We start from the raw sequence: 230,686 nt of genomic DNA, 5'->3' as shown, positions 1-230,686 counted from the left end.
ATGCCATGACGGCGAGCGAAGGCCGGGGAGATCAGGTCCGCCACCCCGGCCAGGTCGATGGTCAGCGGGTCAAGGCGTACATAGGGCAGGCCGGTCTTGTCTGCCAGCCATTGGCAGAGGGTATCCAGATCCAGTGTATGACCGGGCCGCAGGCGGTCTTTCAGGGACAGGCTGGCGAGAATCTCCAGGGGATGGCTCGGCGGGTGACTGGCGTGCTCGAGCACGCGCAGCGTATCGGCAGGGTCCAGGCGCTGCTCGGCCAGCAGCGCTTCGAGTAGGCGATTGAGGTCGAGGCTGTGATCGTGTGGGCTGTGCATGGCGGCATCCTTGCCGGGCTGCTGAAGGCCTGGGCAAGCTTAGCCGGGGTTGAAATACGGTCCGGGAAAAATGGGTTTCCGGATCTTGCGCGGTGGCAGCGGCATCGACGCATCTCAGCCAGCGACGACTTCCGACAGCCTGGGTACGTTTTCCAGCAGTACTTCGCCCACGCACACCAGGTTGCGCATTTTCTGTGCGATCACGCCGGCACGGTGCCAGCTCAGTCCGGCGATACCGATTTCCACGTGCAGCACGTCATCGTGCTGACAGACCTGCACACTGTGTGGCGTGAGAAATTGCAGAGCGAACAGGTTCAGCACTCGACACAAACTGTCGGGTTCGGCCTCGATATCCAGGCGATAACGCACCTCGGTAAGGTGGACACTGGCCGCCCAGGCATCGCTGCGCGTGGGGGTGTCTTGGCGTTCGAGTGCATTCATGAAGGTCTCCCATTGGATGCAGAGCATTCTCCCAGGTCGAAACAGGCATTTCTTCGTTATTATTCCTCGGTTGAACTGAGCCTGAGACTAGATCAAGTCTCATAACCGTAAATAAAAGGATCAATCATGCAAGGCGAACTGGATGCCTATGACCGGCGCATTCTCGAATTGCTCCAAGAAGATGCGTCCTTGTCCAGCGCGCAGATCGCCGAGCGCGTGGGGCTTTCCCAGTCCCCCTGCTGGCGACGGATACAGCGGTTGAAAGACGAAGGGGTCATCCGCGCTCAGGTCACCCTGCTCGATCGCCGTAAAGTGGGTCTGAACACGCAGATTTTCGCGGAGGTCAAGCTCAACGCCCATGGTCGCTCCAACTTCACCGAGTTCACCGAGGCGATCCGTGGATTTCCCGAAGTGCTGGAGTGCTACGTGCTGATGGGCTCGGTGGACTTCCTGCTGCGGATCGTCACGGCCGATATCGAGGCCTACGAGCGCTTCTTCTTCGAGAAGCTGTCGAACGTGCCGGGGATCCAGGAAGTGAATTCGATCGTGGCGCTGTCCGAGATCAAGTCGACCACCAGCCTGCCGCTCTAATGCAAACTGCGGGCGCAAAAAAACCGGCGCTGTGGGCGCCGGTTCGGTCAGGCTCGAAACCTTCAGAGGCCGTCGAGCATGGCTTTGTTGCGTACCGCGCCTTTGTCAGCGCTGGTCGCCAGCAGCGCGTAAGCCTTCAGGGCGGTGGTCACCTTGCGTGGTCGCGCTTCGGCGGGCTTCCAGCCTTTCTTGTCCTGATCGGCACGGCGCGCCGCCAGCTCCTCGTCGCTGACCAACAGGTTGATCGAGCGGTTGGGAATGTCGATCAGCACCTTGTCGCCATCCTTCACCAGACCAATCGCGCCGCCCGACGCCGCTTCCGGCGAGGCATGGCCGATGGACAGACCCGAGGTGCCGCCGGAGAAACGGCCGTCGGTGAGCAAGGCGCAGGCTTTGCCCAGGCCCTTGGACTTCAGGTACGAGGTGGGGTAGAGCATTTCCTGCATGCCCGGACCGCCTTTCGGACCTTCGTAACGGATGATCACGATGTCGCCGGCCTTCACTTCGTCGGCGAGGATGCCGCGCACGGCGCTGTCCTGGCTCTCGAAGATCTTGGCGGTGCCCTCGAACACGTGGATCGACTCGTCCACACCGGCGGTTTTCACGACGCAGCCGTCCAGGGCGATATTGCCGTACAGCACGGCCAGGCCGCCTTCCTGCGAGTAGGCGTGCTCGACGCTGCGGATGCAACCGTTCTCGCGGTCGTCATCGAGCGTGTCCCAGCGAGTCGACTGGCTGAAGGCGGTCTGGGTCGGGATGCCGGCTGGGCCTGCCTTGAAGAAGGTGTGCACGGCGGCGTCATCGGTCTGGGTGATGTCCCACTTGGCGATGGCTTCTTCCATGCTGCGGCTGTGCACGGTCGGCAGGTCCGTGTGCAGCAGCCCGCCACGGGCCAGCGAGCCGAGGATGCTGAAGATGCCACCGGCGCGGTGCACGTCTTCCATGTGATACTTCTGGATGTTCGGCGCCACCTTGCACAGCTGCGGTACCGTGCGTGACAGGCGATCGATGTCGCGCAGGTCGAAGGCCACCTCGGCTTCCTGGGCCGCGGCCAGCAGGTGCAGGATGGTGTTGGTCGAGCCGCCCATGGCGATGTCGAGCATCATGGCGTTCTCGAACGCCTTGAAGTTGGCGATGTTGCGCGGCAGCACCGACTCGTCGTTCTCGCCGTAGTAGCGCTTGCACAGCTCGACGATGGTGCGTCCGGCAGTGAGGAACAACTGCTCGCGGTCGGCGTGAGTGGCGAGGGTCGAACCGTTGCCCGGCAAGGCCAGGCCCAGGGCTTCGGTCAGGCAGTTCATCGAGTTGGCGGTGAACATGCCGGAGCACGAACCGCAGGTCGGGCAGGCGCTGCGCTCGTACTCGGCGACTTTTTCGTCGGAGGCCGAGGAATCGGCGGCGATGACCATGGCATCGACCAGGTCCAGGCCGTGGCTGGCCAGCTTGGTCTTGCCGGCTTCCATCGGCCCACCGGAGACGAAGATCACCGGGATGTTCAGGCGCAGGGCGGCCATCAGCATGCCGGGGGTGATCTTGTCGCAGTTGGAAATGCAGACGATGGCGTCGGCGCAGTGGGCGTTGACCATGTACTCGACGGCGTCGGCGATGATCTCGCGGCTGGGCAGCGAGTACAGCATGCCGTCGTGACCCATGGCGATGCCGTCGTCCACGGCGATGGTGTTGAATTCCTTGGCGACGCCACCGGCGCGTTCGATTTCTCGAGCGACCAACTGGCCCAGGTCCTTCAGGTGCACATGACCCGGGACGAACTGGGTGAAGGAGTTGGCGATGGCGATGATCGGCTTCTTGAAGTCATCGTCCTTCATGCCGGTGGCACGCCACAGCGCGCGGGCACCGGCCATGTTGCGGCCGTGGGTGGAGGTCTTGGAACGGTAATCAGGCATGACGCACTCCTGGCGGCTTGATCAGGTCACTGGTAAGGGGAGTGAGCTTCGCTTGTCCTTGGCGCCGCAGGCCGGTTGCCGCTGCACGGATGGGGCCGGGACTGCGCGGGATCGCCGCGTGCCTGGCCAGAGCTCATAAACCCGCCTGGGGATGTCTGGCGATGAATAGGCCGATTCTACACCGCTGGGGCGGTGAGGAAATGGCGATGTGTCTGGACGGTGGCTTTCACGACTCGCTGCGGTAGTTGTAGGACTTGTCCCAAACGCGGGTTGGGCGGTGTTCTTTCCTCGCCGCGCTCCCTATGATCCCCGCGCCGCATGTGCGGCTTCACGAGCTACTACCTCAATGGACCTTCCCAGTTTCAGTTCATCGCGAACTTGCATTCTGGCACTGAGCGCGCCGTCGCCAGGGCCTGCGAAGGCTTGAGCCCGCGTGGCTGAGGTCAGCAGGCGCCTGTCACGGCGCCTGGAGAATCTCCCATGCACTACACCCCATCCAATCCGCTCGAATTGCGCCAGGCCGCCCAGGCGCAGCGGGACCGGTTTCTGCAGGCCGACACTTACGAGGCCGGCACGGCAGGTGGGCTGATGATCAGCCAGTATTCTCACCTCGACAGCGGGCTCACGGCCAGTCAGGCCATCGACATGTTGCGCCGCGAGGCAGCAGATGCTGAAACCATCTATCAGTCCTACGTGGTGGATGCCGCGCGCAACCTGCTTGGCACCCTGTCGCTGCGCGAGCTGATCCTGGCGGCGCCCGACCAGCCGATAGACGCCATCATGGTGCGCAATGTGCTCTGCGTTAGCACCGCCACACGCCAGGAGGAAGTCGCGCGGCTGATCCGCGAGCACGACCTGCTGGCCGTGCCGGTGCTCGACGAACTTGGGCGCCTGGTGGGCATCGTCACCTGCGACGAAGCGCTGGACGTGATGGTAGAAGAGGCCACCGAGGACTTTCACAAAGGCGCGTCGATCACCAACCACATCGGCAACCTCAAGGACGCCACCATCGGCCTGATGTACCGCAAGCGCGTGCTCTGGCTGGTGGTGCTGGTGTTCGGCAATCTGTTTTCCGGGGCCGGTATCGCAGCGTTCGAAGACACCATCGCCGCGCACATCGCTTTGGTGTTCTTCCTGCCCCTGCTGGTGGACAGCGGCGGTAATGCCGGTGCCCAGTCCGCGACCTTGATGGTGCGCGGCCTGGCCACGGGCGAAGTGGTGATGCGCGACTGGATGCGAATGCTGGCCCGCGAGTGCGGCGTGGCACTGGCCTTGGGCGGCACCATGGCCGTGGCCGTGGCATCGCTCGGCGTATTGCGCGGTGGGCCGGAGATTGCCGTGATCGTGGCCAGCAGCATGCTGGTGATCGTGCTGATCGGCAGCCTCATCGGCATGAGCCTGCCGTTCCTGCTCAGCCGCTTCAAGCTGGACCCGGCTACCGCCAGTGGCCCGTTGGTGACATCGATCGCCGACGCAGTGGGCGTGTTGATCTACTTCGGTATCGCTTCGGTGGTGCTGGAGTTGTGAGGCTGGCGCAGATGTAGTGACAGGGGCATGCAGGCCTGGGAGCTCGTCCTCAGCCGGGCGCGTGCGTCGGGTCGGACGTTGATCTTCTCGGGCTTGCTGCTCCTGCTGCTCAAGGGCGTGTTGCAGTGGGCTCGGCTGCAGCGCAAGACAGCCTTTCGAGCACCAGCGCGCCGCACAGGCTCACGCCGATAAAACCCAAGCCCAGGCTCATCGGTAGGCTGGCTTGCATCATCGCGATCAGCCCGCTCGCCGCGCCCCCAATCGCGAACAGCAGCGTATTACCGAGCGCCGCTGCGGCGCCTGCGCGCTCAGGATGACGATCCAGTGCTGCGCAGGTGGCCGCGGGCCTGACGATCGTGGTGCCTGCCGTACAGACGATCATGGGCACCAAGAGCGCCGTGATGGACAACGCGGTCCATGTGAGCCAGACGACCAGCACCCCACCTGCCAGACCGATGAGCCCAAGGCCGACGCGAATCTGAGTGCGTGTCGGTATCCGCCCGTTGATCGCACTGGCGATGATGCCGCCGGCCAGGTAGGCACATCCATAGCCTAGAAAAACCATCGAAAAGGCGTACTCGGAAAGTCCCAAGCGGTTCATGAGCAGTAACGGAGATACGACGATGAAGGAAAAATGGCAGGCGAATGCAAAAGCAGAGAGGATCGAGTAGGCCAAGAAGCGAGGGTCGCGAATCAAGATGCTGTAGCTTTTCATCGCGCCGGGTATGGGAGGTTTCGAGCGGTTCTCTGTCAGTTCTTTCGCGCACAGAACGATAGCCAGGAAAGCGAAACCACTGAACACATAAAAGCTTCCCTGCCAGCCGAAAAAATTTTGCAATACGCTGCCCGCCAGCGGCGCAATGGAAATGAACAATCCGCTTGCGGTGGTCAAGATTATCCTCAAGGTATTGCGTTGATGCTCCGAGTATCGATCCTGGATGATGGCCTGGCTTAATACGAAACAGCCGCAGCCAACGGCTTGAAGTATCCGAAAGACTGTAAAGCTTATGTAATCACCCGATAAGGTGCAGCCAACCGCTCCGATGATCGATAAGTAAAGGCCGGCCTGTAGAAGTCTTTTGCGACCCATTCGGTCTGACAACGGTCCGATTGCACACTGAGAAATGGCCACGCCGATTGCGAACAAACTGACGGAGTAGGAAGCGCTTACGAGGCTGACAGAAAACGCTTGGCTGACGGCTTGGAGTGAAGGGAGCACCACATCCACAGGGAAGACGCCTAATAGCGTCATCAATGCGAGTAAAGCAAGCAGTCGTCGGCTAGGGGGGAGGGTGGGGTAGAGTTCATGCGATTATTCCAGCGCTTTTTATAAATGGAGCGTCTAATTGTTCTTGAGAAATTCTGACCGTATTGACGTATGTAGTGGGCTCAACCAGCGACGCTGCTCGCGCTGTTGATAGATCATTCGGTCGAACACGATCTAACGTGCTCTTTAAACCGCATCATTGCGACATTTCTTAGAGTAGAAAAAATATCTAGAGAGGCAAGCTTCTATATCGGCTGACAATTCTCAACAACTCGTAGGAGCTTTCCGCTGTTGCTTCGCAGGTTATCTAACGCGTAAAAAAGCCCGGCATTGGCTATCCAATACCGGGCCTTTTCAAACCGCGCCGAACCGTGGTCAGCTATTAGGCAGCAACCGGCAGGTGATGCTCTTGATGTAGCGCGTTTCGGCGATGGCCGGGTGTACCGGATGGTCCGGGCCCTGACCGCCACGCTCGAGCAGTTGCAGGTTGCGATCCAGGTGGCGGGCGCTGGTCAGCAGGATGTTGTGCAGATCGTCCTCGGGCAGGTGCATCGAGCACGAGGCGCTGACCAGGATGCCGTCCTTGTTCAGCATGCGCATGGCCTGTTCGTTGAGGCGACGGTAGGCCGCTTCGCCGTTCTTCAGGTCTTTCTTGCGTTTGATGAAGGCGGGTGGGTCGGCGATGATCACGTCGAAACGCTCTTCGGCGGCCTTGAGTTCGCGCAGTGCTTCGAACACATCGCCTTCGATGCAGGTCAGCTTGTCGGCGATGCCGTTCAGCGCGGCGTTGCGCTCGACGCCATCCAGGGCGAAGCCCGAGGCATCGACGCAGAACACTTCACTGGCGCCGAAGGCACCGGCCTGCACGCCCCAGCCACCGATGTAGCTGAACAGGTCGAGCACGCGCTTGCCTTTGACGTAGGGCGCCAGGCGCGCACGGTTCATGCGGTGGTCGTAGAACCAGCCGGTCTTCTGGCCTTCGCGCACCGGGGCTTCGAACTTCACACCGTTCTCTTCCAGGGCAACCCAATCCGGCACTTCGCCGTAGACCGTCTCGACATAGCGCGTGAGGCCTTCGGCGTCGCGTGCGGCGGAGTCGTTCTTGAACAGGATGCCGCTGGGCTTGAGCACCTGCACCAGCGCGGCGGTCACTTCGTCCTTGTGCGCTTCCATGGTGGCCGAGGCCAGTTGCACCACCAGAATGTCGTAGAAGCGATCAACCACCAGCCCAGGCAGCAAGTCGGAATCGCCGTAGACCAGGCGATAGCAGGGCTGCTCGAAGAGCCGTTCGCGCAGCGACAAGGCCACGTTCAAACGGTGCACCAGCAACGACTTGTCCAGCGCCAGCTTGCTGTCGCGCGACAGCAGGCGCGCGCAGATGAGGTTGTTCGGGCTGACGGCGACCACGCCCAGCGGCTTGCCGTTGGCCGCTTCGAGGATCGCCTGCTGCCCGGCCTTCAGGCCCTGCAGCGGGGTCGCAGCCACGTCGATCTCGTTGCTGTAGACCCACAGGTGACCGGCGCGCAAACGGCGGTCGGCATTGGCTTTGAGACGAAGGCTGGGCAGGGACATGACGTCGCTCCGGAAAAAAGAGCGGGAGTATAGCGTGTCGCTGGCGGGATTCGCAGCGCAGCGCGACGAGGCGCAGAGCGACCTCGCCGTGGCTGCGGTTCAGGCCGCGAGAGGCTCAGCTCAGCGCGTTGATCAATTGCGCGTTGAATGCCGGGATATCGTCAGGCTGGCGGCTGCTGATCAGGTTGCCGTCCACCACCACCTCTTCATCCACCCACTGACCGCCTGCATTGCGAATGTCGTCCTGCAAGGTCTTGAAGCTGGTCATGCGCTTGCCTTTGACCAGGTCGCAGGAAATCAGCAACCAGCCGCCGTGGCAGATCACCGCCAGGGGTTTGCCGGCTGCGGCGTGGCTTTTCACCAGTTTCTGCGCGCCCGAAATCAGACGGATGGTGTCGGAGTTCTGCACGCCGCCTGGCAGTACGATGGCATCGTAGGTCGTGCCTTGGGCGTCGTCGAACGTGGCATCGACCTGGAAGGCATCGGCCGGCTTGTCGTGGTTCCAGCCGCGCACGCTGCCGGTCTCCTCGCCGAGCACATCCACTTGGGCGCCGGCCTGGAGCAGCGCATCGCGTGGCCCGGTCAGCTCGACTTGCTCGAAGCCGTCGGTCACCAGAAAGGCCACGCGCTTGCCGTTGAGTTGTGCGGTCATGAGTTGTTACTCCATTTCTTCGATAGGTGTGAGAAAGGAGGCCGCCGGCTCTAAAGTAAAGTTCCCGGCGAACGATTCAGTGGTTGGTGCCCTGCCGGCGTACAGGGTTAGAATTCCCCCTTATCCCCGAGTGCGCAGCCATGTCCCAGGAACTTACCGCCGAACAGATCCAGCAAGCCTTGCAGGGCATCACCATCCCGCCCCAGCCGCAGATCATGGTGGACCTGCAGTTCGAGCAGTACATGCCCGACCCGGACCTGGAAACCATCGCCAAGCTCATCGCCCAAGACCCCGGTCTGTCCGGCGCGTTGCTCAAGTTGGTGAACTCGCCGCATTTCGGCCTGGCCAACAAGATCGGTTCGATCCAGCGCGCGGTGAACCTGCTGGGCAGCCGCTCGATCATCAACTTGATCAACGCCCAGTCGATCAAGGGCGAGATGAGCGACGAGACCATCGTCACCCTCAACCGGTTCTGGGATACCGCCCAGGACGTAGCCATGACCTGCCTGACCCTGGCCAAGCGCACCGGCATCCAGGCGGTGGACGAGGCCTACACGCTCGGCCTGTTCCATGACTGCGGCGTGCCGCTGATGCTCAAGCGTTTCCCTAACTACATGGACGTGCTGGAAGACGCCTACGCTAATGCCAGCGCGGACAACCGCGTGGTCGACACCGAAAACCGCGCCCTCAACACCAACCACTCGGTGGTGGGCTACTTCACGGCCAAGTCGTGGCGCCTGCCCGAGCACATCAGCGGCGCCATCGCCAATCACCACAACGCGCTGTCGATCTTCCGCGACGACACGTCGCGCAATGGCCAGACTCAATTGAAGAACCTGCTGGCGGTGCTGAAGATGGCCGAGCACATCTGCGCGTCCTACCAGGTGCTGGGCAACCAGAGCGAAGATCACGAATGGAACGCGGTCGGCCCGCTGGTACTCGATTACATCGGGCTGTCGGAATACGACTTCGACAGCCTCAAGCAGAACATTCGCGAACTGAGTGGCCGTTGATCCATGCCTGAGTTGCCGGAAGTCGAAACAACCCGACGCGGTATCGCGCCGTACCTCGAAGGGCAGCGGGTCAGCCGGGTGGTGGTGCGTGATCGCCGCTTGCGCTGGCCGATCCCTGAAGACCTGGATGTGCGCCTCTCGGGCCAACGCATTCTCAGCGTCGAGCGGCGGGCCAAGTACCTGCTGATCAACGCCGAGGTGGGTACGCTGATCAGTCACTTGGGCATGTCTGGCAACCTGCGCCTGGTCGAGCAGGGCTTGCCGGCGGGCAAGCACGAACACGTGGACATCGAGCTGGAATCCGGGCTGATGCTGCGCTACACGGACCCGCGTCGCTTCGGCGCCATGCTCTGGAGCCATGACCCGCTCGGTCACGAACTGCTGGCGCGCCTGGGGCCGGAGCCGCTGACCGAGCTGTTCGATGGTGAGCGGCTGTTCCAACTGTCGCGCGGGCGGTCGATGGCGGTCAAGCCGTTCATCATGGACAACGCCGTGGTGGTCGGCGTGGGCAACATCTACGCCACCGAAGCGCTGTTCGCTGCGGGTATCGACCCGCGTCGCGCTGCTGGCGGCATCAGCCGGGCGCGTTATCTGAAGCTGGCGATCGAGATCAAGCGGGTGCTCGCCGCCGCGATCGAGCGCGGCGGCACCACGTTGCGTGATTTCATCGGCGGCGACGGCCAGCCCGGCTATTTCCAGCAGGAGCTGTATGCCTACGGGCGGGGTGGCGAAGCCTGCAAGGTATGCGGCAGCGAACTGCGCGAGGTCAAGCTCGGCCAGCGCGCCAGCGTGTTCTGCCCACGCTGCCAGCGCTGAGCGCCGCTCACTCCCGGACAGCCTCCAGCACCGTGGCCTGGCCTTCCCCGCGTGGATCGCTGGCCGCTTCCAGCGTGCCCGCGTGCTTGTTCCAATACACCACCTGCTGGTTGCCGTAGCTGCGCTGCAGATCCTTGAGCGTGTAACCACGCGCCCGCAGCGCGGCCTTTTGTGCGTCGTCGAAGGTATCGGGCTCGTGCTCGATCACATCCGGCAGGTACTGATGGTGGTAGCGGGGCGTGGCGGGCCAGTCGCTCACCGGTCGTCCTTCCAGGAAACCCAGCATCGACAGCAGCACCATGCTCGGAATCCGGCTGCCGCCCGGTGTGCCGAAACTGGCGAGCTGTGACGTACTTTCCAGGAAACTGGGCGTCATGCTCGACAATGGACGCTTGCCCGCGGCCACGGCGTTGGCCTGGCTGCCGGCCAGCCCGTAGCTGTTGCTGCCGCTGGGGTCGGCGGCGAAATCGTCCATCTCGTTGTTCAGCACCACGCCGCTGCCGGGCACGGTGAAGGCGGCGCCGAACGGCAGGTTGACCGACAGCGTGGCCGAAACGGCATTGCCAGCGGCATCGATCACGGTGAAGTGAGTGGTGTGGTCGCCTTCGCGCCAGGCCGGTGCCGGTGGCAGCGCACTGCTGGGGGTCGCCTGGTGCACATCGATGCTGTCGGCCAGCGAGGTCAGGTACGAACGCGCCAGCAGGCGGTCGATGGGGTTGGCGACGTAGTCTGGATCGCCCAGCAAACCCCGGTCGCGATAGGCGCGGCGCAGCACCTCGACCACGTAGTGGCTGCGTTGCACCGGCTCGGCGCTCTGCCAGGGCAGGCGCTGGAGCATCGCCAGGCTTTGCGCCAGCGCCACGCCACCCGCCGACGGCGGTGGGCTGCTGATCAGTTCGCGCTGATCGGCCAGGCTGTAACGCAGCGGCTGGCGCCAGGCCGTGCGGTAATCAGCGAGGTCGTCGAGCGTCCACAGCCCTCCGGCCTGGCGGACGCCTGCCACCAGTCGCCGCGCGACCGCTCCGCCATAGAAGCCATCGCGGCCGTGGTCGGCCAGCGCCTGCAGGGTGGCAGCGAGTTCGGGCTGGCGGATACGGGTGCCGAGAGCGGGCACCTGCTGGTCGCGCAAGAACAGGCGGGTGCTTTCGGCGTCGGCGCGCAGCGCGTCAAGGCGCATGCTGGCGCGGTCGCGGTAGATGCGGTCGACGGTAAAGCCTTGGTTGGCCAGGCGGATGGCCGGGGCCAGGCTGTCTTTGAGCGGGAGTTTGCCGTGGGTGGCGGCGAGGTCGGCGAGGGCTTGGGGCAAGCCGGGAATGGCGGCGGCCAAGGGCCATTGACGGACAGGCCCGCACGGACCTTGCCATTTTCCAGGTACATGTCCTGCGAAGCCGCAGCAGGCGCGCGTTCGCGGGCATCGAGGAAGGCGTAGCGCGTTGGCTCGCCCTGTTCGCGCAGCAGGAAGAACCCGCCGCCGCCCAGCCCCGAACCGTATGGTTCGACCACGGCCAGTGCGGCACTGATGGCGATGGCGGCGTCGAAGGCGTTGCCGCCCTGCGCCAGTACCTGTCGCGCGGCGGCCGTGGCGTCGGCGTGCGGGCTGGCGATGGCGGCCCGACCTGGGCCGTCGGCGAGCGCGGCGCTGGCCAGCAGCGCCAGGGCGGCGCCGAGCAGCGCCTGGCGAATCGCGCCGAGCACGGTCATCAGGCCTTGCCGGTGATCCGGCGGTACTTGGCCATCAGCTCGTCTTCGGTTTCCGGGTGCGCGTCATCCAGGGGGATGCAGTCGACCGGGCAGACCTGCTGGCACTGCGGCTCGTCGTAATGGCCCACGCACTGGGTGCACAGGTTCGGATCGATCACGTAGATCTCCTCGCCCTGGGAGATGGCGGCGTTCGGGCACTCGGGTTCGCAGACGTCGCAATTGATGCAATCGTCGGTGATGATCAGGGACATTGGGACTCCGGCCAGGGCTCGCCGCCCAGGCATGTATCAAGGCAATGCGCGCAATTGTGCCGCATTACTGCGCGCAGTGCACGCAGGCGCGGTGTCGCGCCCACGTGGCGTTACGGCGAGCATGACTACTTCTTGAAGCGTTCGGTCAGTGCGTCGGCCACGGAGGGGTGGACGAACTTGCTGATATCGCCGCCCAGCGCGGCGATCTCCCGCACCAGGGTCGAGGAAATGAACGAATAACGTTCCGACGGTGTGAGGAACAGGCTCTCCACGTCCGGCGCCAATTGGCGATTCATGTTCGCCAACTGGAATTCGTATTCGAAATCGGACACCGCACGCAGCCCGCGCAGAAACACATTGGCGCCCTGCTCCTTGGCGAATTGCGCCAGCAGGGTGGAGAAGCCGATGACCTCGACATTGGGCAGGTGCTTGGTGACCTCACGAGCCAGCGCCACCCGTTGTTCCAGCGGGAACAGCGGATTCTTCTTGGGGCTGGCGGCCACCGCGATGACCACTTGGTCGAACAGGCGGGACGCGCGCTCGACCAGGTCGCCATGGCCTTTGGTGATGGGGTCGAAAGTACCCGGGTACAACACTCGGTTCATCGCGTCATCCTGGCTGGAGTGCGTTGGGGAGTCGGATGGTAGCGCAGCGACTGCTGCCGGGCCAAGTCATGTGACCGGCTGATGGCACTATAGACAGTGCGTCTATTGGCTGTCATGCCCGCGCTGCCATCAGCGGATGAACAGGCGCTGCACCAGGCGCTGCAGCGCCGTGCCGTAGGGCGGGTAGATCAGCCTGGCCAGGTTGACGCGCTGCTTGACCAGCACGGCCTTGGCCTTGCTGAAGGTCTGGAAACCCGCCTGGCCATGGTAATGACCCATCCCGGAGGGGCCGATCCCGCCGAACGGCAAGTCATCCTGGGCAACGTGGAGCAGGGTGTCGTTCAGGCAGACGCCACCGGAGTGGCTGTGCGCCAGCACGCGAGCCTTTTGCCGGCGATCGTAGCCGAAGTAGTACAGGGCCAGTGGGCGAGGGCGCTGGGCGATGTAGGCCAGGGCGTCGTCCAGATCGTCGTAGGGCACCAGCGGCAGCAGCGGGCCGAAGATCTCCTGTTGCATCACCTGCATGTCATCGCTTACCTGCAGCAGCAGGTGCGGTGGCAGTCGCCGGCCCTGGCGCGCTTCCTGCGGATACAGGTCGAGCACCTGGGCGCCTTTGTCGCGTGCGTTCTGCAGCAGGTGTTCGAGGCGCCGCAACTGGCGCGAGTTGATGATGGCGCTGTAGTCGGGGTTGTCGGCGATGCGCGGGTACAGCCGGGTCACGGCCGCCCGATAGGCCTGGGCAAACGCGTCCAGCTGCTGGCGTGGGACCAGCACGTAGTCCGGGGCCACGCAGGTCTGCCCGGCATTGAGCGTCTTGCCGAAGGCGATGCGTTCGGCGGCCATGGTCAACGGCACGTCGGGCGCGACAATGGCGGGCGACTTGCCGCCCAGCTCCAGGGTCACTGGCGTGAGGTTGGCCGCTGCGGCCTGCATGACCTGGCGGCCGATGGCCGTGGCGCCGGTGAACAACAGGTGATCGAACGGCAACCGGGCGAAGGCCTGGGCGACATCGACCTCACCCAGCACCACGCTGACCAGGTCGCTCGGGAACACCTGTTCGAGCAGGTGCTTGAGCAGCGCAGCGGTCTGCGGCGTGGCCTCGCTGAGCTTGAGCATGACGCGGTTGCCCGCCGCCAGCGCATCGGTGAGCGGACCGATGCTCAGGAACAGCGGGTAATTCCAGGGAACGATGATGCCGACCACGCCCAACGGCTGCCACAGCACGTGGGCGCGGGCCGGTTGAAACGCCAGGCCCACCTTGCGCCGCTGGGGTTTCATCCACCGTCGCACGCGGCGTTCGGCATGCCGCAGCCCGTGCACGGTAGGCAGCAGTTCGGCGAACAGGGTTTCATCGGCGCTGCGTCCACCGAAGTCGGCGTCGATGGCGTCGATCAAACGCTCGCGATTAGCCAGCAGGGTTTCGCGCAGGTGCCTCAGCCATTGCCTGCGCTGATCGGCGGGTGGCATCGGGTGGGCGGCAAACGCGCGGCGCTGAGCGTCGAACAAGCGTTGCAGGGCGAGGTCGGATGATTCAACGGGCGGGGGATTGGACGAACTCACGGCAGCTCCGTGCAAAGTGGGCATCTGGCCAGCTTATACTCCCTACGCCTCGGTCCGTGAACCTGTCGCTGGCTGCCATGCGATCAGGTCCATAGCCGCTTCAATCAGGCCCTGGCGCATGCCTGCCGGGCCGTTCGTGCCATCGATAGGAGACTGTCATGCCGCTTGCGCAACTGATCACCCCGCCGCAACTGGCCGAGCGCCTGGGTTCGCCAGGACTGGTGATTCTCGACTGCCGTTTCGCCCTTGAAGACCCTGACTACGGCCAGCGCAGCTATGCCGAGGGGCATATCGAAGGGGCGCATTTCGCCGACCTGGAGCGCGACCTCAGCGGACCTGTGATCAAGGGCCGCAGTGGCCGACATCCACTGCCTGATCCGCAGCGGCTGGTCGAGCGCCTGCGCGCCTGGGGCGTGGACAGCGACAGCCAGGTGGTGCTCTACGACGATGGTCCCGGCGCCTATGCCGCCCGCGCCTGGTGGCTGCTGGCTTGGCTGGGCAAACGTGACGCAGTGTTCCTCCTCGACGGTGGGCTCAAAGCCTGGCATGCCGCGCATCTGCCGCTGAGCCTGGACCCGCCGCCGCAGCGCGAGGGCAGTTTCGCCGGTGAGCCGGACCTTGCGCTGCTGATCGATGCCGAGCAGTTGGCCAATCGCCTGGACGCGCCTGATTTGACCTTGATCGATGCGCGGGCGCTGCCGCGCTTTCGCGGGGAAGTCGAGCCGATCGACCCGGTGGCCGGACACATCCCTGGCGCACAGTGCGCCGCGTTCACCGACAACCTGGGTGCCGACGGACGCTTCCTGCCTCCCGAGCAATTGCGCCAGCGCTTCGACCAGACGCTCGCGGGCCGCTCACCGCAACAGTTGGTGGCGTATTGCGGTTCGGGCGTCACGGCTTGCCACAACCTGTTCGCCTTGGCGCTGGCGGGCTATCCGCTGGGTCGGCTGTACGCCGGCTCCTGGAGCGAGTGGATCAATGACGCCGACCACGCCATCGAGATCGGCGACTGAAAGAGGCCCCGCTTAACCCAATCCGCCCAGCCACTGCGGAATCCGCCGTTCCAGGTAGTAGCCCGGAGCGCGCAGGCTGCCTTCGACGAAACCCACATGGCCGCCGTGCCGATGCAGTTCGAATTCGGTCTGCGGCGCCAATTCTTCTGGTGTCGGCAGGCTGTGGTCGAACACGAAGGGATCGTCCTGGGACTGGATGATCAGGGTCGGGGTGCGGTTCTCGCCCAGGTAGTAGCGGCTGGAGGCGCGGCGATAATAGTCGTGCGCGTCGCTGAAACCGTGCAGGGGCGCCGTTACCCGGCCATCGAAATCCCAGAAGGTGCGCAGGTTGCGCAGCGGCCCCAGGCCCTCGAGGGCCGCCAGCGCTTCAACGTGCCCCTGCGCCTGGAAATGGCGCTGCTTGACCTGCACGTAGCTCAGCATCTCGCGCATGAAATGCGCCTGATAGATCTTCGAGAAGCCCAGGCCGATGCGGTCGGCGCACTGGTCCAGGCGGAACGGCACCGAAACCGCCACTGCGCCCTGAAGTGCGCTGGCCGCGCCGGTTTCACCCAGGTACTTGAGCAGCACATTGCCGCCCAGCGAATAGCCCACGGCGTACAACGGCGCCAGCGGACGTCGGGCGCGCAGGTGGCGGACGGTTTCGCCGAGGTCTTCGCTGGCGCCGGAATGGTAGCTGCGCGCAAGCCGATTCGGTTCGCCCGAGCAGCCCCGCCAGTTCAGCGCGACGCTGGCCCAGCCTTGCGCCTCAAGTGCCTGTTGCAGGCCCTTCACGTACGGCGAGTCGGACGAGCCGGTCAGGCCGTGCAGCACCAGCACCAGCGGCGTCTCGGTCTGGTCAGGGCCGTACCAGTCCAGGTCGAGAAAGTCGCCATCCTCCAGCCACAACCGCTCTCGGGCGCGCCGCAGCGCAGGCAGTTTGCGCCACAGCGGTCCCCAAAGCGTTTGCAGGTGCGGGTTCGACAGGCCGCGGGCCGGACGAAAGAGGGCGGTGGGACTGGGCATGCTGGGCAACTCGTGATGGGCCTGCCTAGAGTGCCATGAAACAGCGCACCTGTACCGCGCTTAGTGGTCGGCGCCGACGAGCGCCGGCAATGGTTTCTGCGCCACGTTCGGACCGACGCTGACCACCACGCAGCGGTTTGGGTCGAAGGCCTGCCGGGCTGCCGCCTGAACCTGCGCCGCGCTGACCTGGGCCAGGCGCGCTGAATAACTGCTGCAATGGTCGGCCGGCAGCCCTTGGGCGTTGATCTCGGCGAGCAGGGTGGCCAACTCCTCGTCGTCGGCGAAGGTGCGCAACTGCTTGCCGAGCAGTTGGCTGCGCGCCATGTCCAGCTCGACGGGATTCGGGCCTTGCTCGATGAAACAACGCAGCACCAGCCGGACCAGTTCCAGCGAGGCGTCGAGGTACTGAGGCTGGATGTCCCACGACACGATCAACACGCTCGCCGCGCGATAGTGGTGCAGACGGCTATGGATCGCGTAGGTCAGCGCGCGGCGCTCGCGCAGTTCGCTGACCAGCCGCGACTGGAAGCTGCCCCCGACTATCTGGTTGGCCATCAGCAGCGCCGGGTAGTGTGGATCGTCCGGCAGCGTATCCAGCGCGAAGGTGAGCTTGAGCGTGACGTTGTCCGTCGCGGTCTCGTTGCCGGGCTCTTCGATACGCAGCGCGCCCGGCTGGCCGGTGGCCTGCGCCTTGGCCACGGTCGGGAGGGGCTGTTCGGTTGCCGTGAACGCTTGGCTCAGTGAGGCCAGCAAGGCGTGCGCCTGTTCGTGCGGCAGGTCTGCGACCAGGGTGATCTCCAGGTTCGCAGCGCTGTAGGCGCGCTGGTGGAAGTCGACGATCTGCTGGCGATCGAGGGTGGCGAGACTGGCGACGGTGCCGTGGTGATCCTGGGTGTAGGGGTGCGCGGCATACAGCAGGCGCAGCGTTTCGACGTTGAGCCGGTTTTGCGCTTTGGCTTCGCGGCGGCGCACATAGTTGAGCACGCGCGTGCGCATCCGTTCGAGGGCCGTGGGCTCGAAGCTCGGGCGTGCGCACACGTCCGTCAGCAGCGCCAGGGCGTCGCTGCGCAGCCCTGCGTGGGCCGGGCAGCGCAGGCGCAGGATGGCGTCGTCAGGGGTGACGTTGCGGCTGAAGGTGGCACCCAGGGCCTTGAATCGCTCAGCGATCTGCGCGGCGTCCCATTGCCCGCCGCCTTGGTCGAGCATGTACAGCGTCAGTGCCGCCAGGCCCGGGGTATCGCCGTCATGACACGCGCCGGCCTTGAAGCGCAGTTGCAGATCGAACATCGGCGCGCCCTCGCTGGCGACGAAGCACACCTTGCTGCCCTGCGCCGTGTGCCACTGCTGCAGCGGTCGTTGCGTGCTGTCCAACGCGATCTCCGGCAGACCTTGCGCCGACATCAGCGCGGACATGTCCACGGCGGCGATGCCGGGCGACAGATCGGCGCAGGTCAGCACGGGGTGTTCATCGATGACCGGCGTGACGGCGCACAGGTGGGTGACGGTCGATCGCTCGCGAGTCAGGTAGGTGTCGATTGCGTGCTGGATGTCCTGCTCGGTGATCGAGGCCAATGTGCGCAGGTGTTGTTGGCGCAGGGCGGGCGCAGTGCCGCCGATCACGCTCCAGCCGATGGCATCGGCCTGGCCGGTGAGGCTGGCTTGGGCGGCGGCATGCTGTGCCAGCAAGTGGAATTTGGCGTTCTCGATGTGCTGGGCGCTCACAGGCGCTGTCCGAAGCCCATCGATGACGTTCCACACGGCTTGCTCGGCGGCGGCCGGGGTATGCCCGGGGGCGACGTAACCGGCGAAGTTGAGCAAGGTGTCGCCACGCACCTGATAGTCGTACGAAGGGTCGATGCCGGTCATCACGTGCTGTCCGCGCACCAGTTGGCTGTGCAGCAGCGACGAAGCGCCTCTGCCCAGCAGTTCGGCGACGATTCTCAACGCATGCACGCTGCGCGGTTCATCGCAGGTTGCCAGGCTCGGAACATTGAAGGCCATTAGCAAGCCATCGCGCAGGCCGGGCAGGGTCACCGACTGACTGCGCGCGTGCAGGGGCGTTGCGTGACGAGGGACTTCCGGAGGCGGCAGCGGTACGGCCTCGTGAGCGGCAAAATGCCGTTCCACCAGACGCTGAAGAGCGTCGGCCTCGACGTCTCCGACCACCACCAGCGTGGCGTTGTTCGGCGCGTAACGATTCCGGTACCAGGTCCGTAGCGCGCTCAGGCTCATGTCCTCCAGATCCCGTGCTTGACCATAGTGGGGTGTGCCATAGGGGCTGGTGCCGTGGGCCAGGGCATGGTGGCGTTCTATGGCCTGTTGCACAGGACGGTTGTCGATTTTCAGGCGACGCTCGTCGCGCACGGCGGTCCGGGCTTTCTCGAAGGCCTGTTCACTCAGGCGGGCATTGACCATGGTATCTGCCAGGATCTCCAGCGCCACTTCCAGTCGCGAGGCTGGCAGGACCATGGTGTAGACGGTGGCGTCTTGCAGGGTCTGGGCGTTGTTGTTGCCGCCCAGCCACTCGATGACGCGAAGGTACTGACCGGTGGCGAGTTTTTCGCTGCCCTCGAAAATCATGTGCTCCAGTACATGGGACAGATTGGTATGGCCCGGCGCCTCGTGACTGGAGCCCACATGGTAGTAAAGGTGCACGCACACCAAGGGGCTGCGTCGATCTTGCTGGAAGTGGACAGCGAGGCCGTTGGGCAAGGTGAAGTGCTGTTGAGGCGAGTGGGGCGCGGTGATCAGGTCTTCGAGTGCGAGGGGGGATGCTTGCATGGGGGCGCTGCTCCGAGTGAGTTCACGAGCGGAGCAGCTTCGATCACGGCAGGTATCGGCAGGTATTACCTATGTCTGGCTGTCCTGGCGCACGTCGCCGCGCTGCCACAAGGCGTAATGCACCTGGCCGGTTTTCTTTTCCCGGTGCAAGCGCCAGTTGCCCGGCATCGGCAGGCTCGAAGGCGCGGCCTCGCTCTCGGTGTAGATCCACGCCTGGTCGCGCAGCCACTGCTGGCTTTCCAGCAGATTGCACACCTCGGCCAGCAGGTCTTTGTGAAAGGGCGGGTCGAGGAACACCAGGTCGAAGGGTTGCTTGGCCGGCCCGCCGAGGTAGCGCAAGGCGTCGGTTTGCAGGATCTGCCCGCGCGGGCAGCGCAGCAACTCCAGGTTGTGCTTGAGGTTGGCGATGGCTGCCGGATTGCTGTCCAGCGCCACCGCATCGGCCGCGCCGCGCGACAGCGCCTCGAGCACCAGCGCGCCGCTGCCGGTAAAGGCATCCAGCACATGGGCGCCTTCGATGTAGGGCGCCAGCCAGTTGAACAGGGTTTCGCGCACGCGATCGGGCGTCGGGCGCAGGCCTTCGCCTTCGGGCACGGCCAGGCGACGGCTGCGCCATTCGCCCGCGATGATGCGCAACTGGCCAGCCCCTTTGCTGTGGGGCTGGGCGGGGGAGGAAGGTCTGGCCATCAGTGCTCCGGTACGCCGAGTGGCTGCTCGGACGGTGTGTCTGTCGGTGGCGGCAGGGGCTTTTGCGGCACGCTCGGGCCGGCGGTTACGATCACCAGCTTGTCCGCCGCCAGGTGCTTGTTCAGCGCCGCCTTGACTTGCTCGACCGTCAGCGCCTGGGACTGCTGCATGAAGTCTTCGAGCCAGGTCAGCGGCAGGTTGTAGAAGCCAATGGCGCCGAGTTGCCCGACGATGCTCGCGTTGCTGGCGTTGGACAGCGGGAAGCTGCCGGCCAGCTCGCGCTTGGCGTCGTCCAGTTCCTGCTGGGTCGGGCCGTTCTTCAGGTAGTCGGCCAGGATGTCACGCACCAGTTGCAGGGTGCCTTCGCTGAGTTCGGCACGGGTCTGCAGGTTGATCATGAACGGTCCGCGCACCTGCATCGGGGTGAAGGTGGAGTACACGCCGTAGGTGAGGCCGCGTTTCTCGCGCACCTCGCTCATCAGCCGGGTGCCGAAGGCGCCGCCGCCGAGGATCTGGTTGCCCAGCGACAGCGCAGGCCAGTCCGGGTCCTGGCGGGTGATGCCCAGTTCGGCGAGCATCAGGTGGGTTTGCTTGGACGGGAAGTCGATGTGGGTGGCGCCGGGCTTGGGTTCGGTCGGCTCGGCGGGGCTGGCCAGTGCCGGGCCCTTGGGCAGGGCGGCGGACACCTGGGCGGCGATGGCTTCGGCGTCGCTGCGGCTGAGGTCGCCCACCAGCGCGATCACCGCGTTGCCGGCTGCATAGGCCTTGGCGTGGAACGCGCGCAACTGCGCCTGGGTGATGCCGGGGATGCTCTGCGCGGTGCCATCGCTGGGGTGGGCATAAGGATGGCTGCCGTAGAGATTGGCGAACAGCGTCTGGCCAGCCAGCTTGCCGGGGTTCTGCTTGTCGTACTCGAAGCCTGCCAGCAACTGGTTCTTGATGCGCTTGAGGGCGTCCTGCGGGAAGCTGGGCTTGCCGACCACGTCGGCGAACAGCTTGAGCGCCGGATCGCGTTTGTCGGCGGCGCTGAGGCTGCGCAGCGAAGCCACGGCCATGTCGCGATAGGAGCCGTTGCCGAAGTCGGCGCCCAGGCCTTCGAAGCCCTGGGCGATGGCAGTGACGTCCTTGCCGGCCACGCCCTCGTTGAGCATGGCGTTGGTCAGGGTGGCCAGGCCCGGCACCGGGCCGTCCTGGCTGCTGCCGGCCGCGAAGGTCACGCGCAGGTCGAACATCGGCAGTTCGCGGGCTTCGACGAACAGCACGCGGGCGCCTTCGGCCGTGGTCCAGTGCTGGATGTTCAGTTGACGCCGGCTGGGCGCCTTGCCGTCGAGCTCGGCCAGCGACTGCAGGGTATTGGCCGGGCGCGCGCTGGAGCGGTCGATGGTGCCGGTGGCCTCGTCGGCCTGCGCGGGGCCGACGAGCAACAACGCCAGGGTGAGCGCCGAGGCGAACGCACCACGGCCGGGACGCAGAGCGCGGGGGGCGTGACGATCAGTCATGGGCGGACTCCTCGGGCAGAACATGGGCAACGCTCAGGCGTTCGCGGGTGAAGTAGGTGCGTGCGGCTTCCTGGATGTCCTGCGGGGTGACGCGCTTGAGGTCGTCCAGTTCGCTGTCGATCAGCTTCCACGACAGGCCCACGGTTTCCAGTTGACCAATGGTGGTGGCCTGGCTGCTGATCGAGTCGCGGTCATAGACCAGTCCGGCGATGACCTGGGCGCGCACGCGCTCGAGCTCTTCGGCGGTCGGCGGGGTGCGCTTGAGTTCGTCGAGCAACTGCCAGACGCCCTTTTCCACATCGGCGAGCGTCTTGTGCTTCTGTACGTTCGGCGTTGCCGAGATCAGGAACAGGCTGTCACCACGGGTGAAGGCGTTGTAGCTGCTGGAGGCACCGGCCACCAGTTCCTGGCCGCGTTCCAGGCGTGCCGGCATGCGCGCGCTGTAGCCGCCGTCGAGCAGGGCCGAGATCAGCCGCAGGGCTTGGGCGCTGCGGGTGTCCTTGGCGGTGGCCAGGCCCGGCACGTTGAAGCCGTAGATCAGGCTGGGCAATTGGGTACGCACATGCAGAGTGAGCTGGCGCTGACCGGGCTCGGCGAGCTCCAGCGGCAGCTTGGCCGGTGGCACGCTGCGCTTGGGGATGGCCGCGAAGTACTTGTTGGCCAGGCCCTTGACCTCATCGACGGTGACATCGCCGACCACCACCAGGGTGGCATTGTTCGGCGCGTACCAGGATTCGTACCAGTGCCGCAGTTCCTCGACTTTCATCCGCTCCAGGTCGGCCATCCAGCCGATGGTCGGGGTGTGATAGCCGCTGGCGGGGAAGGCCATGGCGCGGAACAGCTCGAAGGCTTTGGCGTTGGGCTGGTCGTCGGTGCGCAGCCGGCGCTCTTCCTTGATCACTTCGATTTCGCGGCTGAACTCGTCGGCCGGCAGGCGCAGGCTGGCCAGGCGGTCGGCTTCCAGTTCCAGGGCCACCGGCAGGCGGTCGCGGGCCAGCACCTGGTAATAGGCGGTGTAGTCGTCGCTGGTGAAGGCGTTTTCCTCGGCGCCCAGGTCGCGCAGGATGCGCGAGGCTTCACCGGGGCCGATCTTGGCGCTGCCCTTGAACATCATGTGCTCCAGGGCGTGGGACAGGCCGGTCTGGCCCGGCGTCTCGTAGCTGGAGCCGACTTTGTACCAGATCTGGGAAACCACGACGGGCGCGCGATGATCTTCGCGCACCACGACCTTCAGGCCGTTGTCGAGGATGAATTCGTGGGTGGGTTGCGTATCGGCGGCCAGTGCCGCCAGGGGCAGGCAGAGCGTGCCGAGCAACAGGCCAGCGGCGCGGCGGGCGAGAGCATTCATACGATGGATAACCTGTACGGCGGCCTGCGGGACTTAGCGTCGGCAGGCCAGGAGGTGCTAGGATACTGATCCGGTTGCCTGGCGACCATGCCTGTCGCCGTTCTGGCCCACAGGACACCAAGACAAAACGTTGCGCGTGAACCAGCCGCCTGCATGAGAGTCTGTTCTGCGTATAAAGCATTCCCGATGCCCAATGATGGAGCATCGCCACCCTGAGATAGCCGTCTTCCATGTTTGGTTCCAACGACGACAAGAAAGCGCCGGCCGAGGCCGGTGAAAAGAAAGGCCTGTTCGGCTGGTTTCGCAAGAAGCCGCAGCAACCTGTCGCCGAGCCGCCGCCAGTACCCGAGCAACCGGCTGCCGAACCGGTAACGCCCGCCGCAGCGGCCGAGCCTGCGCCGGTTGAGGTCAGCGAACCGGTCGCCGACGAGCGGCCGCTGGCGCCGAGCGAGGCGCCTGTCCAGGCCGTCAGCCCAACGCCCGTGGTGGTGGTGCCAGTCGCCGAGGCCCCGGTGAGCAATCTGGTACTGCCGGTTGCCGAAGAGCCGGTGGCGCTGGTGCCCGATCTGGAACCGAGCGTGCCGCCGGTCATCCCCGAGCGTCCTGCTGCCATTGCCGAGCCGATCGCCGAGCCGGTGGTTCAGCCTCAGTCCGTCGAACCCGAGTTGGTCGTGGTTACGCCCGTGGTGGTGGAGCCGGCGCCCGTGAGCGTGCCTGCCCCCGTCGAGGCCGTGCCCGTAGCCGAGCCGGAGCCGGTCGCTGCAGCGGTCGCGGCTACCGAGCAGGCCAAGGTCGGTTTCTTCGCCCGGCTCAAGCAGGGCCTGTCCAAGACCAGCGCCAGCATCGGCGAAGGCATGGCCAGCCTGTTCCTCGGCAAGAAGGTCATCGACGACGACCTGCTCGACGAGATCGAGACACGCCTGCTGACCGCCGACGTCGGTGTCGAAGCCACTTCGCTGATCGTGCAGAACCTCACCCAGAAGGTCGCCCGCAAGCAGTTGGCCGACGCCGATGCGTTGTACAAGTCGCTGCAGGAAGAACTCGCCGCGCTGCTGCGCCCGGTCGAGCAACCCCTGAAGATCGACGCGCAGACCAAGCCCTATGTAATTCTGGTGGTCGGCGTCAACGGCGCCGGCAAGACCACCACCATCGGCAAGCTGGCCAAGAAGCTGCAGCTCGAAGGCAAGAAGGTCATGCTCGCCGCCGGTGACACCTTCCGCGCCGCAGCGGTGGAGCAGTTGCAAGTCTGGGGCGAGCGCAACCAGATTCCGGTGATCGCCCAGCACACCGGCGCCGATTCGGCTTCGGTGATCTTCGACGCGGTACAGGCGGCCAAGGCCCGTGGCGTCGATGTGTTGATCGCCGACACGGCCGGTCGCCTGCATACCAAAGACAACCTGATGGAAGAGCTGAAGAAGGTCCGTCGGGTCATCGGCAAGCTCGACGCCGAGGCGCCGCACGAGGTGCTGCTGGTGCTCGATGCCGGAACCGGGCAGAACGCCATCAGCCAGGCCAAGTATTTCAACCAGAGCGTCGAACTGACTGGCCTGGCCCTGACCAAGCTGGATGGCACTGCCAAGGGCGGGGTGATCTTCGCCCTGGCCAAGCAGTTCAGCCTGCCGATCCGCTTCATCGGCGTCGGCGAAGGTATCGACGACCTGCGCACCTTCGAAGCCGAGCCTTTCGTCAAAGCCCTGTTTGCCGAGCGTGAGCACCCATGATCCGATTCGAGCAGGTCGCCAAGCGCTACCCCAATGGCCACGTCGGCCTGCATGAACTGAGTTTCCGGGCGCGTCGGGGCGAATTCCTGTTCGTCACCGGGCACTCGGGCGCCGGCAAGAGCACCTTGCTGCGCTTGTTGCTGGCCATGGAGCGCCCCACCAGCGGCAAGCTGCTGCTGGCCGGCCAGGACCTGGGCCAGATCAGCAACGCACAGATTCCGTTCCTGCGCCGCCAGATCGGCGTGGTGTTCCAGAATCACCAACTGCTCTTCGACCGCACCGTATTCAACAACATCGCCCTGCCGCTGCAGATTCTCGGCCTGTCCAAGGCCGAGATCGGCAAGCGCGTGGACTCGGCGCTGGAGCGGGTTTCGCTGTCGGACAAGGGCGAACTGTTCCCCGCCGACCTGTCCACTGGTCAGCAGCAGCGCGTGGGCATCGCCCGCGCCATCGTCCACCAGCCGGCCCTGCTGCTGGCGGACGAGCCCACCGGCAACCTCGACCCGCGCCTGGCGGCCGAGATCATGGGGGTGTTCGAAGACATCAACCGGTTGGGCACCACCGTGCTGATCGCCAGTCACGACCTGGCGCTGATCGCGCGCATGCGCCACCGCATGCTCACCCTGCAACGCGGACGACTGATCGGCGATGGGGAGGCCGGACAATGAGCGACACCCGTACACCCAAGGTCTCCGAGCGCGTCGCGCCCAAGGCGGCAGACCCCAAGTCCGACAAGAAGCGCGGTGGCCACGACGACGATGGCCCGGATTTCCGCACCCTGCTCAACGCCTGGCTGGAAAGCCACCGCGCCAGCTTGGCCGACAGCCTGCGTCGCCTGGGCAAGCAGCCGATCGGTAGCTTCTTCACCTGCCTGGTGATGGCGGTGGCGCTGAGCATGCCGATGGGACTGTCGCTGCTGTTGAAGAACGTCGAGAAACTGGGCGGCTCATGGCAGCGCGCGGCGCAGATTTCGCTGTACCTCAAGCTCGATGCCGGCACCCAGCAAGGCGAAGCGCTGCGCGACGAGATCAAGGCCATGCCGGGGGTGGCCGAGGCCACCTATGTCAGCCGCGAACAGGCGCTGCAGGAGTTCCAGCAGCAGTCGGGCCTGGGCGAGGCGCTGCGCGAACTGCCGGAGAACCCGCTGCCCGGCGTGGTGGTGGTGACGCCGACCGAAGTCGACAAGCCGGCGCTCGAAGCGCTGCGCCAGCGTCTGTCGGAGCTGCCGCGGGTTGAAGTGGCGCAGTTGGACCTGGTCTGGGTCGAGCGCTTGGCGGCGATCCTCAAACTGGGCGATCGCTTCGTCTTCGGTCTGGCGGTGATGCTGATTTCCGCACTGCTGCTGGTCATCGGCAACACCATTCGCCTGCACATCGAGAACCGCCGGGTGGAGATCGAGGTGATCAAGCTGGTGGGGGGCACCGACAGCTACGTGCGCCGACCCTTCCTGTACATGGGCGCCTTGTACGGCCTGGGCGCCGGCGTGCTGGCCTGGGGCATCCTCGCGTTTGGCCTGAACTGGCTGAACGATGCGGTGGTCGGGCTTTCCGACCTGTATGGCAGTGACTTCGCCCTGGGGGGCGTACCCGCTGCCGACGGTCTTTCACTCTTGATCGGGGCGGTGCTCTTGGGGTATATCGGTGCATGGATTGCGGTCGCTCGGCACCTGAACGAGCTCGCACCGCGATAATGCTTTCGTGCCAGCATTGACTTTTTTCATCCAGGAACTTGTCTGATGGTTCCGGGTCTATGTTGGCAGTGCCCACAAGGCACGAGTCCAGTGAGTCGGAGGTACTTGAATGACCACTTCGTTGCAACCTGCGTATGCCTTGGTTCCCGGTGCAAACCTGGAAGCCTATGTGCACACGGTCAACAGCATCCCGCTGCTGACGGTCGAGCAGGAGCGTGAACTGGCTGAGCGTCTCTTCTATGAGCAGGATCTTGAGGCCGCTCGGCAAATGGTGATGGCCCACCTGCGTTTCGTCGTCCATATTGCCCGCAGCTACGCCGGTTACGGGCTGGCCCAGGCTGACCTGATCCAGGAAGGCAACGTCGGCCTGATGAAGGCAGTCAAGCGCTTCAACCCGGAAATGGGTGTGCGCCTGGTGTCCTTCGCCGTGCACTGGATCAAGGCGGAGATCCACGAATTCATCCTGCGCAACTGGCGTATCGTCAAAGTGGCCACCACCAAGGCGCAACGCAAGCTGTTCTTCAACCTGCGCAGCCAGAAGAAGCGTCTGGCCTGGCTGAACAACGACGAAGTGCACCGTGTGGCCGAGAGCCTGGGCGTCGAACCGCGTGAAGTGCGCGAGATGGAAAGCCGGCTGAGTGGCCATGATATGGCCTTCGATCCGGCAGCCGATGCCGACGACGACAGCGCCTTCCATTCGCCTGCGCACTACCTGGAAGACCATCGCTACGATCCGGCCATGCAGTTGGAAGATGCTGACTGGAGCGACAACGCCAACAGCAACCTGCATGAAGCGTTGAACGGTCTGGACGAGCGCAGCCGCGACATCCTCTACCAGCGCTGGCTGGCCGAGGAAAAGGCGACCTTGCATGAGTTGGCCGAGAAGTACAGCGTGTCGGCCGAGCGGATTCGTCAGCTCGAGAAGAACGCGATGAGCAAGGTCAAGGCGCTGATCACCGTCTGATCGGCTTTGCGCTCAACTGAAAAGCCGCCTGTTTCCCACGAAACAGGCGGCTTTTTCGTTGCGGGTGCTTGTGACCTTGGCGTTTGCCAGGCGCCTCATTCAGAGGCGCGCGCTGCCCTGCAGTTGCATCAGGTAGCTGGTACCGCCCAACTGACTCATCTGTCTTTGAATCCAACTGGCCCGGCTTGCCACGTAGGCGCTGGGCCGGCTGGCGCTCCATTTCAGCGGGCTGGGCAGCACAGCGGCGAGCTGGCTGGCCTGCTGACGTGTCAGGCGACTGGCATCGACGCCGAAGTGATAGCGCGCGGCAGCCTGGGCACCGAACACCCCCGGCCCCCATTCGGCGCTGTTGAGGTAGACCTCGAGGATGCGCTCCTTCGACCAGAACAGTTCCATCAGTGCGGTGAACCAGGCCTCCAAGCCTTTGCGCAGCCAACTGCGCCCAGACCACAGGAACAGGTTCTTGGCCACCTGCTGGGTCAGCGTGCTGGCGCCGCGCAGCTTGCCCCTTGCTCGTTATGCACCAGGGCTGCCTGAATCGCCGGGACATCGAAGCCCCAATGGCTGGCGAAGTGCTGATCTTCGCCGGCGACCACGGCCACCTTCAGTTCATCGGAGATCTGCTCCCAGGACACCCAGTCGCGCTGCAGATCGATCGGCTCGCCATCGACCCACGACTGCACCTTGCGCTCGACCATCAAGGCCGTGCCCGGTGGTGGCACCCAGCGCAGTGCCAACACCAGCACGATGCTGCCTGCGGCGAACCAGAGCAGAGCACGAGCAAGACGGCGGATAAGGGATGACAGCATGTCGATAGCTTGGCCGGACCGATGGAACGGGCCATTATACAGACCCCTTTCAAGGAGTCGTCCCATGCTTCGCAGCTTCCTGATGCTCGCGGCCTTCTTCGGCTTCACCGGTGTCGCGCTGGGTGCCTTCGCCGCACACGGCTTGAAGAACCGTCTGAGCGCCGACTACCTGGCGATCTTTCATACCGGTGTCAGTTATCAACTGGTGCATGCGCTGGCGATCCTGGCGGTGGCGATGCTGTCCGTGCATCTGCCCGGGCGGCTGATCGGCTGGGCGGGCGGCCTGTTCGCCGTGGGCATCGTGCTGTTCTCCGGCAGCCTCTACGCCCTGACCCTCAGCGGCGTGAGCAAGCTCGGCATCATCACGCCCATCGGTGGCGTGTGCTTCCTGGCGGGCTGGGCCTGTCTGGGCCTGACGGCGTGGCGCCTGGGCTGACCAGTCGGTCGGCAATAGCGACTGATGGCGCCGCTCGCCCTTGGGTTGCACGGCGGATCGGCGCTAGAATGCGGGCCCCAATGAACGATGGTGGCCGTGCGCATGCGCATTCAACTCAACGGTGAACCCTACGAACTGCCTGCAGGCGAGAGCGTGGCGGCCCTGCTGGGGCGTCTGGAGCTGGTCGGGCGTCGTGTGGCGGTGGAACTGAACCTGGACATCGTGCCGCGCAGCCAGCACGACTGCACCCTGTTGAACGAGGGCGACCGGGTCGAGGTGGTCCACGCCATCGGTGGCGGCTGACGGCCGCGCCGTGCCCACCCGCAACTCCCGTAACCTTTGCAGAGGAACCACGATGAGCAACGTTCGCAGCGACAAGCCTTTCACCCTGGCCGGGCGCACTTTCCAGTCGCGCCTGCTGGTCGGCACCGGCAAGTACCGTGACATGGACGAGACCCGCGAGGCCATCGAGGCCTCGGGGGCCGAAATCGTCACCGTCGCCGTGCGCCGCACCAACATCGGCCAGAATCCAGGCGAGCCGAACCTGCTCGATGTGCTGCCTCCGGACCGCTACACCATCCTGCCGAACACCGCCGGGTGCTACGACGCGATCGAAGCCGTGCGCACCTGCCGCCTGGCCCGTGAGCTGCTCGACGGCCACAATCTGGTGAAGCTGGAGGTGCTGGCCGACCAGAAGACGCTGTTCCCCAACGTCATCGAAACCCTCAAGGCCGCTGAAGTACTGGTCAAGGACGGCTTCGATGTCATGGTCTACACCAGCGACGACCCGATCATCGCGCGTCAACTGGCCGAGATCGGCTGCATCGCGGTCATGCCGCTGGCGGGTCTGATCGGCACGGGTCTGGGCATCTGCAACCCCTACAACCTGCAGATCATCCTCGAGGAATCCAAAGTGCCGGTGCTGGTCGATGCCGGCGTGGGCACCGCCTCCGATGCCACCATCGCCATGGAAATGGGCTGCGAAGCCGTGCTGATGAACTCCGCCATCGCCCACGCCCAGCAGCCGGTACTGATGGCCGAAGCCATGAAGCACGCCATCGTCGCCGGTCGCATGGCCTACCTGGCGGGGCGTATGCCGAAGAAACTCTATGCCAGCGCATCTTCGCCGCTGGATGGTCTGATCAAGTAAGAGCACCTGATGACTGAATCGCAAGAAACGCCGATCTCCGCCGACGGCGAAGAGCGCCCGCACCGCCGCATCAAGAGTTTCGTGATGCGTGCAGGCCGCATGACCGAAGGCCAGCAGCGCGGCCTGGAGCAGGGCGGCCCGCTGTTCATCCTGCCCCTGGCCGACAGCCCGGTGGACTACGACCAGGTGTTCGGCCGCTCGGCGCCGCGTACCCTGGAAATCGGATTCGGCATGGGCCACTCCCTGCTGGAAATGGCCGCTGCCGCACCGGAGCTGGATTTCATCGGTGTCGAAGTGCACCGCCCTGGTGTCGGCGCGCTGCTCAACGGCGTGCTCACCCAGAACCTGAAAAACCTGCGGGTGTACGACTGCGATGCCATCGAAGTGCTCAACCGCTGCGTGGCCGACGGCAGCCTGGACCGGCTGATGCTGTTTTTCCCCGATCCGTGGCACAAGGCCCGTCACCACAAGCGGCGCATCGTCCAGCCGGCGTTCGCCGAACTGGTGCGGCGCAAGCTCAAGGTCGGCGGCGTGTTCCACATGGCCACCGACTGGGAGCCCTATGCCGAGCACATGCTGGAAGTGATGCAGGCCGCGCCGGGTTACCGCAACCAGGCGGCGGACGGCGCCTACGTACCGCGTCCGGACGAGCGCCCGATCACCAAGTTCGAGCGCCGCGGCGAGCGGCTCGGGCATGGGGTGTGGGATCTGAAGTTCGAGAAGGTTGACTGACAGTCAGCGTTGGACCGACCGACAAAGGGCTGCTATGCAGCCCTTTTGCGTTACTAGCCGCGGCGATCCGCCACTACGCCGATCAGCACCAGTACCACCAGCAGTACCGGCGCCAGGGCGTAGTTGTTGAACTGTGCCAGCGCTTTCACCACCCACGGCGTGGCATAGATCAGCGCCGCGCCGCTGCCGATCATCACCAGCAGGGCCATGAACGGCACCCGCAGGGCGCCGGCCAGTCCGCCCAGGCGCTGCTCGACCCAGCCCTTGATGTCGGTGCCGAACAGCACCAGCAGGCAGCCCACCAGCGCCAGGGAAATCTCCGAAAGGTTGCTGCGGCTCCAGCGGGAAACGGTCGAGAGCAGGTCAAGTACCAAGTCCATGGGTCATCCTTAATTCAAGAAGTACTGCAGCAGATCGTTGAGAAACAGTTGGCCTTGGGGCGTTGCCGCCAGCCGCTCCGGTTCGACTCGCAAAAGCCCCTTTTGTTCGGCAGCGCGCCGTGCCTCGGCCAACTGCGCCAGCGGCAGCCCTGTGCGTTGGGTGAACAATTCGGCTTCCACGCCCTCGGTCAAGCGCAGGGCGTTCATCAGGAACTCGAAGGGCAGCTCATCGGGTGGCAGCAGCTTCTCGCCCGCCTTGTACGGTTTCTCGGGATTGAGGTAGTCCTTGGGCAGGCGAGTTTTCCAGGTGCGCAGGATGCGCCCGTCGGGGAACGACAGCTTGCCGTGGGCCCCGGCACCGATGCCGATGAAGTCGCCGAAGCGCCAGTAGTTGAGGTTGTGGCGCGCGGCGCGTTCGGCCTGGGCATAGGCCGACACTTCGTATTGGCGATAACCCTGCTCGGCCATCAGCGCCTGTCCGGCCTCCTGGATATCCCAGAGAATGTCGTCTTCGGGCAGCAGCGGCGGCTGGTTCCAGAACACCGTGTTCGGTTCCAGGGTCAGTTGGTACCAGGACAGGTGCGTCGGCCCCAGGTCGATGGCCTGGCGCAGATCGCCCAGCGCGTCGTCCAGCGACTGTTCAGGCAGGCCGTGCATGAGGTCCAGATTGAAGTTGTCGAAGCCTGCCGCACGGGCCATGCCGGCGGCGCGCACGGCCTCGTCGCCATTGTGGATGCGCCCGAGTTTCTCCAGCTTCTGCGCCTGGAAACTCTGCACGCCGATGGACAGGCGGTTGATGCCGGTCTGGCGATAGGCCTTGAACTTGTCCTGCTCGAAGGTGCCGGGGTTGGCCTCCAGAGTGATCTCGATGTCGGCGGCGAAGGGAATGCGCTGCTCGATGCCACGCAGCAGCCGACCCAGTGCGGCGGCGCTGAACAGGCTGGGCGTGCCGCCGCCGAAGAAGATGCTGCTGATCGACCGGCCTTGCACCGCTGGCATTTCCAGCGCCAGGTCGGCGAGCAGGGCGTCGACGTACTGCGCTTCAGGCAGGGTCGGTCCGGCCTGGTGCGAGTTGAAGTCGCAATAAGGGCATTTGCGCACGCACCAAGGAATGTGGATGTACAGCGACAGCGGCGGCAGCACCGCAAGCACCAGGCCCGGCGGTGTCGCGGAGGACGGTTCGGTCATGCCAATCCCAGGCGCTGACGCAGCAGGGCCATGGCCCGGGCGCGGTGACTGAGTTGGTTCTTTTCCAGCGGCGCCAGGTCGGCGCTGGAGCAATTGCGTTCAGGCACCCAGAACAGCGGGTCGTAGCCGAAACCATGCTCGCCACTGGCCGCGAACAGAATCCGCCCGTGCCACAGCCCCTCGCAGAGCACTGGCAGGGGATCGTCGGCATGCCTGACCAGCGCCAGTACGCAGACGAACTGTGCGCCGCGTTCGGCTTCAGGCACGTCCTTGAGCGCCTCGAGCAGTTTGGCGTTGTTCGCCGCATCGCCCTGACCGTCGGCATAGCGGGCCGAGTAGATGCCCGGTGCGCCGCCCAATGCATCCACCGCCAGGCCCGAATCGTCGGCCAGGGCCGGCAGGCCGGAAATGCGCGCGGCATTGCGTGCCTTGAGGATGGCGTTTTCGACGAACGACAGGCCGGTTTCCTCGGGTTCGACCTGGCTGAATTCGCCGATCGAACGCAGCTGCACGGACTCTCCGAGCATGGCCTGGAGTTCCTTGAGTTTGCCGGCGTTGTGGCTGGCCAATACGAGTTGCTGGAAATTCATCATTCGCCTGGGAATACGTCCTGGTTGAATTGAAGGTCGTGGCTGATGCCGCCGGCCTCGATCTGCAGGTCGAAGACCAGGGTCTGCGCCTGCTCGGTCTTGAACTGGGCGATGTAGGACACCGCGCCTGCGCTGCTCACCTGGCGGAACGACAGCACACTGGCGCGGCCGGTGAGGTCTTTGACCTTGCCGCTGACCACCGCGGTCGTGGGCTTGCCGCCCTTGAGCAGGGTGATATTGAGCACGCCCAGGCGCTTGCTGCGTTCGATGCCGCTGGCCTGCGCTACCTCGGGCGTCAGTGCGCCGGAGGCGAAGGCGTTGTAGTACACCGTGACGTCGCCGAAGACCTGCTTGCGGTCCGGTCGGGCTGCATCGGCGGCCCAGGTCGGCAGGGCCAGGCACAGGGTGATCAGCAAAAGGGCGAGACGACGCATGTTGCCATTCCTCCGGTGGTGGGTCACACCGCGACCTGGTGCTCCTGCAACCCAGGGCTGCTGACCCGATAGATACCGATTTCCCCCAACAGATTAGGCCAAAGCCGACCGCCCCACCCGTTGCGGTGACGGTTGTCCACGGCCAGGCGATCGAGCACCTTGGCATCGCGTTCGCGGCACAGGTTCTCGAAGTCCTCGAAGGTGCAGAAGTGGATGTTCGGGGTGTTGTACCAGGTGTAGGGCATGAAGTCCGACACGGGCATGCGGCCCTTCGTCGCCAGGTACCAGCGGCAGCGCCAGTGGCCGAAGTTGGGGAAGGTGATGATGCACTGGCGGCCCACGCGCAGCATCTCGTCGAGGATCCGGTCGGGATACTCCACAGCTTGCAGGGCCTGGGTCATGACCACCACATCGAAGCTGTTGCTGGCGAAGTTGCCCAGGCCCTTGTCCAGGTCCTGCTCGATGACGTTGACGCCGTTGGCCACGCAGGCGGCGATGTTGTCGGCGTCGATCTCCAGGCCGTAGCCGGTGACCTGCTTGCGGTCGCGCAACGAAGCCAGCAGCTCGCCATTACCGCAGCCCAGGTCGAGTACCCGGCTGCCGGCAGGGATCCAGTCGTGGATGATTTCCAGGTCGGCTCTCATGCTGTCCTCAGATGACGATGCGGTTCATGTAGTTCGTGAAGCCCTGGGTGTAGCGCGGTGTGGGGATCAGGAAGGCATCGTGGCCGTAAGGGGCATCGATCTCCAGGTAGCACACGTTCTTGCGCGCGGCCATCAGCGCATCGACGATCTCCCGTGAGCGTGCCGGGGAGAAGCGCCAGTCGGTGGTGAACGACATGATGCAGTAGTCGGCCGTAACATGGCCCAGGCTGGCGGCCAGGTCACCGCCGTGGGCGGCGGCTGGGTCGAAATAGTCCAGCGCCTTGGTCATCAGCAGGTAGGTGTTGGCGTCGAAGCGGCCGGAAAATTCCTCGCCCTGATAGCGCAGGTAGCTCTCCACCTGGAACTCGACGCTGTGGAAGTCGTAGTTGAGCTTGTCGCTCTTGAGCTCGCGGCCGAATTTCTCGCCCATCGAGTCGTCGGACAGGTAGGTGATATGGCCGACCATACGCGCCAGCATCAGCCCACGCTTGGGAATCACGCCCTGGTCCTGGAAAGAGCCACCGTGGAATTCGGGATCGGTGAGGATGGCCTGGCGGGCGACTTCGTTGAAGGCGATGTTCTGCGCCGACAGCTTGGGCGCCGAGGCGATGTCCACGCAATGACGCACGCGGTGCGGGTAGGTGATGGTCCACTGCAAGGCCTGCATGCCGCCCAGGCTGCCGCCGACCACGGCGGCCCATTGGCTGACGCCGAGGCGATCGGCCAGGCGCGCCTGGCTGTGCACCCAGTCCTCGACGGTGAGCACCGGAAAGTCCGCGCCATAGGCTTTGCCGGTGGCCGGGTTGATGCTGCTCGGACCGGTGCTGCCATTGCAGCCGCCGAGGTTGTTCAGGCTGACCACGAAGAAGCGGTTGGTGTCGATGGGCTTGCCCGGGCCGATGCAACTGTCCCACCAGCCCGGCTTGCGGTCTTCGACGCTGTGGTAGCCGGCCGCATGGTGATGGCCGGACAGCGCGTGGCAGATCAGCACCGCATTGCTGGCACTGGCATTGAGCGTGCCATAGGTTTCATACACCAGTTCGTAGCCGGCCAGCGAGCGGCCACCGGCCAGCGTCAACGGTTCATCGAACCGGGCGATCTGGGGGTTACCAGACCGACGGAATCTTCGGGAAAGACAGTGGACATCGGCCCTGCTCACGCTTGACGGAGGCGTAAGTCTAAAGAGCGCTACCCCCAGCGGCAAGCAATGGCTGCCGCTGGGGGCCGGGCTGGATCAGATCAGGCGCCACAGCACATCCGGCATGCCGGCGTAGGTGGCCAGTTGCGGCATCAGGAACGACTGCACCACCTGGATAGCGATGAAGGCGAAGATCGGCGAGATATCCAGACCACCGAGGTTGGGCACCAGGCGGCGGAACGGCGCCAGCACCGGCTCGCTGATCTGGTAGGCCAGTTCGGCGGCGGGGTTGTGGCTGTTGGGCGCGATCCAGGACACGATCACCATGACGATCATCGCCACCCAGAAGATCTTCAGGAACAGCGAGGTGATCCCCAGGATGGCCCAGATCAGCAGGTGCGGCAGGTCGCCGATGGTGCCGTAGGTGAGCATCAGCACGAAGGCCATCAGCAGCGCCTGAATCACGATCGCCAACAGCAGCGACGAGGTATCCAGCCCGGCGATGCTCGGCACGATACGGCGAATCGGCTTGAGCAGCGGCTGGGTGGCGCGCACCGTGAACTGGCTCAGCGGGTTGTAGAAATTGGCCTTGACCAGTTGCAGCACGAAGCGCAGCAGGACGATCACCAGGTACAGGCTGACCAGGGTTTGCACCACGAAGATCGCGGCGCCGGACAGTGCATTCATCGACAACTCCTCATTTGCCCAATTGTTCGGCCAGCTCGGCCGAGCGTGTGGCGGCCGCTTGCAGCGCCTGCTCGACCACAGCCTCGAAGCCGTTGGCCTGGAACGATTTGATCGCCGCTTCGGTGGTCCCGGCTGGCGAGGTGACGCGGCGACGCAGTTCGGCGGCGTCGACGTCGCTGGAAACGGCCATGTGCGCGGCGCCCAGTGCGGTCTGCAGGGTCAGCTGCGAGGCGATGTCGCGCGGCAGGCCGAGCTTCTCGCCGGCAGCGGTCATGGCTTCGATCAACAGGAAGAAATAGGCCGGGCCGCTGCCGGAGACGGCGGTGACCGCATCCAGTTGCTGCTCCTGCTCCAGCCACAGGGCGGTGCCCACGGCGCGGAGCAACTGTTCGGCCTGCTCGCGCTGGCCGACCGACACCTGTGCGGTGGCGTACAGGCCGCTGGCGCCCTGGCGCAGCAGGGACGGGGTATTGGGCATGCAGCGCACCACCGGGACCTGGCCCAGCCAGTTCTGAAGGCTATCGCAGGTGATACCGGCGGCGATCGAGACGACCAATTGCCCGGCCTTCAGCTCAGGTTTGAGGGTTTCGCACACGCTCTTCATGACCTGTGGCTTGACTGCCAGTACGATCACGTCGGCGCCATCGATGGCCTGGGCGTTGCTCTCGAAGGTCGCGATGCCGTGTTCGGCCTGGATCCGGGTGCGGGTGTCGGCGCCAGGATCGCTGGCGCGGATCTGCGAAGCGTCCAGGCCCTGGGCCCGCAGGCCGCCGATCAGGCTGGCCGCCATGTTGCCCGCGCCGATGAAGGCGATACGCGTCTTGCTCATGTCAGGTCCTTGAAGGAAAGAGTGAGTAAAGCATGGATTCAGGCGTGCCCGTAGTCGCGCGCGCCGAACAGTGCGGTGCCGATACGCACCCAGGTCGCACCTTGGGCGATGGCCGCTTCCAAGTCATGGCTCATGCCCATGGACAGACTGTCCAGGCCAAGGCCGAGGGCCTCCTGCAACTGGCGCAGCCGGGCGAACGCAGCGTGCTGGGCGGCAGGGTCGTCGGTGGGTTCAGGGATCGCCATCAGCCCGCGCAAGCGCAGGTTGGGCAACGCGGCCACGGCCTGGGCCAGTGCGGGAAGCTGCTCTGGCGTGCAGCCAGACTTGCTGTCCTCGCCACTGACATTCACCTGCAGGCAGATATTCAGTGGTGACAGGCCGGTCGGGCGCTGCTCGCTCAGGCGTTGGGCGATCTTCAGGCGGTCCACGCTATGTACCCAGTCGAAATGTTCGGCAATGGCCTTGGTCTTGTTCGACTGGATGGGGCCGATGAAATGCCAGATCAAGGGCAGGTCGGACAATTCCGTCTGTTTGGTCAGCGCTTCCTGAAGATAGTTCTCGCCGAAATCGCGCACGCCCGCCCGGTGAAGTTCGGCGATGGCGCTGGCGGGCTTGGTCTTGCTCACGGCCAGCAACTGCACGCTGGCCGGGTCGCGGTGGCTGGCCTTGGCCGCGCCGTCGATGCGGGTACGAATGGCGTGAAGGTTGTCTGCTAGGGTGGACATGGATCGATGCCGGCAGCTCAGTGGTGTGCGGCATTCTACCTGCTTGATGGCCTTTGGGGAGTCTCATGGACGTGACCGACCTGCTGGCCCGCGCCGTGAAGGCGGGGGCCTCGGACCTGCACTTGGCGGCGGGCGAATTGCCGGCGTGGCGCCTGGATGGCGTATTGCAGCGCGTGGCGTTGCCGACGTTGTGCAGCGACACGCTGGAACAGGGGCTTGCGCCCTGGCTCGATGCGGATCAGCGCCAGCGCTGGCGGACGGGCGACGAGGTGGACCTGGCCGTGGAGCCGCCTGGGCTTGGACGCGTTCGCCTGAGCCTGTTCAGGCAGTATCACGGCCTGGCCGCCAGCCTGCGGCTGATCGGGCAGCAGGCGCCGACGGTCGAGGCGTTGGAATTGACTGGGGTGTATCAGGCGCTTGCCCGCTGCCGCGATGGCCTGGTGCTGGTGGGTGGGGCGACCGGCAGTGGCAAGTCCAGCACGCTCGCCGCGCTGGTCGCGCAACTGGGATGCGACCGCGCAGGCCATATCCTGACCCTGGAAGACCCGGTTGAGTTCGTACACGGCCGTGGCCGGGCGTTGATCAACCAGCGCGAGATCGGCCGCCACAGCCGAGACTTCGCCCAAGGCCTGCGCAGCGCACTGCGTCAGGATCCGGATGTGATCATGATCGGCGAACTGCGCGACCTGGACAGCATCCGCCTGGCCTTGCGCGCAGCGCAGACCGGTCACCTGGTACTGGCCACCGTGCACACGCGCAGCGCTGCCAGCAGCATCGATCGGCTGGTGGAGGTGTTCGCCGCCGAAGAGAAGTCGCTGATCCGCGTCATGCTCGCCGAATCACTGCAATTGGTGGTGGCGCAGGCGTTGGTGCGGCGTGTGGGCGGCGGTCGGGTGGCGGCGCGCGAGGTCCTGGTGGCCACCGCGGCGGTCCGCAATTTGATCCGCGAAGGGCGCGTGGCGCAATTGCCGTCGGCCATGCAGACCGGTGCGGCACAGGGCATGGTGACGATGGAGGCGGCGCTGGACAGGTTGAGGGCGCGGGGGCTGATCGACAACCTGGAGTAGGAGGGGCGATCTCGGCGCGGAGTGCCCGCGCCGGGCCGAAGGGGGATTAACGCTTGGCCAGTCTCAAGGCCTGCTGCTCTTTGGGCAGCACGCGTTTGGCGACGACGTAGTGCTTCTGCCAGTAGGGCTTGTCCAGGCTGTCGATGCTCACCCGCTTGCCGGTGCGCGGTGCGTGGATGAAGCGCTCGTTGCCCAGGTAGATGGCCACGTGATTGACGCGACGGCTCTTGATGTTGAAGAAGATCAGGTCGCCAGGCTTGAGGTCCTTGCGCGCCACTTTCACGCCGTGGCCCTGGGCCATGGCATTGGAGCTACGCGGCAGATCCAGGTCGGCGACGTCGTTGAAGGCATATTTGACCAGGCCGCTGCAATCGAACCCTTTGCCGGGTGTGCTGCCGCCCCAGCGGTAGGGCGTGCCGAGCGCATTGACGGCGCGGCTGAGCACTTGGCTGCTTTGCTTGGGCGTGGCAGCGGCCGCTTTCAGTGTGGGGTTCTTGGCCGCATTGCCTGGCCGTGCACGCAGATTGACGTGCTTGGCGGGGGAACGTTTGATGGTCGCATCGGCATTGGTGGTATAGCCGCTGAAGCCGTTGGGAAGTCGTTGCTCACGATTGGTGGCGTGGGCGGCCAGGGGCAATAAAAGGCAGAGGGTCAGCCATGTCTTGAAGAAGGGCGGCATAGATGAAGCTCTTATGAACGGTTATGGAGATTGGCGCGCAACTTTATAACAGCTTTTCGATCAAAAACTGATCCGTTGGTCGTGTGGGCGATTACCATACGTCGGCGCAAAACGGAAAAGTCACATTTTTTCTTAGAAAATTTTCGGCTATCCCACGAGGACAATGCATGAATACGTATCAACAGGGTGCGCCGCTGCACGACACGCATAGCAAGGTGATTGGCTATCTGCTGTGGATTTTCGGCTTCACCGGCTCGCACCGCTTCTATTACGGCAAGCCCATCACCGGCACGATCTGGTTCCTGACCCTCGGTCTGCTGGGCATCGGTTGGCTGATAGACCTGTTCCTGATTCCGTCGATGGACCGCGAAGCCGACATGCGCTTCCAGTCGGGCCGGGTGAACTACACGGTGGCCTGGGTGCTGCTGACCTTCCTGGGCATCTTCGGTATCCACCGGCTGTACCAGGGCAAATGGATCAGCGCGATCATCTACTTCTTCACCGGGGGCCTGTTCCTAGTCGGTGTGCTGTATGACTTCTGGACGCTGAACACCCAGATATCCACGGTCAACCGCGAACGTCCCTGACAGGCGCGCTTCAGAAAAAAGGCCTTGTCGCAGTGCGGCAAGGCCTTTTCTTTACTGGCGTGTCTGGCGCTGCTGCAACAGCAGGTTGCTGAAGCCGGCGCCGGCCAATTGTTTCTGTGCAACGGTCAGCTGTTCGCGGTTGCTGAACGGTCCGACCAGTACCCGGTACCAGGTCTCGTCTTTCACCGTACCGGACTCCACTTTCACCACCTGCCCCAGCAGGATGATCTGCGCCCGTACCTTGTCGGCGTCGGCCTCCTTGCGGAACGAGCCCGCCTGCAGGAAGTACAGGGTGGTCGCTGCCGGCTTGATCACCGGTGGTGCGGGTGGCGGCGTCTGACCCAGCAGCGCGGCCTGGGCCCGGGCGGTGTCGATCTTCGCCGCTTCTGCCGGGGTGACCGGTGTGGTCGGCTGCGCCGGCACTGGGGGCGTCTTCTCCGGCACCGCTTCAGGCGGCACGATCACTTCCGATTCCGGCAGCAGGGTGTAGAAATCGTACTTCGGCTTGATCGGCTGAGGCGTGGTGGGGGTGGTGCCCTTGGCCGCTTCGGCGACCTTGGCCGGCTTCTGCTGTTCAGGCTTGGCACGCTTGATGTCGTCGCCGCCCGGCTCGAGCTTCATCAGGAACACCACGAACGCGCCCACGGTGAGGCCGATCGCCAGCCACACCCAGCCCGGAATCGGCTGTTTCGCAGGTGGCTGATGGCGACTGGCGCCGCGCTTGGGCGCAGGTTTCTTCTTGGCAGCCAACTTACATGCGCTCCAGGGTTTCCAGGCCAAGCAGTTCCAGGCCCTGTTTGAGGGTACGGCCGGTCAGCGCCGCAAGCCGCAAGCGGCTTTGTTGCTGCTCGGCGGTGTCGGCGGCGAGGATCGGGCAGTTCTCGTAGAAACTGGAGAACAGACCCGCCAGGTCGTAGAGGTAGCTGCACAGCACATGTGGCGTGCCTTTGTCGGCGACGTTGTTGAGCACTTCGCCGAATTGCGCCAGGCGCGCGGCCAGGTCCTGCTCGTGAGCCGCCTGCAGCACGATGTCGCCTTCGACCTGCTCGAAGCCCTTGCCCAGCTTGCGGAACACGCCGGCCACGCGGGTGTAGGCGTACAGCAGGTAAGGCGCGGTATTGCCTTCGAAATTGAGCATCAGTTCGAAGTTGAAGCTGTAGTCGCTGGTGCGGTGCTTGGACAGGTCCGCGTACTTCACTGCGCCGATGCCGACCACTTCGGCGATGCGCCGCAGTTCGTCTTCGGGCAGGCTCGGGTTCTTTTCCTTGACCAAGGCGTAGGCGCGGTCCTTGGCTTCGCTCAGCAGGTCGATCAGCTTCACGGTGCCGCCGTCGCGGGTCTTGAACGGACGGCCATCGGCGCCGTTCATGGTGCCGAAGCCCATGTGCTCCATTTTCATCGGGTGGCCGACGAAGCCGGCGCGGCGGGCGACCTCGAACACTTGGTTGAAGTGCAGCGCCTGGCGTTGGTCGACGAAGTACAGCGCGCGATCGGCGTGCAGCACGTTGCTGCGGTAGCGTACCGCCGCCAGGTCGGTGGTGGCGTAGAGGTAACCGCCATCGGCCTTCTGCACGATCACCGGCAGCGGCTCGCCTTCGGTGTTCTTGAACTCTTCGAGGAACACGCACTGGGCGCCCTGGCTCTCGACCAGCAGGCCCGAGGCCTTGAGGTCGGCCACGACCGCTGCCAGGTCGTCGTTGTAGGCACTTTCGCCCATCACGTCGGCCATGGTCAGTTTGACGTTGAGCAGCTCGTAGGTTTTCTGGCAGTGCGACAGCGAGATGTCCTTGAAGCGCGTCCACAGCGCCAGGCACTCAGGATCGCCGGCCTGCAGCTTGACCACCAGGCCCCGGGCGCGGGTGGCGAATTCCTCGGACTCGTCGAAGCGTTTCTTCGCGGCGCGGTAGAAGTTTTCCAGGTCCGACAGCGCTTCGCTGGTGATCGGGTTTTCCTGCAGGTAGGCCAGCAGCATGCCGAACTGGGTGCCCCAGTCGCCCACGTGGTTCTGGCGGATCACCGTGTCGCCGAGGAACTCAAGCACGCGGGCGACGCTGTCACCGATGATGGTCGAGCGCAGGTGGCCGACGTGCATCTCTTTGGCCAGGTTGGGCGCCGACAGGTCGACGACCGACTTCTCGGCGGTGCCGGCTTTGCGTACGCCCAGATGGTCGTCGGCCAGCGCCGCGTCCAGGCGCTGGGCCAGGGCGTCGGTGTTCTGGAAGAAGTTGAGGAACCCGGGACCGGCGATCTCGACCTTGCTGATGTCGGCGCTGGCCGGCAGCGCCGCGATCAGCTTGTCGGCGAGGTCGCGAGGCTTCATGCCCGCAGGCTTGGCCAGCATCATGGCGATGTTGCTGGCGAAGTCGCCATGGGTCTTGTCGCGGGCGTTCTCCACCTGAATCGATGGCGACAACCCTTCAGGCAGCACACCGTCGGTGACGAGTTGGGCGAGAGCTTGCTGGATCAGCTGGCGAATGGTGTCTTTCATCGGGTTCTCGTTTCGACCGCAAACGCGGCGAGCGCTTCGATGCGCAGGTGGAAAAACTGGACATTATCCGTGCTTGAGCCTTAAGGCTCAAGCACAGCGGCAGGTGATGAGCTGCAAGTGGCAAGCTGCAAGCGGCAAGCGGTTGTGCGGTGACTGCGCGGGCCCGAACCTGTCGCTTGCAGCTTGCAGCTTGCAGCTTGCAGCTTGCAGCTTGCAGCTTGCAGCTTGCAGCTTGCAGCTCAATAAAGGTCGACGGGGTCGACGTCGAGCGACCAGCGTACTTGGCGGCCCGAGGGCAGTTGCTCGACCTCCAGCAGCCAGGCGGCGATCAGCCGGTGCAGTGGGGCGCGGGCGCTGGCCTGGATCAGCAACTGGGCGCGGAAGCGGCCAGCGCGGCGCTCCATGGGGGCGGGCACCGGGCCCAGCAGCTCGATGCCTGGCAGCGCCATCTCGCTCTGCAGGCGTTCGGCGGCGGCGCAGGCTTCGTCGAGGAAGGCTTCGGCCTGGCCCGGCTTATGCGCTTCGGCGCGCAGCAGCGCCAAGTGCGAAAACGGCGGCAGGCCGGCGGCACGGCGTTCGCTCAAGGCCTGTTCGGCGAAGGCGAAATAGCCTTGCTCGGTGAGCTGTACCAATAGCGGGTGCTCGGCCAGATGGGTCTGCACGATCACCTTTCCCGGTTCCTCGGCGCGACCGGCGCGGCCAGCCACCTGCACGATCAACTGCGCCATGCGTTCGCTGGCGCGGAAGTCGCCGGAGAACAGACCACCGTCGGCATCGAGAATCGCCACCAGCGTCACCCGGGGGAAATGGTGGCCTTTGGCGAGCATCTGGGTGCCGACCAGGATGCTCGGCTGGCCGCGCTGGATGGTGCTGAACAACTGCTGCATGGCGTCCTTGCGCGAGGTGCTGTCGCGGTCCACGCGCAGCACCGGGTAGTCGGGGAACAGCGTTTTCAGGCGCTCTTCGGCACGCTCGGTGCCGGCGCCGACTGGCCGCAGGTCGACATGCGCGCACTGGGGGCATTGCAGCGGCAGACGCTCGTCGTAGCCGCAGTGATGACAGCGCAGCACGCCGGAGCGCTGATGCACGGTCATGCGCGCATCGCAGCGCGGGCACTCCGACAGCCAGCCGCAGTCGTGGCACAGCAAGGTAGGGGCGAAGCCGCGGCGGTTGAGGAACACCAGCACCTGCTGGCCGGCCGCCAGGGTCTGGCCGATGGCCTGTTGCAAGGGCCCGCTGATGCCGCTATCCAACGGCAGGCTGCGCACATCCAGACGCATGAAGCGCGGCGGCTTGGCACCGCCGGCGCGCTGGTTCATACGCAACAGACCGTAGCGGCCGGTGTGGGCGTTGTGCAAGCTTTCCAGCGAGGGCGTGGCCGAGCCCAGCAGAATGGGAATGTTGTCCTGGTGCGCGCGCACCACTGCCAGGTCGCGGGCGTGATAGCGCAGGCCTTCCTGCTGTTTGTAGGAGCCGTCGTGCTCTTCGTCGATGATGATCAGGCCGGGTCGCTTCATGGGCGTGAACAGCGCCGAGCGGGTGCCGATGATGATGTCCGCCTCGCCATCGCGGGCCGCCAGCCAGGCGTCCAGGCGCTCGCGATCGTTGACCGCCGAGTGCAGCAGCGCGATGCGCGCGTTGAAGCGCTGCTCGAAGCGCGCCAGGGTCTGTGGGCCGAGGTTGATCTCGGGAATCAGGATCAAGGCCTGTTTGCCGGCCTCCAGGGTTTCGCGGATCAGTTGCAGGTAGACCTCGGTCTTGCCACTGCCGGTGACCCCGGCGAGCAGGAAGGCATGGTAGCTGCCAAAGCCCGAACGCACGGCTTCGAACGCCGCCCGCTGTTCATCGTTGAGTGGCAGCTCCGGCTGCGCCAGCCAATGCTCGTGGCGCGGCGGCGGCAGATGGCGGCGCACCTCGACCTGCACCAACTCCTTGGCCAGCAGCAGGTCGAGGCTGTCCTTGTTCAGTGCCAGCTTGCTCAGCAGGCTGTGGGCCACGCCATGGGGATGCTGGGCGAGGGTCTGCAAGGCCTCTTTCTGGCGCGGGGCGCGGGCGATGCGCGGGTCGTCGAGTCGCGCGCCCGGCGCGACATGCCAAAAGCGCTCCTGCCGGGCTTCGGCCGCCTCGCCCTGGCGCAGCAGCACCGGCAGTGCCCAACTGAGGGTGTCGCCCAGACTGTGCTGATAATAGTGGGCGGTCCACAGGCACAGCTTGAACAGCTCAGGCGGCAGCGGCGACACCGGATCGAGCAGCTCGCTGGCCGGCTTGAGCTTGTCGGCGGGCACTTCGCTCTGGGCGCAGACTTCCACCAGCACGCCAATCATCTCGCGGCGTCCGAACGGCACGCGGACGCGCATGCCCGGGGTCAGGGGCTGGCGGACCATGGCGGCCGGCGCCCGATAGTCGAACAGGCGACGCAAGGGCGAGGGCAGGGCAAGGCGCAGGATGACGTCGGGCACGCGGGAGGTCTTCGTGGGAAGGGTATGAGTCGGCGAGCCTAGCAGACGACAGCCGGTGCAAGCGACCACTTGCGCTGCCTCCGGGCTCTGGTATTATTTGCCGCCTAATTACGTGCGGTATTCAACAATAGGTGTTGGGTGGCGGCACGCAGCTCGAGGAAGTGACCATGAAAGCCGATATTCATCCGAACTACGAAGTAGTTGCAGTCACCTGCAGCTGCGGCAGCAAATTCGAAACCCGTTCGACCCTGGCCAAGCCGCTGGCGATCGACGTCTGCTCCCAGTGCCACCCGTTCTACACTGGCAAGCAGAAAGTCCTGGACACCGGTGGTCGCGTACAGAAGTTCGCCGACCGCTTTGGTATGTTCGGTACCAAGAAGTAAACATGCATCTGGCGAGGCCTCTGGCTTCGCGATGCTGCAAAAGAAGGCGCCCCTTGTGGGCGCCTTTTTGTATCCGCCGTTTGGCAGGTACGGCGGGGATGAGGTGCAGGGTGTGCGAGCATGGAGAGAAGGTAGTCGCAGAAAATAGTTGTAGACACTATGTGCATGGATTGTACACACTTGATTTCGCCAGCCCCGTCAGGTGTAGCGTAAAGTCGTAGGCCACCGGCCTTGACAGGTGTGACCGGGCAGTCTTGTCGCTCCCGGACTCTTTGCGTATCCTCGGCGGTCCGTCAGAACAGTAAACAAGCGGAATGCCCACCATGTCAGATTTGAAAACCGCCGCTCTCGAATACCACGCTCAACCTCGCCCGGGGAAACTGAGCGTGGAGCTTTCCAAGCCAACCGCCACCGCCCGCGACCTCGCCCTGGCCTACAGCCCAGGCGTTGCCGAGCCGGTCCGCGAAATTGGCCGTGATCCAGAGCTGGCCTACAAATACACCGGCAAGGGCAACCTGGTCGCGGTGATTTCCGACGGCACCGCCATCCTGGGCCTGGGCGACCTTGGCCCGCTGGCCTCCAAGCCGGTCATGGAAGGCAAGGGCGTTCTGTTCAAGCGTTTCGCGGGCATCGACGTGTTCGACATCGAAGTTGAATCGGAAAGCCCACAGGCCTTCATCGACACCGTTCGCCGTATCTCCATCACCTTCGGCGGCATCAATCTCGAAGACATCAAGGCGCCTGAGTGCTTCGAGATCGAGCGCACGCTGATCGAGCAGTGCGACATTCCGGTCTTCCACGACGACCAGCATGGCACCGCCATCGTGACCGCTGCGGGCATGATCAACGCCCTGGAAATCGCAGGTAAAACCCTGGAAGACGCGAAGATCGTCTGCCTGGGCGCCGGCGCTGCGGCCATCTCCTGCATGAAGCTGCTGGTCAGCATGGGTGCCAAGGTCGAGAACATCTTCATGATCGACCGCAACGGCGTGATCCATGCCGGTCGCGACGACCTGAACCAGTACAAGGCCCAGTTCGCCCACGCCACCGACAAACGCACCCTGGCCGATGCCCTGGACGGCGCTGACGTGTTCGTGGGTCTGTCCGGCCCGAACCTGCTGAGCGCCGAAGGCCTGAAGTCAATGGCGGCCAACCCGATCGTGTTCGCCTGCTCGAATCCGGATCCGGAAATCGCCCCTGAGCTGGCGCACGCCACCCGCAATGACGTGATCATGGCCACCGGTCGTTCTGACTACCCGAACCAGGTCAACAACGTGCTGGGCTTCCCGTTCATCTTCCGTGGTGCCCTGGACGTCCGCGCCAAGCGCATCAACGAAGAGATGAAGATCGCTGCCGCCGTCGCCCTGAAGGATCTGGCCAAGCTGCCTGTGCCGAAGGAAGTGTGCGAAGCCTACGGCGTCGAGGGTCTGGAGTTCGGCCGTGAGTACATCATTCCGAAGCCGCTGGATGCGCGCTTGATCACCGTCGTTTCCGACGCGGTGGCCAAGGCAGCCATCGAGTCGGGTGTGGCCACCCTGCCGTATCCGAAGCACTACCCGCTCAAGAGCGTGGATGACGTGTTCAACGGCTGATCGGCCGCCGCGTCATTGAAAAGCCCCGGCGCGTGAGCGTCGGGGCTTTTTTGTGGGCGTCCTGCAGAAGCGGCGCTGCGCCGCCTCGACAGAAGATGAGCGGCGCTTAGAACAGGTCCATCGGCGCCGCTTCATCGGCCGGAAGCGGGCTGCCCGGTGCTACGCCATTGCCCAGTTCGTCACCGGAAGGTGGCGAGTCTTCAGCCTTGAACAGCTCGAAGTAGGCATTCGGCGTGCTAGGCGTGGCCGCACGGCCGCTCACCGGATCGACCCGCAGGCTGAGAATGCCCTCGGGCTCGGCTGGCGGATGCTCGGGCTTGCCCTTGAGCGCCGGGCCCATGAAGTCCATCCAGATCGGCAGCGCGACGGTGCCCCCATACTCGCGACGACCCAAGGTCTCCGGCTGATCGAAGCCGACCCAGACGGTGGTCATGTAGTCGGCGTTGTAACCGGAGAACCAGGCATCCTTGGATTCGTTGGTGGTACCGGTCTTGCCCGCCAGGTCGCTGCGGCCCAGGGCCAAGGCGCGTCGGCCAGTGCCGCGCTTGATCACATCCTGCAGCATGCTGGTGAGGATATAGGTGGTACGACCGTCGATGATCCGCTCGGCCACCACCGGCGTCAGTGGCGGCGGGGCGATCTGGCCCAGCGCCGACGGCGCAGTACCCGGCTGCGCGAGGGTGGTGATCGGCGCTTCCGGTGCAGCGATGCCGGCCTGATCCTGCTGGCCTTGCGGTACCCGCGCCGGATTGGCGGTGAACAGGGTCTCGCCGCTACGGCTCTCGATGCGCTCGATCAGGTACGGGTTGATCTTGTAGCCGCCGTTGGCGAAGGTGCTCCAGCCGGTGGCGATCTCCATCGGCGTGAGCGTCGCGGTGCCCAAGGCCAGCGACAGGTTGCGCGGCAGGTCCTGCTTGTTGAAACCGAACTTGGCGATGTAGTCGATGGTGCGATCGACGCCCATGGCTTGCAGCAGGCGGATCGACACCAGGTTGCGCGACTTGTACAGCGCCTCGCGCATGCGGATCGGGCCGAGGAAGGTATTGGTGTCGTTTTTCGGACGCCAGACCTTGTCGATGGACTCGTCGACGAACACGATTGGTGCGTCGTTCACCAGGCTGGCGGCGGTGTAGCCGTTGTCCAGCGCAGCGCTGTAGACGAACGGCTTGAAGCTCGAACCCGGCTGGCGCTTGGCCTGCATGGCGCGGTTGTAGTTGCTCTGCTCGAACGAGAAGCCGCCGACCAGCGCTTGAATCGCGCCGTCGGTCGGGTTCAGTGTCACCAGCGCGCTCTGCGCCGCCGGCACCTGGCTGAACTTGAGCGTGCCGTTGTCCAGGCGCTGCACACGGATCAGATCGCCGACCTGCGCCACGTCTGCCGGCGACTGCGGCGAGCGGCCCTGGGCGTTGCTGTTGATGAACGGCCGGGCCCACTTCATGGTGTCCCAGGCCACGTCTTCTTCCTGTCCGGCACGGGTCAGTACCTTCAGCCCAGTCTTGTCGACCTGGGTGACGATGGCCGGTTCCAGCCCGCCGAGGGTGCGCTGTTTGGTCAGGTCCTGCTGCCAGGCGTTGCGCGTCTTGCCCGGATAGCGCGCTTCGGGGCCACGGTAGCCGTGGCGCTCGTCGTAGGCGGTCAGGCCATTGAGCACCGCCTTGTTGGCGATCTCCTGGGTATCGCTGGGGACCGTGGTGGTGACGCGATAGCCTTCGGTGTAGGCCTCGCTGCCGTAGCGGCCAACCATTTCGGCCCGCGCCATTTCGGCGACGAACGGCGCATTCACTTCCGGCGCCGGCACGTGATAGCTGGCGTTCAGCGGCTCGGCGAGCGCGGCCTGATAGCTCGCCTGGTCGATCTTGCCGAGCTTGTACATGCGCCCCAGGATCCAGTCACGGCGCTCTTTGGCGCGTACCGGGTTGGCCAGCGGGTTGAAACGCGACGGCGCCTTGGGCAGGCCGGCGATCATCGCCATTTGCGCCAGGCTGACGTCACGGATCGACTTGCCGTAATACACCTGCGCTGCCGCATCGATGCCATAGGCACGATTGCCCAAGTAGATCTTGTTCACGTACAGCTCGAGGATTTCGTCCTTGGTCAGCTCGCGTTCGATCTGCAGGGCCAGGAGGATTTCGTTGGTCTTGCGCGAGAAGCTGCGTTCACTGGTGAGGAAGAAATTCTTGGCCACCTGCATGGTGATGGTGCTGCCGCCAGTCTGAATATGACCGGACTTCACCAGTTGGGTCGCAGCGCGCATCAGGCTGCTTGGATCGACGCCGTAATGGTTGAGGAAATTGTCGTCTTCAGCTGACAGAAGTGCCTGGATGAACTGCGGGGGAATTTCCGCGAATCGAATGGGAGAGCGCCGCATCTCGCCAAACTCGGCAATCAGCTTGCCGTCGCTGCTGTACACCCTCAGCGGTATCTGCAACTGGATGCTTCTGAGCGAGTCGACCGACGGCAGGCTGGGACTAAGATACAGAAACGCCCCGCTCAGACCGAGTACGAGCGCGCAGATGACGGCGACGAAAGACCACCAGAAGAACTTCAGCAGGCGAATCAAGGCTTTGGGGTGTCCAGGTTGATAAATGGAGTGCACGCAGGCCCGGCGGACGGGCAAAAACGCTGGGCATTATAAGCATTTCGCCCTTCCGGGTCATCGACCGGGCGGGGCAGGCGACGATGGGTTCGACCGGCAATGTGATGCCGGTCATCAAAAAGGGAATAGCGATGCTTGGACGCTTTGGCAGGGATGGCGGTTCAGTGTTGGGTGTGCAAATTACGTCCGATTCGGTGCGAATGCTGCAGTTGAGCGGCGCCCGAGGGCGACGCAGGGTGAGTGCCTGGGTTCACCAGGTGGTGGCACCTGTAACTCGGTTGGACGCTGATGGCGAGTCGCTATCGCAGGCACTGCGCGAGGCTGCTCGCCGTTGCGGCCGGGCCAGGAGGGTCGCCCTGGCCATGCCGGGGTCTCAGGTGATCTGCAAGGTGGTGCAGTTGCCGTCGGCCGTCCCTGAGGCTGAACGCGAGGCGCGGCTGCTGGCCGATGCCGAGCATCTGTTCCCATTTCCTTTGGATGATCTGGCCATGGACTTCCAGGTGCTTGGCCCGACGGCCCAGGCTTCCCAGTCGCTCGACGTGCTGATCGGGGCGGCGCGCCAGAGCCTTGTCGAAACGCTGCTGCTGCCGTTCGAGGATGCGGGGCTTGAGGTCGTCGCCGTGGAAGTGGATAGCGTCGCGCTGGCTCGGTTGCAGCCGGGCGCGGATCGCCAGCCTTTGCTGCTGCTGGAGGCGGACGGGCTGACATTGCATACCTGGGGTGATGACCCGCTGGGCGTGCGTGTAGAGCAGCGCTTCGACAGTGGCTGTACGCAGGCAGCCTACCTGCAGCGGATCGAGGACCTGCTCGCGAGCGCTGCGCTTGGAAAAAGCGCCGCAGGATTGATGGTCGGTGGTGCGGCGGCAACATCGAACTGGCTGCAGGTGCTGGAGCAGCATCTAGGTCGCGTTTGCCAACCGATCTGCTCCGCCTACGTGCGCAAGGATATGCCTGCTGCGGACCACGGCGCGATGGCCCTGCCCCTGGCACTGGCGTTGGGAGTGGACGCATGAGCCTGCGCCTGAATCTGCTGCCCTGGCGCGAACGCCAGCGCTTGGCCGCGCTGCAAAGGTTCCGGTGTGTGTTCCTGGGCAGTCTGTTCACGGCCTTCGTGGCGGTGATGCTGGTGGACCGCCTGGCTCATCAGCGCCTCGAACGGCAGGCGCAAGCCGGTGTGCTGCGCCAAGCCGAACTCCAGGCACTGGACGAGCGGGTGCAACAGGTGCAGCGCCTGCATGCCGCGCGCGAGGATATGCGCGGGCAGGTCCAGGCGCTCGCTGGGCTGCGCGCGGGGCAGGCCCAGGTGCCGCAGTTGCTCGCTGAGGTGGAGGCGGCGATGTCCCAAGGCATGCAATTGACCCGTCTCGATCTTCAAGACGGGCGCCTGCAGGTCAACGGCCTGGCGCTGTCTTCAGCCGTGCTGGCTCAGTTCATGCGCGACTTGCAGCGATCACCGGTCGTTCACGACCTTGAGCTCAAGCAAGTCGTTGGGCGCGCTGCAGGGGACGCATTCCTGTTGATCGCTCGCGTTTCGCCATCTTGATCATGCGCTGGTCAGTGCTCTCACGCTGGCAGGACGGTGCTGCGCGTTCGCCAGCCTCCCGCACTGCCACTATGGTGCTTGGGGTGCTGTTGGTGCTGGCCGGCGGCTACTGGCTGCGTGTTCATGACACGCGCGCCGCTTATCGCCAGGGCTCGTTGCTCGAAGCGCGGCAGATACAGGCCCTGCAAGCGCGACAGTCGCTGGCAGAGGGGCTGGTCCCGGCCGAAGCGGCGTTGATCGAGGAGCAGCACACACTGCAGGAGGCGCGCTGGCGCTTGTCGGGTGGGGCGAGCATGAGCGACTTGCTCGATCAACTAGCGCTGACGGGGCGCTCCTACGGCCTGCTGTTCGAGCAACTCGATATCGGGCAAGAGGTCCAGGCTGTCGGGTACCGCCAGATTCCGCTGCAGATGCAGGTCAGCGGCAGCTATGCCGGGTTGCGCGCCTGGCTTGACGAATGGCTGCAGCAGGTGCGGTTGCTGCAAGTGGTGCGTGCGCAACTGGAGCCTGCAACAGGACGGCCCGGGCTGCTGCATCTGCACCTGCAAGTGCACGCGTTGGAGGCCGGCGAGGAGTTGCCGGCGCCGGCCTCGCTTGCGGATGAGCCGGCACGGCAGCGCATCACCGCGCCGCTACTCGACCCGTTCGCCCCATGGTCTACACGACGCAGGGCGCAAGAAGGCTTGCTCGGGGTGCCGCTGGAGCAGTTGGAGATGGTCGGCAGCCTGTCGCGCGCGGGTAGCACGCACGCCTTGGTGCGCTGGGCCGGGCGGGTGTATCGGGTGGCTGAGGGGGATCACCTGGGACGTGAAGAGGGCGAGGTGATCAAGGTCGATCCGGATCAGGTCGAAATCAGGGAGCGGTTGTTCAACGATGCAGCATGGCAGGAGCGCTCCAGCTATCTGACGTTGAGCCGTGGCAGCAGTGCAGGGAGCACGGATGATTGGAAAAAACGCGGTGATCGGCCTGTGGGCGCTCTTGGCGTCCATGCAGGCACTGGCGACGACGGCCTACAAAGGTGAGCCGCTGTCGCTGAACTTCCAGGATGTGGAAGTGCGAGCGGTGCTGCAGGTGCTGGCCGACTATGCAGGCGTCAATCTGGTGGCCAGCGACACGGTCCAGGGCAACGTTACGCTGCGCTTGCAGGACGTACCCTGGGACCAGGCGCTGGACCTGGTGCTGCGCAGTCGCGGATTGGCCAGGCGCGAGCAGGGTAATGTACTGCTGATCGCCCCTGCCGCCGAGCTTGCCGAGCAAACGCGCGAGACGCAGGCTGACCGCCTGCTGGAGGCGCGGTCGCAGCCGCTGCAGCGCGCGCTGCTGCCGGTTCACCATGCCGATGCGTCCGCGCTGGCACCGCTGTTGCTGGCCAGCCTGGCCCTCGACGACCCGGCGGATGCGCGCGCCACGCTGAGCGTGGATCCACGCACCAACACCCTCGTCGCCGTCCAGTCCGCCGCGCGGCTGGCCGAACTGCGGCAGTTGATCGCGCAGTTGGACGTGCCGGTGCGTCAGGTGATGATCGAGGCGCGCATCGTCGAGGCCAACGTCGACTACGAGAAGGTGCTCGGCGTGCGCTGGGGCGCCAAACATGGCGGTTCGCCGGGACGCTCGGGCAGCGAACTGTTCGTCGATCTCGGCGCCTCGGCTGCCACGTCCGGCATCGGTCTAGGCTTGGTGGGCAGCGATGCGCTGCTCGACTTGCAGCTCAGCGCCATGGAAAAGAGCGGGAATGGCGAGATCATCTCGCAGCCCAAAGTGGTCACGGCCGACAAGGAAACCGCACGCATCCTCAAGGGCACCGAGGTGCCGTACCAGCAGTCGAGCAAGAGTGGCGCCACCTCGGTGTCGTTCCGCGAGGCGTCGCTTTCATTGGAGGTCACCCCGCAAATCACCCCTGACGGCAAAGTCATCATGGCGGTGCGCGTGACCAAGGACGAGCCCGACTACGCCAATGCCCTCAACGACGTGCCGCCGATTCGCAAGAACGAGGTCAACGCCAAGGTGCGCGTGGCCGACGGCCAGACCATTGTGATTGGTGGCGTGTATTCGACGTCGAACAGCAATGTGGTCGACAAGGTGCCATTTCTTGGCGATCTGCCGTATGTTGGACGGCTTTTTCGACGCGATGCATTACAAGAGAAAAAATCCGAGCTGCTGGTCTTCCTGACTCCGCGTATCATGAATGACCAGGCGATTGCTGTGAGTCGTTGATTCTGTGCGAAATTTGATACTTGTAGGGCCCATGGGTGCCGGAAAGAGCACCATCGGGCGCCTGTTGGCCAAAGAGCTGCGTCTGCTGTTCAAGGATTCCGACAAGGAAATCGAACTGCGCACCGGCGCCAACATCCCGTGGATCTTCGACAGGGAAGGCGAGCCGGGCTTTCGCGATCGCGAGCAGGCGATGATCGCCGAGTTGTGCGAACTTGACGGCGTGGTGGTCGCCACAGGCGGTGGCGCGGTGATGCGCGAGGCCAACCGTCGTGCCCTGCACCAAGGCGGCCGGGTCATCTACCTGCACGCCTCGGTCGAGCAGCAGGTGGGCCGTACCGCCCGTGATCGCAATCGCCCGCTGCTGCGCACGGCCAATCCTGAAGCCACGCTGCGCTCGCTGCTGGAGATGCGCGACCCGCTCTATCGCGAGATCGCCGACCTGGTGGTGGAAACCGACGAACGGCCACCGCGCATGGTGGTGATCGACATTCTCGAGCGCCTGCAGCAGTTGCCGCCCCGCTGAGCCGGGACTATTCTCGGCGACCAACGCCGGGTCGAGGTTGAACGTACGCGCAGGCCGCTCAGCCAAGGCCGCGCCCAAGCACATTGTGGGGATACATGCAGACACTGAAGGTCGATCTGGGCGAGCGCAGCTACCCGATCTACATTGGCGAGGGCCTGTTGGACCAGCCCGAGCTGCTGGCACCGCATATTGCCGGACGGCAGGTCGCCATCGTCTCCAACGAAACCGTCGCGCCGCTGTATCTCGAGCGCCTGAGCAAGACCCTTGGGGCTTGGTCGGTGCTGCCGGTGATACTGCCCGACGGCGAGGCCCACAAGAACTGGGAAACCCTCCAACTGATCTTTGATGCCCTGCTCACCGCCCGGCATGATCGGCGCACCACGGTGGTGGCGCTCGGCGGCGGCGTGATCGGTGACATGGCCGGCTTCGCTGCAGCCTGTTATCAGCGCGGCGTCGATTTCATCCAGGTGCCGACTACGCTGCTGTCCCAGGTGGACTCTTCGGTGGGCGGCAAGACCGGTATCAACCATCCGCTGGGCAAGAACATGGTCGGTGCGTTCTACCAGCCCAACGCAGTGCTCATCGACACCTTCAGCCTGCGCACCTTGCCGGCCCGCGAGCTGTCGGCCGGGCTTGCCGAGGTCATCAAGTACGGGCTGATCTGCGACGAGCCGTTCCTCGGCTGGCTGGAAGACAACATGGTCGCGCTGCGCCAACTCGACTCGACAGCCCTCACCGAAGCCATTCGCCGCTCCTGCGCGGCCAAGGCAGCGGTCGTCGGTGCCGACGAACGCGAATCGGGCGTGCGTGCCACCCTGAACCTCGGCCACACCTTCGGCCACGCCATCGAAACCCACATGGGTTACGGAGTATGGTTGCATGGCGAGGCCGTCGCTGCCGGGACCGTGATGGCCCTGGAGATGTCCATGCGCCTGGGCTGGATCGACCAGACGGCGCGTGATCGCGGAATTCGCCTGATGCAGGATGCAGGCCTGCCGGTGGTGCCTCCAGAGGAAATGACCCCGGCGCATTTCATGGAACATATGGCGGTCGACAAGAAGGTGCTCGACGGACGCCTACGCCTGGTGCTGTTGCGCCAGTTGGGCGAAGCCGTGATCACCGACGACTATCCGAAAGAGATCCTTCAGGCCACGTTGGCGGCGGACTACCGCGCAATCGTGGCCCAGCGTGAGGTTGTGACAGCGCAATGACCAGTTTGCATGCCGATGAGGCGTTTCTCGACCACTACCAGTTGAGCCACGATCCGTTCGCGCCGCGTGTGCCCGGCTTCAAATTCTTTCCTGCCCAGCGCAAGCCGGTGCTGGGTCAGTTGCATCATCTGGCGCGCTACAGCCACCTGATGCTGGTGGTGACCGGTCCCCATGGCAGCGGCAAGACCTTGCTGCGCCAGGCACTGGTCGCCAGCACCAACAAGCAGTCTGTGCAGAGCGTGGTGGTGTCGGCGCGCGGCGCCAGCGATGCCGCCGGCGTGCTCGGCCAAGTGGCCCAGGCGCTGGGCGTCGCGCAGCCGCAGGTACAGGCCATTCTTTCCCAGGTCGTGCAGTTGGCGCTGACCGGGCAAGAGGTGTATCTGCTGGTAGACGATGCGGAACAACTCGAAGAGTCAGCACTCCAAGCGTTGCTGGAACTGGCGGCCGGCGTTGCGGAAGGACGCCCGCATGTATTCCTGTTCGGCGAGCCTTCGCTGATTGCCGGGTTGGACGAACTCAGTGCCGAGGAAGAACGCTTCCACATCATCGAACTCGCCCCCTACAGCGAAGAGGAAACCCGCGAGTATCTGGAGCAACGCCTTGAAGGTGCTGGCCGGGGGCTGGACGTGCTCAGCGCTGAGCAGATCGCCGATATCCACGAAAACTCCGACGGTTGGCCGGGCAACATCAATCAGGTGGCCCGCGATACCTTGATCGAAGCCATGATTGCCACTCGCAGTACCGAGAAGCGACCATCCATGGGGTTCAAAATGCCTAAGAAACACGTGCTCGCACTGTCTGCTGTAGTTGTGGTCGCCGTTGCTGCGGCGGTCCTGATGCCCAAGAAAAGCGACAAGGCGCCAGCCGAGGCACCTGCCGCCCAAGCCCAGTTGCCACTGGGTCAGGGTCAGTCGAGCAGTGGCGGCCCGACGGTCGAGTTCTCCGGCTCGTCGCAACCGATGCCGCTGCCGCTGGTCGGTCAGTCGCAGCCGGTGATGCGTGAGCCGCTGGCCCAGGCGGCCGGTATGGGGGATGGTGAGGAGGGTGGTCCGGCGGGCAACACTGCACTGCAGCCGTCCGCGCCTTCGGCCGCGGTGCCGCCGACCGTCACCACCACTGCACCGCCCCAAGGTGTCGCTGCAGGTCCGGCGCCGACGCCGGCCCAGCCGGTTGTCAGCGCATCGAGCCAGCCGGCTGCCGCCGCGCAGAAACCGGCTGCCACGCAGCCGGCGAAAACCGCCACCCCTGCCAGCAAGCCGGCTGCGGCACCGACCCAGGTCGCCACGGCCAAGCCGGCGCCCAAAGCGGTCGAGAAGTCGACCGGCGGTGCGGGTAATAGCAGTTGGTACAGCGGCCAGAAGGCCGGCAACTACGTGGTCCAGGTATTCGGCACCAGCAATGAGTCGGCGGCCCAGTCGTTCGTCCGCGAGCAGGGCGGCGAGTACCGCTACTTCAAGAAAAACCTGCAGGGCAAACCCCTCTACGTGGTCACCTACGGCAATTTCGCCAGCCGCGACGCGGCAGCGGCTGCAATCAAGAACTTGCCAGCGAAGGTCCAGGCTGGTAAACCTTGGCCTCGTACCGTCGGCAGCGTTCAACAAGAGCTGGCCACGGCCCGCTGATCCTTCCGGGCGGCACCACCCCGCCGCCCAGTTGCTGAGCGAATCCCGGAATCTCGATAGCCTGCTGTGCACGAGCGCGGCAGGCTTTCGTGTCCCAGACTGCCGGCCACAAGCCTGATCGCAGTCACCGCTGAAACGCTTCAGACTCGAGTTCATTCGCCTACACGGTGAGTGACGCAAAAACATTCAAAATTGCGACATAAACTTTCAACGATTCGTCGTTATTGTTTGTGGGCGGCTTCGTCGCTGTGCAACAATGGTTTCCCATTGCCCCCGCAAAAAAGCTGGCATTTGATCGGCGTGGATGGTAAGTGGTTGTACTAAAAAGAGATTTGCCTTGGTTGAGAGGCGAACCTGGTGAGAATGTGTCTATGAAAACAGGTCTGTACCATCCCGAAGAATTCAAGGACAACTGTGGTTTTGGCCTGATTGCCCATATGACGGGCGAGCCGAGCCACCACCTCCTGCAAACCGCCGTCGAGGCCCTGACCTGCATGACCCACCGCGGTGGGATCAACGCAGACGGCAAGACCGGTGACGGTTGTGGCCTGCTGATGCAGAAGCCCGATCAGTTCCTGCGCGCCGTGGCCCGGGAACACTTCGCCGTCGAGCTTCCCAAGCAGTACGCGGTCGGCATGGTGTTCTTCAATCAGGACCCGGTGAAAGCCGAGGCCGCGCGGGCCAACATGAACCGCGAGATCACCCAGGCTGGCCTGCAACTGATCGGTTGGCGCAAGGTGCCGATCGATACCCGCGTGCTCGGTCGCCTGGCCTTGGAGCGCCTGCCGCAGATCGAGCAGGTGTTCATCGGCGGCGAAGGCCTGACCGACCAGGAAATGGCCATCAAGCTGTTCAGTGCCCGTCGCCGCTCGTCCGTGGCCAATGCCCACGACGCCGACCACTACATCTGCAGCTTCTCGCACAAGACCATCATCTACAAAGGTCTGATGATGCCGGCGGACCTCACCGCCTTCTATCCAGACCTCGGCGACGAGCGCCTGAAGACCGCGATCTGCGTCTTCCACCAGCGGTTCTCCACCAACACCTTGCCCAAGTGGCCGCTGGCGCAGCCGTTCCGCTTCCTCGCCCACAACGGCGAAATCAACACCATCACCGGTAACCGCAACTGGGCCATGGCCCGGCGCACCAAGTTCGCCAACGACCTGATCCCAGACCTGGAAGAGCTCGGCCCGCTGGTCAACCGGGTCGGCTCCGACTCCTCGAGCATGGACAACATGCTCGAGCTGATGGTCACCGGTGGCATCGACCTGTTCCGCGGCGTGCGCATGCTGGTGCCGCCGGCCTGGCAGAACGTCGAGACCATGGACGCCGACCTGCGCGCCTTTTACGAATACAACTCCATGCACATGGAGCCGTGGGACGGTCCGGCCGGCATCGTCATGACCGAAGGCCGCCACGCGGTGTGCCTGCTCGACCGCAATGGCCTGCGCCCGGCGCGCTGGGTGACCACCCGCAACGGCTACATCACCCTGGCCTCGGAAATCGGCGTGTGGAACTACCAGCCGGAGGACGTCATCGCCAAAGGTCGTGTCGGCCCGGGGCAGATCTTCGCCGTGGACACCGAGACCGGTCAGATCCTCGATACCGACGCGATCGACAACCGCCTCAAGTCGCGCCATCCCTACAAGCGCTGGCTGCGTCAGCACGCCACCCGTATCCAGGCGACCCTGAGCGACGACCAGGGCGTGGCCAGCTACGACGCCGACCAGCTCAAGCAGTACATGAAGATGTTCCAGGTCACCTTCGAGGAGCGTGACCAGGTGCTGCGTCCGCTCGGCGAGCAGGGCCAGGAAGCGGTCGGCTCGATGGGCGACGACACGCCGATGGCCGTGCTCTCCCAGCGCGTCCGCTCGCCGTACGACTTCTTCCGCCAGCAGTTCGCCCAGGTGACCAACCCGCCGATCGATCCGCTGCGCGAAGCGATCGTGATGTCCCTGGAAATCTGCCTGGGTGCCGAGCGCAACATCTTCCAGGAATCCCCCGAGCACGCCTCGCGGGTGATCCTCAGCTCGCCGGTGATCTCGCCAGCCAAGTGGCGCTCGCTGATGAACCTGGAGCGCGAGGGCTTCGACCGTCAGTTGATCGACCTCAACTACGAGCTGGGCCTGGGCTTGGAAGCGGCCATTCGCAACATCGCCGACCAGGCCGAAGAAGCGGTGCGCAGCGGCAAGACGCAACTGGTGCTGAGCGACCGTTTCATCGCCCCAGGCAAGTTGCCTGTGCATGCTTCGTTGGCTGTCGGGGCGGTTCACCACCGCCTGACCGAACAAGGCCTGCGCTGCGACAGCAACATCCTGGTGGAGACCGCCACCGCCCGTGACCCGCACCACTTCGCCGTGCTGCTGGGCTTCGGTGCCTCGGCCGTCTACCCGTACCTGGCGTACGAAGTGCTGGCCGACCTGATTCGTACCGGCGAAGTGCTGGGCGATCTGGACGAGGTGTTCAAGTACTACCGCAAAGGCATTTCCAAAGGCCTGCTGAAGATCCTCTCGAAGATGGGCATCTCCACCGTCGCCTCGTACCGTGGCGCCCAGTTGTTCGAAGCCGTGGGGCTGTCGGACGAGGTGGTCGGCCTGAGCTTCAAGGGCGTGTCCAGCCGCATCAAAGGTGCGCGCTTCGAGGATTTGGAGAGCGACCAGAAGCTGCTGGCGGCCGAAGCCTGGAGCGCGCGCAAGCCGATCCAGCAAGGTGGCCTGCTCAAATTCGTGCATGGCGGCGAGTACCACGCCTACAACCCGGACGTGGTCAACACCCTGCAGGCCGCCGTGCAGCAAGGCGATTACAGCAAATTCAAGGAGTACACCGCGCTGGTCGACCAGCGTCCGGTGTCGATGCTGCGTGACCTGCTCAAGGTCAAGGTGGCCGATCAGCCCCTGGCGCTGGAGCAGGTGGAGCCGGTCGGGGCCATCCTCAAGCGCTTCGACTCCGCCGGCATCTCCCTCGGTGCGCTGTCGCCGGAGGCCCACGAGGCCCTGGCCGAGGCCATGAACCGCCTGGGCGCTCGCTCCAACTCCGGCGAGGGCGGCGAAGACCCGGCCCGCTATGGCACGCTCAAGAGCTCGAAGATCAAGCAGGTGGCCACCGGCCGCTTTGGCGTGACCCCGGAGTACCTGGTCAACGCCGAAGTGCTGCAGATCAAAGTGGCCCAAGGCGCCAAGCCGGGCGAGGGCGGCCAGTTGCCTGGCGGCAAGGTCAACGGCCTGATCGCCAAGCTGCGCTATGCCGTGCCCGGCGTTACCCTGATCTCGCCACCGCCGCACCACGACATCTACTCCATCGAAGACCTCGCGCAGTTGATCTACGACCTCAAGCAGGTCAACCCGCAAGCGCTGGTGTCGGTGAAGCTGGTGGCCGAGGCGGGTGTCGGGACCATCGCGGCAGGCGTGGCCAAGGCCTATGCCGACCTGATCACCATTTCCGGCTACGACGGTGGCACCGGCGCCTCGCCGCTGACCTCGATCAAGTACGCGGGCGCACCGTGGGAACTGGGCCTGGCCGAGACCCACCAGACCCTGCGCGGCAACGACCTGCGCGGCAAGGTGCGGGTGCAGACCGACGGTGGCCTGAAAACCGGCCTGGACGTGATCAAGGCCGCCATCCTCGGCGCCGAGAGCTTCGGCTTCGGCACCGCGCCGATGATCGCCCTGGGCTGCAAGTACCTGCGGATCTGTCACCTGAACAACTGCGCCACCGGCGTGGCCACCCAGAACGACAAGCTGCGCAAGGACCACTACATCGGCACCGTCGACATGGTGATCAACTTCTTCACCTTCGTCGCCGAAGAAACCCGCGAATGGCTGGCCAAGCTGGGCGTGAGCAGCCTCGGCGAGCTGATCGGGCGTACCGACCTGCTCGACGTGCTGCCAGGTGACACCCAGCGCCAACAGCACCTGGACCTCACGCCACTGCTGGGCAGCTCGCACATTCCGGCCGACAAGCCACAGTTCTGCGAAGTGGACCGCAACCCGCCGTTCGACAAAGGCGAGTTGGCCGAGCGCATGGTCGACATGGCCCTGCCGTCGATCCGTGACCAGGCCGGTGGCGAGTTCGCCCTCGACATCTGCAACTGCGACCGCTCCATCGGCGCGCGCATCTCCGGTGAGATCGCCAAGCTCTACGGCAACCAGGGCATGGCGGCCACGCCGGTCACCTTCCGCTTCAAGGGCACCGCAGGGCAGAGTTTCGGCGTGTGGAACGCCGGTGGCCTGAACATGCACCTGGAAGGCGATGCCAACGACTACGTCGGCAAAGGCATGACCGGTGGCAAGCTGACCATCGTACCGCCGGCGGGCAGTCCGTTCGAAACCCAGCACAGCGCCATCGTCGGCAACACCTGCCTGTACGGCGCCACCGGCGGCAAGCTGTTCGCCGCTGGCACCGCAGGCGAGCGCTTCGCGGTACGTAACTCCGGCGCCCACGCTGTGGTCGAGGGCACGGGCGATCATTGCTGCGAATACATGACCGGTGGCTTTGTCTGCGTCTTGGGCAAGACCGGTTACAACTTCGGCTCCGGCATGACGGGCGGCTTCGCCTACGTGCTCGACCTGGACAACACCTTCGTCGACAAACTCAACCACGAGCTGGTGGAAATCCAGCGCATCAGTGGTGAGGCGATGGAGGCCTATCGCAGCCATCTGGCGCGTGTCCTGGGCGAATACGTGGACGAGACCGGCAGCGAGTGGGGGCGTGAGCTCTCCGAGAACCTGGACGACTACGTACGGCGCTTCTGGTTGGTCAAGCCCAAGGCGGCCAACCTCAAGCAACTGCTGTCCAGCACCCGCGCCAACCCGCAGTAAAGCAGCTGCAAGTGGCGAGCTCCCAGCTGCAAGCAGAAGCAGCACGGGGTTCGCCCGGCTTACGTGATCGTCTTGCGGCTTGCAGCTTCTGGCTCGCAGCTGCTGTTGAGAGGTTTTGAAAAATGGCTGAACGTCTAAGCAACGACTTCCAGTTCATCGAAGTGGGCCGCAAGGACCCGAAAAAGAAGCTGCTGCGCCAGCGCAAGAAGGAGTTCGTGGAAATCTACGAACCCTTCAAGCCGCAGCAGTCCGTGGAGCAGGCACATCGCTGCCTGGGCTGCGGCAACCCGTATTGCGAGTGGAAGTGCCCGGTGCACAACTTCATCCCCAACTGGTTGAAGCTGGTGTCCGAGGGCAACATCCTGGCGGCGGCGGAGCTGTCGCACCAGACCAATACCCTGCCGGAAGTCTGCGGCCGGGTCTGCCCGCAGGACCGTCTGTGCGAAGGCGCGTGCACCCTGAACGACGGTTTCGGTGCGGTGACCATCGGCTCGGTGGAGAAGTACATCACCGACACCGCCTTCGCCATGGGCTGGCGTCCGGACATGTCCAAGGTCAAGCCGACCGGCAAGCGCGTCGCCATCATCGGTGCCGGCCCGGCTGGGCTGGGCTGCGCCGATGTGCTGGTGCGTGCTGGCGTCACCCCGGTGGTGTTCGACAAGAACCCGGAAATCGGCGGTTTGCTGACCTTCGGTATTCCCGAGTTCAAGCTGGAAAAGAGCGTACTGAGCAACCGCCGCGAAGTGTTCACCGGCATGGGCATCGAGTTCCGCCTGAACACAGAAGTGGGCAAGGACATCACCTTGGAGCAGTTGCTCGCCGATTACGACGCCGTCTTCATGGGCATGGGTACCTACACCTACATGAAGGGCGGTTTCCCCGGCGAGGACCTGCCGGGCGTGCATGACGCGCTGGACTTCCTGATCGCCAACGTCAACCGCAACCTGGGCTTCGAGAAGTCGCCGGAAGACTTCGTCGACATGCAGGGCAAGCAGGTGGTGGTGCTCGGCGGTGGCGACACGGCGATGGACTGCAACCGCACCTCGATCCGCCAGGGCGCCAAGTCGGTGACCTGTGCCTACCGCCGCGACGAGGCCAACATGCCAGGCTCGCGCAAAGAGGTGAAGAACGCCAAGGAAGAAGGCGTGAAGTTCCTCTACAACCGCCAGCCCATCGCCATCGTCGGCGACGGCAAGGTCGAGGGCGTCAAGGTGGTCGAAACCCGCCTGGGCGAGCCGGATGCTCGCGGTCGCCGCAGTCCGGAGCCGATTCCCGGCTCCGAGCAGATCCTGCCGGCCGATGCCGTGGTGATCGCCTTCGGCTTCCGTCCGAGCCCGGCGCCATGGTTCGAGCAACATGGCATCCAGATGGACAGCCAGGGCCGCGTGGTGGCCCCGGAGAAGGCCGCCTTCAAGCACCAGACCAGCAACCCGAAGATCTTCGCCGGTGGCGACATGGTGCGCGGTTCGGACTTGGTGGTGACGGCCATCTTCGAAGGCCGCACGGCGGCAGAAGGCATCCTCGACTACCTGCAGGTGTGATCGAGCGCCGGGGTCGCCACTCGACCCCGGCATTATCCGGCCCGACAATCCTTGACCCACGGCACCCAATAGACAAAAGCCATGGCTGCAGCCGTGCCTTTTGCGCTGGCGTCTGAGAAAATGCCCGCACTTTTTTGCTGGATGCCGACATGACTGCCCTGAAGAACGATCGTTTCCTGCGTGCATTGCTCAAGCAGCCTGTAGACGTCACCCCGGTGTGGATGATGCGCCAGGCCGGCCGCTACCTGCCGGAGTACCGCGCCAGCCGTGCCAACGCCGGCGACTTCATGAGCCTGTGCAAGAACCCGCAGTTCGCCTGCGAGGTGACCCTCCAGCCGCTGGACCGCTACCCGCTCGACGCCGCGATCCTGTTCTCCGACATCCTCACCATCCCCGACGCTATGGGCCAGGGCCTGTATTTCGAGACCGGCGAAGGTCCGCGCTTCAAGAAGGTCGTCAGCACGGCGGCCGATATCGAAGCCCTGCCCATTCCCGATGCGCACAAGGACTTGGGCTACGTGATGGATGCGGTCAGCACCATCCGCCGCGAACTGAACGGCCGCGTGCCGCTGATCGGTTTCTCCGGCAGCCCCTGGACCCTGGCCACCTACATGATCGAAGGCGGCTCGTCGAAAGACTTCCGCAAGACCAAGGCCATGCTCTACGACCAGCCCGAGGCCATGCACCTGCTGCTGGACAAGCTGGCCCAGTCGGTCACCGCCTACCTCAACGGCCAGATCCAGGCCGGCGCCCAGGCGGTGCAGATCTTCGACACCTGGGGCGGCGCGCTGTCGGCGGCGGCCTACCAGACCTTCTCCTTGGCCTACATGCGCAAGATCGTCAGCGGCCTGATCCGCGAGCACGAAGGCCGCAAGGTGCCGGTGATCCTGTTCACCAAGAATGGCGGGCTATGGCTGGAAAGCATCGCCGAAGCCGGCGCCGACGCGCTGGGCCTGGACTGGACCTGCGATATCGGCGACGCCCGTCGCCGTGTGGGCGACCGCGTGGCGCTGCAGGGCAACATGGACCCGACCGTGCTGTACGCCAAGCCGGAGGCGATCCGCCAGGAAGTCGCGCGCATCCTGGCCAGCTATGGCCATGGCAGCGGCCACGTCTTCAACCTTGGCCACGGCATCACCCCGGAAGTCGACCCCGAGCACGCGGGGGTGTTCATCAATGCCGTGCACGAGTTTTCGGCGCAGTATCACGGCTGAACAGCGGGTACAGCTCCCACCTTTTTAGGGGGAGCGATGGATTAGACGCCGGGCACTAACTGTTCGGCGAACCTGGCAACGACATGGTCGTACGAATGCTGCTCGCCGACTGGCGTTGACCTGAGCCTGGATATCAGCGTCGTCAGCTCTTCATCGCTCACACTTTCCAGAAATTGAGGATCGAAAAATCGGGTAATTGCTTCGCTCCTTCGATTATTCAGGTAAGCGATATCCAAAGCGAGGACGTCGATCATCGTCTTCGCTGGGATGTCTGCCTCTGTTGCCGCTTGAATTTCTCCACTGAGAAGATACCGGAATCGTTGTTCACAGCCTTCCTCGAGCGGTGAGATATGAAGCGATTCTTCGAACCAGTTTTTCTTGTGGTGACCGCAGTGCAGTGGCGTGCCTGGTTCGGTTTCGCGAATACAGGAGGCGTGCAGGTTGCCATAGTCCAGCTCAAGGGTTTCAAACATTTCCTGTGGTCTGAAATGCTCTATGTGGCTACTGCCCAAGTCAATGCTGCGGCCGCAATAGCAACACAGACTGCCCTGTTCTTCGAGCAGGTTGGCGTGAAGTTCTCGTTTCTGCGGATTCTGCAAGTCGCTGTAGCACGGCTGCCAATCATCATTCGCTTGAGACTTCCACAGTATCAGTGAGGCGGGTTCACTCAGCTTGATGATTCTTCTCATTTTCCGAGGATTTCCTTTCTTCTGATCAGGGCCTCTGCACCGACGAACTCAGGTAGATCGGGCGCCTTGGTCTTGAGATCGGAAAGCTGTTCTTTGGCGGTTTCTAGTTCTCCCTTTTCAATTGAGGTGAACAGCGACGACAAGAGACGTTGGATTTCAGGATCTCGCTGGTCGGCTTCCATGACCTCGGACAGTATGGTGCTCGAATCCAGCCCATAGGTGACACGAGGGTGGGAAGACTCACCTTGGTCGAGGATGATGACCTCTTCGGGTTTCAAGGTGCCGATAATCTGAGGTGAGTGGCTTGCCGCAATGAACTGTACGGATGGAAATGCAGACCTGAGCGCCTTGACCAAACTGCGCTGCCAAGCCGGATGAAGGTGGATATCGAGCTCATCGATGATGATGATGCCCTTGGTGCGATTCAGTACTTCAGCGCCTAAATGCGGATTCAGCAGGCACATTCGTCTCGCAATGTCTGATAGCAGGGCAATCAGCGCCCGCTGTCCATCGCTGAGGCTATTGAACGGTAAAGAGGGCTGATTTTCCAAATCTACCATCAGGCTGCGCAATGTCATGTCATACCGCAGTCCTACCGCTTGAGGCAGAGCGTGTTTGATTGCGCCGTTGACTAAGCTGATTTCGTCATCATAGGCGGTGTCTGTAGTTACGCCCTCAGCGATCTTCTGTAACCGTTCGAGCGTCTTGCTGATCACCCAGCGCTCAAAATTCTCAGTGTTCGCCGCTGCATCCCACCATTGGCTGTAACCGTCCATTCTCGAGGGGCGATCTGTTGCAGCGGCCATTGCTGAAACCTGGCTTGGAATCCATCGGCGATTCGCTTGGTAGAATGCAAACACTGGCAGATCAATATAGATGTCTGTATCAATGTTCCTGATGACGTTTTGCATTGATGCGTGGGGATCAAAGTCGTAAGAGGTTAAACGATTTCCTCGTTCTTTTTTCGCTGACCAATGACTGCTCCCGAACGCCTCACCTTGAGCTTCTAAATTTAATGGATAGCGTCGTTCAAATCTGACTTTGCCATCAATTGTGTCCACAACAAATCTGACGTCTTCATCATTAATGTCTGTATAGTGGATGAGCGAATTACTAATGCATGTCAGCACTGCCGCAACCGACTTCAACAGCGAAGTTTTACCGATGCCGTTCACCCCAATGATGAGATTGAAATGGGGATTGAATCTGAAGTCGGCAGATTCGTAACAACGAAAGTTTTCAACCTTCAAGCTGTCGATGCGCATTCTGAAGCCCTTGCCTATGAGGTGACGACTCAGTGTAACGCCACCGTTGGCAGAAGCTAGGCGCCTCGAATCACCATTGATAAGCGAGATTAAGGTTAAATTCAGCGATCGTCGCTAATCTGGTTCCATCGAAACCCAAACAGGACCCGATCATCATGAAAATTCGTTATCTGCCGCTGATTCTTGCCCCGCTGTTCAGCACCGCCGCCCTGGCGGCTGGCTACACCGGCCCAGGTGCGCAATTGATCACCACCGTCGCCGCTGCCAAAGAGGCCGCCGACGACACGCCAGTGGTGTTGCAGGGCTATATCACCAAGAAGGTCAACAACGACGACAAGTACGAGTTCAAGGACAACACCGGCACCATCACCGTCGAGATCGACAACGAAGACCTGCCGGTCACTCCTTTCAATGAAAAGACCAAGGTCAAGCTGACCGGCGAGGTGGAGAAGCACCTGATGAGCCGTGAAGTGGATGTGGATATCGTCGAGATCATCAACTGATCCAGCCGCTGTCTCGCTGACGAGCGCGCCTGCCGAAAGTAATGGCAGCGCGCTCGTTCCGCGCAGGTCTCACGCCGATTTGGGCGCCAGTTTGCTCAAGTGCAGCGCCACCAGCAACGCCATCGCCAGCAGGCTGCCAATGAACAGCCCGATGCCGTTCCAGCCCCAGTGGTGCCAGAACACCCCGCCCGCCGTCCCGGCGACACTCGACCCCGCGTAGTAACAGAACAGGTACAGCGACGACGCCTGCCCCTTGGCCTTGAGCGCGCGTCGGCCAATCCAGCTACTGGCCACCGAATGCGCGCCGAAGAAACCGAAGGTGAACACCAGCATGCCGACCACCACCACGGGCAGCGGTGTGAACAGCGTCATCAGCATGCCGGCTGCCATCACGCCGATACTGGCCCAGAACACCCGGCGCCGCCCCAGTCTGTCCGCCAGTGCACCGACCTGCGCCGAGCTGTAGATCCCCGACAGGTAAACCACTGACAGCAACCCGACCAATGCCTGGTTCATGTGGTACGGCTCGGCCAGCAGGCGATAGCCGATGTAGTTGAACAGGGTGACGAACGCGCCCATCAGCAGGAAGGCTTCAAGGAACAGCCAAGGCAGGCCGGCGTCCTTGAAGTGCATGAGGAAGCCGTCGAGCAGGCGACGCGGTTGCAGCGATTGTGCACGGAAGTTGCGCGATTCGGGCAGCACCTTCCAGAACACCACCGCCGCCAGCAGCGCCAGAGCACCGATTACCAGCATCGCCGTGTGCCAACTGACGAAGTCGATCAGCACCCCGGCGATCAGTCGACCGCTCATGCCACCGATGGCATTGCCACCGATGTACAGGCCCATGGCCAGGCCGATGTGCTGGGGGTGGATCTCTTCGCTCAGATAGGTCATGGCCACGGCGGCCAGCCCGCTCAGCGACAGCCCGACCAGCGCCCGCGTGGCCAATACGCCTTCCCAGGTCGGCATGACGGCGCTGGCCAGGGTCGCCAGTGCCGCGCAGAGCAGGGCCATGACCATCACCGGCTTGCGCCCGATGCGGTCGGAGATCGGCCCGGTGACCAGCAGTCCCACGGCGAGCAACGCCGTGGAGACCGACAGCACCAGGCTGCTCTGCGCGGCATTGATGGCGAACTCCTGCGACAGCAGCGGCATCATCGGCTGCACGCAATAGAGCAGGGCGAAGGTGGCGAAGCCGCCGCTGAACAATGCCAGCACGGTCTTCATGAAGGCCGGGCTGCCTTTTTCGATCCAGATATCGGTCAGCGCAGCGGGGTCGGGTTCCAGGGCAAGGGGGGCTACAGCGGATTTCACGACGGACTACCTCAAGGCGCGGGGCCGGTGATGCGATGGAAAAATCATATAGCTGGCTAATGATTAGATCCAATATATTGTTCGACCTATTTGAGACGTTTGACGACTTGTTTGGAGCGCGCTATGGAGCTGCGTCACCTGCGTTATTTCATCGCTGTCGCCGAGGAGCTGCACTTCGGCCGCGCCGCGCAGCAACTAGGCATTTCCCAGCCGCCGTTGAGCCAGCAGATCCAGGCCCTCGAACAGGCGCTCGGTGCCCGATTGTTCGAGCGCACCAATCGCCGGGTGGCACTCAGCGAGGCCGGCCGGCTGTTTCTCGATGAGGCGCGACAGGTACTGGCCCAGGTCGATAAGGCCGCCGACGTGGCGCGGCGCGCGCAACTGGGCGAGCTGGGCGAGATGAAGATCGGGTTCACCTCGTCGGCGCCGTTCACGTCGCGTATTCCCCAGGCGATTCACGCCTTTCGCCAGCGCTTTCCGGCAGTTCACTTGCATTTGACGGAAATGAGTAGTCGCGAGGTGGTTGATGCGGTGTTCGACGAGTCCATCGAGGTCGGTCTGATGCGCCCGTTGCCCGTCCCCGAGGGGCTGGCGGTCACCGAGCTGTTCCGCGAGCCGCTGGTCGCCGTGCTCAACGCCTCCCACCCGCTGGCGGCGTGTGGTGACGGTGGCGTTCAGATGGCGGATCTGGCCCAAGAGCCGTTCGTGTTCTTCCCGCGCAGCTACGGCAGCGGCCTGTACGCGCAGTTGATGGAACTGGCGCGCCAGGCCGGCTTCAGCCCGCATTTCGCCCAGGAGGCAGGCGAGGCGCTGACCATCATCGGCCTGGTATCGGCCGGGTTGGGCGTGTCGGTGCTGCCGGCCTCGTTCCAGCGCATTCGCATCGACGGTGTGGTCTATCGCACGCTGCTCGACCCGCAGGCGACCAGCGCCGTGTGGCTGGTGCGCCGCGTGGGAGCAGGCTCGGCGATGGCCAATGCGTTTTGCGAGCTGTTGGCCGGTGTGCAAGCGCCCCAAGGCGCTGGATAAAGCGTTGCTGTGCACACATACTCGGTCATTCCCTGATACCCGGAGATCCTGTCATGCGGCGCGTGGTGTTCAATCAGAAAGGTGGCGTGGGCAAGTCGAGCATCGCCTGCAACCTGGCGGCGGTGAGCGCCAGCGAAGGCTATCGCACCCTGTTGATCGACCTGGATGCCCAGGCCAACTCCACCCAGTACCTCACCGGCCTGACCGGCGACGACATTCCCATGGGCATCGCCGACTTTTTCAAGCAGAGCCTGGCCGGCGGGCCGGTCGCGAAGAAGAACAAGGTCGATATCTACGAGACCCCGTTCGACAACCTGCACGTGATCACCGCCACGGCGGAACTCGCCGACCTTCAGCCCAAGCTCGAGGCCAAACACAAGATCAACAAGCTGCGCAAGTTGCTCGACGAGTTGAGCGAAGACTACGAACGGATCTACATCGATACGCCGCCCGCGCTGAACTTCTACGCGGTTTCAGCGCTGATCGCCGCTGATCGTGTGCTGATTCCCTTCGATTGCGACAGCTTCTCGCGCCAGGCCCTGTATGGCCTGCTCGCCGAAATCGAGGAACTCAAGGACGATCACAACGAAACCCTGGAGGTCGAGGGCATCGTCGTCAACCAGTTCCAGTCCCGCGCCAGCCTGCCGCAGCAGATGCTCGACGAACTGCTCGCCGAGGGGCTGCCGGTGTTGCCGGTGTACCTGGGCAGCTCGGTGAAGATGCGCGAGTCGCACCACGCCAGCCTGCCGCTGATTCATCTGGAGCCACGGCACAAGCTGACGCAGCAGTTCGTCGAGCTGCACTCGCTGCTCGAAGAGAACGCCTAGACGCCCTGCCCGCGCAGCCACTCCAGCAACGATTGCAGTGGCAGCGCGCCGGCCTGGCGGCTGACTTCGCGGCCCTGCTTGAACAGGATCAGGCTGGGGATCGAGCGAATCCCCAGTTGACCGGCCAGGCTGCGGTTGGCTTCGCTGTCCAGCTTGGCCAGGCGGCAGCGGCCGGCAAGCTGGCGGGTGGCCTGTGCGAACGTCGGGGCGAAGCTCTTGCACGGCCCGCACCAGTCGGCCCACACGTCCACCAGCAGCGGCAGATCGCCCTTGATCTGGCTGGCGTAGCTGCGCTCGGTCAGCTCGAAGGGCTGGCCAAGCAGCACCTCCTGTTTGCAGCGTCCGCACTTGGGGCTGTCGCCCAGGCGCTCGGCCGGCAAGCGGTTGAGGCCATTGCAGTGAGGGCAGGGGATGACCAGGGGTTCAGGCATATCTTCTCCTTGGGGTGCGATAGGGCTGTCGGGCCGCGCCTGGCATTCAGGACGAGCAACTGATTTCCAGGTGCTTGCCCCAGGTTGGCGGGCGCTCGGCGTAGGCCTGCATGCCGGGCTGTTCCTCGAACGGCCTGCTCAGCACCTGGTGCAAGCGCCGGACTTCACTGTAGTCGCCCGCTTCGGCCGCCTCGATGGCCTGCTGCGCCAGGTAGTTGCGCAGGATGTACAGCGGATTGACCGCGTGCATGCGCGCACGCCGGCCTTGGGCATTGTCGGGTTCGCGCTGACAGCGTGCCAGGTAGTCGGCGGCCCAGTCGTCGAAGCCGGCGAGGTCGACGAAGTCGTCACGCACCCCGTGTAGCGCCTGTTCGATCGGTTGCTCGCCGAGCCGGCGGAAGAACAGCGTGTAATCCACTGCGCCACGCTGCATGCACTGCAGCAGGCGCTCGACCAGCGCCATGTCGTCCTCTTCAGCACAGGTCAGGCCGAGGCGGCGACGCATCAGGTCCAGGTAATGGGCCTGGTACAGCGGCAGGAACAGCCCCAGCGTGTCCTTGAGCGCCTCGACCTCCACCACCGTGGTCAACGCCTGGGCCAGCGCGCTGAGGTTCCAGTGGGCGATCGGCACCTGGTTGGCGTAGCTGTAGCGGCCACGGTCGTCGGAGTGGTTGCAGATGAAGTTGGCATCGAAGTCGTCGAGGAAGGCGAACGGGCCAAAGTCGAAGGTGATGCCGAGGACCGACATGTTGTCGGTGTTCATCACCCCGTGGCAGAAACCGTAGGCTTGCCAGCGCGCGATCAGCTCGGCGTTGCGCTCGACGATGCTGCGGAACATGGCCAGGTACGGCTGCTCGGCCGCAAGGCACTCGGGGTAGTGCTGGTCGAGCACATGATCCAGTAGCACCCGCTGCTGCTCGGATTTTTGCGTGTAGTAGAAATATTCGAAATGGCCGAAGCGGACATGGCTGGGCGCCAGGCGCAGCAGCATGGCTGCGCTTTCCTGGGTTTCGCGCCACACCGGCGTGCTCGAACCGATCACGCACACGGCGCGACTGCTGGGAATGCCCAGCGCGTGCAGGGCTTCGGAGGCAAGGAACTCGCGGATCGACGAGCGCAGCACGGCGCGGCCATCGCCCATGCGCGAGTACGGGGTCTGGCCGGCGCCCTTGAGGTGCAGGTCCCAGTGCTCGCCCGCGTCGTTGACCACCTCGCCCAGCAGCAGGCCACGACCGTCGCCCAGGCGCGGGTTGTAACCGCCGAACTGATGGCCGGAATACACCATCGCCCGAGGGTCGGCGTCTTCCCAGAGCGTGTGGCCGCCGAACAGCTCGGCGAACACCGGCAACTCGGCCTGCGCCGGATCCAGATCGAGCAACGCCAGGGCCGCTTCGCTGACCACCACCAGGCGCGGGTCGGCGATCGGCTCGGGCAGCACCTGGGTGGAGAAGGTGTCGCCCAGACGGGCGAAGCGGTTGTCGAACTGCAGGTGGTCGAGCGTTTTCACGGGCGGCTCCGGGTTGTTGAGGGGCGGTCCAGGTGCAGCGTTGACTGGCATTCTGGGCGCTTGCACCGGTCAGCGTCCAATTCAGCTCGGTGGCGTGCTGCTGTCGGGTGTGTTCTCCAGCGGGATCATCTGCTGTTTGCCGTTCTTGGTGTCCATCAGGAACACCTCCACCTGGCGCACCGAGATCTTGATGTCATGGGCCTTGAACTCACGGTTGATGTAGCGGTTGATCTCGTCCAGCGTCGGGTTGCGGTCGCCCAGGTCGCGCACGTGCATGCGCAGTTCGTGGTCCAGCGAGCTCTCGCCGAATTGCAGGAAGTACACCAGCGGCTCAGGGTCTTTGAGCACCCGGGGATTTTCGTGGGCGCCCTTGAGCAGCAGGTCACGCACCAGGTCCAGGTCCGAGCCGTAGTCGATGCCCAGCTTCAGCGTCACCCGGGTCACCGTGTCGGTCAGCGACCAGTTGATCAACTGCCCGGTGATGAAGGTCTTGTTGGGGACGATGATGTCCTTGCGGTCGAAGTCGGTGATGGTGGTGGCACGGATGCGGATCTTGCTCACCGTGCCGGACAGGTTGCCGATGGTGATGGTGTCGCCGATGCGCACCGGGCGCTCGAACAGGATCATGATGCCGGAGATGAAGTTGGCGAAGATCTCCTGCATGCCGAAGCCCAGGCCCAGCGACAGCGCGGCGACCAGCCATTGCAGCTTGTCCCAGCTCACCCCGAGGGTGGCCAGGGTGCTGACGATGCCCACGCCGACGATCACGTACGACAGCAGCGTGGTGATGGCGTAGGCGCTGCCCTGGGCCAGGCTCAGGCGTGACAGCACCAGCACCTCCAGCAGGCCCGGCAGGTTGCTGGCCAGGGCGATGGTGATGCCGGCGATGACCAAGGCGCCGAGCAGGTCGCCGAGGCTGATCGGCACCATGCTGGCGGTGGCGCCGGTGCCGCTGGTGTATTCGTACAGGGTGAAGTTGTTGAGGTAGGAGAACACCGAGATCAGGTCCGACCACACCCAGTACAGGCCGGCGATGAAGCCGCCGAGCAAGGCCAGGCGGATCAGGCGCAGCGACTGCTGGTTGACCTGCTCGATGTCCAGGGTCGGTTCTTCGACGATCACCTCGCCGTCCAGGCCTTCCTTGGCCGCCGCACGCTTGCTCAGCGCGCGTTGGTAGGCCAGGCGCCGCGCCGCCACCGACAGACCGCGCACGAACGCCGCCTCGATCACCAGCCAGAACAGCAGCAGGTACAGCGTGTAGATCAGGCGGTCGGTGAGTTTCAGCGCGGTGTAGTAGTAGCCGAAGCACACCGCGACGAACAGCGCGATGGGCAGGGCGGTGAAGGCCACGCCGACGGCCTTGCGGAACAACGAGGTGTTCTGGTGCGCCGGGCTGCTCAACAGCAGGCGGCTGAGCAACCAGGCCATCAGCCCATAGCAGGTCAGGACCACGCCGATGCCGAGCACGTCGTCGGCCAGCGCCGAGGGCTGGTGCTCAGCCACGGCCACCACGCCGACCAAGGCCAGCACCACGGTGCCGAGCCGGCGCACCCAGCCACGCAGGAACTCGACCTGCGGCTTGTGCCAGCGGAAATGCACTTCCGCCACGCCGCCGGGGGCGAGGATGCGGTAGGCGGTGTAGAACACCAGCCAGGCCTGGGCCAGTTGCCAGAGTGCGGCGCCGAGGTTGGCGTTCTGCCCGCGCGCGTCGATCTGCAAGGCGTAGCTGCACAACGCCAGGCCCAGGCTCAGCGGCATCGCCAGGAGGATGTTGATCAAGATCGCCTGGGGCGTGTGCCACTGGCTGTCGCGGCGGAAGTGGCCAATGTCCTGGTGCACCTTGCCCAGGCGCTGATACAGGTACTTGCGTCGCCACAGCAGTGCGCCGATCACCAGCAGCAGCGGCAGGAACAGCAGCGGCCGTTGTAGCAGGCCATCGGCCAGCTCGTTGATGCCCGAGCTCCACGGCAGGCTGGCGACCTGGTTGGCGAAGCGCTCCGGCACGTAGCGCAGCCAGTCCCAGTCCAGCGGCTTGTTGCTGGGGATCCAGAACATCTGTTCATCGAGGGTGGTGCGCAGGTTTTGCGCGGTACTGAGCAACTGTTTCTGGTTGAGTTGCAGGGTGATCGATTCGTTGAGCAGCGCCGACAGCTCGCGGTTCAGCCGTTCGAGCAGGTCGCTGCGGGTGATGGCCACTTCCAGCAGGGCTTTGCGCAGTTGCGGCGTGACGTCCTGCTCGGGCTGTTTGGACAGCAGGTCGTCGACGTAGCTGATCGGGCTGCTCATCTGCTCGCGCTGCTGGTTGACCTCGAACTGGTAGAGACGGATATCGGCGATCTGGTCGGCCAGGTCGCGGTCCAGCTTCAGGTGCGGCAGGGCTTGCTTCTGCTTGTAGAGGATCTTGGACAGCAGCAGGCTGCCCTTGAGCACGTTGATCTGCTCGTCCAGGGCCTGGTCGGCCTGGGTCAGGGTGTCGAGTTGCTGCTTGGTTTGCAGGTTCTGCTGGGTCAGCTCGTTGAGACGGTCGGTGCTGCGCAGCAGGTAGTCGGAGAGCTTGAGGTTGGCTGCGCTCTCGTTGGCCAGCAGGGTGCTGCCGCCGGCCTTCTGCGCCTCGATGGACTGCTGGGTGACGGTCTGCTGGGACTGCGCCAGGCGCTTTTCGTTGATCAGCGTCTGCAGGTCCTGAATCTCCTGTTCCAGGCGCGCGGTGCGCTCGATCAGCAGGTCATGGCGGGCGCTGCCCAGGTCTTGCAGCAGGCTGTTGCCGGCCAGCTCCTGGCGGCGCAGCAGGGTCAGGGCATTGAGCGAGGCCTGTTCGGCGATGAGCTGGTTGCGCTGGTCGGGGGACAGCGCCTTGCCGTTGTCCTTGCCCGACTTGAGCGCGTTGTTGATCTGCTGGACGCGAGTCTGGTTGTTGCTGATCTCGGCCTGGGCACGCTCGGGGCGGGTCTGCGAGTTGATGATCAGGCTGTTGGCTTCGGACAGCGCTTTTTGCAGGTCGCCCTGCTGGGTGCTGCGTTCGCTGAGCATCAATTCGAGCTGCGGCACGCTGAGGTTGGCGTAGCGCTGCGCCACCGGGGTGGGCTTGCTGGTCTTGAGCTTGGCCAGCTCGTGCTGGCTGTCACGGGTTTCCTGGGGCGCGCTGGCGAGCTGCTGCTTGAGTTCGGCGAGCTTGCGGTCGCTGTCGTCCTTGCTGGCGATCAGCGTCAGGGTTTGCTCCAGCACTTGCTGCAGCGCCTTCTGTTCGGCCTCCGGCAGCTTGCGCTCGGCGATCTTGTCGAGGCTGTTCTGAACACCCGGAGCGGTGGGCATCTCGGCCGCCACAACGGCGAACGACAGGGAGAGGCACAGCCCGAGCAGGGCTGTGCGGGCATATACGCGCAGGGACATAGGCAGACTACTAGCGAAAGGGCATGAATCGGAGTTTAGAGGAACAGACCGGGTCCGGGTCGGGTTCCTTCGGGGAATCTGACGCCCACTTTCTGGATCTTGTTCCCGTCCATGGTCGCCACCGTCCAGATCGTGCCCTGCCATTCCACCTGGTCGCCCACGATGGGCGCGCCGCCGACCTTCTGTCGGATGAACTGCGCCAGCGGGGTGGACGCCTCCAGGCCGTCGAGCGTGAGGCCGTACAGTGCGGCCACCGCGCCCAGTTCGGCATCGCCTTCGAGCACGAAGTCGCCGAAGAAGCGCAGGTCCAGGCCGCGCTGGGGCGCCTGGCTGAACAGTTTGCCCAGCGCCGGCAGGTTGTGTTCATGGCCGATCACGCAGAGCATGTCGTCGACCTCCAGCACGGTGCTGCCGGACGGGTGCAGCAACTGTTGGCCGCGGAACAACGCGGCGATGCGCGTGCCCTCGGGCATCCTCAGCTCGCGCAGGGGCGAGCCGATGCACCATTTTTCCGCGCCGAGGCGATAGACGAACAGCTCCCATTCGCTGGTGATGTGCACCTCCAGCGCCGAGCGGGAAATTGGCGCCGGGTCCGGTGGCACCGTGACCTTCAGCAGCTTGGCCATCCACGGCAGGCTGGTGCCCTGCACCAGCAGCGACACCAGCACGATGAAGAACGCCAGGTTGAAGAACAGTTGCGCCTGCGGCAGGCCCGCCATCAGCGGGAACACCGCCAGGATGATCGGGACCGCGCCACGCAGGCCGACCCAGGAAATGAAGCCTTTCTCGCGACCATGGAAGGCCTTGAACGGCAGCAGCGCAGCGACCACCGACAGCGGCCGGGCGACGAGAATCATCCAAAGCGCCAGGCCCAGGGCGGGCAGGGCGATGGGCAGCAGGTCGTGCGGGGTGACCAGCAGGCCGAGCACCAGGAACATGCCGATCTGCGCCAGCCAGGCCATGCCGTCGAGCATGTGCAGGATGCCGTGGCGGCTGCGGATCGGCTTGTTGCCCAGCACCAGACCGCACAGGTAGACGGCGAGGAAGCCGCTGCCATGCAGGGCGTTGGTCAGCGAGAACACCACCAGGCCGCCCGCCACCACCAGGATCGGGTACAGGCCACCGGCCAGGTTGATACGGTTGACCAGTTGCAGCATCAGCCAGCCGCCGCCCAGGCCCAGCAGGCCGCCGATGCCGAACTCGCGCAGCAGGTGGGTCAGCAGGCTCCAGTGCAGGCCGGTCTGGCCGCTGGCGATCATGTCGATGAGCGTCACGGTGAGGAACACCGCCATCGGATCGTTGCTGCCGGACTCGATCTCCAGGGTGGCGGTCACCCGCTCGTTGAGACCCTTGCCGCCGAGCAGCGAAAACACCGCGGCAGCGTCGGTGGAGCCAACGATGGCGCCGATCAGCAGGCCTTGGATCAAGCTCAGGTCGAACAGCCAGGCGGCGACCATGCCGGTCAGCGCGGTGGTGATGAGCACTCCGACCGTGGCCAGCGACAGCGCCGGCCACAAGGCCACGCGGAAGCTCGCCACCCGTGTGCGCAGGCCGCCGTCGAGCAGGATCACCGCCAGGGCCAGGTTGCCCACCAGGTAGGCGGTCGGGTAGTTGTTGAAGATGATGCCGCCGCCATCCACGCCGGCAACCATGCCGACCGCGAGGATGATGACCAGGATGGGAATGCCCAGGCGCGAAGACAGCGAGCTGACCAGGATGCTTGCGCCCACCAGCAGTGCGCCGATCAGGAACAGGCTGTTGATGGTACTGGCATCCAAAGGCAGGTACTCCGGGACTTCGCGGGGATGAAGACGTGGTAGTGCTGAAGAGAACTAGCAGGTCGCGTGCCAATCGATTCTAACCTGATGAATTGGCGGCATGTAAAGCGTTTCTGCAGATGTACGAAAGGCACCGTCGAGGTGCCTTTCGTGGGTGCTGCGGTGTGGGGGCGGGTCTCATCGCGGGGCAAGCCCGCTCCCACCGGTTCCCTGTAGGGATCAGCAGCAGCGCCGTTTCAGAGCACTGCGCAGAACCTGTGTGGGCGCTTAGCCCTGCTTCACCTCGCGCATCGCCTTGCCCTTCACCGGAGCATCGCCGGCCACATAGTACTTGGCGGTGCTGCGCGGCAGCGGCTGGCGCTGGCGGATCTTGTCGGCGATTTTCTCGGCGATCATGATCGTGGTGGCATTGAGGTTACCGGTGATGATGATCGGCATGATCGAGGCGTCTACCACGCGCAGGCCTTGCATGCCGTGCACGCGGCCTTCGCCATCGACCACCGCCATGTCGTCGGTGCCCATCTTGCACGAGCACGACGGGTGGAAAGCGGTCTCGGCGTGCTCGCGGATGAATTTGTCCAGTTCCTCGTCGGTCTGCACGTGCTCGCCCGGGCTGATCTCACGACCCCGATACGGATCCAGCGCCGGCTGGGCCATGATCTCGCGGGTCAGGCGGATGCCGTCGCGGAATTCCTGCCAGTCCTGCTCGGTGGCCATGTAGTTGAACAGGATGCTCGGGTGCTGGCGCGGATCTTTCGACTTGGCCTGCACGCGGCCGCGGCTCGGCGAGCGCATCGAGCCCATGTGCGCTTGGAAGCCGTGCTCCTTCACGCCGTTGGAGCCGTTGTAATTGATGGCCACCGGCAGGAAGTGATACTGGATGTTCGGCCACTCGAATTCAGGACGGGTGCGGATGAAACCGCCAGCCTCGAACTGGTTGCTGGCGCCGATGCCGGTGCCATTGAACAACCACTCGGCACCGATGGCCGGCTGGTTCCACCACAGCAGCGACGGGTACAGCGACACCGGTTGGGTGCAGGCGTATTGCAGGTACAGTTCCAGGTGATCCTGCAGGTTCTCGCCGACGCCCGGCAGTTCGTGGACCACGGGAATGTCGAGGCTGTCGAGCAGGGCGCGGGGGCCGACGCCGGAACGCTGCAGCAATTGCGGCGAGGCGATGGCGCCGGAGCTGACGATCACTTCCTTGCGTGCACGCGCTTCCACGCGCTCTTCGCTGTCGCCGACCAGGTAGGTCACGCCGACGGCGCGTTTGCCTTCGAACAGGATACGGTCGCTCAGGGCGTGGGTGACGATGGTCAGGTTGGGACGCTTCTTGGCCTGATCCAGGTAGCCACGGGCAGTGCTGGAGCGGCGGCCGTTCTTGGTCACCGAGCGGTCCATCGGGCCGAAGCCTTCCTGCTGGTAGCCGTTGAGGTCTTCGGTGCGCGGGTAACCGGCCTGCACGCCGGCTTCGACCATGGCGTGGAACAGCGGGTTGTTGCCGGCCTTGGGCGTGGCCACGCTGACCGGGCCTTCGCCGCCGTGGTAGTCGTTGGGGCCGATGTCACGGGTTTCGGCCTTGCGGAAGTAGGGCAGGCAGTCGAGGTAGGTCCAGTCTTCCAGGCCTGGCAGCTTCGCCCAGCCGTCGAAGTCCATGGCGTTACCGCGGATGTAGCACATGCCGTTGATCAGCGACGAGCCACCGAGGCCCTTGCCGCGACCACATTCCATGCGGCGGCCATCCATGTGCGGCTCTGGATCGGTCTCGTAGGCCCAGTTGTAACGCTTGCCCTGCAACGGGAAGGCCAGGGCGGCGGGCATCTGGGTACGGAAGTCGAAGCGATAGTCGGGGCCGCCCGCTTCGAGCAGCAGCACCGAAACGTTGGCGTCTTCGGTCAGGCGGGTGGCCAGGGTGTTACCGGCCGAACCGGCACCGACGATGATGTAATCGTATTCCATGGGGGGCTTCCTCCGGAAACAGTGGCAAGCTTCAAGCCTCGAGCTTCAAGAAGAAGCGTTCGCGCCAAGCTTGCGATTGATTGGATCCTGCAAGATCGGTGAGGTGATACGCGCCTCACGTTCCCTGCAGCTTGCCGCTAAGGACTTACGGCTGCGCGTTGCCTGCAAGGGCCGGCGGCTATTGCCGACCGGCTCTTTCTTGCAGCTTGCAGCTAGCCGCTCGCGGCTGTCTGTCAGAAGACCGACGTGTAGCCGCCCAGTTCGACCTGGACCGACTTGATACGGGTGTATTGGGCCAGCGAGCTGACGCCGTTTTCGCGGCCGACGCCCGATTGCTTGTAGCCACCGACCGGCATTTCGGCCGGCGATTCGCCCCAGGCGTTGATCCAGCAGATGCCGGCTTCGAGCTGGTGGATGATGCGGTGGGCGCGGCTCAGGTCGTTGGTGCACACGCCGGCGGCCAGGCCGTACTCGGTGTCGTTGGCGCGGCGTACGGCTTCTTCCTCGGTCTCGTAGCTGAGGATGCTCATCACGGGGCCGAAGATCTCTTCCTTGACGATGGTCATGTCGTCGCGGCAGTCGGTGAACACGGTCGGCGCAACGAAGGCGCCCTTGGCGAAGGCGCCGTCGGTCAGGCGCTCACCGCCGCACAGCACGCGGGCACCTTCTTCCTTGCCCTTGGCGATGTAGCCCAGCACGCTTTCCATGTGGGCGAAGCTCACCAGTGGACCGAAGTTGGTGTTGTCATCTTCCGGGTTGCCGACGCGGATGCGCGCGACGCGCTCGAGGATCTTGGCCTCGAAGGCGGCTTTGAGCGAAGCAGGAATGAACACGCGGGTGCCGTTGGTGCACACCTGACCCGAGCTGTAGAAGTTGGCCATCATGGCGATGTCGGCGGCCTTGTCCAGGTCGGCGTCGGCGCAGATGATCAGCGGCGACTTGCCGCCCAGCTCCATGGTCACTTCCTTGAGCGAGGAGCTCGAAGCGCTGGCCATGACCTTCTTGCCGGTAGTGGTGCCGCCGGTGAAGGAGACTTTCTCGATGCGTGGGTGCTCGGTGAGCCAGGTGCCCACTTCGCGGCCGCTGCCGGTCAGCACGTTGAATACGCCGTCCGGCAGGCCGGCTTCGGTGTAGATCTCGGCCAGTTTCAAGGTGGTCAGCGAGGTGACTTCCGACGGCTTGAAGATCATCGCGTTGCCGGCGGCCAGGGCTGGTGCGGATTTCCACAGGGCGATCTGGATCGGGTAGTTCCACGCGCCGATGCCAGCGGTCACGCCCAGCGGTTCGCGACGGGTGTAGACGAAGGACGATTCGCGCAGCGGGATCTGCTCGCCTTCGATGGCGGGCACCAGGCCAGCGTAGTATTCCAGCACGTCCGCGCCGGTGACGATGTCGACGTAGCGGGTTTCGGAGTACGACTTGCCGGTGTCCAGGGTTTCCAGCATGGCCAGCTCGTCGTTGCGCTCGCGCAGGATGTCGACGGCGCGGCGCAGGATGCGCGAACGCTGCATGGCGGTCATCGCGGCCCAGACTTTCTGGCCCCGCTCGGCGCTCTCGACGGCGCGCTCGACGTCAGCCTCGGTCGCACGCTGGACGTGGGCCAACACTTCGCCGGTGGCCGGGTTGATGGCTTCGAAAGTGGCATCGCTGCCAGCGTCGACATAACCGCCATCGATGTAGAGTTTTTGCGTTCCGAAACGGGCCATAGAATCCTCGCAAGTGCAGTGTGTGATTGGCTAGCCGCCTCGTGCGCCTGCCTTCAGGGCAGCGGTCGCGGGCGGTTGTGCAGCGGCCTGGGGAGCCAGGTTGTGCTGTTTAGCCAGTTGTAGATCCATGTATTCGTAGGCGATGCGTATCGCCTGTTCCGTGTCGAACGCATCGCCCGACAGCGCGCCGCGCAGCCACAGACCATCGATCAGGGCCGCCAGGCCGCGAGCTGCCTTGCGCGCATGGTAGAGCGGCAGGACGCGGCGAAACTGACAACACAGGTTGGAGTACAGGCGGTGGTCGTTGATCCGCTGCAACCTGTGCAAGGACGGTTGGTGCATGCTCGAGGCCCAGAACGCCAGCCAGGTCTTCATGGCCGGACCGTTCACCTGGCTGGCATCGAAGTTGCCCTCGATGATCGCCTGCAGGTGGGCTCGCGGAGTGTCTTCATGCAGCGCCTCGCGGCGTGCGCTGACCCCTTCGCTGAGCATCTTCATGACGTAACTCATGGTCGCTGCGATCAGGCCGTTCTTGTCCTGAAAGTAGTGACTGATGATGCCGTTGGACACGCCGGCCAAACGGGCAATCAGCGCAATGCTGGCATCTCCCAGTCCGACCTGATCGACCGCCTGTAACGTGGCTTCGATCAACTGCTGGCGGCGGATGGGTTGCATACCGACCTTGGGCATCGTGCTATCTCCTCAGGCCTGCGAGCGGACGAGACGCCTCCGACTCGGCGAGGGCCAGTCTATTTTGTTTTGATTGAACGTTCAATCAATAAAGAATAAGCTCTGCGACAATTTGTGCCATTGACAGCTTTTGAGGCTGCTCCAGCGACACGGATTGACACCCCAGAAAATCGTGAAACCCCCGTGATACAGGGCGTTTGCGGGTAGGAATGGTGCAGCGACAGATCCCGCCGGGCGGTCATCGACCGTGCGGCAGACCTTTGGAGCGGGTCCGGCGAACTGCGACAGATGCGCGCATCCCACGCGGATGATCGTGCTGAAATCCGGCCAGCCACTCTGTTTTTTTGCAGCGATTCGGTTCGGGTTCACGGTTTCCAAGGTGCTTTTATAACACCTGACGCAGTGGGGGATTCCACCAATTGCTCGGGACAAGACTGAAATTAGCCTCCACCGCCGCACTGCCCGGAGCATTCGTGCAATGAGTTCTGCCTCCCTGACAAAGCCCCCCGCCGAGAGGGTTCGGGTCAACCGCGTGGTGTTCTACACCTCTGCGCTGCTGATCCTCGCGTTGACTGCCTTGCTTATCGCTGTACCCGAAACCGCCGGTCAGGTGCTGAGCGTCGCTCAGCAATGGCTGACACGCAGCTTCGGCTGGTACTACATGCTGGTGATCTGCGGTTACCTGCTGTTCGTCATCTACCTGGCCTTCTCCGACTACGGCAAGCTCAAGCTGGGCGGCAAGGACGACCAGCCCGACTTCAGCTATGGCGCCTGGGCCGGCATGCTGTTTTCCTCCGGCATCGGCATCTCGCTGCTGTATTTCGGCGCGTCCGAGCCGCTGGACCACTACTTCAACCCGCCCGAAGGCACGCCCGCCAGCCTGGAAGCGGCGCGCCAGGGCCTGCAACTGACCTTCCTGCACTGGGGCCTGCATGGCTGGGCGATCTACGCCCTGGTTGGCCTGGCCGTGGGTTACTTCGCCTATCGCCACAACCAGCCGCTGGCGCTGCGCTCGGCGCTGTACCCGCTGGTGGGTGAACGCTGGGTCAAGGGTGCGGCGGGCAACGCCGTGGACATCTTCGGCATGTTCGTCACCCTGCTGGGCCTGGTGACCAACCTGGGCATCGGCTCGATGCAGGTGGCCTCGGGCCTCGAATATCTGTTCGGCATGGACCACAGCAAGACCAACCTGCTGGTGGTGATCCTGGTGATGGCCGGTGTTGCCACCGTGGCCGCGGTGTCCGGTGTGGAAAACGGCATTCGCCGCCTGTCCAACCTCAACATCGTGCTGTTCAGCGGTCTGCTGATCTTCGTACTGCTCGGCGGTGAGACCCTGCACCTGCTCAACGGCTTCGTGCAGAACATCGGCGACTACCTCAATGGCCTGGTGCTCAAGACCTTCGACCTCTATGTCTACGAAGGCGAGGCCGGCAAGTCCGAGCGCTGGCTGGGCCTGTGGACCGTGTTCTACTGGGCCTGGTGGATCTCCTGGGGTCCGTTCGTCGGCATGTTCATCGCGCGGATTTCCAAGGGTCGCACCGTGCGCCAGTTGGTCAGCGGCGTGCTGCTGATCCCACTGGGCTTCACCCTGGCGTGGCTGTCGATCTTCGGCAATACCGCGCTGGACCTGGTGATGAACCACGGCGCCGTGGAACTGGGCAAGACCGCCCTGGAGCAGCCGTCGATGTCGATCTACCAACTGCTGGAATACTTCCCGGCAGCCAAGATCGTCATCGGTGTCGCCGTGTTCGTCGGCTTCGTGCTGTTCCTCACCCCGGCCGACTCGGGCGCGGTGATGATGGCCAACCTTTCCTGCACCGGCGGCCAGGTGGACGAGGACGCGCCGCACTGGATGGTGGTGTTCTGGTCGGTGATCATCACCCTGGTGACCATCGGTCTGTTGTTCGCTGGCAACTTCGAGGCCATGCAGACCATGGTGGTGCTGGCCGGCCTGCCGTTCTCGGTGGTGCTGGTGCTGTTCATGTTCGGCTTGTACAAGGCCATGAAGCAGGACGTGGCGATCGAGCAGGAGCGCGCCGAGCTTGCAGCCCGTGGCCGTCGCGGCTTCAGCGAGCGCCTGACCCAGCTCGAACTGCAGCCGACCCAGGCCGTGGTGCAGCGCTTCATGGACCGCCAGGTCAGCCCGGCGCTCAAGGAGGCGGCTGAGCAGCTCCGCGCCCTGGGCTTCCAGGTCGAGACCCGCGTCGGTCAGTCGCGCAACATGATGGGCGTGCGGGTGATGATGGAAGAGGGCAACCCGTTCGTCTACGAAGTGAGCCTGGACGGCTATCTGGCTGCACCGAACGAGGCGTCGCCCGAGGGCGCGGCAGAAGTGCGCCAGCGCTTCTACCGTGCCGAGGTCTATCTGCATGACGGCAGCCAGGAATACGACCTGATGGGCTTCACGTCCGAGCAGATCGTGCGCGACGTGCTGGATCAGTTCGAAAGCCACCGCCAGGTGCTGGGCCGCGTCTACAGCTGAGCCGTCATGGCGCAGGCAGTAGATGGTCGGTGCGTACCACCGAATGACTGCCGTTGATGTCCTCGCCTCGGGTGCAGAGTTTCAACGGCAGTTGCTGGGGCTTGAAGGCATACACCTCGTGGCGCGCCCGTCGGTAGCCCGACGGGTTCTCGCAATCGGTCGACTGCGGCGGGCCGCGCTTGACGAAGTAGCGCACCAGATCCGGCGGGTGGCGGGTCCAGGTCACCTCCAGGCTGGCGTCCTCCAGGCGTCGGATCGACACGTCCGGGTCGGGTACTGGCGCAGCGGGAAGCAGATTGACCGGCAGGCTCAGACTGTTGGCCATCAAGCCTGGCGAGGGCCGCTGGTCGGCGCCCTCGACGCCGATCAAGCACAGGAAGTACCAGCCCGGCGTCGTGCCAATCGGTGCGTCGATGCGGTTCTGCGCGGCCTCGATCGTGCCGCTGTAGTACAGCGGATCCTCGCAGGCCTTCGGATCCTGCACGGTCTTGTAGCGATAGCGCGGCGTTTCCAGGGCGAAGGTCATGCCCCACGTCGGCGCCTCGATCTGCCCGTTGGCATCCAGCGCCAGCTTGCGCATGAATGCGATGCGCTCCTGGATCTCGATGTGCACAGCGGGCAGCAAGGTGCAGTCGGGGTTTTCCAGGTCTGCACGCCCCTGTCGCCAGCAGCCTGACAAGCGTTGCACCGGCATGGCGTAATTGAGCGCCTGTCCGGTCACCGCTTCGGCATGATCGAACGCGCACGGGCTGTTGCGCTCGCAGCGCGTCGAATCGGCGACGCCGACGCTGTTGATGACGGCGATCAAGCGTTGCCCGTCCTCGCTGATCACCGGGCTGCCCGAGGCGCCTTCGGCGATGCCCGCACAGTCGTTGCGCTCGATGTCGCGCCAGACCCAGGGGTATTCGATGGCATGGCTGGTACGCTGTTGCGTGCAGCGCATCAGGCGCAGGCCCTCATCAGGCACACTGGGCTCGCCAATCACCATTACCGGCGTGGCCGTGTCCGGTCGCTCGCCCAACCGTAGGGGCTCGATACCCTGGGCCATGACGTCCTGCAAGCTGGCATCGAGCTCAAGCAACGCCAGGTCGGTGCCCTGCATGCTGCTCCACACCCGCTGCTTGAGCGCAAAGGTGACGCGCTGCTCGGACGTGTCGATGAAATAGTTGAAGGCCACCGAGCCCTCGGCCGGCACGTTATGGGCGACCACGCCGTTGCGTGGATCCAGGCAATGGGCGGCGGTGACCACATAGGCAGGCCCGGACGACTGGCCTGAGGGCTCGCGGGTGTCGAGCAAGGTGGCGATGCACTGGTGCGTGCCACGTTGGCTGCTCAGGCGGCCGATGCCGCTCCACTGTAGGCTCTGCAACTGGGCATTGAGCAGCGGCACTGGATCGGCGGCGACCACGACGTCGGCGTGAAACGCCAGCAGAAGCCAGGTAGCAGATGCGGATAGGGCGGAGCGTGACGGCATGGCGAATTCCTCTGGACGGTTGCCATGAGGTTGCCGCCGTGGCGCAGACCATCCGCGTTACATAGTGCTGACGATCGAATGCCAGCGATAAGTACGGCCAGTCGGGGTGGGCACCGAGCTAGGGTCGGGGTCCGTTCCCAGCGAGACGTCGTCATGACCGATACCGTCGTTTCATCGCCCGATTTTTGCCTGCTCGTGCGCGCCCAGTTCGCCAGCCGTCCCACGTTGCGACAGGTGCTCAGCCGCCAACTCCTGCTAGCGCTGGTCGAGCAGTACCCGCTGATCGCCCGCCAGCGTCCCGAGCTGGTCGACGCCGACAGGCTCAGCGTGGCCACTCCCAGCCCGGACGGCGAGCAGGTCGCTTTGCGCCCGCTGGTCGATGAGGTGCTGCAGGCCTGCCTCAACGGCGTCCTGCTGGATTTCCCCGCCGTGGCCAACACCAAGCCCTACCTGACGCTCGATCGCAAACGCTTGTTCGCCATCGAGGATCCGTTCGAAACGGCTGACGGCGATCAGATCGACTTGCAGCGCCTGATCGAGCCGTTCAACGATGTGCTGTTGCTGACCGAGGCCTACTTCCGTCAAGCGCAGGTCGATTACTGGCGCGCGCCAGGCAGCATGGGTGCTAGCCGTGACCGCTGCTTGCAGCAAACGATTCGCGCGGCGCTGCTGTACAACCTCCCGCTCAACGGCCTGGATGCGCGCCAGCAAGCGTGCATTCATGGCCTGCTCAAGGGCGGACGTGAGCAGCCGACGGTGTTCATGGTGCAGATCGATCTGTTGCACGACGCCCGCACGAGCAGCACGTTTCTCACCGATCTGTTCGTGCAGGGGCAGTGGGACGAGGCTGAGGTGATCCTGTGGTGTCGCCCGTCCGGCGTGATCTGGGCGTTCGATGACCTCGATGCGCTGACCGATGCCTTGGCCGACGAGTACGCGCCGTCTGCCCAGGGTGTCGGCCTGACCTGGCATCGCCACGTGCTCGAGGGCGACCCCTTCGCACAACTGACGGCGTTGTTGCAGGAGCGCATGTTCGAACAGGTGCAGGCCCTCGACCGTCTGTCATTGAGCAGCGTGGCTGAACTGGAGCAGGCGTATCTGGCGCTCACCGACCCGTCACGCGGGTTCATTGAAGGCTACATCACCCAAGCGCAGATTAAAGGCGTGCCACCGTCGGGGGTGTTCCGGCTCAGTCCAACGGACAGCTTCGCCTGCCAATCGGCGCTGTACGAGCTGGCGCTGGCCCAGGCCGAGTCCGGTGGCGCCGCGGCCTTGGGCGAGGTGCTGGACCTGCACAGTTACGCCAGCCAGCAACTGCGCCAGCAACTGCTGGCCGATCACCCGATCGATGCCAATTACTGGCCAGACGACCTGATGCTCGAGCTCACCACCGCCTGGGGCGTGCCAGGCGGGGCGGGTGCCGGCACGGGCGACGGGGCACTGGAGCGGCGCAGTGTCAGCCTGACCCAGTTCGCCATCGCCAATCTTGCGTCGCTGCAAGGCGCATCCATCACTGCCATCCGTCACCGCGATGACCAGTTGATCATGGCGTGGATGAACGCCGACTACGTCAAGGCGTTGGTGGAGCGGGTGGACATCGGCGGCACCTATCCACTGTACGTCGCAGCGCAACTGGACGAGCCGACCGGCTACACGATGCGCGTACAGCAGTTCGCTCGACAGTGGCGCAGCGCACTGCTGTTCAGCGCCCTTCGTGCGCGTTTGCACGGACGGATCTGCGAACCCAGTCTGCAAGCGGTCAGCGACTACTGCGCAGGACGCATCGATGCCAGCCTGCCGGCGAGCATGCTGATGCCATTGGCCCTGCGCCGTGCGCCCGACAGCCCGGCATGCGATGTGGTGCAGGGCATGTATGTGCTGTTCAACGCGGCGTTGAACAACGTCATCCTCTATCGGCCGTTGTACGGCAAGGACGCCGTGCTCGAGTTTGCGAGTATCGACGCCATGATGCAGGCCGTGCGCGAAGACAAGGACTTGCAAGCCAGCCTGCTCGACTGGTTGTCGCCGCAGGTGCGCCCGGTCTACGACCACGGCGGATTCGCCGAACCGCACCTGGGCACGCCCATCGTCGACACCTCGATTCTGCCCGCGCCGGTGGCACCGGTGCAGTTCTGGCCGCGTTACTGGCGCAGCGAGGTGGACCTGCAGCTCTACCAGGCCAACCGCGACCTGCTGGTCACCCTGGCCGACCGCGATTCGGTGTCCAACGCCGAGAGCCGCTGGGCACTGCTGGTCCAGGGCGCATGGCTGCTGTTCGACGTTGCCAGCCTGTTGGTGCGCGGCCCGGTGGCGACGGTGCTGTGGCTGATGCAGATGTTCGATGCCGCGAGTGCCGATGTGCAGGCGGTGCGCGAGGGCAGCGCGTTCGAGCGCTCGGCCGCTCTGGTCGACATGCTGTTGAACCTGGTCATGGTGATAGGGCACGCCTATACGCCAGCGGCGTCGCGAGTGCCGGCCAGGCTACCGCATGCCGCGCTGGCGCCCGGCCTTGTGGTCGATGCGGCGCTGCCGATCACCGAGCGCTCCCCTGCGCCAGCGCAGGGCAAGGTGTTCATGGCCGGCGCGCTGGCCAAGCCGCAGGCACTGCTGGACTTCTCCTTCAGTGGCGGTAGCGGATTCAACCTGCTGCCACCGGAACGACTTCGCCAGTTAGAAGCCCTGCGCAGCGAGCGGCTGCTGGACGGTCTGACCCCGATCGCACAGGGCGATGCCGCCGGTCTGTACCTCATCGAGGACCAACACTACGTCGGCCTGCGTGGCGATGCCTATCGCGTCACGCTTGGCGAAGAAGGTGTGCGCATCGTCGACGCGCAAGGCAACCCTGGTCCCTGGGTGGAGCGCTACGGTGCCGGCTGGCGAATCGACGTCGGGCAACGACTGCGTGGCGGTATGCCGAAAAGCCGCATTGCCCGTAAGCGCGAGGAGAACATCGCCGCCGAAGCACGGATCAGGGAGCAGGATGTGCACCTGACCGGTCAGCGCAACGGCCTGGGACAGGCTTTCGGTAAGCATCTGGAAGAGGTGGACAAGACCACGGCGAAGATCGACGAGTTGCAGGCGCTGGAGTCTCTGGACGAGCGCCAGCGCGAGTTGCTCGACCTGCATCTGCAGGTGCGCCGGGCACAACGCAACGTGCTGGCGAAGGATCTCAAGAACCTCATCGAGCATGACCTCAAACATGAGGCGCTGTTGATGAGCACCGGTTCGGTGAAGCTGTCCAGTCAGGTGGTGGCCGACGCGCTACTGCATCAGCGCAGCCTGTTGCGCCAGGGCCTGATAGCCGCCTGCGAGCATCGCTACAACCTGCTGGCCACGCTCATCAACGATGAGGAGATCGACGCTCAACGTCGGGCGATCGCGATCCTGCCCGAGACCGATGAGGAAAAGCAGCAGTATCTGCGCCTGGTTGCTTCGCTGGAGCGCGTCGAGCAGTTGGGCAACGAACTGGTCGCGCACGCGGGGCGTTTCGACACGCTGTTGGAAAGCACGCTCAAGGACGACGGTATCGTCTTTCGCGACGATGACGACCAGCCGGTCAACAAGCACCATGAACTGGACAAGGTGATCGAGCAGCGACGACACAATGCCGTAGATGTGGAGTTTCGTTTGCTCGAGGACCTTGGCGAGCTGTGCCTGGACCGCCTCAAGGGCTCTACCGAGGAGGAGGTCGCGGACTATGACGAATTGTTGGTCAGCGACGCCTTGCGCAGCGCCGGTAGCGCGCATGGCGAACTGGCAGCCAACGATCTGTCCGAGGAGGAGCGCGTGGCGGTGCTCAACGATGTGATCGAGGCCTACGAGGAAACCATCGGCGGCGCCGAGTATCTGACCAGCACCCAGCCGGCGCTGATTCGCCAGGACAAGCTGCAGTCTTTTCTCAACGTTGCGCGCCGGCTCAAAGCGCTTGCCACTGAACAGATGAGCGCCAGTGTCCGCGAAATCGAACTGAGCGAGCCGGTGCCCCAGCGCACCCCGGTGTATGCGCCGCGCGGCGGTATTCGCCGCGTGGTGAGAACCCAGCGCGGGCGGAATGTGGTGGGTGTGGAGGCCACGGGGGAGGACGGCGAAGCCGTCGTGCAGCAGAGGGACAGCCATGACAATGTGCTCAGAACGTTCCGTCGCCAAGCCAGTCAGTGGCGCGAAGTGGCGGATGAGCACAGAGACAGGCCTGCCGTCGGGCCTGCACCGCAGCCGGAGGTTCTGCGCACTCAGGTGCAGGCGCTGATTGCCGGAGTGAACCCAACCATCAACATGGCCAAGCGGTTCTTCGGTCACGATGAACCCCTGGGGCTGTCGACGGTGATCGACCTGCATGTGAAGGATCTTCAGCACAGGCTGGCCCAGTTGCCACGCAGTGGCCAGGACGGTGAGTTGATCGAGAGGGCCCAGGTAGCCATCCAAGAGCTGGAGGACAGCAAGCGCGATCTGCTGGTTACCCTTTACCTGACGACGCGTACACCAACGCTCAATGCCTTGAAGTACCTTCATTCCATTGGTGAGCTCATCATCGAGCGGCGTGATCGACGTTTATCGCTGTCCGGTGGTGATTACTTGGACACTTATGAAATCAGGCGGGTGACCGGCAGAAAATTGTGGGAAGCCCATTTCCATTACCCGGCCGAAGAGACCGCCGACCGCGAGTTCATCCGGGGGCATCTCAAGCTCTGGGAGCAGCGCAAGCTGGGCGCACAAGCGCAGTTGCGTGCGGCCAAGCGCAACCAGGTACTCAAGGTCTACCGCGGGCAACTGCGCAAAGGCGATGTCGAGGGCATCATTCCCTTCGAGTGAGACGGCTCAGCGGTTGCTGTATCGGCCGTGCCGACCATGTGCCGGCATGGCCTGATTGCTGCGCTCGGCGATCATCTGGCGCAGCTCGATCAACTCGATGCCCTGGCTGGCCAACCGGGGCATTTCCCGCTCCAGCACCTGCAAGGTTTGCGGGTACGGATGGCCGATCAGTACCGCCGAGCCTTGCTTGCGCGCCAGCTCGACGCCTTGGCGCAGTTGGGCCGCGATGGCTTCGGGAGTGCGCACATCGTCGAGAAACACATCTCGCGAAACGTGGGCCAGCCCCGTTTCCTGAGCCTTGGCCGCCGCCACCGTGGCGGCGCTGGTGCGGCTGTCGACGAAGAACAGCTCACGACGCTGCAGCTCACCCATCAGCCAGGCCATGGCCTCGGGTTGCGCAGTCATGCGACTGCCCATGTGATTGTTGACGCCTGCGGCGAACGGCACTTTGATCAGCGCCGCATCCAGACGCCGCGCCAGTTCCACGATCGGCAGGCCGGGGTGCCAGGCATAAGGCCCGGTGGCCGGGTCCATGGGCATGTGCAGGATCACCGTGCGCCCGGCCTTGTGGGCCTGGCGGGCGAAGTCGCTGGCGTGCGGGGTATCGGGCATGATCGCCAGGGTGACCGGTCCGGGCAGGGCGAGGGTGCGGCTGTCGCGTTCGCTGTTCTGTCCCAGGTCGTCGATGATGATGCTCATGAACGCCTTGACCGGCGCCGCGTGGGCGGTGCCGGCCAGTGCGCAGGCCAGTGTCAGCAGCAGGGCGCGGATGACGGGCATCAGTCGCCCTTGGTGATGTTCAGGCCCTTGAGCAGGCTCAGGGCCTGGCTGAGCTGGAAGTCATTGTCCTGTGGGCGCTCGGTGCGCTTGCTGCTGCCGGTCGGGCGGTCGGCGCCGCCGTTGCCGTTGCCCAAGTGGCCCTGCAGGTCGGCTTCCTTGAAGTTGTCGGTGTCGGCTTCGGCAGTGAGCTTGGCCTGGCGCACCTCGATGTCCGGAACGATGCCCTGGGCTTGGATGGAGCGGCCGTTGGGGGTGAAGTAGAGCGCCGTGGTGAGCTTCAGTGCGCGGTCGTTGGTCAATGGCAGCACGGTTTGCACCGAGCCTTTGCCGAAGCTGTCGGTGCCCATCAGCACGCCGCGCTTCTGGTCCTGCAGGGCGCCGGCGACGATTTCCGATGCCGAGGCGCTGCCGCCGTTGATCAGCACCACCAGCGGCACGCCCTCGCTGGCGTCGGCCGGGTCGGCGCTGAAACGCAGCTCGGAGTTGGCGATACGGCCCTTGGTATAGACGATCAGCCCTTTGGTGAGGAAATGGTCGGCCACTTCCACGGCCGACTGCAGCACGCCACCTGGGTTGTTACGCAGGTCCAGGACCAGGCCGCGCAGCTTCTTGCCGTTGTCCTTGCGCAGCTTGGCCAGTGCCTTGCCGACTTCCTCGCCGGTCTTGACCTGGAACTGGGTGATGCGGATGTAGCCATACCCGCTTTCCAGCAACTGGCTCTTCACGCTCTTGACCTGGATGACCGCACGGGCCAGCGTCACGTCGAACGGCGTGCCACCGTCGCGCACCAGGGTCAGGGTAATCTTCTGGCCGATCTTGCCGCGCATCTTGTCGACCGCTTCGGTCATGGACTGGCCACGGGTGGGCGCGCCGTTGATCTTGACGATCAGGTCGCCCGCTTCGATGCCGGCGCGCGAGGCCGGGGTGTCGTCGATGGGCGAGACCACCTTGATGAAGCCGTCTTCCTGGCCCACTTCGATGCCCAGGCCGCCGAATTCGCCACTGGTGCTTTCCTGCAGTTCCTGGAAGTCTTCCGGGCCGAGGTAGGCCGAGTGCGGGTCGAGGTTGCTTAGCATGCCCTTGATGGCGTTCTCCAGCAGGGTCTTGTCGTCCACCGGCTCGACGTAGGCGGCTTTGATCCGGTCCATGACCTCGGCGAAGGTGCGCAACTCGTCCAGCGGCAGCGGCGCCTTGGCCGTCACCTCGGTGGCCGGCATGGCCGCAGGCTTGGCAGCCTTGGCCGGCTCGGCGGCGGTGGCCAGTGGCGCGCCGACGACCAGAGCGATGCTCAGGGCCAGCTGGGTGAGGCGAGACGAGTGCAGCATGTCGAACGAACTCCTGATCCTGTAGGTGCCCCTGACGGAGCATCGACGCCGCCCATAGAGGCGATGCCGTCATGTATGCAAATGCCTAGCCTCGGCACCATTGCGCCGGGTCGGTAGGCCGACCCTGCTGGCGAATCGCGAAGTACAAGCCCGCGCTGTCCTGACCGCCGCTGTCGCCGACGGTGGAAATGGCTTCACCGGCCTTGACGATGTCTCCGGCACTCTTGAGCAGGCTCTGGTTGTGGCCATACAGGCTCAGGTAACCATTGCCGTGGTCGAGAATGACCAGAAGTCCGGCACCGCGCAACCAGTCGGCGAACACCACGCGGCCACCGTGCACCGCGTGCACCTGGGTGCCTGCGGAAGCGGCGATCATCACCCCATCCCACTTGGCGCGGGCGTCACCGCCACGGGTATCGCCGAAGCGTGCCAGCAGTCGACCATTGATCGGCCATGGAAGTTTTCCACGGGCCGCGGAAAAGGCGCCGCCGTAGTTGGCGCCGTCGCTGGAAACCAGCGGGCCAAGTACGGTGCGGGCCTTCTTCGGCGGCGCTTCGGGCGCCTCGCGCCGAGCATCGGCCAGGGCCTGTTCGCGGCGACGCTTTTCTTCTTCCTGGCGCGCCAGCAGGGCCTTCTGCCGCGCCTCTTCGGCTTCGCGGGCCTGGCGTGCGAGGGTTTCTTCGATGGTCTTGAGCACCTTGGCGAGGTCGGCCTGGTCCTGCTCGCGGGCCTGAAGCTTCTGGTCGCGGGCTTTCATGTCGCTGTTGAGCTTGGCCAGCACCTGCTGGCGCTTGCTGCGCTCGGCTTCCAGTGACTGGCGGCGGGTGTCGAGGTCGGCGCGCTGAGCCAGCAGTTGCTCTTGCTGCCCGGAAATCTCCAGCTCGACGTTGGCCAGTTGGCGCAAGGTCTCGTTGAAGGTGCGCAATTGTTCCAGGCGCGCCTTGCTCAGGTAATCGTAATAGGTGAGGGTGCGCGCGAACTTCTCGGGATTCTGCTGATTGAGCAGCAGCTTGAGGTATTCCTCGCGGCCACTCTGGTAGGCCGAACGGGCCTGAATAGCGATCAGCCGTTGCTGTTCAGTACGGGCGGACTGGAGTTTTTTTTTCTCGTGGTCAAGGCGCTCCAGTTCGCCCTCGGTCTTTTTTAGCGCTTGTTGCAGCGCCTCCACCTGTTTCTCGAGATTGCCGATATCGGTCTCGGTGGATTTGAGGTCTTTCTGCACGCCGGCTTTCTCTTCCTGGAGCTTGCCCAGCGTCTTCTTGAGCTCGGCGATGTCCTGGCGAGTGGCGTCCAGCTGTTGCTGGGTCTGGGCGCGCTCGTCGGCGATAGCCGGGGCGAGCAGGCATGACAGGGCGAGGAATATGAGGGCGCGGCGCATGGAATCGGGCGTACCAGGGATGGAGACTGGCCTAGTATGCCCGCCCAGGCTTGCAAAAAAAACGCCTGCCAGCGGCAGGAGGGCCGCGTTTGTCAGGAAAGCCGCATGAAATATCGGACTTATCCGTTGTGAGGACCGGAAAGCTCGGCATGAAGCGCTGCGACGACCGCGCTTACCATCGACGGCCCTTGCGTGGCAAACGCCGATCCGTCTGCCCGTCCTCTTCCTGCTGTGCGAGAGCTTCCATGTCGATATCCTTCCCTTTGCTCCGGTTAGGGCACTGCCTGTTGTGCGCAGGCTTGCTGCTGATCGTCCTCATTCCGTCCGTTGCTGCATCCACCGCGCAGGACAGTTGGACCTTGCAGACCAGCGTCTACACCCGACACTTCAATCCCGACCCGGACCACAACGAGCGTCAGGAACTCATCGGCCTGGAGCGCAATCGCGCCGATGGCCTGCTGTACGGTGCTGCAACCTTCCGCAATTCGTTCAGCCAGCGCTCGGTCTACGCCTACGGCGGCAAGGCCTGGCAGCATGACCGATGGCCGGTGTACGCCAAGGTCAGTGCCGGTTTGCTGCAGGGCTATCGCGGCAAATACCGCGACAAGCTGCCGCTCAATCGCTTTGGCGTGGCACCGGTGATCATTCCCGCACTGGGCACCCACCTGGGGCCGGTGGGCATCGAAGCGGTGCTGCTGGGGGGCAACGCCATGATGGTCAACGTTGGCTATCGCTTTCGCTGAACCCTTGAAACGCAAAAAGCCCGATGCGATCGCATCGGGCTTTCACTGTGCAGCGCTGAACCGGCTCAGGCGTCGAGCAGAATCGAGGTGCCGGTCATTTCGGCGGGTTTCTCCAGCCCCAGCAGCTTGAGCATGGTCGGCGCCACGTCCGCCAGCACGCCGCCTTCGCGAACCTTGACCTTGCGCTTGCCGACATAGATGAACGGCACCGGCTCGGTGGTGTGCGCGGTGTGCGCCTGGCCGGTGGATTCGTCTTCCATCTGTTCGACGTTGCCATGGTCGGCGGTGATCAGCGCTTCGCCGCCGACTTTTTCCAGTGCCGTGACGATACGCCCCATGCAGCCGTCCAGCGCTTCGACCGCCTTCACGGCGGCGTCGAATACGCCGGTGTGGCCGACCATGTCGCCGTTGGCGTAGTTGACCACGATCACGTCGAAGCGCTGCTGCTCGATGGCTTCGACGATGCGGTCGGTGACCTCCGGTGCGCTCATTTCCGGTTGCAGGTCGTAGGTGGCGACCTTCGGCGACGGGATGAGAATACGTTCTTCACCTTCGAACGGCTCTTCGCGGCCGCCGGAGAAGAAGAAGGTGACATGGGCGTACTTCTCGGTCTCGGCGATGCGCAGTTGAGTCTTGCCGTTGTTGGCCAGGTACTCGCCGAGCACGTTGTGCAAGCTGGCCGGGGCGAATGCGGCGGGAGCCGGGATCTTCGCCGAGTACTGGGTCAGACCGATGTAGGCCGCCAGTTTCGGCAGGCGCGCGCGTGGAAACTCGTTGAAATCCGCTTCGACGAAGACGCGCGACAGCTCGCGGGCGCGGTCGGCGCGGAAGTTCATGAAGATCACCGCGTCGTCGTCCTCGACCTTCACGGCCTCGCCGATCCGCGTGGCCTTGACGAATTCATCGCTCTCGTCACGGGCATAGGCCGCTTCCAGGCCGGCCACTGCGCTGTCGGCACTGTAGTCGGCGGCGCTGTCGACGATCAGGTTGTAGGCCGCGCTGACGCGGTCCCAGCGGTTGTCGCGGTCCATGGCGAAGTAGCGGCCGATCAGGCTGGCGATGCGGCCCTTGCCCAGTCGGGCGAAGGTGGCGTCGAGCAGTTCGAGGGACGACTGCGCGCTGCGCGGCGGGGTGTCGCGGCCATCGAGGAAGGCATGCAGGTAGATCTTCTCGGCGCCGCGCTGCGCGGCCAGTTCGGCCATGGCGACGATGTGATCCTGGTGGCTGTGCACACCACCATCGGACAGCAGACCCAGCAGGTGGACCGCCTTGCCAGCGGCCACGGCCTTGTCCACGGCGCCGGTAAGCACGGGGTTTTCGAAGAACTCACCGTCACGGATGGCTTTGGTCACCCGCGTGAAGTCCTGATACACCACGCGCCCGGCACCCAGGTTCATGTGACCGACTTCGGAGTTGCCCATCTGCCCGTCCGGCAGGCCGACATCCATGCCGGAGCCGGAGATCAGGCCATGCGGCTGGGTGGCGCGCAAGCGGTCGTAGACCGGCGTGTTGGCGGCGAGAATGGCGTTGTATTCGCGGCTTTCGCTGTGACCGAAACCATCCAGGATGATCAGGACCAGGGGCTTGGGGAGGTTTGTCATCGATCAAACTCACGGTTGTTCAAAGATGATAAAGACACGCATTTTAGGGGAAATCGGCCAGAGGCGGCGAATATTCGTCGGGCCGCGCGACCAGCGCACCGCCGTATCCTGCGCAAGGCGGGTTTTCGCACCGGCCCGGCGGGCTTTGGCCGGCCTGGGTGGCTGTGTATACTGGCCGGCATTTTCAATCGCCTGGAACACCCCTGATGGTTGCTCACCTGATTCAATTTGCGACAGATCACTTCATCCTGGTTGCGATCTTCTTCATTCTGCTGATCCTGCTGCTGCTCAACGAGATCCGCCGTGGCGGTCAGAGCCTGAGCAACGGTCAACTGACCGCGCTGGTCAACGCCGACAAAGGCGTGGTGATCGATATCCGTCCAGGCAAGGAGTACGCTGCCGGGCACATCGTCGGCGCGCTGAACATTCCCCAGGACAAGATCGCCAGCCGCATGGCCGAGCTGGAGAAGCACAAGGACAAGACCCTGATCATCGTCGACGCGATGGGCCAGCAGTCCGGCACCGTCTGCCGCGACCTGCTCAAAGCCGGCTACACCGCCGCCAAGCTCAGCGGCGGCGTGTCCAGCTGGAAAGCCGACAACCTGCCCCTGGTGAAGTGATATGCAACCGGTCATCGTCTATTCCAGCGACTACTGCCCCTACTGCATGCGCGCCAAGCAACTGCTGGCGAGCAAGAACGTGGCCTTCGAGGAAATCCGTGTCGACGGCAAGCCGCAACTACGTGCCGAGATGGCGCAGAAGGCCGGGCGTACCTCGGTGCCGCAAATCTGGATTGGCAGCACCCATGTCGGCGGTTGCGATGACTTGTTTGCGCTGGAGCGCTCGGGCAAGCTCGACGCCCTGCTCGAGGCCTGATTCACGCCCCCTTTCAACCCTTTTTCAGACAAGGATCTGCCATGACTGACCAACAGACCAACGGCGCTGCCGAAGAGAACAGCCCGCAATTCTCGCTGCAGCGCATCTACGTGCGCGACCTGTCGTTCGAAGCGCCCAAGAGCCCGCAGATTTTCCGCCAGCAGTGGGAGCCGAGCGTCTCGCTGGACCTGAACACCCGTCAGAAGGCCCTGGAAGGCGACTTCCACGAGGTGGTGCTGACCTTGTCGGTCACCGTCAAGAATGGTGACGAAGTGGCGTTCATCGCCGAAGTCCAGCAGGCCGGCATCTTCCTGATCTCGGGCCTGGACGGGCAGTCGATGAGCCACACCTTGGGCGCGTTCTGCCCGAACATCCTGTTCCCGTACGCGCGTGAAACCCTCGACAGCCTGGTGACCCGTGGCTCGTTCCCGGCGCTGATGCTGTCGCCGGTGAACTTCGATGCCCTGTACGCCCAGGAACTGCAGCGCATGCAGGAAGCGGGCGAGGCACCGTCGCTGCAGTAATTGCCTGCGCGACTTACGAAAAAGCCCCTCGGGATCGACCCGAGGGGCTTTTTCATGGCTGCGAAATGGCGTCAGCCGAACTGTTTCTGCTGTTGCTGCTGCTTGGCCACTGCTTCCGACGCCGCCACATAGGCCGCCTGGAATTCATCGCTTTCCAGCCAGACCATGGTGGCCGCGTCATCGGCACCATCGAGCCAGGCGCGGTAGGCGGTGAACACCAAGACGATATAGTCGGTGGCGTGTTCCTCCTTGTGACCCTTGAGCACCAGCGCCAGCAGCGGGTCGACCAGGAACACCGAAATCATCGCCTCCAGGCCGTTCTGCTGGGCCTGCTTCATCTTCTCGAACAACGCGTCGTAGCTGCCCGAGTCCATGGCCTTGTTGAACACCTGCTCGACGCTGGTGCTTTCACCCGAGCTGGCCTTGACCGCCTGGCCACTGCGCACCATCCGGTTCTGCTTGGCCTTGGAGGCGGCGCGCTTGGCGCGTTTCTGTTGCTTGGTGTTGGAAGCCATGCCGTGAATCCTCGGGTGTATCCGCAAAAAACGCGTATTGAAGCCTAGAGTCGGCGTTCTGGATAGAGCCTGCCTGCATCAGAAGCTGTAAGTGCCGGTCACCACCAGGCTGCGCGGGTCGCCGAACTGGATCTGCGCGGCGCTGGTCGCGGCGCTGTAGTAGGTCTTGTCGGTGAGGTTGGACAGGGCCGCGCGCACGTCCCAGTCATGGGTGCGCAACCCGACCAGCGCATCCCAGCGGCCATAGCCGGGCAGTACGGTGGTGTTCTGGTTGTCGGCGTAGCGTTGACCCACCAGGGTCAGGCCGGTTTCGGCGTACCAGCCCAACTCCGGCTTCCAGGTCAGGAACAGGCTGGCATTGCGCCGCGCCACGTTGTTGACTCGGTTGCCCGCCAGGCCGTTGTTGTCCTTGACGATGGTGGCATCCTGCAGACCGACGCCGCCGCGCAGGTACCAGTCGCCCACCAGCTTGCCCTGGGCGGTCAGTTCGACCCCGCGTGAGCGCTGCAGGCCGGTGAGCACGGTGATACCCGGGTTGTCCGGATCGCTGGTGCGACGGTTGTAGAGCTCCAGTTCGTAGACGGCGAGGGTGGTGCTCAGGCGGTCGTCGAGCCAGTCGCTCTTGACCCCGATTTCCTTCTGTCGTGTGTTCTCCGGCGCGGTCTCGTTGGTGTTGCCTGCTGCACCGGGGGTGATGCCGATCAGGCCACCGCCGACCGGGGAAAAGGTCTTGCTCCAGGAGGCGTAAAAGGAATGCGCCTGCCATGGCGAGTACACCACACCAAGGCGCGGACTGGTGCTGTTGTCGTTCTGTTTTTCGGAAATGCCCCGCAGCCTGTTCTGGGTTTGCACCTCGAACTGATCGAAACGCAGGCCGGCGAGCAGTTGCCATTGATCGTTGAGGCGGATCTGGTCCTGCAGGTAGACACCACGGCTGTCGACCACCGTGTGGTTGTAGCTCGACGCCACCATCGGCCCGGTGTGTTGCAGCCGTCGGTTCGGGGCGTTGAGGTCCAGCGTTGGCACCGCCTGGCCTCCGGCGTTGACCGCGCGCGCGGTGTACAACCGTGGGTCACGGCGCTGGTTGCCGAACTCCACGCCCAGCAACAGCGTGTGGTCCAGCCCCCAGGTGCTGACCTGGCCCTCGGCTTCGAGGTTGTTGAACAGGTTGCGGGTGTTCAGGTCCTGCTGCCAGCGCTGACGAACCACCCGCTGGGTGCTGGGGGTGTAGCCGGTGAGGTAGGTGTTGTCGAACTCGCTGTCGAGCTTGAACAGACTCAGGGTGTGGCGCAGTTGCCAGTTGTCGCCCAGCTGATAGTTCAGCCGCGAGCGCAGCGACTGCGCCCGATCGTCGATGAAGTCGCGCTGCGTATCGCCATAGGTGGTGCTGCGACCCACATCGACCGGCCGGCCACCGACGCCGGGAATGCCGCGATCGGGCGTGCGGTTGTAGCGACTGTATTCGTACTGCACCAACCAGTTCAGTTCGGGGCTCAGTTGCCAGCTCATCGACGGGGCGAACAACTGGCGGTTGCCGTCGATGCCGTCGCGGAAACTGTTGTTGTCCTGATTGCCCATGTTCAGGCGCACGCTGATGTCATCGTTCAGGTCGGTGCTGAGGTCGGCGTACAGGCTGCGCAGGTCCTCGCTGCCGCCCTGGACTTCGAGGCTCGAGCGACGACCATGCTCCGGCGCCTTGCTCACCCGGTTGACGATGCCGCCCTGGCTGCCGCGACCGTAAAGCACCGCCGCCGGGCCTTTGAGCACTTCGACGCGTTCGATGTTGTGCAGGTCGCGCACGTACTGGCTGTCATCGCGCACGCCGTCCAGATAGAAATCGTTACTGGCATCGAAGCCGCGAATGCGCAGGCTGTCGAAGCGTGTGTCGGCGCCGCTGCTGACGTTGGGAATGCCCTCCAGCGCCTTGCCCAGACTATTGCTGCCGTAGTCCAGTACATTGGCCGTCTTGACCGTGTCGATGGCCTGCGGCACGTAGCGTACCGGGGTCGAGGTACGGGTGGCGGTGCTGACGTCCTTGACCCTGGGGTTGTCGCGTTCACGGTCGGTGTCGGCCGAAATCGAGATTTCCGGGAGCAGGGTGGCGGCGCTGACGAGACTGGTGCTGAACATCAGCGAAAAGCCCAAGGGTAGGGATCTGAAGCGGCGGGGAGCAGGCATGGCATGGCATCCGACAAAGGGTCGAGAGAAAGGATGCGAATGGTAATGCTTGCTATTTGCTATTGCTTGGCTATTTGTCAGCTTGATTTATGACGTATGTATCAACTTGTAACTCGCCTCTCGCCAGTAGCTTGGGACTGCAGCGAGAGGGCGCTGGCTTTAGTACACACGTCCGAAAAAGAGAAGGAATAACTCCCTGTGAGCCAATCTCCACGGATTTACACCAGCCCAAAGCTTCAATTTGGTTATATCAACCTGCATTTCACGTTTTTTTGACATTCGTTCGCGCGCGCGGATAGGATGCGGCCTCTACGCCTGCCGGCCATCCCATGGCCGAGCGCCGGACGAGGCGCGCGCTCTGCACAGCAGCGCCGCCCACCGTTTGGATACACGCGTCGAACCTACGAAGGGGCGTTGGTTCCTGGCGTTTACGTAGCAGAGCGTTCTGATTCGGTAATAAGGAAAACAACATGTTGAATACAAGGATCAGCCTGGTTGCGCTGGCACTCATCGCCGCCACTCAGGCCCAGGCCAACGACCAGGCCCGGAGCAAAGGGTTCATCGAGGACAGCCACGCCAACGTCCTTCTGCGTAACGCGTTCATCAATCGTGACAAGAAGCACGGCGTCAACGACCAGTCCCAGTGGGGCCAGGGCGTGATCGCCAACTTCTCCTCCGGCTTCACCCAGGGCACCGTCGGTGTCGGCGTCGATGCCTTCGGCCTGTATGCACTGCGCCTGGATGGCGGCAAGGGCCGCAACGGCGGCGGCGGTATCGATTTCTTCAAGCGCGAAAACACCACTGACGCTCAAGGTCGCAGCGACGCGGCCAATGACCTCGCCCGCGCAGGCGGCGCCGTCAAGTTCCGCATCTCCAACACCGTGCTCAAGTACGGCGACCAGATGCCCGCGCTGCCGGTTCTGCAATACGACGATTCGCGCCTGCTGCCTGAAAGCTTCACCGGCACCCTGATCACCTCCAAGGAAATCGAAGGGCTGGAACTGAACGCCGGTCGTTTCACCCAGGAAGCGCGCAAGAGCGCTCAGCGTCGTGACGGCGGTGGTTTGAAGTCGATCAACGTCCTCGGCGGCAGCTACAAGTTCACCGACAACTTCACTGCCTCGCTGTACACCGCGGACAACGAAGACGTCATGAAGCGCCACTACCTGGGCCTGAACTACGTCTTCCCGATCGCCGCCGACCAGTCCCTGACCCTGGACTTCAACGGCTACAAGTCGGACATCGACAGCCAGTACGTGCGTGAAGCCGGCCTCAATGGCGACCGCAACACCATCTGGAGCCTGGCGGCGACCTACGCCTATGGTCCGCACTCCTTCACCCTGGCCCACCAGCGCAGCACCGGCAGCACCGGCTACAACTACGGCTGGTACCAGAACGAAGGCGGCGTGGGCGACGGCGGTTCGACCATCTACTTGGCCAACTCCTACTGGTCCGACTTCAACGCCGAGGACGAGCGTTCCTGGCAGCTGGGCTACGGCCTGGACTTCGGCGCCTTCGGCGTTCCGGGGCTGACCTACAAGATCGCCTATGTGGTGGGTGACAACATCAACACCCGCACCGTCGGCAACCAGCAGGGCTGGGGCGAGGGCAAGGAACGCGAGATCTTCAGCCAGGTCCGTTACGTGGTCCAGGAAGGCCCGGCCAAAGACCTGTCGGTCAAGCTGCGCGGCTCGTTCCTGCGCACCAACGATGCCGTGCGCCAGAATGGCTACAACGACGACGGCAACGAAGTGCGCGTGTTCGTCGAGTACCCGATCAGCATCTTCTGATCCGTTTTTGGCGTCACCAACAGCCCCGGCATTTGCCGGGGCTGTTTCGTTTTTGCGTGCAAGGTCGCGAGGTGCGAATTCACCGTGATGGGTTTGGCAACGCCAGGGCGAGTGTCTTCCAGCTTCCCTTGCGCTTGCGCTCCACCAGCGAAGCCAGGGCTTTACCGGTCGGACACTTGGCGAAGGCCAGCGGAGCCAGCGTCAGCAGGTAAACGCTGTCCGGCGTGTGCGTTCGGCTGTCCGCCGCTTTGTTCCAGGGCTTGTCGACCGTCAGCAAGGCGTCGGTTTTCTCGGGCCAGGCCAGGTCGGCGAAGCGTGGGTCGCTGCGCAGGATCAATGTGCCCTCACTCAGCGGTGCTTCCTCGAAGGTGAGCGCGGCCAGGCGCTCCAGCAGGCTGACCGGAAAGCGTCGTGCCGCATCGTCGGGGATTCCGGCCTGAGGTAGGGGCCACTCGCCTGGTAGGCACAGGCACAATTCGGTCATCGGCGCGGCCTGGTACAGGCCCGTGGTGAACAACAGTTTGTGTCTGGTCTTGCCGTCGATCAGGCTGATGTGCAAGTCGATGCGCGAGTCGTCGGTCGGGGGCGAAAAGGCGGCAGGCAGCACGTGCCCTAGGGTCTGGTCGACGAAGTTGACCAGGGTCTGCGCTGCACTGTCTTCGACGCCGGTCTCGGGATCCTGCGTGCCGTGGGCGCCGTTGTCCTGCAGCAGCCGCTCGGTGCTTGGGTGGCCCCACACACGCGTTGCGTCCAGAGGGCTTCTGTTGAGGTAGAGGTGCAGTCGGTCGGGTTGCGCGCCTCGCTGAAGCAGCAGCAACACGACGTCGTCGTGGCCACCTTGGGCGGCTGCGTACAGGGGCGGGCGCACGCTCCAGGGCGAGCCGTCTGGCCAGGCACCTGCGTCCAGCAGGCATGTGCACGTTGCCAGATCGCCCTCGCTGGCTGCCAATGCCAGCGCGGTAGCGTGGCCGCCATCGATGAAGGTTCGATTCGGCTCCAGGCCTGCGTCCAGCAATAGCGCGCAGATTTCGTGCTGGCTATTTCGGGCCGCGATGTGCAGCAGGCTTTGCTCGTCGTTCTTGCCGTAGCGGGGCAGGGTCAGCAGATCCGCATGCTCCTGCACGAAGGCACGTACTTTCGAAACCTTGCCCTCTGCGATGTCCTCGTACAGGCGACGCAGTTCGGCTTCGTGCTGTTCGAAGAGTGGCTGGGCGTCGTTCATTTGCTGAAGTCTCCTGCTGTAAATTCTTTGCCCAACTCGGCGAGTTCCTTGATCACCGCTTTGCGCCCCCCGCCGTCGGCTTCCCGCAGGCGCTCGTAGACTTTCCTGGCCGAAGCGACGCTGTGCGTCCCACGGCCATTTTCCGCCCAGGTGAAATTCCTCAAGTCCGTATTCAGGTCGATCTTGTGCTTTTTCATGATCGCCTGGGCGTTGAGGATGTAGTCGCGATTTTCCTGTTTCCAATTTCGCGGTGCATATTCGCGAACGATATGATGGCGATGCGGCCGGACCATGTTGGTCGGTTTCTTGGCGTCCAGCTTCGCCATGTTCTTTTTGTTCAGCCTGCAGACCTCCAACCCCAGCGGATCAATCCAGGTCGCGGGTGTCGGAGCGTACTGATAGAGATTCAAGCCGCCCGCCAGACCAATCGGATCGGGCTGTGTGAAACGGCCGATATCCGGGTCGTAGTAGCGGAAGGTGTTGTAGTGCAGGCCTATTTCTCGATCCAGATATTGGCCTTGCATGCGCAAGTTCTGTTCCTGGGCGAGGCCGTCCTGGCGAACCTCCTGCAAGGTATTGCCCCACACCTGGTACTGGGCCTGCCACAGTAATTGGCCGGTGTCGTCGCTCAGGCGTTCCGGCAGGCCATTGAGGTCATTCTGGTAGTGGTGCACCCGCTGGTGAGGGCCTACACCTTCAACGCGCGCCAGAGGCTCATGGCTGTCCTGGTCGTCATAGAGGTAAAGGCTGTGCTGGCCATGCCGGACTTCCTCCAGCAGGCGATAGCCATCCCAGCCGAAACGCGAAAGGCCCAACTGGCGTCCCGTCTCGTCGTGTTCACTTTTTTCGATACGCCGGCCCAGAGGGTCGTAAGTCATGCGCACGATCCGCTCGCGGCCGTTGTTGTGGCTGCGCACCTCGATCAGGCGGTGTTCGGCGTCGTAGGCGAAACGCTGTAGGCCACGCCTGGCGCTGCGCTTTTCGATCAGCCTGCCGAAGGCATCGTAGCGATAGCGCTTGTCCTGATAGGTGAGCACGCGGTTATGCCGTACCCAGCCCAGCGACGGCGTATCGAGCAGGTTGGCGGCTGCATCGTAGGCGAAGACTTCGTCGGGCAGCGCAGCATGGGGCTGGCTGCTACTGACGATTCGCTCGTTGGCATCGTGTTGCAGGTGTTGCTGGACGATACCCGCGGGACTCTGCCGAAAGCGCACGGCCAGGTTGTCCGCCAGGTCGTACTCGAAGCGTTGCTGCAACGGTGCGGGCAGACGTCGGGGCACTGTTCGGGGGTGGCTCAGGCGCGAGCGAAGGCGGCCGGCGCGATCGTACTCGCTGCGCGTCTCGAACCCGCCCTGAATGCGCAGCACCTCACGGTGCAGGCGGTCGCGCTCGAAATCGCAGATGACCTTGCCGTCCAGGTTGACCTGATGCAGATGGCCGCTGCCGTAGTACAGCTGGTTGAGCGTACGCCCATCCGGCAGCAAGGTCTGCAGGCGATTGCCCAGTGCGTCATGGCGGTGATGAAGGGTTCCATTGCTGCCCTGCTCCTGGGTCCGCTGGCCGAGGGCATCGAAAGCGAACGCGACGGTCTCGCGCTTGCCTTGGTTGTCGGTGAAACAGGCCTGCAGCAGTTGGTCTAGGGCGTCGTACTGGTACTCGGTACGGCCATCGTCGGTCACCTTGGCCAGCAGCCGGCAGCCAGCATCACGCTCGAAGAAATGGCTGATGACGGCCGCTGGCGTCGGGGGCACCAGCGCCAGGCCGGTCCCGTGCGGTCCGGGCAGGTAGTCGAGCCGCGAGAGGCAGTCGAGAGCGTCGTAGTGATAGCGTTTGGCGCTGTCGTCCAGGTCCCGCTGCTCGACCAGACGATCGGCGGCATCCCAGGTGAAGCGGTACTGCTCGCCATTTTCGTTGGTCAGGCTGAGCAATCGGCCGTACAGGTCGTAGCGGTACTCCACGGTACGGCCCAAGGGATCGACCAACTGCCGCAACTGGCCGCGCGCATCGTACTGGAACTGACGCTGATGGCCGGCAGTGTCGATATGACGAGCCAGCCGGTCGCCCACGGCATAGTCGAAAGATTGAGTGCGGCCGTCGGGCAGGCGCACCTGCACCAGTCGTCCGGACGCATCGTGCTGGTAGTCGGTACGTTCGCCGTGGGCGTCGATGAGTGCTGCCAGATGTCCTCGGTGGTCGTAATCCAGACGCGTGGTGTAGCCGGAGCAGTCGGTCAGGGCACGCAGGGCGCCGAAGTCGGTCCACTGCAACTGCTTGGCCCGACCTGCAGCATCGGTTATTTCGATCACCTGACCGTGTGGGTCATACCGGTAGTGGGTCGTCTGGCCGAGCGGATCGGTCTCGCGGATGCAGTTGCCACGGGCATCGTAGTGGTATCGCCAGCAGTGGCCGGCGGCGTCCATGCGTGAGCGGGGCAGCGCCCAATGCTCCAGCCACTGCGTCGACACGCAGCGGCCCAGAGGGTCGAAGGTCTCGCTGAGGTTGCCGGACTCGTCGTAGTTGAACGACCAGCGTCCGCCGTCCGGGTCGCTGGCGCCGAGCAGTTGCCGGTCTGCGTTCCAGTCGAAACGCCAGGTGCGCCCCAAGGCGTCGGTGTAGGCCGTGATCTGGTACTGGTCGTTCCAGTGACGTGTGGTGACCCGTTGCAGTCCGTCGGTGACGCGTGTGATGCCCGCTGTCAGGTCGTACTCGAAGCTGTACTCATCACCTGCGTCGGTCCAGTGACGAATCACTCGCCAGCCATCCGCCGTCTGCGCCCATTGGTAGTAGCAACTCAAACCGGTGGGCAGTTGGTGCTCGACCATGCGTCCGCCAGTGTCGTAGCTGAAGCGGCGCGTGACCTGCCCGTGGCGATTCTTGACCTGCGCGAGGCGACCAGCGCCGTCGTAGCCGTAGCTCACCAGTGGCTCGACGCTCGCGTCGGCCAGGCGCCGCTCGATCTGGCTCACGCGCTGTGGCCATTGCGGGTCGTAGCTCAAGAGCGCTTCGGTCTGGTCGAACGTGTCGCGCAGCCCACGTAGCCGTCCGCTGTCGTCGTAATCGAGAAAGAGGCGGTTGTCGTTGCGATCACCGATCTGGCTCAAACGCAGGCGCGTGGGGTTGGTGGGTGAGGGCTGGAACAACCGGTAGCGGCCGTCGCGGTCCTCGATCAACACCTCGCCGTTGTGGTCGCGACGCACACTCAAGCCTTCGGCCGCGCTATAGACCGCATCGCCTGGCACGATACTGCCCATTTCGATGGCCCGGGCCTGCTCGTCGACGAATACCAGCTCTTCGCCACCTTGCGTGTGCGTCTTGAGCTCGAGGTAGACCTCGTACGGCACGCTCCAGCCGGTGCCCAGCAGCCCGTCTTCGCGTTGGCCGTGGCTGTTGTAGTAGCGTTGCCAGGTGATGGGCAGCAGGGCCGGCAGGTCGAAGTCGTGATCGTCCTCGCCATTGAGCAGCTTGGCGCCGGTCGGTGTATGTACCGGGTTGGGCGAGCCGACGATGGCCGAGGTGAGGGCACTGGTGACCTGGCTAGTGACCAGTTGGGTCACTCCACCGATGAGCATGCAGCCGAACTTGCTGTAGAACTTGCCGCCGCGCCCACGCAGCAGCATCAGCGCGGTGATCGCCAGGCCGATGCCGGGTGTCTTGCCGCTGCGGATCTCGCGCACCACGATGGGCTCGCCGCCGATGCGCACGTTGCTGGAAATCTCGCCAGCATCCACCACTACCGCCTCGCAGGTGCTGCGATCGCCACTGCGGCAGGCTGGGTGGCCGTTGATGAGCACCTTGCTGGAGCCCTCGGCCAGATACTGCGGCGGCATCGCCGGGTGTTTGTCGCAGAGGATCTTGTCGTCTTCCGCTTCCTGGGTATTGGGCGCCGGTGTCGCCACGGTCGGCCGCCACATCTGGGAGAAGAAGCCCTTGGCCATGTCCAGGAAGCTTTCTTCCGGTTCCTCGCCCGCTGGTTGGCCGGAGGCGTCCGCTGCCGGCCCCACCGGCCCGGTGACGATGCCTGCTGCACGGGCGGCAGGCTTGCCGTTGGTGTGGGTGTTGCCCGAGCCGGTAGCGATATGCGCCTGCACCGAAGGCGGGAAAAGCGCGTTGCCGATGCCGTCGCATAATCGGCTCAGGCCGGTATCGGCACCGCTCTTGGCCATGGCCACGCCGACCACCAGGCCGACTGCGGCACCCAGCACGAAGCAGCCCAGTCCACCGGTAGCCACGGTGATGCCCAGCGCTGCGCCAACGGCCGCGGTGGCCAGTGCGCCGATCGCCACGTTGGCTGCCACTTCCAGCACGCCCCCGACGATATCGGCCATCATCGAGGTGTGCATCAGCGCGTCACCCTCGCGCGCGGCCCAGAATGCGTCCGACATACCGGTTCAGCCTAGATTGTCGAAGTCGAGCGACTGCTTGATGGCGGCCCAGTGCGACGCTTCGGCTTCACCCAGGGGCGAGGGCTTCACGTAGCTCAGGGCGAACATCTTGCGCGTACCCGGCAGCACCAGCGCCAATTGGTATTGGTAGACCATTTCCTGGCCCTTGCTGAACTGGCTGCTCAGCTCGATGGCCTCGATGTCCTGCCCAGCGCCCACCTTCACCGGGTGAGCCGGCTGGAATTGCAAGTCCTTGACCTGCTGTTGCAGACGCTGCAATTGACCATCGAAGTTGCTCTGCAGCGTTTCGTCATCCGCGAGCGCACTGCGGCTGACGATCAGCGAAGTGCCCAGGCGTTCGAAGCGCAGGATGTTGATGCTGGTGTCGCGCACGTCGGTATCGGGCAGCGCCAGGCGGAATTCGTTGAGGCGGTAGGTCATGCAAAGGTCTCGTCAATGGCCAGCGTCGGAGAAGCGGCTCTTCACGGCCGCATCGATGGCGTCTTTTACGCCGTCACCGTCCGGAGCAGTCTGCGCGCCGCTGCCGACGTTGAGGTCCAGGGTGCCGCCGGTATTGATCTGCGCATCCTCGCGGGCGTGAAAGTTGAACTGCTCGCAACTGATGTTGATATGGCCGCTGGCGTTGAGCTCGAGCACGCTCTTGCCGCAGACCAGACGCAAGGTCTCGCCCGCCTCGATCAGATAGCGGGTGCTGACGCTGTCGGTCTTGCTCGCGCCCACGATCAGCGTGTCGTCGCGGCGCACGGCGCGCAGGCGGTCCATCCCGATGGTAATGGTTTCCAGCATGCCCACCGTCTGCACCCGGCTGGCGCCCACCGACAGCGTCTCGTTCTGCTCCACCACCGTGTCCATGTTGCGCTCGGCGTGCACGTAGAGCTGTTCCTCCCCGCGCTTGTCCTCCATGCGGATCTCATTGAAGTTCGCTGCGCTGCCGCCCTTGCTCGAGCGGCTCTTCATGCCGCTCTGGGTGGCGTTGGCCGGCAGGTCGTAGGGCACTGTCTGCTCGCCGTTGTAGACACGACCGGTGATGATCGGCGAATCAGGGTCGCCTCCAAGGAAGCTGACGATGACTTCCTGGCCGATCCTCGGCACCTGCATCGCGCCCCAGTTCTTGCCGGCCCAGGATTGCGAAACACGAATCCAGCAGGAGCTGTTCTCGTCCGATTGGTCATGGCGATCCCAGTAGAAGTGGACCTTGACCCGGCCGTGTTCGTCGGTCCAGATTTCCTCGTCTTTGGGGCCGACCACCAGGGCGGTCTGCGGACCCATGACCTTTGGCCGGGTGGTGCTGGAAACCGAACGGAAGGTCTGCAATGCATCGGTGCAGGTGAGGTCGCTTTCGAACTGGCCTGAACCACTGCCGCCGCCGGTTTCCAGTGACTCCTGGATGATGTGATAACGCGCCGCGACGATCAGGTACTCACGGTTCTGGTCCAGTCGCCAGAAGCTGGTGAGGGCGAACAGGTGGCCGCAGGCCAGCCCTCGGGCGTTGCCGTGCATGTCGATGCGTTCGTGCAGGCTTTGCAACGACTCCATGCGCGTGCGCGCATACTGCTCGCCATCCTCTGTCTTGCTGTAGCCACCGGGGTAGTCGAACAGCGGATAGGCGCCGCCGGAGTGTGGCCGTGGCATGACCGAACGCACGTCCAGACGCGCGCTGGGACGCTCGAAGTCGTAGTCGTTGAGCTCCAGCGAGCCTGGCTGTACCTCGCGGGCCAGATGCCAGTCGTTGATGTGGTCACGCTCGCGGTGCTGGCCATCCGGTGGGTAGAACGGCACGGCCTCATAACCGGGTGCTTTGTGGTGGGCGATGAACGCGTCGGCCAGCACCAGGACGTGACGGGCTTTTTCATGGCGGAAGTAGTAGTAGATGCCCTCATCTTCCATCAGGCGACTGACGAAATCGAAGCTGGTCTCGCAGTACTGCACGCAATACTCGCGCTCGGGGTAGCTGCGGCTCAAACGGTCCTCGAAGTCCGAGAACCCCAGGTCGCGGAACACCTGCTGGATGATCTGCGGCACCGTCATCTTCTGGAAAATCCGGCAGTCGCTGGTGCGCGTCAGCAGCCACAGCCAGGGCCGCAACGTGACCCGATAGCTGGCGAATTGGCCACGGGCGACGGACTGGCTACAGCGTGCAACGATGCCATGGAAGTGCCGTTGGCTCAGGCCGTGGGTCTGCACGGAAACGCTCAAGGGCGCGCCGAGCAGCAGGTTGAGGTCGACTGCTGGGTTCTGGCTGGTCAGGCTCAGCTCGAACTCGAACAGCCGGCCCAACTCTTCGCTACCGCCCAGCTCGCTGAGAATCAGCACGTCCGGCCCCAAGGGGCTGTTGATCTGCGCCAGGCGCGTCGTTTGCGTGAACAGCATGGAGGATCCCGTGGGTGCGGCGCTCAATCGGCCGCGCTGAAGTCATAGTGCAGTTCGTTGTCCTGAGCCGTGATGCGCACGCTGGCCAGCGGCTTGCCTTCGAGCATGCGTGTGAGGAACTCGCGGCTCATGTCCGGCAACAGTCCGTTGGTGAGGATGGCGTCGATCATCCGCCCGCCGCTCTCGGTTTCAGTGCAGCGCGAGACGATCAGTTCCACGACCGCGTCGTCGTAGGCGAAGCCGACCTTGTGCGTAGCCTCCACGCGCTTGCGGATACGCTCCAGTTGCAGGCGAGTGATGGCCTGGAGCATGGCATCGCTGAGCGGATAGTAGGGGATGGTCACCAGGCGGCCGAGCAGGGCGGGCGGGAAGATCTCCAGCAGCGGCTTGCGCAGCAGGGTGGCTACCGCGTCGGGCTCCGGCAGGGTCTGTGGATCTTGGCAAATGTCGGCGATCAGCTCGGTGCCGGCGTTGGTGGTGAGCAGGATCAGCGTGTTGCGAAAATCGATCTGCCGCCCTTCGCCGTCTTCCATGACGCCCTTGTCGAACACCTGGAAGAAGATTTCGTGCACGTCGGGGTGAGCCTTCTCCACTTCGTCGAGCAGCACCACGCTGTACGGCCGGCGACGCACGGCCTCGGTCAGCACACCGCCTTCGCCGTAGCCGACATAGCCGGGTGGCGCGCCCTTGAGGGTGGAGACGGTATGCGCCTCCTGGAACTCGCTCATGTTGATGGTGATCAGGTTCTGCTCGCCGCCGTACAGGGCCTCGGCCAAGGCCAGCGCCGTCTCGGTCTTGCCCACGCCCGAGGTGCCGGCCAGCATGAATACGCCGATGGGCTTGTTCGGGTTGTCCAGCCCGGCGCGGGAAGTCTGGATGCGCTTGGCGATCATCTTCAAGGCGTGGTCCTGGCCGATGATGCGCTTGGCCAGGTGGCTGTCGAGGTTGAGGACGGTCTCGATCTCGTTGCGCGCCATGCGCCCGACCGGAATGCCGGTCCAATCGGCGACCACCGAAGCCATGGCTTGATAGTCGACGGTGGGCAGGATCAATGGGCTTTCGCCCTGCAAGACGCTCAGGCGCTGTTGCAGGTCGATCAGTTGCTCACGCAGTTCATGGCTGCCCTGCGCGTCCACGTCCTGGTCGACGACACCGACCTGCTCACGCAGCCGTGCGCGGGTGGCCAGCAACTCGTCGACCAGCGCCTTTTCATCGCTCCAACGGCTTTCCAGGGTGTGCAGGCGCTCGCGCTCTTCGGCCAGAAGGCGCTCGGCCGAGGCCTGACGCTGGATGGTGTTCACGCCGATGGCTGCCTCGCGGGCGATGATCTGCAACTCGATTTGCAGCGCCTCGATGCGCCGGCGGCTGTCGTCCACTTCGGCGGGCACGGCGTGCAGGCTGATGGCCACGCGTGCGCAGGCGGTATCGAGCAGGCTCACGGACTTGTCCGGCAATTGCCGCGCGGGGATGTAGCGGTGCGACAGCTTGACGGCCGCTTCCAGCGCTTCGTCGAGGATCTGCACCTGATGGTGTTTCTCCATGGTCGAGGCCACCCCGCGCATCATCAGCAAGGCCTTGGGCTCGCTCGGCTCATCGACCTGCACCACCTGGAAGCGCCGGGTGAGTGCCGGGTCTTTTTCGATGTGCTTCTTGTACTCGGCCCAGGTGGTGGCGGCCACGGTGCGCAGGCTGCCGCGGGCCAGGGCCGGTTTGAGCAGGTTGGCGGCATCCCCGGTACCGGCCGCGCCGCCGGCGCCGACCAGCGTATGGGCTTCGTCGATGAACAGGATGATCGGCTTGGGCGAGGCCTGGACGTCTTCGATGACCTGGCGCAGGCGCTGCTCGAACTCACCTTTCATGCTGGCGCCGGCCTGTAGCAGGCCGACGTCCAGGCTGCGCAATTCGACGTCCTTGAGCGCCGGCGGCACGTCGCCGGCGACGATGCGCAGGGCGAAGCCTTCGACCACGGCGGTTTTGCCCACTCCGGCTTCGCCGGTGAGGATCGGGTTGTTCTGCCGGCGGCGCATGAGGATATCGACCAGTTGGCGGATTTCCTCGTCGCGTCCGACGATTGGATCGAGCTTGCCACTGCGCGCCTGCTCGGTGAGGTCGACAGTGAAGCGCTTGAGCGCCTCCTGCTTGCCCATCGCGGCGGGGGCGACAGCGCCACTGGCCTCGCCTGGCACCGCCGCGTTGAAGCCGTCGCTGGCGCCCAGGTCGTTCTCGGGAGAGTCGCCGACGTATTCGTCGAAGCGCTCGCTCAGGGCCTCGATCTTGAGTTTGGCAAACTCGCTCGACAGCCCCAGCAGGGCGTTGCGCAAGCTTGGCGTCTTGAGAATGCCGACCAGCAGATAGCCGGTTCGCACCTGGCTCTGGCCGAACATCAGGCTGCCGTACACCCAGCCACGCTCCACCGCTTCTTCCACCTGCGAAGACAGGTCGGTGATCGAGGTGGAGCCGCGCGGCAGGCGGTCCAGGGCATCGGTGAGATCCCGGGCCAGGCGCGCCGGCTCGACGTTGAACTGGCGCACGATGCGGTGCAGGTCGCTGTCCTGCAACTGCAACAACTGGTGCAACCAATGCACCAGTTCCACATAGGGGTTGCCGCGCAGCTTGCAGAACACCGTGGCGGCTTCGATGGCTTTGTAGGCCACGCTGTTGAGTTTGCCGAACAGCGCGGCGCGACTGATTTCACCCATGTTGCGGACTCCTTGTACGGGGGGATTGAACCGGCTGCTCGGCGTAGTAGCGGGCCAGCTTGAGGTCGTTGGCATCGTGTTCGGGTTGCCCCAGCCAGGTGTCGAAACCCAGCCGCCGGCGGGCGTCGAGTTGCAGTGCAGGCACCTGGTCGCGGGCGAGGATGAGGTTCAGCTCCCAGTCCAGTTCGTGGCCCTGGTATTCGGCGACCCAAGCCGCCAGTTCGACGAAGGCTTGGCCACCGGGGAGCAGGGCGTGGTACTGCTCCAGGCTCAGCGGACCGATGCACAGGCGAAACTTGTGCTGGCGGTCCCACACGTGACGGCCCAGGCACAAATCCACGCCGAGCCGGTTGGCTTGCACGCCCAGACGGCTGCGCTCGGGCAGCTCCAGCCATTGGCCGACATATTCTTCGATGCGCACCGGGACGTCGAAGTAGCTCGACAGGATGCTGCATAGCCCGTCGGGATAACGCGTCTGCGCGGCGAGGTGACCGGAGTAGTGCAGTTTGGCCGTGTGCGGCAGGGTGCCCTGGTCTTGCAGTTCAGGTTGGCCGCGGCCACTCAGGGCCGCCAGGCGCGCGGCCCAGTAGTCGTCACCGGGACGGTCGTGGCTGACGGTCGGCCGTGCCTCGGCCCAGGCCCGGTAGAACAGGGTCAGCAGACGGTGATGGAAGATGTCGAGGAAGCGCTTGCTGGTGTGGTCGGCGTGATTGCGCTGGCGCTCGCGCAGGTATTCGGTCAGGTGCAGCGGTAGCGGGCCGTTGGGACCGCCAAGGCCGAAGAAGAACTGCTCCAGACGTGCCGGGCCGGTGTCGCTGTGGGTCACCGAGGCCAGGGTCGCCGGGGCGAAGCTGCAATCGAGGTGCTGACCCAGGCGCACGGGCTCGTCGGCCAGGCGCTGGGCGTGGCCGAAACGCGGCAACTCCGGGTGTTCGGCTTCCAGACGGCGCAACGCCTGGAAGAAGTCGAAGGCCCAGGGCTCGGCCTGCATGTCCTGGAGAATGTTCACAGGGTCGGCCTGCGTCCGGGCTTGGCTTTCCATCGCATGATCTCGCCGCGCTCAGTGGTGCGCAGTACGGTTTCGGTGAAGCTGTTGATGGAGACGTAGCGGGTTAGGAAGCGTTCGAAGACCGCACCGAGCAGGAATACACCCGTGCCACGGAAGGCGTTCTCGTCGAATTCCAGAGTGATTTCCAGGCCTCGACCGAACACGATCGGCCCCGGCATCGGCAGGCGCCGGGTGCAAGGCTTGGCGCTGACCTCGCGCAGACCTTCGATTTGCAGGTGCAAGGCGCTGTCCTGGCTGTCGCCGTACAGGCGCAACAGTTCGCGCAACGCTGCCGCGCCCTGGCCCTGTTCGGTCAGCGACAGGTAGTTCAGCGACAGTTGGCTGATCAGGCGCCAGGCGCGGTTGTCATGGGCGTGGCTGGCCTTGGGCCGGCTGGGACCGGCCAGGCAGCGCACCGCCGAAACCGGCGCGCTGTCGGCCAGGCTGAAGTCGCTGCGGCCGTCGCCCACGGTCATGAACAGTGGCAGGTCGCGGTTGCTGCACAGTGCGCTGATGCCCAACTGGCGCAGGTCGTGGCGGTAGGGCGCCTGCTGGCCGTCGACCAGGCTGATGAAGGTCTCGCTGCCCAGGTAGCTCGAGCGCGTGCCGGTACGCCGCTGCTCGCTGGACAGCACGCGCTGTTCGCGGCGCAGGATGTAGTAGGCCTGGTCGCGACCGTAGCGCGATGGGTCGCGCACTGCGTAGAACGGCAGGAACGACTGGTCCGAGCCGGTGCCGTGACCGGTGACGGCCTGCAGTGAGTGGATTTCGAAGTCGGTGGGCCGGGTACGGTCGGCGATCACATGGTGTTCGTTGACCTTGTCGGTCAGGTGGATACGGTCGGTGCGGCGTGGAAACAGGTTGATCGCCGGGGTGCAGAAGGGCACCAGGCGCTCGGCGCCAACACTGTTTTCCAAGGTCGAATCGAAACGCTCGAACAGGACCAGCAGCTCCAGCTCCTGCCCGTTGCAGCGCTTGACTGCGCGCTCGAGCCCGGCGAAGTCGACGAACAGGAACCGTTGCGGCAGGGCGAAATACTCCTGCAGCAGGCGGTAGCCCTGGAAGGCTTGCGGCACCACCGGTAGGGCGGCCTCATGGTCGTCGAAACCGCACGGGCGCAGCGCCTGTTCCAGCGGGATGCGCTCGACCCAGTCGGCGCCGGGCTGGCGGGCGAACACCGCGCAGGCACTGCCGAGCAACTGCTCGTACAGGCGGTAGGGCATCTCGTCGGCACCATTGAGGTACAACGGCAAGTGCTTGAGTGGCAGGCTGGAGAATGGAATCTCGGCGCCGCTGCGCAGGGTCAGGCGCAAGGCCGCGCGGGCCTTGGGCTCGCTGGCAGCGAGGCGGCCGAGTACGGCGCCTGGGTTGCCGAAGTACTCTGCGCGCGTCACCTGCAGCGGCCACAAGGTCACCTCTTGCGTACTGCGGAATTCGCAGGGGGTTTGCGAATCGCGGCCCAGGTTGGCGCGTAATGCGCTGCCGCGCGGCAGCGGGAAACCGGCACTGAGCGAGCCCTCGTCGGGGTCGGTCTGCAACTGCACGATGGTCATCGACGGGGTCGGTGCCAAGTAGTGCGGGTAGGCGATTTCCAGCAGGTTGTGGGTGAAGGTCGGATACTCGGCGTCGAGTTTGAACTGCACCCGTGCGGTCAGGTAGGCGAAGCCTTCGAGCAGCCGCTCGACATAAGGGTCGGCGCATTCGATGCCGGAGAGCGTCAGGCGCCCGGCGATCTTGGGATATTCACGGGAGAACTCTGCAGCGCTCTCGCGGATGTGGCGCAGTTCCTGGTTGTACAGTTCGAGCAGGCGCGGATTCATGCGCGTCTCCGACGATCGGCCGTGGTCACGCGCACCTGCCCGGACTCCAGGTCCAGGTCGGTCTGCAACAGCAGCGGTAGGGCCGCAGGCTGAGCCCAGAGATCGCCCTCGATCTCGAAGCTCAAGGCGTTGGCGTTCATTTCAGCCGGCGCGGTGAGTGCTCGAACCCGCAGCGTGTGGGCCAGGATACGCGGCTCATAGGTGGCGATGGCCTGATGAATGATGCGTTCGAGCGCCAGCAGGTCGATGTTGGTGGCGCAGTTGCCGGCCAACGCAGGCAGTCCGTAGTTGATCACCGAGGTGCCGGCCGGGGTATTCAGGGTGTCGTCGCTGTCGAGCAACGAGGTGGTGTTCAGTAGCCAGGCCAAGTCGCGCAGGACCGAGGCCTTGAGCTGTTGCAGCGACAGTACGCGTTTGTCCGGAGCTTCCTGCGGGTTGCCGGGGTCATCGTCGGTCAGACGATCGAGCAGCGAGGGTTGCAGGCGGTCGCGGGCGGCGATGTCGGCTACCACGTTCTGATTCCTTCAAACGTCGAAAGGTTGTCGTATCCATTCGCGGATGAACCCCTGCCACAAGAAGGGCTGTATGTCAGCCCTGTGGGAGCGGGCTCACCCGCGAAGCACATCGCTGCGCGATCAGATCTTGACGTTCTGACGCACGTTCCAACCGTACTTGATGGCGCCGCCGTCCTTGGTGCCGTCGGCTTTCTGTGGCTGGTAGTCCACGGTGACCTTGGCGAAGTTCAAGGTGACGTTCTCGGTCAGGCGGTCATCGCTGCCCGAGCCGCCGGTGCTCAGCGAGCTGATGATCACTTCTTCCAGGTTGATGATCAGGTACTCGACCTGGCTCTCGCCACCGGCCTTGCGCACGGTCAGCTTGACCTTGTCGATGTGCTTGCCGCTGGAGCAGTGGGCCATCAGGTTCGGGCTGGACTTGTCGACGTACTTGGTGATCGACAGGTCCTGGATGTTGACCTTGCCGGCACCGCCGCCGCTGCCCATGTGCATGTTGCCGGACTGGGACATGCCCCAGCTCCAGTTCAGCACGTCGATTTCTTCCTTGTGGGCCTTGTCTGCGGACTCGCCCTTGATGTCGCCGATCTTGATGAAAATGTCTACAGCCATGATGTCCTCGATATATCGCGTCGGTTGGCGTTCGTCGTGAGGTCGTACAGTTCCGGGGGCGCTGCTTCACCTGCCGGACAAGGTCCGCAGGTTGACAAGGCTTCCCGGCTCGATCGAGAGGGAAACCACTCCCCCGGAAGGTCAAGCGTCGATCAGGCCCCTTTGGCCGACGGCAGCTTCGAGACCAGACGCAGCGACACGGTCAGCCCCTCGAGCTGATAGTGCGGGCGCAGGTAGAAGCGCGAGTTGTAGTAGCCAGGGTTGCCTTCGATTTCCTCCACCACCACTTCAGCGGCGGCCAGCGGATGCTGGGCCTTGGTGGTTTCACTGGAGTGCGCGGGATCGCCGTCGACGTAGTTCAGGATCCAGTCCTGCAGCCAGCGCTGCATCTCGTCCTTTTCCTTGAACGAGCCGATCTTGTCGCGAACGATGCACTTCAGGTAATGGGCGAAGCGGCAGGTGGCGAACAGGTACGGCAGGCGCGCGGCCAGGTTGGCGTTGGCGGTGGCGTCCGGGTCGTCGTATTCGGCCGGCTTCTGCAGCGACTGGGCGCCGATGAAGGCAGCAAAGTCGGTGTTCTTCTTGTGCAGCAGCGGCATGAAGCCGTTCTTCGCCAGTTCCGCTTCGCGGCGGTCGGAAATGGCGATCTCGGTCGGGCACTTCATGTCCACGCCACCGTCGTCGGTGGGGAAGGTGTGCGCCGGCAGGCCCTGCACTTCACCGCCCGATTCCACGCCGCGGATGCGCGAGCACCAGCCGTAGTGCTTGAACGAGCGGTTGATGTTCACTGCCATGGCATAGGCCGCGTTGGCCCAGGTGTATTTGCTGCTGTCGGCGCCGTCGGTGTCTTCCTCGAAGGCGAAGGCTTCGACCGGGTCGGTCTTGGCGCCGTAGGGCAGACGTGCCAGGAAGCGTGGCATGGTCAGGCCGATGTAGCGCGAGTCTTCCGATTCGCGCAGCGAGCGCCAGCCGGCATATTCGGGGGTGGTGAAGATTTTGGTCAGGTCACGCGGGTTGGACAGCTCCTGCCATGAGCCCATGCCCATGACCGTCGGTGAGGCGGCAGCGATGAACGGCGCATGCATCGAGGCGCAGACCTTGGACAGCTCGCCGAGCAGCTCGACGTCGGGCGGCGACTGGTCGAAGTAGTAGTCGCCCACCAGGCAGCCGTAGGGCTCGCCGCCGAACTGACCGTATTCCTCTTCGTAGAGTTTCTTGAACACCGGGCTCTGGTCCCAGGCGGTGCCCTTGAACTTCTTCAGGGTCTTGTGCAGGTCGGTCTTGGACACGTTGAGCACGCGGATCTTCAGTTGCTCGTCGCTCTCGGTGTTGGTGACCAGGTAGTGCAGACCGCGCCAGGCGCTTTCCAGCTTCTGGAAGTCGTCATGGTGAATGATCTGGTTGACTTGGGCAGTGAGCTTGGCATCGATGGCGGCGATGATCTGCTCGATCGAGCCGATGGCGTCGTCGGAGATCAGGTTGGTCTGCGCCAGGGCCTGCTCGGCCAGGGTGCGTACGGCGCTTTGCACCGCCTCCTTGGCGCGTTCGGTCTTGGGTTTGAATTCCTGCAGCAGCAGGTTGGCGAACTCGCTGGTCTGCTCGGTGCCGGCCTCGGCGGCCTGGTTGTCGCGCAATGTGTCGGTCATGGCGGGCTCCTCAGGCGCTCGGCTCGTTGTCGGCAGGTTTCGGGGCACTGGCCAGGGCCTGCAGCAGCGCAGGGTCCTTGATGGCCTTGAGGATGATGTCCTCGGCGCCAGTCTTGCCGTCCATGTAGGTCAGCAGGTTGGCCAACTGGGTACGTGCCTCGAGCAATTGGTTGAGGGCATCGACCTTGCGCGCGACGGCGGCCGGGCTGAAGTCGTCCATGCTCTCGAAGGTGATGTCCAGGCTCAGGTTGCCGTCGCCGGTGAGTTCGTTGGGGACGTTGAACGCCACGCGAGGCTTCATCGCCTTGAGCCGCGAGTCGAAGTTGTCCACATCGACCTCCAGAAACTTGCGGTCGGCCACGGCCGGCAGCGGTTCTTCCGGCTTGCCGGCCAGATCGGCCAGCACGCCCATGACGAAGGGAAGCTGGACCTTCTTCTCGGCGCCGTACAGTTCGACGTCGTATTCGATCTGCACGCGCGGCGCGCGGTTGCGCGCGATGAATTTCTGGGAGCTGTCTTTGGCCACGTGGTTCCTCCTGGTCGCCGCTGGGGCGCTGTCGTTCGTTGCGGCTGTCGGTGGTATCAGTCGTCCTGGGGCCCGCGCAGGTTCTCGAACTGCGACAGGCCATCGGGAATCAGGTCGCGCACGATGGTCGCGAAGTCGGCATCGACCAGGTGCTTGGCCCGGCGCAGCAGCACGGGCAGTGGGCTCGAAGGCTCGTGGCGGGCGTAGTACTGCAGCAGCCGGTCGAGGCTCTGGCGGACATCGTCGCGGCTGTTCACTTCGCCGGGCCGCGCTGGCGGGCGGGCGCTCGGTGTAGCGGCGCTGGCCGATGGTGTCTGGTCGTTGTCGAGCGGTTCATGCGCAGGCGTGTCGGGTACCGTGGCCGATGGCGAGCCACCGGGTGCGTAGTCGGCGAGCACTTGCGAGGCCAGGCGCAGCGGCTGCTTGAGCGCGCTCAGGTCGACGCCCGAGGCGGAGCCCACGTGGTCGCTCACCCGTCGTTCGATGGCTTCGCAGGCTTCGCGCGCTCGGGTCAGGGCCTGGCGCGTCTGTTCGAGCTCTTCGGCGTCGGCATCGCGCAGTGCGGCGGCCAAGGCTTCGATGCTGAGGTCTTCGCTGGCGAAGTGCTGCAGGCCAGCGGCGTGCAGGCCGGCACGCAGGGTCACCGGGCCGAACGCGCGCGAGCGTGCCAGGACGGCTTCGCGCAGCAAGGCGATGTTGGCTTCGCAGATGAGACCGGCCAAGGCGTTGACGCGCACGGTCGGGTCGTTGTCGTCCGAGGCATCGAGTTGCGGGTGCAGGTGCAGCCAGTACTCGCCCAGCAGATCGCGGATCAGTTCCAGGCCGTCGGCCAGGCCGACGAAACCGTGCAGGGCAAGGTTGGACTGAACCAGGAAGTGGGTAATGCGCAGGTCTTTGCTGCGTTGCAGCAGGGAGATACAGGACTGTTCGAGGGTGCGCCACTGAGGCGGTTCGGCCGGCTGTACCGCATCGCCCATGACCCGTTCCGGACGCCCTTGGGCATCGCGTTCGAGTTGCAGGAAGTCGGCGTCGTATTCCAGGTCTTCGCCACAAGGGAAGTCATCTGAAACAGCGGCTAGCAGTGCCTGGGAGTTCACCAGATATCGATCTCCATATCGGCCCGTGGCGGGGCTCTGCAAATGGCGCAGGGTAAAATTTAAAAGTGTGAACCAGCGCACAAAACGCTGGTGAACTTTAAGGGTTGATATTGAACCGATATCAGCGGCTGCAGCTCAAAGTTGCGCATTTATGGTTTATTTCCAAAATGCTGTCAAGGTAAGCTAGCGCGCTGAAAACCCGAGTGTGATCGTTTCAGCAGAATTTCAGCCGGCCGCTGAAACTGACATCAAAGTGCAGCTTGAGTGAGTTAGATTGTCAGGTTCTGTAGCGATAAATAGCGCATCTCCTTTGAAATTACGTGGATTTCAAGGTCTGGTCCTGTAGCGCAAAGCAGTCCATCCATTTGAATGGAATCAAGGTTTATAGTCTATGCAGGAGGCGTGATGGCACTTTGCCTAACTATCACTAGTTACCACAAGATCACCCCAGGGCAATGCTCGGAGATCACGGTGGAAAATGGTGCCGTCAGCATAGGAAGAAGTCCTAACAATGACTGGGTATTACCTGATCCTGAGCGGTTGGTATCTTCAAGTCATTGTGTAGTCCAATTCCGTGAAGGGCGTTACTACATAACGGATAGCAGTACCAACGGTATCGAGTTGGTTCAGGCCGGCGTGCGTCTTCGCCGTGGAAACAGTGAACCGTTGATGGACGGCGAACTCATCCGGATCGGCGATTACGAGATCCAGGCGCGTATCGATTCGGGCTTTTCCGTCGACGAGAGTCGTCAGCCAGGCGCTCAGAGCTTCGAGGCGCTGATGGCCAATCAGGTCGCAGCGTCGAGCTCGCCCATCGCTCCGGCCTCTGCGGCGTTGCTGCAGGGGGCGTCCAGCCACGACACCCTGCCAGATTTGTTCGATTTCCTGGGTGCATCGAGTGTGCCTCCGGCCAGCCAGCCCGACCACGTACCGGCCCAACAACACGATTTCCGGCCACCTGCGCCCGTTGCGCCCGCTCCTGCGCCGCCGCCTCCTGCAGCGCCTGGTATCGGGGCCATTCCAGCAGACTGGAACCCCTTCGACGACAGTCCCGCGCCTGCGCCTGTGCCCGCTGCCGCGCCAGACATCCCGCCCTTACCGGCTTTCGAAAGCCCGTTGGCGGCTGAGCCTGCGCCGCCGATCGCCCCGCCGCAGAGGCTTCAGCCGCCGCCCTCAACGCCCGTCGCGGCAGCGCCGCCCGCCCCGCCTGCCGCTGACCAGGGCCTTCTACAGGCATTCCTGCGCGGTGCCGGGATCGACCACCTGCGTTTCGACGCCGAGGATGCGGCTGCGCAGATGGAGGCCGTCGGGCGCAGCTACCGCTTGATGGTCGAAGGGCTGATCGATGTCCTGCGCGCGCGCAGCAGCCTCAAGGGCGAGTTCCGCATGCAGCAGACCACCATCGCCCCCGTGCAGAACAACCCGCTCAAGTTCGCCCCCAATGCCGATGAGGCCTTGCTGCTGTTGCTGCGCCAGGGCAGTCAGGCATTCATGCCGGCCGACCAGGCCGTGCGCGACAGTTTCGATGATTTGCGTGCCCACCAACTGGCAGTGATGGCTGGCGTCGAAGCCGCCATCAAGCACCTGCTGACCCGCTTCGAGCCTGGGCAACTGGAAGCGCGGCTGGCGCCTGCGGCAGGCCTGGCCAGGCTGTTCGGTGGCTCGCGCCAGGCCCATCTGTGGCAGCAGTTCACCCAGCTCTACGGGCAGATTTCCCGCGAAGCGCAGGACGATTTCCAGGACTTGTTCGGCCGCGAGTTCAGCCGCGCCTACGAAGCCCATACCGCAAGAATGCAACGTTCCTGAGGCTGTGCTTCAGGACAGGAAGAGTTACAGGACGTCATGAGGACGAACATGAATGCAACACGACTGATCGCGGCACTGGCCCTGGTGCTGCTCGGTGCCTGCAGCAAAGACGCGCCCGCACCCGCGTCGGCTGACCACGAGGCGCCCGGAGTCAGCCTGTACTTCAGCGCCGCCGCTGGCCTCAATCCGGGCGCCGACGGCACGCCCGCGCCGGTACGGGTGCGGGTCTACGAGCTGAAGAACGCCGCCGCCTTCGAGCGCGCTGACTATTTCGCCCTGGCCGAGCGCGCTCAGGCCACCTTGGGGGCCGACCTCGTCGATCAGGACGAGGTGCTGCTGCAGCCCGGTCGGCAGTTGCAACTCGACCGTCCGTTGAACCCGGCCACGCGCCTGGTCGGCCTGGTCGTCGGCTACCGTGAGGTCGATCGGGCGCAATGGCGCAGCGTGCTGCCGGTGCCGCCACACGACTACCAGATCAGCCTCGATGTGCGCGCCGTGCGCAGCGCCGTGGCCACACCACAACCTGTCCCTGCCCGCTAGGCAAACGGAGAACCCATGTCCTGGAACAATCGCGTGGTCTGGTCGGAAGGCATGTTCATCACGACTCAGCACTTCCAGCAGCACGACCGCTACTTGGAGACGTTCATCGATGCCCGCAGTCGCCCGCTGTCCACGGCCGCCTGGGGCTTCTCCGAGTTGCTGATCGACCAGGGCCTGCTGGCCCAGGGCAAGCTGGCGATCATCAGCGCCCGTGGCCTGTTGCCGGACGGTACGCCGTTCGACATCCCGCGTGACGACCTGCCACCGCCGCCGTTGGAAATTCCCGAAGACCTGCGCGACGCGGTGATCTATCTGGGCCTGCCGCTCAAGCGCGCCGGCGCCCGCGACACCGTCGATGAAGGTGAACCGCTGGACGGCGCGCGTTACGTGGCCCGGGTCAGCGAAGTGCGCGACGACAATGCGCCGTTCGAGAACCGCGCGCCGTTGGCCCTGGGCAGTCGCGCTCTGCGTCTGTTGTCCGAACGCGAGGGCTTGGGCGACTACGCGGCGCTGGGCGTGCTGCGTATCCGTGAGAAGCGCGCGGACCGCGCGCTGGTGCTCGATGACAGCTACATCCCGCCCGTGCTGGACGTGGCGGTGAGCGATACGTTGGCGAATTTCCGCAGCGAATTGCTGGGTCTGCTGCATCAACGCGGCGAAGCGCTGGCCGGGCGCGTGGTGGCTTCGGCCAACGGCGGCGCCTCGGAAATCGCCGACTTCATGCTGCTGCAACTGGTCAACCGGGCGCAGCCGCTGGTCGAGCACCTGGGGCAGCTCAGCCCGCTGCACCCGGAGCGGCTGTTCAGCGAACTGGTCGCCCTTGCCGGCGAGTTCGCCACCTTCACCCAGGACGGCCGGCGTCCGGAGAGCTTCCCGGCCTATCAGCACGATGATCTGGCGGCGACGTTCCAGCCGCTGATGGCCTCCCTGCGCCAAGCCCTGTCGATGCTGATCGACAGCAAGGCGGTGGCCATTCCGATCGTCGAGAAAGCCTATGGCGTGCACGTGGGCATGCTGGCCGACCGCAGCCTGCTGGACAGCGCCAGCTTCATCCTGGTGGTGCGCGCCGATGTGCCCAGCGAAACCCTGCGCAGTCGGTTCGGCCAGCAGAGCAAGATCGGCTCGGTCGAACACATCCGCGACCTGGTCAACCTGCAATTGCCTGGCATCGGCCTGTTGCCGTTGCCGGTGGCGCCCAGGCAGATCCCGTTCCATGCCGGTTCCACTTACTTTGAGCTCGACCGTGGCAGCGAGCACTGGAAACAGTTGCAGCATTCCGGTGGCTTCGCCTTCTACGTCGCTGGCGAGTTCCCTGGGTTGAGCCTGGCGTTCTGGGCCATTCGAGGATAAGCCGCGATGCAGCACGACGATCCTCAAGGCAATGACCGGACCCAATTCATGCCGCGCCCCGGTGGCCGTGGTCCGCAGCCCTCGACACCGGCGCAGCCCGCACCGCCGCCTCTGAGCGTGCCGGCCGAGCCGCTGGCGCCTGGGCAGGGCGCCGGGCTCAATCCACTGGAGCAGGCAGCCGGGCCGCTGCTGGCCTTGCTCACACGCCTGCGCAACACCATCGCCCATCCCGCCCCGGCCAGCCTGCGCGCACAATTGCTGGCCTACCTGCGTCAGTTCGAGGAGCGTGCCGACGCCGCCGGTGTGCCGCGTAACGAAGTGCTGCTGGCACGCTACGCCCTGTGCACCGCCCTCGACGAGGCGGTGCTGAGCACCCCGTGGGGCAGCAGCAGCGACTGGGGCAAGCAAAGCCTGCTGATCACCGTGCACAACGAGGCCTGGGGCGGGGAGAAGACCTTCCAGTTGCTCGAACATTGCCTGCAGAGCCCGCGTGAGCGCTTGAACCTGCTGGAGCTGCTGTACCTGTGCACCAGCCTGGGTTTCGAGGGCCGCTATCGGGTCATGAACGGGGGCCGCGCGCAGCTCGAAGCGCTGCGCGAACGCACCGCCGCAGCCATCCGCGGCGCCCGTGGCGAGATCGAGCGCGAACTGTCGCCGCATTGGCGCGGCGTCTCGGTCAGCCGCGACCGCCTGGCGCAGTTCATCCCGCCATGGGTCGGCCTGGCCGTGGCCCTGGCGTTGCTGTTGCTGTTGTTGTTCGGCCTGCGCATGAAGCTCGCCTCCGACGCCGAGCCGGTGTTCCGTGGCATTCACGCGCTGGGGGAAATTCCGGTGCAGGCCATGGACCGTCCCGTGGTGCAGCCCAAGCCCGTCGAGCGCCCGCGTCTGGCCGGTTTCCTGGCCGATGACATCAAGGCTGGCCGGGTCTCGGTCGAAGATGCGGTCGACCGTTCGGTGGTGACCATTCGCGGTGACGAACTGTTCGCGTCGGCCAGCGCCAGCATCAAGGGCGACTTCGAGCCCCTGCTGCAGCGCATTGCGGCGGCCGTCTCCAAGGTCAAGGGCAATGTGCGCGTGACCGGGCACAGCGACAACCAACGCATCGCCACGATCCGCTTCCCCTCGAACTGGGCGCTGTCCCAGGCCCGTGCCGAAGAGGTCAAGTCGCTGCTGGTGGCGCGCACCGGTCAGGCCGAGCGTTTCACCGCCCAGGGGCTGAGCGACACCGAGCCGTTGGCGTCGAACGACACCGCGCAAGGCCGGGCGAAGAATCGTCGGGTGGAAATCACAGTTCTGGCGGAGGGCGTCGAGTGAAGGCGTTTTTCAGTTTCGTCATCCGCTGGGTGATCCCGGTGCTGGGGCTGATCGCCCTGAGCCTTATCATCTGGTTCCTGGGTCCGCTGCTGGATGTGCTGGCCCCGCCTGCGCCGCGTTGGATCCTGATCATCCTGCTGTTCGCGGTGTGGATCGCCTACCGCACCTGGCGCATCGTCCAGGCCCGCCGCCAGGCGGCCAAGGTGCTGGAAAGCCTGGCTGCCGAGACGGCGCCGGACCCTACCAGCCTGGCCACTGCCGAAGAACTGGCGAACCTGCGCCAGCGCATGGACGAAGCCCTGGTGCTGCTGAAGAAGGCGCGTCTGGGCGGCGACGAGCGGCGTAATCTCTATGAGCTGCCTTGGTACGTGATCATCGGCCCGCCCGGCTCGGGCAAGACCACTGCGCTGATCAATTCCGGCCTGCACTTCCCGCTGGCCGCGCAACTGGGCGAAGGCGCCATCCGCGGCGTTGGCGGCACGCGCAATTGCGACTGGTGGTTCACCGACCAGGCCGTGCTGCTCGACACCGCTGGCCGCTACACCACTCAGGACAGCCATGCCCAGGTCGACAAAGCCGCCTGGCTGGGTTTTCTCGACCTGCTCAAGCAGCAGCGCTCACGGCGTCCCATCGATGGCGCTTTCATCGCCATCAGCCTGTCGGATCTGCTGCTGGGCAGCGATGCAGAACGCGCCGCGCATGCCACGGCGATTCGCACGCGGATCCAGGAGCTGTATACCCAACTCGGCGTGCGCTTCCCCATCTACCTGATGCTCACCAAGCTCGACCTGGTGCCCGGGTTCATGGAGTTCTTCGACAACCTGAGCAAGGAAGAACGTGCTCAGGTGTGGGGCATGACCTTCGCGCTGGATGAGGGTCAGCAGGGCGAGGGGCCGCTGGCGCAGTTCGAGCAAGAGTTCGGCCTGCTGGAAGCGCGCCTGAACCAGCGGTTGGTCGAACGCCTCCAGCAGGAACGCGACCCGGCGCGGCGCGATCTGGTCTATGGCTTCATCCAGCAGTTCGCGGCGCTGCGTGGCAACCTCAAGAGCTTCCTCGACGGCGTGTTCAAACCCAATGCCTTCGAAGAGCGGGCGCTGCTGCGCGGGGTGTACTTCACCAGCGGCACCCAGGAAGGCAGCCCGATCGACCGCCTGATCGGCAGCATGGCGCAGAGCATGGGCCTGGACCGTGCGCACCTGGCGCGTCAGACCGGCACGGGGCGCAGCTACTTCATCGAGAAGCTGTTCACCGCCGTGGCCTTCGCCGAACGCGGGCTGGTGGGCAGCGATCCCAAGGGGGAGCGCCGACGCAAATGGATCGCACGCGGTGCCCTGGCCTTGAGCGTGGCGCTGGTGCTGGTGGTCGGCACCTTGTGGACCTTGAGCTACCGCGCCAACCAGCAGTACATCGCCGAAGTCGACAGCCGCCTCAAACCGCTGGGCAAGAGCGTCCAGGAACTGAGCCCGGCGCAGCGCGAAGTGATCGAGGTGCTGCCGTTGCTCAATGCCGTGCGCCGCCTGGCCAACGATCCGCCCAGTTGGGCCGAGGGCCTGGGCCTGTATCAGGGCGATATGCTCGAGAGCGAGTCCGATAGCGTCTACCGCAAGCTGCTGATCGCCATCTTCGCCCCGCGCCTGGTCACCCGCATTGAGGAACAGTTGTATGCCGGTGGCCCGTCGGATTACCTCTACGAAGGCCTCAAGGCCTATCTCATGCTTGCCGACAGCGAGCATTACGACGCCGACTTCATCAAGGCCTGGATCAGCCTGGATTGGGAGCGTCATCTGCCGCGCGATCTGGCCCCGGAACAACGTCAGGCACTGGAGCAGCACCTCTCGGCGCTGTTCGACAAGCGCCCGCCCAATGCGCGACTGGACCAGCGCCTGATCGACGACACCCGCCGTCAGTTGCAGCAATTGCCGGTGGCGCAACGGGTGTATGACCGGGTCAAGCGTCAGAAACTGCCGAACGGTGTCAGCGATTTTCGCCTCAGCGACGCGGCCGGTCGCGATGCGGCGCTGGTGTTCCAGCGCAAGAGCGGCAAGCCGTTGACCGATCCGCTGCCGGGCATCTTCACCGTCGACGGTTACCGCAAAGCGTTTCTCGCCGCCAGCGTCGCCCACGCCGAAACCCTGGCCGAGGAGCGCTGGGTGCTGGGTCGCGAGCTGAGCGAGGCCAGCGATGCCAAGCGCCTGGCCGACGACGTGCGCCAGCTCTATTACCAGGACTACATCCGCCAGTGGGATGCGCTGCTGGCCGATCTCGATTTCGTGCCCATCACCAGCGCCGGGCAGGCTGCCGACGTGCTGCGCGTATTGTCCGGGCCGACCTCGCCGCTGAAGAAGCTGCTGCAGGCGGTGGCCAAGGAAACCGACCTGCAACAGCCGACCGTGCTCGACCAGGCCCAAGCCAAGGTGGAGCAGGCCGGGGTTGATCAGTTGCGCCAGCGCCTCGGTGGCCTGCTGGGCGACACGCCGATTCCGGGCACCGAGGCGCAGGCGCGTGAGGTGGACCCGGTCACGGCCCACTTCGCTGAACTGGCCGAACTGATCGCCAGCGGCGAGGGCCAGCCGAGTTCGCTCGACGGCTTGCTGGCCGACCTCAACGCGCTGTACGTGCAAGTCAGCGCCATGGTCGGCGCCAGTGGCGATGCCTTGCTGGGCGAGGCCAAGAACCAGGCGCAGGCGGCTTCGCAGCGCGTGTCGCTGGGCGCGGCGCGCCAGCCCAAGCTGGTGCAGAACCTGGTCGGTTCGGTGGTCGGCTCGACCAACGCCATCGTCATGGGCGGGGTGCGCAATCAGCTCAACGCCGCCTGGACCAGCGAGGTGGTCAATGTCTACCGTCAGTCGCTTAGCGGGCGCTATCCACTGAGCGCCGGCAGCCCACGCGATGCCACCCTGGAAGACTTCGGCCAGTTCTTCGGTGTGGGCGGGGTGATGGACAACTACTTCCGCAAGTACCTGCAACCCTACGTCAACACGGCCACGTCGCCCTGGAGCTGGCAGCCGGGCGCCGCGCAGAAGCTGGGCATCGGTGGCGGCGTGCTGAACACCTTCCAGCGCGCCGCGACCATTCGCGATGCCTTCTTCCGCACCAGCGGCGGCCTGCAACCGGGGGTGCGTTTCGAGCTCAAGCCGGTGGCGATGGACGCCTCGATCACTCAATTCCTGCTCGACCTCGACGGTCAGCAGGTCAGCTACGACCATGGTCCGAGTCGCCCGGTGTCGCTGCAGTGGCCGAACCCCAACAGTATCGGCGTGGTGCGCCTGTCGATCTCTCCCCCGGCGGCCAGCGGTCGCTCTGGGATGACGCTGGAGGGGCCGTGGGCGTGGTTCCGCTTGCTCGATCAGTCCGATCTCAGTGCCGGCAGTTCGCCGGAGCGCTTCAACCTACGCCTGCGCGTCGATGGCGCCAGCGTGTCCTACGAGCTGCGTGCCAGCAGCGCGTTCAATCCGTTCCGCAGCCGAGTGGTCAGCGGTTTCAGCCTGCCGGAGCATCTGTGAACGACGTGGGTTTCTACGGGAAAATGGCCTGTCGCGGCGACTTCGTCAGCCGCGACCTGCCGCAGACCTTCATCCAGCCCTGGGATCAGTGGCTGGCCGCTGGCATTCAAGCCAGTCAGCGGCAGTTGGGCGAACAGTGGCTACAGGCCTACCTGGTCAGCCCATTGTGGCGCTTTGCCTTGGCGCCCGGCGTGTGCGGGCCTCAGGCGGTGACTGGCGTCGTGATGCCCAGCATCGACCGGGTCGGGCGCTACTTCCCGCTGACCGTCGCTCAGGTGCTGGGGCCGCAGACGTCGCTGGCGGCGATCGTGGCCGGCAGCGATGCCTGGTTCGAGGCGGTCGAGGCGGCATTGTTGGACACGCTGGAGGAAGGGGCGCCGTTGGACGCGTTCGAGCGCGCCGTGCAGCCTTACGGCGCTGACAGCACGGGCATTCAGGGCGCGGTATCCGTACTCAGCGTCGGTGGCCTGCAACGCTTGACCGCGACCACCCCGAGGGCCGCGCACACGCGCTGGCCGAGTGCGCCTGCGAAGGCATGAGCCTGTGGTGGGGGCGCGGCTCGGAGCGCATCGCGCCGGGCCTGATGCGTTACCCGGGTCTGCCGCGCAGCGAGCACTTCGCCGCATTCCTGTTGGGCGACGAGGTGCTCGGCGGATGACGACCCTGCATTACAGTGCCGCCAGTTACAGCCACGTTGGCATGGTGCGCAAGATCAACGAGGACGCCTGCCTGGACCTGGCGGCCGATGGCCTGTGGGCGGTGGCCGACGGCATGGGCGGTCATGCGGCGGGCGATTACGTGGCCAGCCTGACCGTCGACAGCCTGCGGCAGTTGCCACTGCCGGCGCCGCTCGAGGCGCGCGCCCAAGCCGTGCGCGACACCCTGGTGCGCGTCAACCGCGCGGTCCGCGAGGAAACCCATCGCCGGGGCGTGTCGATGATGGGCAGCACGGTGGTGGTACTGGCCGTGCGCGGCGATCAGGGCGTCGCGCTGTGGGCCGGCGACAGCCGACTCTACCGCCTGCGCGACGGACGCATCGAGCGCCTTAGCCATGACCACAGTTATGTCCAGGAGCTGCAGGACAGTGGCCTGCTCAGCGAAGCCGAGGCGCGCGTGCACCCACGCGGCAACATCGTCACCCGCGCCATCGGCGTGGAGGATCAGCTCCAATTGCAGAGTCTCTCGGTGCAAGTACGTCCCGGCGATACCTACCTGCTGTGCAGCGACGGCCTGACCAAGACCGCCGAAGACCTCGAAATCGGCGAGGTGCTGCACCACGCCGACCCCTATCAGGTGGTGCGCGGCCTGGTCCATCTCGGCCTGACCCGTGGCGCCCCCGACAACATCACAGCCGTGGTGGTGAAGGCCAATTGAAGAACGACATCGACATGCAGATCCCCGGTTTCGACATCGACGGCGAAATTGGCCAGGGCGCCATGGCCAGCGTCTACCTGGCCACCCAGCGTTCGCTGCAACGCAAGGTGGCGCTGAAGGTGATGGCGGCCAGCCTGGCGGCCGATCCGACCTTCTGCGAGCGCTTCCTGCGCGAAGGCCGCACCCTGGCGCGCCTGGCGCATCCGAACATCGCCACCATCCACGACATCGGCAATGTCGGCGAGCTGTACTACATGGCCATGGAGTACCTGCCGGCCGGCACGCTCAAGGAGCGCATCGCGGCGGGTTTGAGCGCCGAACAGGGGCTGGTCTACGTGCGGCAGATGGCCCAGGCGCTGGGCTATGCCCATGCCCAGGGCCTGGTGCACCGCGATGTGAAACCGGCCAACATCCTGTTCCGCGCCGACGGCACTGCCGTGCTGTCGGACTTCGGCATCGCCAAGTCGCTGGATGACCACACCCAGTTCACCCAGGCCGGCTTCGCCATCGGCACGCCCAGCTACATGAGCCCGGAGCAGGCGCGCGGGCTCGAGATCGACGGGCGCGCCGACCTCTACGCGCTGGGCGTGGTGCTGTATGAAATCCTCGTCGGCAAGCTGCCGTACAACGGTGTCGACGCGCTCTCCACGGCGCTGGCGCACCTGACCGAACCGCTGCCGGAACTACCCATCGAGCACGGCCGTTATCAGGACATCCTGCACGGCTTGCTGGCCAAGGATCCTACTGCACGCTTCGCCGATGCCGATGCGCTATTGGCGGCGTTGGACCGTCTGCCCGCCGAGGGCGACAGCACGGTGTTCATGCCCGTGGCGAGCATCGGGCCGGACTCGGTGTCTGCGCCGGCGCCGGCGTTGGGCGGATTGACCCCGGTCTCCATCGACATTCCCCAGGCCGCTGCGCGCCCAGAGCCGATCAAGCCGCCACCTCTCCAGCCCCAGCCCGCGCCCGCGCCGTCCAAGGCTGCGAAGAAAAAGCCTGCGGTCGCCCTGCTTGCGGTGGCCATCGCGGCGGCGCTGGGGTTGGCTGCCGGTGGCTACTGGCTGTTCAGTGGCGGTGACCAGCCTGCCGTCGAACCGCCGGGGGTGCAGACACCGTCTCACGCCCAGACACCGCCGCCTCTGGCGACAGCCGCCACGGACGATCAGCGTCCGCTGCTCATGCCCGGCAAGAAGACGCTGTTCCAACGCGTGCTGACCAAGCCTGGTGCGCGTCTGGCCGACAGTCCTGGAGGTCAGGCGGGCGAGCCGCTGCCGGCGTTCTCGGTGCTCTACGTCTACCAGCGCAAGGACGTCGACGGTCAGCCCTGGGTGCAGGTCGGTGCTGCCAGCGACGGGCAGCGTGAAGGCTGGCTCGCCGCCGAGCAGACCAGTGACTGGAAGCAGAGCCTGGTGCTCAAGTTCACCGAACGCTCCGGCCGCGCGCCGGTGATGTTCATGCGTCAGCCCGACGATGTGCAGCAGTTGCTCGACGACAGCAACCGCGCCCGCGCGCAATTGCTCCAGGCGCAGAACGATCCGGCCCAGGCGCCCGAGGTGCTGGCGCTGGAGCCTACCGCCAACGCTGTGCCGCAAGACCAGTTCTACCTGATGCCGATCTTCGACTACCGCGAGAGCTTCGACGCCGACGGACAACCTGCGCAGTTGCTTAACATCGCCTCGATCGATCCCGGTGCGGGCGCGTCCGGCGAGGCCACCAAAGCGTCCCAGACGCCTGCCACGGGCGCAGCCGACAACAACTTCCGTACCGGCATCGTGCTGGTGGTGGACACCTCGGTGTCGATGCAGCCCTACATCGACCGCGTGCGCCAGGTGGTCAGCGAATTGCAGGCGCAGTTGGCCGACCGCGGCGAACTGGACAGCGTCAGCTTCGGCCTGGTGGGCTTTCGCAACAGCATCAAGCGCACGCCGGGGCTGGAGTACCTGAGCAAGACCCTGGTGACCCTGGACGAAGGCCGCGATCCGGCACGGTTCCTCAAGGCCGCCGCGCAGGTCAAGGCCACCACCGTCTCCAGCCAGTCGTTCAACGAGGATGCGTTTGCCGGCGTGATGCAGGCGGTCGAGGGCATGGACTGGTCCGGCTATGGCGGGCGCATCGTGCTGTTGGTCACCGACGCGGGCGCGCTGCGCAAGAGCGATCCGCAAAGCAGCACGCAGATGAACGAAGCCGAAGTCCGTCAGGCAGCGTTGAGCAAGCAGATCAAGATCTACGCGCTGCACCTGCGCACCCCCGCCGGGATCAAGAACCACGGCTCGGCCGAGCAGCAGTACCGCGTGCTCACCGCCGACAGCAACCCGCGCATTGGCGATCTCTACGTGGGCGTGCCGGGCGGTGAGGTGAAGGCCTTCGGCGAACGGGTGCGGGAAATTGGTTCGACCTTTGCGGACCTGGTGCATCAGGTCCGCAGCCAGCAGCCGCAGCCGGTGCCGATGCTGGGCGCCGGCTCCAGCCTGGCGGCCAAGACCCAGGCGGTGGGCTACGCCATGCACATGGACTTCCTCGGCCGGCGTAGCGCCAGCCAGGCGCCGCAACTGGTCAGCGCCTGGACCGCCGACCGCGACCTGACCAACCCGGCGCTGCCGACCCTGCAAGTGTGCGTGATGCTCACCAAGCTGCAGCTCAACGACCTGCAGCAATCGCTCAAGCTGATCGTCGATGCCGCGCGCAAGACCCGCAGCTCGCCGGGCGACTTCTTCAACGAGATCGCCAGCGCCAGCGCTTACATGAGCCGCGACCCGAGCGCACTGAGCAAGGGCGCCAACCTGGCCCAGGGTGGCGTGCTCGGCGAGTACCTCGAAGGCCTGCCGTATCGCAGCAAGTCGTTGAGCATGACCCAGGACCTGTGGCTGTCGCTGTCGGTGGCCGAGCAGGAAGACTTCATCGACGAGCTGGAGTCGAAGATTCGCCTCTACGAAACCTTCCACAACGACATGGCCAACTGGGTGCGTTTCGGCAAGGCCGAGCCGGGCGACGCCTTGTACCGTGTCCCACTGTCGACGCTGCCGTGATGATCAACGTGCAGGGGGTGCGCAAAACGCGCGGGCAGGGTGCCCAGCGCTACAGCCTGGAGATCGGCGAGCTGCATCTGGCGGCCGGTGCGCGGGTGGCGCTGGTCGGCCCCAGCGGCTGCGGCAAGAGCACCTTGCTCGACCTGCTGGCGCTGGTGCTGGCGCCGGACGCTGCCGAGCGTTTCAGTCTCGAACTGGACGGCGCCGCGCAGGACATCGCCGGGTTATGGCGGGCGCGCCAGCTCGATCGCCTGGCGGCGCTGCGCAGCCGCCATCTGGGCTATGTGCTGCAAGCGGGCGGCCTGCTCGGGTTTCTCGATGTGCGCGGCAACATTCGTTTGCCGCGCCAGTTGCTCGGCCTGGCCGATGACGGTGGCGTGGAGCGTCTGGCGGCGGCGCTGGACGTCAGCGATCAGTTGGACAAGCGGCCGGCAGATCTCTCCTTGGGCCAGCGTCAGCGGGTCAGCTGTGCCCGTGCCCTGGTCCATGCACCGACGCTGTTGCTGGCCGACGAGCCGACGGCGGCGCTCGATCCGCTCAACGCCGAGCGGGTGATGCAGTTGCTGCTGCGCCAGGCCGAGGCGCACCGGGTGACCTGCGTGATCGCCACCCACGACGAGACGCTGGCGCGCAACGCCGGGCTGCGGGTGCTGCGCATGCAGTGCCGCCGCGATGCCGATGGCGGCGTCACCACCACCCTGGAGCAGGCCGCCTGATGCGCCCGCTGCTGATCGCCAGGCTGGCCTGGCAGGACTATCGCACCGACGCGCGGCTGTCGGCCTGCGCGGTGCTGGCGTTGGTAGCGGTGATCGCGCCGCTGCTGGTGCTGTTCGGTCTGAAGTTCGGTTTGATCGGCAGCCTGACCGAGCGCCTGCAACGCGACCCCGGTGTGCGCGAAATCATCGCGCTGGGCGGCGGTCGTTTCAGCGCCGAGTTCATTGCGCGACTGGCAGCGCGTTCCGACGTGGCCTTCGCCATCCCGCGCACCCGGCAGATCGCTGCCACCGCCGAGCTGTTGCTGCCGGCGCAGGGGCGCGGGGTGACGGTCGAGATGCTGCCCACCGCAGCGGGCGATCCGCTGCTCGATGGCGCGGTGGCACCGGACCCTGCCGATCTGCGCGATGTGGTGCTGAGCTTCACCGCTGCAGAAAAGCTTGGCGCGCGGGCGGGCGATCGTCTGCTGGGCAGTTTCAATCGCCAGCAGGGCGGCGATGTGCAGTGGCGGCAGACGCCGTTGCATGTGCGTGCGGTGCTGCCGCTGGCGGCCTTCGAGCGCGACGGCCTGTTTGCTTCGCTGGCGTTGCTGGAGGCAGCCGAAGACTACCGCGACGGCCGCGCGGTGCCTGCGTTGGGCTGGAGCGGCGAGGCGCCGGACGCGGTGGCGGCTGCGGCGCGGGTCTATCCAGCGTTTCGCCTCTACGCCCGCACGCTCGACGATGTCGAGCCGCTGCGGCGCTTCTTCGCCGAGCGCAAGCTGCTGGTGTCGACCCAGGCCGCGCAGATCGCCCAGGTGCAGTCGCTGGGCCGCAACCTGGACCTGGTGTTCTGGATCATCGCCAGCCTGGCGGTGGCCGGCGCCGTAGCGGCCACGGCGGCGGGTGCGGTGGCGGCGGTGCAGCGCAAGCAGCGCGAACTGGCGGTGCTGCGCCTGCTGGGCCTGGGCACTGCCGCGCTGTTGCTGTTCGTGGTGTTGCAGGCCTTGTACAGCGGGTTGTTGGCGGTGTTGTTGGCAACACTGTTGTACCTGCTGGCCGAGCAAGGCCTGAACCGATTGTTCATGCAGGTGCCGGGTGAATACGCCGCGCATCTGCTGCCCATGCACTATCTCGTCGCGCTGCTGGCCGTGCTGTTGGCCAGCACCGCCGCCGCCGCCCTGGGCGGCTGGCGAGTGGCGCGGATCGACGCTTCGCAAGGAATTCGTGATGTGTAAATCAACCGCAGCGGCCCCCGCGCTGCTGAAGGTGCTGTCCTTGGTCGTGGCCGCGATGGCGCTGGGCGCCTGCTCCCCCGCCGATGGCGACGACAAGCCCAAATCCTCCTCCAGCGTCGCTGCGGCCACGCCCGACCCCGCAGCCCTGAGCAAGCTCGACAACCCCAAGCCGCTGCCGGACGACGTCAGCCTGCCGCTGCCGTGCGGCGGTGAAATCGTTTTCCGCCACGTCTACGTACTGGCCCAAGGCAGCCTCGACGACCGCGAGGTCAACCTGGGCTATCCCTTCAGCGAGGGCGAGGCGGGCTACAAGCAGTCGTTCATCTCCGGCTATCGCCGCGACTTCATCAACGGTCAGTTCAGCGTGAAGGACCTGTCGTCCGACTGGCAGAAACAGATCGCCGGCAGCCTGCCCAAGGTCGAGGCCGGCAGCCCGCTCAAACCGATGATGTACTTCATCGGCAAATACGAAGTCACCGCGCGCCAGTACGCGCAGGTGATGGCCCAGGCCCAGTCGCTGGCCAGTGGCGAGGCGGCGCCGACCTGCGAGCCGGTCACCGAAGCGGCCGGGCGCCTGCCCAAGGTCAAGTTGTCGCGCTTCGAGGCCGAGCGCTTCGCGGCGGTGTACAGCGCCTGGTTGATGAAGCATCACCGCGACCTGCTGCCAGTCAGTGGTCGGGGCAGTAAGGCCGAGGACGGCGGCATCGGCTTCGTGCGCCTGCCCACCGAAGTGGAATGGGAATTCGCGGCCCGTGGCGGCTCGGCGGTCAGCCGCCAGCAGCTCGACGGTCGGTTGTTCCCGCGCCAGGTCGAGGGCAGCGACAGCGAGGGTCCGCTTGCCGACTGGGCGGTGTACAACCAAGTGGCCGGCGGCACCGGCCAGGCGGCGCGGCTGATGCCGATCGGCACCAAGCTGCCGAATCCGCTGGGGCTGTTCGATGTGATCGGCAATGCCGCCGAGATGGTCCAGGAGTCGTTCCAGTTGGTGCATGCCGGGCGTCGCCAGGGCGCCTATGGCGGCTTCGTGGTCAAGGGCGGCAACTACCTCGAAGGCGAGACCACGCTGTTCACCGGCATGCGCCGCGAGTACCCGCTGTTCGGCGCCGACGGCACCGAGCAGCGCAACGAGACCACCGGCTTCCGGGTTGCCATCGGTGCGCTGTCGGCGCCGCGTTCGCGCTATCAGGAACTGTTCGAGCAGTGGCAGAAGGAAGGCCGGTTGGCGGGCCTGACCGATGACATCGACGCCGCCGCCGACCCGACCCAACGCCTGGACAGCATCATCGCCGGCTCCGGCGATCCGCGCCTGCAAGCCGAGCTGGGCCTGGTCAACGAAGAACTCAAGCGCAATGTCTCGCTGATCGCCCGCCAGCGCGAGGAAGCGGCCGGCAACCTGATCCAGTCCGCCGCTTTGGTGGCCGAGACCATCAACAACTACAACATCCGCCTGACCAACCTGCAGAACACCCAGGCCAAGGCCCAGGCGGCGGGCGACCAGACCAGCGCCAAGCTGTACGGCGCGGCCATCGCCAACGGTCGCAGCGCGCTGGACGGCGCGCTGGCGATCTACATCGACAACCTGGCCAGCGGCACGCGCTACACCGATGCGGTGATCCAGGCGCAGTTCCAGCAGGTCAAGCAGGAACTGGAGCGCAAGCCGGTACTGGGCCGAAGCCTGGAGGCGCGCGCGACCCTGTTCGTTCGCCACGTCGGCGAATACCGCCAGAACCGGCGGGCCGACCCGGCGACGATTCTCAAGGAGCTGCTGGCCTCGGCCGCTCCACGACCCTGAACCCTTTGCCCAACCTCCGGCCGGCATGACGCTGGCCGGATTTGCACAACCCGAGAGAGAACCCGACCATGCGCATGAACCGCACCTCCCTGATCTCCGCTTCCAAGGCTCGAACTGCCCTGCTGCTCGCCGCCGGCTTCAGCACCGTGCTGCTGACCGGCTGCGCCGGCTCGCCGGTGTCCAAGGTGGGCGCCAGCACCAAGGTGGAGTACTACCCCAACTGCTACGAGCCGGTGCAGCACCTGCGCTCCACCGACGGTGACATGACCCGTTCGGTCGCCACCGGCGCGCTGCTGGGGGCTGTCGGCGGTGCCCTGACCGGGGCCATGGTCGATGGCGACAAGCGTGGCCGTAACGCTGCCATCGGCGCGGCCGGCGGTGCCCTGGTGGGCGGCGCGGCGGGGTACTACACCGAGCGTCAGAAGCAGATCAGCGACGACAAGCAGCGCATCGCCTCCTACGCCGCCGACATCGACAAGAGCGCCGCCGACCTGGACCGCACCACCCAGTACGCCAAGGCCTCGCAGTCGTGCTACCAGCGCGAGTTCGCCAGCCTGATCCAGAACCGCAAGGCCAACCGCATCAACGACACCGAAGGCCGCAAGCGCCTGGCCGAGATCGTCTCGGGCCTGCAGGAATCGAACAACCTGCTGACCGCCGTGAACGGTCGTCTGGGTGAGAACCTGAACAACTACACCCAGGCCTACGAGCAAGACCTCAAGCAAGTGGGCGTGCAGCGCTCGCAAGTGGTCGCTGCGGTCGAGCCGCCGAAGGCCACCGGCAAAGCGGCTGGCAAGAAAGCCTCGTCCAAGGCCAGCAACACTGTGCCGAGCGAAGCCGTAGCCACCGAGAAGACCCTGCAGAACGCCAGCAGCAAGAAGGCGCAGGCCCAGCAAGTGGCCAAGGCCGGTACCGATCAGGTCAACAGCATGTGCCGCAACCCGGACATGGGCGACTGGGCACCGGTGCCTTGCCCGAACGTTTGATGGAATGCCATGGGGCGCTGCGCGCCCCTTTTCGCGACGCCGGTCCGCCCCGTGCGACCGGTGGCGCGTCGGGTGCAGCGCCGAGGTTTCAGGGGCTGCGCTGCGTGTTGAACGGGGACGCTTTCAATGACGGATCTTCTGGTCAATCAACTGGCCAACTCTTCGCAATTCATGGCGCGGCAGCGTCTTCAGTCACGTATCAATCTGCCGCAAATGTTCGCTGCCATCGATGCGGATCCGCGCATCGTGGGGGCTGGGGTGGTTTACGTAGATGCCGATTACAACGTCATCACCCTGCGTGAATTCCAGCCGATTTGCAGCATCAAGCCCAAGCGCGTGATTCTTCGTGAGATCAACAAGTACCAGACACCTGCACAGTACACAGAGCAGCTACAGAACAATCCGCGAGAAACACGCGTGGTGAAGGAGGCGGTCAACACGACGCTGTCTTGCGCAGGTGCGATCATCGGCTGGTGGGTGGTTTTCAGTGGCACCATTGCGGCACCCTTCACAGCAGGCACCAGCTTGGTGCTGACGTACATCGGGGGAGCGGCAGCCACGGCGAGCACGGCCCAGTGCCTCATTGGCGGAGTACGTACGGTGCGTGAGGTCACTAATCCTGCAGCCAATGACGCAATGGACGACAGTAAGTGGTATCAGGCGACTTCCACGGTGCTCGATGCGGTCTCGCTCATGGGGGTAGGGGCTTCCGGCCTGACCACTCTCAAATACCTTCAGGTTCACAAGGCCGCGACGGGCCGCAGTTGGTTTGAATTGACCAGATCTCTCAGCCGTCAGCAGCGCAAGGCGTTGACCGATGAGTTGCTCTCGATCAAGCACCCGTCACTGACGCCCAAGCAGCTCAAGTTGCAGCAGGCCGCCGGGACCATGACCAAGCGATATACACCCACCCAGATCAACCACGCGACCCAGACACTGTTGCGCGACTCGCTGGGCGCATCGTTCGGCCTGGCGGGAAGTTCGACGGTACAGAGCATTGCCGTGGGGCTCTACGAGGAAATCGACTGATGATGAACTTCAGCGCTTTCCAAGCCTTCATGCGGCAGTACTTTCCTATCTTCCTGACGGGGCTGTTCGTTTCGATCCTATCGATGGTCTTGGCTGTTGCGCTGTGGGTCGATAATCATTGGCGCGACCACCCGGATAATTCCCTCTACACCCTGCTGACGTGTGGTGTGCTATCACTGCTGCTGTGTGTAGGTCACTTCGCGATGATTCGCGGCTTGGGCTGGGCGATATGGGTCGTGCTGTTATCGCTGGCAATCACTTGGCTGATGGCCTTGAGCCTCGTAGGCACGGGGTTGAGCCCAATTCTCTTGATCATTGTGACGGCGATGCCGTTGCTGGCGGTCCTGGTGTTGAACAGCTCGCGGCATCGCGAGATGCGCCGAGGCCTGGCGCATCTCCGCGAACAGCGGCGCGCCGCACGCAAAACTTGAATCAACGCACCGCAGTTATCATCGGTCTGCCGCTCCCGCGCATGACGCAGAGCGGTTTTGTGCAACTCGAGAGAACCCGGCCATGCGTATGGACCGCGCCACCCTCATATCCGCCTCCAAAGCTACCAAGCAAATCAAGTTGAAGCAGAGGACGGGCGCACTCACCAAGCGATACACGCCCACCGAAATCAAGCACGCCACCCAGACGCTGATCAAGGATTCGATCGGTGCATCCCTAGGCTTCGTCGGCAGCAGCACTGTCCAAGGCCACGCTCAAAGTATCGCGCTGGGGCTTTACGAGGAGTTCGGCGAATGAGCCGTGATCCTGAGCTGCAAAGATTTCTCGATCGGTATCTGCTGATCTTTCTAGCCGCCTACTTTCTATCCCTCTTTGCTATGGCGGGCACCTTTTCACTGGTATGGAGTTCGTACTGCCGCGAATGCACTCGGGAGATCGCCTACCCTGCGAGTCTCGCCGTTTTGATCCTGGCACTTTCCACGGCGCATGCTGCGGTAGTTCGAGGCTTCTACTGGGGGCATGGTGGGTCGCTGGGCTGTGTATCGGATCAATTGCATTGCTGATTCCGACCTATGCCTACGGACCTCACAAAATGGTCTTCACAAGCATTCTGACCGCAGCGTTGCTTGGCTTGTTGGTGCTTAATAGCCGCACTTATCGGCAGATGCGGATCGTGTTGGCGGAGTATCGAGCCAAGCGTAGGCAGGAGCGTGCGGGGCGAGATTCAAAAGGGCGTACCCCGAAACCATGAGCACTGAGTCACACAACGAAAATCCATCGCCCGACTCTGAACGGTCTTCGTTCATGCGCCGTTATTTTCCGATGTTCATTCTGGGCTTTCTATTGTCCTGCGTGAGCTTGAGTGGCGTAGTGTCGCTGACATTCGCCACCTACCTTCGCGATTTTGAGGGAGATGGGACGTTCTCCTTCGCTGTGACGTTGGGCATTGCTCTGATTGTCGCAGTATCACACATCGCTATCGTTCGAGGCCGCTATTGGGGTGCATGGGTCATGTTGGCGGTATTGGCCGCAGGTATGGTCGCGGTGGCTCCCTGCTATGCATACACCTCGTTCAGAGGCTCCTTGATAGCGATCGTGCTGCTTATTTTGGTTGCCTTGCTGGTATTCAACACTCGCCGCTACCGCGAAATGCGCCGAGGCCTGGCGCACTACCGCGAACAGCGGCGCGCCGCACGCAAACCCTGAATCACCGCGCTACCGTCACCCTCACCACCAGTCCGCCGCCTTCCCGATTCTCCAGGTGCAACGCGCCGCCATGGCTGGCGGCGATGCGCTGGGCGATGCTCAGGCCCAGGCCGTAGCCGCCGGAGCGGTGATTGCGCGAGGTCTCGCCACGGACGAAGGGGTCGGTGACGGTCGCTAGCAATGCCGGGTCGATACCGGGGCCGCGGTCTTCGACGTGGAGGCGTATGTGTGTCGAGTCAGCGTCCAGTCGCAGCGTCACCTGGCGCCCATAGCGCAGCGCATTGACCAGCAGGTTCTGCAGGCAGCGCTGCATCAGCAACGCATCGACGCGCACCTTGCCGACACTGCCCTGCACCGGCAGTGGTTCCTCGGCGCTGGCCAAATCGGCGCACACCCGCGCCACCAGCCGGTCCAGGTCAACCTCTTGCAGGTTCTGCTGCTCCCCGGCATGCAGGTAGTCGAGGACCTGGCCGATCATCGCGTCCATCTGCGCGATGTTCTGCTGCAGCCGTACCTTGTGCTCTCCGTCCTCGAGTCGTTCCAGGCGCAGCCGCATGCGCGTGAGTGGGGTGCGCAAGTCGTGGGACACGGCGGCGAGGAAGTAGGCCTTGTCGTTGACCATGGCGATCAGCCGCTGCTGCATCGCATTGAACGCCTGGGCGGCCTGGCGCACTTCCTCCGGGCCTTCCAGCGGCAGCGGTGGCTGTTCGAGGTTGCGGCCCAGGCCCAGCGCGGCGTCGGCCAGGCGCCGCAGCGGGCGCAGGCACAGGCGCACCGCCACCAGGCACACCAGCAGCACGGCCAGAATGCGCAGGGCATAGACCCGTAGCAGGTAGTCGCTGATCAGCACCCAGGCCGATTCACCGCTCCAGCCCTGCAACTCTTCGCCATCGACCAGCAACCAGTGGCCGTCCTCCAGCGGTACGGCGAACTGCAAGTGCGCCTGGGCGATGCGCAGGCCGAACAGGCTGCGCCACAGCACCGGTCGTCCCAGTTCGTCGGTGAGCTGCAGTTTGAGCACGCGCGCCTTGAGCGCGTGACCGAGTTCGTAGCTCAGGGCCTGATTGAGCAGCAGTTCGATGCGGTGGCGGCTTTGCGGGTCGTCGGCCTGCGGCGAGGGTAGCGATTCGGCGCAGCGCAGGTGATAGCGGGCAGGGATACGGGGTGGGGTGCTGTGGCAATCGGCCTGGGCGATCAACGGCGCGCTGCGCGCCGCGATCAGCCGCACCGGCGCTTCGAACACCTGGGCGAAGCGCACGTCGAACCAGATGCTGCTGGACACCAACTGCACCAGCAGCGTGCCGCTGATCATGATCAGCAGCAATTGGCCGAACAGGGTGCGGGGCCACAGCCGGCGCAGCAGGCGCACCTTAGACGCCCGGCCTCTGGGCGATGCTGAGCAGGTAGCCTTCGTTGCGGATGGTGAGGATCTGCGCGCTGCCCTCGGCGCCACGGCGCAGTTGCTGGCGCAGGCGGCTGATGCACATGTCCACCGAGCGGTCGTCGGGCAGGTGGTCGCGGCCGAAGGCGCTGCGGGTCAGGTGATCGCGCGACACCACACGGTCGTTGGCGTCCAGCAGTTCGCGCAGCACGCGGTAGTCGGAGCGGGGCAGGTTCAGGGTCTGGCCGTCGGGGAGGGTGAGCAGGCGCTTGATGTGGTCGAGGCTGAAGCCGGCGAAGCGCTGCAGGGACTGGGCTTGCTCTTCGGCAGGGGCGTCCAGGCGCTGGGGGCGGCGCAGCACCGCCTTGATCCGCGCCACCAGCTCGCGCGGCTCGAAGGGCTTGGCCAGGTAGTCGTCGGCGCCCACCTCCAGGCCGATGATGCGGTCCAGGGTGCTGCCCTTGGCCGAGAGCATGATCACCGCCAGGCCCGGTTGGGTTTGCAGGTAACGGCACAGGCTCAGGCCGTCTTCGCCGGGCAGCATCAGGTCGAGCACCACCAGCTCGACCTTGTGTTGCGCCAGTTGCTCGCGCATGCGCTCGCCGTCGGCGGCAGCCAGCACGTGGTAGCCGGCATCTGTCAGGTAATCGCAGAGAAGTTCGCGGATCTCGTCGTCGTCGTCGACGACCAGCAGGGTCGTGCTCATTGCGGGGGCACCTGTGTGGCGCGCGCTGGCGCGCCGTTACGTTCCATTACATCCCCATACATGTCGGGCATGGCGCCCGGAGGGCACATCCCTAGAATCGTAGCAAAAACCATCTGCGAATACGAAACCTTCCCAAATGAATCCCCTGAATCATTCCTGCGATTGCGCACGCTCAAGCCGTGGCGGCAGTCGTCTCTCGCCGCTCGCCCTGTGCGTTGCCTTCAGCCTGTGCACCAGTGCCTACGCCGCCGACGGCCAGCCCATCGAACTGAGCGCGACCAGCATCGAGGACAGCGCGCTGCCCAGCGCCGACGCCACCGGGCAGCTTGGCTACACGGTCGAGAGCACGCGTAGCTCCACCGGGCTCGATCTTACCCCACGCCAGACCCCGCAGTCGGTGACCACCATCACCCGTCAGCAAATGGACGACCGCGATGTGCACAGCATCGAAAAGGCGCTGGAGACGGCGCCGGGGATCAGCGTCAGCAAAATGGAAGTGGGCGGACGTACCGACTTCCGCGCCCGTGGCTACGCCATCACTAACTGGAAACTCGACGGCCTGCAATTTCCGGGCGGCTCGGACTTCAGCGGCAGCGGTAACGCCCTGAACCTCGACCTGTACGAGCGCATCGACATCGTTCGCGGCGCCAACGGCCTGCTCGGTGGCACGGGCGACCCGTCGGCCACCGTGAACCTGATTCGCAAGGCCCCGACCCGCACCTTCGGCGGCAGCGCCTACGCCACCTACGGCAGTTGGGACAAACGGCGCCTGGGCGCCGACCTCAACGTTCCGCTGTCCGAAGACGGCCGCCTGCGCTCGCGCTTCGTGGTCACCCAACAAGACGCCAACTCGTTCCGCGACAACGAATCCCAGCGCGCGCGCGCCGCCTTGGCCAACTTCGAGTTCGACCTGGATGACGCCACCACCCTCGGCGCCGGCTACCAGTACGAGTACAACAAGGTGGTCGGCGGCGGCTGGGGCGCGAACATCCCGATCTGGTACGGCGACGGCAGCAAGACCCATCTGCCACGCAGCAGCAACGTGGTGCCGAGCTGGAGCTTCGGCGAATACGTCACCCGCACCACCTTCGGCTCGTTGCAGCACCGCTTCGACAACGACTGGACCCTGGACCTCAAAGGCGCCCAGAGCACCACCGATGCGCTCAACCATCGCGGCCTGGCCAAGGTCAACTCATCGGGACGCGGGGTGTACGGCGGCTACTGGGACCAGGACGGCAGCGGCGCCGTGCTCAATGGTTTGCACAGCTCCAGCGACACCACCCAGCAATCGGCGCAGATCGACCTCTCCGGCCCGTTCCAACTGCTGGGCCGCACCCATCAGGCGATGGTCGGCTACAACGACAGCCGCACCGTGGCCTGGTCGCCGGAGTACACCTGCACCCTGACCAGCGCCAACCGCGTCAGCGCGCCGGCGCTGGGCTGTCAGTTCCGCGCCAACAACGGCTTCCCGCTGAGCAACTGGCTCAACGGCGTGGACAGCGACTACAACATGCTCGCCTCGCAAACCGGCCGCCACAGCAAGACCACCACGCGTTTGCAGGGCATGTACGCCGCCACCCGCCTGAGCATCACCGATCCGCTGTCGGTCATTCTCGGCGCCCGCGTGACCGACTATTCCTCGACCACACGCAGCGTCGGCGGCGTGCGCAGCAACCAGCAGAACAATGGCATCGTCACCCCCTACCTGGGCGCGGTGTATGACCTGAACGACACCTACTCGCTGTACGCCAGCTACACCGATATCTTCAATCCACAGACCCAGGAAACCGCCAGCGGTAGCAAGGTCGAGCCGATCCGTGGCCAGAGCTACGAAACCGGCCTGAAGGCCGCCTGGTTCGACGGTCGCCTCAACGCCTCGGCGGCGTACTTCCGCACCAAGCAGGAAAACAAGGCGGTCACCGACGGCGACCTGCTCACCCCGACCGGCGCCACGGCCTACAAGGCCGGCTCCGGCCAGGAAACCGACGGCATCGACCTGGAACTGGCCGGCGCCCTGACCGAAAACTGGAACGTCTACGGCGGCTACACCTACCTGCACTTCCGCCGCCTCGACAGCGACGGCCGCAGCGACCCGTCGCACCTGTTCAAGGCCTCCACCACCTACCGCCTGTCCGGCCCGCTGGACCGCCTGACCCTGGGCGCCGGCGTCACGGCGCAGACCAACATCCGCGCACTGTCCACCCCGGCGGGGCAGCCGACCAATGGCGTAAGCCGCAGCGCCACTGACGTGAACTGGTCGGGTTATGCGATCTGGAACGCCATGGCCAAGTATCAGGTGACCGACGACACCAGCGTCAGCCTCAATGCCGACAACCTGTTCGACAAGCGGTACTACACCCGCTACGGGTTCTACGCGGGCGCGATCTATGGGGATCCGCGGAGTTTGTCGTTGACGGTGAGTACGAATTTTTGAGGTGATTTGGGTGAGGGTTGTTTAAATGTTTGTCAGCATGCCGGTCCTAGTGACCGGCATTGTTGTTTTTGGAGGGGTGGGGTAGGACGGGTGGGGCTTAGTCTGTGGCAGCTAAAATGCTGGGGCACCAGAGAGTGTCAGATTTTTTGTGTGCGGGCCGATAACGGCCTGCCGTCAGGCTGGCCATGCTTTTACCAGGTCGGCCTGATAAATCGATCTCCGTACAGCATCGCGAATTGATTCATCGCATTTTTCCAGTCATGGGCCGCTGAGCCCCAGTTTGCCGTGATGTTCCGCAGCCCCAGCCAGATCAGCTTGGTGGCGGCCTCATCCGTTGGGAAGTGACCACGCGTTTTGATGATCTTGCGTAGCTGGGCGTTGATGCTTTCGATCGCGTTGGTCGTATAGATCACTTTTCGAATGCCTGACGGGAAGACAAAGAATGGAATCACTCGATCCCAGGCTCTTCTCCATGCCGCAACTACCGTTGGGTACTGTTTGCCCCAAGGGCCGTTTTCAAAGGCATCCAGTGCCTGCTCAGCCGCCTCGGCGTTGATGGCCTGATAGATCGGCTTGAGCGCTTTGGCCAGATCACGACGCTTATCCCACGCTGCATAATCGAGACTGTTGCGGATCAAGTGGACGATGCATGTTTGCAGCGTGGTGGCCGGAAACACGGCGCTTAGCGCCTCTGGCATCCCTTTGAGGCCGTCGGTGACGGCGATCAGCACATCCTCAACGCCGCGCGTCTTGAGGTCATTGAAGACCTTCATCCAGAACTTCGCACCTTCGGTATTTTCGATCCAGATCCCGAGAATATCGCGCGTCCCATCGGGTAGAACGCCCAGCGCCAAGTAAATCGCTTTGTTGCGCACAAGGCCTTCTTCGCGAATCTTGACTCGTAGTGCATCAAAGAAAATGACCGGGTACATCGGCTCCAGCGGCCGCTGTTGCCACGCGCCGATTTCCTCCATCACCTCGGCCGTGACCGAACTGATGAAGTCATGCGAAACATCCGTTCCATACTGCTCGGAGAGGAATGCGCGAATTTCCCGAACGGTCATGCCTCGGGCATACATGGCGATGATCTTGTCATCGAAACCGGTATAACGGCGCTCGTGCTTGGGAATCAGGATGGGCGCAAAACTACCGTCTCGATCACGGGGGATATCCAGCCGCAGCGGCCCCTCTCCAGTCAGAACCGTCTTGCCAGTCCTGCCATTGCGCTGATTGGTTTCATCCTCTGGGCGCTGCGCGCCCGGCAGATACCCCAGGTGGTGACTGAGCTCGGCGTTCAAGGCCCGTTCGATCAACGCCTTCTTGAATGCCGCAGAGGCATCTTCGATAGCCTCCGCAGTCATCAGGCCCTCACCGAACTGCTCGAGCAGCTCCTTGGGGATTTTTGGTAGGTCACGCAGGGGTTTCTTCTTGGTTGGCATACATGCACCTCTTGCTCATGTTATGCCCGAACACAAAATTTCTGACATACCCAGACCGTTGTCAGTGCTGGCTGCCCTCGAAGCCCAGCGGACCACCAAAACGAAAAAACCCGCCAAAAGGCGGGTTTTCCGTGTGTTCCAGAGATTTGAAAAGCCTTCTCCGAAACCGTATATGGTGCCGGCACCAGGAATCGAACCCGGGACCTACTGATTACAAGTCAGTTGCTCTACCATCTGAGCTATACCGGCACAGGGGCGTCATTATAGCGATCGCCGGGCTGCTGTAAACCACTTCCTTGCAATTCGCTCGCAATCACCTAAGTCACCGCCGCGAAAGAAGAAAATCCTACCAGCCGCGATGGATGCTGGTGACGTTCGGCTCGGGTTCGGCTGGGTTGAAAAACAGCTTGTGATTGTCGCAGCCGCGCTTGCGGCACGGGGCGTCTGCTTGCAGGGGCAGGCCGCGGTCGCCGCCGAGCTGCATGGCAGGAGTTTCCCAGCCGAGGTTGGCGGTTTTCGGGGTGGAGGCGCTGTTGGGCGTGCAGCCGCCGAGGGCTAGGGCGAGGGCCAGGAAGGTGAGGGGTGTGGTCTGTTTCACGAGTCGAGATCCGTTCATCAAGCTATCCGGGTGGGCGGATGCGCGGGTGGGTGTTGCCGGTGGGTGGGCGCGGGCGGGATTTTAGCGGGTTGCGTGGGGCAGTGGGTAGGGTGAGGTGTGGTGGGTGTGATGGGGTTCTTGTTTGGCTCGGGGGATGGGCTGAGATGGCGGGGGCTGCTGTGCCGCTTTTTCGCGGCGTGTGGGGTGGTGTCGTGAGCGGTAGGCGCGGGGCTTATGCACAAGCGCGAAGCACAGCTTGGGGGAAAGGCAAGGATTGATGACAGTCCGTTGGTCTTTGCGCAAAGGCCTGTTTTTGCTGGTGTTAGATCATTGATGTGGAATAAGCAAAGAGGCAAAACGTCGCGGGTTAGAGATGAACGGAGAGATTCATCAAAAGCTTGTTCACAGACTTATCCACAGGTTGCTCCGCTACTTTCGTTCGCCTAACAGGAGCAGATTGCGGGGCGTCAGGGGGTAGTCGCAGAAAACGCCGAGTTTGACGTCGTAGCCTTGTTCTTGCAGGAACAACGCGCGGTCGAGCGCCAGCCAGAGTTCCAGTGGGCGGCGGAAGAGGTTGCGCAGCGCTTCGAGGTTGCGCACTTCGGCCAGGCGTTGCCAGCCTGCGGCTTCCAGGGCGGTCCAGTCGGGGTTGCCGGTCAGCGGCACGTCGCGCAGGGTGGCGAGGTCGCGGCAGTAGGTTTCGAAGGATTTTTCCAGCCAGGCCGTGGGCAGCGAGGGGGTCGGCAGGTAGTCGTCGGTCTGGCGTTGCTGACGCTGCAGCAGGTCGAAGCCCAGGCGCCGGGCCATGGAGCGGTCGCGCTGGCGACGGGCGCGGGCGCCGGAGGTGACGGTTTCGCTCAGGGGCAGGCCGAGGTCGTCGAGGCTCAGGTGCAGTGGGGAGGCCTGGGCGGCGAGGGACAGCGGTTGATACTGCGGGGCCTGGATGCGGTTGTAGCAGCACGGGGCCACGGCGATCTGGCGGCAGCCTTGGGCGCTGGCCAGTTGCAGCAGGTGCACGTGCAGGTCGCCGCAGGCGTGCAGGGCCACCACGCTGCTGTCCGGGTGCAGATGGTCGGCGCTGCCGGGGGCCAATACGTCCTGCTGCACATGCTGGGCCGCGAGTCGGTGGTGATCGCTGAGCGTCTGGCCCGCCGCCACCAGCGCTGGATCGTACTCCAGGCAGGTGAGGTGCTGGCCGGGTTGCAGCAGGCGTCGGCCCAGGTGGCCTTTGCCTGCGCACCAGTCGAGCCAGTGCTGGGCGGGCTGACCGAAGCTGAGGTGGCTGCCGAAGGCTTCGATCTGCTGCCATTTGCGGCCGGGCACGTGGACGTCCAGGCGATGGCCGGGCGCGTGCAGCTCGCTGCGCGGCAGCTCGCCGAGGGCGGACAACTGCACGGCCTCGTGGGCCAGGTGCGGGAAGGGCGCTGGGGCGGGCAGTCGCTCGGGGTGCTGCTGCGCGGCTTCGGCCTCATCCAGGGTGCGGGTGCGTAGCCACTGGGCCAGCTCCGGGTGCTGGGATTCCCATGGCAAGTGCAGGGCAGTGAACGGGCGGGGTTTCCAGAGGTGTTCGTGCTGGCGCAGGAACAGGTCCAGGGCCTGGAAGCGCGTGCTCAGTTGTTCGGGGCGCAGGAAAGTGGGCTGAGGCATGACGGGGCGTCGGTGAGGGAAGGGCGCGGGTGAATCGCCGGGGCGACTCACCCGCGAAGGGGGTCAGCGCCCTTGGCAGGCATCGACGCGCAGCCAGCGCTCCAGCAGCTTGAAGCCTTGCACCAGCACGAACGAGATCAGCAGGTAGAACACCCCGGCGGCGAAGAAAATCTCCACTGGCAGGTAGGTGCGGGCGATGATCGTGCGGGCCATGCCGGTCAGTTCCAGCAGGGTCACGGTGCTGGCCAGGGCGCTGGCCTTGAGCATCAGGATCACTTCGTTGCTGTAAGCTGGCAGGCCGATACGGGCGGCGCGCGGCAGCATGATGTAGACCAGCGCCTTGCCGCGTGACATGCCCAGCGCCCGAGCGGCTTCGATTTCACCTTTCGGGATGGCCTGCAAGGCGCCGCGCAGGATCTCGGCGATGTAGGCGGCGGTGTGCAGGGTCATGGTCAGCACCGTGCACCAGAACGGATCGCGCAGGTACGGCCACAGCGAACTGCTGCGCACCACGTCGAACTGCGCCAGGCCGTAGTACACCAGGAACAGTTGCACCAGCAGCGGCGTGCCACGGAAGAAGAAGATGTAGCCGTAGGGCAGGGCGCGCACGTACCAATGGCGCGAGGTGCGGGCGATGCCCAGCGGGATGGCCAGGATCAGCCCGGCGATGACGGCGATGGCCAGCAGTTCGAGGGTGAGCGTGGCGCCCTGGGCCAGGCGCGGCAGCCACTTGATGATCACTTCCCAGTTCATTGCGCAGCCCTCGCGAAGCCGCGAGCGGCGCGTTGTTCAAGGAAATGCATGCCGATCATGGCGACGATGGTCAGGCACAGGTAGATGCACGCGGCCACGGCGTAGAAGGTGAACGGCTCCTTGGTCACGGTCACGCCGATCTGCGCGTGACGCATGATTTCTTCCAGGCCGATCACCGACACCAGCGCGGTGTCCTTCATCAGGATCATGAACAGGTTGCCCAGCCCCGGCAGGGCCACGCGCCACATCTGCGGCAGGATGATGCGCGACAGGATGCGGCCTTTGGACAGTCCCAGCGCCAGGCCCGCTTCGCGATGGCCTTTGGGAATCGCCAGGATGGCGCCGCGGAACACTTCCGTGGCATAGGCGCCGAAGCACAGCCCCAGGGCGATCACCCCGGCGGCGAAGGCGCTGAGTTCCAGGCCCGGCATGTTCAGGGCCTCGCCGAGGCTGTTCATCAGCCCGACGGTGCCGAAATAGATCAACAGGACCCACAGCAGCTCGGGCACGCCGCGAACCAGGGTCGAGTAGGTGCCGCCCAGCCACTGCAAGGGCTTGAACGGGGAGGTCTTGGCCAAGGCGCCGAGCAGGCCGAGGATCAGCCCCAGCAGCAGGGCACAGAGCGCCAGTTTTACGGTCATCAGGGTGCCGACCATCATGGCCGGACCGAATCCGTGCAGATCGATATTCATGGGCAGGGTGCATTCAAGGGACGGGCACCGCGCAAAGGCGGTGCCGGTCGGGGTGAATCATTCGATGCTGAACGGGAAGTACTTTTCGTTGATCTTCTTGTACGTGCCGTCGGCCTTGATTTCGGCCAGGGCCTTGTTCAGCTCGTCGCGCAGCTTGGTATCGCCCTTGCGCACGGCGATGCCGATCTTGTCGCTGTCGACCACCGGCTCGCCCTTGAACTCGTAGTTCTGGCCTTCCGGGCTCTTCAGCCAGTCGTACTGCACGTACTTGTCGGCGAGGATGGCGTCGACACGGCCCGAGGTCAGGTCGAGGTAGGCGTTTTGCTGAGTGTCGTACAGCTTGATGGTGATGTCGCTGCCGTAGGTGTCTTCCAGCCAGGTGCCCGCCAGGGTGGCGCGCTGGGTGCCGATGATCTTGCCCTTGAGCGAGTCTTTGTCGGTCTTGAAGTCGACGTTCTTCGGCGCGATGAACTGCAGCTTGTTGGAGTAGTACGGGTTGGTGAAGTCCACCGCCTGCTTGCGCTCGTCGGTGATCGACAGCGATGACACCAGGAAGTCGAACTTCTTGGCGTTCAGGGCGGGGATGATGCCGTCCCAGTCGGAGGTGACGACCGTGCATTCGACCTTCATCTTGGCGCACAGGGCGTCGCCGATGTCCTTGTCGAAGCCGACCACGTTGCCGCTGGCATCCTTATTGTTGAACGGCGGGTAGGCCGCTTCGATACCCATGCGCAGTTTTTCCGCAGCCAGGGCGTTGGCCGACATCACCAGCGTGGCGGCCGCGGCCAGGAGGAATTTCTTGTAGGTCTGCATGTGTTGCTCCGTTAGCGGTGGCTGGACATGAATTGCTTGCAACGCGCCGAGGTCGGGTTCTCGAAGACCTGCTGCGGCGATCCCTGCTCTTCCACCAGACCCTGGTGCAGAAACACCACTTCGCTGGACACCTGGCGGGCAAAGTTCATCTCGTGCGTTACCAGCAGCATGGTACGGCCTTCTTCGGCCAGTGCGCGGATAACGTTAAGCACTTCCTGGACCATTTCCGGATCGAGCGCCGAGGTGGGCTCATCGAACAGGATGACCTTCGGCTGCATGGCCAGGGTACGGGCGATGGCGGCGCGCTGCTGCTGACCACCGGATAGCTGCGCCGGGTAGCTGTGGCGCTTGTCGAAGATGCCGACCTTCTCCAGCAGCGCCTCGGCGGCCTGCACGGCTTCGGCCTTGCTCTGGCCGAGCACGCGGCGTGGCGCCTCGATGATGTTGTCGAGGATCGACATGTGCGGCCACAGGTTGAAATTCTGGAAGACGAAGCCGATTTCGCTGCGCAGGCGGTTGATCTGCCGGTTGTCGGCGGCGATCAGCTCACCGGTTTTATCAGCCTTGAGCTTGAGCGCTTCGCCGGCCACCAGAATTTCGCCCTGGTGCGGGTTCTCCAGCAGGTTGATGCAGCGCAGCAGAGTGGACTTGCCGGAGCCGGACGATCCGAGGATCGAGATCACGTCACCATCGCGCGCGGTCAGCGAAATGCCCTTGAGAATTTCCTGGTCGCCGTAGCGTTTGTGCAGGTTGCGGATTTCCAGCGCGGGCGTGGCCTGGGCCATGTGCGGTCCTCATGTGATCGGGTGCGTTCCCAGCTGTTGGCTGCCTTCCTGGCGTGCGCAACGCTAGCATAGCGGGTCGGGGCGGCCAACCGGGACGCAGGGGGCTCGGGTCGCTGGCGGGACAGTTTGTCGCATCGCTGCAGTGCAACGTCGCGCGGATGTCCGCAACGCGTTGCGCTCGGCGCCGGAGCCTTGATGAAAAAAGGCGCGATGGTGCCAGTTTTGGTTTGGCGAGGAAAGGCTTTTTGCTTCGCGGGTGGTTGGCAGGCGCTTGAGTGAGCTTCATCGAACGGAGTTGGGTTGCGCCTGTGGGTTGCACCTAGGATGCGTCTTTTTGGTGCGACGGTGTTACTGAGGACTACCTTTGGTGCGTTTGTAAGTGAGTATTTCAGTAATGCACACTGCGGTGACCGCTTCGACGACCCTTCGGTCATGGCTTGGCCGAAGGGCGGCAAAGCCACGTCAATCGCGGTAGCGCGAAGATTCATGTGCATGACCTGCACCGCTGGCGCAGTTATTGCCAGCAGCAAGACGCCGATTGCCAAGCCGTCTAAATCAACCCTTGGCGCGCTTCGTTCCAGTAATCGGGTGGTCCACTCCTTACAAAGGTAGTTTTATGAGCGGTAAGCACAATTCCAATGACCTCGCTCAGGGGCTCAAACAACGGCATGTCACCATGCTCTCCATTGCCGGCGTGATCGGCGCCGGCCTGTTCGTCGGCTCCGGCCACGCCATCGCCGCTGCCGGTCCTGCCGTACTGCTGGCCTATGCCGCAGCGGGCACCTTGGTGGTGCTGGTGATGCGCATGCTCGGCGAGATGGCGGTCGCGTCGCCCGACACAGGTTCGTTCTCCACCTACGCCGACCGCGCCATCGGGCGCTGGGCCGGGTTCACCATCGGCTGGCTGTACTGGTGGTTCTGGGTGCTGGTGATTCCGCTGGAAGCCAACGCCGCTGCGGCGATCCTGCATGCCTGGTTCCCGGCCGTCGATCTGTGGGCCTTCTCGTTGATCATCACCCTGGCGCTCACCGTCACCAACCTGTTCAGCGTGAAGAACTACGGCGAGTTCGAGTTCTGGTTCGCCCTGCTCAAGGTGCTGGCCATCATCGCCTTCATCGTGGTCGGCTGCGCGGCCATGTTCGGCCTGGTGCCGGGCAGTCAGGTCAGCGGTGTCAGCCACCTGTTCGACACCCAGGGCTTCATGCCTAACGGCCTGGGCGCGGTGCTGGCGGCCATGTTGACCACCATGTTCTCGTTCATGGGCACCGAAATCGTCACCATCGCTGCCGCCGAGTCGAAGGATCCGGGCAAGCAGATCAGCCGCGCCACCAACTCGGTGATCTGGCGGATCTGCCTGTTCTACCTGGTGTCGATCTTCCTGGTGGTGGCCATGGTGCCGTGGAACGATCCGGCCCTGGCCGAGAAGGGCTCCTACCAGACTGTGCTGAGCTTGATCGGCGTGCCCAATGCCAAGCTGATCGTCGACATCGTCGTGCTGATCGCGGTCACCAGTTGCTTGAACTCGGCGCTGTACACCTCTTCGCGCATGCTGTTCTCGCTGAGCAAGCGTGGCGACGCCCCTGCCGTCGCCCAGCGCACCACCCGCGCGGGCACCCCGCACTGGGCCGTGCTGCTCTCCACCGCAGCTGCGTTCCTGTGCGTGTTCGCCAACTTCCTCGCACCGGCCGAGGTGTTCGAGTTCCTGCTGGCCAGCTCTGGCGCCATTGCCCTGCTGGTGTACCTGGTGATCGCCGTGTCGCAGTTGCGCATGCGTGCCCAGCGTGAGGCGCGGGGCGAGAAGATCTCGTTCAAGATGTGGCTGTTCCCGGGGCTGACCTGGGCCACCATCGCTTTCATCGTCGCCGTATTGGGCGTAATGGCCCTGCGCGAAGATCACCGCATCGAGATCATCGCCACGGCGCTGTTGAGCATCGCCGTGGTGATCACCGGGCTGCTGGTGCATCGCAAGCGCGGCGTTGCCGGGCGAGCTGTGCTGGATAACTGAGTCGGCATCTGCATCGAAAAGGCCGCATCCTCTGAAGGATGCGGCCTTTTGCGTTTATCGGACCAGTGGTTGAATCGGCCCGGTAAAAAAGTGAATCCCCGGTTTGTCCCCTCGGTCAAGAATTAGGTACGCAGTAATCTGACGAGGTAACAGCATGACTATCGAAGCAGAAACACTTGCCGAACTGACCCAGGCGCTCAAGCGACGCGGCCTGAAACGCCTGGTCGATATCGCCTTCACCCGTGCGCCGTACCGCTGCAACCACCGCTGGATCTGCATCGTCGAGTGACGCTTCTCTTTGCCGGCAGCGGGGATTCGCCCCGCCGCCGGCCACCCTTCCTACGCCGATTCAGGCGAATCCTTGCTGGCGCCATGCCTCATACACCGTCACCGCCACCGTGTTGGACAAGTTAAGGCTGCGGCTCCCCGGACGCATGGGCAAGCGCAGGCGTTGTTCGGCGGGCAGGCTGTCGAGCACTTCAGCGGGCAGCCCACGACTCTCCGGGCCGAACAAAAACGCATCGCCGGGTTGATAGGCCACTTCATGGAACGGATGCGAGCCCTTGGTGGTGAAGGCGAACAGGCGCGGCTGGCCGAGGCTTTCCAGGCACTGGGCCAGGCTGTCGTGGCGCTTGAGCGTGGCATACTCGTGGTAATCCAGCCCGGCCCGGCGCAGGCGCTTGTCGTCCAGCTCGAAACCGATCGGCTCGATCAGGTGCAGGTCGCAGCCGCTGTTGGCGCACAGGCGGATGATATTGCCGGTATTCGGCGGAATTTCAGGTTGAAAGAGGATGACGTGGAACATGCACGGCCCCAGGCAGGAAGATGACGCGCATTCTACCCTCGAACCGGACCCGCGTTCGAAGGCATGGCCGCGGGTATTGATGTCGATGGCCATCGTCGGGGTGATGGTCGGTTTGATGATCGGTCGGCTGACGGCGCCCGAGCCGCGTGTGCTGGAACAGGTGCAGGTCATGGATGAAGGCCTGGACCTGTTGTTCACCGCCTCGCCCAAGCTGCATGGCGAGAACGTCAATGGCACCGTGGCACTGGTGTTCCAGGCCGAGGGCAAACCGCAGCGTGGCCAGTTGACCCTGCGAGGAAGGCCGGTGGGCTGGCGTTTGCAGCATAGCGATGAGGGGCTGGTGCTGAGCCTGGTGGCCGCGCGTCCTCTGCGCGGCACTTGGAGCGCTGCAGAGGACGCGGGGCGTTGGCGGGTGCAGGTCAGGCTGCACGAATAAAAGAGGGGAGTCTCGGCCTGCCTGTACCGAGGTCCCCGAAGCGGGCGGTGTTGCGAATAAAAGAGGGAGTCTCGGCCTGCCTGTACCAAGGTCCCCAAAACGGGCGGTGTTGCGAATAAAGAGGGGGATGTCCCGGCCTGCCTGTACCGGGGTCCCCGAAACTGTCGTTATCAGTGTTATTGCAGGTGTCATGCCAGTTTTTAAAAGCCTTTAAATTCAATGGCTTGAATGTTTTATTCGGTGAGGTGCTCCCTATCCTGTGCCTTGCGCAGGTGCAGCGGGCACTGCATCGGTGCAAGCCCTGGCAGACATGAAAAGGGCCGCTTCGCGGCCCATCGCGGCACAAGGCCGCTCCTACAAAACCCGTGCAACCCCTGAAGTAGGGGGGGTACGGACCCTGTAGGAGCGGCCTTGTGTCGCGATGGGCTGCGCAGCAGCCCCTATGCCAGCCAAACAGATCTCAAGTGAACCGCAGCACGCCATGAGCGGCCCCGGTCATGACAGCGACCGCTGGCGATCAGTGTTCCTCGCCGTCGTCCTCATCGCTGCCATCGACCTTCATCCCCAGCTCCTTGATCTTGCGAGTCAAGGTGTTGCGGCCCCAGCCCAGCAGCACTGCCGCATCACGTCGACGCCCGGCCGTGTGCTTGAGGGCGGTCTCGATCATGATCCGCTCGAAGCTCGGCACGGCGCTGTCGAGCAGGTTCGACTGGCCGCGCGCCAGGGCCTGGTCGGCCCACTGGCGCAGTGCCTGCTCCCAGTTGGTGATCGGTGCCGCGTCGTGGGGCAGGTTGAGCAGTTCTGGCGGCAGGTCGCTGATCAGCACTTCGCGGCTCGAGGCCATCACCGTGATCCAGCGGCAGGTGTTTTCCATCTGACGCACGTTGCCCGGCCACGGCAGGTTGCGCATGAACTCTTCGGTTTCCGGCTTGAGCAGTTTCGGTTCGACTGCCAGCTCCCGTGCCGCTCGCCCCAGGAAGTGACGGGCCAGCGCGGGAATGTCCTCGCGCCGGTCGGCCAGGCGCGGGATATGAATGCGGATCACGTTCAGGCGGTGGAACAAGTCTTCACGGAACTTGCCGGCCTGCACCAGCGATTCCAAGTTCTGGTGGGTCGCGGCGATGATTCGCACGTCCACCTTGACCGGTAGGTGTCCACCGACCCGGTAGAACTCGCCGTCGGCCAGCACGCGCAGCAGGCGCGTCTGGGTGTCGGCGGGCATGTCGCCGATTTCGTCGAGGAACAGCGTGCCGCCATCGGCTTGCTCGAAGCGGCCGCGTCGCAGGTTGGCCGCGCCGGTGAAGGCACCTTTTTCGTGGCCGAACAGCTCCGACTCCATCAAGTCCTTGGGAATCGCCGCCATGTTCAGGGCGATGAACGGCGCGGCGGCGCGTGGGCTGTGGCGGTGCAGGGCGTGGGCGACCAGCTCCTTGCCAGTACCGGACTCGCCGTTGATCAGCACGGTGATGTTGGAGTGGCTCAGGCGACCGATGGCGCGGAACACCTCCTGCATCGCCGGCGCCTCGCCGATGATCTCCGGGGTGCGCGCCAGGGTCGGTGGGGCTTGTAGCGCCTGCTGCTCCTGGGCGTGCTGGTTGGCGCGCTTGACCAGCGCCACGGCCTCATCCACATCGAATGGCTTGGGCAGGTACTCGAAGGCGCCGCCCTGGTACGACGCCACCGCGCTGTCCAGGTCGGAATGGGCGGTCATGATAATCACCGGCAGGCGCGGGTGCGCTTCGCGGATCTGCGCCAGCAGGTCCAGGCCGCTGGTGCCGGGCATGCGGATGTCGGAGATGATCACGTCCGGCTGCTGGCGGGCCAGGCGTCCCATGACCCCGTCGGCGCTGTCGAAGCTCTGGGTGGTCATGCCCTCCTGCTGCAGGGCCTTTTCCAGGACCCAGCGGATGGAACGATCATCGTCGACGATCCACACGGTTTCACTACGGCTCATGGGGCTGTGGCTCCTTGTTCCAGGGGCAGGAAGATCGAAAAGGTGGTGTGGCCAGGGTGGCTTTCGCACTCGATCAGCCCCTGATGCTGACTGATGATGTTCTGGGTGATGGCCAGGCCCAGCCCGGTGCCGTCCGGGCGTCCGCTGACCATCGGATAAAAGAGGGTGTCCTGCAGTAGCGCGGGGATGCCGGGGCCGTTGTCGGTGATTTCGATCCGCGCCACCAGGCGGTGGCGCACGTGGCCGATGGTGAACTGGCGCACGGCGCGGCTGCGCAGGGTGATGCGGCCCAGGCGCAATTCGTTCTGGCCGTTGATCGCCTGCATGGCGTTGCGCACGATGTTGAGCACGGCCTGGATCATCTGCTCACGGTCGATCAGCACGTCCGGCAGGCTCGGGTCGTAGTCGCGCACCAGGGTGATGCTGCCTTGGGCTTCGGCGTCCACCAGGCTGCACACCCGCTCCAGCACTTCGTGCACGTTGGTCATCGCCAACGACGGCAGTTTGTTCGAGCCCAGCATGCGGTCGACCAGATTGCGCAGGCGGTCGGCCTCTTCGATGATCACGTTGGTGTAGTCGCGCAGACCGTCCTCGGGCAGTTCGCGGGCCAGCAGTTGTGCTGCGCCGCGAATCCCGCCCAAGGGGTTCTTGATTTCGTGGGCCAGGCCACGCACCAGCATCTTGGTGGTTTCCTGCTTGCTCAGTTGCGCCTCTTCCTTGGTGATGCGCAGCAGCCGATCACGCGGGTGCACTTCGAGCAGCAGCAGGGTGTTGCCCTGATGCAGGATGGGCGTGACAGCGTAGTCCACGGTGATGCTCTGGCCGGTCAGGGAGGTCAACTGGGCTTCGCGCTTGGTGAACGGATGCGCCTGCTCCACGGCCTGGCGCAGGGAGTGCAGCGCTTCGGTCGATTCGGTGAACAGTTCGCTGATGAACTGGCCGTGGCTGCGCTGACCGCTGACTGCCAGCAGCATCTCGGCCGCCGGGTTCATGTACTCCAGGCGCAATTCGCTGTTGAGCAGCAGGGTCGCGGTGGTCAGGTTGTCCAGGAGCAGTCGGTGCTGTGCATCGCTGATGGTCATGGTGCGTTGTCGACCTCTATTGGCGCTGTTCCGGCCCGCATGCTTCAAGGAAGCAGACGGGTCAGCCGCTGGTTGCCCTGGAAAATGCAAGAAACAAACCAAGGCTCCGAAAAGAAGCGGAATTGGCCGATGAAGCGCAGGTTGTGCGCAAAATCGGCTCAATAATTCACGCTTTATCGATTCAACTGACCTGATTTGGGCTGCACCGCAGGGCGTTCAGCTATTTATTGCACCAATATAGAGCATTGCTCGTCAGTCGCGTGGGCAGAGGCTTGCGGTGGCGCGGATCAGCATGAGGCGGCGAGTGGCATCGCTGGAGCGCAGGCCGATGGCCTTGGCCAGTGCGTGCTCGCATTGCGCGGGCCGGTGGCGGTCGAAACGCGCCAGGCGATCGAGCATCTGCGCCTGCAGCAGGTCCAGTTGTGGGCGAATCTCACGGGTGAGGTCCAGGCGTGGGATGTCTGGCGCGGCCTCCACCAGGCTCCACTGGCTGAGCAGATGGTACTGACGCAGCTTGTTGGCCTCGATCTGGTCTCTGAAGAACGGGATCGCGCGTTGCGGGCTGACGTTATGGCTCGATGCGGCCTTGCGCACTCTTTCCAGCACCTGCTGCTCGCGAGCACTGTCCTGTACCGGCTGACCGTTGTCCCACTTGTGCAGAGCCACGGCGTCGGCGATGGCCAGACGCTGTTCGATGCTGTCGAGCAGGGCCTCGAAGGTGGGGTCGGGATCCGGGGATTTCAGGCAGCCGGTGAGGGCGAGGATGCACAACAGGCAGAGCGGGGTGAGGCGCATGGTGATCTCCTTGAAATGGGAGACCTGAGTGTGGCCAATGCCCTTTTGTGTACCAGTAGGACGCGTCCGAACCGCCTGACCGTAAAAATACAAACGGCTTCCCGAGGGAAGCCGTTTGGGTTGATCGCTACGGCGCCAGCGCCGCAGTCATCAGACGCTGTAGTACAGGTCGTATTCCAGCGGGTGAACGAAGGTGCGCACCTTGATCTCTTCTTCGGACTTCAGCTCGATGTAGGCATCGATGAAGTCGTCGGAGAACACGCCGCCTTTGGTCAGGAAGGCACGGCCCTTGTCCAGCTCTTCCAGGGCTTCTTTCAAGCTACCGCAGACCTGCGGGATTTCCTTGGCCTCTTCAGGCGGCAGGTCGTACAGGTTCTTGTCGGCGGCATCGCCTGGGTGGATCTTGTTCTGGATACCGTCCAGGCCGGCCATCAGCAGGGCGGCGAAGCACAGGTACGGGTTGGCGGCCGGGTCCGGGAAGCGCGCTTCGATGCGGCGAGCTTTCGGGCTGGACACGTAAGGAATACGGATCGAGGCCGAACGGTTGCGGGCCGAGTAGGCCAGCATGACCGGCGCTTCGAAGCCTGGCACCAGACGCTTGTAGGAGTTGGTGGCCGGGTTGGTGAAGCCGTTCAGGGCCTTACCGTGCTTGATGATGCCGCCGATGAAGTACAGGGCGGTGTCGGACAGGCCGGCATAGCCTTCGCCGGAGAAGGTGTTCTTGCCGTCTTTGGAGATCGACATGTGCACGTGCATGCCCGAGCCGTTGTCGCCGTACAGAGGCTTGGGCATGAAGGTGGCGGTCTTGCCGTAGGCATCGGCCACGTTGTGCACGCAGTACTTCAGGGTCTGAACTTCGTCAGCCTTGGTGACCAGAGTGTTGAACTTCACGCCGATTTCGTTCTGACCGGCGGTGGCCACTTCGTGGTGGTGCACTTCGACCACCAGGCCCATTTCTTCCATGGCGTTGCACATGGCGGTACGGATTTCGTGGTCGTGGTCGCACGGCGGAACCGGGAAGTAGCCGCCTTTGACGGCCGGGCGGTGGCCCTTGTTGCCGCCTTCGACGTCCTGGTCGGTCATCCAGGAGCCTTGCTCGGAGTAGATCTTGAACATCGAGCCGGAGATGTCCGACTTGAACTTGACCTGGTCGAAGATGAAGAACTCAGGCTCAGGGCCGACGAATACGGTGTCACCGATACCGGTGGACTTCAGGAACTCTTCGGCGCGCTTGGCGATGGCGCGTGGGTCGCGGTCGTAGCCTTGCATGGTGGAAGGTTCGATGACGTCGCAGACCAGGATCAGGGTCGGCTCTTCGGTGAACGGGTCGAGCACGGCGGACGAATCGTCCGGCAGCAGGATCATGTCGGAGGCTTCGATGCCTTTCCAGCCTTCGATGGAGGAGCCGTCGAACATCTTGCCGGCTTCGAAGAACTCATCATCCAGCGCATCGCGAGCCGGCATGGTGACGTGGTGCTGTTTGCCTTTGGTGTCCGTGAAACGCAGATCAATCCACTTGACGTCATGATCTTTGATGAGTTGAACCGACTTCGACATGTTGTCCTCCGGATGGTCTAGAGCGCGGTAGGCCGCTGCCCTGGAAAAAGGGTGTCGCCGGGCGCGGATAGTCGGCCAAGCTTACCTGCATCACAAGGGAGCAAATTGCATGCCAGTGCCCGAAAATGGCTAGGGGGGGATAAAAGGCGGCGTCCTTAGGCATCTCAGGGCGCCCTGCAACGGTGATGCGCACCTAAATAAGGCGTCATTTGCTAGCAATGCACTGATGTGGTGCGGTGGTGGGGCGGGCGTGCTTTGTTTGGGGGCTGCGGCGATTCATCAGCCATCAGGCCGCTATAAGCACTGCCAGACCGCCATGCGGCACCTATCTGTAAACCTCTGATCAAAAGTTGCTCAAATCTCTACCTGTTTCCGCTATAATTCGCGCCCCTCATTTTCGGCAGGCTCCGCGCGCGCTGTTAACCCAATGAAACTTATCGTCAAAGTCTTCCCAGAGATCACCATCAAGAGCCGGCCGGTGCGCAAGCGCTTCATCCGCCAGCTCGGCAAGAACATCCGCAACGTGCTCAAGGATCTGGATCCGGAGCTCGTGGTCAACGGTGTCTGGGACAATCTCGAAGTGGTCACCCGCCTCGAGGACGAGAAGATTCAGCGCGAGATGATCGAGCGCCTGACCTGCACCCCGGGGATCACCCACTTCCTGCAAGTGCAGGAGTATCCGCTGGGCGACTTCGACGACATCGTCGAAAAATGCATGCAGCACTACGGTCATCTGCTGGCCGGCAAACGCTTCTCCGTGCGCTGCAAGCGCGGCGGTCACCACGACTTCACCTCGATGGACGTCGACCGCTACGTCGGTAGCCAGTTGCGCCAGCAGTGCGGCGCGGCCGGTATCGACCTCCAGCGTCCGGAAGTGGTGGTGCGCCTGGAGATCCGCGACCAGCGCCTGTTCGTCATCCACAGTCAGCACGACGGTATCGGCGGCTACCCGCTGGGCGCGCTGGAGCAGACGCTGGTGCTGATGTCCGGTGGCTTCGACTCCACCGTGGCGGCCTACCAGATGATGCGCCGCGGCCTGATGACCCATTTCTGCTTCTTCAACCTCGGCGGTCGCGCCCACGAGCTGGGGGTGATGGAAGTCGCTCACTTCCTGTGGAAGAAGTACGGCAGCAGCCAGCGCGTGCTGTTCATCAGTGTGCCGTTCGAAGAAGTGGTCGGCGAGATCCTCGGCAAGGTCGACAACAGCTACATGGGCGTCACCCTCAAGCGCATGATGCTGCGCGCCGCCGCGCGCATGGCCGAGCGCTTGCAGATCGATGCCCTGGTCACCGGCGAGGCGATTTCCCAGGTGTCGAGCCAGACCCTGCCGAACCTGGCGATCATCGACTCGGCCACCGACAAGCTGGTGCTGCGCCCGCTGTTGGCCAGCCACAAACAGGACATCATCGACACCGCCTACCACATCGGCACCGCCGATTTCGCCAAGCACATGCCCGAGTACTGCGGCGTGATTTCGGTGAACCCGACCACTCATGCCAAGCGTCACCGCATGGAGCACGAAGAGAAGCAGTTCGAGATGGCCGTGCTCGAACGCGCCATCGAGCGCGCCCGGTTCATCTCCATCGACCATGTGATCGACGAACTGGGCAAGGACATCGAGGTCGAGGAAGTGGCGCAGGCGATGCCTGGCCAGATCGTCGTCGATATCCGCCACCCCGATGCCCAGGAAGACGAGCCGCTGGTGCTCGACGGCGTCGAGGTGCAGGTCATGCCGTTCTATGCCATCAACAGCAAGTTCAAGCACCTGGACGACACGCGCCAGTACTTGCTGTATTGCGACAAGGGTGTGATGAGCCGTTTGCACGCACACCATCTGCTCAGTGAGGGACATGCCAATGTGCGTGTTTATCGTCCGGCATAAGACGCCAGGGCTGTATGGCGGCAGCATCCGCCATCGCCCTCCCGACCCACGGGCCCGCTGAGTCTGCTTTCGTACATATTCGCCGCCTACACTGGCGGCCACCGAATCCTCTGCACGAGATACAGTTGTGATCGAAAATCTGCGTAACATCGCCATCATCGCCCACGTTGACCATGGTAAAACCACCCTGGTCGACAAACTCCTGCGCCAGTCCGGCACCCTGGAACGTAACGAGCTCAACGACGAGCGCGTCATGGACTCCAACGACCAGGAAAAAGAGCGCGGCATCACCATTCTGGCGAAGAACACCGCCATCAACTGGAATGGCTACCACATCAACATCGTCGACACCCCCGGCCACGCCGACTTCGGTGGCGAGGTCGAGCGTGTGATGTCGATGGTCGACTCGGTGCTGCTGCTGGTCGACGCCCAGGACGGCCCGATGCCGCAAACCCGCTTCGTGACCAAGAAGGCCTTCGAAGCCGGTCTGAAGCCGATCGTCGTGATCAACAAGGTCGACCGTCCGGGCGCGCGTCCTGACTGGGTCCTGGACCAGATCTTCGACCTGTTCGACAACCTCGGCGCCACCGACGACCAACTGGACTTCCAAGTGGTCTACGCCTCGGCCCTGAACGGCATCGCCGGCCTGGACCACACCGCCATGGCCGAAGACATGACCCCGCTGTACCAGTCGATCGTCGACAACGTACCTGCGCCTTCGGTCGACCGTGACGGTCCGTTCCAGATGCAAATCTCGGCACTGGACTACAACAGCTTCCTCGGCGTCATCGGCGTTGGCCGTATCGCCCGCGGTCGCGTCAAGCCGAACACTCCGGTGGTCGCCATCGACACCGACGGCAAGAAGCGCAACGGCCGTATCCTCAAGCTGATGGGTCACCACGGTCTGCACCGTGTGGACGTCGAAGAAGCCCAGGCCGGCGACATCGTCTGCATCAGCGGTTTCGACGAGCTGTTCATCTCCGACACCCTGTGTGCACCGGACGCGGTCGAAGCGATGAAGCCGCTGACCGTCGACGAGCCCACCGTTTCGATGACCTTCCAGGTCAACGACTCGCCGTTCTGCGGCAAGGAAGGCAAGTTCGTCACCAGCCGTAACATCAAGGACCGTCTGGACAAGGAGCTGCTGTACAACGTAGCCCTGCGCGTTCAAGAGACCGACTCCCCGGACAAGTTCAAGGTCTCCGGCCGTGGCGAACTGCACCTGTCGGTACTGATCGAAACCATGCGCCGTGAAGGCTTCGAGATGGCCGTAGGCCGTCCTGAAGTGATCATCCGCGAAGTGGACGGCGTCAAGCAGGAACCGTTCGAGAACGTCACCATCGACATCCCTGAAGAATCCCAGGGCAAGGTGATGGAAGAGATGGGCCTGCGTAAGGGCGACCTGACCAACATGGTGCCGGATGGCAAAGGCCGTGTGCGTCTGGAGTACAACATTCCAGCCCGTGGTCTGATCGGTTTCCGTAACCAGTTCCTGACCCTGACCAACGGCGCAGGCATCCTGACCTCGATCTTCGACCGCTACGACACCATGAAGTCGGGCCAGATGTCCGGTCGTCTGAACGGCGTCCTGGTGTCGGTCGAAACCGGCAAGGCACTGACCTACTCGCTGGAAACCCTGCAGGCGCGCGGCAAGCTGTTCGTCGAGCACGGCCAGGAGATCTACAACGGTCAGATCATCGGTCTGAACAGCCGTGACAACGACCTGGGCGTGAACCCGACCAAGGGCAAGAAACTGGACAACATGCGTGCTTCGGGCAAAGACGAAGTCATCGCCCTGGTTCCGCCGGTTCGCCACACCCTCGAGCAGGCCCTGGAATTCATCCAGGACGACGAGCTGTGCGAAGTGACGCCGAAGTCGATCCGTCTGCGCAAGAAGATCCTGGACGAAGGCGAGCGTACCCGCGCTGCCAAGAAAGCCAAGAACTGAGTCAGCGCTGGCTGAATGAAAACGCCCCCGGTCGAAAGGCCGGGGGCGTTTTTTTTTAGCGGCAAGCGGCAAGCGGCAAGCGGCAAGCGGCAAGCGGCAAGCGGCAAGTGTGCGGTGGGCTCGCTTGAGTGAGCTAGGCGCCGAACTGCAAGGCGTTGGTCAGATCGCCCATGGGCTGCTGACCGCGAGCGATCATCGTCGTGAGTCAGGGCCCCATCTGTCGCCTGCCGGCGGGGCGACGTAGTCCCACCAGTCGCCGTTTTCATCGACGGTGACGATCACCACCATGTCGTTCCATTGCGGCTTTCTCGCAGCACTTCAGCATGCGGTTGATATGCCGGTCGCCGGACGCGACATCGGCGTAGCCGGCGTGCAGGTTGAGATTGCCTCCACGTAGAGGCCCTTCGTCATCGAAGACGGCCGCGCAGGCGCCCAGCCCGGCTGAGACACCGCTACGACGCCCTGATTGCTCTTGCTCTTGCTCTTTCTTGCCGCTTGCCGCTTGCCGCTCGCAACTTCAAACTTTCTTCGGCTTGTAGGCGCAATACCCCGGCCGTGGTCCGACCTTGGGGTGGTTGCGGCAGGTGTCCGGGCGCTTGTCATAAATGGTGCACAGCCGGCTCTTGCGGTCCAGATAGAGGCAGTCGTCGTTGCTCATGCGGGTCAGGGTGAAGATCCCCGACTTCTGATTGAAGCGCTCGATGATGCCGTCTTTCTGTAGGCGCTTGGCGACGTTCTTCGGCGGCTCGTCCTTTTCGAATTCGTCCACCACGCCGATGCGGATCAAGTCCTTGATCTTCACTTCCACCGGCAGCGTGCAGCAGGTCGAGTGGCAGCCCCCGCACATGTGGCTGGCATAGCGTTGCCAGGTTTCCAGGCGGTCGACTTCGGCGGCGGCAATCAGGGTCGGTTTCATCGTTTTCGGGCGGATCTGGGGCTGAGGGCGCGCGATCATACCGGAGTTGTACAAATTATGTACAACCTTTTGCCGGACACCCCGGCTAGGCATGAAAACTGCGAACCGTCATGTCAACGCCCTGTCGAAGGGTCTAGTCTCATCACTCTCCCTTGCGTATTCGTCAACTTGCCCGAGGATGCCCGATGTCTCAGGAACCCAAAGCGCGTGACGCCGAGGTGGCTGCTTTTCGCACCGCTGTACTGGACAAACTGACCTACGCGGTCGGCAAGGATCCGGAACACGCCTTCGACCACGACTGGTTCGAAGCCATTGCCCTGGCTGCACGCGATCACATGGTCGATCACTGGATGGATCACACGCGCCAGGCTTACCGGCGCAGCCAGAAGCGGGTCTACTACCTCTCCTTGGAGTTTCTCATCGGTCGCCTGCTGTACGACAGCCTGAGCAACCTGGGCTATCTGGAGATCGCTCGCCAAGCCCTGGAAGGCCTGGACGTGGACCTGGAGCGTATCCGTTTGCTGGAGCCCGACGCGGCGCTGGGCAACGGTGGCCTGGGGCGGCTGGCCGCCTGCTTCATGGAGAGCATGTCGACCCTCGGCATCGCTGCCCATGGCTATGGCATCCGCTACGAGCACGGGTTGTTCCGCCAGGCCATCGTCGATGGCTGGCAGCAGGAGCAGACCGAGAACTGGCTGGATTTCGGCAACCCCTGGGAGTTCGAGCGCGCCGAGGTGATCTACCCGATCAGTTTCGGCGGCAGCGTCGAGACCCTGCATGACGCCCACGGCGTGGCGCGTCAGGTGTGGACGCCGGGCGAGACCGTGCGCGCGGTGGCCTACGACACGCCGGTGGTGGGCTGGCGCGGCTCCAGCGTCAACACCCTGCGCCTGTGGCGGGCCCGGGCGCTGGAAGAGCTGCACCTGGAGCGCTTCAACGCCGGCGACCACCTGGGCGCGGTGGCCGAGGTGGCCCGCGCCGAGAGCATCTCGCGGGTGCTGTACCCGGCCGACAGCACCGAAGCGGGGCAGGAACTGCGCTTGCGCCAGGAGTACTTCTTCGTCTCCGCCTCGCTGCAGGATCTGCTGCGCCGTCACCTGAACATGCACCAGAACCTGCTCAACCTGCCGGATGCGGCCGCGATCCAGCTCAACGACACGCACCCGTCGATCGCCGTGGCCGAGCTGATGCGCCTGCTGGTGGACCAGCACGAGATCCCCTGGGACACCGCCTGGGAGCTGACCGTCGGCACCTTGGCCTACACCAACCACACGCTGCTGCCCGAGGCGCTGGAGACCTGGCCGGTGGCGCTGATGGAGCGCATGCTGCCGCGGCACATGCAGATCATCTACCTGATCAACGCGTACCACATCGATGCGCTGCGCGCCAAAGGGCAGCATGACTTCGACGTGCTGCGCGCGGTGTCGCTGATCGAGGAAGACAACGGCCGGCGCGTGCGCATGGGCAACCTGGCGTTCCTCGGTTCGCACAGCGTCAACGGGGTGTCGGCGCTGCACAGCCAATTGATGAAGAGCACGGTGTTCGCCGAGTTGCACAAGCTCTACCCGCAGCGCATCAACAACAAGACCAACGGCATCACCTTCCGCCGCTGGCTGTACCAGGCCAACCCGCCGCTCACGGCCATGCTGGTCGAGGCGCTGGGCGCCGGGCTGCTGGACGACCCGCAAGGCGGGCTCAAGGCGCTGGAGCCGTTCGCCGAGAAGAACACCTTCCGTAAACAGTTCGCGGCCCAGCGCCTGCACAGCAAGCGCGCCCTGGCCAGCATCATCCAGGACCGCGTCGGCGTCACGGTCAATCCCGAGGCGCTGTTCGATGTGCAGGTCAAGCGCATCCACGAGTACAAGCGCCAGTTGCTCAACCTGCTGCACACCGTGGCGCTGTACCAGGCCATGCGCAACGATCCCGGCACCCAGTGGGCGCCGCGGGTGAAGATCTTCGCCGGCAAAGCGGCGGCCAGTTACCACCAGGCCAAGCTGATCATCAAGCTGACCAACGACATCGCCCGGGTGGTCAACAACGACCCGACCGTGCGCGGCCTGCTCAAGGTGGTGTTCCTGCCCAACTACAACGTCAGCCTGGCCGAGAGCATCATTCCGGCGGCGGACCTCTCCGAGCAGATCTCCACGGCCGGCTACGAGGCGTCCGGCACCAGCAACATGAAGTTCGCCCTCAATGGCGCGCTGACCATCGGCACGCTCGATGGCGCCAACGTCGAGATGTGCGAACAGTTGGGCGCGGAGAACATGTTCATCTTCGGCCTGACCGCGCAGCAGGTGGAAGCGCGCAAGCGCGCCGGCGACTTCGGCGCCACGGCGGCGATCGACGCCTCCGGGCGCCTGGGCGATGTGTTGCAGGCCATTCGCAGCGGGGTGTTCTCGCCGGACGATCCGGGGCGCTACGCCGGGCTGATCGACGGTCTGATTGCCTACGACCGCTTCCTGGTCTGCGCCGACTTCGACGCCTACTGGGATGCCCAGCGGCGTGTCGAGGAGCTGTGGCACGCGCCGCAGGACTGGTGGCGCATGGCAGTGCTCAACACCGCGCGGATGGGCTGGTTCTCCTCGGACCGGACCATTCGCGAGTACGCGACCGATATCTGGAAGGCCTTGGATTGAGCTCAGGCCGCGCCAGTGAACCTGCATCTGTCGGCCAGCAGGATCACCGGCACGGCTGAACTCCCGACCTTATTCGTCGTCTCACTGCCCAGCCCCACCTCGACGCTCGCTAGGGCGCAGCTCTCCCTGTAAACTGCGAGGGTTTTTACCCCCTCTTCCTTTTCGGAGCCATACATGTCCCGCGTTACCCTGAGTCGCTATCTGATTGAGCAGACCCGCAGCAACAACACTCCTGCCGATCTGCGCTTCCTGATCGAAGTGGTGGCGCGCGCGTGCAAGGAAATCAGCCACCACGTGTCCAAAGGCGCCCTGGGTGGCGTGCTGGGCAGCATGGGCACCGAAAACGTGCAAGGCGAAGTGCAGAAGAAACTCGACGTCATTTCCAACGACATCCTGCTGGAGGCCAACGAGTGGGGCGGCCACCTGGCCGGCATGGCGTCCGAGGAAATGGACAACGCCTACCAGATTCCGGGCCGTTATCCCAAAGGCGCCTATCTGCTGGTCTTCGACCCGCTGGACGGTTCGTCGAACATCGACGTCAACGTCTCGGTCGGCACCATCTTCTCGGTACTGCGCTGCCCGAACGAGTACCTGAGCCAGAACGAAACCCTGAACGAGAACGCCTTCCTGCAGCCAGGCACCGAGCAGGTCGCCGCCGGTTATGCCATCTACGGCCCGCAGACCATGCTGATCCTCACCCTGGGCAGCGGCGTCAAGGGCTTCACCCTGGACCGCGAGCTGGGCAGCTTCGTGCTCACCCACGAAAACATCTGCGTGCCGGAAACCACCGCCGAGTTCGCCATCAACATGTCCAACCAGCGTCACTGGGAAGCCCCGGTCAAGCGCTACGTCGACGAGCTGCTGGCCGGTGAGACCGGTCCGCTGCAGAAGAACTACAACATGCGCTGGATCGCTTCGATGGTGGCGGACGTGCACCGCATCCTCACCCGTGGCGGCCTGTTCATGTACCCGCGCGACGCTCGCGAGCCGAGCAAGCCGGGCAAGCTGCGCCTGATGTACGAAGCCAACCCGATGTCCTTCATCATCGAGCAGGCCGGTGGCGCATCGACCAACGGTTACGAGCGCATCCTCGACATCAAGCCGGAGAGCCTGCACCAGCGCGTGTCGGTCATCCTCGGCTCGAAGCAAGAGGTCGAGCGCGTCACCGCCTATCACAAGGAGTAAGACATGCTCGCACCTTGGCAGCCGTTGCTGGAGTGGTGGTTCGGTTGGGGCAGCAGTGCCCAGGCCGTGGCTGACGAGAAGAGCACGCTGTGGTTCGGCAAGCACCATGACGCCGACGCCCAGGCGCTGTTCGGTGATCAGGTCGAGCAGGCCCTGGCCGGTGGGCTCGAGGACTGGCAGCAGAGCCCGCAAGGCTGGCTGGGGCTGTTGCTGCTGCTCGACCAGCTCCCGCGCATGATCTATCGCGACACGCCGCGCGCCTTCGAAGGCGACCGGCGTGCGCAGGTGGTGGCCATGCAGGGTCTGCAAAAGGGCTGGGATTACCAGTTGCTGCCGATCCAACGGGTGTTCGTGCTGCTGGTGCTGGAGCACGCCGAGGTGCTGGACTGGCAGAACCTGAGCGTGGAGCGCTACCGCGCGCTGCTGGACGAACAGCCCGAGGCCAACCGTCGTTTGTTCGAAGGCTTCCTCGACTACGCCGAGCAGCACCAGCGAGTGATCGAGCGCTTCGGTCGCTTCCCCCATCGCAACCTGGTGCTCGATCGTCCCAGCACCAGCGAAGAGATGGATTTCCTGCTCGAACCGGGCTCCCGGTTCTGAGTTGACGGGCCCGCTTCCGGGCTCCGTTTTCCCCTTGCATCGCCCTTGACGCACTGCGCTTACACGCGGTGCGTCGTGGTGGGCGTGTGCCGACGAACGGTCTGATACGAAAGCAGGCTTGTCAGGGAACCGGGGAGGCATTTTCGCTTCTAAGGGCTCTGCAGGCCGTCTCGCCTGTTGCATTCATCTCCAGGAGAGCCCCTCATGTCGTTGCGTTCTATCGCCCTGCTGTCGTTGATGGTCGTGCTGACCGCGTGCAGCAAGATCAACCAGGAAAACTACGCCAAGCTCAAGGCCGGCATGACCAAGGCCGAGGTCGAGCAGTTGCTCGGTACGCCGAAGGAATGCTCCGGTGCGCTGGGTATGAGCAGTTGTACCTGGGGCGACGAGAGCAGCTTCATCAGCGTTCAGTACGCCGCCGACAAAGTGTTGATGTACTCCGGGCAGGGCCTCAAATGAAGCGCTGGCCTGTGCTGCTGGCGCTGGGTTTGGCGCTGGCGCTGGGCGGCTGTGCGAGTTCGTCGGTTGATCCGCTGGCGCCCAAGACCGCCGGCCACGTCGACCTCAAGCGCTATCAGGGCAAATGGTACGAACTGGCGCGCTTGCCAATGCGCTTCCAGCAGGACTGCGCGCAGTCCGAAGCCCACTACAACCTCAAGCCCGATGGCAGCCTGGGCGTGCTCAATCGCTGCCGCACCGAGGGTGACGAGTGGCTGCGCGCCGAGGGCCATGCGGGCATTGAAGAGCCGGGGCACACCGACAAGCTGTGGGTGGAGTTCGACAATTGGTTCAGCCGCCTGGTGCCGGGCCTGACCCGCGCCGACTACTGGATTCTGTATGTGGACGAGCACTACCAGACGGCAATCGTCGGCAGTCCGAACCGTCGCTATCTGTGGATCTTGTCGCGGACCCCGAGCCTGCCGGCCTGGCAGCGCGAGCACTTGCTGTCCAAGGCGCGCCAGCAGGGCTATGACACCAGTCGGCTGGTCTGGCGTGTGTCGGACAAGCAGATCGTCGCCCGGCACTGATCGGTGCGAACCGCGCGGCCCTCTACTAAAGTGGCCGCGCTTCACTCAACCCAGTAATGCGCGCAACACCTGCGCGAACGCCTGGGCACTGTCGTCTTCCAGGGCATGGCGCCCCTGTCTCACCACCCACCGTCCGTTGACCATCACGTCGCGCACCTGCCGGTCGCTGCCGGCGAACAGCCAGCGGTTGAGCACGGCGTCGCCCTGCGAGGTGGCGATGTACGGATCCTGACCGTCGAGCACCAACCAGTCGGCGCGCTTGCCGACCGCCAGTTCGCCGACGTTTTGCCCCAGAGCCTGCGCGCCGCCGGCCACGGCCGCGTCGAACAGCGTGCGGCCGACCATCGGCTGGTCGCTGCGGTACAAGCGGTTGCGGCGCTGGTCGCGCAGGCGCTGGCCGTACTCCAGCCAGCGCAGTTCCTCGACCACGCTGAGCGAAACATGGCTGTCCGAGCCGATGCCCAGGCGTCCGCCCTGGGCGAGGAACGCCACGGCCGGAAACAGGCCGTCGCCCAAGTTGGCCTCAGTGGTCAGGCACAGCCCGGCCACCGCGCCGCTGCGCGCCATGGCGCTGACCTCGTCGGCTTCGGCATGGGTGGCGTGGACCAGGCACCAGCGCTGATCCACCGGGACGTGCTCATACAGCCACTGCAAAGGGCGGCGCCCGCTCCAGCTCAGGCAGTCGTCGACTTCCTTCTGTTGCTCGGCGATATGGATATGCACCGGGCAGGTGGCATCGCTGGCCTGCAGCACCTCGGCGATCTGCCGTGGGGTGACCGCGCGCAGCGAGTGGAAGCACAGCCCCAGATGTTGCGCAGGGTGTGCGGCCACGAGCGGCGCGAGTTGCTGCTGCAGGCGCAGGTACTGTTCGGTGGAATTGATGAAGCGGCGCTGGCCGTCGTTCGGAGCCTGCCCGCCAAAGCCGGAATGGCTGTAGAGCACCGGCAGCAGGGTGAGGCCGATACCGCTGGCGCTGGCGGCAGCGCTGACCTGGCGTGACAGCTCGGTGGGGTCGGCGTACGGCTGGCCGGCGGCGTCATGGTGCACGTAGTGGAACTCGGCCACCGAGGTGTAGCCGGCCTTGAGCATCTCGATGTAGAGCTGGCGGGCGATGACCTGCAACTGGTCGGGGGTGATCAGGCCGACCAGGCGGTACATCAGGTCGCGCCAGGTCCAGAAGCTGTCATTGGGGTTGCCGACCACTTCGGCCAGGCCTGCCATGGCGCGCTGGAAGGCGTGCGAATGCAGGTTGGGCATGCCCGGCAGCAGCGGGCCGGCGAGGCGCTCGGCACCTTCGGCACTGGCGTCGCAGTCCAGGCGTTGGATCTGTCCGTTGGCGCAGACTTCCAGGCGCACGTTGCTGGCCCAGCCCGAAGGCAGCAGGGCACGTTCGGCGAAATAGGCGGACATCGGTCGGTCACCCTGTGGTTATTTGTATATACATATACAGACGTTTGCCTGCCGGGTAAACTGCGGCAAGCTACCGCCACTCACTTTGCACAAGGATGCACGACCGTGCCGACACCCTCTGTCTCCGCGCTGGTGGCCCAGATGGGCGAAGGGCCGGCGCCGCTGTATGCCCGGGTCAAGCAGATGATCGTCCAGCAGATCGAAACCGGCAGTTGGCCGCCGCATCACCGCGTGCCGTCGGAGAGCGAGCTGGTCAGCCAGTTGGGCTTCAGCCGCATGACCATCAACCGCGCCCTGCGCGAACTCACTGCCGACGGGCTGCTGGTGCGCATGCAGGGTGTCGGCACCTTCGTCGCCGAGCCCAAGACCCGCTCGGCGCTGTTCGAAGTCAACAACATCGCCGATGAGATCGCCAGTCGCGGGCATCGGCACCGCTGCCAGGTGATCGTCCTCGCCGAGGAAGCGGCCGGCTCCGAACGCGCCCTGGCGCTGGACATGCGCGAAGGCCAGCGGGTGTTTCATTCGCTGATCGTGCACTTCGAAAACGACGTGCCGGTGCAGATCGAAGACCGCTACGTCAACGCCGCCATCGCGCCGGGTTACCTGGAGCAGGACTTCACCCGGCAGACGCCCTACGCCTATTTGTCGCACGTGGCGCCTTTGACCGAGGGCGAGCATGTGGTCGAGGCGATCCTGGCTGAGCCGGACGAATGCCAGTTGTTGCAGATCGAGCGTGGTGAACCTTGCTTGCTCATTCGTCGACGTACGTGGTCGGGGCGCCAGCCGGTCACCGCGGCGCGGCTGATTCACCCTGGCTCGCGCCATCGCCTGGAAGGACGGTTCAGCAAATGAGCGGGGTCCGTGTGTTGCGTGCCCGCGATTATCCGCGCATGCCCTGGAAGAACGGGGGTGGCTCCACTGAAGAAATTGCCCGCGATGCGGGGGAGGGGCTCGAGGGCTTTGGCTGGCGGTTGTCGATTGCCGATATCGAGTCTTCCGGGGGCTTTTCACGGTTTGCGGGGTATCAGCGGATCATCAGTGTGTTGCAGGGTGAGGGTATGTACTTGACGGTGGATGGGCAGCGGAGCCGGTTGTTGCGGGTGTTCGATGCCTTTGCCTTCAAGGGGGACAGTGAGGTGGCTTGTACGTTGCCTGGTGGGGGGATTCGGGATTTCAACCTCATTTATGCGCCTGATCTTTATAGGGCTCGGTTGCAGTGGTTTGAGGGGCGGGCGCGGTTCTTTAGTGATGCTGGGACGGTGGTGGTGTTTGCCGGGGGCGGGGAGGTGGGGGTTGAGGTTGATGGGGGTGGGGTTTTGTTGGGGGTTATGACTGTTTGCTGGTGAGTGGTCGTGAGGGGGGGTGGGGGTTGAGGTTTCTGGGGTTTGTTGTGTTGTTGAGTTGACTCGGGTTGGGGGGTGATTGGCTGTTGGGGGTTTGGGTTTTGGGGGCTGCTTTTTGGGTGGGCTTATCCGGTGGATTGGGTGAGGCTGATTCACCTTTTCGCCCTTACGGCGACCCCCTTTTTTCTTGGAAAAAGGGGGGCAAAACCGCTTGCTCCCGCATCCGGCCCCTTCGCTGCGCTGCGGGGTTCCCTCGCGCCGGTGGCACTCCGGGGGTACCGCGCTTAGGGCCATCCATGGCCCCAAGCGCTTGACGGGCATCCATGCCCGTCAACCCCCTCCGTGCCACCTCTGCTCGGCCTCCTGAGGTCGCGATGGGCGGCGTCTGAACTGGCGCGCGCTTAGAAGCAGGGCGGTGGGGCAGATTTATCCGAGCGCCCCCGGTGTCAGGGTAGTTGCCGTTGCCGTTGCCGTTGCCGTTGCCGTTGCCGTTGCCGTTGATCTTGATCTTGATCTTAGTGCGCGGTAGTTCAAACACCGCCCATCGCGACCTCAGGACGCCGGCGCGAGGGAACCCCTGCGCGCAGCGCAGGGGCCGTATGCGGGAGCAAGCGGGAGAGTGTCAGATTTTTTGTGTGCGGGCCGATAACGGCCTGCCGTCAGGCTGGCCATGCTTTTACCAGGTCGGCCTGATAAATCGATCTCCGTACAGCATCGCGAATTGATTCATCGCATTTTTCCAGTCATGGGCCGCTGAGCCCCAGTTTGCCGTGATGTTCCGCAGCCCCAGCCAGATCAGCTTGGTGGCGGCCTCATCCGTTGGGAAGTGACCACGCGTTTTGATGATCTTGCGTAGCTGGGCGTTGATGCTTTCGATCGCGTTGGTCGTATAGATCACTTTTCGAATGCCTGACGGGAAGACAAAGAATGGAATCACTCGATCCCAGGCTCTTCTCCATGCCGCAACTACCGTTGGGTACTGTTTGCCCCAAGGGCCGTTTTCAAAGGCATCCAGTGCCTGCTCAGCCGCCTCGGCGTTGATGGCCTGATAGATCGGCTTGAGCGCTTTGGCCAGATCACGACGCTTATCCCACGCTGCATAATCGAGACTGTTGCGGATCAAGTGGACGATGCATGTTTGCAGCGTGGTGGCCGGAAACACGGCGCTTAGCGCCTCTGGCATCCCTTTGAGGCCGTCGGTGACGGCGATCAGCACATCCTCAACGCCGCGCGTCTTGAGGTCATTGAAGACCTTCATCCAGAACTTCGCACCTTCGGTATTTTCGATCCAGATCCCGAGAATATCGCGCGTCCCATCGGGTAGAACGCCCAGCGCCAAGTAAATCGCTTTGTTGCGCACAAGGCCTTCTTCGCGAATCTTGACTCGTAGTGCATCAAAGAAAATGACCGGGTACATCGGCTCCAGCGGCCGCTGTTGCCACGCGCCGATTTCCTCCATCACCTCGGCCGTGACCGAACTGATGAAGTCATGCGAAACATCCGTTCCATACTGCTCGGAGAGGAATGCGCGAATTTCCCGAACGGTCATGCCTCGGGCATACATGGCGATGATCTTGTCATCGAAACCGGTATAACGGCGCTCGTGCTTGGGAATCAGGATGGGCGCAAAACTACCGTCTCGATCACGGGGGATATCCAGCCGCAGCGGCCCCTCTCCAGTCAGAACCGTCTTGCCAGTCCTGCCATTGCGCTGATTGGTTTCATCCTCTGGGCGCTGCGCGCCCGGCAGATACCCCAGGTGGTGACTGAGCTCGGCGTTCAAGGCCCGTTCGATCAACGCCTTCTTGAATGCCGCAGAGGCATCTTCGATAGCCTCCGCAGTCATCAGGCCCTCACCGAACTGCTCGAGCAGCTCCTTGGGGATTTTTGGTAGGTCACGCAGGGGTTTCTTCTTGGTTGGCATACATGCACCTCTTGCTCATGTTATGCCCGAACACAAAATTTCTGACATACCCGCAAGCGGTTTTTGCCCCCCTTTTTTCCAAGAAAAAAAGGGGGTCGCCGTAAAGGCGAAAAGGTGACTAAAACCCACCATAAATCAAAGAGTTGCAACAAAAATCCACAAGCCCCGCGCCCATAATCCCCCCAAAAAAACCCGAGCCCTCTAGTTACCCGTAACGCCCCCCAACAGCCCACACTGTTACCAATCGCCCCGAAATAGCGCAAATCCGCCAAACATCCCCCCGCCCGACAACCCCACCCCAAAACCCTCATCACCCCGCCAACCACAAGGCCCCCAGCCACCCCACCCACCCCCCCAAAAAAACTTGGCAATCCAATTGCATATGCTTGTATGTACAAGTAAAGCCAAGCGCGCCACAGTGGACTGGCTGTCCCCCAGCGCAACAGTGACACCCCGGCCCGCCACTCTCATCGGGTTCGCCCAGATCGCTCAAGGAGCATTGTTCGTGACTGACCAAAAGCCCACCACCTTCCGTGACGTCGAGATCCGTGCCCCCCGTGGCACCCAGCTGAACGCCAAAAGCTGGCTGACCGAAGCCCCCCTGCGCATGCTGATGAACAACCTCGACCCCGAAGTGGCCGAGAACCCCAAGGAATTGGTGGTGTACGGCGGTATCGGCCGCGCGGCGCGCAATTGGGAGTGCTACGACAAGATCGTGTCCAGCCTCAAGGCCCTGAACGACGACGAAACCCTCCTGGTGCAATCCGGCAAACCCGTCGGCGTGTTCAAGACTCACCGCGACGCACCACGGGTACTGATCGCCAACTCCAACCTGGTGCCACACTGGGCCAACTGGGAACACTTCAACGAACTCGACGCCAAGGGCCTGGCCATGTACGGCCAGATGACCGCCGGCAGCTGGATCTACATCGGCAGCCAAGGCATCGTCCAAGGCACCTATGAAACCTTCGTCGAGGCCGGTCGCCAGCACTATCAGGGTAACCTCACCGGCAAGTGGGTGCTCACCGCCGGCCTGGGCGGCATGGGCGGGGCCCAGCCGCTGGCCGCCACCCTGGCCGGCGCCTGCTCGCTGAACATCGAGTGCCAGCAGACCAGCATCGACTTCCGCCTGCGCACCCGCTACGTCGACGAACAGGCCAGCGACCTGGACGACGCCCTGGCGCGCATCGCCCGCTACACCGCCGAAGGCAAGGCCATCTCCATCGCCCTGCACGGCAACGCTGCCGACATCCTCCCCGAACTGGTCAAGCGAGGCGTGCGCCCGGACATGGTCACCGACCAGACCAGCGCCCACGACCCGCTCAACGGTTACCTGCCCAGCGGCTGGACCTGGGAGCAGTACCGCGAGCAGGCCAAGCGCGATCCCGCCGGCACCGTCAAGGCCGCCAAACGCTCGATGGCCGTGCACGTGCAGGCCATGCTCGACTTCCAGAAGGCCGGCGTGCCGACCTTCGACTACGGCAACAACATCCGCCAGATGGCCCAGGAGGAGGGTGTGAGCAACGCCTTCGACTTCCCAGGCTTCGTGCCGGCCTACATCCGTCCGCTGTTCTGCCGCGGCATCGGTCCGTTCCGCTGGGCGGCGCTGTCCGGCGACGCGCAGGACATCTACAAGACCGACGCCAAGGTCAAGGAACTGATCCCCGACGACGAGCACTTGCACCGCTGGCTGGACATGGCCCGCGAGCGCATCGCCTTCCAGGGCCTGCCGGCGCGCATCTGCTGGGTCGGCCTGGGCCAGCGCGCCAAGTTGGGCCTGGCGTTCAACGAAATGGTGCGCAGCGGCGAGCTGTCGGCGCCGGTGGTGATCGGCCGCGATCATCTGGACTCCGGCTCCGTGGCCAGCCCCAACCGCGAGACCGAAGCCATGCAGGACGGCTCCGATGCCGTGTCCGACTGGCCGCTGCTCAACGCCCTGCTCAACACCGCAGGCGGCGCTACCTGGGTTTCGCTGCACCACGGCGGCGGCGTGGGCATGGGCTTCTCCCAGCATTCAGGCGTGGTGATCGTGTGCGACGGCACCGACGAAGCCGCTGCGCGTATCGCTCGGGTGTTGACCAACGACCCCGCCACCGGGGTCATGCGCCACGCCGATGCCGGGTATGAAATCGCTATCGAATGCGCCAAAGAGCAGGGATTGAACCTGCCGATGATCACGGGTTGATCGGAGGGCCTGGGCGCGCCATGCAGCCCAGGCCATCCCACTTCTTTGCAAGGACTGCCGAATTCCACTTCTAAAGTTTGGGAGCGTCACGCAATGAAAACCAACAAGACCTTGCTTGCTTCGCTGTTCGCCGTTGGTCTGCTCGGCACCGCCGGAGCCACGCAGGCCGCGACCTGGTGCGAGTCCGGCAAACCGTTGAAGTTCGCCGGGCTGAACTGGGAAAGCGGCATGCTGCTGACCGACCTGATGCAGTTCGTGCTGGAAAAGGGCTACGGCTGCAAGACCGACAGCCTGCCGGGCAACTCCATCACCATGGAGAACGCCCTGGGCAGCAACGACATCCAGGTGTTCGCCGAAGAATGGGTCGGACGCAGCGAGGTGTGGAAGAAGGCCGAGGCGGCCGGCAAGGTGGTGGGCGTCGGCGCCCCGGTGGTCGGGGCGGTCGAGGGCTGGTACGTGCCGCGCTACGTGATCGAGGGCGATGCCAAGCGCAAGCTCGAGGCCAAGGCGCCTGACCTGAAGAGCGTCGCCGACCTGGGTAAGTACGCCAGCGTGTTCAAAGACCCTGAGGAACCGAGCAAGGGCCGCTTCTACAACTGCCCGGCCGGCTGGACCTGCGAGCTGGACAACACCCAGATGCTCAAGGACTACGGCCTGCAAGACACCTACACCAACTTCCGCCCCGGCACCGGGCCTGCGCTCGATGCTGCCGCGCTGTCGAGCTACAAGCGCGGTGAGCCGATCCTGTTCTACTACTGGACACCCACGCCGCTGATGGGCCAGGTGGACCTGGTCAAGCTCGAGGAAAAACCGGGCGTGGACAAGACCGTGTCGATCAAGGTCGGCCTGTCGAAAGCCTTCCACGACCAGGCCCCGAATTGGTCGGCGTGCTGGAGAAGGTCAACATCCCCATCGACCTGCTCAACCAGAACCTGGGCCGCATGAGCAAGGAGCGCATCGAGTCGGCGAAACTGGCGAAGATCTTCCTCAAGGAACATCCTGAGGTGTGGCAGGCGTGGGTCAGCGAAGACGCTGCCAAGAAGATCAACGCGGCGCTGTGAGCGTCCTCACCCTGATGAGTGCAGCCTATGTTTCCTGACAACCTCACGTTCTCCATCGCCGACTGGGTCAATGGCTGGGTCGATGCGTTGGTGACCCACTACGGCGATGTGTTCCGGCACATCTCCGACACCCTGCTGTGGGCCATCGTCAACCTCGAAGGCCTGCTGCGTGCCACGCCCTGGTGGCTGATGCTGGCGCTGGTTGGCGTGCTCGCCTGGCACGCCACCCGGCGTCTGCTGCCCACGCTGGTGATCGTCGGCCTGCTGTTCCTGGTCGGTGCGGTCGGGCTGTGGGACAAGCTCATGCAGACCCTGGCACTGATGCTGGTGGCCACGTTGATCTCGGTGTTGATCGGCATCCCGCTGGGCATTCTCTCGGCGCGCAGCAACCGCCTGCGGGCGGTGCTGATGCCGCTGCTGGACATCATGCAGACCATGCCCAGCTTCGTGTACCTGATTCCGGTGCTGATGCTGTTCGGCCTGGGCAAGGTGCCGGCGATCTTCGCCACCGTCATCTACGCCGCGCCACCGTTGATCCGCCTCACCGACCTGGGCATCCGCCAGGTCGACCGGGAGGTGATGGAGGCGATCAACGCCTTCGGCGCCAATCGCTGGCAGCAGCTGTTCGGCGTGCAGTTGCCGCTGGCGCTGCCGAGCATCATGGCCGGGATCAACCAGACCACCATGATGGCTCTGTCGATGGTGGTGATCGCCTCGATGATCGGCGCCCGAGGCCTGGGCGAAGACGTGCTGGTGGGCATCCAGACCCTCAACGTCGGTCGCGGCCTGGAAGCGGGCCTGGCCATCGTCATCCTCGCGGTGGTGATCGACCGCATTACCCAGGCCTATGGCCGGCCCCGTCACGAGGTGAACCCATGAGCGCCCAGCCGATCGGCAAGATCGAAGTGAAGAACGTCTTCAAGATCTTCGGCGAGCGTGCCGCCGACGCGCTGCAACTGATCCGCGACGGGCGCAGCAAGGAGCAAGTGCTGAGCCAGACCGGCTGCGTGGTCGGGGTCAACGACCTGTCGCTGTCGATCGGCAGCGGCGAGATCTTCGTCATCATGGGCCTGTCTGGCTCGGGCAAGTCGACCTTGGTGCGTCACTTCAACCGCTTGATCGATCCCACCAGCGGGCAGATCCTGGTCGATGGCCAGGACATCCTGCAGTACGACATGGACGCCCTGCGTGATTTCCGTCGGCGCAAGATCAGCATGGTGTTCCAGAGCTTCGGCCTGCTGCCGCACCGCAACGTGCTGGACAACGTCGCCTACGGGCTGAAGGTGCGCGGCGAAAGCAAGGCGACCTGCCAGGCCCGTGCCTTGCAGTGGATCGAGACCGTGGGCCTGAAGGGCTACGAGAAGAAGTACCCGCACCAACTCTCCGGCGGCATGCGCCAGCGTGTGGGCCTGGCCCGGGCATTGGCGGCCGACACCGACATCATCCTCATGGACGAGGCCTTCAGTGCCCTCGACCCGCTGATCCGTGCCGAGATGCAGGACCAACTGCTGGAGCTGCAGAAGACCCTGCACAAGACCATCGTGTTCATCACCCACGACCTGGACGAGGCGGTGCGCATCGGCAACCGCATCGCCATCCTCAAGGACGGTCGTCTGATCCAGGTGGGCACGCCGCAGGAAATCCTGCACTCGCCGGCCGACGAGTACGTCGACCGCTTCGTCCAGCGCCGCGCCGTCGCGGTATGAGGAGCCCCATGTCGAACCCTGAAGTGGTGCTGCTCGGCGACGGCCCGGTGCGCTGGCAGGACATCGCCGCCGTGGCCCGGCACGCCGCGCGCCTGGAATTGACGCCGACGGTGTGGGCACGCATCGACAATGCCCAGGCCATCGTGCGCCGCATCGTCGACAGCGGCGAGCGCGCCTATGGCGTCAACACCGGCCTGGGGGCGTTGTGCAACGTGTCGCTGGCCGGCGAGCAATTGAGCGCGCTGTCGCGCAACACCCTGCTCAGCCACGCCTGCGGCGTCGGCCCGGCGCTGCCGGACGAACAGACCCGGGCGATCATCTGCGCGGCCATCGTCAACTACAGTCATGGCCATTCGGGCGTGCAGCGGGCGGTGGTCGAGGCGCTGCTGGCGCTGCTCGAACACGGCATCACGCCGCAGGTGCCGTCCCAGGGCTCGGTGGGGTATCTCACGCACATGGCCCATGTCGGGGTGTGCCTGCTGGGGATGGGGCAGGTCAGCTATCGCGGGCGCATTGTCGCGGCTGCCGAGGCCCTGGCCGACGCGGGCCTTGCGCCCGTGCAACTGGGCGCCAAGGACGGCCTGTGCCTGGTCAACGGCACGCCCTGCATGACTGGCCTGGCTTGCCTGGCCCTGGACGATGCCCAGCGCCTGCTGGACTGGGCCGACGTGATCGGCGCCATGAGCTTCGAGGCGCTGCGCGGCCAGATCGCCGCGTTCGATCCCGAGATCATCGCGCTCAAGCCGCATCCGGGGATGCAGGTGGTGGGCGAGCACCTGCGCGCGCTGCTGGCCGGCAGCGAGGTGATCGCCGCCAGCGAAGGCATCCGCACCCAGGATGCCCTGAGCATTCGTTCGATCCCCCAGGTGCACGGCGCGGCCCGCGATCAACTGGCCCACGCGGTGCGCCAGGTCGAGGCCGAGCTCAATGGCGCCAACGACAACCCCCTGCTGCTCGGCACCCCCGCTGACTTTCGCGTGGTCTCGCAGGCCAACCCCCATGGTCAGTCGGTGGCGCTGGCCAGCGACCTGCTGGCGATCGCCATGGCCGAGATCGGCGCCATCGCCGAGCGGCGCCTGGACCGGCTGGTCAACCCGCTGGTCAGCGGCCTGCCGGCGTTCCTGGTCAGCGAGCCTGGCGTCAACTCCGGGATGATGATCGCCCAGTACGTGGCCGCCTCGCTGTGCGCTCAGAACCGCCAACTGGCACAGCCGGCGGTGCTGGACAACTTCGTCACCTCGGGTCTGCAGGAAGATCACCTGAGCTTGGGCACCAATGCCGCGCTGAAGCTGCACCAGGTACTGGAAAACTGCACGCAGATCCTCGCCATCGAGTACCTGCTGGCGGCCCAGGCCTTCGAGTTTCACACCGACCACCGCCTGGGCGCGGGCACTGGGGCCGCGTGGCGGCAACTGCGCGCGTGCGTCCCAGCCTATTGCCAGGACCGCTGGCTGGCGCCGGACATCGCCACCGCCGCGCGCCTGCTCAAAGACCCCCGACTGCCGCAGCCGCTGCTGGCGGCACGGCACTGAACACAATAACAAGGAGCTATCACATGGACGCTTTGACCCTGACCCCCGGCCAGCTCAGCCTGGCCCAACTGCGCCGCATTCACCAGGCGCCGGTGCGCCTGAGCCTGGATGCAGGCGCCGCCGAGGCCATCGACGCCAGCGTCGCCTGCGTCGAGCGCATCCTCGCCGAGGACCGCACCGCCTATGGCATCAACACCGGCTTCGGCCTGCTGGCCTCGACCCGCATCGCCAGCCACGACCTGGAAAACCTGCAGCGCTCGCTGGTGCTGTCCCACGCCGCCGGTATCGGTGCGCCGCTGGACGATGCGCTGGTACGGCTGATCATGGTGCTGAAGATCAACAGCCTGGCGCGGGGTTTCTCCGGCATCCGTCGGCAGGTCATCGACGCGCTGATCGCCTTGGTCAACGCCGAGGTCTATCCGCACATCCCGCTCAAGGGCTCGGTCGGGGCCTCGGGCGACCTGGCGCCGCTGGCGCACATGTCGCTGGTGCTGCTGGGCGAAGGCAAGGCGCGCCACCAGGGCCAGTGGCTGGACGCCCGTGAGGCGCTGGCGGTGGCGGGGCTGCAGCCGCTGACGTTGGCCGCCAAGGAGGGCCTAGCGCTGCTCAATGGCACCCAGGCATCCACCGCCTATGCCCTGCGCGGGCTGTTCCAGGCCGAAGACCTGTTCGCCGCAGCCATCGCCTGCGGCGCGCTCACCGTGGAGGCGGCACTGGGCTCGCGTGCGCCATTCGATGCCCGCGTGCATGCGGTGCGCGGCCAGCGTGGGCAGATCGACGCGGCGGCCTGCTACCGCGACCTGCTGGGCGATTCCACCGAGGTGTCGCAGTCGCACAAGCATTGCGGCAAGGTCCAGGATCCCTATTCGCTGCGCTGCCAGCCGCAGGTGATGGGCGCCTGCCTGACGCAGATGCGCCAGGCCGCCGAGGTGCTGGCCATCGAGTCCAACGCCGTGTCGGACAACCCGCTGGTGTTCGCCGCCGAGGACGAAGTGATTTCCGGCGGCAACTTCCACGCCGAGCCGGTGGCCATGGCGGCCGACAACCTGGCCCTGGCCATCGCCGAGATCGGCGCGCTGAGCGAGCGGCGCATCTCGCTGATGATGGACAAGCACATGTCGCAGTTGCCGCCCTTCCTGGTGGAGAACGGCGGGGTCAACTCCGGCTTCATGATCGCCCAGGTCACCGCTGCCGCGCTGGCCAGCGAAAACAAGGCCCTGTCGCACCCGCACAGCGTCGACAGCCTGCCCACCTCCGCCAACCAGGAAGACCACGTCTCCATGGCCCCGGCGGCGGGCAAGCGCCTGTGGGAAATGGCCGAGAACACCCGTGGGGTGCTGGCCATCGAATGGCTGGGCGCCTGCCAGGGGCTGGACCTGCGCGAAGGGCTGAAAACCTCGGCGAAGCTGGAGCAGGCGCGTGTCACCCTGCGCCGTGAAGTCCCGCACTACGACCGCGACCGCTTCTTCGCACCGGACATCGAGGTGGCGGTGGACCTGCTGGCCGAGGGGCGTCTTACCGGCTTGTTGCTGGCGGGGGTCTTGCCGAGTCTGTGACCGCTGTCCAGGCCCTCTCCAGCAGCCCAACGATAAGGACGACTCATGCAGCAGGCACAAGGACTCAAACGCGGGCTGACCGCCCGGCACATCCGCTTCATGGCCCTCGGTTCGGCCATCGGCACCGGGCTGTTCTACGGCTCGGCCTCGGCGATCCAGATGGCCGGGCCGGCGGTGCTGCTGGCCTACCTGATCGGTGGCGCGGCGGTTTTCATGGTCATGCGCGCGCTCGGTGAAATGGCCGTGCACAATCCTGTGGCCGGCTCATTTGGCCAATACGCCAGTACCTATCTCGGGCCGCTGGCCGGGTTCGTCCTGGGCTGGACCTACGCCTTCGAGATGATCATCGTCTGCATCGCCGACGTCACCGCCTTCGGCATCTACATGGGCTTCTGGTTTCCCGAGGTGCCGCGCTGGATCTGGGTGCTGGGTATCGTGTTCCTGATTGGCGCGCTGAACCTGTGCAACGTCAAGGTGTTCGGTGAGCTGGAGTTCTGGCTGTCGCTGCTGAAGGTCGGCGCCATCGTCGCGATGATCCTCGCCGGCTTCGGCATCATGGCCTTCGGCCTGGGCCAGGCGGGCGGCGACCCGGCACTCGGGGTTGGCAACCTGTTCGCCCACGGCGGTTTCCTGCCCAATGGCGTCGCCGGGCTGATCGCCTCCTTTGCGGTGGTGATGTTCGCCTTCGGCGGCATCGAGATCATCGGCATCACGGCGGGCGAAGCGCAGGATCCGCGGCGCGTCATTCCCAAGGCGATCAACGCGGTGCCGCTGCGCATCCTGCTGTTCTACGTGCTCACCCTGTTCGTGCTGATGTGCCTGTACCCCTGGCCGCAGATCGGCACCCAGGGCAGTCCGTTCGTGCAGATCTTCAGCCACCTGGGCATCGGCTCGGCAGCGGCGGTGTTGAACGTGGTGGTGATTTCGGCAGCGGTGTCGGCGATCAACAGCGACATCTTCGGCGCCGGACGCATGATGTATGGGCTGGCCAAGCAGGGCCAGGCACCACGCGGCTTCGCCCGGTTGTCGCGGCACGGCGTGCCGTGGCTGACGGTGCTGGTGATGGGCGCCGCGCTGCTGCTGGGCGTGCTGCTCAATTACCTGATCCCGGAGAACGTGTTCCTGCTGATCGCCTCGATCGCCACCTTCGCCACGGTGTGGGTGTGGCTGATGATCCTGCTGACCCAGGTGGCCATGCGCCGACGCCTGGACCGCGAGCAAACCGCCGCGCTGGCCTTCCCGGTGCCGTTCTGGCCCTGGGGGCCGGCGCTGGCGATCGTATTCATGTTGTTCATTTTCGGTGTGCTCGGCTACTTCCCCGACACCCAGGCGGCGCTGCTGGTCGGCGTGGTCTGGGTGGTGTTCCTGGTGCTGTCCTACCGGCTGTGGTGCAAACCGCGCGCCGGTGGCGGCCAGGTCGCCCGGGAACAGGCCGAGCTGCACCGCTGACGTGTGGAGCGCACTATGAGAACCCTCTGGCAGAACTGCCATGTCGCCACCATGGCGCAGGGCAACTACTCGACGATCGAGCAGGCAGCGATCGTCAGCAATGCCGGGCTGATCGAATGGATCGGCGCGCAGGCGGAGGTCCCCAGCGTCGAGGCCGAGCGGGTGGTCGACCTGGGCGGTGCCTGGGTCACCCCCGGCTTGATCGATTGCCATACCCACGCCGTGTTCGGCGGCAACCGCAGCGGCGAATTCGAGCAGCGCCTGCAAGGCGTCAGCTATGCCGAGATCGCCGCCAACGGCGGTGGCATCGCCAGCACCGTGCGCGCCACCCGTGCGGCCAGCGAGGACGCCCTGCTGGCCAGCGCCCGCCAACGCGTGCAAGCGTTGCTGCGCGATGGCGTGACCACCCTGGAGATCAAGTCCGGCTACGGGCTGGACCTGGTCAACGAACGCAAAATGCTGCGCGTGGCCCGCCGCCTCGGCGAGGAACTGCCGGTGACCGTGCGCGCCACCTGCCTGGCCGCCCACGCGCTGCCACCGGAGTACGCTGGGCGCGCAGACGCCTACATCGACCTGGTCTGCGAGCAGATGCTGCCGGCCCTGGCCAGCGAAGGGCTGATCGATGCGGTGGATGCGTTCTGCGAGCACCTGGCATTCTCCCCGGCCCAGGTCGAACGGGTATTCATCAAGGCCCGTGAACTGGGCCTGCCGGTGAAGCTGCATGCCGAGCAGTTGTCGTCGCTGCATGGATCGAGCCTGGCGGCGCGCTACCAGGCGCTGTCGGCCGATCACCTGGAGTTCATGACCGAAGACGACGCCATCGCCATGGCCAGGGCCGGCACCGTGGCGGTGCTGCTGCCGGGCGCGTTCTATTTCCTGCGCGAGGCCCAGTTGCCGCCCCTGGACGCCCTGCGTCGGCATGGCGTGAAGATCGCCCTGTCCAGCGACCTCAACCCCGGCACCTCGCCGGTGCTGTCGCTGCGCTTGATGCTGAACATGGGCTGCACCCTGTTCCGTATGACGCCGGAAGAGGCGCTGGCCGGGGTGACCGTGCATGCCGCCTCGGCCCTGGGGCTTGGCGCCAGCCACGGCACGCTGGAGGTCGGCAAGGTGGCCGATTTCGTCGCCTGGCAGATCGACCGTCCCGCCGACCTGGCCTACTGGCTCGGCGGCGACCTGCCCAAGCGTGTGGTGCGCCTGGGCCATGAAATTTCCCATTGAGAGGCGTCATGGACAAGGTATTGAGTTTTCACGCAGGCCGCCTGCCGTTGTTGGTCAGCATGCCCCATGCCGGTCTCGCGCTGACGCCGACGGTGCAGGCGGGTTTGGTAGAGGCAGCACGTGGCCTGCCGGACACCGACTGGCACATTCCGCAGCTCTACGATTTCGTCGGCGAACTGGGCGCCAGCGTGGTGGCGGCGCACTACTCGCGGTTCGTCATCGACCTCAACAGGCCCGACGATGACAAACCGTTGTACGTCGGCGCCACCACGGGTCTGTATCCGGCCACGCTGTTCGAGGGCGAGCCGCTGTTCAAGGACGGTCAGGCGCCGTCGGCCGAAGAGCGCGCCAGCTACCTGGCGCAGATCTGGCGCCCCTACCACGACACCCTGCGTCAGGAGCTGGAACGCCTGCGCGCCGAGTTCGGCTATGCGCTGCTGTGGGACGCCCACTCGATCCGCTCGCACATCCCGCACCTGTTCGACGGCAAGCTGCCGGACTTCAACCTCGGCACCTTCAACAGCGCAAGCTGCGATGCGCAGTTGGCCGAGCGCTTGCAGGCGGTCTGCGCCCAGGCACCGAACTACAGCCATGTGCTCAACGGGCGCTTCAAGGGCGGGCACATCACCCGCCACTATGGCGATCCGGCGCAGCACATTCATGCCGTGCAACTGGAGCTGGCGCAGAGCACCTACATGAACGAAGTGGCGCCATTCGAGTACCGCGAAGACCTGGCACGACCGACCCAGGCCGTGCTGCGGCAACTGCTGGAAACCCTGCTGGACTGGGGCAAGGCGCGCTACGGCCGGTAGCCGCAGCGCCCCGATCAGCGGCCGACGCTCAAGGTCGGTAGTCGTGCGGCAGGTACAGGTGCAGGCTTTCGGGGTCATCCAGTCGCTGCACGATATCGGCCTCCAGCGGGTTGCCCACCAGTGACACCCGCGTCCTGCCGGTGTCGACGGTGGCCACGCCCAGCACCGAATCCGGCAAGCGGCTGATCTGGTTGTCCTCCAGGTCCAGGATCTGCCGAGGCATCACATCGAACAGCCAGTCTGCCCAAGCGGTCATGCCGGTCTTGCCCAGCGACAGGTTTTCCAGGCGCCTGGCAACGTGGAAAGGCCCGCTGAGCGCAGGGCTTACGCTGTTGTCGGAAAGGTCCAGCGATTCGAGTGCAGGTAGCCTCAGCAGCGCCTGCAGGTCGTCGTTGTCGATCGTCAAACCCTGGTTCACCAGTTCGAGCTCGACCAACGAAGCCAGCTCGGTGATGGCCGTTGGCACGTGATGCAGGGATTGGATGTTTTCGTACAGGGCCAGCGTCGAGAGCCGTGGGAAATGCCTGAGCAGCGTGTCCAGTTGCGCCGCCGTGCCGTTCAGACGCTCGAGAATCAGGTGGTCCACCTGCTCGTTGAAAAAGCTGGGCAGCCCGCGCGGGAAATGCTCCAGCGCCAGGTCCATCAAGTGCAAGGGCGTCTGCACGCCGCGCACCCGCGCCTCCCAGTAACCGCTCAGCTCATTGGCAATCTGCCAGTATTGCTGCGTACTGCCGCCCTGCACCGACGCGCTGCTCACCCAGTTGAACAACGCTTCGCGCAATTGAGTGCGCTGGTTGAACAGCGTCTGCAGTTCCGGCAACAGATGCAGAGGCGCTGCCAGATTGAAATGAAACCGGCGCGCAAGGCCATCCTCGCTGAACATGAGATTGCGCAGGTGCGCCTCGCTCAACGGATTGCCGCTCAGCGACACGATGGTATGGAAGGTATCGCTCTGCTCGTTGAGGGTCAGAAACGCAGGAACCTGGTGCAGGTCGTTGTGCAGCAAGGACACCGCTTCGATCCGCTCCAGAGCGTCCAGGTTCAGCCAGGCTGGCCAGTGCGTCAGCGCCATGCGCTCCAGACCCAGGTATTGCAGCCGCCAGGGTGACAGTTGGGCATCGGCTTGCGGAATTAGGACATTGCCGCCCAGGTCCAGGTAGGTCATGGCCTCGGGGCTGGCCAGGCGGTCGATGGCCTGCACGCTCAGTTCGATGTTCTGATTGACCAGCCGCAGTTCCCTGAGCCCGGCCAAGCGTTCGCTGATCGGTCCGAGGCTGTAGCGAAACGCCGAGGGCGGCGCGTCGCTGGCGTACGGGCGCTCGATTTCCAGGGCCTCCAGGGCCGGGAAATGCTGGAACAGGTTGTGCAGATGGCCTTCTATCTGCGCCTGCGGCGCCTCCTGTTCGAGCGCATGCTCGATCCAGACGTCGCTCAGGCGTAGGCGTTTGACCCCTGAGGTGAAGCTCTCGGGCAACTGCTGGGGAAACTCGGCGATGAAGGTGCGCTCCAGGGTCAGGGTGTCGGGGGACGTACTGGATTCGGGAATGGCGCGTTCGATCCAGTGACCCCAGATCGCCATCTCGATGGAATTGCGCGCGTGGATACGGGTGATGGCATCGCTGATCTGGCCCGGCGAGGCGCGCCAGGCGGTAAGGCTGCCGTCCAGCTCGACGGCCGAGGCCGATGGCAACTGTGCGATGCGCTGGGTCATCGCTTCGTGGGTGATTGGCGCATCGGCCAGGTTGCTGAGGATCCAGTTGGCGATTGCCGGCGAAAAGCCTTGGCCCTCGAGCTGGCGCAGGTGGCGGTTGATCGCGTCCAGGTTGCCGATGTCATGCAGCAAGGGGCGAGGGGTGGGGCTCAGGGGATAGCCGAAGCGCCCATCGGCCAGGCGCATGGGCGACCTGAAGCTGCGCCGCTGCAGACCCAGGTGTCGGCGCAGGGCATCACGGGGCATCACGGGTGCGTGGCGAATCTGCTCGCGCAAGGCGGTGGCGTCGACGGCTGTGCCACTGCCGAGCGCTTCGTGCAGGGCGTCGTGAAGCGTGGCATGCAGGCGCAGGGTCGGGCTGTCCGGGTAGGGTTTGGAAACGGTGTAGCCATTCGGGTAGCGGGTGATGAGTTTGCGCTGGAGGCTGTCGCTAGGCCCGACTCGGTCGATGGGCTGTGGATCGATGGCGCCTTCATGAAGGTCTATCGCCAGTTCGGCTGGCCAGTCGGGCAATTGCGCGGCAGTGTGCAGGATCAGGCGGTCGCTGTCGGCGCTGTGTGCCGCGTCCAGATACAGGCCCTCGTAGGCACGGTTCAGGCGCAGTTGCTGTTGGTAGACACGGATCTCTTCGCCCACACGCAGCGGCACCTTGCCATCGATCAACTGCTGGACTTCATCGGCCGTGGCGTTGCCCAGCAGTTCTTCAGTCACGGCGTTGGGCAGGTTCGGATAGACCCGTTGGATGACGGCCGCCCCGGGCGCCTCGGTGCTGGGCAACTGCCGATAACGCCGCTGGAATTCGCTGCGGCGCTGCGCCAGTGGCAGCCCGGCGCTGTCCTGGGCAATCGCCTGTTCGAGTTTGACGCGCAGCAAGGCATCCTCCAGCAAGGCCGGAAGCCGCTCTTGGTGGCTGAGCGCCCGCCGCAGCACGCTGTCTTCGACGCCGCTGAACTGGGCGAAGCGCAGTGCCAGGTCATCGCCCACGGCGGCACCCAGCGGGCCTAGGCGCCTGAACAGTTCCAGGCCTTGCCAGGCGCTGGGCCGGTCCAAGGCATGCAGCCAGATGCCGGCGCGATTGTGCCGCAGCGGCAGGCGGTAGCTCATGGCCGGGTGTGCGGGCAGCAGGTGGTACTGGTCGGTCTGCGGCGAGTGCCCGACCGCGTAGGTCTGGCCCTCCAGCGTCAGCCAGGTGCGGCCTTGATGGTGCAGCAGTCCCAGGGCATCGGGTTGCAGGCTGGTGGGCAGGGTGATGTCGTGGGCGAAGGGTTGCAGATCGGGTTTCCACAGGCGCTGTTCGCCGTTGGGCAATTCCACGGGATGAAGCGCCTCGATGAACGCTGGCCTGGGCACCGCCGCCTGAGCGTCGGCCGCCGCGCCCACGGCACCAATCGCGGCGGTCAGCGCCAGGTTTTCCACCACATCCATCAGGTAACCCTGCGCCTGCTCTCGCTCGCCGTCGGCCCAGCTGTCGAAGCCTTCGTAGGTTTCATAGCTGAGCTGGGCGATCGACAGACTCAGCATCAGTTGATCCAGCCCCGGTACCACGAAGGCGGCCACCATCAGCGCATCGCTCGCCCATTGGCTGAAATAGGCGCGACGGCGGGCGGCGCTCTTGCGGTCTTCCTCGGCGCTGGGCACGGCATGGAACAGCGCATCCTGCCTGAGGCGCTGCTGCCACTGGCTGACGCGCTCATCGATGAAGGCCTGGGTGAAGGGCGCGAGGGTCAGGCTGATCCAGGCGTCCGGATCGGGCTTGCGCTGGGCGCTGGCCCCGCCGTGCCCAGGCTCGGGCGTCACCGTCGTCCAGTCGATGGGCTGCAGCACGTCGCGCAGTCGGGTGAGGAAGGCGGCGCTGTCGGCGGCGGCGACAGCGCGCGACAGGGCGCCCAGGTCCATGATCGACAGTTGTTCGCGCAGGTAGCGCTGCGCCTGCTGGCTGTTGGCGTGGACGTGAAGCGGCGACGGCGCGCCCGGCAGGTAGGTCAGCAGCAGGCCTTTGTAAGGCAGTAGCAGCGGGTCATAGACCAGCAGGCGTTCCGGGCTGGGGACCAGGCCGATGACCACGGCGCCGGTCAGCTCGAAGCCCAGCAGCTTCATGCGCGCGCAGCGTAGCGGGCTGTCGCGGTACTGCGCCTGGCCGCTGTCGGCCAGGGTCAGCAGGGCTTCGAACAGCCCGTGTTCGAGCATTCCACTCAGGTAGGCGCGGTGCACCTCCAGGTGCCATTGGCCGCGTTGGGCCTGGGTGAAGAGGGCGGTGGCCGACCCGTCGTTGCACAGGCCTTCGACCTGCTTCAGGTAGTTCCCACCGATGTCGAGTTCGCGGCACAGGGCGGCGAAGGCGTGGGGCGCGATGTCGATCACCTGGCCGCTGGGAATCACCGACTCGAAGCGGTCGCTGTCCAGCACCAACGCGCTGAGGCCCGCCGCATCGAGACCGCCCTCGCAGGCTTCGTCGGCCTCGAAGTTCTGCAAGGCGCAGTGCAGCAGCGATTGGGTCGCCAGTTTGAAGGCCCGGGCGGCGCCCTGGATCGGGTCGCCGTTGACCTCCTGCTGGTAGGCGACGGCCTTGTTGGCGTTGAACAGGTAAGTGCGGTCGACATCCAGCGCCAGGCCGAAGCGATCCTTGAGCGCGGGGGCCAGTAATGCCCTGGCGAACGGCAGCAGATCCGGCAGCGCCTGCAGACGCTTCTCGGCGGCGGCATCGGCCGCGCGGCTGACGGCGTAAGCGCTGGCAAGAGCCCGGGCGGCGTCAGGGCGGGCCAAGCGGCAGTCCTGGAACCAGGCGGGCACAGCGCGCTGTGCGGTGCGCAGGCGTGAATGGACGTCGGCGGGCGCCGCGACCATCCAAGCGGGCGTATGGCAGGCGATCACCTGTTGTTGGGAAGCAGTGGACGTTTCGCAGGACGTCGACGGTGGCGTCGCGGCAGTCGAGTTCATCGGGAGGACCTCGCGTGATGGAGGGCCCATGCTAGGGACAGGGCTGTGCGCTGCTCCCATAACATGATCTGGCAGATACGCGTGGCGCAGGGGCTATCGTCAGGCCGCCGCTTCGCGTACCGATGTCGATGGAGACAGGCATGCTCTTGGCGCGATTCAGGTTTATGATGGCCTTCGGCCGACTAATCCCACACGGAGTGCGCAATGCAGACCCTCTACCCGCAGATCAAACCCTACGCCCGGCACGATCTGGCCGTGGAAGCGCCGCATGTGTTGTATGTCGACGAAAGCGGCTCGCCCGAAGGGCTGCCGGTGGTGTTCATCCACGGTGGGCCGGGTGCCGGTTGCGATGCCCAGAGCCGTTGCTACTTCGATCCCAACCTGTACCGCATCATCACCTTCGACCAGCGCGGTTGCGGGCGCTCCACGCCCCACGCCAGCCTGGAGAACAACACCACCTGGCATCTGGTCGAAGACCTGGAGCGTATCCGCGAGCACCTGGGCATCGACAAGTGGGTGCTGTTCGGCGGCTCCTGGGGTTCCACGCTGGCGCTGGCCTACGCCCAGACCCACCCCGAGCGCGTCCATGGTTTGATCCTGCGGGGCATCTTCCTGTGCCGCCCGCAGGAGATCGAGTGGTTCTACCAGGCCGGTGCCAGCCGCCTGTTCCCCGACTACTGGCAGGATTACCTTGCGCCGATTCCGCAGGACGAGCGTGGTGACCTGGTCAAGGCGTTCCACAAACGCCTCACCGGACACGATCAGATCGCCCAGATGCAGGCGGCCAAGGCCTGGTCCACCTGGGAAGGACGCACCGCCACGCTGCGGCCCAACCCGTTGGTGGTCGATCGCTTCTCCGAGCCGCAGCGTGCCTTGTCGATCGCCCGCATCGAATGCCACTACTTCATGAACAATGCCTTCCTCGAACCGGATCAGCTGATTCGCGACATGCCGAAGATCGCCCACCTGCCGGCGGTCATCGTGCATGGCCGCTACGACGTGATCTGTCCGCTGGACAACGCCTGGGAACTGCATCAGGCCTGGCCGAACAGCGAGCTGAAGGTGATTCGCGACGCCGGCCACGCCGCCTCCGAGCCAGGCATCACCGACGCCCTGGTGCGCGCCGCCGACCAAATGGCCCGGCGCCTGCTGGACCTGCCGTTGGAAGAAGCATGAAAGGTTTGCTGCAGCGCGTGCGCAGTGCGCGGGTGGAAGTCGAGGGGCAGGTGGTGGGCGCGGTGGACCAGGGCCTGCTGGTGCTGGTGGCGGTCGAGCCTGAAGACACCCGCGAGCACGCCGACAAGCTCTTGCACAAACTGCTGAATTACCGGGTATTCAGCGATCCACAGGGCAAGATGAACCTGTCGCTCAAGGACATCGGTGGCGGCCTGCTACTGGTGTCGCAGTTCACCCTGGCAGCAGACACCCGCAGCGGCCTGCGGCCGGGCTTTTCCACCGCCGCGCCCCTGCGCTCGGTGCCGAACTCTTCGACTACCTTGTGCAACAGGCCCGAGACCAGCATTCGGTGGTGGAAACCGGCCAATTCGGGGCTGACATGCAAGTGCACCTGGTCAATGATGGCCCCGTGACTTTTATGTTACAAATTTGAAGCACTGGCGCGTGTAGGATCAGGCTTGCAGCCAAGGTGCGGCGTTGCCTGTCACGGACAGGCACTCGGCTACAGATTTTGCAGATTTGGCTGATAAATAGTTTGTTAAGCATGATGCGTTGTCACGCAGCCTGCTGGATAATCGCGCGCTGCGTGAGCCTGCGTTCGCAGGTTCGTTTCACCCTGACTCGAGCATTGTCTGGATCCGCCTAGGGAATCATTGCCCGGTTGCGGGGTCCGAACAGTGCTCGCCAACCCGGCATTGGTCGCTGGCCGTTGGTTTCATGATCTGTTTACGGCGAGGGTTGCTCGTGATTGTAAGTCCCTGTAATGCACCAAGAATCCCCGGCAATCGGCTGCGCAAGGCCGTGTTGGCAGGCGCAGCGCTGGTTGGCCTGATGAGCGCTGGCCAGCTGTGGGCATTCAATCTTGACGATGTTGCAGCCAAGGCGAAGGATCTGGCCGGCCAGAAGTTCGAAGCACCCAAGAGCAATCTGCCGCCGGTGTTCCGCGACATGAAGTACGCCGACTACCAGAAGATCCGCTTCATCCAGTCCAAGGCCGAGTGGGCCAACGACAAGACCCCCTTCAAGCTGTCCTTCTATCATCAGGGCATGCACTTCGACACGCCGGTGACCATCAACGAGATCACCGCCAACAAGGTCGAAGAGATCAAGTACGACCCGAGCCGCTTCGAGTTCGGTGACGTGCCTCACGATGCCGACGCCACCAAGAACCTGGGCTACGCCGGGTTCCGCGTGCTCTACCCGATCAACAAGGCCGACAAGCAGGACGAGATCATGACCCTGCTTGGCGCCAGCTACTTCCGCGTGGTCGGCCGTGGCCACGCCTATGGCCTGTCGGCCCGTGGCCTGGCCATCGACACCGCGCTGCCGTCGGGCGAAGAATTCCCGCGCTTCCGCGAGTTCTGGATCGAGAAGCCCAAGCCCAACGACAAGCACCTGGTGATCTACGCCCTGCTGGACTCGCCGCGCTCTACTGGCGCCTACAAGATGATCCTGCGTCCGGGCGACGACACCATCGTCGACGTCAAGTCCAAGGTGTTCCTGCGCGACCACGTCAGCCGCCTGGGCATCGCGCCGCTGACCAGCATGTTCCTGTTCGGCCCGAACCAGCCGTCGAAGGTGCAGAACTACCGTCCGGCGCTGCATGACTCCGAAGGCCTGTCGATCCACGCCGGCAACGGCGAGTGGCTGTGGCGTCCGCTGAACAACCCGAAACACCTGGCGGTGAGCAACTTCAGCGTCGAGAACCCGCGTGGTTTCGGCCTGATGCAGCGTCAGCGCGCCTTCAGCGACTTCGAAGACCTGGACGACAACTACCAGAAGCGTCCGAGCGCCTGGATCGAGCCCAAGGGCGACTGGGGCAAGGGCACCGTCGACCTGGTCGAGATTCCGACCGCCGACGAGACCAACGACAACATCGTTGCCTTCTGGAGCCCGGAAACCCTGCCCGAGCCCGGCAAGCCGTTCGAGTACAACTACCGTCTGCACTGGACCATCGACGAGGCCAAGTACCAGCCTCAGGACCTGGGCTGGGTCAAGCAGACCCTGCGTTCGACCGGTGACGTCAAGCAGGCCAACCTGATCCGTCAACCTGACGGCAGCATTGCCTTCCTGGTCGACTTCAATGGCCCGGCCCTGGCCGCACTGCCTGAAGACACCGCTGTGCGCAGCCAAGTCAGCGTTGGCGACAACGCCGAGCTGGTCGAGAACAACCTGCGCTACAACCCGGAGACCAAAGGCTGGCGTTTGACCCTGCGCCTGAAGGTGAAGGATCCGAAGAAGTCCACCGAAATGCGCGCTGCGCTGCTGCGTGACGTGCCGGTCGAGGCACCGAAGGCCGAGAAAGCCGCCGAGACCAAGCAGGACAAGGCCGCCGCCAAGCATGCCAAGGCTCAGCACGGCAAGGTCGAGAAGGCCGAGAAGCCGGCCGAGCAGCCAGCCGCCGATGCGGCGTCCACCCCCGAGGCCCCGGCCACCACCGAGAAGGTGCTGACCGAGACCTGGAGCTACCAGTTGCCTGCCGATGAGTAATCCCAACGCAAGGCTGGAATCGCTTGGCGAGTATCTGGCCCATCTCCCCCTGAGCGACGAGCAGCGCGCCGAACTGGCCAGTTGCGCCTCGTTCAGCGAGCTGCACCAACGCCTGTCGGCCCAGCCGGATGCCCGCGAGGCCGCGCAGGCCTCGGTGGGCTCGCGCCTGACCGTCGGCAGCGCCGCCGAGCTCGAAGAGGCCGAGATGCTCGGCGTCGATGCCGGCGGGCGCCTGAGCCTGAAGATCGCACCGCCCATCAAGCGTACCCGCGTGCTGCCCGAACCCTGGCGCACCAACGTGCTGGTGCGCATCTGGCGTCGGATGACCGGCCGCAGCAATGCCCCGCAGCCGCCCAAGCGCGAGCTGCCGCCGGCTCGCTGGCGTTGGGTCGGCTCGATGCGCCGCTACATCCTGCTGCTGCTGATGATCGGCCAGACCTTGGTCGCCGGCTGGTACATGAAAGGCATCCTGCCGTACCAGGGCTGGTCGTTCGTCGACTTCAACGAGGTGGTCAATCAACCGCTGTGGGACACCGTGGTGCAGGTCTGGCCGTATGCCTTGCAGACCTCCATCCTGATCCTGTTCGGCATCCTCTTCTGCTGGGTGTCGGCCGGGTTCTGGACTGCGCTGATGGGCTTCCTGGAACTGCTCACCGGTCGCGACAAGTACAAGATTTCCGGCAGCAGTGCCGGCAACGAACCGATTGCCGCCGACGCCCGTACCGCGATCGTCATGCCGATCTGCAACGAGGACGTGCCACGGGTGTTCGCCGGCTTGCGCGCGACCTTCGAGTCGGTGGCCGCTACCGGCAACCTGGACCGCTTCGACTTCTTCGTGCTCAGCGACACCAACGACACCGACATCGCCGTGGCCGAGCAGCAGGCGTGGCTGGAAGTGTGCCGTGAAGCCAAGGGCTTCGGGCGCATCTTCTACCGCCGCCGTCGCCGTCGGGTGAAGCGCAAGAGCGGTAACCTCGACGACTTCTGCCGTCGCTGGGGTGGCGAATACAAGTACATGGTGGTGCTCGATGCCGATAGCGTGATGAGCGGTGAATGCCTGAGCAGCCTGGTGCGCCTGATGGAGGCCAACCCGGACGCCGGCATCATCCAGACCGGGCCGCGTGCTTCGGGCATGGACACCCTCTATGCCCGCATGCAGCAGTTCGCCACTCGCGTCTACGGTCCGCTGTTCACTGCGGGCCTGCACTTCTGGCAGTTGGGCGAGTCGCACTACTGGGGCCACAACGCGATCATCCGCATGAAGCCGTTCATCGAGCACTGCGCCCTGGCGCCGTTGCCGGGCAAGGGCGCGTTCGCCGGTGCGATCCTCTCCCACGACTTCGTCGAAGCCGCGCTGATGCGCCGTGCCGGCTGGGGCGTGTGGATCGCCTACGACCTGCCGGGCAGCTACGAAGAGCTGCCGCCGAACCTGCTCGACGAGCTCAAGCGCGACCGCCGCTGGTGCCACGGCAATCTGATGAACTTCCGCCTGTTCCTGGTCAAGGGCATGCACCCGGTGCACCGCGCGGTGTTCCTCACCGGGGTGATGTCGTACCTGTCGGCGCCGTTGTGGTTCCTGTTCCTGGTGCTGTCCACGGCGCTGCTGGCGACCAACACGCTGATGGAGCCGCAGTACTTCATCGAGCCGTTCCAGCTCTATCCGCTGTGGCCGCAGTGGCACCCGGAGAAGGCCATCGCGCTGTTCTCCACCACCATCGTGCTGCTGTTCCTGCCCAAGCTGCTCAGCGTCATCCTGATCTGGGCCAAGGGCGCCACCGAATTCGGCGGACGCATCAAGGTCACCCTGTCGATGCTGCTGGAGATGCTGTTCTCCATGCTGCTGGCGCCGGTGCGGATGATCTTCCACACCCGCTTCGTGCTGGCCGCGTTCCTCGGCTGGGCCGCGACCTGGAACTCGCCGCAGCGTGACGACGACTCCACGCCGTGGAGTGAGGCGGTGCGTCGGCATGGCCCGCAAACCCTGCTGGGCATCGCCTGGGCCGGGCTGGTGGCGTGGCTGAACCCGAGCTTCCTGTGGTGGCTGGCGCCGATCGTCGGTTCGCTGGTGCTGTCGATCCCGGTGTCGGTGATTTCCAGCCGCGTGCGCCTGGGCCTGGCAGCCAAGGACGAGCAGCTGTTCCTGATTCCCGAGGAATACGCCACGCCGCCAGAGCTGCTGTCGACCGACCAGTACACCCACGAGAACCGCTGGCATGCCCTGCGCGACGGTTTCGTCCGGGCGGTGGTGGACCCGCGTCAGAACGCCCTGGCCTGCGCCATGGGCACTGCTCGCCACGGTCAGGCCGAGGCCATCGAGATGCTGCGCGCCGAGCGCATCGCCAAGGCGCTGGAAGCCGGTCCCAAGGGCATCGACCTCAACACCCGCCTGGCGCTGCTGAGCGACCCGGTGGCGCTGTCGCGGTTGCACGAACGGGTCTGGGCCGAACAGCACGAGGCCTGGATCAAGGCCTGGCGCGGCTCGATCGCCAACGATCCGCATGCGCCGTTGTTGCCGTTGCAGCCTGAGGGCGAGGGGCAGCCGACGCTGGTGGGCGCCTGATCGACCTTCTCGCGGGTGAATCGCTACGGCGGTTCACTCGCGCTGCTTTCAAGCTCCGGCGCTAATTTGGCCAATAAAGTCCCTTTCCGGCCCTAGGTCCCAGGCTGTGCATGCGTTAGCATCCGTCCCGACATAACGCCGCGGCCGGCACGGCCGTGCACACAACAAGATTCTGCGAACTTCCTGCTAGGGGACTTGGTGATGATGAAGAAATACCTGTCGCGCATGCTGCTGGGCGTCACGGCACTGGTGGCGGTGTCCGCCGCCCAGGCCGGCGCCATCGACGATGCGGTCAAGCGCGGCACCCTGCGTGTGGGCATGGACCCGACCTACATGCCGTTCGAAATGACCAACAAGCGTGGCGAGATCATCGGCTTCGAGGTGGACATCCTCAAGGCCATGGCCAAGTCCATGGGCGTGAAGCTGGAGACCGTCTCCACGGCCTATGACGGCATCATCCCGGCGCTGCTCACCGACAAGTTCGACATGATCGGCAGCGGCATGACCCTGACCCAGGAGCGCAACCTGCGCCTGAACTTCAGCGAGCCCTTCATCGTGGTCGGCCAGACCCTGCTGATCCGCAAGGAACTGCAAGGCGAGATCAAGTCGTACAAGGACCTGAACGACGAGAAGTACCGCCTGACCTCCAAGCTCGGCACCACCGGCGAGATGGTGGCCAAGAAGCTGATCAGCAAGGCCAAGTACCACGGTTACGACAACGAGCAGGAAGCGGTGATGGACGTGGTCAACGGCAAGGCCGACGCCTTCGTCTACGACGCGCCCTACAACGTGGTCGCGGTGAACAAGGCCGGCGCCGGCAAGCTGGTGTACCTGGAAGAGCCCTTCACCTACGAGCCGCTGGCGTTCGGCCTGAAGAAGGGCGACTACGACAGCATCAACTTCATCAACAATTTCCTGCACCAGATCAAGCACGACGGCACCTACGATCGTATCCACGACAAGTGGTTCAAGAAGACCGACTGGCTCAAGGAAATGGAATAAACCCAGACGCGCGCGGCAAGCCACACGCGGCCCGCTACGAGAACGCGCGACACCTGATGACGGTGCGCGTCTGCTCGTAGCGGACCGCGTGTGGCTTGCCGCGCGGCGCTGTGCGGAGTACCCCCGTGATCAAACACAACAAACCCCAGTGGCCCTGGCACGCGCTCACCGCGCTGGTGCTGGTGGGGCTGGCGTGCAGCCTGTACCTGGCCACGTCGATGATTTCCTATGAGTGGCGCTGGAACCGCGTCCCTCAATACTTCGCCTTCCAGGCCGAAGACGTGCAACGTGCGGCCAGCTACGGCAGCGTCGAAGAGATCGTGGTCTCCGGCGACCAGGCGCGCGTGACCCTCAAAGGCGAGGACGGCGACACGCAGGTGCTAGACGTGGCCAAGGACAGCCTGCAACTGAGCCGTGGCGATGACGTCTCCGAGGGCGACGCAGTCGGTGTGACCCGCCACTGGACGGCCGGACCGCTGGCCTGGGGGTTGTGGACCACCTTGTGGATTTCCGTGCTGTCCGGCGCCTTCGGTCTGCTGATCGGCCTGTTCGCCGGGCTGTGCCGGTTGTCGAACAACCCGACCCTGCGCGACCTGTCCACGGTGTACGTCGAGCTGGTGCGCGGCACGCCGCTGCTGGTGCAGATCTTCATCTTCTACTTCTTCATCGGCACCGTGCTCAACCTGTCCCGAGAGTTTGCCGGGGTGGCGGCGCTGGCGCTTTTCACCGGCGCCTACGTGGCCGAAATCGTGCGCGCGGGCGTGCAGTCGATCGCCAAGGGGCAGAACGAGGCGGCGCGCTCGCTGGGCCTCAATGCCGGGCAGTCGATGCGCCACGTGATCCTGCCCCAGGCCTTCAAGCGTGTGCTGCCGCCGCTGGCCGGGCAGTTCATCAGCCTGGTCAAGGACACCTCGCTGGTGTCGGTGATCGCCATCACCGAGCTGACCAAGAGCGGTCGCGAGGCCATTACCACGTCCTTCTCGACTTTCGAAATCTGGTTCTGCGTAGCGGGCCTGTACCTGCTGATCAACCTGCCGCTGTCGCACATCGCCAGCCGGCTCGAGCGGAGGCTTGCGCAAAGTGATTGAAGTTCGTGACCTGCTGAAAGTCTTCGACACTCGGGGACAGGTGGTGCGTGCGGTGGACCAGGTGAGCACGCAGGTGGCCAAGGGTGAAGTGGTGGTGGTGCTGGGCCCGTCGGGCTCGGGCAAGTCGACGTTCCTGCGCTGCCTGAACGGCCTGGAGCATTTCGACCAGGGCCACGTGGCCATCGACGGCTTGCACCTGGAAGACCCCAAGACCGACATCAACGCCTACCGCCGCGAAGTGGGGATGGTGTTCCAGCACTTCAACCTGTTCCCGCACATGACCGTGCTGGAGAACCTGTGCCTGGCCCAGAAAGTGGTGCGCAAGCGCAGCAAGGCCGAGCGCGAGGCCAAGGCGCGGGCATTGCTGCTGAAGGTGGGCATCGCTGAGAAAGCCAACGAATACCCCTCGCGCCTCTCCGGAGGTCAGCAGCAGCGGGTGGCCATCGCCCGTGCGCTGGCGATGGACCCCAAGGTCATGCTGTTCGACGAGCCCACCTCGGCGCTGGACCCGGAAATGGTCGGCGAGGTCCTGGACGTGATGAAGACCCTGGCCCAGGAAGGCATGACCATGGTCTGCGTCACCCACGAAATGGGCTTCGCCCGTGAAGTGGCCGACCGCGTGCTGTTCTTCGACCATGGCAAGCTGCTGGAGGATGCGGCACCGGCCGCGTTCTTCGCCGCCCCCACCGATCCGCGCGCCCAGGCGTTCCTGCGCCAGGTGCTGTGAGCGGGGATGCCAATTGCGGCGGCAGAGCTGGAAAGCGGGGACCGCTACGCGGTCCAATCGCGACGCAAGGCCGCTCCCACGAGATTGCGCTTGCGTCACCTCCTGGGGACCGTAGGCGACACCGGGTGATCATGCGTTTGTTGTTCATCTGCAGCGCATGATTTCCAGAATCCAGCGCGGCTTTTGTGGGAGCGGCCTTGTGTCGCGATTGGACCGCAAAGCGGTCCCTGTATCAGGTGATTGTTTGGCACGGCTACAAGCTGAAGCGCCCGACCATTCCCCTTAGCTGTTGCCCCAACTGCTCCAGTTCGCCGCTGGAGCTGGCGGTCTGCTCGCTGGCAGTGCTGGTGTGGTCGGACGCCTCGCGTACGCTGATCACGCTGCGGTTGATCTGTTCGGCCACCACGCTCTGCTGTTCGCTGGCGGTGGCGATCTGCTGATTCATGCCCTGGATGTTCGACACCGTGCGGGTGATCTGGCTCAGCGCGTCGCCTGCGCGGCGGCTGAGTTCGACGCTCTGCTCGGTGAGGGTGCGGCTGCTGTCGAGCAACGAGGTCACTTCGTCGGTGCCTTGGTGCAGGCTTTCGATCAGGTGCTCGATTTCCTCGGTGGACTGCTGCGTGCGCTGGGCCAGGCCGCGCACTTCGTCGGCGACCACGGCGAAACCGCGTCCGGCTTCACCGGCGCGCGCCGCTTCGATGGCGGCGTTGAGCGCCAGCAGGTTGGTCTGCTCGGACACGGACTTGATCACATCGAGAATGCTGCCGATGCGCTGGCTTTCCCCGGCCAGGTGCTGCATCGAACTCAGGCAGCGGTCCATCTGCATCGCCAACTGCTCGATGCGGGCGATGGCCTCGCCCACCACCTGGTCGCCCATCTGCGCCTGGTGGTCGGCGTCGGTGGCGGCCAGCGAGGCATGCTCGGCGTTCTGCGCCACCTCCTGCACCGTGGCGCTCATCTGGTTCATCGCCGTGGCCACCTGGTCGGTTTCCTCGCGCTGCTGGGTAATGCGCTCCAGGGTTTCGGCGCTGGCACCGGCCAGTTGCGTAGCCGCCTGTGACAGATGGCCCACGCTCTGGTCGATGCCGCCGATCAACTGGCGCAAGCTCAGGGTCATCTCCTGCATGCTGGTCTGCAACTGGCCCATCTCGTCGCGACGCGCCACGCTGTGCACCTGGCTGAGGTCGCCACGGGCGATGCGCGCGGCCTGGGCCAGGGTCTGGCGCAGGGGCAGGGTGATCTGCCGGGTGATCAGCCAGGCCGCCAGCACGCCCACCAACAACGCCAGCAACGCGACGCTGGTGAGCAGCGAGTGGGCGGCCAGGGCCTCGCGGTCACGCTGCTCGACCTTGTGCTCGGCCAGGGTCACGCTGGTCGCGCGCAGTTGGTTGCCGATGCTCTCCATGCTGTTCTGCAGACGTTCGGCACGGATCGCCACCTGGCGGTACTGCTCCAGGCTGGCCCGGTACTGAGCCAGGGCCAGCTTGGGGCGCCCCATCAGATCGGCCGGCAGGCCCAAGGGCGCCAATGCCGTGAGCATCTGTTCCAAGCTGACTTGCGCGGCGTCCAGCGCCTGGTCGCCGACCTTGGCGAAGTCTTCCACCGGCGAAAAGGTATAGGCCGGGACCAGGCTCTGCTGCTCGGCGCTGTCGACCTGGCGGGTGAGCGTATCCATGACCCCGAGCAGCCCGTTCTGCTGACCGTCGGCCGGCAGCTTGAGCAGGGCCTGGGTCTGCACCTCGTCAATGGCTTCAGCCAGGGTGCGCACCCGGGCCTGCATGGTGCTGCGCAACTCGGCGCGGTTGAGCACCACCCCCAGCAGCTCGCTGAAGTTCTGCCGCAGGCGCTGCAACTGTTGCAGGCTTTCGGTGAGCAATTGGCGTGAGTCTTCGACGCTGCTGCGCTGCTGGAGCAGGGTGAGCATGCCCTGCAACTGTTCGAGGATCTGCTCGATGCGGGCCTTGCTGGCGTCATCGGACAGCACGCGGAAGGTGATGCGCTCAGCGCGCAGGTCCTTGGTCAGGTCGTTGATGCGCACGATCTCGCTGAGCTGCTGCGAGCGGTTGATGGCGCCGTCCAAGGCCCGCCAACCGGTGACCGTGGTGGCGAGTGTGAGTAGCAGGACCACGGCGAAACCGAGGGTGAGCTTGAGCCGGACACTGAGGTTGTCCAGGCGGCGAGTGAAGGGTCCGAACATGGCGAGTCTCCGTCCAATTGAGAGAAAGGCCATGCTGGTAAGTTGCCAGTATGGCTCTTCTGCTCATCGGCACGGACCTCGTGGGACTCGACCTGTAAATGCTGTGGGAAACGTCCTCTACATGGGAGTGAAGATTCCTTGGGTGCGGCGCTTCACAAGCGGAAGCGCGCGACCAGGCTCTGCAAATGGGTGCCCAGGCGTGCCAACTCGACGCTGGAACTGGCGGTTTCTTCGCTGGCCGCCGAGGTCTGGTCGGAAATGTCGCGCACGTTCATCACGCTGCGGTTGATCTCTTCGGCCACCGCGCTCTGCTGCTCGGCGGCCGTGGCGATCTGCTGGTTCATCGACTGGATCGACGACACGGTGCGGGTGATGGTCGCCAGTGAACTGCCCGCGCGACGGGTCAGTTCGACGCTGCTGTCGGTGAGTGCACGGCTGCCGTCCATGACGCTGGACGCCCGCTGGGTGCCGCTCTGCAGCCTGGCGATCAACTCTTCGATTTCTTCGGTGGACTGCTGGGTGCGCTGGGCCAGACTGCGGACCTCGTCGGCGACCACGGCGAACCCGCGACCGGCTTCCCCGGCGCGGGCCGCTTCGATGGCGGCGTTGAGCGCCAGCAAGTTGGTCTGCTGGGCCACGGCCTTGATCACGTCCAGCACGCTGCCGATCTTGTCGCTTTCGCCGCGCAACTGGGTCATGGCCTCGCTGGAGTGCCCCACCTCGGCGGCCAGGCGCTCGATCTGGGCGATGGCTTCGGCGACCACCCGATCGCCCTCGCGGGCCTGCTGGTCAGCCATCAGCGCCGCTTCCGAGGCCTGCTCGGCATTGCGCGCCACGTCCTGCACGGTGGCGGTCATCTCGTTCATGGCGGTGGCCACCTGGTCGGTCTCCACCTTCTGATTGTTGACTCCCGCACTGGTCTGCTCGGTGACCGCCGAGAGCTCCTCGGCGGCGCTAGCGATCTGCGTAACACCGTCACCTATACCGCCGATCAGCTCGCGCAGACTCTGGGTCATGCGCTGCATGCTGGCCTGTAACTGTCCGAGTTCGTCGCGGCGCTGCGTCGGTGCATCCAGGCTGAGGTCGCCACTGGCCACGCGTTGCGCCGTCGAGAGGGTCTGGCGCAACGGCGCGACGATCTGCCGGGTGATGGCCAGCGCAGCGAGCATGCCCAACAGCAGCGCCAAGGCAGTGGCACCGCCGAGCAAGGTCTTGGCCTGGCGGGCGCCGCTGTCGCGTACCTGGGTTTGCGAGGCGGTCATCTGCTGACCCAGGTCGTTGATCAGCCGGTCCTGGCTGACCATGCGCTGCAAGGCCTGATTGGCGGCGTCCTGTGCCACCCCGACCTGCTCGACGGCATCGCGGTAGGCGGCCATGGCCGTCGCCGCATCGTCGAGGCTGCTGGCGTATTCAGCCGGAACCTGGGTGGGCAGGGCCTTGAGCACCGTCACCGACTGGTCGATGGCCTGCAGGGCGGTTTGCTGGAATTCTGCCTTGCCGCTGTAGGTGTAGCCGCGCACCTGGAAGCGCGCCTGCTGCAGCAGCGTGCTGGCCTGCACGATGGACTGGTACTGATTGATATCGCCGCGTTGCAGCAGACGCTGCTGGACCTGGGCAATGAGTGCGGCGGCTTTGTCGGCGCTGTCGCCGAGCATCCCGCGGGCAGCCTGGCGGCGCTGTTCGGCCTGGGTCAGGTCGGCCAGGGCCTGGCGGTACGTTTCCAGCGCCTTGCGCTGCTGCTCCAGGCGCTGGCGATCCTCGGGAATCGTGATCTTCCCTACCATTTTTTCCACTTGAGCGTTGAGCTGATCGATCGCCTGCTGCAGCGTGCCCGCGGACGACTCGTCGCGCTCACGCTCGAAGCGCTGGCGGGCGATGCGCATTTCCTGTGCATTGGCCAGGATGACCGAGATGTTGCCGAGCTTGTCGCCGCGGCTGGTGATGCTGTCCATGCCTCGCCAGCCGGTGGCAGCGATGGCCAGTGTCAGCAGCAGCACCAGACCGAAACCGACCGCAAGCTTGCGGCTGACACTGATGTTTCCCAGTGATTGGGCAACTTTTGCGAACATGACGTCCTCCCCTGGACACGCGGCGATGCCTGGATTTTTTATGGGTATTGTCTAGCCCATCGGCCAGAGGGGGAGAAACTTGACTCTTTATTTCTGATCGATCGGTCAGAAAATTCGCGACAGTAGCGCGGTAACGGCGGTTTCCACGCGCAGGATGCGCTCGCCGAGTTGCACCGGTGCCAGTCCGGCCTTGGCCAGCAGGTCCACCTCGTAGGGAATCCAACCACCTTCCGGGCCGATGGCCAGCGTCACCGGCCGGTCCACCGCCCGCGGGCAGGCTGGGTACGGTCCCGGATGCCCCACCAAGCCCAGGGTATCGGCGGCGATGGCCGGCAGGCGGTCTTCGACGAAGGGCTTGAAGCGCTTTTCGATGATCACCTCCGGCAGCACCGTGTCGCGTGCCTGTTCCAGACCCAGGATCAGGTTCTCGCGGATGCTATCGGGGTGTAGGAAGGGGGTCTGCCAGAAGCTTTTCTCGACTTTGTAGCTGTTGACCAGGATCAGCCGAGGCACGCCGAGGGTGGCGATGGTCTGGAACAGCCGCCGCAGCATTTTCGGCCGGGGCACCGCCAGCACCAGGGTCAACGGCAGTTTGGCCGGTGGCGGCTGATCGAAGCTGACGCGCAACTCGGCCTGGTGAGCGGCCAGGCTGAGCACTTCGGCCTGGCCCATGAGACCGCCGATGCGACCGACGCGCAGGCGGTCACCCACCGCGACGCGGTGGATGTTCTGCATGTGGGTGAAGCGCCGGTCGGCCAGCACCACACGGTCGGCCGCGACGAAGTCGGCCTCCTCGAGCAGCAGCAGGTTCACGGCTGGGTCGCAGGTGGCTGGTCGTCGGAATCGTTTGCCGCCTCGTCCGCCTCTTGGCCGCGCTTGCGGATCAGGCCGCCGCACAGCACGCCGATCTCGAACAGCAGCCACATGGGCACGGCCAGCAAGGTCTGGGAGAAGATGTCCGGCGGGGTGAGGATCATGCCGACCACGAAGCAGCCGATGATCACGTAGGGGCGGATTTTCTTCAGGTACTTCACGTCGACCACGCCGATCCACACCAGCAGCACCACCGCCACCGGGATTTCGAAGGCCACGCCGAAGGCGAAGAACAGGGTCATGACGAAATCGAGGTAGCTGGCAATGTCGGTCATCATCGACACGCCTTCGGGGGTGGCGCTGGCGAAGAAGCCGAAGATCAGCGGGAACACCAGGAAGTAGGCGAAGGCCATGCCGGCGTAGAACAGGATGATGCTGGAGATCAGCAGCGGGATGGCGATGCGCTTTTCATGGCGATATAGCCCAGGCGCGATGAAACCCCAGATCTGCTGAAGGATGAACGGAATGGCCAGGAACAGCGAGACGATCATGGTCAGCTTGAACGGCGTGAGGAACGGCGAGGCCACGTCGGTGGCGATCATCGTCGCGTTGGCCGGCAAATGTTCGCGCAGTGGCGCCGAGACCAGGGTGTAGATCTGCTGGGCGAAGGAGAACAGCCCGGCGAAGATCAGGAAGATGACCGCGACGCAGCGCAGCAGGCGCGTGCGCAGTTCGGTCAGGTGCGAAACCAGCGGCATCGGCTGGTCGTGATCCGGGATCTGGCTCATGGGGCTTTGGGGGCTGCGGCGGCTCAGGGTGGGTGGGCACCGCTGGCGCGGCGGGGGCATCGGTCGGGACGACCGGTGGGGTGCCGATCGACGGCGTGTCCACGGTGGGCACCGCCGGTGCCTTGTACGGGTCGAGAATGCGCTTGGCTTCTTCTTCCATGCGCAGGATGTGCTCGTTGTGCAACTGACGGCGGATGTCGTCGGCACCGATCTCGCGCTCGACCTCCATCTTGATGCTGTTGAAGCTGCGCTTGAGCCGCCCGATCCACAGGCCTGCGGTGCGCGCGGCACCCGGCAGGCGCTCGGGGCCGAGTACCAGCAGGGCGACCAGGCCGACGAGCAACAGCTCGCTGAAGCTGATACCGAACATGGGTCAGTCTTTGCGCTGCGGCTCTTGGACCGGCTGAGCCTGGCCCTCGAGGGTGTGTGGCGTGGTCAGCGGCGCGGTGCTGTGCGGCTGCTGGGTAGGCTGTACAGTCGGTTGCACGGGCTGAACGGGTGGAGGTGTCGGCTCGGCCGGCTTGTGCTCCTCCTCGTTCATGGCCTTGCGAAAGCCCTTGATCGATTCGCCCAGGTCGCTGCCGAAGTTCTTCAGCTTCTTGGTGCCGAACACCAGCACCACCACGACCAGCAGGACGATCCAGTGTTTCCAGTCAAAAATACCCATGTTCGTACTCCTGAAAATGTGTGTCGGCCAAGCGACGCTGCGGGGCGGTGAACGTCAGGCCGACGGTTGTCGCGCGGCTTTCTCGTCGTGCCCGGACAGCCCGAAGCGGCGGTCCAGTTCGTCCAGCACCGCCTGCGGATGCTGGCCCAGTGCGCTGAGCATCACCAGGCTATGGAACCACAGGTCTGCGGTCTCGTAGATGACATCGCTGCAATCGTTGCTCACGGCAGCGTCCTTGGCGGCGATGATGGTCTCGATCGATTCCTCGCCGAGCTTCTCCAGAATCTTGTTCAAGCCCTTGTGGTACAGGCTGGCCACGTAGGAGCTGTCGGGTGCCGCCTGCTTGCGCTGTTCCAGCACCTCGGCGAGGCGGTCAAGGGTGTCGCTCATGTTCAGTGCCCTGCGTGGTAGATGGCGTCCGGGTCTTTGAGCACCGGATCGACGGTTTTCCATTGGCCGTTTTCGAAGACGCGATAGAAGCAGCTTTCACGGCCGGTATGGCAGGCGATGTGGCCCAGTTGCTCGACCATCAGGATGACCACGTCGGCATCGCAGTCCAGGCGCAGCTCATGCAGCGTCTGCACATGGCCGGACTCTTCGCCCTTGCGCCACAGCTTGCCACGCGAGCGCGACCAGTAGATGGCGCGATGCTCGGCGACGGTGAGGGCGAGCGATTCACGGTTCATCCAGGCCATCATCAGTACGCGCCCGGTCTTGTGGTCCTGGGCGATCGCCGGTACCAGGCCATCGCTGTTCCACTTGATCTCGTCCAGCCAGTCTTTCATCGTCGACTCCAACTCAGGCCCGCTCCCGTACCGGGCCGATTGCCGCTAGTGTGCCAGCCAGCCGCGCCGCTGGCTATCGGCGCACGATCAGGTACAGCCCGGCGGCGAGCATCAGCCAGGCCGGCCATGCGGCGGGTGCGCTGAGGCTGGCAGCGCCAGCGGCGAGGGTCGCGCCGCCGGTCAGCAGACCGGCACCGAGCAGGCGCAGCGCCCAGCGGTCAGCGGGCGCTTGGCGCTCGGGCAGGTGCGCATTGTGCAGGTGCGGCTGCGACAGGCGTTCGAGCACATCGCGGGTCATGTCGGCCAGGTGCGGCAGTTGCTCGGCCTGGCTGTAGAGGTTGCCCAGCACCGCCTTGGGGCTCATGCGCTCGCGCATCCAGCGTTCCAGGTACGGTTTGGCAGTGCTCCACAGGTCCAGCTCCGGGTACAGCTGGCGGCCCAGGCCTTCGATGTTGAGCAGGGTTTTTTGCAGCAACACCAGTTGCGGCTGCACTTCCATGTTGAAGCGCCGTGCGGTCTGGAACAGGCGCATCAGCACCTGGCCGAAGGAAATATCCTTTAACGGTTTTTCGAAGATCGGCTCGCACACGGTGCGAATCGCCGCCTCGAACTCGTTGACCTTGGTCGTGGCCGGCACCCAGCCCGAGTCGATGTGCAACTGTGCCACGCGGCGGTAATCGCGCTTGAAGAAGGCGATCAGGTTGCGCGCCAGGTAGTCCTGGTCCTCATCGGTGAGGCTGCCGACGATGCCGCAGTCGATGGCGATGTACTGCGGGCTCCACGGCTTGACCGTGCTGACGAAGATGTTGCCCGGGTGCATGTCGGCGTGGAAGAAGCTGTCGCGAAACACCTGGGTGAAGAACACTTCGACACCGCGCTCGGCCAGCGCCTTCATGTCGGTGCGCTGGTCGGCGAGGGTGGCCATGTCGGTCACCGGCACGCCGTAGATGCGCTCCATCACCAGCACTTTCGGGCGGCAGAAGTCCCAGTAGACCTGCGGCACGTACATCAGCTCGGAGCCTTCGAAGTTGCGCCGCAGTTGGCTGGCGTTGGCCGCCTCGCGCAGCAGGTCGAGCTCGTCGTAGATGGTCTTCTCGTAATCGCCGACCACCTCCACCGGGTGCAGGCGGCGCGCGTCGGCCGAGAGCCGTTCGGCGCCCTTGGCGATCAGGAACAGCCACGCCAGGTCCTGGGCGATGATCGGCTTCAGGCCGGGGCGCACCACCTTGACCACCACTTCCTCGCCGCTCTTGAGGCGTGCGGCATGCACCTGGGCCACCGAGGCGGACGCCAGCGGCTCGACGTCGAAGCGGCTGAACACTTCACCGACCTTGGCCCCCAGTTGCGCTTCGATCAGCGCCACGGCCTGCTGAGGGTCGAACGGCGGTACGCGGTCCTGCAGCAGCATCAGCTCATCGGCGACGTCGGCCGGCAGCAGATCGCGGCGGGTGGACAGCAGTTGGCCGAACTTGATGAAGATCGGGCCGAGATCCTGCAAGGCCAGGCGCACCCGCGCGCCACGGCTGAGCGCGCTGCGCTTGCGCGGCAGCCAACGCCAGGGCAGCAGCAGGCGCAGGCTCAGCAGCCACCAGGGCAGGGGCAGGTCGAACAGCAGGTCATCGAGGCGGTAGCGGATCACGACGCGCTGGATGCGCAACAGACGGCGGACGGCGAGCAGCTTCATGCGTTATCGCTGGAATCAGGGGGGAGGGAAAGGCGGCGGATACGCGCCTCGAGACGTTCGATGTCGACTTTCAGCGCGTCGAGCTCGCTGAACGCGGCCTCGGCTTCGCGCTGGCCGACCAGGGTGCGCGATTCCTCGGCCAGGTATTCGGACAGGTTCTGGCCGAAGCGCGCCAAACCCTGGCGCGTCCACTGCGCGCGCTGGCGCACATGACCTGCGAGCAGCGCGGTGGGCACAGGGCCCAGCCAGCGCGCCAGCTCGTATTCCCAGTCCAGTTCCAGGTCCTGGAGCACACCGACCAGGTCCAGCAGCACGGCGCTGTCGCCATGCAGTTGCACCTGCGGGCTGTGCAGCACGGCGGTCTTGTCCTTGGCCAGCGCCAACTGGGCGAGGCTGGCGGCGGGGGCGCGCAAGGTGCAGTGCACGTCGCCTTCCCAATGCGCGGCCAGCATCAGGCCTTGCTCGTCAGGCAGGATGAACAGTTGCAGGGCCGGCTGGCGACAGTCGATGGCGATCACCTTGCCTTCGAGCGCGCTCAGGCGCGGCAGCGCCGTGCTGTCCAGGCGCAGCACGCGGTTGAGCCCGTGCTCGACGCTGGCGAGCAGGCCGGCCATGAGCATCAGGGCTTGATCCCGCGGTGCACGGCGACGATGCCGCTGGTCATGTTGTGGTAGGTGACGCGGTCGAAGCCGGCGGCGACCATCATGCTCTTGAGGGTTTCCTGGTCGGGGTGCATGCGGATCGATTCGGCCAGGTAGCGGTAGCTTTCCGAGTCGTTGGTGATCAGCTTGCCGGCCAGCGGCATGAAGGCGAACGAATAGGCGTCGTAGGCCTTGGACATGAGTTTGTTGGTGGGCTTGGAGAACTCCAGCACCAGCAGGCGACCGCCCGGCTTGAGCACGCGCAGCATCGAGCGGATGGCGTCGTCCTTGTGGGTGACGTTGCGCAGGCCGAAGGCGATGGTCACGCAGTCGAAGTGGTTGTCGGGGAAGGGCAGCTTCTCGGCGTCGGCCTGGACGAACTCGATGTTGCCGGCCACGCCACGGTCGAGCAGGCGGTCGCGACCGACCTTGAGCATCGATTCGTTGATGTCGGCCAGCACCACCTGGCCGGTGGGGCCGACCAGGCGCGAGAACTTGGCGGCCAGGTCGCCCGTGCCGCCGGCGATGTCGAGCACGCGATTGCCGGGGCGTACGCCGGACAGCTCGATGGTGAAGCGCTTCCACAGGCGGTGCATGCCGCCGGAGAGCACGTCGTTCATCAGGTCGTATTTGGCGGCCACGGAGTGGAAGACCTCGGCGACCTTCTTGGCTTTCTGGCTTTCAGGCACGTCCTGGTAGCCGAAATGAGTGGTGGGTTCGGCGGAGTCGCCTTTGCGCTGGTCGTTCATATCGCTTCACCGGGAAAAAGTACCGCCATTCTAGGGTGAACGGGCGGATTTGTCTTGGCGGGGTGTACCCTCTGGCGGGCGCGGGCATAATGCCGATTATGTCTTCATTGCCTGGATACCCCGCATGACTCAGATCAGCGTCGAACGCAAACATTCCCTCGGCCGCGAAGCCGCCCGCGCCAAGGCCGAGGCCCTGGTCGAGCGACTGTCGCGCGAGTACGACCTGAAAGCCACCTGGGACGGCGACCGCGTCGATGTGGCGCGCAGCGGCGCCAAGGGCAGCGTGCACATCGGCGAGGACAGCATCCGCGTCGATCTGAAGCTGGGCATGATGCTGTCGATGATGAGCGGGACCATCAAGGGCGAGATCGAGCGGGCATTGGACAAGAGCCTGGTGTGAGCCTCGGTCCCCGGTCCGTAGCGTTGCGTATCGCTACGGACCGGGGGTATGTGCCACTGACTCCTCAACCGTCAGGCATGTTCGTCATGATGGTGCCTGGCAGCGATACCCAGGCCCAGTAACGCTTCCATGCCCATGGTCATTCCTACCAGGCGGAACGGCGCTGTGGAGGTCAGCCGAGCGACCAGTTCCAATACCACCGTACTGCCGACTGTCTGCACCCCGCTAACCATGCTCGATGCGGTGCCGAATCCGTATATGGAGCCATTGATGAACTCAGCCTGCATCGCACGTTCTCCAGGGCCCAGGACCTGATTCAACCGCACCAGTGGGATGTCCGTCGTGGCTTCCCGCACGGCATATCTGCTCATCCTCCCTATTCGCGGTGCTGCGCTGCGCACGCCACGCATCGCGGTTTGTGCGGCACCTTTGACAAAGCCTGCACCGAGCGTCAGCACGCTGCCCGCGATGCCTAGCCCGAACGCCACCCAGTCAAGCGTCTTAGCAGTGCCTGCGTCGTTATCTCTCACCACTTCGGCGGCTATGGCCACTGCACCAGAGGCGACCAGCAATGCGCCGCCTGCAACCATCATTCCCGCTGCCAGCGACATGCCTCCGGCCGCGATTGCGGCAAAACCAGCCCCCATGGTGAGAACGCCAAGGACAATTGCAAACACCACGGCAAATGCAATCGCTATCCATCCCCATGTGGAGATATGGCCATCCGGGTCGGGGCAGTTGATCGGATCCAGATACGCATAGGCGTTGTACCCTCCAGAGTCGAAAGGACTCCAACTATCGGGTGTAGTGAAGCGCATCAAGGTAGGGCTGTACTGGCGCTCACCCAAGTGATAAACCCCGCTGACCTCATCGTACAGTTCACCGTTCCACCCCGTGCTCATGGGAGCATCGGAGATACCGAAGGGGGAACACTTGATGATGATGGGGTCTGCACTGCCATCGAGCGTAATCAGTGGCGTACCCAGACGATCAGGACCGATGAGGAGAGGTTTTTCCGAATCGGGATGCGTAATACCGCACACATGATTGGCAAGCCTGCTGAGTCTCATTATTTTTTTGCCTTGGCGTTCGCTGACCCTTCTCGGTACCGATAAGCTCGGATCGTAATACCATTCCTTGCGTTGAGTAAGTTTGCGCCGTGAGCGCAACCGACCCTGAGGGTCGTAGTGATAGAGGTACGTATCTTTACCGTCTTTCACACTGGCCAGTCGATTCAACGCATCGTAGGTCAGGGATTGGCCTTTTTCATTCTTTGTCATGCACCCATTGGCGTCGTATTCCAGGGATACAGCGGCTGGATAATCGGCGTGTGTGTGCGTCACTTTGGTCAGTTGGCAAGGCACTTCAGGATTGTCATAATGGAAGGTGGCGGTGTCGGACTCTGTTCCAAAGTAGCTGGTGCAGAAGAGGAGGTTCCCCAGAGGATCATGGAAGAGCTCAAGCTTGGTGATCGACTTACCGTATGCATCGCGTGTCAGTTCGGTTCCGGTGCATGTGTATTCGCTCAGCATATTGCGCACGTCGTAAGTGAAACTTTCTTTGCGCAGGACGTCGCCACCTGACATGAGCGTACGCTCGGCCAGTTGATGATTTTTATGGTACGACTGAAGGACCTGCACGGCCTTTTTTTTGCCGGTGGGCGTGATCAGACGCTCGATTTCTTCGCCAAGTGCATTGTATGAGTATTCGATGGTCAGTTTTGTCGCATCTTTCTTACTTTCGATGGTCTGCAATTTTATTCGATTGAAGCTCCCATAAACAGCGGTTGATTTAATGTCTTGATCATCGATCTCGATTACATTGCCTCGGGCATCGAACTTGCGCGTCTGCTTGACTCCGGCAATATCTGTGAAGTGAGTCGGTTTACCATTTGGGCTGTAGTTCCAGGATTGCGAAGTTTGCGTCTTGTCATCCCATTTTACGGTTTCTTTGTTCAGATGATTTAACGCGCCGTATCCAAGATCGACCGCGAGTCCGCTCTGATCTTGAAAGCTATGCAGCAGGCCTGTGCTTTTCATGTAATCGAACTGGTGGTGCAGTCCTTCGCCTTTTATGGATTTCACCGCGCTGCCCAGTTCCGGAATACTTTCGTAAGTCAACGTGCCGCGCGCTGAAAGTTCTGTTTCCGGTTCCATTCGATTACCGGTGTACGTAAAGACCGTCGTGCTCGTGCTCTTGCTAGTGGCAAGACGCTCAAGCCCGTCGAAGCGCTGTTCGCCAAGCACGCAGACACAGTTTGAGTCGTCGTACGTCAATGCAATTTGCTCAATCAGCGCTTTACTGGTGTGCGCAGAATAATGCTTGGACAACTGGCTGCCATCGGCATAGGTAGTGGCGACATGGCGTCCGAATACATCATAGGCGAACTCAGTTGTGTGGCCGAGCTCATCGGTGACCGAGGTACGGCGGTCAGCAGTATAGGTCTGGCTGGCGACAGTTGGCTTGCCCATGGTGAGCTGTCTTTTACCGCCTTTGGGAACCGACAGGGTCGAGCGCAGTACCTTGATGACATTGCCACGTTTGTCCAGCACCTGCGTCTCGCATACACCGAAGGGCATGCCGGCTACACAGTCGAAAGGCACAGTCATCTTGTTAATTACGCCAGTGGCTCTGGTGTAGGTGAAATCTATAGGCTCATGCAGCTTCACTTGCGAGAGTGCTTCTTGCGCCCCCTCTGTAACTGCGGAATTGTCAAAGTAGACTTTTACGACCATGCGGTCTGTCTCAATGACGCTTGTGTATATATAAGAAGTCGTGCTCAGACCACCTAGGGAATCTTGTTCTACGTCAAGGCGAGCATATGAAGTTACGTAGCGGCTTAGAGAGGTTCGTTTGGCCAGGGCTGAACCTGAGTAATCGTAATCGATTGCCGTTTTAACGCCATTAGTCCCATACCTTTTTTCCTGTAGACAGTGCCATTCGTTTTTGGCAGCCGAACTGCACTCCCAAACTTCGATTTCCTGGTTGTTCGAGTTGTAAAGAGACAGTGTTTTGGTGCCGCTCGTGTCAGTGTGCAGGATATAGCCAGTAACCTCTTCGTCAGGGGTTTTTCCAGCCATGAATTTGAATGTGCTCGGTAGCTTTAAGCCGTGCTCATGTGTCTCGGTCGTTTCAAATTCGCTTCCGGGGTTATTGACGGTTTTAACTAGGCGGCCTAACGCATCCCATTCATAGCAGGACACATTTCCTGTGACGTCCTGCTCTTGTAAGATCAAACCCGTACGGCTAGAAACGGTATCAGTTGAGAGGGTTGTTAAACCGTCTTGAGTCGTGAGCGTGGCCGATCGCTCGATGCGTCCAGCAGAGTTTTTTGAATAGGCGTATTTGATTTTTTCTCTGAACAGAGGTGCGTAGGATATCGAGTCCTCAGAGGCTGCGTCCTGTGTTTTTCGAGATGGATTGTGAAGGTTGCATAGCTCCAATACCCGTGCTCCGTAATCAAGGTCGGCGATGTCCGGGTCATCAAATTGTCTCGCCGTGTACGTGCTGGTAAAGGATGTGGTTTCTGCGATCTGTAAATAGCTTATATCGTTGCAGTCGGTGTAATAGCTTTCTACGCAGTCTACCGATTGATGTTCAAGTTCGCCAGCGTGGAATCGGCTAATGATCAGCGCTTTGGGTAGCAATGTGGTCTGAGATTTGAAGGGTGATTTATTATTTTTGCATTCGACGTTCTGCATGGAAGGAACATAGTGGTATTGAGTGAATGTTTTTTCATCTGACGTGTCTGGGATGTGAGTTGCGTATAAGACAAATTTGCTTTTCGCGTCATTAGTGGCGTAGATAAATTGCTTCTTTTCTTGGTTTTCTTCGGACTCAGTGAGTCGGGCGTATTCGTCATATTTCCACTTCCTTTGATTTAACTCAGTGGTCCCGTACAGCGTTATTTCACTGGTAATGGAGAAAAACTTATCATAGGTATAGTTTATGGTCTTGGATGCGAGTCTTTGGGGAGGGGTGTATGAATTGAAATATGAGTATACATGCCCAATGTCTCTGATGTGTCGATGGATGTTGTCGTAGATTGCATCTGGCAGTTCGTCGGCGTCACTTGAATAATTTTCAACTAGTTCTTTTACGGTTGAGTCATATTCTTCGTCTTCTAGGAAGAGGTACTCATTTCGTGAAGATAGAGCTCCTGTGTTGCTGAATGTATAAATGGAGCGCTTCCTGAGTTCGTCTTTGTACGAGACTTGCAATGCAGTGGTTAATCGCTGATTGGCATCTCTTGCGCTACGCGCGTAGTGCACTACGCCATCCGCAGTTCTGTGATGGAAAACTCGACCTTTTTCATCGTGGGAAACTAATTCCCAGTGCCCTGAGGGCTTTTGAACAGAGCTTAGGATAATCGATCGATTGAGTGAGTGGATAGCGCGTTCATAAGAAAATTCCCAAACCAAAGGTGGATTTATACTTTGGTTGACTAGTTGAAATAGATAGTCTAGGCGAATTTTTAATGAATAGATTTTTTGCTCGGGCTGTCCAGGCCATAGAGTTATATCTACCTCTTTTTCTCTGTATTCAATCGTCAGTAACTTTTCCTTGGGGGCGCTTTCCGAAGTAATTCCTTTTAATTTTATTTGTTTAGACTTTTTGTCGACTTCCCAGTCGAGTACGATTCCTTTCCCTAGGATGTTGTAACGGTACGTACAAGGGCACAGGTCGGTCTCTCCTAATGAAAGAAATTCGATAATATCTGTATTTCGGTAGGTGACCCGATAACCAAACTTAGCCTCTTCCTGTACAAAAATGTCACCTGTGCTTCCCTGTACATTGAGCTTTTCATCCAGTTGGAAAATCCGGCCGTCCGATAAAGATAAGAGTCGGGTTTTCTTGTTGAAAACGGTTGCAGGCACTCGCCATCCTTTCCCCATCCCCAGATCTTTTTGATTGAGGGGGGAATAGCACAGGCGGATGTCATAACTCGGGTCGACTAATGTTCCCAGTAAGATATTTGCCGAAAAAGTCAGCGTTCTTGGATCCACGCCGCTTTCGATATAGCTTTGAAAATTGACTTTTCCGTTATGCGTGCTGGTGGTCATGGCGGAAGCCTCGGGGTGAGTGTGCTTCGATTTGAAGCGCCATGAGAGATGCGGGCAACTGGCATTTTTGATAGGTATCTCTGACGCTGCGAGGCTGAACAGCGTGAGCACTGCCAGCTATGACATGGTGGGTTTAGGACGCATTTTCTAGTTTTTTTCTCTAGCCTTGGGGCACTGAACTGACGAAGTGCGTAGCACCGCTTTCAATACGCATGTTCACATGCAAGATTTGACCTTGAATCGCGTCGGCTTAGCGTCTACACCTGACGTTGATGCAGTGTCCATCACGCTCGAACAGCTCACCGGGTTGCTCGAGCCTGTCGCGCATACCATGAGGAGAGCAGGATGGCTGGCAAGAAAAACACCGAGAAAGCAGGCAGTTCGTGGATTGGCGGGGTCGAGAAGTACTCGCGCAAGATCTGGCTGGCGGGCCTGGGGATCTACTCGAAGATCGACCAGGACGGCGCCAAGCTGTTCGATTCGCTGGTCAAGGATGGCGAGAAGGCCGAGAAGCAGGCCAAGAAAGAGGCTGGCGCGGCCAAGTCGGCTACGACCTCGCGCGTATCGGACGTCAAGGACCGTGCCTTGGGCAAGTGGAGCGAACTCGAAGAAGCCTTCGACAAGCGCCTCAACGGCGCGATCTCGCGTCTTGGCGTGCCGAGCCGCAATGAGATCAAGGCCCTGCACCAGCAGGTCGAGCACCTCACCCAGCAGATCGAGAAGCTGACGGGCACCTCGACCGCTTCGGCCTCCAAGGCGACGGCCAGCAAGAGCGCGGCCAAGCCGCTGACCAAGGCGGCGGCCAAACCTGCAGCGAAAACCCCAGCGGCCAAGCCGGCGAGCAAAGCGGCTGCGCAGAAACCGGCGGCCAGTAAAGCGGCTGCCAAGCCCGCCGCGAAACCCGCCGCCAAGCCCGCCGCTGCCAGGAAGCCTTCTGCGAAAAAGGCACCGGCCAAATCGACAGCGACCCCAACCGCCGCGTCGGCCTCCAGCAGCGACACGCCCGCCGCGTCCAGCTCCTCGACCCAGGCCTGATCGTCCGCCCAGGCGACCGCGATATCCGCGCGGTCGCCTGGCGCCGGGCTCATCTGGGCAGGTACTTCCCCGCCAAGCGCTGCACCGCGCTCCGTGCCGGCTCCGCCAGGTGCGGCGCCACCAGCATCATTGCCTGGTACACCACCACGGCTTCCTCGCCGGGGTGCCCCAGCACTCGTTGATAATCCAGCGAAAACAGCAACGTCAGGGTGATCTGCTCCACCAGCAGCCCCAGTGCCTGGGTGTCGCTGAGCACCAGCCCCTGGGCCTGGAGGCTGGCCAGCAGCGCCGCCAGCGTGCGCTTGAGTGCGTCGATCAGGCGGCGCATGCCGCGCGCCAGCTTGGGCAAGCGGCCCGCCAGGTTGGACAAGTCCTGGAACAGGAAGCGGTAGCGCGCCATGTGCTCGACGATCAGGTGCAGGAACAGGCCGTAGTCCTCGGCCTGCAGTCGCGCGTCCAGCGGCGGTTCGAGCAGCGGCATCAGCTCGTCTTCGAAGCGCTCCAGCAGGCCCAGCACCAGCGGCTCCTTGCCGTGGAAGTGGTAGTACAGGTTGCCGGGGCTGATGCCCAGCTCGGTGGCGATCTGTAGGGTCGAGACGTTCGGTTCGCCGTGCTGGTTGAACAGGTCCAGGGCGCAGGCGAGGATGCGTTCGCGGGTCTTGGTGGCCATCTAGCGCTTGCCGTTGCCCGGCGCTGCCGGCCGTGGGTGCATGACCGCGCGCTGGCGTTCCTGCTGGAGGAATTTCATGATGATCGGCGCGACCGCTTCGGCCCGGGTGATCAGGAACAGGTGGCCGTCATCGATGACGTGCAATTGGGCGTTGGGAATGCGCCAGGCCAGCAGGCGCATGTTGATCAACGGAATCAGGGGGTCGTCGTCACCGGCCAGCACCAGGGTGGGCTGATGGATCTTGTGCAGCCAGTGGATGCTGGTCCAGCCAAGCCCCGCGAACAGTTGCCAGTAGTAGCCGGTCTTGCCGCCGGAGCGCACCTTCGAGGCATGGTGCAACGCCAGGTCCGGGTCGCGGCGGAAGGCCCCGCCGTAGATCATCGGCGCGATGCGGATCACATGGGAAGGCTGCACGTAGCGCCGGGGGCTGGCCATCATCCACAGTACCTTGGGCTTGCCGGGCACCATGAAGGCGCCGGCGGCGGTGGCGGCCAGCACCAGCTTGCGGCAGCGTTCGGGATAGTCGTGGGCGAACTGCTGGGCCAGCGCACCGCCCCAGGACACCCCGATGACATTGACCTGGCCGTAGTCCAGGTAGTCGAGCATGCGCGCGGTGAGCTTGGCCAGGCCGGGGAAGCGGTAGGGATGGCGTGGCGTCGAGGAGCCACCGACACCGGGTACGTCGAAGGCGATCACTTCCAGGTCCGGGTCCAGCGCCTCGATGAACGGGAACACCAGCTCCAGGTTGGCGCCGATGCCGTTGAAGATCAGCAACGGCGTGAGGTGCGGCTTGCCGGGGCGGACCGCGGTGCGGATCGATTGGTCGTCCAGCTCGACGGTCCTGAACACGTAGGGTTGCGACATGCGCCTGACTCTGAGGTGGATGAAACGCCGCGTCCTGCCAAGGGCGGGAGGGCGGCGGAGCTCAACGCTCGTGAACGTAAGTGCCGGGGGCGGCCTCGCCCGGGCTGTAGGCACGATTGCCCAGGCGTGTAGGCGCTTTCTTGAGATCGCCGGCGCGCTCGCCCAGCCATTTCTGCCAATGCAGCCACCAGGAGTCGGCATGCTTGATGGCGTTTTCCTGCCAGGCCAGCGGGTCGTCGGGACGGTCTTCGCCGGTCTGGAAGCGCGCCTTGGGGTTGCCCGGGGGATTGAGGATGCTCTGGATGTGGCCGCTGTTGGACAGCACGAACTCGATGTGGCCGCCGAACAGGTGCGCCGAGCGGTAGCACGACTGCCACGGGGTGATGTGGTCGGCGGTGCCGGCGACGGCGTAGATGTCGCACTGCACCTGCTTGAGGTCGATGGCGGTGCCACAGACCTCCAGGCCGCCGGGGCGGGTCAGCGGGTTGTTCTTGAACATCTCGATCAGGTCGCCGTGGAAGGCGGCGGGCAGGCGCGTGGTGTCGTTGTTCCAGAACAGGATGTCGAACACCGGTGGCTCGTTGCCCAGCAGGTAATTGTTGACCCAATAGTTCCAGATCAGGTCGTTGGGGCGCATCCAGGCGAAGACCTTGGCCATGTCGCTGCCTTCGAGCACCCCGGCCTGGTAGGAGTGGCGCTTGGCCGCCTCCAGCGTGGTTTCATCGACGAACAGCGCCACCTGGGTATCGACCGTGGTGTCGAGCACGCTCACCAGCAGCGTCAGCCCCTTCACCTTGGTTTCGCCCAGTGCGGCGTAGTGGCCTAACAGCGCGGTGCAAGTGATGCCGCCGGAGCAGGCGCCGAGCATGTTCAAGTCCTTGCTGCCGGTGATCGCCAGCACCGCGTCGACCGCTTCCTTGAGTGCTTCGATGTAGGTGGACAGCCCCCACTCGCGCTGGGCCTTGGTCGGGTTGCGCCAACTGATGATGAAGGTCTGCTGGTTGGAGCGCAGGCAGAAACGCGCCAGGCTCTTCTCCGGGCTGAGGTCGAATACGTAGAACTTGTTGATCTGCGGAGGCACCACGAGGAGCGGGCGGCTGTGCACCTGCTCGGTGATCGGCCGGTACTGGATCAGCTCCAGCACGTCGTTGCGAAACACCACCGCGCCCTCGCTGGTGGCGATGTTGCGCCCCACTTCGAAGGCCGCCATGTTCACCTGGCTGGGCATGCCGCCATTGTTGACCATGTCCTTGGCCAGGTTGGCCATGCCGTCGAGCAGGCTCTTGCCGCCGGTCTCGAAGAAGCGCTTGACGGCCTGCGGGTTGGCCAAGGTGTTGGTGGGCGCCATGGCCTCGGTCATCAGGTTGATGACGAACTGGCCTCGGCTGATGTCCTGGGGCGACAGGTCGCTGTCGGCGATCCAGTCGTTGAGCTCCTTGCGCCAGGCCAGGTAGGTCTGCAGGTAGCGGCGGTACAGTGGGTTCTGGCTCCAGGTCGGGTCGCTGAAGCGGCGGTCGTCGCTGGCCGGTAGCAACTGCGAATTGCCCAGCACCACGTTCTTCAGTTCCAGTGCGAAATGGGCGACGTGCTTGGCGCTGTGCAGCGGTTGGCGCACGGCCTGGCGCAACACGGTGCGCGCCGAGCTGAGCAGGTCCTTGCGGCGGATGCCAATGACCGGATTGAGCCCCAGCGTGCTTTCCGAGGCCTGCTTCTGCAGTTCATCGTTGTTCTTGTTACTCATCTACGACGCTCCGTTGTCTCGAGACGAATACCGACTGCCTGTGGCGGGCTCGCAGGCGACCGCCCGGTACCCCACTCGGGTGACCAGTGATGACGAGCAGGTGCTGAAACTTGCCAGACCCCTTGGTTACCCGAGTTTCATGTAATGCGCAAGACAGGCCAGTCATTGGCTGTCTATAGGGCATTCAAGCAGAGTTCGTTAGAAAGCGCGTTCCAACCATGTCGAGCCTTGACCTAGAGCATCAGCCTGACCGCAGACACGGCCGGATCACGCGATTTCCCTGCCTTGTGCAGTTCGTCGAGGTACTCGGCCCACAACTGCGTCTGGCGCAAGCACAGTTGTTCCAGGTACTCCCAGGTGAACAGGCCGCTGTCGTGGCCGTCATCGAAGGTGAGCTTGAGCGCGTACTGGCCGGCAGGCTCCAGGCCACTGAGCCCGACGTCGATCTTGCCGAACTGCAGGATGGGATTACCGTGCCCCTGCACCTCGGCCGAAGGCGAGTGCACGCGCAGAAACTCGGCAGGCAGGTGATAGACCTCCCCGGGCGCGTACGTAAGCGAAAGGGTTTTCGAGGCTTTGTGCAGGTTGATGGCGGTAGGAAGGCGGGCCATGACACATCTCTTTTTTGAGCTACAAGCTTCAAGCTACAAGAGGTGAGATTCAAGCTGCAAGCTGCAAGCTACAAGAGGTGAGATTCAAGCTATCGCGGATGTATCTGAAGAAAAGCGCTGCTGCAAGCGACACACATGAGCTTGTCGCTTGCAGCTTGTGCTTGAAGCTTAGACCCAGCTTGTCGCTTGCAGCTTGTCGCTTGCAGCTTAGAGGATGTAACGGGAGAGGTCTTCGTTCTGTGCCAGTTCGCCCAGGTGGCCGTTGACGTAGGTGGCGTCGATGTTGACCGGGGTTTCGTCGTGGCCGCTGGCCAGGTCGCCGGCGCTGAACGACAGCTCTTCGAGCAGGCGCTCGAGCAGCGTGTGCAGGCGGCGGGCGCCGATGTTTTCGGTCTTTTCGTTGACCTGGTAGGCGATCTCGGCCAGGCGCTTGATGCCGTCTTCGGCGAAGGCGATGTTCAGGCCTTCGGTCTTGAGCAACTCGCGGTATTGCTCGGTCAGCGATGCATGCGGCTCGGTGAGGATGCGCTCGAAGTCCTGCGGGGTCAGGGCCTTGAGTTCGACGCGGATCGGCAGACGGCCCTGCAGCTCAGGCACCAGGTCGCTCGGCTTGCTCAGGTGGAAGGCGCCGGAGGCGATGAACAGGATGTGGTCGGTCTTGACCATGCCCAGCTTGGTGTTCACGGTGCAGCCCTCGATCAGCGGCAGCAGGTCGCGCTGCACGCCTTCGCGGGACACATCGGCGCCGCCGACGTTGCCGCGCTTGGCCACCTTGTCGATCTCGTCGATGAACACGATGCCATGCTGCTCCACCGCTTCCAGGGCCTTGGCCTTGAGCTCTTCCTCGTTGACCAGGCGGCTGGCTTCCTCGTCACGGACCATCTTCAGCGCCTCCTTGACCTTGAGCTTGCGGCTCTTGCGCTTGCCCTTGCCCATGTTGGCGAACAGGCTCTGCAACTGGTTGGTCATCTCTTCCATGCCGGGCGGCGCGGCGATTTCCACGCCCACTGCGTCGGCGACTTCGATGTCGATTTCCTTGTCGTCCAGCTCGCCCTGGCGCAGGCGCTTGCGGAACAGTTGGCGGGTGTTGGAGTCGCTGCTCGACTGCTGGGCTTCCTCGCTGAAGCTGCTGACCCGAGCCTGCGGCAGCAGGGCGTCGAGGATGCGGTCTTCGGCGGCGTCTTCGGCGCGGTGGCGCACGCGGACGATTTCCTGCTCGCGCAGCATTTTCAGGGCCGCATCGGCCAGGTCGCGGATGATCGACTCGACGTCACGGCCGACATAGCCCACTTCGGTGAACTTGGTCGCTTCGACCTTGATGAACGGCGCGTTGGCCAGCTTGGCCAGGCGCCGGGCGATTTCGGTCTTGCCCACACCCGTGGGGCCGATCATGAGGATGTTCTTGGGCGTGACTTCGGCGCGCAGTTCCAGCGGCAGTTGCATGCGCCGCCAGCGGTTGCGCAGGGCGATGGCCACGGCGCGCTTGGCGTCGTCCTGGCCGATGATGTGACGGTTGAGTTCGTGGACGATCTCGCGGGGGGTCATGGACATGATGAATTGGGGCCTCGGATGGAGTGGATCAGCGTGGGAAAAAGTCCCGCAGCGCGCGGGACACCAGAACAGCTGATCACTCGGCCAGGTCCTGCTCCTCGATGGTCAGGTTGTGGTTGGTGAACACGCAGATGTCGCCGGCGATGTTCAACGCGGTCTCGGCGATTTCGCGGGCCGAGAGGTCGGTTTTGTTCAGCAGGGCACGTGCAGCGGCCTGGGCGTAGGCGCCGCCGGAACCCATGGCGATCAGGCCGTCTTCGGGTTCGACCACGTCGCCGTTACCGGTGATGATCAGCGAGGCGTCCTTGTTGGCCACGGCCAGCATGGCCTCCAGGCGGCTCAAGGTGCGGTCGGTACGCCACTCCTTGGCCAGCTCGACGGCGGCGCGCACCAGATGGCCGGAATGCTTCTGCAGTTGCGACTCGAAGCGCTCGAACAGGGTGAAGGCGTCGGCAGTAGCGCCGGCAAAACCTGCGATGACCTCGCCGTTGTACAGGCGCCGGACTTTCTTGGCGTTGCCTTTCATCACGGTGTTGCCCAGAGATACCTGGCCGTCGCCGCCCATGACGACTTTGCCGTTACGGCGGACTGAAACGATGGTGGTCAAGAGAGAGTCTCCACGCAGCGGGGCGAAAATGCCTGTTGCAGACTCATATGGGGGTGGGGGGAAGAATTTCAACCGGTGCGGATGAATGGTCGTACCTGGCCGGAGCAGGCGGGCGGGCCTGCTCACGGTTGAATCGCGGCGGCGAATCGCCGCGGTTCAACTGCGATCGGGCGGGCTCAGGCCTCGTGGCACACCCGCCCGTCGACCAGGGTGTAGCGTACCGCGCCCGGCAGGCAGTGGCCGATGAACGGGCAGTTCTCGCCCCGCGAGAACCAGTGTTCGCCAGCGACCGTCGAGGCGTTGGGGTCGAACAGCACCAGGTCGGCGGCGGCACCCACCTTCAGTTCACCGGCTGGTAGGCGCAGGGCCTGGGCCGGGCCGCTGGACAGGCGCGCCAGCAGGGTCGGCAGGTCGAGCAGGCCGTCTTCCACCAAGGTCATGGCCAGCGGCAACAGCAGTTCGACGCTGCTGATGCCCGGTTCCGTGGCGCCGAACGGCGCCAGCTTGGCATCACGCTCATGGGGCTGGTGATGGCTGGAAATGGCCTGGATCACCCCGGACTTCACCGCTTCGCGCAGGCCATCGCGGTCGGCGGCGGTGCGCAGCGGTGGTTGCACGTGGTAGAGGCTGGAGAAGTCGCGCAGGGCGTCGTCGGTGAGGATCAACTGGTACAGCGCTACATCGGCGGTGACCGGCAGCCCCAACTGCTGGGCCTGGGCGATCAGGCGCGCGCCACGGGCGCTGGTGATCTGGGTGAAGTGCGCGCGTACACCGCTCTGCTCGACCAGCAGCAGGTTACGCGCCAGGGCCACGGTCTCGGCGCTTTCGGGAATGCCTGGCAGGCCGAGGAAGCTCGCCATGGCGCCTTCGTGGGCCAGGCCGCCGGCCGACAGGTCGCGGTCCTGGGAATGGAACACCACGGTCAGGTCGAAGGTGGCGGCGTACTCCAGGGCGCGGGCCAGGGTGCGGTTGTTGGGGATTTCCTTGAGGCCGTTGCCGAAGGCCACGCAGCCGGTGTCGCGCAAGGCCACCAGTTCGGCCAGTTGTTCGCCTTCCAGGCCTTTGGTGAGTGCGCCGATCGGGTAGACCTTGCTGTTGCCCGCGTCACGGGCGCGGTCGAGGATCAGTTCGGCCACTGCCGAGGTGTCGAGCACGGGTTTGGTCTGCGGTGGGCAGCACAGGCTGGTGACGCCGCCGGCCACTGCCGCGCGGGTTTCGCTGGCGATGTTGCCCTTGCGGCTGAAGCCTGGCTCGCGCAGGGCGACGTCGAGGTCGACCAGGCCGGGCGCGGCCACCAGGCCCTCGGCCTGGAGCGTGCGGCGGGCGCTGAAGCCGGCCGGGGCTGCGCCGATGGCGACGATCCGCCCGCCTTCGAGGTGCAGGTCGCTGACCTGGTCCAGGCCGCTGCTGGGATCGATGACCCGTGCGCCGATGATGCTGATGGTCACAGGGCGTTCTCCTGGTCGAGTTGACGTTGCGCGTTCTGGCCGCTCATGGCCATCGACAGCACGGCCATGCGTACGGCGATGCCGTAGGTGACCTGGTTGAGGATCACCGAATGCTTGCCGTCGGCCACCGCCGATTCGATTTCCACGCCGCGGTTGATCGGGCCTGGGTGCATCACGATGGCGTCCGGCTTGGCCTTGGCCAGGCGCGCGGTGGTCAGGCCGAACAGGCGGTAGAACTCGCCTTCGCTGGGCAGCAGGCCGCCGGCCATGCGTTCGCGTTGCAGGCGCAGCATGATCACCACGTCGACGTCCTTGAGCCCCTCGGCCAGGTCGGTGTAGACCTTCACCCCGTACTGCTCGATGCCGATCGGGATCAGGGTCTTCGGCCCGATCACGCGGATGTCCGGGCAACCCAGGGCCTTGAGCGCGAGCATGTCGGAGCGGGCTACGCGCGAATGCAGGATGTCGCCGACGATGGCCACCGACAGGTTCTCGAAGCTGCCTTTGTGGCGACGGATGGTGAGCATGTCGAGCATGCCCTGGGTGGGGTGCGCATGGCGGCCGTCACCACCGTTGATCACGGCCACCTCCGGGCAGACGTGCTCGGCGATGAAATGCGCGGCGCCGGAGTCCGAATGGCGCACGACGAACATGTCGGCGGCCATGGCTTCGAGGTTGCGAAGGGTGTCGAACAGGGTTTCGCCCTTGCTGGTGGACGAGGTGGACACGTTCAGGCTGATGACGTCGGCCGACAGGCGCTGGGCGGCCAGCTCGAAGGTGGTGCGGGTCCGTGTGGAGTTCTCGAAGAACACGTTGCACACGGTCTTGCCGCGCAGCAGCGGGACTTTCTTCACGGCGCGGGCGCCGACTTCGAGGAAGGAGTCGGCGGTGTCGAGGATTTCGGTGAGCAGTTCGCGGGGCAAACCGTCGAGCGAGAGGAAATGGCGTAGCTGGCCCTGGTCGTTGAGCTGCAGCGGGCGCTTGGCGTCGAATGGCGTCATCGCGGGGGACTCTTAAAGGGCGGATGCGGAGGCGAGGTCCTGGCGCTCGAGGGCGAGCGGCGCGGGACCGGTCAATTTTACCCGCTCATGGGCTGCCAGGGACAGCGTCGCGCCCAGTACGTTGGGGCGGATCGGCAACTCGCCGGCGTCCAGGTCGAGCAGGCACACCAGGGTCACGCTGGCCGGGCGGCCGTAGTCGAACAGCTCGTTGAGCGCCGCGCGGATGGTGCGTCCGCTCATCAGCACGTCATCGACCAGCACCAGGTGCTGGCCTTCGATCTCGAACGGCAGCTCGGAGGGGCGCACTTGCGGGTGCAGGCCGTTCTGGCTGAAATCGTCGCGGTAGAACGACACGTCGAGGGTGCCCAGCGGGCTGTGGTCGTCAAGTGCCTCTTGCAGGGCCTGGGCAACCCACACGCCACCGGTGCGGATACCGATGAAGCGGGGCTCGGCGATAGCGCGGCGCGCCAGGTGGGCGCGAAGATCGACGGCCATCTGCCGGATCAGTGCGGCGGGATCGGGTAGGCTCATTGCGTGCTCCTTGGGGCGCCAGCAGGGCCGGCGGCAAAGCGGATGGTCAGGTATTGGCCTCCAGCCAGCCTTGCAGCAGCAGTGCCGCGGCGATGGCGTCGACCGGGTTGTCGCGGTAGCTGCCACGTGGCCCGCCGCGGGCCATTTGCTCGCCCTTGGCTTCGAAGGTGGTCAGGCGTTCGTCGTGGGTGTGTACCGGCAGGTTGTAGCGCCCGTTGAGGCGGCGGGCGAATTTCTCCGCACGCTCGCTCATTTCGCTCGGCGTGCCGTCCATGTTCAGCGGCAGGCCAACGACGATGGCATCGGGTTTCCATTCCTTGATCAGCTTTTCCACCTGGTTCCAGTCCGGCACGCCGTTCTGCGCCTTGAGCGTGCACAGCTCGCGGGCCTGACCGGTGATGACCTGGCCGACGGCGACGCCGATCTGGCGGGTGCCGTAGTCGAAGCCCAGCAGCAGGCGCAGCTCGGCCATCAGGCGTGTCCTGCCTGGCTGGTCAGCAGGGCGAGGTTGATGCCCAGGCTTTGCGCGGCCGCTTGCAGGCGTTGTTCGCCGGCCATGCCGAACAGGATGTTGGCGTCGAACGGGCAGTTGAGCCAGGCGTTGTCGGCCAGCTCTGCCTCCAGCTGTCCGGCTTCCCAGCCGGCGTAGCCCAGGGTGATCAGGCTCTGTTTCGGCCCGACGCCTTCGGCGATGGCGAACAGCACGTCCTGCGAGGTGGACAGCGACACACCTTGCAGCTCGACGGTGGCCTGGTAGCTGCATTCCGGGCTGTGCAGCACGAAGCCGCGGTCGGTCTGCACCGGGCCGCCCTGGTAGATGGGGATCTGCAGGGTGCTGGGTGCGGGCTCCTCATCCGGGCGCAGTTGCTCGAGGATGTCGGCCAGGTACAGATCCTGCGGGCGGTTGACCACCAGCCCCATGGCACCGTTGGCATTGTGCTCGACGATGTAGGTGAGGGTCTGGGCAAAGTTCGGATCGGCCATGTGCGGCATGGCGATCAGGAACTGGTGCTTGAGGTAGCTGGGGGCGAGGGTTTTCATGAGGGGTAGTGTGGCGTCAGGTGGCGAGGCTGACAAGCTGGCCGTGCGGTGTCCGCACCGGTCAGTTGCTCGACAGCCGGTCGCCACGGGCGAAGCGCCAGGTGCGGATGATCTCCAGGCGGTCGTACTCGGCCAGGTCGCCGGTGAACGGTGCGAACGGTGCGGCCAGGCGCACGATGCGCTGGGCGGCCTGGTCGAGCAGCTTCTGGCCGGACGATTCGAGCACCAGCACCTCGTACAGCGAGCCATCGCGGTTGATCGACACCAGCAGGCGCAGGCTGCCGTATAGCTGCTGACGGCGGGCTTCTTCCGGGTAGTTGAGGTTGCCGATGCGCTCGACTTTCTTGCGCCATTCCTCTTTGTACCAGGCGCCTTTGTCGCGCATGGTCGAGGCGGCGTTCAGGCGATGGATGCGCGGCCGCTTGGCGTACAACTGCTGCTCGTTGGACAGCTCGGCTTCCAGGCTGGCGATCTGGCTCGACAACTGCGAGCTGTCGAAGGTCGGCGCCGCCTGCGCCGGTTTAGGTTGCGGCTTGCTCTCCTTGGGCGCGGTCTCGGCCTTCTGCGGCTTGCTCGCCTTGGTGGTCACTGCGGTTTTGGCCGGGGGCGGCGGCGTTTCCACGCGGGCGGCCGGCGGCGGGGTGATTGTGTTGACCTTGCTGTCCTGGAACGGCGCCACCTCGGTGGTGGTGGGCACCGCCTTCTTGTCCAGTGTGCCGCTGCCTTGCTGGTTGTCCTGTGCCTGGAAGTCGGCCTTCTCGGGCGCTTTCTCGCTCTTGAAGGTGGCCAGGGTGATGTCCATGGTCTGGCGAATTTCGGCGGGCTTGATGACGTTGAAGCTCACGCCGAGGATCAACGCCAGGTGCACCAACGCCGCCAGGAACAAGGTAAAGCCAAGCCGATCCACCGGGCGTACGCGCGGTGGCAGCAGGTCGGCGGGAATATCGGCGGGCGATGTCATCTTGTGTCCCAAAGAAACAGCTTCAAGCTTCAAGTTTCAAGCGGCAAGTCGAGGCGATTCGGCGCTGGATCGCGCTTTTTCTTGCCGCTTGTAGCTTACCGCTTGCCGCTGAGCGCCAGCTTAGCGTTGAGCGCTCAGCTGGCGCTCGATGGCGTCCATCAGTTGGCCGCCGATGTCGGTGTTGTAGGCCGCGTCGATTTCGCGGATGCAGGTCGGGCTGGTGACGTTGATTTCGGTCAGTGAGTCGCCGATCACGTCCAGGCCCACGAACAGCAAGCCTTTTTCGCGCAGGGTCGGACCGACCTGGGCGGCGATCCAGCGGTCGCGCTCGGTCAGCGGGCGGGCTTCGCCGCGACCGCCTGCGGCCAGGTTGCCACGGGTTTCGCCGCTGGCCGGGATGCGCGCCAGGCAGTAGGGCACCGGCTCGCCGTCGATCATCAGGATACGCTTGTCGCCATCGACGATCTGCGGCAGGTAGGCCTGCGCCATGATCTGCTGGTGGCCGTGCTGGGTCAGGGTTTCCAGGATCACCGACAGGTTCGGGTCACCCTGGCGATGGCGGAACACCGACGCCCCGCCCATGCCGTCGAGCGGCTTGAGGATCACGTCGCCGTGGGTGGCGGCGAACTCGCGCAGGATGTCGGCGCGGCGGCTGACCAGCGTCGGCGCCATGCACTGCGGGAACTGCGTGGCGAACAGCTTCTCGTTGCAGTCGCGCAGGCTCTGCGGCTTGTTGACGATCAACACGCCGTCGCGCTCGGCCTGCTCCAGCAGGTAGGTGCTGTAGACGAACTCCATGTCGAACGGCGGATCCTTGCGCATCAGGATCACGTCCAGCTCGCCCAGCGCGCTGTCCTGTTCCTCGCCCAGTTCGAACCAGCGCGTGGCATCGGCGAACACCTTTAGCGGGCGCATACGCGCGCGCGCCTGCCCGGTGCCTTGGTACAGGTCGCGCTGCTCCATGTAGAACAGGCTCCAGCCGCGCGCCTGCGCCGCCAGCAGCATGGCCAGCGAACTGTCCTTCTTATAGGAAATGGACGCGATGGGGTCCATGACAATCCCGAGGCGAACGCTCATGGGGTAAATCCTCTTGGCGACCGACGGCCGCGATGGCACGAAAGAAAAGTGGCTCAGGGTGGCGCCGCAAACGCGGCGGGTCAAGGGGTAGGCAGATGCAATGGCCCTGCGGACTGTGTTAAAAAAGCAGCTTCGAGCGTGTAGCGGCAAGCGGCGAATGGACGCGGATCGGCTCGGTCTGCGCTTCTCCTGTGGCTTGCGCGCCTGCACTCACCTGCGCATGGGTAGACGTCTATGGAACAACCTCTGAAGGTGATGGTGATCGACGACTCGCGCACCATCCGCCGGACCGCCCAGACGCTGCTAGGGGAGGTGGGTTGCGAGGTGATCACCGCCAGCGACGGTTTCGATGCCCTGGCCAAGATCGTCGATCATGCGCCGCGGATCATTTTCGTCGATGTGCTGATGCCGCGCCTGGACGGCTACCAGACCTGCGCGATCATCAAGCACAACGCGCTGTTCAAGGACACCCCGGTGGTGCTGCTGTCCTCGCGCGATGGCCTGTTCGACAAGGCCCGCGGGCGGGTGGTCGGCTCCGACCAGTTCCTGACCAAGCCGTTCACCAAGGAAGAATTGCTCGAAGCGATCCGCGTGCATGTGCCCGGATTCGCCGAACATGCACACCACGCACCCTGACCGCGCCGCGCCGGCGCGGTCTTCATGTTCCTGATGGGGAAACCGCATGGCCCGAGTTCTGATCGTCGACGACTCGCAGACAGAGATGCAAAAACTCACCGGGTGGCTGCAACAGCACGGCTACGAAGTGCTCAAGGCCGAAACCGGTGCAGACGGCGTGGCCCTGGCGCGCCAGGAAAAACCCGACGCGGTGCTCATGGACATCGTCATGCCGGGCATGAACGGCTTCCAGGCCACTCGGCAGTTGAGCAAAGACCCCGAGACCTGCGCCATTCCGGTGATCATGGTCACCACCAAGGACCAGGACACCGACCGCATCTGGGCCACGCGCCAAGGCGCGCGCGACTTCCTCACCAAACCCGTGGAAGAACACGCGCTGATCGCCAAGCTGGCCGAAGTGCTGGGCACTTGACCACCCGCCCCCAGGGCGCGTCGCTGACCGCGTTCGAGCTGCTGCTGGACATTGACCGCCGCTGCCGCCTGCTGGTGGCCGACCAGCCGCCGCAGGACACGCGCCTGCAGCACTGGAGCGGCATCGGTTTTCGCATCGCCGGGCAGTGGTTCGTCGCGCCCATGGGGGAAATCGCCGAAGTGCTGCGCGAGCCGCGCAGCAGCCGCGTGCCGGGTGTGCAGCCCTGGGTGCGTGGGGTGGCCAACCTGCGCGGCAGATTGCTGCCGGTGATGGACCTGTCGGCCTTTCTTGGCCTCGGCCCGGCAGCGGCGGGCAAGCAGCGGCGGGTGCTGGTGCTGGACCACGACGACCTGTTCGTCGGTCTGCTGGTCGACGAAGTGGTCGGCCTGCAGCATTTCGCCCTCGACAGCCTTGCGCTGTCGCCGCCGCAGCCGCTGATTCGCGCGGCGGCGCCGTTCGTACAGGGGCATTTCCCCCGCGAGCACAACTGGGCGATCTTCAGCCCTTTCGCCCTGGCCCAGGCGCCAGGCTTTCTCGATGTGGCGTTGTGAGGCCCCTGCGACAGTGAACCCTTCGATCCCCAGCAAGCCCACCCCGACCGTCGTTCCGGAAGCGGTGGCCCAGCGTCCACGCAGCACCGCGCAGATCACCGTGCTGTTCGTGGTGCTGATCCTGTCGATCGTGCTGCTGTTCGCCAACTTCGCCTACCTCAACACCCAGTCCAGCCACGACAAGCAGTACATCGGTCATGCCGGCGAGCTGCGCGTGCTGTCCCAGCGCATCGCCAAGAACGCCACCGAAGCGGCGGCGGGCAAGGCCTTGGCGTTCCGTCTGCTGTCCGATGCACGCAACGACTTCGAGCGGCGCTGGAAGTACCTGCGCGAGGGCGACAAGACCACCGGGCTGCCACCGGCACCGGCCACTGTGCGCGACGAGATGGACGCGGTGCGCCAGGACTGGGAAAACCTGCGCCGCAACACCGACACCATCCTGGCCAGCGAACAGACCGTGCTGTCGTTGCATCAAGTGGCGGCGACCCTGGCCGAGACCGTGCCGCAGTTGCAGGTCGAGTACGAGAAAGTGGTGGAAATCCTGCTGCAAAGCGGCGCACCGGCCAGTCAGGTGGCCGTGGCCCAGCGCCAGTTGCTGCTGGCCGAGCGGATTCTCGGCTCGGTCAACACCGTGCTTGGCGGCGACGAGGCGGCGGTGCAGGCCGCCGACACCTTCGGCCGCGATGCCAGCCGCTTCGGCCAGGTGCTGCAGGGCATGCTCGACGGCAATGCTGCGATCCAGGTGACCCGCGTCGAAGACCCCGACGCCCGTGCGCGCCTGGCCGAAATCGCCGAGCTGTTCCAGTTCGTCTCCGGTTCGGTGGACGAAATTCTCGAAACCTCCCCAGAGCTGCAGCGCGTGCGCGAAGCGGCGAGCAACATCTTCAGCCTGTCGCAGACCTTGCTCGACGAGGCCTCGCACCTGGCCACCGGCTTCGAGAACCTGGCCGGACGCACCCTGGATACCGTGGGCGGCTACGTGCTGGGCCTGCTGGCGCTGACCTCGATCATCCTCATCGGCCTGGTGATGGTGCGCGCCACCAATCGCCAGTTGCGCGACACGGCGCAGAAGAACGAACGCAACCAGCAGGCGATCATG

The 230,686-nt window shown here is 64.2% G+C and carries 183 protein-coding genes, 1 tRNA gene and 9 pseudogenes (2 of these 193 cut by a window edge); 89 read left to right on the top strand and 104 right to left on the bottom strand.

Annotated features, from left to right (window positions below; translation table 11 throughout):
- Both GKC70_RS22765 and GKC70_RS22760 read right to left on the bottom strand, forming a co-directional pair.
- Nucleotides 1-317: the start of an ATPase, T2SS/T4P/T4SS family gene (locus GKC70_RS22765; RefSeq protein ID WP_342650004.1), read on the bottom strand. Its footprint begins 1,360 nt before the window's first position; the window shows 317 of its 1,677 coding nt (coding positions 1-317); it begins with the start codon at nucleotides 315-317; its stop codon lies off the left edge, out of view.
- Between the two features lie 114 nt (nucleotides 318-431).
- Entirely contained in the window at nucleotides 432-758 is a 327-nt protein-coding gene (locus tag GKC70_RS22760) for a hypothetical protein (protein ID WP_029612401.1), read from the bottom strand.
- 126 nt (nucleotides 759-884) lie between these two features.
- On the opposite strand from GKC70_RS22760, the gene GKC70_RS22755 reads away from it, so the two are divergent.
- Nucleotides 885-1,349 carry an Lrp/AsnC family transcriptional regulator gene (locus tag GKC70_RS22755; RefSeq protein ID WP_342650003.1) on the top strand — a complete coding sequence of 155 codons (465 nt, stop codon included), beginning with the start codon at nucleotides 885-887 and terminating at the stop codon, nucleotides 1,347-1,349.
- A 62-nt stretch (nucleotides 1,350-1,411) separates the two neighbouring features.
- Here the strand turns inward: GKC70_RS22755 and ilvD are convergent, their stop codons facing one another.
- Nucleotides 1,412-3,253, bottom strand: coding sequence for a dihydroxy-acid dehydratase (gene ilvD / locus GKC70_RS22750; protein WP_029612398.1), 1,842 nt, complete (start codon nucleotides 3,251-3,253; stop codon nucleotides 1,412-1,414).
- Nucleotides 3,254-3,733: 480 nt separating this feature from the next.
- Here ilvD and mgtE point away from each other — a divergent pair, with 480 nt between their 5' ends.
- Nucleotides 3,734-4,780, top strand: a complete 1,047-nt coding sequence (gene mgtE / locus GKC70_RS22745; protein ID WP_342650002.1) for a magnesium transporter — start codon at nucleotides 3,734-3,736, stop codon at nucleotides 4,778-4,780.
- Nucleotides 4,781-4,889: 109 nt separating this feature from the next.
- Here the strand turns inward: mgtE and GKC70_RS22740 are convergent, their stop codons facing one another.
- The 3 genes from GKC70_RS22740 to GKC70_RS22730 form a co-directional block, all read right to left on the bottom strand.
- Entirely contained in the window at nucleotides 4,890-6,032 is a 1,143-nt protein-coding gene (locus tag GKC70_RS22740) for an MFS transporter (RefSeq protein WP_342650001.1), read from the bottom strand.
- 390 nt (nucleotides 6,033-6,422) lie between these two features.
- Nucleotides 6,423-7,619, bottom strand: a complete 1,197-nt coding sequence (locus GKC70_RS22735; RefSeq protein WP_342650000.1) for a class I SAM-dependent rRNA methyltransferase — start codon at nucleotides 7,617-7,619, stop codon at nucleotides 6,423-6,425.
- Nucleotides 7,620-7,734: 115 nt separating this feature from the next.
- On the bottom strand, nucleotides 7,735-8,271 hold the full coding sequence (locus tag GKC70_RS22730) for a type 1 glutamine amidotransferase domain-containing protein (RefSeq protein ID WP_342649999.1): 537 nt from the start codon (nucleotides 8,269-8,271) through the stop codon (nucleotides 7,735-7,737).
- 194 nt (nucleotides 8,272-8,465) lie between these two features.
- Between GKC70_RS22730 and GKC70_RS22725 the strand changes: the two genes are divergently transcribed.
- Nucleotides 8,466-9,284 carry an HDOD domain-containing protein gene (locus GKC70_RS22725; protein ID WP_295486443.1) on the top strand — a complete coding sequence of 273 codons (819 nt, stop codon included), beginning with the start codon at nucleotides 8,466-8,468 and terminating at the stop codon, nucleotides 9,282-9,284.
- Nucleotides 9,285-9,287: 3 nt separating this feature from the next.
- Nucleotides 9,288-10,100: a bifunctional DNA-formamidopyrimidine glycosylase/DNA-(apurinic or apyrimidinic site) lyase gene (mutM, locus tag GKC70_RS22720; protein WP_342649998.1), complete on the top strand. Its 813-nt coding sequence runs from the start codon at nucleotides 9,288-9,290 to the stop codon at nucleotides 10,098-10,100.
- 7 nt (nucleotides 10,101-10,107) lie between these two features.
- Here mutM and ggt read toward each other — a convergent pair.
- From ggt to GKC70_RS22700, 4 genes and pseudogenes are all read right to left on the bottom strand, one after another.
- Nucleotides 10,108-11,801, bottom strand: a pseudogene (gene ggt / locus GKC70_RS22715) (gamma-glutamyltransferase).
- A complete protein-coding gene (locus GKC70_RS22710) occupies nucleotides 11,801-12,052 on the bottom strand; it encodes a YfhL family 4Fe-4S dicluster ferredoxin (protein ID WP_039582535.1) in 252 nt (83 codons plus the stop codon). The pseudogene ggt and the gene GKC70_RS22710 overlap by 1 nt, the downstream one beginning before the upstream one ends.
- A gap of 125 nt (nucleotides 12,053-12,177) precedes the next feature.
- Entirely contained in the window at nucleotides 12,178-12,657 is a 480-nt protein-coding gene (coaD, locus tag GKC70_RS22705; RefSeq protein ID WP_317870968.1) for a pantetheine-phosphate adenylyltransferase, read from the bottom strand.
- Nucleotides 12,658-12,786: 129 nt separating this feature from the next.
- A complete protein-coding gene (locus tag GKC70_RS22700) occupies nucleotides 12,787-14,217 on the bottom strand; it encodes a coniferyl aldehyde dehydrogenase (protein WP_342649997.1) in 1,431 nt (476 codons plus the stop codon).
- Nucleotides 14,218-14,375: 158 nt separating this feature from the next.
- On the opposite strand from GKC70_RS22700, the gene GKC70_RS22695 reads away from it, so the two are divergent.
- Nucleotides 14,376-15,230 carry a sulfurtransferase gene (locus GKC70_RS22695; RefSeq protein ID WP_342649996.1) on the top strand — a complete coding sequence of 285 codons (855 nt, stop codon included), beginning with the start codon at nucleotides 14,376-14,378 and terminating at the stop codon, nucleotides 15,228-15,230.
- A gap of 12 nt (nucleotides 15,231-15,242) precedes the next feature.
- Here the strand turns inward: GKC70_RS22695 and GKC70_RS22690 are convergent, their stop codons facing one another.
- From GKC70_RS22690 to GKC70_RS22670, 5 genes are all read right to left on the bottom strand, one after another.
- Nucleotides 15,243-16,235: a hydrolase gene (locus GKC70_RS22690; RefSeq protein WP_304484863.1), complete on the bottom strand. Its 993-nt coding sequence runs from the start codon at nucleotides 16,233-16,235 to the stop codon at nucleotides 15,243-15,245.
- A gap of 60 nt (nucleotides 16,236-16,295) precedes the next feature.
- Nucleotides 16,296-19,016 carry a pitrilysin family protein gene (locus GKC70_RS22685; protein WP_342649995.1) on the bottom strand — a complete coding sequence of 907 codons (2,721 nt, stop codon included), beginning with the start codon at nucleotides 19,014-19,016 and terminating at the stop codon, nucleotides 16,296-16,298.
- 69 nt (nucleotides 19,017-19,085) lie between these two features.
- Nucleotides 19,086-19,703 carry a 16S rRNA (guanine(966)-N(2))-methyltransferase RsmD gene (rsmD, locus tag GKC70_RS22680; protein WP_342649994.1) on the bottom strand — a complete coding sequence of 206 codons (618 nt, stop codon included), beginning with the start codon at nucleotides 19,701-19,703 and terminating at the stop codon, nucleotides 19,086-19,088.
- Complete coding sequence (locus GKC70_RS22675) at nucleotides 19,703-21,202, bottom strand: pitrilysin family protein (RefSeq protein ID WP_342649993.1); 1,500 nt, start codon at nucleotides 21,200-21,202, stop codon at nucleotides 19,703-19,705. The genes rsmD and GKC70_RS22675 overlap by 1 nt, the downstream gene beginning before the upstream one ends.
- Nucleotides 21,195-22,550: a pitrilysin family protein gene (locus tag GKC70_RS22670; protein WP_039582547.1), complete on the bottom strand. Its 1,356-nt coding sequence runs from the start codon at nucleotides 22,548-22,550 to the stop codon at nucleotides 21,195-21,197. Before GKC70_RS22670 ends, GKC70_RS22675 begins: the two co-directional genes overlap by 8 nt.
- 230 nt (nucleotides 22,551-22,780) lie before the next feature.
- Between GKC70_RS22670 and ftsY the strand changes: the two genes are divergently transcribed.
- From ftsY to rpoH, 4 genes are all read left to right on the top strand, one after another.
- Entirely contained in the window at nucleotides 22,781-24,271 is a 1,491-nt protein-coding gene (gene ftsY / locus GKC70_RS22665; protein ID WP_342649992.1) for a signal recognition particle-docking protein FtsY, read from the top strand.
- The gene (gene ftsE / locus GKC70_RS22660; RefSeq protein WP_029612380.1) at nucleotides 24,268-24,939 is read left to right on the top strand and encodes a cell division ATP-binding protein FtsE; all 672 of its coding nucleotides are present in this window, start codon (nucleotides 24,268-24,270) and stop codon (nucleotides 24,937-24,939) included. Before ftsY ends, ftsE begins: the two co-directional genes overlap by 4 nt.
- Nucleotides 24,936-25,961: a permease-like cell division protein FtsX gene (ftsX, locus tag GKC70_RS22655; RefSeq protein ID WP_029612379.1), complete on the top strand. Its 1,026-nt coding sequence runs from the start codon at nucleotides 24,936-24,938 to the stop codon at nucleotides 25,959-25,961. Before ftsE ends, ftsX begins: the two co-directional genes overlap by 4 nt.
- Nucleotides 25,962-26,070: 109 nt before the next feature.
- Nucleotides 26,071-26,925 carry an RNA polymerase sigma factor RpoH gene (rpoH, locus tag GKC70_RS22650; RefSeq protein ID WP_295486213.1) on the top strand — a complete coding sequence of 285 codons (855 nt, stop codon included), beginning with the start codon at nucleotides 26,071-26,073 and terminating at the stop codon, nucleotides 26,923-26,925.
- Nucleotides 26,926-27,024: 99 nt separating this feature from the next.
- On the opposite strand, the pseudogene mtgA reads toward rpoH, so the two are convergent.
- Nucleotides 27,025-27,734 (bottom strand): annotated as a pseudogene (gene mtgA, locus GKC70_RS22645) (monofunctional biosynthetic peptidoglycan transglycosylase).
- 64 nt (nucleotides 27,735-27,798) lie between these two features.
- Between mtgA and GKC70_RS22640 the strand changes: the two are divergent.
- The 4 genes from GKC70_RS22640 (at nucleotide 27,799) to trmB (ending at nucleotide 30,052) form a co-directional block, all read left to right on the top strand.
- On the top strand, nucleotides 27,799-28,170 hold the full coding sequence (locus GKC70_RS22640) for a DUF423 domain-containing protein (protein WP_039582551.1): 372 nt from the start codon (nucleotides 27,799-27,801) through the stop codon (nucleotides 28,168-28,170).
- Between the two features lie 102 nt (nucleotides 28,171-28,272).
- Nucleotides 28,273-28,473, top strand: a complete 201-nt coding sequence (gene thiS / locus GKC70_RS22635) for a sulfur carrier protein ThiS (protein WP_029612374.1) — start codon at nucleotides 28,273-28,275, stop codon at nucleotides 28,471-28,473.
- Nucleotides 28,474-28,525: 52 nt separating this feature from the next.
- Nucleotides 28,526-29,320 (top strand): thiazole synthase, encoded by a 795-nt coding sequence (locus GKC70_RS22630; RefSeq protein ID WP_295486219.1) that lies wholly within the window; start codon nucleotides 28,526-28,528, stop codon nucleotides 29,318-29,320.
- Between the two features lie 9 nt (nucleotides 29,321-29,329).
- On the top strand, nucleotides 29,330-30,052 hold the full coding sequence (gene trmB, locus GKC70_RS22625; protein WP_039582554.1) for a tRNA (guanosine(46)-N7)-methyltransferase TrmB: 723 nt from the start codon (nucleotides 29,330-29,332) through the stop codon (nucleotides 30,050-30,052).
- Between the two features lie 53 nt (nucleotides 30,053-30,105).
- Here trmB and GKC70_RS22620 read toward each other — a convergent pair whose 3' ends face one another.
- The 9 genes and pseudogenes from GKC70_RS22620 to GKC70_RS22580 form a co-directional block, all read right to left on the bottom strand.
- On the bottom strand, nucleotides 30,106-30,432 hold the full coding sequence (locus GKC70_RS22620) for a DUF3392 family protein (protein WP_029612373.1): 327 nt from the start codon (nucleotides 30,430-30,432) through the stop codon (nucleotides 30,106-30,108).
- Between the two features lie 9 nt (nucleotides 30,433-30,441).
- Nucleotides 30,442-31,620, bottom strand: coding sequence for a radical SAM family heme chaperone HemW (hemW, locus tag GKC70_RS22615; RefSeq protein WP_342649991.1), 1,179 nt, complete (start codon nucleotides 31,618-31,620; stop codon nucleotides 30,442-30,444).
- A complete protein-coding gene (rdgB, locus tag GKC70_RS22610) occupies nucleotides 31,617-32,213 on the bottom strand; it encodes an RdgB/HAM1 family non-canonical purine NTP pyrophosphatase (RefSeq protein ID WP_167335976.1) in 597 nt (198 codons plus the stop codon). Before rdgB ends, hemW begins: the two co-directional genes overlap by 4 nt.
- Nucleotides 32,210-32,644: a DUF4426 domain-containing protein gene (locus GKC70_RS22605; protein ID WP_342649990.1), complete on the bottom strand. Its 435-nt coding sequence runs from the start codon at nucleotides 32,642-32,644 to the stop codon at nucleotides 32,210-32,212. Before GKC70_RS22605 ends, rdgB begins: the two co-directional genes overlap by 4 nt.
- A 23-nt stretch (nucleotides 32,645-32,667) precedes the next feature.
- Entirely contained in the window at nucleotides 32,668-33,288 is a 621-nt protein-coding gene (gene metW, locus GKC70_RS22600; protein WP_029612369.1) for a methionine biosynthesis protein MetW, read from the bottom strand.
- 7 nt (nucleotides 33,289-33,295) lie between these two features.
- Nucleotides 33,296-34,434, bottom strand: a pseudogene (locus GKC70_RS22595) (homoserine O-acetyltransferase).
- An 88-nt stretch (nucleotides 34,435-34,522) separates the two neighbouring features.
- The gene (locus GKC70_RS22590) at nucleotides 34,523-35,113 is read right to left on the bottom strand and encodes a YggT family protein (RefSeq protein WP_342649989.1); all 591 of its coding nucleotides are present in this window, start codon (nucleotides 35,111-35,113) and stop codon (nucleotides 34,523-34,525) included.
- A gap of 10 nt (nucleotides 35,114-35,123) precedes the next feature.
- Entirely contained in the window at nucleotides 35,124-35,942 is an 819-nt protein-coding gene (gene proC, locus GKC70_RS22585; RefSeq protein ID WP_342649988.1) for a pyrroline-5-carboxylate reductase, read from the bottom strand.
- A gap of 38 nt (nucleotides 35,943-35,980) precedes the next feature.
- On the bottom strand, nucleotides 35,981-36,667 hold the full coding sequence (locus GKC70_RS22580; RefSeq protein WP_342649987.1) for a YggS family pyridoxal phosphate-dependent enzyme: 687 nt from the start codon (nucleotides 36,665-36,667) through the stop codon (nucleotides 35,981-35,983).
- Nucleotides 36,668-36,732: 65 nt separating this feature from the next.
- On the opposite strand from GKC70_RS22580, the gene GKC70_RS22575 reads away from it, so the two are divergent.
- Entirely contained in the window at nucleotides 36,733-37,734 is a 1,002-nt protein-coding gene (locus tag GKC70_RS22575) for a PilT/PilU family type 4a pilus ATPase (RefSeq protein ID WP_342649986.1), read from the top strand.
- A gap of 46 nt (nucleotides 37,735-37,780) precedes the next feature.
- Here GKC70_RS22575 and GKC70_RS22570 read toward each other — a convergent pair whose 3' ends face one another.
- On the bottom strand, nucleotides 37,781-38,413 hold the full coding sequence (locus GKC70_RS22570) for a C40 family peptidase (protein ID WP_342649985.1): 633 nt from the start codon (nucleotides 38,411-38,413) through the stop codon (nucleotides 37,781-37,783).
- Nucleotides 38,414-38,580: 167 nt separating this feature from the next.
- Here GKC70_RS22570 and GKC70_RS22565 point away from each other — a divergent pair, with 167 nt between their 5' ends.
- Nucleotides 38,581-39,000 carry a TM2 domain-containing protein gene (locus GKC70_RS22565; protein WP_039582570.1) on the top strand — a complete coding sequence of 140 codons (420 nt, stop codon included), beginning with the start codon at nucleotides 38,581-38,583 and terminating at the stop codon, nucleotides 38,998-39,000.
- Nucleotides 39,001-39,051: 51 nt separating this feature from the next.
- Here the strand turns inward: GKC70_RS22565 and GKC70_RS22560 are convergent, their stop codons facing one another.
- The 3 genes from GKC70_RS22560 to GKC70_RS22550 all read right to left on the bottom strand — a co-directional run bounded on the left by GKC70_RS22560 (nucleotide 39,052) and on the right by GKC70_RS22550 (nucleotide 43,947).
- Nucleotides 39,052-39,750, bottom strand: a complete 699-nt coding sequence (locus tag GKC70_RS22560; protein ID WP_039582571.1) for an SPOR domain-containing protein — start codon at nucleotides 39,748-39,750, stop codon at nucleotides 39,052-39,054.
- A gap of 1 nt (nucleotide 39,751) precedes the next feature.
- A complete protein-coding gene (gene argS, locus GKC70_RS22555; RefSeq protein WP_342649984.1) occupies nucleotides 39,752-41,488 on the bottom strand; it encodes an arginine--tRNA ligase in 1,737 nt (578 codons plus the stop codon).
- A gap of 239 nt (nucleotides 41,489-41,727) precedes the next feature.
- A complete protein-coding gene (locus GKC70_RS22550; RefSeq protein ID WP_342649983.1) occupies nucleotides 41,728-43,947 on the bottom strand; it encodes a primosomal protein N' in 2,220 nt (739 codons plus the stop codon).
- Nucleotides 43,948-44,114: 167 nt separating this feature from the next.
- On the opposite strand from GKC70_RS22550, the gene rpmE reads away from it, so the two are divergent.
- Together rpmE and GKC70_RS22540 are read left to right on the top strand one after the other, a co-directional pair.
- On the top strand, nucleotides 44,115-44,330 hold the full coding sequence (gene rpmE, locus GKC70_RS22545; RefSeq protein WP_029614303.1) for a 50S ribosomal protein L31: 216 nt from the start codon (nucleotides 44,115-44,117) through the stop codon (nucleotides 44,328-44,330).
- A gap of 323 nt (nucleotides 44,331-44,653) precedes the next feature.
- Nucleotides 44,654-45,922 (top strand): malic enzyme-like NAD(P)-binding protein, encoded by a 1,269-nt coding sequence (locus GKC70_RS22540; protein WP_029614302.1) that lies wholly within the window; start codon nucleotides 44,654-44,656, stop codon nucleotides 45,920-45,922.
- A 106-nt stretch (nucleotides 45,923-46,028) separates the two neighbouring features.
- On the opposite strand, the gene GKC70_RS22535 is transcribed toward GKC70_RS22540, so the two are convergent.
- Nucleotides 46,029-48,482: a penicillin-binding protein 1A gene (locus GKC70_RS22535; RefSeq protein WP_342649982.1), complete on the bottom strand. Its 2,454-nt coding sequence runs from the start codon at nucleotides 48,480-48,482 to the stop codon at nucleotides 46,029-46,031.
- 119 nt (nucleotides 48,483-48,601) lie between these two features.
- Here GKC70_RS22535 and pilM point away from each other — a divergent pair, with 119 nt between their 5' ends.
- The 10 genes from pilM to hemE all read left to right on the top strand — a co-directional run bounded on the left by pilM (nucleotide 48,602) and on the right by hemE (nucleotide 63,203).
- Nucleotides 48,602-49,531: a pilus assembly protein PilM gene (gene pilM, locus GKC70_RS22530; protein ID WP_342649981.1), complete on the top strand. Its 930-nt coding sequence runs from the start codon at nucleotides 48,602-48,604 to the stop codon at nucleotides 49,529-49,531.
- Nucleotides 49,528-50,061 (top strand): PilN domain-containing protein, encoded by a 534-nt coding sequence (locus tag GKC70_RS22525; RefSeq protein ID WP_342649980.1) that lies wholly within the window; start codon nucleotides 49,528-49,530, stop codon nucleotides 50,059-50,061. Before pilM ends, GKC70_RS22525 begins: the two co-directional genes overlap by 4 nt.
- A gap of 83 nt (nucleotides 50,062-50,144) precedes the next feature.
- A complete protein-coding gene (locus tag GKC70_RS22520; protein WP_342649979.1) occupies nucleotides 50,145-51,083 on the top strand; it encodes a pilus assembly protein PilP in 939 nt (312 codons plus the stop codon).
- Nucleotides 51,049-52,275 carry a secretin N-terminal domain-containing protein gene (locus tag GKC70_RS22515; RefSeq protein ID WP_317870991.1) on the top strand — a complete coding sequence of 409 codons (1,227 nt, stop codon included), beginning with the start codon at nucleotides 51,049-51,051 and terminating at the stop codon, nucleotides 52,273-52,275. Before GKC70_RS22520 ends, GKC70_RS22515 begins: the two co-directional genes overlap by 35 nt.
- A 4-nt stretch (nucleotides 52,276-52,279) precedes the next feature.
- Nucleotides 52,280-52,798: a shikimate kinase AroK gene (aroK, locus tag GKC70_RS22510; protein WP_039582580.1), complete on the top strand. Its 519-nt coding sequence runs from the start codon at nucleotides 52,280-52,282 to the stop codon at nucleotides 52,796-52,798.
- Between the two features lie 95 nt (nucleotides 52,799-52,893).
- Nucleotides 52,894-54,009 (top strand): 3-dehydroquinate synthase, encoded by a 1,116-nt coding sequence (gene aroB / locus GKC70_RS22505; RefSeq protein WP_342649978.1) that lies wholly within the window; start codon nucleotides 52,894-52,896, stop codon nucleotides 54,007-54,009.
- On the top strand, nucleotides 54,006-55,631 hold the full coding sequence (locus tag GKC70_RS22500) for an AAA family ATPase (protein WP_342649977.1): 1,626 nt from the start codon (nucleotides 54,006-54,008) through the stop codon (nucleotides 55,629-55,631). The genes aroB and GKC70_RS22500 overlap by 4 nt, the downstream gene beginning before the upstream one ends.
- A gap of 371 nt (nucleotides 55,632-56,002) precedes the next feature.
- Nucleotides 56,003-60,448 carry a glutamate synthase large subunit gene (gene gltB, locus GKC70_RS22495; protein WP_342649976.1) on the top strand — a complete coding sequence of 1,482 codons (4,446 nt, stop codon included), beginning with the start codon at nucleotides 56,003-56,005 and terminating at the stop codon, nucleotides 60,446-60,448.
- Between the two features lie 122 nt (nucleotides 60,449-60,570).
- The gene (locus tag GKC70_RS22490; protein WP_029614298.1) at nucleotides 60,571-61,989 is read left to right on the top strand and encodes an FAD-dependent oxidoreductase; all 1,419 of its coding nucleotides are present in this window, start codon (nucleotides 60,571-60,573) and stop codon (nucleotides 61,987-61,989) included.
- 149 nt (nucleotides 61,990-62,138) lie between these two features.
- Nucleotides 62,139-63,203, top strand: coding sequence for a uroporphyrinogen decarboxylase (gene hemE / locus GKC70_RS22485; RefSeq protein ID WP_116887366.1), 1,065 nt, complete (start codon nucleotides 62,139-62,141; stop codon nucleotides 63,201-63,203).
- Nucleotides 63,204-63,244: 41 nt separating this feature from the next.
- On the opposite strand, the gene GKC70_RS22480 is transcribed toward hemE, so the two are convergent.
- Together GKC70_RS22480 and GKC70_RS22475 are read right to left on the bottom strand one after the other, a co-directional pair.
- Entirely contained in the window at nucleotides 63,245-63,892 is a 648-nt protein-coding gene (locus GKC70_RS22480) for a retron system putative HNH endonuclease (protein WP_342649975.1), read from the bottom strand.
- A complete protein-coding gene (locus tag GKC70_RS22475) occupies nucleotides 63,889-65,157 on the bottom strand; it encodes an AAA family ATPase (RefSeq protein WP_342649974.1) in 1,269 nt (422 codons plus the stop codon). Before GKC70_RS22475 ends, GKC70_RS22480 begins: the two co-directional genes overlap by 4 nt.
- Nucleotides 65,158-65,312: 155 nt before the next feature.
- On the opposite strand from GKC70_RS22475, the gene GKC70_RS22470 reads away from it, so the two are divergent.
- A complete protein-coding gene (locus GKC70_RS22470) occupies nucleotides 65,313-65,660 on the top strand; it encodes a NirD/YgiW/YdeI family stress tolerance protein (protein WP_342649973.1) in 348 nt (115 codons plus the stop codon).
- A 69-nt stretch (nucleotides 65,661-65,729) separates the two neighbouring features.
- Here GKC70_RS22470 and GKC70_RS22465 read toward each other — a convergent pair whose 3' ends face one another.
- Nucleotides 65,730-66,974, bottom strand: coding sequence for an MFS transporter (locus GKC70_RS22465; RefSeq protein WP_342649972.1), 1,245 nt, complete (start codon nucleotides 66,972-66,974; stop codon nucleotides 65,730-65,732).
- 123 nt (nucleotides 66,975-67,097) lie between these two features.
- Here GKC70_RS22465 and GKC70_RS22460 point away from each other — a divergent pair, with 123 nt between their 5' ends.
- Nucleotides 67,098-68,003, top strand: coding sequence for a LysR family transcriptional regulator (locus GKC70_RS22460; RefSeq protein WP_342649971.1), 906 nt, complete (start codon nucleotides 67,098-67,100; stop codon nucleotides 68,001-68,003).
- A gap of 53 nt (nucleotides 68,004-68,056) precedes the next feature.
- Nucleotides 68,057-68,830, top strand: a complete 774-nt coding sequence (locus GKC70_RS22455; RefSeq protein WP_295486325.1) for a ParA family protein — start codon at nucleotides 68,057-68,059, stop codon at nucleotides 68,828-68,830.
- Here the strand turns inward: GKC70_RS22455 and trxC are convergent.
- The 7 genes from trxC to betI form a co-directional block, all read right to left on the bottom strand.
- The gene (gene trxC / locus GKC70_RS22450) at nucleotides 68,827-69,261 is read right to left on the bottom strand and encodes a thioredoxin TrxC (RefSeq protein WP_342649970.1); all 435 of its coding nucleotides are present in this window, start codon (nucleotides 69,259-69,261) and stop codon (nucleotides 68,827-68,829) included. The genes GKC70_RS22455 and trxC overlap by 4 nt on opposite strands.
- A 46-nt stretch (nucleotides 69,262-69,307) precedes the next feature.
- Nucleotides 69,308-70,768 carry a YdiU family protein gene (locus GKC70_RS22445; RefSeq protein ID WP_342649969.1) on the bottom strand — a complete coding sequence of 487 codons (1,461 nt, stop codon included), beginning with the start codon at nucleotides 70,766-70,768 and terminating at the stop codon, nucleotides 69,308-69,310.
- An 81-nt stretch (nucleotides 70,769-70,849) separates the two neighbouring features.
- A complete protein-coding gene (gene mscK / locus GKC70_RS22440) occupies nucleotides 70,850-74,158 on the bottom strand; it encodes a mechanosensitive channel MscK (protein WP_342649968.1) in 3,309 nt (1,102 codons plus the stop codon).
- Between the two features lie 35 nt (nucleotides 74,159-74,193).
- The gene (locus GKC70_RS22435) at nucleotides 74,194-75,936 is read right to left on the bottom strand and encodes a potassium/proton antiporter (RefSeq protein WP_039582597.1); all 1,743 of its coding nucleotides are present in this window, start codon (nucleotides 75,934-75,936) and stop codon (nucleotides 74,194-74,196) included.
- Between the two features lie 267 nt (nucleotides 75,937-76,203).
- Nucleotides 76,204-77,895 (bottom strand): choline dehydrogenase, encoded by a 1,692-nt coding sequence (betA, locus tag GKC70_RS22430; protein ID WP_342649967.1) that lies wholly within the window; start codon nucleotides 77,893-77,895, stop codon nucleotides 76,204-76,206.
- A 233-nt stretch (nucleotides 77,896-78,128) separates the two neighbouring features.
- Nucleotides 78,129-79,601 (bottom strand): betaine-aldehyde dehydrogenase, encoded by a 1,473-nt coding sequence (gene betB / locus GKC70_RS22425; RefSeq protein ID WP_116887369.1) that lies wholly within the window; start codon nucleotides 79,599-79,601, stop codon nucleotides 78,129-78,131.
- 30 nt (nucleotides 79,602-79,631) lie between these two features.
- Nucleotides 79,632-80,291: a transcriptional regulator BetI gene (gene betI, locus GKC70_RS22420; protein ID WP_029613847.1), complete on the bottom strand. Its 660-nt coding sequence runs from the start codon at nucleotides 80,289-80,291 to the stop codon at nucleotides 79,632-79,634.
- A gap of 535 nt (nucleotides 80,292-80,826) precedes the next feature.
- Here betI and GKC70_RS22415 point away from each other — a divergent pair.
- Nucleotides 80,827-82,773, top strand: coding sequence for a BCCT family transporter (locus tag GKC70_RS22415; RefSeq protein ID WP_342651567.1), 1,947 nt, complete (start codon nucleotides 80,827-80,829; stop codon nucleotides 82,771-82,773).
- A gap of 4 nt (nucleotides 82,774-82,777) precedes the next feature.
- On the opposite strand, the gene GKC70_RS22410 is transcribed toward GKC70_RS22415, so the two are convergent.
- Nucleotides 82,778-84,247, bottom strand: coding sequence for a serine protease (locus GKC70_RS22410; RefSeq protein WP_342649966.1), 1,470 nt, complete (start codon nucleotides 84,245-84,247; stop codon nucleotides 82,778-82,780).
- A gap of 153 nt (nucleotides 84,248-84,400) precedes the next feature.
- On the opposite strand from GKC70_RS22410, the gene GKC70_RS22405 reads away from it, so the two are divergent.
- Nucleotides 84,401-89,056 carry a DUF6543 domain-containing protein gene (locus GKC70_RS22405; protein WP_342649965.1) on the top strand — a complete coding sequence of 1,552 codons (4,656 nt, stop codon included), beginning with the start codon at nucleotides 84,401-84,403 and terminating at the stop codon, nucleotides 89,054-89,056.
- Between the two features lie 6 nt (nucleotides 89,057-89,062).
- Here GKC70_RS22405 and GKC70_RS22400 read toward each other — a convergent pair whose 3' ends face one another.
- The 3 genes from GKC70_RS22400 to GKC70_RS22390 all read right to left on the bottom strand — a co-directional run bounded on the left by GKC70_RS22400 (nucleotide 89,063) and on the right by GKC70_RS22390 (nucleotide 92,539).
- A complete protein-coding gene (locus tag GKC70_RS22400) occupies nucleotides 89,063-89,827 on the bottom strand; it encodes a divergent polysaccharide deacetylase family protein (RefSeq protein ID WP_342651566.1) in 765 nt (254 codons plus the stop codon).
- A gap of 8 nt (nucleotides 89,828-89,835) precedes the next feature.
- Nucleotides 89,836-91,161 carry a S41 family peptidase gene (locus GKC70_RS22395; RefSeq protein ID WP_342649964.1) on the bottom strand — a complete coding sequence of 442 codons (1,326 nt, stop codon included), beginning with the start codon at nucleotides 91,159-91,161 and terminating at the stop codon, nucleotides 89,836-89,838.
- Nucleotides 91,162-91,246: 85 nt separating this feature from the next.
- Nucleotides 91,247-92,539 (bottom strand): murein hydrolase activator EnvC, encoded by a 1,293-nt coding sequence (locus tag GKC70_RS22390; protein ID WP_342649963.1) that lies wholly within the window; start codon nucleotides 92,537-92,539, stop codon nucleotides 91,247-91,249.
- A gap of 245 nt (nucleotides 92,540-92,784) precedes the next feature.
- Between GKC70_RS22390 and GKC70_RS22385 the strand changes: the two genes are divergently transcribed.
- Nucleotides 92,785-93,282, top strand: coding sequence for a sn-glycerol-3-phosphate transporter (locus GKC70_RS22385; protein ID WP_342649962.1), 498 nt, complete (start codon nucleotides 92,785-92,787; stop codon nucleotides 93,280-93,282).
- 65 nt (nucleotides 93,283-93,347) lie between these two features.
- Here GKC70_RS22385 and gpmI read toward each other — a convergent pair whose 3' ends face one another.
- Entirely contained in the window at nucleotides 93,348-94,883 is a 1,536-nt protein-coding gene (gene gpmI, locus GKC70_RS22380; protein WP_342649961.1) for a 2,3-bisphosphoglycerate-independent phosphoglycerate mutase, read from the bottom strand.
- 206 nt (nucleotides 94,884-95,089) lie between these two features.
- On the opposite strand from gpmI, the gene GKC70_RS22375 reads away from it, so the two are divergent.
- From GKC70_RS22375 to secB, 3 genes are read left to right on the top strand one after another with little or no spacing between them, the layout of a single operon-like run.
- Nucleotides 95,090-95,503, top strand: a complete 414-nt coding sequence (locus GKC70_RS22375) for a rhodanese-like domain-containing protein (protein WP_029613838.1) — start codon at nucleotides 95,090-95,092, stop codon at nucleotides 95,501-95,503.
- Nucleotide 95,504: 1 nt separating this feature from the next.
- Nucleotides 95,505-95,759, top strand: coding sequence for a glutaredoxin 3 (gene grxC, locus GKC70_RS22370; RefSeq protein WP_029613837.1), 255 nt, complete (start codon nucleotides 95,505-95,507; stop codon nucleotides 95,757-95,759).
- A 41-nt stretch (nucleotides 95,760-95,800) separates the two neighbouring features.
- Nucleotides 95,801-96,283, top strand: a complete 483-nt coding sequence (secB, locus tag GKC70_RS22365) for a protein-export chaperone SecB (protein ID WP_039582608.1) — start codon at nucleotides 95,801-95,803, stop codon at nucleotides 96,281-96,283.
- Between the two features lie 71 nt (nucleotides 96,284-96,354).
- On the opposite strand, the gene GKC70_RS22360 is transcribed toward secB, so the two are convergent.
- Nucleotides 96,355-96,798 (bottom strand): hypothetical protein, encoded by a 444-nt coding sequence (locus GKC70_RS22360; RefSeq protein WP_342649960.1) that lies wholly within the window; start codon nucleotides 96,796-96,798, stop codon nucleotides 96,355-96,357.
- Nucleotides 96,799-96,876: 78 nt separating this feature from the next.
- Nucleotides 96,877-98,976, bottom strand: a complete 2,100-nt coding sequence (locus tag GKC70_RS22355) for a TonB-dependent siderophore receptor (protein ID WP_342649959.1) — start codon at nucleotides 98,974-98,976, stop codon at nucleotides 96,877-96,879.
- A 470-nt stretch (nucleotides 98,977-99,446) separates the two neighbouring features.
- On the opposite strand from GKC70_RS22355, the gene GKC70_RS22350 reads away from it, so the two are divergent.
- On the top strand, nucleotides 99,447-100,766 hold the full coding sequence (locus tag GKC70_RS22350; protein WP_342649958.1) for an OprD family porin: 1,320 nt from the start codon (nucleotides 99,447-99,449) through the stop codon (nucleotides 100,764-100,766).
- A 79-nt stretch (nucleotides 100,767-100,845) separates the two neighbouring features.
- Here GKC70_RS22350 and GKC70_RS22345 read toward each other — a convergent pair whose 3' ends face one another.
- The 12 genes from GKC70_RS22345 to tssA all read right to left on the bottom strand — a co-directional run bounded on the left by GKC70_RS22345 (nucleotide 100,846) and on the right by tssA (nucleotide 118,721).
- On the bottom strand, nucleotides 100,846-101,988 hold the full coding sequence (locus GKC70_RS22345; RefSeq protein ID WP_342649957.1) for an ankyrin repeat domain-containing protein: 1,143 nt from the start codon (nucleotides 101,986-101,988) through the stop codon (nucleotides 100,846-100,848).
- On the bottom strand, nucleotides 101,985-106,370 hold the full coding sequence (locus GKC70_RS22340; RefSeq protein WP_342649956.1) for an RHS repeat-associated core domain-containing protein: 4,386 nt from the start codon (nucleotides 106,368-106,370) through the stop codon (nucleotides 101,985-101,987). The genes GKC70_RS22345 and GKC70_RS22340 overlap by 4 nt, the downstream gene beginning before the upstream one ends.
- Before the next feature lie 6 nt (nucleotides 106,371-106,376).
- Entirely contained in the window at nucleotides 106,377-106,811 is a 435-nt protein-coding gene (locus GKC70_RS22335) for a DcrB-related protein (protein ID WP_342649955.1), read from the bottom strand.
- 12 nt (nucleotides 106,812-106,823) lie between these two features.
- Nucleotides 106,824-108,761, bottom strand: a complete 1,938-nt coding sequence (locus GKC70_RS22330) for a type VI secretion system tip protein VgrG (protein WP_295486373.1) — start codon at nucleotides 108,759-108,761, stop codon at nucleotides 106,824-106,826.
- 23 nt (nucleotides 108,762-108,784) lie between these two features.
- On the bottom strand, nucleotides 108,785-111,460 hold the full coding sequence (tssH, locus tag GKC70_RS22325) for a type VI secretion system ATPase TssH (RefSeq protein WP_342649954.1): 2,676 nt from the start codon (nucleotides 111,458-111,460) through the stop codon (nucleotides 108,785-108,787).
- Nucleotides 111,453-112,502: a type VI secretion system baseplate subunit TssG gene (gene tssG, locus GKC70_RS22320; RefSeq protein WP_295486376.1), complete on the bottom strand. Its 1,050-nt coding sequence runs from the start codon at nucleotides 112,500-112,502 to the stop codon at nucleotides 111,453-111,455. The genes tssH and tssG overlap by 8 nt, the downstream gene beginning before the upstream one ends.
- The gene (tssF, locus tag GKC70_RS22315; RefSeq protein ID WP_342649953.1) at nucleotides 112,466-114,328 is read right to left on the bottom strand and encodes a type VI secretion system baseplate subunit TssF; all 1,863 of its coding nucleotides are present in this window, start codon (nucleotides 114,326-114,328) and stop codon (nucleotides 112,466-112,468) included. The genes tssG and tssF overlap by 37 nt, the downstream gene beginning before the upstream one ends.
- A complete protein-coding gene (gene tssE / locus GKC70_RS22310) occupies nucleotides 114,325-114,840 on the bottom strand; it encodes a type VI secretion system baseplate subunit TssE (protein ID WP_029613831.1) in 516 nt (171 codons plus the stop codon). The genes tssF and tssE overlap by 4 nt, the downstream gene beginning before the upstream one ends.
- Nucleotides 114,841-114,963: 123 nt before the next feature.
- Complete coding sequence (locus GKC70_RS22305) at nucleotides 114,964-115,452, bottom strand: type VI secretion system tube protein Hcp (RefSeq protein WP_029613828.1); 489 nt, start codon at nucleotides 115,450-115,452, stop codon at nucleotides 114,964-114,966.
- Nucleotides 115,453-115,604: 152 nt separating this feature from the next.
- Complete coding sequence (tssC, locus tag GKC70_RS22300; RefSeq protein WP_342649952.1) at nucleotides 115,605-117,098, bottom strand: type VI secretion system contractile sheath large subunit; 1,494 nt, start codon at nucleotides 117,096-117,098, stop codon at nucleotides 115,605-115,607.
- A gap of 10 nt (nucleotides 117,099-117,108) precedes the next feature.
- Nucleotides 117,109-117,624, bottom strand: coding sequence for a type VI secretion system contractile sheath small subunit (gene tssB / locus GKC70_RS22295; RefSeq protein WP_029613826.1), 516 nt, complete (start codon nucleotides 117,622-117,624; stop codon nucleotides 117,109-117,111).
- Nucleotides 117,625-117,680: 56 nt separating this feature from the next.
- Entirely contained in the window at nucleotides 117,681-118,721 is a 1,041-nt protein-coding gene (gene tssA / locus GKC70_RS22290) for a type VI secretion system protein TssA (protein WP_342649951.1), read from the bottom strand.
- Nucleotides 118,722-119,126: 405 nt separating this feature from the next.
- On the opposite strand from tssA, the gene tagH reads away from it, so the two are divergent.
- The 17 genes and pseudogenes from tagH (at nucleotide 119,127) to GKC70_RS22205 (ending at nucleotide 139,027) form a co-directional block, all read left to right on the top strand.
- Nucleotides 119,127-120,527: a type VI secretion system-associated FHA domain protein TagH gene (tagH, locus tag GKC70_RS22285; RefSeq protein WP_342649950.1), complete on the top strand. Its 1,401-nt coding sequence runs from the start codon at nucleotides 119,127-119,129 to the stop codon at nucleotides 120,525-120,527.
- Nucleotides 120,528-120,575: 48 nt separating this feature from the next.
- A complete protein-coding gene (gene tssJ / locus GKC70_RS22280) occupies nucleotides 120,576-121,067 on the top strand; it encodes a type VI secretion system lipoprotein TssJ (RefSeq protein ID WP_342649949.1) in 492 nt (163 codons plus the stop codon).
- A 15-nt stretch (nucleotides 121,068-121,082) separates the two neighbouring features.
- Nucleotides 121,083-122,417 (top strand): type VI secretion system baseplate subunit TssK, encoded by a 1,335-nt coding sequence (gene tssK, locus GKC70_RS22275; protein WP_342649948.1) that lies wholly within the window; start codon nucleotides 121,083-121,085, stop codon nucleotides 122,415-122,417.
- Between the two features lie 6 nt (nucleotides 122,418-122,423).
- On the top strand, nucleotides 122,424-123,731 hold the full coding sequence (locus GKC70_RS22270) for a DotU family type VI secretion system protein (protein ID WP_039582637.1): 1,308 nt from the start codon (nucleotides 122,424-122,426) through the stop codon (nucleotides 123,729-123,731).
- Complete coding sequence (gene tssM, locus GKC70_RS22265) at nucleotides 123,728-127,234, top strand: type VI secretion system membrane subunit TssM (protein WP_342649947.1); 3,507 nt, start codon at nucleotides 123,728-123,730, stop codon at nucleotides 127,232-127,234. The genes GKC70_RS22270 and tssM overlap by 4 nt, the downstream gene beginning before the upstream one ends.
- Nucleotides 127,231-127,892 (top strand): annotated as a pseudogene (tagF, locus tag GKC70_RS22260) (type VI secretion system-associated protein TagF). Before tssM ends, tagF begins: the two are co-directional and overlap by 4 nt.
- Entirely contained in the window at nucleotides 127,889-128,608 is a 720-nt protein-coding gene (locus GKC70_RS22255; RefSeq protein WP_039582640.1) for a protein phosphatase 2C domain-containing protein, read from the top strand. The pseudogene tagF and the gene GKC70_RS22255 overlap by 4 nt, the downstream one beginning before the upstream one ends.
- A gap of 8 nt (nucleotides 128,609-128,616) precedes the next feature.
- Nucleotides 128,617-131,634: a serine/threonine-protein kinase gene (locus GKC70_RS22250; protein WP_342651565.1), complete on the top strand. Its 3,018-nt coding sequence runs from the start codon at nucleotides 128,617-128,619 to the stop codon at nucleotides 131,632-131,634.
- Nucleotides 131,634-132,350, top strand: coding sequence for an ABC transporter ATP-binding protein (locus GKC70_RS22245; protein ID WP_342649946.1), 717 nt, complete (start codon nucleotides 131,634-131,636; stop codon nucleotides 132,348-132,350). The genes GKC70_RS22250 and GKC70_RS22245 overlap by 1 nt, the downstream gene beginning before the upstream one ends.
- Nucleotides 132,350-133,564, top strand: coding sequence for an FtsX-like permease family protein (locus GKC70_RS22240; RefSeq protein ID WP_317870921.1), 1,215 nt, complete (start codon nucleotides 132,350-132,352; stop codon nucleotides 133,562-133,564). The genes GKC70_RS22245 and GKC70_RS22240 overlap by 1 nt, the downstream gene beginning before the upstream one ends.
- A complete protein-coding gene (locus GKC70_RS22235) occupies nucleotides 133,557-135,356 on the top strand; it encodes an SUMF1/EgtB/PvdO family nonheme iron enzyme (RefSeq protein ID WP_342649945.1) in 1,800 nt (599 codons plus the stop codon). Before GKC70_RS22240 ends, GKC70_RS22235 begins: the two co-directional genes overlap by 8 nt.
- A gap of 68 nt (nucleotides 135,357-135,424) precedes the next feature.
- Nucleotides 135,425-136,342 (top strand): type VI secretion system-associated lipoprotein TagQ, encoded by a 918-nt coding sequence (tagQ, locus tag GKC70_RS22230; protein ID WP_342649944.1) that lies wholly within the window; start codon nucleotides 135,425-135,427, stop codon nucleotides 136,340-136,342.
- 126 nt (nucleotides 136,343-136,468) lie between these two features.
- A complete protein-coding gene (locus GKC70_RS22225) occupies nucleotides 136,469-137,371 on the top strand; it encodes a hypothetical protein (RefSeq protein WP_039582649.1) in 903 nt (300 codons plus the stop codon).
- Complete coding sequence (locus GKC70_RS22220) at nucleotides 137,371-137,802, top strand: hypothetical protein (protein ID WP_342649943.1); 432 nt, start codon at nucleotides 137,371-137,373, stop codon at nucleotides 137,800-137,802. Before GKC70_RS22225 ends, GKC70_RS22220 begins: the two co-directional genes overlap by 1 nt.
- Nucleotides 137,803-137,884: 82 nt before the next feature.
- Complete coding sequence (locus tag GKC70_RS22215) at nucleotides 137,885-138,118, top strand: hypothetical protein (protein WP_342649942.1); 234 nt, start codon at nucleotides 137,885-137,887, stop codon at nucleotides 138,116-138,118.
- Nucleotides 138,115-138,384: a hypothetical protein gene (locus GKC70_RS22210; protein WP_342649941.1), complete on the top strand. Its 270-nt coding sequence runs from the start codon at nucleotides 138,115-138,117 to the stop codon at nucleotides 138,382-138,384. Before GKC70_RS22215 ends, GKC70_RS22210 begins: the two co-directional genes overlap by 4 nt.
- A 241-nt stretch (nucleotides 138,385-138,625) precedes the next feature.
- On the top strand, nucleotides 138,626-139,027 hold the full coding sequence (locus tag GKC70_RS22205; protein ID WP_342649940.1) for a hypothetical protein: 402 nt from the start codon (nucleotides 138,626-138,628) through the stop codon (nucleotides 139,025-139,027).
- A 1-nt stretch (nucleotide 139,028) separates the two neighbouring features.
- Here the strand turns inward: GKC70_RS22205 and GKC70_RS22200 are convergent, their stop codons facing one another.
- Together GKC70_RS22200 and GKC70_RS22195 are read right to left on the bottom strand one after the other, a co-directional pair.
- On the bottom strand, nucleotides 139,029-140,396 hold the full coding sequence (locus tag GKC70_RS22200) for an ATP-binding protein (protein WP_342649939.1): 1,368 nt from the start codon (nucleotides 140,394-140,396) through the stop codon (nucleotides 139,029-139,031).
- A 1-nt stretch (nucleotide 140,397) separates the two neighbouring features.
- The gene (locus GKC70_RS22195) at nucleotides 140,398-141,114 is read right to left on the bottom strand and encodes a response regulator transcription factor (RefSeq protein WP_342649938.1); all 717 of its coding nucleotides are present in this window, start codon (nucleotides 141,112-141,114) and stop codon (nucleotides 140,398-140,400) included.
- Nucleotides 141,115-141,250: 136 nt separating this feature from the next.
- On the opposite strand from GKC70_RS22195, the gene GKC70_RS22190 reads away from it, so the two are divergent.
- Nucleotides 141,251-143,548, top strand: coding sequence for a TonB-dependent siderophore receptor (locus GKC70_RS22190; protein WP_342649937.1), 2,298 nt, complete (start codon nucleotides 141,251-141,253; stop codon nucleotides 143,546-143,548).
- 191 nt (nucleotides 143,549-143,739) lie between these two features.
- On the opposite strand, the gene GKC70_RS22185 is transcribed toward GKC70_RS22190, so the two are convergent.
- From GKC70_RS22185 to GKC70_RS22150, 8 genes are all read right to left on the bottom strand, one after another.
- The gene (locus tag GKC70_RS22185) at nucleotides 143,740-144,987 is read right to left on the bottom strand and encodes an IS256 family transposase (protein WP_342648746.1); all 1,248 of its coding nucleotides are present in this window, start codon (nucleotides 144,985-144,987) and stop codon (nucleotides 143,740-143,742) included.
- Nucleotides 144,988-145,160: 173 nt separating this feature from the next.
- Nucleotides 145,161-145,236: transfer RNA gene (locus tag GKC70_RS22180), tRNA-Thr, on the bottom strand.
- A 97-nt stretch (nucleotides 145,237-145,333) separates the two neighbouring features.
- Nucleotides 145,334-145,603: a hypothetical protein gene (locus tag GKC70_RS22175; protein WP_116887385.1), complete on the bottom strand. Its 270-nt coding sequence runs from the start codon at nucleotides 145,601-145,603 to the stop codon at nucleotides 145,334-145,336.
- 411 nt (nucleotides 145,604-146,014) lie between these two features.
- Complete coding sequence (locus GKC70_RS22170; protein WP_342649936.1) at nucleotides 146,015-147,232, bottom strand: methyltransferase; 1,218 nt, start codon at nucleotides 147,230-147,232, stop codon at nucleotides 146,015-146,017.
- A 63-nt stretch (nucleotides 147,233-147,295) separates the two neighbouring features.
- Nucleotides 147,296-147,985 (bottom strand): ABC transporter permease, encoded by a 690-nt coding sequence (locus GKC70_RS22165; RefSeq protein WP_029612671.1) that lies wholly within the window; start codon nucleotides 147,983-147,985, stop codon nucleotides 147,296-147,298.
- The gene (locus GKC70_RS22160; protein WP_342649935.1) at nucleotides 147,982-148,677 is read right to left on the bottom strand and encodes an ABC transporter permease subunit; all 696 of its coding nucleotides are present in this window, start codon (nucleotides 148,675-148,677) and stop codon (nucleotides 147,982-147,984) included. The genes GKC70_RS22165 and GKC70_RS22160 overlap by 4 nt, the downstream gene beginning before the upstream one ends.
- Nucleotides 148,678-148,734: 57 nt before the next feature.
- Nucleotides 148,735-149,490, bottom strand: coding sequence for an ABC transporter substrate-binding protein (locus GKC70_RS22155; protein ID WP_342649934.1), 756 nt, complete (start codon nucleotides 149,488-149,490; stop codon nucleotides 148,735-148,737).
- 11 nt (nucleotides 149,491-149,501) lie between these two features.
- Nucleotides 149,502-150,275, bottom strand: coding sequence for an ABC transporter ATP-binding protein (locus tag GKC70_RS22150; RefSeq protein ID WP_039582666.1), 774 nt, complete (start codon nucleotides 150,273-150,275; stop codon nucleotides 149,502-149,504).
- A 616-nt stretch (nucleotides 150,276-150,891) separates the two neighbouring features.
- On the opposite strand from GKC70_RS22150, the gene gabP reads away from it, so the two are divergent.
- On the top strand, nucleotides 150,892-152,280 hold the full coding sequence (gene gabP / locus GKC70_RS22145; RefSeq protein WP_029612667.1) for a GABA permease: 1,389 nt from the start codon (nucleotides 150,892-150,894) through the stop codon (nucleotides 152,278-152,280).
- A gap of 154 nt (nucleotides 152,281-152,434) precedes the next feature.
- Entirely contained in the window at nucleotides 152,435-152,569 is a 135-nt protein-coding gene (locus GKC70_RS22140; RefSeq protein WP_275898074.1) for a hypothetical protein, read from the top strand.
- Between the two features lie 60 nt (nucleotides 152,570-152,629).
- On the opposite strand, the gene trmL is transcribed toward GKC70_RS22140, so the two are convergent.
- Complete coding sequence (trmL, locus tag GKC70_RS22135) at nucleotides 152,630-153,085, bottom strand: tRNA (uridine(34)/cytosine(34)/5-carboxymethylaminomethyluridine(34)-2'-O)-methyltransferase TrmL (RefSeq protein WP_342649933.1); 456 nt, start codon at nucleotides 153,083-153,085, stop codon at nucleotides 152,630-152,632.
- Here trmL and GKC70_RS22130 point away from each other — a divergent pair.
- Nucleotides 153,084-153,521, top strand: coding sequence for a hypothetical protein (locus GKC70_RS22130; protein WP_342649932.1), 438 nt, complete (start codon nucleotides 153,084-153,086; stop codon nucleotides 153,519-153,521). The two genes, trmL and GKC70_RS22130, sit on opposite strands and share 2 nt — an antisense overlap.
- Nucleotides 153,522-154,038: 517 nt before the next feature.
- On the opposite strand, the gene ntrC is transcribed toward GKC70_RS22130, so the two are convergent.
- The 4 genes from ntrC to glnA form a co-directional block, all read right to left on the bottom strand.
- Nucleotides 154,039-155,475, bottom strand: coding sequence for a nitrogen regulation protein NR(I) (ntrC, locus tag GKC70_RS22125; protein WP_039582669.1), 1,437 nt, complete (start codon nucleotides 155,473-155,475; stop codon nucleotides 154,039-154,041).
- Nucleotides 155,472-156,557 (bottom strand): nitrogen regulation protein NR(II), encoded by a 1,086-nt coding sequence (glnL, locus tag GKC70_RS22120; RefSeq protein WP_342649931.1) that lies wholly within the window; start codon nucleotides 156,555-156,557, stop codon nucleotides 155,472-155,474. The genes ntrC and glnL overlap by 4 nt, the downstream gene beginning before the upstream one ends.
- A 252-nt stretch (nucleotides 156,558-156,809) precedes the next feature.
- The gene (locus GKC70_RS22115) at nucleotides 156,810-157,352 is read right to left on the bottom strand and encodes a chorismate mutase (RefSeq protein ID WP_342649930.1); all 543 of its coding nucleotides are present in this window, start codon (nucleotides 157,350-157,352) and stop codon (nucleotides 156,810-156,812) included.
- A gap of 150 nt (nucleotides 157,353-157,502) precedes the next feature.
- A complete protein-coding gene (gene glnA, locus GKC70_RS22110; protein ID WP_039582672.1) occupies nucleotides 157,503-158,909 on the bottom strand; it encodes a glutamate--ammonia ligase in 1,407 nt (468 codons plus the stop codon).
- 427 nt (nucleotides 158,910-159,336) lie between these two features.
- Here glnA and thiI point away from each other — a divergent pair, with 427 nt between their 5' ends.
- Both thiI and typA read left to right on the top strand, forming a co-directional pair.
- The gene (gene thiI / locus GKC70_RS22105) at nucleotides 159,337-160,791 is read left to right on the top strand and encodes a tRNA uracil 4-sulfurtransferase ThiI (protein WP_342649929.1); all 1,455 of its coding nucleotides are present in this window, start codon (nucleotides 159,337-159,339) and stop codon (nucleotides 160,789-160,791) included.
- 127 nt (nucleotides 160,792-160,918) lie between these two features.
- A complete protein-coding gene (gene typA / locus GKC70_RS22100; protein ID WP_039582676.1) occupies nucleotides 160,919-162,739 on the top strand; it encodes a translational GTPase TypA in 1,821 nt (606 codons plus the stop codon).
- A gap of 133 nt (nucleotides 162,740-162,872) precedes the next feature.
- Here the strand turns inward: typA and GKC70_RS22095 are convergent.
- Together GKC70_RS22095 and GKC70_RS22090 are read right to left on the bottom strand one after the other, a co-directional pair.
- Nucleotides 162,873-163,127: pseudogene (locus tag GKC70_RS22095) on the bottom strand (alkaline phosphatase family protein); the annotation flags it as partial.
- 129 nt (nucleotides 163,128-163,256) lie between these two features.
- Nucleotides 163,257-163,655 carry a YkgJ family cysteine cluster protein gene (locus tag GKC70_RS22090; RefSeq protein WP_029614709.1) on the bottom strand — a complete coding sequence of 133 codons (399 nt, stop codon included), beginning with the start codon at nucleotides 163,653-163,655 and terminating at the stop codon, nucleotides 163,257-163,259.
- Nucleotides 163,656-163,840: 185 nt separating this feature from the next.
- On the opposite strand from GKC70_RS22090, the gene GKC70_RS22085 reads away from it, so the two are divergent.
- The 5 genes from GKC70_RS22085 to GKC70_RS22065 all read left to right on the top strand — a co-directional run bounded on the left by GKC70_RS22085 (nucleotide 163,841) and on the right by GKC70_RS22065 (nucleotide 169,104).
- Nucleotides 163,841-166,291 carry a glycogen/starch/alpha-glucan phosphorylase gene (locus GKC70_RS22085; RefSeq protein WP_342649928.1) on the top strand — a complete coding sequence of 817 codons (2,451 nt, stop codon included), beginning with the start codon at nucleotides 163,841-163,843 and terminating at the stop codon, nucleotides 166,289-166,291.
- 174 nt (nucleotides 166,292-166,465) lie between these two features.
- Nucleotides 166,466-167,476 (top strand): class 1 fructose-bisphosphatase, encoded by a 1,011-nt coding sequence (locus GKC70_RS22080; protein WP_317870325.1) that lies wholly within the window; start codon nucleotides 166,466-166,468, stop codon nucleotides 167,474-167,476.
- 3 nt (nucleotides 167,477-167,479) lie between these two features.
- Nucleotides 167,480-168,076, top strand: a complete 597-nt coding sequence (locus GKC70_RS22075) for a DUF924 family protein (protein ID WP_029614710.1) — start codon at nucleotides 167,480-167,482, stop codon at nucleotides 168,074-168,076.
- 204 nt (nucleotides 168,077-168,280) lie between these two features.
- Nucleotides 168,281-168,535, top strand: a complete 255-nt coding sequence (gene bamE, locus GKC70_RS22070) for an outer membrane protein assembly factor BamE (protein WP_342649927.1) — start codon at nucleotides 168,281-168,283, stop codon at nucleotides 168,533-168,535.
- Complete coding sequence (locus tag GKC70_RS22065) at nucleotides 168,532-169,104, top strand: lipocalin family protein (RefSeq protein WP_039582690.1); 573 nt, start codon at nucleotides 168,532-168,534, stop codon at nucleotides 169,102-169,104. Before bamE ends, GKC70_RS22065 begins: the two co-directional genes overlap by 4 nt.
- A gap of 45 nt (nucleotides 169,105-169,149) precedes the next feature.
- On the opposite strand, the gene GKC70_RS22060 is transcribed toward GKC70_RS22065, so the two are convergent.
- Nucleotides 169,150-170,514 (bottom strand): formimidoylglutamate deiminase, encoded by a 1,365-nt coding sequence (locus tag GKC70_RS22060; protein ID WP_342649926.1) that lies wholly within the window; start codon nucleotides 170,512-170,514, stop codon nucleotides 169,150-169,152.
- A 141-nt stretch (nucleotides 170,515-170,655) separates the two neighbouring features.
- Between GKC70_RS22060 and hutC the strand changes: the two genes are divergently transcribed.
- Both hutC and GKC70_RS22050 read left to right on the top strand, forming a co-directional pair.
- Nucleotides 170,656-171,366 carry a histidine utilization repressor gene (hutC, locus tag GKC70_RS22055; RefSeq protein ID WP_342651564.1) on the top strand — a complete coding sequence of 237 codons (711 nt, stop codon included), beginning with the start codon at nucleotides 170,656-170,658 and terminating at the stop codon, nucleotides 171,364-171,366.
- Nucleotides 171,363-171,936, top strand: a pseudogene (locus tag GKC70_RS22050) (HutD family protein). The gene hutC and the pseudogene GKC70_RS22050 overlap by 4 nt, the downstream one beginning before the upstream one ends.
- A 597-nt stretch (nucleotides 171,937-172,533) precedes the next feature.
- Here GKC70_RS22050 and GKC70_RS22045 read toward each other — a convergent pair.
- The gene (locus GKC70_RS22045; protein WP_342648746.1) at nucleotides 172,534-173,781 is read right to left on the bottom strand and encodes an IS256 family transposase; all 1,248 of its coding nucleotides are present in this window, start codon (nucleotides 173,779-173,781) and stop codon (nucleotides 172,534-172,536) included.
- Nucleotides 173,782-174,286: 505 nt separating this feature from the next.
- Here GKC70_RS22045 and hutU point away from each other — a divergent pair.
- From hutU to hutG, 9 genes and pseudogenes are all read left to right on the top strand, one after another.
- The gene (gene hutU / locus GKC70_RS22040) at nucleotides 174,287-175,966 is read left to right on the top strand and encodes a urocanate hydratase (RefSeq protein ID WP_342649925.1); all 1,680 of its coding nucleotides are present in this window, start codon (nucleotides 174,287-174,289) and stop codon (nucleotides 175,964-175,966) included.
- 93 nt (nucleotides 175,967-176,059) lie between these two features.
- Nucleotides 176,060-177,027, top strand: a pseudogene (locus GKC70_RS22035) (ABC transporter substrate-binding protein).
- A gap of 27 nt (nucleotides 177,028-177,054) precedes the next feature.
- Nucleotides 177,055-177,906, top strand: coding sequence for a proline/glycine betaine ABC transporter permease (locus tag GKC70_RS22030; protein WP_029614635.1), 852 nt, complete (start codon nucleotides 177,055-177,057; stop codon nucleotides 177,904-177,906).
- Entirely contained in the window at nucleotides 177,903-178,733 is an 831-nt protein-coding gene (locus GKC70_RS22025; RefSeq protein WP_295486565.1) for a glycine betaine/L-proline ABC transporter ATP-binding protein, read from the top strand. Before GKC70_RS22030 ends, GKC70_RS22025 begins: the two co-directional genes overlap by 4 nt.
- Nucleotides 178,734-178,741: 8 nt before the next feature.
- Nucleotides 178,742-180,265, top strand: coding sequence for a histidine ammonia-lyase (gene hutH / locus GKC70_RS22020; RefSeq protein WP_342649924.1), 1,524 nt, complete (start codon nucleotides 178,742-178,744; stop codon nucleotides 180,263-180,265).
- A 23-nt stretch (nucleotides 180,266-180,288) separates the two neighbouring features.
- On the top strand, nucleotides 180,289-181,821 hold the full coding sequence (gene hutH, locus GKC70_RS22015) for a histidine ammonia-lyase (protein WP_342649923.1): 1,533 nt from the start codon (nucleotides 180,289-180,291) through the stop codon (nucleotides 181,819-181,821).
- A 45-nt stretch (nucleotides 181,822-181,866) separates the two neighbouring features.
- On the top strand, nucleotides 181,867-183,270 hold the full coding sequence (locus GKC70_RS22010; RefSeq protein ID WP_342649922.1) for an amino acid permease: 1,404 nt from the start codon (nucleotides 181,867-181,869) through the stop codon (nucleotides 183,268-183,270).
- Between the two features lie 15 nt (nucleotides 183,271-183,285).
- A complete protein-coding gene (gene hutI, locus GKC70_RS22005; protein WP_342649921.1) occupies nucleotides 183,286-184,491 on the top strand; it encodes an imidazolonepropionase in 1,206 nt (401 codons plus the stop codon).
- An 8-nt stretch (nucleotides 184,492-184,499) separates the two neighbouring features.
- Nucleotides 184,500-185,303: an N-formylglutamate deformylase gene (hutG, locus tag GKC70_RS22000; RefSeq protein WP_342649920.1), complete on the top strand. Its 804-nt coding sequence runs from the start codon at nucleotides 184,500-184,502 to the stop codon at nucleotides 185,301-185,303.
- Nucleotides 185,304-185,331: 28 nt separating this feature from the next.
- Here the strand turns inward: hutG and GKC70_RS21995 are convergent, their stop codons facing one another.
- Complete coding sequence (locus tag GKC70_RS21995; protein ID WP_342649919.1) at nucleotides 185,332-189,951, bottom strand: DUF6543 domain-containing protein; 4,620 nt, start codon at nucleotides 189,949-189,951, stop codon at nucleotides 185,332-185,334.
- Between the two features lie 204 nt (nucleotides 189,952-190,155).
- Between GKC70_RS21995 and pip the strand changes: the two genes are divergently transcribed.
- The 7 genes and pseudogenes from pip to GKC70_RS21960 all read left to right on the top strand — a co-directional run bounded on the left by pip (nucleotide 190,156) and on the right by GKC70_RS21960 (nucleotide 198,994).
- On the top strand, nucleotides 190,156-191,127 hold the full coding sequence (gene pip, locus GKC70_RS21990) for a prolyl aminopeptidase (protein ID WP_039582708.1): 972 nt from the start codon (nucleotides 190,156-190,158) through the stop codon (nucleotides 191,125-191,127).
- A pseudogene (gene dtd / locus GKC70_RS21985) lies at nucleotides 191,124-191,560 on the top strand (D-aminoacyl-tRNA deacylase). Before pip ends, dtd begins: the two are co-directional and overlap by 4 nt.
- A gap of 311 nt (nucleotides 191,561-191,871) precedes the next feature.
- Complete coding sequence (locus GKC70_RS21980) at nucleotides 191,872-193,617, top strand: glucan biosynthesis protein G (RefSeq protein WP_342649918.1); 1,746 nt, start codon at nucleotides 191,872-191,874, stop codon at nucleotides 193,615-193,617.
- Nucleotides 193,610-196,177 carry a glucans biosynthesis glucosyltransferase MdoH gene (mdoH, locus tag GKC70_RS21975; protein WP_342649917.1) on the top strand — a complete coding sequence of 856 codons (2,568 nt, stop codon included), beginning with the start codon at nucleotides 193,610-193,612 and terminating at the stop codon, nucleotides 196,175-196,177. Before GKC70_RS21980 ends, mdoH begins: the two co-directional genes overlap by 8 nt.
- 204 nt (nucleotides 196,178-196,381) lie before the next feature.
- A complete protein-coding gene (locus tag GKC70_RS21970) occupies nucleotides 196,382-197,179 on the top strand; it encodes a transporter substrate-binding domain-containing protein (protein ID WP_029612516.1) in 798 nt (265 codons plus the stop codon).
- 125 nt (nucleotides 197,180-197,304) lie between these two features.
- Nucleotides 197,305-198,267 carry an amino acid ABC transporter permease gene (locus tag GKC70_RS21965; protein ID WP_039582714.1) on the top strand — a complete coding sequence of 321 codons (963 nt, stop codon included), beginning with the start codon at nucleotides 197,305-197,307 and terminating at the stop codon, nucleotides 198,265-198,267.
- Nucleotides 198,260-198,994, top strand: a complete 735-nt coding sequence (locus GKC70_RS21960) for an amino acid ABC transporter ATP-binding protein (RefSeq protein ID WP_342651563.1) — start codon at nucleotides 198,260-198,262, stop codon at nucleotides 198,992-198,994. Before GKC70_RS21965 ends, GKC70_RS21960 begins: the two co-directional genes overlap by 8 nt.
- A gap of 253 nt (nucleotides 198,995-199,247) precedes the next feature.
- Here the strand turns inward: GKC70_RS21960 and GKC70_RS21955 are convergent, their stop codons facing one another.
- From GKC70_RS21955 to ubiE, 11 genes and pseudogenes are all read right to left on the bottom strand, one after another.
- Nucleotides 199,248-201,191: a methyl-accepting chemotaxis protein gene (locus tag GKC70_RS21955; protein ID WP_342649916.1), complete on the bottom strand. Its 1,944-nt coding sequence runs from the start codon at nucleotides 201,189-201,191 to the stop codon at nucleotides 199,248-199,250.
- 152 nt (nucleotides 201,192-201,343) lie between these two features.
- Nucleotides 201,344-203,260: a methyl-accepting chemotaxis protein gene (locus GKC70_RS21950; protein WP_342649915.1), complete on the bottom strand. Its 1,917-nt coding sequence runs from the start codon at nucleotides 203,258-203,260 to the stop codon at nucleotides 201,344-201,346.
- Between the two features lie 105 nt (nucleotides 203,261-203,365).
- Complete coding sequence (locus GKC70_RS21945) at nucleotides 203,366-204,073, bottom strand: 16S rRNA (uracil(1498)-N(3))-methyltransferase (RefSeq protein WP_342649914.1); 708 nt, start codon at nucleotides 204,071-204,073, stop codon at nucleotides 203,366-203,368.
- On the bottom strand, nucleotides 204,070-204,861 hold the full coding sequence (gene tatC / locus GKC70_RS21940; protein WP_295486600.1) for a twin-arginine translocase subunit TatC: 792 nt from the start codon (nucleotides 204,859-204,861) through the stop codon (nucleotides 204,070-204,072). Before tatC ends, GKC70_RS21945 begins: the two co-directional genes overlap by 4 nt.
- Before the next feature lie 4 nt (nucleotides 204,862-204,865).
- Nucleotides 204,866-205,231, bottom strand: a pseudogene (gene tatB, locus GKC70_RS21935) (Sec-independent protein translocase protein TatB); the annotation flags it as partial.
- 3 nt (nucleotides 205,232-205,234) lie between these two features.
- A complete protein-coding gene (locus GKC70_RS21930; protein WP_029614272.1) occupies nucleotides 205,235-205,528 on the bottom strand; it encodes a twin-arginine translocase TatA/TatE family subunit in 294 nt (97 codons plus the stop codon).
- Nucleotides 205,529-205,582: 54 nt separating this feature from the next.
- A complete protein-coding gene (locus tag GKC70_RS21925; RefSeq protein ID WP_029614271.1) occupies nucleotides 205,583-205,918 on the bottom strand; it encodes a phosphoribosyl-ATP diphosphatase in 336 nt (111 codons plus the stop codon).
- Between the two features lie 2 nt (nucleotides 205,919-205,920).
- Entirely contained in the window at nucleotides 205,921-206,313 is a 393-nt protein-coding gene (gene hisI, locus GKC70_RS21920; RefSeq protein WP_342649913.1) for a phosphoribosyl-AMP cyclohydrolase, read from the bottom strand.
- A 73-nt stretch (nucleotides 206,314-206,386) separates the two neighbouring features.
- Nucleotides 206,387-207,997: a ubiquinone biosynthesis regulatory protein kinase UbiB gene (ubiB, locus tag GKC70_RS21915; RefSeq protein WP_295486611.1), complete on the bottom strand. Its 1,611-nt coding sequence runs from the start codon at nucleotides 207,995-207,997 to the stop codon at nucleotides 206,387-206,389.
- Nucleotides 207,994-208,617 (bottom strand): SCP2 sterol-binding domain-containing protein, encoded by a 624-nt coding sequence (locus GKC70_RS21910; RefSeq protein ID WP_039582728.1) that lies wholly within the window; start codon nucleotides 208,615-208,617, stop codon nucleotides 207,994-207,996. Before GKC70_RS21910 ends, ubiB begins: the two co-directional genes overlap by 4 nt.
- On the bottom strand, nucleotides 208,617-209,387 hold the full coding sequence (gene ubiE / locus GKC70_RS21905) for a bifunctional demethylmenaquinone methyltransferase/2-methoxy-6-polyprenyl-1,4-benzoquinol methylase UbiE (protein ID WP_039582730.1): 771 nt from the start codon (nucleotides 209,385-209,387) through the stop codon (nucleotides 208,617-208,619). Before ubiE ends, GKC70_RS21910 begins: the two co-directional genes overlap by 1 nt.
- A 124-nt stretch (nucleotides 209,388-209,511) precedes the next feature.
- Here ubiE and GKC70_RS21900 point away from each other — a divergent pair, with 124 nt between their 5' ends.
- The gene (locus tag GKC70_RS21900; RefSeq protein WP_039582732.1) at nucleotides 209,512-209,787 is read left to right on the top strand and encodes a polyhydroxyalkanoic acid system family protein; all 276 of its coding nucleotides are present in this window, start codon (nucleotides 209,512-209,514) and stop codon (nucleotides 209,785-209,787) included.
- 71 nt (nucleotides 209,788-209,858) lie between these two features.
- Here GKC70_RS21900 and GKC70_RS21895 read toward each other — a convergent pair whose 3' ends face one another.
- Nucleotides 209,859-214,850 carry an RHS repeat-associated core domain-containing protein gene (locus GKC70_RS21895; RefSeq protein WP_342649912.1) on the bottom strand — a complete coding sequence of 1,664 codons (4,992 nt, stop codon included), beginning with the start codon at nucleotides 214,848-214,850 and terminating at the stop codon, nucleotides 209,859-209,861.
- 345 nt (nucleotides 214,851-215,195) lie between these two features.
- Between GKC70_RS21895 and GKC70_RS21890 the strand changes: the two genes are divergently transcribed.
- Nucleotides 215,196-215,885 carry a phasin family protein gene (locus GKC70_RS21890; RefSeq protein ID WP_342649911.1) on the top strand — a complete coding sequence of 230 codons (690 nt, stop codon included), beginning with the start codon at nucleotides 215,196-215,198 and terminating at the stop codon, nucleotides 215,883-215,885.
- Between the two features lie 49 nt (nucleotides 215,886-215,934).
- Here the strand turns inward: GKC70_RS21890 and GKC70_RS21885 are convergent, their stop codons facing one another.
- The 13 genes from GKC70_RS21885 to gshB form a co-directional block, all read right to left on the bottom strand.
- Nucleotides 215,935-216,555, bottom strand: coding sequence for a TetR/AcrR family transcriptional regulator (locus tag GKC70_RS21885; protein WP_342649910.1), 621 nt, complete (start codon nucleotides 216,553-216,555; stop codon nucleotides 215,935-215,937).
- On the bottom strand, nucleotides 216,556-217,419 hold the full coding sequence (gene phaZ, locus GKC70_RS21880; RefSeq protein ID WP_029614267.1) for a poly(3-hydroxyalkanoate) depolymerase: 864 nt from the start codon (nucleotides 217,417-217,419) through the stop codon (nucleotides 216,556-216,558).
- Nucleotides 217,420-217,480: 61 nt separating this feature from the next.
- On the bottom strand, nucleotides 217,481-219,160 hold the full coding sequence (phaC, locus tag GKC70_RS21875; RefSeq protein ID WP_039582735.1) for a class II poly(R)-hydroxyalkanoic acid synthase: 1,680 nt from the start codon (nucleotides 219,158-219,160) through the stop codon (nucleotides 217,481-217,483).
- Between the two features lie 233 nt (nucleotides 219,161-219,393).
- On the bottom strand, nucleotides 219,394-219,771 hold the full coding sequence (locus tag GKC70_RS21870; protein WP_342649909.1) for a DUF971 domain-containing protein: 378 nt from the start codon (nucleotides 219,769-219,771) through the stop codon (nucleotides 219,394-219,396).
- A 207-nt stretch (nucleotides 219,772-219,978) separates the two neighbouring features.
- Entirely contained in the window at nucleotides 219,979-221,322 is a 1,344-nt protein-coding gene (gene hslU, locus GKC70_RS21865) for an ATP-dependent protease ATPase subunit HslU (protein ID WP_039582738.1), read from the bottom strand.
- A gap of 76 nt (nucleotides 221,323-221,398) precedes the next feature.
- Nucleotides 221,399-221,929: an ATP-dependent protease subunit HslV gene (gene hslV, locus GKC70_RS21860; protein WP_039582739.1), complete on the bottom strand. Its 531-nt coding sequence runs from the start codon at nucleotides 221,927-221,929 to the stop codon at nucleotides 221,399-221,401.
- 176 nt (nucleotides 221,930-222,105) lie between these two features.
- Entirely contained in the window at nucleotides 222,106-223,377 is a 1,272-nt protein-coding gene (locus GKC70_RS21855; RefSeq protein WP_342649908.1) for a dihydroorotase, read from the bottom strand.
- Nucleotides 223,374-224,378 (bottom strand): aspartate carbamoyltransferase catalytic subunit, encoded by a 1,005-nt coding sequence (locus GKC70_RS21850; protein ID WP_029614263.1) that lies wholly within the window; start codon nucleotides 224,376-224,378, stop codon nucleotides 223,374-223,376. The genes GKC70_RS21855 and GKC70_RS21850 overlap by 4 nt, the downstream gene beginning before the upstream one ends.
- Nucleotides 224,379-224,390: 12 nt before the next feature.
- Nucleotides 224,391-224,909 (bottom strand): bifunctional pyr operon transcriptional regulator/uracil phosphoribosyltransferase PyrR, encoded by a 519-nt coding sequence (pyrR, locus tag GKC70_RS21845; RefSeq protein ID WP_039582744.1) that lies wholly within the window; start codon nucleotides 224,907-224,909, stop codon nucleotides 224,391-224,393.
- A gap of 46 nt (nucleotides 224,910-224,955) precedes the next feature.
- Nucleotides 224,956-225,381 (bottom strand): Holliday junction resolvase RuvX, encoded by a 426-nt coding sequence (gene ruvX / locus GKC70_RS21840; RefSeq protein WP_116887414.1) that lies wholly within the window; start codon nucleotides 225,379-225,381, stop codon nucleotides 224,956-224,958.
- On the bottom strand, nucleotides 225,381-225,950 hold the full coding sequence (locus tag GKC70_RS21835) for a YqgE/AlgH family protein (RefSeq protein ID WP_342649907.1): 570 nt from the start codon (nucleotides 225,948-225,950) through the stop codon (nucleotides 225,381-225,383). Before GKC70_RS21835 ends, ruvX begins: the two co-directional genes overlap by 1 nt.
- A 61-nt stretch (nucleotides 225,951-226,011) precedes the next feature.
- The gene (locus GKC70_RS21830) at nucleotides 226,012-226,911 is read right to left on the bottom strand and encodes an energy transducer TonB (RefSeq protein ID WP_342649906.1); all 900 of its coding nucleotides are present in this window, start codon (nucleotides 226,909-226,911) and stop codon (nucleotides 226,012-226,014) included.
- Nucleotides 226,912-227,031: 120 nt separating this feature from the next.
- Nucleotides 227,032-227,988, bottom strand: a complete 957-nt coding sequence (gene gshB / locus GKC70_RS21825) for a glutathione synthase (RefSeq protein ID WP_029614260.1) — start codon at nucleotides 227,986-227,988, stop codon at nucleotides 227,032-227,034.
- 234 nt (nucleotides 227,989-228,222) lie between these two features.
- Here gshB and GKC70_RS21820 point away from each other — a divergent pair, with 234 nt between their 5' ends.
- The 4 genes from GKC70_RS21820 to GKC70_RS21805 all read left to right on the top strand — a co-directional run.
- Nucleotides 228,223-228,624 carry a response regulator gene (locus GKC70_RS21820; RefSeq protein ID WP_029614259.1) on the top strand — a complete coding sequence of 134 codons (402 nt, stop codon included), beginning with the start codon at nucleotides 228,223-228,225 and terminating at the stop codon, nucleotides 228,622-228,624.
- A 46-nt stretch (nucleotides 228,625-228,670) separates the two neighbouring features.
- Nucleotides 228,671-229,036: a twitching motility response regulator PilH gene (pilH, locus tag GKC70_RS21815; RefSeq protein WP_029614258.1), complete on the top strand. Its 366-nt coding sequence runs from the start codon at nucleotides 228,671-228,673 to the stop codon at nucleotides 229,034-229,036.
- Nucleotides 229,033-229,587, top strand: coding sequence for a chemotaxis protein CheW (locus tag GKC70_RS21810; RefSeq protein ID WP_039582750.1), 555 nt, complete (start codon nucleotides 229,033-229,035; stop codon nucleotides 229,585-229,587). Before pilH ends, GKC70_RS21810 begins: the two co-directional genes overlap by 4 nt.
- Before the next feature lie 64 nt (nucleotides 229,588-229,651).
- Nucleotides 229,652-230,686, top strand: the 5' portion of a protein-coding gene (locus tag GKC70_RS21805) for a methyl-accepting chemotaxis protein (RefSeq protein ID WP_116890006.1). Its footprint extends 987 nt past the window's final position; the window shows 1,035 of its 2,022 coding nt (coding positions 1-1,035); its start codon is at nucleotides 229,652-229,654; its stop codon lies beyond the right edge, outside the window.

Origin of the sequence: Pseudomonas sp. REB1044 (assembly GCF_038813925.1) — a bacterium.
Classification (GTDB): Bacteria; Pseudomonadota; Gammaproteobacteria; order Pseudomonadales; family Pseudomonadaceae; genus Aquipseudomonas; species Aquipseudomonas boreofloridensis.
The sequence above is the reverse complement of the archived record's forward strand: the minus strand, read 5'-3'. Positions and strand labels throughout refer to the sequence as shown.

Coding starts and splice junctions, on each gene's coding strand:
- GKC70_RS22760 (WP_029612401.1), bottom strand. CDS start 758: ATGAATGCACTCGAACGCCAAGACACCCCCACGCGCAGCGATGCCTGG.
- GKC70_RS22755 (WP_342650003.1), top strand. CDS start 885: ATGCAAGGCGAACTGGATGCCTATGACCGGCGCATTCTCGAATTGCTC.
- ilvD (WP_029612398.1), bottom strand. CDS start 3,253: ATGCCTGATTACCGTTCCAAGACCTCCACCCACGGCCGCAACATGGCC.
- mgtE (WP_342650002.1), top strand. CDS start 3,734: ATGCACTACACCCCATCCAATCCGCTCGAATTGCGCCAGGCCGCCCAG.
- GKC70_RS22740 (WP_342650001.1), bottom strand. CDS start 6,032: ATGACGCTATTAGGCGTCTTCCCTGTGGATGTGGTGCTCCCTTCACTC.
- GKC70_RS22735 (WP_342650000.1), bottom strand. CDS start 7,619: ATGTCCCTGCCCAGCCTTCGTCTCAAAGCCAATGCCGACCGCCGTTTG.
- GKC70_RS22730 (WP_342649999.1), bottom strand. CDS start 8,271: ATGACCGCACAACTCAACGGCAAGCGCGTGGCCTTTCTGGTGACCGAC.
- mutM (WP_342649998.1), top strand. CDS start 9,288: ATGCCTGAGTTGCCGGAAGTCGAAACAACCCGACGCGGTATCGCGCCG.
- GKC70_RS22710 (WP_039582535.1), bottom strand. CDS start 12,052: ATGTCCCTGATCATCACCGACGATTGCATCAATTGCGACGTCTGCGAA.
- coaD (WP_317870968.1), bottom strand. CDS start 12,657: ATGAACCGAGTGTTGTACCCGGGTACTTTCGACCCCATCACCAAAGGC.
- GKC70_RS22695 (WP_342649996.1), top strand. CDS start 14,376: ATGCCGCTTGCGCAACTGATCACCCCGCCGCAACTGGCCGAGCGCCTG.
- GKC70_RS22690 (WP_304484863.1), bottom strand. CDS start 16,235: ATGCCCAGTCCCACCGCCCTCTTTCGTCCGGCCCGCGGCCTGTCGAAC.
- GKC70_RS22685 (WP_342649995.1), bottom strand. CDS start 19,016: ATGCAAGCATCCCCCCTCGCACTCGAAGACCTGATCACCGCGCCCCAC.
- rsmD (WP_342649994.1), bottom strand. CDS start 19,703: ATGGCCAGACCTTCCTCCCCCGCCCAGCCCCACAGCAAAGGGGCTGGC.
- GKC70_RS22675 (WP_342649993.1), bottom strand. CDS start 21,202: ATGACTGATCGTCACGCCCCCCGCGCTCTGCGTCCCGGCCGTGGTGCG.
- GKC70_RS22670 (WP_039582547.1), bottom strand. CDS start 22,550: ATGAATGCTCTCGCCCGCCGCGCCGCTGGCCTGTTGCTCGGCACGCTC.
- ftsY (WP_342649992.1), top strand. CDS start 22,781: ATGTTTGGTTCCAACGACGACAAGAAAGCGCCGGCCGAGGCCGGTGAA.
- ftsE (WP_029612380.1), top strand. CDS start 24,268: ATGATCCGATTCGAGCAGGTCGCCAAGCGCTACCCCAATGGCCACGTC.
- ftsX (WP_029612379.1), top strand. CDS start 24,936: ATGAGCGACACCCGTACACCCAAGGTCTCCGAGCGCGTCGCGCCCAAG.
- rpoH (WP_295486213.1), top strand. CDS start 26,071: ATGACCACTTCGTTGCAACCTGCGTATGCCTTGGTTCCCGGTGCAAAC.
- GKC70_RS22640 (WP_039582551.1), top strand. CDS start 27,799: ATGCTTCGCAGCTTCCTGATGCTCGCGGCCTTCTTCGGCTTCACCGGT.
- thiS (WP_029612374.1), top strand. CDS start 28,273: ATGCGCATTCAACTCAACGGTGAACCCTACGAACTGCCTGCAGGCGAG.
- GKC70_RS22630 (WP_295486219.1), top strand. CDS start 28,526: ATGAGCAACGTTCGCAGCGACAAGCCTTTCACCCTGGCCGGGCGCACT.
- trmB (WP_039582554.1), top strand. CDS start 29,330: ATGACTGAATCGCAAGAAACGCCGATCTCCGCCGACGGCGAAGAGCGC.
- GKC70_RS22620 (WP_029612373.1), bottom strand. CDS start 30,432: ATGGACTTGGTACTTGACCTGCTCTCGACCGTTTCCCGCTGGAGCCGC.
- hemW (WP_342649991.1), bottom strand. CDS start 31,620: ATGACCGAACCGTCCTCCGCGACACCGCCGGGCCTGGTGCTTGCGGTG.
- rdgB (WP_167335976.1), bottom strand. CDS start 32,213: ATGATGAATTTCCAGCAACTCGTATTGGCCAGCCACAACGCCGGCAAA.
- GKC70_RS22605 (WP_342649990.1), bottom strand. CDS start 32,644: ATGCGTCGTCTCGCCCTTTTGCTGATCACCCTGTGCCTGGCCCTGCCG.
- metW (WP_029612369.1), bottom strand. CDS start 33,288: ATGAGAGCCGACCTGGAAATCATCCACGACTGGATCCCTGCCGGCAGC.
- GKC70_RS22590 (WP_342649989.1), bottom strand. CDS start 35,113: ATGAATGCACTGTCCGGCGCCGCGATCTTCGTGGTGCAAACCCTGGTC.
- proC (WP_342649988.1), bottom strand. CDS start 35,942: ATGAGCAAGACGCGTATCGCCTTCATCGGCGCGGGCAACATGGCGGCC.
- GKC70_RS22580 (WP_342649987.1), bottom strand. CDS start 36,667: ATGTCCACCCTAGCAGACAACCTTCACGCCATTCGTACCCGCATCGAC.
- GKC70_RS22575 (WP_342649986.1), top strand. CDS start 36,733: ATGGACGTGACCGACCTGCTGGCCCGCGCCGTGAAGGCGGGGGCCTCG.
- GKC70_RS22570 (WP_342649985.1), bottom strand. CDS start 38,413: ATGCCGCCCTTCTTCAAGACATGGCTGACCCTCTGCCTTTTATTGCCC.
- GKC70_RS22565 (WP_039582570.1), top strand. CDS start 38,581: ATGAATACGTATCAACAGGGTGCGCCGCTGCACGACACGCATAGCAAG.
- argS (WP_342649984.1), bottom strand. CDS start 41,488: ATGAAAGACACCATTCGCCAGCTGATCCAGCAAGCTCTCGCCCAACTC.
- rpmE (WP_029614303.1), top strand. CDS start 44,115: ATGAAAGCCGATATTCATCCGAACTACGAAGTAGTTGCAGTCACCTGC.
- GKC70_RS22540 (WP_029614302.1), top strand. CDS start 44,654: ATGTCAGATTTGAAAACCGCCGCTCTCGAATACCACGCTCAACCTCGC.
- pilM (WP_342649981.1), top strand. CDS start 48,602: ATGGGTTCGACCGGCAATGTGATGCCGGTCATCAAAAAGGGAATAGCG.
- GKC70_RS22525 (WP_342649980.1), top strand. CDS start 49,528: ATGAGCCTGCGCCTGAATCTGCTGCCCTGGCGCGAACGCCAGCGCTTG.
- GKC70_RS22515 (WP_317870991.1), top strand. CDS start 51,049: ATGCAGGCACTGGCGACGACGGCCTACAAAGGTGAGCCGCTGTCGCTG.
- aroB (WP_342649978.1), top strand. CDS start 52,894: ATGCAGACACTGAAGGTCGATCTGGGCGAGCGCAGCTACCCGATCTAC.
- GKC70_RS22500 (WP_342649977.1), top strand. CDS start 54,006: ATGACCAGTTTGCATGCCGATGAGGCGTTTCTCGACCACTACCAGTTG.
- gltB (WP_342649976.1), top strand. CDS start 56,003: ATGAAAACAGGTCTGTACCATCCCGAAGAATTCAAGGACAACTGTGGT.
- GKC70_RS22490 (WP_029614298.1), top strand. CDS start 60,571: ATGGCTGAACGTCTAAGCAACGACTTCCAGTTCATCGAAGTGGGCCGC.
- hemE (WP_116887366.1), top strand. CDS start 62,139: ATGACTGCCCTGAAGAACGATCGTTTCCTGCGTGCATTGCTCAAGCAG.
- GKC70_RS22480 (WP_342649975.1), bottom strand. CDS start 63,892: ATGAGAAGAATCATCAAGCTGAGTGAACCCGCCTCACTGATACTGTGG.
- GKC70_RS22475 (WP_342649974.1), bottom strand. CDS start 65,157: ATGCGCATCGACAGCTTGAAGGTTGAAAACTTTCGTTGTTACGAATCT.
- GKC70_RS22470 (WP_342649973.1), top strand. CDS start 65,313: ATGAAAATTCGTTATCTGCCGCTGATTCTTGCCCCGCTGTTCAGCACC.
- GKC70_RS22460 (WP_342649971.1), top strand. CDS start 67,098: ATGGAGCTGCGTCACCTGCGTTATTTCATCGCTGTCGCCGAGGAGCTG.
- GKC70_RS22455 (WP_295486325.1), top strand. CDS start 68,057: ATGCGGCGCGTGGTGTTCAATCAGAAAGGTGGCGTGGGCAAGTCGAGC.
- trxC (WP_342649970.1), bottom strand. CDS start 69,261: ATGCCTGAACCCCTGGTCATCCCCTGCCCTCACTGCAATGGCCTCAAC.
- mscK (WP_342649968.1), bottom strand. CDS start 74,158: ATGTCCCTGCGCGTATATGCCCGCACAGCCCTGCTCGGGCTGTGCCTC.
- betA (WP_342649967.1), bottom strand. CDS start 77,895: ATGGAATACGATTACATCATCGTCGGTGCCGGTTCGGCCGGTAACACC.
- betB (WP_116887369.1), bottom strand. CDS start 79,601: ATGGCCCGTTTCGGAACGCAAAAACTCTACATCGATGGCGGTTATGTC.
- betI (WP_029613847.1), bottom strand. CDS start 80,291: ATGCCCAAGGTCGGTATGCAACCCATCCGCCGCCAGCAGTTGATCGAA.
- GKC70_RS22410 (WP_342649966.1), bottom strand. CDS start 84,247: ATGCCGTCACGCTCCGCCCTATCCGCATCTGCTACCTGGCTTCTGCTG.
- GKC70_RS22405 (WP_342649965.1), top strand. CDS start 84,401: ATGACCGATACCGTCGTTTCATCGCCCGATTTTTGCCTGCTCGTGCGC.
- GKC70_RS22395 (WP_342649964.1), bottom strand. CDS start 91,161: ATGCTGCACTCGTCTCGCCTCACCCAGCTGGCCCTGAGCATCGCTCTG.
- GKC70_RS22390 (WP_342649963.1), bottom strand. CDS start 92,539: ATGCGCCGCGCCCTCATATTCCTCGCCCTGTCATGCCTGCTCGCCCCG.
- GKC70_RS22385 (WP_342649962.1), top strand. CDS start 92,785: ATGTCGATATCCTTCCCTTTGCTCCGGTTAGGGCACTGCCTGTTGTGC.
- gpmI (WP_342649961.1), bottom strand. CDS start 94,883: ATGACAAACCTCCCCAAGCCCCTGGTCCTGATCATCCTGGATGGTTTC.
- GKC70_RS22375 (WP_029613838.1), top strand. CDS start 95,090: ATGGTTGCTCACCTGATTCAATTTGCGACAGATCACTTCATCCTGGTT.
- grxC (WP_029613837.1), top strand. CDS start 95,505: ATGCAACCGGTCATCGTCTATTCCAGCGACTACTGCCCCTACTGCATG.
- secB (WP_039582608.1), top strand. CDS start 95,801: ATGACTGACCAACAGACCAACGGCGCTGCCGAAGAGAACAGCCCGCAA.
- GKC70_RS22360 (WP_342649960.1), bottom strand. CDS start 96,798: ATGGCTTCCAACACCAAGCAACAGAAACGCGCCAAGCGCGCCGCCTCC.
- GKC70_RS22355 (WP_342649959.1), bottom strand. CDS start 98,976: ATGCCTGCTCCCCGCCGCTTCAGATCCCTACCCTTGGGCTTTTCGCTG.
- GKC70_RS22350 (WP_342649958.1), top strand. CDS start 99,447: ATGTTGAATACAAGGATCAGCCTGGTTGCGCTGGCACTCATCGCCGCC.
- GKC70_RS22345 (WP_342649957.1), bottom strand. CDS start 101,988: ATGAACGACGCCCAGCCACTCTTCGAACAGCACGAAGCCGAACTGCGT.
- GKC70_RS22340 (WP_342649956.1), bottom strand. CDS start 106,370: ATGTCGGACGCATTCTGGGCCGCGCGCGAGGGTGACGCGCTGATGCAC.
- GKC70_RS22335 (WP_342649955.1), bottom strand. CDS start 106,811: ATGACCTACCGCCTCAACGAATTCCGCCTGGCGCTGCCCGATACCGAC.
- GKC70_RS22330 (WP_295486373.1), bottom strand. CDS start 108,761: ATGCTGTTCACGCAAACGACGCGCCTGGCGCAGATCAACAGCCCCTTG.
- tssH (WP_342649954.1), bottom strand. CDS start 111,460: ATGGGTGAAATCAGTCGCGCCGCGCTGTTCGGCAAACTCAACAGCGTG.
- tssG (WP_295486376.1), bottom strand. CDS start 112,502: ATGGAAAGCCAAGCCCGGACGCAGGCCGACCCTGTGAACATTCTCCAG.
- tssF (WP_342649953.1), bottom strand. CDS start 114,328: ATGAATCCGCGCCTGCTCGAACTGTACAACCAGGAACTGCGCCACATC.
- GKC70_RS22305 (WP_029613828.1), bottom strand. CDS start 115,452: ATGGCTGTAGACATTTTCATCAAGATCGGCGACATCAAGGGCGAGTCC.
- tssC (WP_342649952.1), bottom strand. CDS start 117,098: ATGACCGACACATTGCGCGACAACCAGGCCGCCGAGGCCGGCACCGAG.
- tagH (WP_342649950.1), top strand. CDS start 119,127: ATGGCACTTTGCCTAACTATCACTAGTTACCACAAGATCACCCCAGGG.
- tssJ (WP_342649949.1), top strand. CDS start 120,576: ATGAATGCAACACGACTGATCGCGGCACTGGCCCTGGTGCTGCTCGGT.
- tssK (WP_342649948.1), top strand. CDS start 121,083: ATGTCCTGGAACAATCGCGTGGTCTGGTCGGAAGGCATGTTCATCACG.
- GKC70_RS22270 (WP_039582637.1), top strand. CDS start 122,424: ATGCAGCACGACGATCCTCAAGGCAATGACCGGACCCAATTCATGCCG.
- GKC70_RS22255 (WP_039582640.1), top strand. CDS start 127,889: ATGACGACCCTGCATTACAGTGCCGCCAGTTACAGCCACGTTGGCATG.
- GKC70_RS22245 (WP_342649946.1), top strand. CDS start 131,634: ATGATCAACGTGCAGGGGGTGCGCAAAACGCGCGGGCAGGGTGCCCAG.
- GKC70_RS22240 (WP_317870921.1), top strand. CDS start 132,350: ATGCGCCCGCTGCTGATCGCCAGGCTGGCCTGGCAGGACTATCGCACC.
- GKC70_RS22235 (WP_342649945.1), top strand. CDS start 133,557: ATGTGTAAATCAACCGCAGCGGCCCCCGCGCTGCTGAAGGTGCTGTCC.
- tagQ (WP_342649944.1), top strand. CDS start 135,425: ATGCGCATGAACCGCACCTCCCTGATCTCCGCTTCCAAGGCTCGAACT.
- GKC70_RS22225 (WP_039582649.1), top strand. CDS start 136,469: ATGACGGATCTTCTGGTCAATCAACTGGCCAACTCTTCGCAATTCATG.
- GKC70_RS22220 (WP_342649943.1), top strand. CDS start 137,371: ATGATGAACTTCAGCGCTTTCCAAGCCTTCATGCGGCAGTACTTTCCT.
- GKC70_RS22215 (WP_342649942.1), top strand. CDS start 137,885: ATGCGTATGGACCGCGCCACCCTCATATCCGCCTCCAAAGCTACCAAG.
- GKC70_RS22210 (WP_342649941.1), top strand. CDS start 138,115: ATGAGCCGTGATCCTGAGCTGCAAAGATTTCTCGATCGGTATCTGCTG.
- GKC70_RS22205 (WP_342649940.1), top strand. CDS start 138,626: ATGCGCCGTTATTTTCCGATGTTCATTCTGGGCTTTCTATTGTCCTGC.
- GKC70_RS22195 (WP_342649938.1), bottom strand. CDS start 141,114: ATGAGCACGACCCTGCTGGTCGTCGACGACGACGACGAGATCCGCGAA.
- GKC70_RS22190 (WP_342649937.1), top strand. CDS start 141,251: ATGAATCCCCTGAATCATTCCTGCGATTGCGCACGCTCAAGCCGTGGC.
- GKC70_RS22185 (WP_342648746.1), bottom strand. CDS start 144,987: ATGCCAACCAAGAAGAAACCCCTGCGTGACCTACCAAAAATCCCCAAG.
- GKC70_RS22175 (WP_116887385.1), bottom strand. CDS start 145,603: ATGAACGGATCTCGACTCGTGAAACAGACCACACCCCTCACCTTCCTG.
- GKC70_RS22170 (WP_342649936.1), bottom strand. CDS start 147,232: ATGCCTCAGCCCACTTTCCTGCGCCCCGAACAACTGAGCACGCGCTTC.
- GKC70_RS22165 (WP_029612671.1), bottom strand. CDS start 147,985: ATGAACTGGGAAGTGATCATCAAGTGGCTGCCGCGCCTGGCCCAGGGC.
- GKC70_RS22160 (WP_342649935.1), bottom strand. CDS start 148,677: ATGAATATCGATCTGCACGGATTCGGTCCGGCCATGATGGTCGGCACC.
- GKC70_RS22155 (WP_342649934.1), bottom strand. CDS start 149,490: ATGCAGACCTACAAGAAATTCCTCCTGGCCGCGGCCGCCACGCTGGTG.
- GKC70_RS22150 (WP_039582666.1), bottom strand. CDS start 150,275: ATGGCCCAGGCCACGCCCGCGCTGGAAATCCGCAACCTGCACAAACGC.
- gabP (WP_029612667.1), top strand. CDS start 150,892: ATGAGCGGTAAGCACAATTCCAATGACCTCGCTCAGGGGCTCAAACAA.
- GKC70_RS22140 (WP_275898074.1), top strand. CDS start 152,435: ATGACTATCGAAGCAGAAACACTTGCCGAACTGACCCAGGCGCTCAAG.
- GKC70_RS22130 (WP_342649932.1), top strand. CDS start 153,084: ATGCACGGCCCCAGGCAGGAAGATGACGCGCATTCTACCCTCGAACCG.
- trmL (WP_342649933.1), bottom strand. CDS start 153,085: ATGTTCCACGTCATCCTCTTTCAACCTGAAATTCCGCCGAATACCGGC.
- ntrC (WP_039582669.1), bottom strand. CDS start 155,475: ATGAGCCGTAGTGAAACCGTGTGGATCGTCGACGATGATCGTTCCATC.
- glnL (WP_342649931.1), bottom strand. CDS start 156,557: ATGACCATCAGCGATGCACAGCACCGACTGCTCCTGGACAACCTGACC.
- GKC70_RS22115 (WP_342649930.1), bottom strand. CDS start 157,352: ATGCGCCTCACCCCGCTCTGCCTGTTGTGCATCCTCGCCCTCACCGGC.
- glnA (WP_039582672.1), bottom strand. CDS start 158,909: ATGTCGAAGTCGGTTCAACTCATCAAAGATCATGACGTCAAGTGGATT.
- thiI (WP_342649929.1), top strand. CDS start 159,337: ATGAAACTTATCGTCAAAGTCTTCCCAGAGATCACCATCAAGAGCCGG.
- GKC70_RS22090 (WP_029614709.1), bottom strand. CDS start 163,655: ATGAAACCGACCCTGATTGCCGCCGCCGAAGTCGACCGCCTGGAAACC.
- GKC70_RS22085 (WP_342649928.1), top strand. CDS start 163,841: ATGTCTCAGGAACCCAAAGCGCGTGACGCCGAGGTGGCTGCTTTTCGC.
- GKC70_RS22080 (WP_317870325.1), top strand. CDS start 166,466: ATGTCCCGCGTTACCCTGAGTCGCTATCTGATTGAGCAGACCCGCAGC.
- GKC70_RS22075 (WP_029614710.1), top strand. CDS start 167,480: ATGCTCGCACCTTGGCAGCCGTTGCTGGAGTGGTGGTTCGGTTGGGGC.
- bamE (WP_342649927.1), top strand. CDS start 168,281: ATGTCGTTGCGTTCTATCGCCCTGCTGTCGTTGATGGTCGTGCTGACC.
- GKC70_RS22065 (WP_039582690.1), top strand. CDS start 168,532: ATGAAGCGCTGGCCTGTGCTGCTGGCGCTGGGTTTGGCGCTGGCGCTG.
- GKC70_RS22060 (WP_342649926.1), bottom strand. CDS start 170,514: ATGTCCGCCTATTTCGCCGAACGTGCCCTGCTGCCTTCGGGCTGGGCC.
- hutC (WP_342651564.1), top strand. CDS start 170,656: ATGGGCGAAGGGCCGGCGCCGCTGTATGCCCGGGTCAAGCAGATGATC.
- GKC70_RS22045 (WP_342648746.1), bottom strand. CDS start 173,781: ATGCCAACCAAGAAGAAACCCCTGCGTGACCTACCAAAAATCCCCAAG.
- GKC70_RS22030 (WP_029614635.1), top strand. CDS start 177,055: ATGTTTCCTGACAACCTCACGTTCTCCATCGCCGACTGGGTCAATGGC.
- GKC70_RS22025 (WP_295486565.1), top strand. CDS start 177,903: ATGAGCGCCCAGCCGATCGGCAAGATCGAAGTGAAGAACGTCTTCAAG.
- hutH (WP_342649924.1), top strand. CDS start 178,742: ATGTCGAACCCTGAAGTGGTGCTGCTCGGCGACGGCCCGGTGCGCTGG.
- hutH (WP_342649923.1), top strand. CDS start 180,289: ATGGACGCTTTGACCCTGACCCCCGGCCAGCTCAGCCTGGCCCAACTG.
- GKC70_RS22010 (WP_342649922.1), top strand. CDS start 181,867: ATGCAGCAGGCACAAGGACTCAAACGCGGGCTGACCGCCCGGCACATC.
- hutI (WP_342649921.1), top strand. CDS start 183,286: ATGAGAACCCTCTGGCAGAACTGCCATGTCGCCACCATGGCGCAGGGC.
- hutG (WP_342649920.1), top strand. CDS start 184,500: ATGGACAAGGTATTGAGTTTTCACGCAGGCCGCCTGCCGTTGTTGGTC.
- GKC70_RS21995 (WP_342649919.1), bottom strand. CDS start 189,951: ATGAACTCGACTGCCGCGACGCCACCGTCGACGTCCTGCGAAACGTCC.
- pip (WP_039582708.1), top strand. CDS start 190,156: ATGCAGACCCTCTACCCGCAGATCAAACCCTACGCCCGGCACGATCTG.
- mdoH (WP_342649917.1), top strand. CDS start 193,610: ATGAGTAATCCCAACGCAAGGCTGGAATCGCTTGGCGAGTATCTGGCC.
- GKC70_RS21970 (WP_029612516.1), top strand. CDS start 196,382: ATGAAGAAATACCTGTCGCGCATGCTGCTGGGCGTCACGGCACTGGTG.
- GKC70_RS21955 (WP_342649916.1), bottom strand. CDS start 201,191: ATGTTCGGACCCTTCACTCGCCGCCTGGACAACCTCAGTGTCCGGCTC.
- GKC70_RS21950 (WP_342649915.1), bottom strand. CDS start 203,260: ATGTTCGCAAAAGTTGCCCAATCACTGGGAAACATCAGTGTCAGCCGC.
- tatC (WP_295486600.1), bottom strand. CDS start 204,861: ATGAGCCAGATCCCGGATCACGACCAGCCGATGCCGCTGGTTTCGCAC.
- GKC70_RS21930 (WP_029614272.1), bottom strand. CDS start 205,528: ATGGGTATTTTTGACTGGAAACACTGGATCGTCCTGCTGGTCGTGGTG.
- GKC70_RS21925 (WP_029614271.1), bottom strand. CDS start 205,918: ATGAGCGACACCCTTGACCGCCTCGCCGAGGTGCTGGAACAGCGCAAG.
- hisI (WP_342649913.1), bottom strand. CDS start 206,313: ATGAAAGACTGGCTGGACGAGATCAAGTGGAACAGCGATGGCCTGGTA.
- ubiB (WP_295486611.1), bottom strand. CDS start 207,997: ATGAAGCTGCTCGCCGTCCGCCGTCTGTTGCGCATCCAGCGCGTCGTG.
- GKC70_RS21910 (WP_039582728.1), bottom strand. CDS start 208,617: ATGCTCATGGCCGGCCTGCTCGCCAGCGTCGAGCACGGGCTCAACCGC.
- ubiE (WP_039582730.1), bottom strand. CDS start 209,387: ATGAACGACCAGCGCAAAGGCGACTCCGCCGAACCCACCACTCATTTC.
- GKC70_RS21900 (WP_039582732.1), top strand. CDS start 209,512: ATGACTCAGATCAGCGTCGAACGCAAACATTCCCTCGGCCGCGAAGCC.
- GKC70_RS21895 (WP_342649912.1), bottom strand. CDS start 214,850: ATGACCACCAGCACGCATAACGGAAAAGTCAATTTTCAAAGCTATATC.
- GKC70_RS21890 (WP_342649911.1), top strand. CDS start 215,196: ATGGCTGGCAAGAAAAACACCGAGAAAGCAGGCAGTTCGTGGATTGGC.
- GKC70_RS21885 (WP_342649910.1), bottom strand. CDS start 216,555: ATGGCCACCAAGACCCGCGAACGCATCCTCGCCTGCGCCCTGGACCTG.
- phaZ (WP_029614267.1), bottom strand. CDS start 217,419: ATGTCGCAACCCTACGTGTTCAGGACCGTCGAGCTGGACGACCAATCG.
- phaC (WP_039582735.1), bottom strand. CDS start 219,160: ATGAGTAACAAGAACAACGATGAACTGCAGAAGCAGGCCTCGGAAAGC.
- GKC70_RS21870 (WP_342649909.1), bottom strand. CDS start 219,771: ATGGCCCGCCTTCCTACCGCCATCAACCTGCACAAAGCCTCGAAAACC.
- hslU (WP_039582738.1), bottom strand. CDS start 221,322: ATGTCCATGACCCCCCGCGAGATCGTCCACGAACTCAACCGTCACATC.
- GKC70_RS21850 (WP_029614263.1), bottom strand. CDS start 224,378: ATGACGCCATTCGACGCCAAGCGCCCGCTGCAGCTCAACGACCAGGGC.
- pyrR (WP_039582744.1), bottom strand. CDS start 224,909: ATGAGCCTACCCGATCCCGCCGCACTGATCCGGCAGATGGCCGTCGAT.
- ruvX (WP_116887414.1), bottom strand. CDS start 225,381: ATGGCCGAGCTGCGCCTGCTGCTGGGCTTCGACTACGGCACCCGCCAG.
- GKC70_RS21835 (WP_342649907.1), bottom strand. CDS start 225,950: ATGAAAACCCTCGCCCCCAGCTACCTCAAGCACCAGTTCCTGATCGCC.
- GKC70_RS21830 (WP_342649906.1), bottom strand. CDS start 226,911: ATGACATCGCCCGCCGATATTCCCGCCGACCTGCTGCCACCGCGCGTA.
- gshB (WP_029614260.1), bottom strand. CDS start 227,988: ATGAGCGTTCGCCTCGGGATTGTCATGGACCCCATCGCGTCCATTTCC.
- GKC70_RS21820 (WP_029614259.1), top strand. CDS start 228,223: ATGGAACAACCTCTGAAGGTGATGGTGATCGACGACTCGCGCACCATC.
- pilH (WP_029614258.1), top strand. CDS start 228,671: ATGGCCCGAGTTCTGATCGTCGACGACTCGCAGACAGAGATGCAAAAA.